We start from the raw sequence: 230686 nt of genomic DNA on the forward strand, positions 1-230686 counted from the left end.
GTGGCAGCGAAGCCAGCAGCGAAAAAAGTAGCAGCGAAACCAGCAGCAAAAGCAGCGGCCAAACCAGTAGCGAAGAAAGCCGTCGCTAAAGTGGCAGCGAAGCCAGCAGCGAAAAAAGTAGCAGCGAAACCAGCAGCAAAAGCAGCGGCCAAACCAGCAGCGAAGAAAGCCGTCGCTAAAGTGGCAGCGAAACCAGCAGCGAAAAAAGTAGCAGCAAAACCAGCAGCAAAAGCAGCGGCCAAACCAGTAGCGAAGAAAGCCGTCGCTAAAGTGGCAGCGAAGCCAGCAGCGAAAAAAGTAGCAGCGAAACCAGCAGCAAAAGCAGCGGCCAAACCAGTAGCGAAGAAAGCCGTCGCTAAAGTGGCAGCGAAGCCAGCAGCGAAAAAAGTAGCAGCGAAGCCAGTAGCAAAAGCAGCGGCTAAACCTGCCGCTAAACCAGCTGCAAAAAAAGTAGCGGCAAAAAAGGCTGCTCCAGCGAAGCCAGCGACTCCTGATGCAAAAACGGTCGTTAGCCCGAATGCTGCGTGGCCATTCCCGACTGGCAATCGTCCAGCATAATTTTGTGCTACTTGGTTGCCTGACCTTATTCAGGCACAATACCCACTATGTGATGATTCACCTGGTGGGTTTTTTTTGAGGATAACTTGTGCTGCATGGAATTTTTACCTTCGTCATCGATATCCTGACTGGTTTTTTTGCCGGCTTTTTGCTGTTACGTTTCTGGATGCAAGTGCAACGGGTTCGTCCCCCTGCTGGTTTAGCACAGGCGATTTTTCAGATCACAGATTGGCTGGTACATCCGATACGACGTGTCGTTCCGGGATTTCGTGGCTACGATTGGGCAACGATGGTCGGCGTTTTTCTGACCGCGTTGTTGTCGATGGTATTGGATTTCTGGTTGTTATCCGAAGTCTCATTCAGCGCGATTTTGCTGCTCACAGTATTTCGTGTGTTGCAGTGGGTACTGTATGGTTTGATGGCTCTGCTGGTGCTTGAGGCAATTTTCAGCTGGGTGAATCCACATGCGCCATTGGCACCCTTTATCCGGGCGTTGAATGAGCCCTTGTTGTCACCGTTCCGCAAGGTATTGCCTGCATTGGGCGGTCTCGATTTTTCGCCCTTGCTGGTGTTGATTTTATTGCAGATATTGAGCAGGGTGCTCAATGAGTTGATGCCTCGCTTGTTGATGCTGTAACCGGAAATCTTAGTTTTCCGGTCTGGCGGTCGATTGACGGATAATCAGCTGCGACCTCAGCATTTCCCGTCGTAACGGAAGGGTAGGATTCGTAATTCTGGCGACCAGAACCTGCGCGGTGAGTTGTCCTATATCGTGTTTCGGTTGTGCGATGGTCGTCAATGGTGGCGTGCTGAATGAGGCCAATGCAATATCGTCGTAGCCGATGACAGACAGTTGTTGCGGTATTTTTACGCCAGCTTCATTTGCTGCACAGATGCCGCCGATCGCCATCAGATCATTGCTGACAAAAATCGCCGTCGGTCTTTCAGGTAAGGCCAGTAACTGTTTAAATGCATTAAATCCGCCCTGGCTGGTAAAGTCGCTATGGATCAGATATTCAGTGCGGAATTCCAGCTTTGCTTCGGCTAACGCGCGTAAATAACCTGTGACCCGACCACCGCTCGGCAGCAGCGTGTCTGGCCCGGCAACGCAGGCGATCCGGCGATGTCCTAATCCTATCAGATAGCGGGTCGCATCATAGCCGCCCTGTACGTGATCCGCTTCAATTAAATCTGCCGCAACGCCTGCCACTTCACGGTCAACCAGCACTTTCGGGATGCCTTCATCAGCCAGTAATTTTGTTAATTCTTCGTCGGACCCTGATGGCACCAGAATCAGGCCATCGATACGTTTTTCCATCAGTACGCGGATATACGCTGCCTGTCTTTTCGGGTCATCATCAGAATTGCACAAAATAATGTTGTAGCCGAGTTTGAACGACGCATCTTCTATGCCCTGGATCACTTCAGCAAAATACGGATTCGAATTATTCGGAATCATCATACCCAATGTATGAGTCCGGTCATTTTTTAAACTGCGTGCAACGGCGCTGGGGATGTAGCGTAATTCTTTGATGACAGAGAGAACACGTTCACGGGCATCATCGCTGACAACCCGGGTATTATTGATTACATGCGAAACGGTAGTCGTTGATACGCGCGCTTTTTCCGCGACCTGCTTCATTGTTGCCATAAAAATTCCTGCTTTTCGATGATGAGATTATGACGCAGGATAACGGTAGCGGTTAAAATTTTTGCAAACATCCAGAAAGGATTTTACATGCATGATCTGATGATCCGGAATGCTCATTTGCCTGATGGGCGCAGCGGTGTCGATATTCTTGTGCGGCAGGGCAGGATAGAAGTGATAGCGGAACGCTTACCGAAGATAAGTATTCCTGAAATTGATGCAAACGGGGATTTGCTCAGCACGCCGTTTGTTGATGCGCATTTCCATATGGACGCCGTGCTTTCATATGGTTTGCCACGCGTGAATCAGTCAGGGACGCTACTGGAAGGGATTGCATTGTGGGGCGAACTCAAGCCGACGCTGACACAGGAAGCGCTGATTGCCAGAGCAATCGAATATTGCGACTGGGCGATCGCTAAAGGTTTGCTGGCGATACGTACCCATGTCGATATTTGCGACGATCGTTTGTTGGCGGCAGAGGCCTTACTGGAGGTGAAGCGACAGGTGGCACCGTATATCGATTTGCAACTGGTGGCATTTCCGCAGGATGGCTTGTTACGTAGCCCGACTGCATTCGATAATCTGAAACGCGCGATTGCGATGGGTGTGGATGTGGTCGGTGGGATTCCGCATTTTGAGCGGACGATGGCAGAAGGTGCTGAATCGGTACGCTTGTTATGTGAGTTCGCCGCAGAAAAAGGTCTGCGCGTTGATATGCATTGCGACGAATCTGATGATCCCTTGTCACGTCATATAGAAACGCTGGCCTTTCATACTCAGCGCCTCGGTTTGCATCATCGGGTGACGGGATCGCATCTGACATCAATGCATTCGATGGATAACTACTACGTCAGTAAGTTGTTGCCTCTGATGCGTGAAGCAGGTGTCGCTGCCATTGCCAATCCCTTGATTAACATTACTTTGCAAGGCCGTCACGATACTTACCCGAAACGTCGTGGCATGACGCGGGTGACGGAAATGCTGGCGGCGGGAATCGATGTCGCTTTCGGACATGATTGCGTGATGGATCCTTGGTATAGCCTGGGTTCAGGTGACATGCTGGAAGTGGCGAGCATGGGCTTGCATGTTGCCCAGATGACCGGCCAGCAGGCGATGCGGCAGTGTTTCGATGCTGTGACTAAAACGCCCGCCAAAATCATGGGGCTGGAAGGCTATGGTTTGCAGCCGGGTTGCTTTGCTGATTTCGTTATTCTTGATGCTGCCAGCAGTATCGAGGCATTACGTTTGCGCCCGGTGCGACGCTACGTGATTAAACGCGGCCAGATCATCAGTGAAACACCAAAACAGGAAGCACTGCTGCATTTATCCGGCAAAGAAACGCGGGTGAGTTTCAGAAGGCAAGGGGATGGAAAAGGCGCGTAAAAAAGGAAGGGAAAAACAGGACTCTGAATATTCACGCGGCTGACAGGCTATTTTTGCTCTGTCAGCCGCGTAAATATTAGGAGTTACAGTTTTGAAAATGCCTGTTTTGCTGCTGCTATCGTCGTCTCAATAATCGCGTCGTCATGCGCGATCGAAACGAAGCCGGCTTCAAACGCCGATGGTGCCAGATACACGCCAGCATCCAGCATCAGATGGAAGAAACGGTTAAATTTATCTTTGTCCGTTGCCATCATGGAGGCATAGGAATCGGGAATCTGCGCGGCGAAATACAGGCCAAACATGCCGCCGACCGCATCGGCACAGAAATCAAATCCTGCCTGTTGTCCTGCTGCAGTCAGACCATCTGCGAGTTTGCGGGTTTGTGCCGTCAATTGCTCGTAAAAGCCAGGTTGTTGGATGATCTTCAATGTTGTCATGCCTGCCGCGACGGCGACCGGGTTGCCTGACAAAGTCCCCGCCTGATAGACGCCGCCGAGTGGTGCCATGTGCGCCATGAGATCGGCGCGCCCGCCAAATGCTGCGACCGGTAAGCCGCCACCGATGACCTTGCCCATACAGACCAGATCGGCCTGTATTCCGAACAAGGCTTGCGCACCCTGCAGTCCGACGCGGAAGCCGCACATCACCTCGTCAAAAATCAGCACACTGCCATGCGCAGTACAAAGGCGGCGCATGGTTTGCAGGAATTCTGGGGTGGCACGGATCAGATTCATATTGCCCGCAACTGGCTCAACGATAATGCAGGCGATCTGATCACCGATTGATTGGAATACGTCTTCCAATTGCTGGCTGTTGTTATAGTCGAGCACCAGCGTATGTTTGCTGAAATCTTCCGGAACGCCAGCGGATGTCGGGTTGCCGAAAGTCAGCAAGCCGCTGCCAGCCTTCACTAACAACGAATCGGCGTGGCCGTGGTAGCAACCCTCGAATTTAATAATTTTGTCGCGTTTGGTGGCACCGCGGGCAAGCCGCAAGGCGCTCATCGTGGCTTCTGTTCCACTCGATACCAGGCGGATTTGCTCTACCCCTGGAACGATGTTGCAGATTTCTTCTGCCATCAGCACTTCGCCTTCCGTCGGCGCGCCAAAACTCAGTCCGCGGGCGGCTGCTTCCTGAACGGCTTGCACCACATCTGGGTGCGCATGGCCGACAATCGCAGGTCCCCAGGAACCGATATAGTCGATGTAACGCTGATCTTCCGCATCCCAGAAGTAGGCGCCTTCAGCGCGGGTGATAAAGCGCGGCGTGCCGCCGACAGAGCGAAAAGCTCTGACTGGAGAATTGACGCCACCGGGAGTTGTTTTTTGTGCGCGTGCAAACAGGGTTTCGTTTTTATTCGTCATGATAGAAAGGGTAATTGATTCGGAAGATGTTGCCGCTGGATGCATGCATTCATGCAGCGTGTATTCAATGTTCTGGTTCTCTCGCCCAGAAATAGCGGTCAGGAATCAGTTTCCCCATCCCTAACTGCTGCGCGTGGCTTACGGCCGCCATAGTAAATTCTTGTGCTTCCATTACTGCCTCGGGAATTTCAAGACCCGTTGCCAGTAAGGCTGTAATTGCAGCCGAGAGCGTTGACCCGGCTCCGGCATGAGAGCCTGGTATGCGTTGCCAGACGTCTCTTCTGACGACGCCAGATTCGCTGAACAGCGTATTCGCGACTTCTCCGCTGTTGCACGGTGTTCCGGTGACAAAAACATATTCACAGCCGGAATCAATTAACGCCATGGCATCTGCTGTTAAGTCTTCCGGTTCTGCATTTTCCTTCCAGGTTTCTGCCAGGCGTGACAGTTCCACCGCTGAAATGAGTAATAACGTCGCTTGTGGGATTAATAATTCCCGTATAGATAAGGTCAGATCTTCCGCATCGGGAATGTGATCCGTGATGGCGGTATTAAATGGATCCAGAATCAAGGGCATTTCTGGATAATCGGAGACGATCTCGGCAATGGTCGTGACGTTATCCACACTGCCGACCTGGCCAACTTTAATCGTGAGCACAGGCATATCTTCCAGTACGGTTCTGGCCTGTTCGTCAATCAGATCCGCATCCAGAGGATGGATACCGTCGATCTGTGAAGTGTCGCCGGTGAGTATGGCGGTCACAACCGGTAATCCGTGGCAGCCCATTGCGGCAAATGATGCCAGATCTGCAAATAGTCCCGTTGCACCGACCGGATCAGATGCGCCGAAACTAAGAATAATGGGAGAAATTTGGTTTTGCACGTTTGGTAGATTAATATAGGCAACCTTAACGAGCCAGGGATGGTTCGAAAAAGAAAAATTACACAGGAATGCAAGCTTTTGTAATTTTATGCGGGATATTTAATATTTTACTTGATTGAAGGATTTTAGTCGTGAGTGATAGTGCTGGCGAAAAGCCACAGTATAAAACATGGATGTGTCTGATTTGTGGCTGGGTATATGATGAAGAACAAGGTTCCCCCGAAGATGGCATTCCTGCTGGCACTTTATGGGATGATGTACCCATGAACTGGACTTGTCCTGAATGTGGTGCTCGTAAAGAAGATTTTGAAATGACAGCAATTTGATGGGAATGTGTCTTTTAGACTATAAAAGTGTGTCTTTTTGGCGATACGGAATGTTTATTCCAGGGAAATAAACGCCAGATCGAAATTTTTTTTGTTAAAGTGGTAGCTTGCTATTTTTCTGTCGGGAAGATGATTTTATGTCAGCGTTGGCAAGCAATGAAAACTTGAAAATCATGGTGATTGACGATAGCAGCACGATACGTCGATCGGCAGAGATATTCCTCGGACAAGCTGGTTATACAATCGTCTTGGCGGAGGATGGCTTTGACGCACTCGCAAAGATTAACGATTCTCATCCTGACCTGATTTTTTGCGATATTCTGATGCCAAGGCTGGATGGTTATCAAACCTGCGCTTTGATAAAGAAAAGTGTCAAATTCAGGGATACACCTGTCATTATGTTATCTTCCAAGGATGGACTGTTTGACAGAGCGCGCGGCGCCATGGTCGGTTCTGATGAATATCTGACCAAGCCTTTTACAAAAGATAGTCTTTTGAGAACTGTGCGGAATTACACGTCCGATACACAGGAAAAATAATTCAGTTTTATGTGAGGAATTAGCGAATGGCTATTCAAAAAATATTAATAGTAGATGACTCTCCTACAGAACGTTATTTTTTAACAGAAGTTTTGGTTAGAAATGGCTTCTCTGTATCTACCGCTGAAAATGGCGAGGAAGCCCTGACAAAAATTAAGGCAGATAAACCGCAGTTGATTCTGATGGATGTCGTGATGCCTGGGCAAAATGGTTTTCAGATTACGCGTGCTATTGCCAAAGATCCGGAAACACAGGATGTGCCAATTATTATCTGTACCAGCAAGAATCAGGAGACAGATCGTATCTGGGGTTTGCGTCAAGGCGCCAAGGATTACCTGGTAAAGCCGATTGACCCACAAGAGCTGTTAGCAAAAATTGCCGCTCTTAGTTAATGATCCGCAGATAGCCTGCTTGTCTCTATTTATAAGAAATACCCGGATAGCCTCATGACTAAGACTTTGAGTGACTCTGCTGCCAATCTTGAAATTACCAAGTCAGACAGTGTCGTGAGACGTACGCGCTTGCGTGAGTTTCAGGCGCAGTTGGTTGAGCGTATGCAGGCTGCGCAGCGTGGCGGCTTCTCCAAGCTTAGTCAATTGGGGATCATTATCGGGCAGCAGCGTTATTTGCTTGATCTGCGGGAAGCTGGCGAAATTGTTAGTGCCACATTATTAACCAACGTCCCGTTAACCAAGGATTGGTACGTGGGATTGTCAAATATTCGCGGTAACCTGACCAGTGTGGTTGATTTGTCGCGGTTTCAGGGCTTTGAACTGACCAAACTCGATAATTCTTGTCGTATCGTCGGTTTTGCACCGTCGTTGGGGTTCAATAGTGGTTTGCTGGTGTCGCAGGTTCTGGGCTTGCGTAACCTTGCTGAGATGGAAGAGATTGCATCTGGTGAGACTGACGGGAATAGTCAGGAATGGTTGCAAAGACGGTTTCGTGACCGTGATGGTAATGTGTGGCATGAACTTAGCTTGGCTGCGTTGGTGCAGAATCAGGATTTTCTGCATATAGGTTTATAGTCAGTGCTTCACTTGAAGCAACGCTGACAGATATTCAATCGTTTAGGAGATTCAGTAATGGCATTGAAACTACCGTTCTTGTCCAAGGGAAAAGAAAATCCGGAAATTGACGGAGCAGAAGTTGCGGCAAGGTCATTCGGTAATGCTGGCTCGGTTGAAGTTGAGGAGGCCAGTAACGTGAAAATGTTAACGCCAGAATCATCTCAGGAAGGCGAGCATAAGCAAGCTGAAACTGACTTCGATACGACTCATAATCGCGCCGATGCAACATTCATTGGTGATGCCCTGGAAAAAGGCGGCGACATTTATTTACCGATCATCGGCAAAATGTCATTGCAAAGGCAAATGCGCATTTTGTCCACAACCATGGTTGGTGCCTTAGTGGCGGGTGCATTTTTCGTCTGGCTCAATGCGAATCACTCAACACTGATATCCACTCAGGTGCAGATTTCCGGTGATGTGCTGATGCATTCCCAGCGTATTGGTAAGGCTGCGCCAAACTCAATTCAGGGTAACGTTCAGGCATTTAAACAGCTGGAAGACAGTCGTAAAGAAATTAATAACGATCTGAAAATCCTGCTGGATGGTGGTGCTTATCAAGGTCGTGATGTTAAATCTGCCGACTCCACACTGGAGCCGGTTTTAAAAGAAACGATCAAGTCCTGGCAGAATTCTAATAAAGCAGCTGAAACAATATTGGCACGCCGTCAGGAACTGACCGGTTTTGGTCAGACACTGCAAAAGCTGAACTCATTGTCTCCGGTATTGCTGGAGTTGACTGAACAGATTTCTACGCTGAAAGTGCAAGGCGGCGGATCTGCTCGTGAGATTTCTGCTTCCGGTCAGTTGGTCATGTTGACCCAGCGTCTGGGTCGTAGTGCGAATGAATTCTTGACTTCTGAGGGTGTTAATCCAGAGACTGCTTTCCTGCTTGGTAAAGATACGAATACTTTCCGCGATCTGGTCGAAGGTTTTCTTAACGGTAGTGAGGTTCTTCGCCTGACACCGACGAAAGATGCAGATACACGCGAAAAACTGGAAGAATTGAAAAAGGCGTTTGCTGAGTATCAGGCTTCGGTTTCTACTATTCTGGGTAACTTGCAGAACTTCATTGCCGCCAAACAATCTGAGCAGTTATTGTTTAACGAAAACGAAGAGCTGAAGTCGAAACTGACTAAGTTGCAAAAGACTTATACGGATCAGCAGGATTCCACCAGTTTTTCTTTCTGGCTGATGTTGATTTCCGCTGCCGTTGCGTTAGCGTCTGCGGTTGGTATTGCGTTAGTTCTGTTGCAGGATAGCCGTAATCGCGCTAAAGAAGCGAATGAACGCCGTCAGGAAGCTGCGGAGCAAATGTTGCAAGCGCAAAAACAAGAGGAAGAAGCGAAAGCTGCAAACGATCAGAATCAGGCCGCGATTTTGCGACTGATGAATGAATTGCAGGAAGTTGCGGATGGTGACTTGACTATTCAGGCAACGGTTTCCGAAGATATTACTGGTGCGATTGCCGACTCGGTTAACTACACGGTGGAAGAGTTGCGTGGTCTGGTCGGCCGGGTTACGACGACTGCGGAACAAGTTACGTCTGCGTCGAATCAGGCGCAAGGTATTTCCGATAACTTGCTGGAAGCGTCAGAGCAACAGTCACGTGAAATTTCCGATGCCGGTCAGGTGGTTCTGACGATGGCGCAGGATATTACCGACGTTTCCCGCTCTGCGAATGAATCTGCTGAGGTTGCGCGTCAATCGGTTGCGGCGGCGGAACAGGGTGCGCATGCGGTGGAAGACGCGATCAAGGGTATGAACGAGATTCGCGAGCAAATTCAGGAAACGTCTAAACGTATTAAACGTCTGGGTGAATCTTCTCAGGAAATTGGTGAGATCACCGAACTGATTTCCGACATTACTGAACAAACTAACGTGCTGGCGCTGAATGCGGCGATTCAGGCGGCGTCTGCAGGTGAAGCGGGGCGAGGCTTCTCGGTGGTTGCGGAAGAGGTTCAGCGTCTGGCGGAACGTTCGGCTGAAGCGACCAAGCAGATTGGTGCGCTGGTGCGTACGATTCAAACGGATACCCATGACGCGGTTGCTGCGATGGAAAAATCCACTCAGGGTGTGGTTGAGGGAGCAAAACTGTCAGATGCGGCGGGTACCGCCTTGTCTGAGATCCGTAGCGTTTCGAACCGTCTTGCTGAACTGATTCAGGGTATTTCTCTGGCGACTGAACAGCAAGCGACATCAGCAAACGGTGTTGCACAAAATATTCAGCACATTCTGACTATTACCGAACAGACCCAGAACGGTACACAGCAAACATCCGAGTCGATTAAGCAATTGTCTCTGTTGGCTGAGGAATTGAAAAACTCAGTATCCCGTTTCCGTGTAACTGCCTGATTTTCCAGTCTATGGGTTGCTTAAAACGACCCTATCATATTTGCAGACGATGAACCGCGGTTCATCGTCTCTTGAGTTTGCGGAGCGCGCATGACATCCGATTTTTCAAATTCGTCACATCTGCCTCAGGAACAGTTTGATACTGGACCACTCTCCTGGGTTATGCCCGAGGTGCGGGAAGCGATGACCAACGCTGGCAAGGTGCTTACCGAAGCGCTTGCACAGGATGTTGACGCAAGATCCACTACTTTATTGCATGCGAAAAGTTATTTGCATCAGGCACATGGTGCCTTGCAAATCGTTGATATTGATGGCGTTTCTATCGTCACCGAAACCATTGAGGAATTGATAGAACGCTTGCAAAGCAGTCAGTTAGAAATGACGCAGGCAAATATCGATGTCATTCTCGACGCTTTTCATGCTGTATTGCGTTACCTTGAGGATTTACTCTCCGGGGCACCGCATCAGCCAGTCAGATTGTTTCCCTACTACCGCGCACTGCTGGAGCTCAAGGGTGCGGAGCGGATACATCCGGCGGACTTGTTTTTCCCAGCGTTATCTGTCAGTGAAAGAATTCCCGAACTCGCTGTAACGCCCAACGGCAAATCTGCGAATTACAGTGGATTACGTCAGCGTTTTGAGAAATTACTACTGACGGTACTAACTAGCAAAGATCAGCAAAAGCGACGTGAAGCAGCCGAGAACATGCATGGCTTGATTCATGAAATCGATCAGATGCAGACGAATTCTCAGGCGAAAGCTTTCTGGGTTGTCATGCGGGCATTTGTTGAGGCGGTCGCCGATGGTGGGATCGACGACCAGCAATATGTAAAACAAATTTTCGGACGTATTAATTTACAGATCCGTCGTCTTGTCGATGGCGTCAACACGATTCCTGAACGTCTGCTCAGAGATGCCTTATTCTTTTTGGCTCAGGTAGAAAAACCGTCTGCGTTCGTGTCCAGTATTCGTCGTGCATATCAACTGGATAACAAAGTACCGACTGACTATAACGAAAAAAATTACGGCCAGATTGCGGCAGGTGTATTAAGTACCGCAAAAGAACAGCTCACTGCCGTTAAAAATTTATGGGGCCGGATTGCGAACGGCGATGCCAGTCTGGCTGATAAGTTTTCGCAAAAAATGAAGGATCTGGCAGAGACGGGCACGGGTTTAAATGTGCCCTCGCTATCTAAGCTTTTGCGCGAATTAAGCGGTATTGCCAGACATGTCGCACATTCGGCAGATGGCAGTAAGCTGGCACTGGAATTAGCGACCAGCTTGTTATTCGTCGAAAATGCACTGGATCAGATTACCCGTTTACCTGCGCATTTTTCCGAGCGTGCGGATGAAATTACAGCCCGTTTATTATCCGTTGTGTCCGGCGATGAGCCGCAGTCGCAAGCGGCGTGGATGGGAGAAATTTCGCGCGAGGCACAGCAGCGTCAGACCATGACGGTTCTCGTTTCTGAAATTCAGACGAGCCTGCGCCAGGTTGAAAAAACACTGGACGAATACTTCCGTGATCCTGCGCAAAGTGAATCTTTGCATTCGATCGATAACATGTTGCATCAGGTCAGTGGCGCGATGGCGATTCTGGATCAGGATGCGGCGATGCAAGCCTTGGAAACGACCAGACAGACGGTTGCTACATTGGCAGACTCCAAAGAGTTGTCTGAATCTGATCGTGAAGCTGAGCATCAAAAACTGGCGCAAAATATTGGCGCTCTCAGTTTTTTCATCGAAACTTTGCAGACCCAGCCAGAAACAGCGAAAAAGAAATTTGTGTTTGACGCTGATGCAGGTCTTTTCCGCCCAAATCTGCTCGATGCGCCGGCGCAGAAAGAGTTATTGCCTGTCAGCGAGGATGTGATTTTTTCAGCTGATCAGTTACAAACTTCTACCGAAGAGTCCTCTTCCGTTTTAACCGCAGAAAAAGAATTACTTAACCAACAGCATGAATCGGCACGTCTTGCCGTGTCTCTCGCTGAAAATCCTGACGATAAAACACTGAAGGCGCAATTGAAAGATTCGCTGGAGTCTGAACGCTCGGTGGCGACTTTATTGGATGACTCAGCTGCAAGTGGTCGTGCAAAAGCAGCGATTGAGTTGCTTGGATCTGGTGAAGAGTCTCATTCAACTGAGAGTTTACAGGATATCGTTGCTGCCACCTCACCGGTTGCAGTAGCCGAAGTGAAGGCGACGAATGTTGCTGCTGTTTTACCGCAAAGTGATGAGGCAATTGATGCTGAGTTGCTCGAAATTTTCCTGACAGAGGCCGATGAAGTTTTGCATTTTGTGCAGGACACGTTGCCACGTTCTCGCGCCGATGTTGACAATCAGGAATATCTGACCAGCCTGCGCCGCTCCTTCCATACATTGAAGGGCAGTAGCCGCATGGTTGGACTGAATGTGTTCGGTGAAACTGCCTGGAGCATTGAGCAGGTGATGAACTTATGGTTGTCGGAGTCGCGTCGAGGTGACGACAATCTGTATGCACTGCTCGAACGTACGGCAAGTGAGATGAATACCTGGGTCGATGAGCTCAAGCAATCAGGCCAGTCAGCAAGAACCGGCGCTGCGATTATCGCTGCGGCGGAGCGAATCAAAGCCGGCCTCGATTATCAGGAGGCCGACGAGTTGCCAGTCGTGGCCTCAGAAATTTCAGAGCAGCCTGCGGCAATTGAGCCTGAAGATGAATTGTTGCCAGAGCCAGTCGCGCATGATGTATCTGAAGTGGAGGATTCAGCGATTGCCGGTGCGCTTGATGAACCCCTTATTGCAACTTCGCTTCCCGTGGACGGTGAGGCATTCGCGATTCTTGACGATGGTGCAGAAACGATAGAGGCCTTGCCGTTAGTGGATGTGACCACGGATGCGGCGACAGACGCGCTGACATCAGGGTTTGAACTCAGTGCATTCGACGATTTGCCAAGTGCGGCGAACATATTGGCTGAGACTGCAGCGACGCTTGATGATGTCACGACAGGGCATTCTTTGCCTGCTTCTGATGACATCGTTATTGCTGCTGAAACTGCTGCAAGTGTTGAAACTGAAACGATTGAAACAATCAGTTTTTCTGCTTCCGATGCGGTTGCTGAGGACATTCAAAATCCGGTAACTGAGCCTGAAGAGGTTGTTGATTTGCTGAGTCCGGTGGAAGAGCAGATCGTGGCAACTGTAATGACATCTGAGGATGCTGTTGAAGAAGTTTCTTCTGTTGCAGATATTGAGCACTCAGTACCACAAATAGTTGAGGAGCCGGTTGCAGTGGCTGAACCAGTTTCTGATCCTGCTGGTGCAAAAATCATTGAGTTTCCGGAGTTGAATAAGCCGGCTGTGACGCTCGATGACAATATCAAGCGTATCGGTGATCTTGAAATCAGCCTGCCGCTGTACTCCATATACATGGCAGAAACCGACGAAATTGTTCGCTTCCTGACTCAGGATTTATCTGAGTGGCGCCACGAACCCGAGCGTCATGTCTCCACACATGCGATTCATGCGAGTCATTCTCTTGCCGGCAGTTCCGCAACTGTTGGTCTGATTCCTTTGAAAGAGTTGGCGCATAGTCTGGAATCTGTTTTACAGCGCCTTGAGCGTCATCCGGTTATGTTGACCTCTGCCGAATTCGACATGCTGGACCATGCTTTGGAGTCTGCAAAACGGATGCTGCAGAAATTTGCATTGTCTGAAATGGCCGACTTTGCCCCTGATGATGTCAGACAGTTAGATCAGTTATTGCAAGACGTGATCGCACGTTCGAGTTCCGGTGCAGATGAGGAGTTCATCACCTCAACGAATGAAAAACTGAATCCGGCAGACTTGTCGGGAACGGCGGTCATTGAAGAGTTGTCTGGTGATAGCCTGGCGGAAACACCTACTGAAGAATCTGGCACACTGAATCTGGCGGATGAGACTGTCGTGCAGCAACTGAACGTTGCATTGCCGGAAAGCACTCCGCAACAAACAACACAGGTCAAAGATGACCTCGATCTTGATTTGTTGCCGGTCTTCCTTGAAGAAGGAAATGACTTATTGCCGATGGTCGGTCAGTTATTACGTAGCTGGCAAGCACAGCCTGATGACACGGCAATACCGCAGTCGATTGCACGTCTGATGCATACGATTAAAGGTAGTGCGCGGATGGCCGGTGCGATGGGATTAGGGCAGCACATCCATGACATGGAAACGCGTATTGAAAGTCTGATGCACACCAGTGGTGCAGTACGTGCGCCGTTGATGGATGATTTAATGGCGCGCCATGATTACAGCATGCAGTTGTTTGATCGTTTGCAAAACCCTGAGGCTCACGTTGAGCCATTGTTGCCTGAGCCATTAACTGCCGCGCAAGAACTGGATCAGTTCCAAGAAGCGTTGGTCGCGAGTGAGGCTGGTATTGCACCTGCGGAGGCCGTCGAAGCGCCGCGTGAAATGGTCAGCCTGACACCTTTAATGCCGATTACTGATAGTCAGTCTGCGGTCAGAACGACTGCAATTCCGCATGCTCCTGTCAGTGCGCCTGCAACTGCAGGTGCGCCGGTGCCTCTGGTGCGTGTACGAGCCGACGTGCTGGATCGCTTGGTCAATCAGGCCGGTGAAGTGTCTATTTCACGCTCACGTTTAGAGAATGAAGTCAGCACTTTGCGCTCGTCATTAGGCGAACTGACCGCCAACGTCAGTCGTTTGCGTGATCAGTTGCGTGAAGTAGAGATTCAGGCTGAAACGCAGATCACATCGCGTATGGCGCTGTCTGGTGATCGTGAATTTGATCCACTGGAGTTTGACCGTTTTACCCGTTTGCAAGAGCTGACCCGCATGATGGCGGAAAGCGTGAGCGACGTGGCAACAGTGCAGACGAATCTGACGCGAACGATAGATGGTGCTTCCGGTAATTTGCATGTGCAGGCGCGCCTGACACGTGAGTTGCAACAGGATCTGATGCGCGTGCGTATGATTCCGTTTGCGAGCGTTTCTGAGCGTCTGTATCGTGTTACCCGTCAGACCTCGAAAGAAGTCGACAAGCGCGTCAATCTGGATATCCGTGGTTCCGGCGTTGAAATGGATCGTGGCGTTCTGGAAAAAATGGTCGGGCCGTTTGAGCATCTGTTGCGGAATGCGATTGTGCATGGTATCGAAACGCGTGACGTGCGCCGTCTAAATGGCAAACAAGAAACCGGTGAGTTATTGATCGAGATTCGTCAGGAAGGTAACGAAGTTGTTATTCGTTTCAACGATGATGGACAAGGGTTGGATTTGCAAAATATCCGTCAGAAAGCGCTCAGCGTTGGTCTGATCGGTACAGATGAAACACCGGGCGATGCTGAAACTGCCAGCCTTATTTTTGAACCTGGATTCTCCACGGCGAATGAAGTAACTGAGCTGGCCGGACGTGGTGTCGGTATGGACGTCGTCCGTTCTGAGGCCGCATCACTGGGCGGTCGTGTTGAAGTTTCTACGGTAGAAGGTAAGGGCGCTGAATTTACTATTCGCCTGCCGCTCACGCTTGCTGTGACACAGGTCGTGTTGCTGAGCGCTGGTGGACGTACTTATGCAGTGCCATCGGTTCTGGTTGAACAGGTGCAGCATCTGAAGTCGAATGCGCTGGCCAATGCATACAATGACGGTGCTTTGATGTGGCAGGGCCAACGTGTTGCGATGCATTATCTGTCTGCGCTGTTAGGTCAGCGTGACGCAGTGCCTGTGACCCAGCAATACACACCGTTGCTGATCATGAAGAGCGGTACCGATCGCGTGGCGATCCACGTCGACGATATCGTCGGTAATCGTGAGGTCGTTGTTAAAAACATTGGCCCGCAACTGGCGCGTATGGTGGGTATTGCCGGTGCGACTGTGCTGGGTTCCGGTGAAGTCGTTTTGATTTTGAATCCTGTTCCTTTAGCGCAGCGTGCTGAACATGAACATGCTCGTTTGCCGCAATCCGGTTCTGAGGCAGTTTCTGATTTAGGTGCCGTCGCTGATTTGCATCATGAAAACACCACAGCGCAGGTGAATGCCGAGCCGGTTCAGGGCTTGCGGACACAGCATATCGTTATGGTCGTCGATGACTCCCTGACCGTGCGTCGCGTTACTCAGCGTTTGCTGACACGTGAAGGCTATCAGGTCGTGTTGGCGAAAGACGGTATTGATGCGTTGGAACAGTTGCAATCAGTGACGCCAGACGTGATGCTGGTCGATATTGAAATGCCGCGCATGGATGGTTTCGATTTGACGCGTAACGTTCGCAGTGATGCTCGTACGGCGCATATTCCTATCATCATGATTACGTCGCGTACTGCCGATAAACATCGTAACTACGCACGTGAACTTGGCGTGAACGAATATTTCGGTAAGCCTTACCGTGAAGACGATTTACTTGAAGCGATTGTTGGTTTTGTTGGCAAAGAACAGGCAATCGTCGTGTAAGTAACTCCTGATTTAGTAAATAAAAAAACAGAGATTTATCTCTGCTTTTTTTATGTTAATTGCGTTCTGTTTTATGTTCGACGCTGAATTGACTTTGGTTTGAGTGCTCCAGAGCTCTCATCAACTCCATCGAATGCTTGTCGCTGCTTGAGGCACTTCAATCCGTTGAAAGTATTCCCGCCTTTTTGACCACAGCATAACGCGCAAGGGTTTTCTTTCGCGCCTCGTCATGTTCGACGATGGGATAAGGATAATTCTTCCCCAGACTGACGCCCGCTTGCTGTAATAGCAGGGGAGCCGCTTTCCAGGGCGCGTGTATCGAGCGCTTATCCAGCCTGGCTAGTTGCGGTAAATAGCGCGCAATGAATTTGCCATCGGCATCAAACTTTTCGGATTGTGTTATCGGATTAAAAATTCTGAAATACGGTTGCGCGTCACAGCCGGATGACGAGGCCCATTGCCACCCGCCGTTGTTTGCCGATAAATCAAAGTCATTCAGTTTTTCGGCGAAATAAGATTCACCGCGCCGCCAGTCTATACCCAGATCCTTAATCAGAAAGCAGGCGGTCACCATGCGCAAGCGGTTATGCATGTAACCGGTCTGATTCAGTTGCCGCATCGCTGCATCAACGAGCGGATAGCCGGTATTACCTTCGCACCACGCCGCAAAATGCGCATCCGCCTGTTCACCTGTTTCCCATTGAATTGCATCGTAATCGGGTTTGAACGAACGCTCAGTCACATGCGGATGATGGTGGAGGATCATGAAATAGAAATCACGCCAGATCAGTTCGGCCAGCCAGATTTCTGCACCGTGATTACTGCTGGTTCTGATTTGTTGCATCGCTTCACGCACCAGATGTCTGATAGAAACAGTACCGAAACGCAGATGCACTGACAAATACGACGGACCCTTCAGCGCAGGAAAATCGCGGGCAACATCATAATGTTTCATCCGCGCCAGAAAGTTCTGGATCAGCTGTGTGCCGCCGGACATCCCGGCCTGCAGGGAAATGGCCTGCGTTTGTGCAGTGGCAAAACCTATGTCTGACAGCGATGGTATGGCGGGCACATCAAGACGACAGAAGTTTGCTGCATATTTTTCTACCGGATATGATTTTGCGTAAAAATCACTACCCTCTGCATAGAATTTTTTGAGCCAGGCATTCTTGTACGGTGTGAAGACGGAAAAGGGCGTACCAGCCTGGGATAAAACTTCGCTTTTCTCAAAAATCACCTGGTCTTTATAGCTTAAGAATTCGCACTGTTGCTTACCGAGCGCGGTCTTCACCGCGGTATCCCTTTGTAATGCCGCCGGTTCATAGTCGTGATTGGCGAAGACTGCGTTGACTTGCAGTTGTTCTGTAAGGCGTGGAATTTCGGTGACAGGATCGCCGTGTATCACCAGCAGGCTGCCGCCAAGTTTGCTGATTTCCTGTTTAAGTTCAATGATGCTGTCGTGAATGAAACGCACGCGCCTGTCATTGGCTGGCAGATGTTTCAATATGTTCTGATCAAAAATAAAAACACAGATAACTTCTTTGCTATGCCGTAAAGCCTGATATAACGCGGCATGATCAAAGCAGCGTAAATCACGCCGGAACCAGACCAGAGCGCGCCGAAAAGAAACAGATTTTTCTTGCATAAGTATCAGAATAGGAAAGTCAGAATCATGGTGCGGAACCTTAGCACACATCGAAAATACACGTTAAAAATGCTAAAATGGCGGCATGGCGAAGCAAACAAAATCCCCACACTCTGAACTGTCCGACGGTGTTCCTGCACCGGCCGGTGCGATTTCTGACATTGTTGCAACAGCGGGCGGCGATACCGTTCCAGAATTTGATTTAAATCTAACAAATCATTTCCTGATTGCAATGCCTTCTATGCATGACCCTGTGTTTGGCGGTAGCGTGGTGTATCTGTGTGAACATAATCCACGCGGCGCGATGGGCATGGTGATTAATCGCCCTACCGATATGACCGTGGCTGAATTATTTGACCGCATCGATCTGCGTCTGGAAGTGATTCCCGATTCGCATCCTATGGGTAAGCATCTGGTGATGTTTGGCGGCCCAGTACAGGACGATCGCGGCTTTGTGCTGCATTCTCCGGTCGGCGAATATACTTCTTCGCTCAAAGTGGCCGACGATATCGCCTTCACGACCTCGCGCGATGTTCTCGAAGCAATTGCCGCTGGCGAGGGGCCGGAGCGTATTGTCATGAGTGTTGGCTATGCCGGTTGGGGCGCGGGGCAACTTGAAAAAGAGATTCTCGCGAATGGCTGGCTGACTGTTGCAGCTGATCCGCAGATTATTTTTTCGCTGCCGGTCGAAGAACGTTTTAATGCAGCCATCAAATTACTTGGTATTGACCCCATCATGCTCTCGTCCGAAGCGGGGCATGCCTGATGACTATGCTCGAAGCCAGGGCTGATGGTACGGTGCTTGCCTTTGATTTCGGATTGAAACGTATTGGTGTGGCGGTCGGCAATACCTTCCTGCGCCAGGCCGAGCCACTCAACATCATTCATGCGCCGACTAACGATGGCAAATTTGCCGAAGTCGCCGCGCTGATCGGTAACTGGCAGCCAGTCTTATGCGTGGTCGGATTACCGTTGCATCCGGATGGCGAGTCGCACGAAATGACCCAACGTTGCCGCCGCTTTGCTAACCAGCTGCAAGGCCGCTTCAAACTTCCGACGATACTGGTTGATGAACGTTATTCCTCCGCCGTTCTGAACGGCAAGCGCGGTGCACACATAGATGACGATGCCGCAGCCCTGATTCTGCAACAATATTTTGACGAGAACCCATGAGCAATGTTTCCCCCACACTGAATGCGGAAGCGCTGTATCAGCAGCTTCTGAAGCAGATCAAACCACAAGCCGTGGCAAATGATAATCTGGCGATCATCGGCATTTATTCTGGCGGTGCCTGGATTGCCGAACGTCTGGTAAATGATCTCGGCCTGAAAAATAAGCCTGGTCTGATTGATGTGTCCTTTTATCGCGATGATTATGCGGCAAAGGGTTTGCATGCTGATGTCAAACCGACGCATATACCATTCGAAGTCGATGGCGCACATATCATACTGGTCGACGACGTGCTGTACACGGGACGAACGACGCGCGCAGCGATCAACGAGTTGTTCGACTACGGCAGACCCACACGAGTGATGCTGGCGGCGCTGGTCGATCGCGGTGGGCGTGAATTACCGATTGCTGCCGATTTTGTTGCGCATGTTGCCTCATTTGAACCCGCTGTCTCTGTGAATCTGCAACGCGCAGACGATGGCACACTTAGTTTCTCTATCGATCATGCATAATCCACAGCTCAATAAACACGGCGAACTTCAGCATCTGCTGACGATAGACGGTCTGCCTAAATCCATCGTCAATCATATCCTCGATACCGCCTCGTCATTTGTCAGTGTCAGCGACCGCGAAGTCAAAAAAGTCCCGCTGATGCGCGGTAAAAGTGTGTTCAATCTGTTCTTTGAAAACTCCACCCGTACCCGCACCACGTTTGAGATTGCGTCCAAACGCCTGTCGGCCGATGTGATCAATCTCAATATTGCAGCATCGAGTACCAGTAAAGGTGAATCCTTGCTCGATACCATCGACAATCTGGCCGCGATGCACGCCGATATGTTTGTGGTGCGTCATGCGACGTCCGGCGCACCTTTCCTGATTGCCAAACATCTCAACGACACGAAACAGCATCATGTGCATGTGGTGAATGCGGGTGACGGTCGTCACGCACATCCGACTCAGGGTTTGCTCGACATGTACACCATCCGCCACTATAAAAAAGATTTCACGAATCTGACTGTCGCGATTGTTGGCGACGTGTTGCACAGCCGCGTTGCACGTTCCGACATTCATGCGCTGACCACGCTGGGCGTACCGGAAGTGCGCGTGATCGGTCCGCGTACTTTGCTGCCCGGCGGTCTGGAGCAGATGGGCGTGCGCGTCTTCACCGACATGAATGAAGGCCTGAAAGGCGTTGACGTGATTATCATGTTGCGCCTGCAAAATGAACGCATGAGCGGAGCCTTGCTGCCGTCGGCGCAGGAATATTTCAAAAGTTATGGTCTGACACCGGAGCGGCTGGCGCTGGCGCATCCTGAGGCGATCGTCATGCATCCGGGGCCGATGAACCGTGGCGTGGAGATCGATTCTGCGGTGGCCGATGGCCCGCAGGCAGTGATTTTGTCGCAGGTGACTTTCGGTATTGCCGTGCGTATGGCCGTCATGAGTATTGTCGCCGGTAACAGCGGCAGTGACGCCTGATATCTGTGAGATTCAGCCAGGCGCAGGCCCGGCGATAACTGATCGTGCGTTATCCGTTAGGTGAGACGTACAGGGAAGCAACATGAAAATTCAAATTAAAAATGGTCGCGTAATTGATCCGGCGAGCGGAGTTGATGCGGTACAGGATGTGTTTATCGCCGCCGGAAAAATTCTTGCGATCGGCGCAGCACCGGCCGATTTCATTGCCAATAAAGTCGTGGATGCCAGCGGGCTTGTCGTGGCTCCGGGGCTGGTGGATTTAAGTGCGCGTTTGCGTGAACCCGGCTTTGAATATAAAGCAACGTTGGAATCGGAATTGCAGGCAGCCATGCGTGGTGGTGTCACCAGTCTGGTTTGTCCGCCGGATACCGATCCGGTGCTGGATGAATCGGGTCTGGTCGAAATGCTGCGACAACGTGCACGCACACAGAACAAAGCGCATGTCTATCCGCTCGGTGCGCTGACGGTGGGACTCAAAGGCGAGTCTCTGACAGAAATGTCTGCACTGACCGACGCCGGCTGTATCGGTTTTTCGCAAGCCGAAGAAACAATTGCCGACACGAATACGCTGCAACGCGCTTTGCAATACGCGAGCACGTTCGGATACACGGTCTGGTTACGTCCGCAAGATGCCTACATAGGCAAAGGCGGCGTGGCACATAGCGGTCCGCTGGCGTCGCGTCTGGGCTTATCCGGCGTGCCTGTCATGGCAGAAACGATCGCGCTGCATACCTTGTTTGAGCTGATGCGTGCCACTGGCGCGAAAGTGCATCTGTGCCGGATTTCATCTGCCGCCGGTCTGGAACTGGTGCGTCAGGCGAAAGCCGAAGGCTTGTCGTTGACTTGCGATGTCGGCGCACATCATGTGCATCTGACCGATAACGATATCGGTTACTTTGATTCGAATGCGCGCATGACACCGCCGTTGCGTAGTCAGCGTGACCGTGATGCAATCAAAGCGGCACTGTTGGATGGCACGATCGATGCGATCTGCTCTGATCACACGCCAGTCGATGATGATGAAAAACTGTTGCCGTTTGCGGAAGCCTCACCGGGCGCAACCGGACTAGAATTGTTGTTGTCGCTCGCGCTGAAATGGGCAGAAGACAGCCGTGGCGCCGTCACCTTGGCGCAAGCCTTGTCGAAAATCAGTAGCGGTGCGGCACAGGTCGCTGGTATCGCTGCCGGTCAACTGACCGCTGGCAGTGCGGCTGATCTGTGTGTATTTGATCCCGCAGCACACTGGAAAGTGGAAGCCGCTGCGTTGGCGAGTCAGGGCAAACATACGCCATTTCTGGGTTACGAATTGCCAGGCGTGGTCAGGCTGACGATGGTGGATGGCCATATTGCCTTTGACAATCTGTAACCTGCATTCAACACCGTCACCTGCATCGTCCGCTGTTGCCGGGTGATGCAGTGGCTGGTGTGCTCGCAATAAGCGCTATACACAAAGCAAACAGGGCGTATGGATAGTATTTGCCATGCCTCGTTTGGCTTTGTGCCGAAGAACCCAAATTTTTATAAATACTCTCTTGGAGTATCTGGCGAGTCCGTATGATTTTCTGGCATTTTTTCCGCGTTTTTCTTCATCTGGTCGCAGGTTTGCTGACTTGCGCCGTGCTCTTTCCTTTAGTCGGAGCCGCCAGAAGAGAAGCGCTGGTGCAGCGCTGGTCGAAGCGACTGATGGCAATCTGCACGGTGGATGTCGTGTTTAAGGATGCCAGCCAGGGGCTGTTTGCCGAACGGACGCTGATCGTCTCGAATCACGTCTCCTGGCTCGATATTTTCGTCATCAACACGGTGCATCCGTGCCACTTTGTTGCAAAAGCCGATATCCGTTCCTGGCCTGTGCTCGGCTGGTTATGCGAAAAAGCCGGAACCATCTTTTTAGCACGCGGCAAGCAGCGTGAAGTGCGGCGGATTTACGAAGGTCTGGTGCATCAGATTCATGATGGCAAACGGATCGCTTTTTTCCCCGAAGGGACTACTGCAGCGCAGGGCACGGTGCTGCCATTTCACGCCAATTTATTTGAAGCGGCGATAGAGGCCAAAGTGCCGGTGCAGCCTTTCGTGCTGCGCTATGTCGATGCACAAGGAAAATTTCATCCGGCAGCCGATTTCATCGGTGACATGACGTTTGCCGAAAGCATGAGCACGATCTTAAAAGCGCCGCGCATGACTGCTGAAGTGATACGCCTGCCAGCGATTGCGACAGAAGGTGCGCATCGCCGCGATATCGCTTTGCAAGCGCGCGAACTGGTAATGCGAGAATTAGGACTATCGCAATAGCTGCCTGATTAGACGGACAAAAACGCCGGACAAAAGCGCCGGACAAAAATGCACGAAAAAACGCCGGATAAAAACGGTATTTCCGACGTCCTTGTGTTGGCGATTTGTTCCGGTGTACTCAGCGTCCATCTGCGTGCCGCAAACCCGCGCCAATACTCCTCAAAAATTGGTTTTATGGGGAGTATATGAAGAAAACCGCTTATTCTCAGCGTTAATAAACGGCTTTAAAAAATACTCCCGGGGAGTATTTTCAGGCATCCAGCAGCCGTTGTATGACTCCGGCGGTCTTCTGTTGCGGCAGAATCAGCGACATTTTCCCGATATCGCCGCCTGTGCCCAGAACGGTGCTGCGAGTAAACCGATAAAGGAAACGCCGCCGATTTTTGCCGGACGATGTTTTAATGCATCGTCATCGGTACATCCCGGAATCGTCGCCTGCTGTAAATCTTTCTGCAAACGCTCATATTTACCCGGTGCCGCATTTTCCAGGTTTTTGCCACTGGCTTCGGCACGTTGCTGCAATTCACTTTTACTTGTCTGATAGGCTCTGGCAATACTTTGCGGGCTGATATCGAGCGGTACTGAATCGTTTGCAGTGTTAGCGGTGGCAGAGACCGGTACATTAACGCTTTCAGGAGTGTCGGCAGCGCTTGTCGATACAGTAGTCGAGGCTGATTTGTTGCGTACCTTACGCACAGTATCGGAAGTCGGCGTAGTCGCCGCAGGCGCGTCTTTCGCAGCGTCAACAGCCAGGCGGATATTCAGTGGAAATTGCAACAGCATGGCTGACACTGGATGAACGAAAGTATCGGACGTCTTGATGATACCGAGCGGACGCGGCAAGGCTAATATCAATAGCAGCGTGACTCCCGCCGCCAGCAGCGCTGAAAATAGTCGCCCAACTGCATGTTGCGCATCCCATTCAAGATAGTGGTAGATCACAGTCATGGCGGGTGTTTTTCTGGTTGCAGTATGGCGTCTGACAGACGATCTGAATCAAAGTTCAGACGCCGCTGCAAGCCTGAAAAATTCAGGCGAACGCTGGTCGGTCAACTGCGTCCGCCGAAGTCAGCAGGGCTTGCACTGCGCGTTCAAACAGCGGCTCATTTTCGAGAAAGCGCACGCGGCCATGGGCTATCATGCGGCGGAACATGCGCACACTGACGAGTGATGGCTTTTCATTTCCTGCCAGGGTCAGCACCAGATTATGATGTGATGGATCAACCCAGTTCAGTGTGGCGATACTGGGTTTGATTCCCAGTTTCACTTCCAGGCTGATACCGCTGCGCAGGCGTTCCTGTATGACTTCCTGCGTAAATTCCACGGCATCGGCGGGCTTTTCACCAATGGCACTTTCTGTCGCTAACTCGCTATCAAAAAACTCATCCAGCATCTGCACCTGAATGTCGAGGTCGCGTATTGCTTTGTCCAGTCTTTGCTGGGTTTCCGGAGCACGCAACTGTTCGTGCAATGCTTCCTGCGAGGCTTCGTTGTGGTAGATGAAGTCGGCAAAATGCTCATGAATTGCCGGTAAGCTTAATGAACGTGTCTGCGGGTTAAGCGGCTGCTGCACGGTACGCAAGGCATTCGTATGAGCATCCACCAGCCAGTCGAGCAAATGTTTCTGCTTAGCGTTATTCCACTGAATCGCAGTCAGTGCTTCGCGCAACGTGTTCAGGATGATGGGCAGCAAAGCGAACAGTTGAGTGCGGTCTTCTTCGTTCAGTTTGGCGACGATGCTCCACAGCAGATCGGGAATCAGCAGGCGATAACGGATACCGCGTTTGGCATCTTCACGTTCGGCATATTCGATCGCATGTACCCAGGTATTTTCTAAAAAATCACGCAGATAGGGATCAATCTGCAGTTTTTGCAAGACCTCGCGTAACTGCGCCGAGATATGCACCAGCCGCAAGGTGCGGTTCTGCGCGGTTTCGATAGCTTCTACGGTGTGCGCAATCGTTTGCTCACTGGAGCGCAATTCACGCGCGATAAACGCATCAAACTCATCGAGCATGCGGATGAATAATTGCGAATTTTCGCTGTCGTCTTCCAGTAATGTTTCGACGATGCGGCAAATTTCCTGTGTGATGTGCGCACCCGTTGGATCTATCTGTTTCAGTCCCAGTGAAATCGAGCCAACACGATTGATCAGCATGCGTGCCGGATGCCCTTTCTGGGTCAGCAAAGTCTGATCGCGAAGGGCGATTTTCAGCACCAGAAATTGCAATCGCCCCAGCTGCGCACGTATTTCTGCCGGTACTTGCGGATCGCTCAAAATAAATTCAAACAACATAGCGACGACATCGATCGTCATCTGCTCATCGACATTGTCTGTCATGTCATTGAGCGTGGTTCTTTGCTCCAGTATCAGATTACGGATGCCGCCCAGATGATTGAACATCTGTTCGCCGGCAATGATGTTATTTTTTTGTAGCTCATGCACCGACCGTACTATGCCTGTACTGGTCTCTGAATGATTGCTGTCAGTGATGCTGTAAGCGTGATCGGAATGGTTGCGATGGTCGCTATTTGCCGTTGGTGTCGCGCTGGTTTGTGCTGATCCGTATGCTGAGTGTGGCAGGTGGTGGGCGTCGTTCAGCGTTTGGCCGGTGGCATGCCCTTCCGCATTGCCAGTTGCTACGCCATTGCTGGCGCTATTGGCTGTACGGTTTGTTACGTTGTCGTTCGCGCTGTTTATCTCCCCGTGGCCACCGAATAACTGTCGTAAGGTCGAGCCGACGGATTGATTTTTTTCCAGCCATTGAAATGCGCTGGCGCGTGCCTGACCTGGGTCTGCCAACGGCGCGGCGTATCCGTCCAATCCTGGATATGGCGCAACGACTTTCGGCTGTGATGTAAAAGCAGACGCGGCTTGTTGCACCAGTTGTTGAGTGAATTGCTGTGTTGCTGACCCGATTTTGCTGGCGCTTATTCCAGCCGCGAGATCCCGCACGCTGTTGAATAATTGTTCGACTTTGCTGACCGGTGTCGCCGCCGGAGTGGCTTGTAACTGTTGCGCTGGATATGCTGGCGAAGGCAATCCTTCGTTGCCTGAGAATGATTGTTGATGCATCGCGCCCGGCATTGCACCTTCATTATGCGTATCCGCGGAGGGCATACTGTCGTTGACCTGCGGGGACGTGTCAGGCGCGGCGACAGCTGTCGCCGTGTTTGCAGTGGTTGCAGCGGGCGGTGTTTTCTTGATTTTTAACTGTAGTTCCGCTGCCACCCCTTTGGCGGCGAAGTAGTTATTCACTGCATCATAAATTTTACCGATATGTGGCGTCAGATCTTCTGCAATCTGTGCAATAACGGCCGCAGAAATATCGTCGTCCAGTTCAAATTTTTCTATGCCGCTGGCGATGCTGCGGGTGATTAAATACGGACGGAACGGATTCTCTCGTTCGCTGATTTTTTCCTGACTGAACAACAGCGCGATACGTATATTCAGATCGCGTATCTGCTCTTCGGCTTCGGCACGGAAACGCGCCGTAATTTCATTGAGCAGCAGTTCATTTTCCAGCGCATGCGAATCGACCAGTGACAGACTGTCGCTTTGCATTTTTAAGATGGATGCCGGGCGAAACGTATTGTAGGTGGTCTGGAAGCTCCGGTTCAGCAAGCCATCCATCGCTTCGCTCATGGCATCGAGCATTTGTCTGCCTTGCCGCAAGCGCATGCTGGCATGCAGATAATCTCTTTGTTCCGTTGAGCTGCGGGCGGCCTCAGCTTTTTTAAATAAGGCTTCCAGTGTGTGCGGTGTTGCAGCTTCTATGCTGCTCAGAAAGGTCCGGTGAAACTCTGTTCGGGTGGCGGGCAGAAATTCATTCGGATCCATATATTTTTCCCAGATTTTGCGCGCAGGCACATGTTTAAAAACGTAATAAATGTAACAAATTTGTTATCTGGAAGTATAGATCAGAAGATTGCTAAATTATTATTTGAATGTAATGTTTTAAACATTGTTCACAACTGTTTTGCGTCGTCGCCGTCATGAATACAACAACGGCAAGTGGGCTGAGCGCGCACTTGCCGTTAGATTGTTTCTAATGGGAAAAATGTTGCCTATATCAGCCTGGTTTTTGCTGTTGCGGGCAGTCGATCTGTACAAGCGTTCTGTTGTGAAGAGCAACTGCGGTCAGCTTACCGCCCCAGACGCAACCGGTATCAAGGCTGATCAGATTGGGACGCAATACCAGTCCTAAGGTGGACCAGTGACCAAACACCACCGTGCTGTTGTCTGAGGCGCGTGGCAGATCGAACCAGGGCGCATATCCTTGCGGAGCAGTACCGACGCCATCCTTGCTGGCAAAATCCATCTGTCCTTCAATGCTGCAAAAACGCATCCGTGTCAGGGCATTGACGATGCAGCGCAAGCGATCTGCTCCCTGTAAACCGTCATCCCAGTAAGCCGGAGTATTGCCATACATTTGCCGTAAAAAGCCCAGCCAGTCCGCACTGCGCAACATGGTTTCCACTTCACCCGCGAGTGCCATGGTTTTTTCGGCTGACCACGACGGGAAAAGTCCGGCATGGATCAGTAAGTGCTGTTGCTCTGTTATCGCCATCGGCCGCTGGCGCAACCATTCCAGCAATTCAGCACAATCCGGTGCATTTAATATTTCTGTAAGCGTATCGCTGCGATGTGCAGGACGTATGCCATGAGCAACCGCCAGCAGATGCAGATCGTGATTCCCAAGCACACTCTCTGCTCGCCCGGCCTGTTGCAAAGCACGGACACGACGCAGAGTCTGCAAGGATTTCGGACCGCGATTCACCAGATCACCGGCAAAAAGATAGCGGGCGGAAGGTGAGTGCTGTTCTATGCGATGCAGCAGTTCACCCAACTGATCGTCGCAACCTTGAATGTCACCGATAAAATATGTGGCTGTCGTCATGTCTCTGGCGCTTATTGATTCGCACCCATACGTTTGGCTTCGGCGCGGCTGAGCAGCGCCTGTTGCTTCTGTTCTTCGCGCATGCTGACAGTCAGCATGGTTGGCCAGCCGATCAGATGTTGTTCAGCAATTTCCGCCAGAGCGCGTAACCAGGATGGCGATTCGTTCAGACAAGGAATGTAATTAAATTCTTTACCACCGGCTTGCAGAAAGTCAGCCCGTACTTCCATCGCAATTTCTTCCAGCGTTTCCAGGCAGTCGGCGATGAAGCCGGGGCAGATCACATCAACGCGCCGCACCCCATCTTTGGCGAGTTGCGTTACCGTTGGTGCAGTGTAAGGTTGCAGCCATTCGGCTTTTCCTAAACGCGACTGAAAAGTGACGATGTACTGATCTTTCGATAGGCCTAGCTTTTCAGCAAGCAGGCGTGCGGTTTTGTAGCATTCACAATGATAGACGTCACCGCGCAACAGAAAGGCTTTTGGCAAACCGTGAAAACTCATTACCAGTTTTTCCGGCCTGCCGTTGGTCTGCCAGCTTGCCAGCACTGATAGCCGCAGCGCTTCTATGTAAGCCTCGTGATCATGATAATTTTTGACCAGACGCAGTTCAGGAATATTTCTGACCTGTTGATAATGGCTGAATACCGCGTCGAAATTCGATCCGGTCGTTGTCGCAGAATATTGTGGATAAGCCGACAAAATCAATAAGCGATCATAACCATCTGCTTTCAGCTTTTGCAGCACATCGGGTATCGACGGTGTGCCATAGCGCATCGCATAAGTGACGTGTACTTCATGACCACGTTCACCAAGATAGCCCTTCAATAATACGGCCTGTTTTTCCGTGTGTACTTTCAGCGGCGAGCCGTCATTCGTCCAGATAGACGCATATTTCTTCGCTGACTGACCGGAGCGGAAAGGCAGGATGATGCCATGCAGGATCAGCCACCAGATTGCACGGGGTACTTCGACGATACGTCTGTCCCATAAGAACTGTTTCAGATAGCGGCGCACTGCCGGTCTGGTCGGTGCATCCGGCGTACCGAGATTAATCAGTACGACCGCCGTTTTTCCGATTTTTCCGTGGGAGTAATCAGGTTCTTTCAGAAAGCGCATGGTATTTATTTTTTTAAGAAGCCAGTAATTCTCTGGCGTGTTTACGAGTGGTTGCGGTGATTTCTATGCCACCCAGCATGCGGGCGATTTCTTCGACGCGTTGCTTGTTATCAAGCACGTCGATATGAGAGATGGTTTTGCCGTTGTGATTTGTTTTGCTGACCTGAAAATGCTGATTCGCCTGACTCGCCACTTGCGGTAAATGGGTGACGCACAATACCTGACGGTCTTGCCCCAGTCGTTTCAGTAAGCGTCCGACTACTTCCGCAACACCGCCACCAATACCGCTGTCAACTTCATCGAAAATCAGGGTCGGCGTTGCCGTCGCACCAGACGTGATGACGGAAATGGCTAAAGAGATGCGTGCCAGCTCGCCACCGGACGCCACTTTGGCCAGCGGACGGGCTTGCACCCCGGCATGACCGGCGACTAGAAATTCAACCTGTTCGATACCGTATACAGCAGCCTCACAAGCATTCAGACTGACGGCAAAACTGCCACCGGCCATGCTTAATTCCTGCATTGCCGCCGTTACCGCAACACTCAGTGTTTTTGCGGTTTTTTCGCGCGCTTTGCTCAGTTGTTGCGCCGCTTGGAGATAATGCTGATACGCTTTTTCTTCCTGCAAGCGAAGCGCATCCATATCACTGGCATCGGACAACTGTTTTAATTGCTCAGATAAAGTTGCAAATTCCTGATGTAAATATTCAGGAGCGACGTGAAAGCGACGCGCAGTTGTATGTATGGTTTCGACGCGTTGTTCGACTTCACGTAAGCGTGCCGGATCGAGCTCGGTGCGATTCAGATAATCGTTCAGCGCGTAAGTCGTTTCCTGCAAATTGATGCAGGCAGATTCCAGCGCTTCAGTCACCGGTTTCAGCGCGGCATCGTAATCCAGCAGCTTGAGTAATTTTTGTTGTACTGCAGTCAGTTGCGATAGCACTGGATGTTCTGAATCCGAAATCAGGGTGGCCGCTTCTTGCGCGCCATCAAGCAGGCTTGCTGCATGTGCCAGACGGCTGTGTTCCTGACTGATGTTTTCCCATTCGCCTGCTTTGATTTGCAATTTGTCGAGTTCACCTACCTGCCATTCGAGGCGCTCGCGTTCTTGCAAAACATTCTTGGCGTTGGTTTCAAATTCTTCGCGTTGCCGGCTCAGATTGCGCCAGGCTTTGTAACGCGTTGCAACTTCTGCGGCGTTCTCTTGTAAGCCGCCTTGCATATCCAGCAGCGAGCGTTGTGCTTCAGCTTTGAGTAAAGACTGATGCGCGTGTTGCCCGTGGATATCGACCAGCAGGTCACCCAGTTCGCGTAATTGCGTCGCGGTGGCTGTGATGCCGTTGATCCAGGCCTTCGAGCGTCCCGCGTTATCGATCGTGCGGCGCAGAATCAACTGTTGCTCAGGATCGCTGAATTCATTTTCCAGCAGCCATTGCTGGACATTATCCGAGACCGAAAATTCGGCAGAGATATCTGCTTTCGCGGCAGATTCACGCACCATGCTCGCATCGCCACGCCCGCCGAGTGCCAGCGTCAGTGCATCGATCAGTATCGACTTACCTGCGCCGGTTTCACCCGTCAGGACACTGAAACCGGATGAAAATTCCAGTTCAAGAACATCAACAATGACAAAATCACGAATGGCAAGCGTGCGCAGCATAGGAGCAGGAGTAGTTAAAAATAAAAAAACGAAATAAAAAAACGAAATGAAAAAAGGAAAAAATTCAGACTGGATTAGCAAAGCTATTTTAGCAATAAGTAACCCTATAAGCAGCGTCTTGCATCCCCCGGTTCAGCGGAGAGCTGTTTGCCATTAATTCAGTGCGCCTTCCACGGTAGGGTATTCGTTCCAGTGCAGTTTTTCCCGCAGCGTATGGTAATAATTCCAGTCCTGAGGATGCAGGAAAGTCACCGTGTGGTTGGAACGTTTGACGACGATGCGATCCTGACGCAACAGGCTGGCAAAGGTTTGCATGTCAAAGTTGACGCTGATGTCGCGTCCGGCAACGATTTCGATCACGATTTCACTGCTTTCAGGCAGCACGATAGGGCGATTCGATAAAGCATGCGGGGCGATCGGCACCATAACAATACCGCTCAGGCTGGGGTGCAGCAGCGGCCCGCCTGCTGAGAGAGAATACGCAGTGGAGCCAGTCGGGGTGGACACAATCAACCCGTCCGAGCGCTGGTTATACATGAAATGAGAATCGACTTCGACACTGAGCTCGACCATGCCGGAACCGGTCCCGCGTGACACTACAATGTCGTTAAAGGCGAGACCACTGAAGATCTGATGTCCTTCACGGACAACGATAGCCTGCAGCAGGCTGCGCCGTTCAGAGACGTATTTGCCTTCCAGCATCTCAGCAATCACCGGAATCATACGATCGAGCGGGATATCTGTAATGAAACCGAGCCGCCCCTGATTAATGCCTATCAGCGGGATATGGTATTGCGCCAGTTGCCGGGCGATACCGAGCATCGTACCGTCGCCGCCGACCACAATCGCGGCATTTGCATGTTTTCCTATGTCCGCGACTGACATGGCCTGAAACCCCGGTAATTCTATGTATTGCGCCGTTTCAGCTTCGATCACAACCGTATTGCCTGCGCGGTCAAGAAAGCTGGCGAGTTCACTCATTGATTCTGCTATACCGGGAGCATTAAACTTACCAACAAGTGCAATCGTTTTTGAAGGGACAGTCATAAAAAAAGAGTGGTGACGTGATTCGTCAGATTAGACCATAATTAGCGTGGAAATGAATCAACTGACTGCTATTTATGACAATTAAAGCTGTATTACTGGATTTAGACGATACCTTGTGGCCGGTTGCTCCGGTGATTCAACATGCGGAAGCGAGCTTGTATCAGTGGATGCAGGAACATGTACCGGCCGTGGCAGCGAATTATTCCGTCGAATCAATGCGGCAACGGCGCAATAAGCTGGTACCAACCGATCCCCGTTTTCAATACGACCTGTGGGTCTTGCGACATACCTTGCTTAGCCAGATATTCGCAGAACATGATGTGCCTGTCGCAAAGGCTGATCAGGCCATGGCAGTATTTTCTGATGCCCGCAATCAGGTCAGTTTGTATGATGATGTCGTTCCAGCGCTAAAGGTATTGTCGCAGCGGGTTCTGTTGGGCTCGGTCTCAAATGGCTTTGCTGATCTGCGTGAAATTGGTCTTGCTTCACATTTCCGTACATCGATTGCGGCACGTGAGTTTGGTTGCGCCAAACCTGATCCGCGCATATTTCTCGCCGCCTGTGAAGCACTGGACGTAAAACCGCACGAAGCCTTATATGTCGGCGATGATTTATTGCTCGACGTGCAAGGCGCGCAACAGGCAGGCTTGCGCGGAGCGTGGATGAACCGGCATAGTCTGGAGATCAAGGATGAGCGCCATCAACATATTCAGCCTGATGCGGAATTTAAAAATTTACATGATTTGACAAAATGGTTATGAAGTTTTCTATGTTCATGTTTGCTTCAGTCGCATAAAATGAACAGATGCTACTAGACACTCGCGCTCAAACTCTTTTAAAAGCCCTCGTAGAACGCTACATTGCCGATGGTCAGCCTGTAGGTTCGCGTGCTCTCTCAAAAATTTCCGGCCTTGATCTGTCGCCGGCGACGATCCGTAATGTGATGGCTGATCTGGAGGAGATGGGCTTGGTTGCCAGCCCGCATACGTCGGCTGGCCGCGTTCCCACTCCCAAAGGCTATCGCGTATTTGTTGATAAATTACTGACGGTGCAGGAAATCAGCGAACTGGGGCTGGAATCCCGGCTGCAATCGGGTTTGTTATCTCAACCCCCGCAAAAAATCATCGCGAATGCCGCACAGATATTGTCTTCGTTGTCGCAATTTGCCGGTGTTGTTATGACGCCGAAAACCGAATCCATTTTTCAGCAGGTCGAATTCCTGCGTCTTTCGGAAAAACGCATTTTGCTGGTGGTTGTGGCACCGACCGGAGAAGTGCATAACCGCTTGCTCCTGACGGATATTGATTACACCCCAGCGCAGTTGTCGCAGGCAGCTAATTATCTGAATCAGAATTTCAGCGGACATGCTTTTGAAGATGCACGCCTCGGTATTAATAGCGAATTACGGCAGTTGCAAACAGATATGACTAGTCTGATGCAAGCCGCTGTCGAAGCGGGCAGTGATGCCTTGTCTGAGCAAAGTGATGAAATGGTTATTTCAGGAAAAACCAATTTGCTGAATGTGCAGGATTTATCGTCCAACATGACATCACTGCGTAAGCTGTTCGACATGTTCGAGCAAAAGAGCAGTCTGATGCAATTGCTGGATGTATCGTGTAAAGCGACGGGGGTGCAGATTTTTATCGGTGGGGAATCGCAGTTGTTGCCGATGGATGAGATGAGCGTTGTCACTGCGCCGTATGAGGTTAACGGTAAGATTGTCGGCACCCTGGGTGTGATCGGTCCGACGCGGATGGCGTATGAAAGAGTGATACCGATAGTCGATATTACGGCGAAATTACTTTCTAACGCCTTGAGTCAGTAAAAGAGACATGCGATGTTAAATAAAAATATTTCCATATTACTCATCGACGACAACGATATTACTCGCGAAGTGTTACGTGTCGTGTTGCGCAACGAGGGATACACGGTTGCAGGTGAGGCGACAGACGGTGGAACCGGGTTGGATATGGCGCTCAAACTACGGCCGGACGTGATTATGCTGGATGTGGTGATGCCCAAAGTCAGTGGTCTTGACGTGCTGCCAAAACTTAAAGATATGTTGCCTGATACCAGAATATTGCTGGTGACAGCGAGTCACGATAAGGACATTTTGTCGGAAGCGGTGAAATCAGGCATACATGGCATTATTCTGAAGCCATTTAATGCGCAGAAAATTATCGATACCGTTGCTGGTGTCGCTGCAAAAATAAAAAAATAACCCAACGCACCCACGCATCCTGTTGCAAGCGCTTCAATGCTCATTGGTATGAGCACGTTGATACTTAATTTTTGTGCTCGCAGTTCTCTTTCGTGCAACTACCGTAGATCGCGAGTGAATGTTCTGCGATTTTAAAGCCGCGCTCCAGAGCGATGGTATGCTGGCGCTGTTCAATTTCCGCATCAAAAAACTCTTCAACGCGACCGCAATCGAGGCAGACCAGATGATCATGGTGTGAGCCTTCGTTTAATTCAAAAATAGCTTTGCCAGTTTCAAAATGATTCCGGTGCAGCAGACCCGCCTGCTCAAATTGCGTCAGAACGCGGTAGACAGTTGCCAGACCGACATCCATATTTTCGTTCAAAAGTATTTTATAGACGTCTTCTGCAGTCAGATGGCGAACCTTACTACTTTGGAAAATTTCGAGGATTTTCAGGCGTGGCAAGGTTGCTTTAAGTCCGCTGGCTTTCAGATTTGGAGTGCTGTTTGTCATGTTTTCGGTCAAAAGAGGGCTATCTGCTTTATGATATCGGGTTTTAGGGCATGTTGCTCAATTACTGAGGGTACCTATGCGATTGTTGTTTTCAAAATCTGTTCAAGGTAAAGCCATCCGGCTTGCAGGCATGACATTATTACTGGGCGTATCTGCTTGCGCATCGAAACCGCCAGTGGCGGACAAAGCTGTGTCAGCAACGGCCGGTACGCAAATATACGCACCGACAGGGGTGAGTAAATTCCTGGGCTATATTTCCCCATATCGTATTACCGTTCAGCAAGGTAACTTCGTTTCTCAGGAAATGATGGCGCAGATCAAAGAAGGGATGACGCGTGAGCAAGTCCGTTTTGTGCTTGGCACCGCTTTGTTGACCGATATGTTCCACGAAGACCGCTGGGATTATCCTTTCCGCCTGACTAAGCCGAATGGCGAGCAGGTAGTCAGTCAGGTCACCATTCATTTTAAAAACAATACGGTTTCTAAATTCGAAGGCGGTAGTCTGCCAACGGAAAAAGAATATCTGGCAAGGATTACCGAGTCGGCGCTGGGCTTAGATAAAGTTGAGTCGCTGAATGATCTCGACGGCACGCCGAAGAAAAAAGATAAAAAATAAAGAAAGCTGGTATGACTGCATTAAAAGTAGCGGTGGCGGGCGCTTCCGGCCGCATGGGAAAGATGCTGATTGAAGCTATCAGCAACGCAGACGACATGGTGCTGGCCGGTGCGTTGGATGTTGCCGGTTCCCCGGCAATAGGTACCGACGCTGGCGTATTTCTGGGCAAACCTGCCGGTGTGTTGATTGAGTCTGATCTGGCTAAGGCATTGGCCAACGCAGAATTTCTGATTGACTTCACACGTCCTGAAGGGACGCTGAAGCATCTCGACTACTGTGCCACGCACGGCATCAAAATGATTATCGGCACGACAGGTTTTGATGATGCGGGCAAAGCGACAATCGCAGCAGCGGGCAAACAAACCGCGATTGTCTTTGCGCCGAACATGAGCGTTGGCGTTAATGTCACGCTCAAGTTACTGGAAATGGCAGCCAAGAGTTTCGCCGAAGGCTATGACATCGAAATCATTGAAGCACATCACAGGCATAAAGTTGATGCGCCTTCCGGTACTGCGCTCAAAATGGGTGAGGTGATTGCTGACGCGTTGGGACGCGATCTGAAAGAGGTTGGCGTCTTTGCTCGCGAAGGAGTGACGGGCGAACGTGATCCGTCTTCTATCGGTTTTGCGACGATACGTGGCGGTGACATTGTCGGCGATCACACGGTGTTGTTCGCCGGTATCGGTGAGCGCGTCGAAATTTCGCATAAATCCTCCAGTCGGGTCACTTACGCGCATGGCAGTTTGCGGGCGGCACGTTTCCTGAACGATAAGGCAACCGGTCTGTTCGATATGTACGACGTGCTCGGGCTGAATAACCACTAATTTATCCATCGCAATGAACGCTGCAATCGCGCATTACTGGGAACAGGCAGATCAGTTCGGGCATGCCATCGCCTATCTTTTACTGCTGATGTCCTTGTTGAGCTGGGCGCTGATTTTTGCCAAAGCCTGGTCTTTCTGGCGTGTGCGTCAAGCAGCGCCGTTCTTGCCGAAATTCTGGCTCGCGCCGACTATGGTCGATGCGCAGAGACTGTTACAACAACGCGACAAAGAGCAGGTGTATCTGTCGCTGGCGGAAGCGGCGATGTCGGCAATGGATGCGGGTCAGCGTGCATCAACATTGAGTGCTGACAGCAGTCTGAATGACGCGCTGACACGTGCTTTGCGCCAGCAGTTACAGGTGACTACAAGTCGTTTGGAAAATGGCTTGACGGTGCTGGCCTCCGTTGGTTCCACCGCGCCGTTTGTTGGCTTGCTTGGGACGGTATGGGGCATTTATCATGCGCTGACGACGATATCGTCCGCAGGTACGATACAGATAGATCAGCTTGCCGGGCCGGTCGGTGAAGCGCTCATCATGACTGCCTTTGGTCTGATCGTCGCCATTCCTTCTGTGCTTGCTTACAATGTTTTTAATCGTTTCAATCGTATGACATTCGCTGAGCTTGATGGCTTCGCGCACGATCTGCATGCGCATTGCAGTCGCGACGGCGATCAGCAACATTCTGAAAAACAGGTGTAAGCATGGCGTTTGGTTCGTTTAATGACAAAGCCGGACGATCACAGATGCACAGCATGGCCGATATCAATGTCACTCCTATGGTGGATGTGATGCTGGTGTTGCTGGTGATTTTCATCATCGCCGCACCACTGATGACGCCGGCAATCAAACTGGATTTACCACAAGCTGCGGCGAAGGCCAGTCAGCAACAGCCAGAATCGCTGCAAATTGCGATTGATGCCGCAGGCATCATTTATCTGCAGGGTGTTGCAACAGATCTGGCAGAGCTGGAACCCCGCTTCCGGCAGGCAGCCTTGCAACAGCCGCAACCCGATCTGCAATTACGCGCCGACAAATCCTCACGTTACGACATGATTGCGCAACTGATGGCGGCGGCGCAGGCGCAGGGGCTGAACAAAATTGCGTTTGTGATGCAACCTGTGACGGAACCGGTCACTGCCAAACCCTGATGCTCACAAGCATTGCTCAATATCACCCCTGAACCAGTTATAATCTAAGGTTCTGAGTCATTTCCGCATCTACTTCTGGTCACGCCATGCAAGAAAAATACACGCCCTCCGACGTCGAGCAATCGGCGCAATCCCATTGGAAAAAAATCGATGCCTATAAGGCGGTAGAAAATAACCCACGTTTCCCTAAAGGCAAGTACTACGCCTGCTCCATGCTGCCTTACCCTTCCGGTAAGCTGCACATGGGCCATGTGCGTAACTACACCATCAACGACATGCTGGCGCGCCAGCTGCGTATGAAGGGTTACAACGTGTTGATGCCTATGGGCTGGGATGCGTTTGGATTGCCAGCCGAAAATGCGGCGATTGCGTATAAAAAATCACCGGCAGAATGGACTTACGCGAATATCGAAGACATGAAGTCGCAGATGGAACCGCTGGGGCTGGCATTCGACTGGTCGCGTGAAGTAGCGACCTGCGATCCCGATTACTACCGCTGGAATCAGTGGCTGTTCCTGAAGATGCTGGAAAAAGGCATCGCCTACAAAAAAACTCAGGTCGTGAACTGGGACCCGATTGATCAGACCGTGCTGGCGAATGAGCAGGTGATTGATGGTCGCGGCTGGCGCTCCGGTGCGCTGGTGGAAAAGCGTGAAATTCCTGGCTACTACTTCGGCATCACCCAATACGCCGAGGAATTGCTGAGCAGTATTGATACGCTTGATGGCTGGCCTGAACAAGTGCGCACCATGCAGCGTAACTGGATAGGCAAGAGCGAAGGCGTGCGCTTTGCATTCAGTCACGAGATCAAAGACGACACAGGCGCATTGGTACAAGACGGCAAAATGTACGTCTTCACGACTCGTCCTGACACCATCATGGGCGTGACGTTCTGCGCCGTGGCTGCGGAGCATCCGCTGGCGACTGTCGCTGCAAAAAATAATGCGAAACTGGCAGCGTTCATCGAAGAATGCAAAGCCGGTGGCACGACCGAAGCCGAAATGGCGACCAAGGAAAAAGAAGGTCTGCCAACGGGCTTATTCGTCACGCATCCATTGACCGGCGAGCAGGTCGAAGTCTGGGTCGGTAATTATGTGCTGATGACTTATGGCGACGGCGCTGTGATGGGCGTACCTGCACATGACGAGCGCGACTTTGCGTTTGCCAAAAAATACGGCATTGCGATCAAACAAGTTGTGACTGTTGAAGGTGAGAGCTTTACCACTGACGCATGGGCTGACTGGTATGGCGACAAACAGAAATGCGTGACAGTCAATTCCGGTAAATACGACGGACTTAGCTATAAGGCAGCGGTAGATGCTGTCGCCGCTGATCTCGCAGCCAAAGGCATCGGTGAGAAAAAAACCACCTGGCGCTTACGCGACTGGGGCATTTCGCGTCAACGTTACTGGGGAACCCCGATTCCTATCATTCATTGTGAATGCTGTGGTGATGTACCCGTGCCTTACGAAGATTTACCGGTGGTATTGCCAACCGAATGTATTCCTGATGGTTCCGGTAATCCGCTGAAAACGCATGCAGCATTCCTGAACGTTCCTTGCCCTAAATGCGGTAAGCCAGCGCAGCGTGAAACTGACACCATGGATACTTTCGTCGATTCCAGCTGGTATTTCATGCGCTATACCTGCCCGGATGCGACGACGATGGTCGATGAACGCAATGATTACTGGATGAGTCCTAAGGGAATGGACCAGTACATCGGCGGTGTTGAGCATGCGGTGTTGCATCTGCTGTACGCCCGTTTCTGGACCAAAGCGATGCGCGATATGGGTCTGGTCAAGATTGACGAGCCATTCAAAAATCTGTTCACGCAAGGCATGTTGCTGAATGAATCGTTCTATCGCGAAGATGCCAGCGGTAAGAAGACCTGGTTCTATCCGAATGAAATCGAAGTGCAGCACGATGACAAAGGCCGTCCGGTATCGGCGAGCCTGAAATCTGACGGTCAGCCAGTGCAAATGGGCGGCATAGAAAAAATGTCGAAATCCAAAAACAACGTGGTTGAGCCAAAAGACATCATCACCCAGTTCGGTGCTGATACGGCGCGTCTGTTCACGATGTTTGCAGGCCCACCGGATCAAAGTGCTGCCTGGAGCAGCAGCGGTGTCGAAGGCGCCTCGCGTTACCTGCGCCGCTTGTGGGCATCGGCATTGAAATTGTCTGCGACGATTGCCACTGGCGCGACAGCACCGGTGAATTACGCGTCGGATGTAAAGGTATTGCGCCGTGAAGTGCATCTGACACTGAAACAAATCGATGCTGATTATGATCGCCTGCAATACAACACTGTGGTCTCCGGTGCGATGAAGTTGCTCAATACGATCGAGTCATTCAAATCGGAAGCCGAAGGTTCGGCAGCCGCATTGCGTGAAGCGTTCAGCGTTTTGTTGCGCGGCCTGTATCCGGTTTGCCCGCACATCACGCATGCGTTGTGGCAAGAACTTGGCTTTGCTGCCGAGCTGGGCGAGCTGATCGATGCGCCATGGCCGCAGGTCGATGAAGCAGCACTGGTGCAGGATGAAATCGAACTGATGGTGCAGGTAAACGGCAAATTGCGCGGCAGCATCAAGGTCAGTAAAGATGCGGATAAAGCCACGATAGAAGCCACCGCACTGGCCAGCGAAAGCGTGCAGCGTTTCATCGAAGGTGCGCCGAAGAAAATTATTGTTGTACCGGGTAAACTGGTCAATATCGTCGCTTAATTTTTGTTACAGGAGTCATCCGCATGCGTTCTGTTTTTTCACGTCAACTGACATGGCTGCTCGCAGTAGCCATACTGGTGAGTTTGTCTGCATGCGGTTTTGCCTTGCGTGGACCGGTCAGCTTTCCATTTAAAAGTATTTATATCGGCCTGTCTGATGGTTCATCGCTGGGTGGCGAATTAAAGCGTCAGATACGCGCGAACGGGCAGACGCAAATCACCGCTGAAGCGAAAGACGCGGAAGTGATACTGGATGTCCTCAGCGAAACCCGCGAAAAGCAGATTCTGTCCTTGAACAGTCAGGGCCGGGTACGTGAATACAATCTGCTGTATAACTTCCGTTTCCGTTTGCGTGATGCGGTCGGTAAAGAATATCTGGAGCCAGTGACGGTGCAACTGAAACGCACGATCACGTTTAATGAAGCGCAGGTATTGGCGAAAGAATCCGAAGAAGCCTTGCTCTATCGCGATATGCAAAGCGATCTGGTGCAGCAGATTATGCGCCGCCTGTCGGTCGTGAAGATGGATCAATAAATGCAGTTGCGCTTTGATGCCCTTGATGGCCATCTGGCGAAAACGCTGGCACCACTGTATGTGATTACCAGCGATGAGCATTTACTCGCGCTGGAAGCCGCGGACAAAGTCCGTCGTGCGGCGAAAGCGCAGGGCTTTTACGAGCGTGAAATTTTAACCGTCGAGCGCAGTTTCAAATGGGGCGCGCTGCTGGCAGCAAATCAGTCGCAGTCGTTGTTTGGCGATAAAAAGCTGATCGATCTGCGGATTCCGACCGGCAAGCCCGGCAAGGATGGCGGACAAGTGCTGCAGGATTATGTGGCAAATCTGTCGCCGGATAATCTGACGCTGATTACTCTGCCCAAGCTCGATTGGGCAACGCAAAAAGCAGCCTGGGTCAGCAGTTTGCAACAAGCGGCGGTGTACATCGATATTCCACTGGTCGAGCGAAATCAGTTGCCGAATTGGATCAGTCAGCGTCTCGCCTTGCAGCAACAGAGCGCAGACCGGCAAAGTCTGGATTTCATCGCCGATCGCGTCGAAGGCAATCTGCTTGCTGCGCATCAGGAAATACAGAAACTCGCTTTGCTGCATCCGGCCGGGAAGCTCAGCTTTGAACAAATCCACGACGCGGTGCTGAATGTCGCCCGTTATGATGTGTTCAAACTCAATGAAGCGATGCTGGCGGGTGACGTCGCCCGCTTATCACGGATGCTGAACGGACTTAAAGGCGAGGGTGAAGCATTGCCGCTGGTGCTGTGGGCGATGGCGGAGGAAATCCGTACTTTGCTGAAACTGAAATCCGGCATGCAACAAGGGCGACCGTTATCTGCCCTGCTGAAAGAATACAGAATTTGGGGACCCAGAGAAAAACTCATGGACCCGGCATTACGCAGAGTCAGTTTGCAGACCTTGCAAACAGCGCTGCAAGAAGCCTCGCAAGTCGATAAGATGGTCAAAGGTTTACGTGCCAAAGCATTTGCCGGCGACGCCTGGGATGCGCTGCTGCAGTTGGGATTAAAAGTCGCGACCGCCGCCTGAACTGCCGTCGCAGCACTGCCGGAAATGCCAAAAATCCCTGAAATTGGGGGAGTATCCTTAAAAACACACCCTAATGTCCTTGTAAATAAAGGGCTTTAAAAAATACACGGGGGAGTATATATAAAGCTCCCAAAATGACATGATGGACATCAAACATTACATGAACGACCTCGGCGCCCGCGCCCGCGCGGCATCGCGTGCGATGGCGAAGGCCGATACGGCGGCAAAAAATCTGGCTTTGAGTCTGATTGCTGCCGCGATCCGGCGCGACGCAGCTGCATTGCGCGCCGCCAACGAACTCGATCTCGCTGCTGCCAAAGCATCAGGCATGGAAGCCGCGATGCTCGATCGCCTGACTTTGTCAGATAAAGCGATTGCGACGATGGCGGAAGGTCTGGAGCAAATCGTCAGCCTGGCCGATCCTATCGGTGAAATTTCGAATATGAAGTATCGCCCGACCGGCATCCAGGTCGGGCAGATGCGCGTGCCACTCGGCGTGATCGGCATCATTTACGAAGCGCGCCCGAATGTGACTGTTGATGCGGCGGGTCTGTGCATCAAGAGCGGCAATGCGACGATACTGCGCGGCGGCTCAGAAGCAATTCACTGTAATCAGGCATTGGCAAAACTGGTGAAAGAAGGGCTGGCGGGTGCCGGTTTGCCTGCCGATGCAGTGCAGATCGTGGAAACCACTGACCGCGCTGCGGTTGGCGAATTGATCACCATGCCGCAGTATGTTGACGTGATCGTGCCGCGTGGCGGCAAGGGCCTGATCGCGCGGCTGATGCAGGAAGCGACCGTGCCGATGATCAAGCATCTCGATGGTATTTGCCACGTCTATATCGACGATAAAGCCGATCTGCAAAAAGCGCTGGACATCGCATTCAACGCCAAATGCCATCGTTACGGTACCTGCAATACGATGGAAACTTTACTGGTCGCTGAAGGAATTGCCGCGCAGGTATTGCCGCCGCTGGCAAAGCTGTATGAGGCCAAACAAGTCGAATTGCGTTGCGACCCAGCCGCGACAGCGATTCTGGCGGGCTACCCTTATCTCGCGCAAGCCACGGAAGAAGACTGGAGCACAGAATATCTGGCACCGGTGCTGGCGGTCAAAGTCGTCGCGGATATCGATGCGGCGATGACGCACATCAATGACTACTCGTCTAAGCATACCGAAGCGATCATCACCGAAGATTACAGCCGCGCGTTGCGTTTCCTGCGTGAGGTGGATTCGGCTTCTGTGATGGTGAATGCATCAACCCGTTTTGCCGATGGTTTTGAATACGGGCTGGGGGCTGAAATCGGCATTTCCAACGACAAGCTGCATGCGCGTGGCCCGGTCGGACTGGAAGGTTTAACGTCGTTAAAATACGTCGTGTTTGGTCACGGCGAAGTTCGTCAATAAATTTTTAAATGCCACTTTGAAATTTTGAAAGCAAATTATGCTCTGGATTAAAGCGCTGCACATTCTGTTTGTCACGTCATGGTTTGCTGGCTTGTTTTACCTGCCGCGCATACTGGTGAATCTGGCGATGGAAACCGATGCCACCAGCACCGGACGTTTATTGCTGATGGCACGCAAGCTGTATCGCTTTTCCACGATGCTGATGGTGCCAGCGGTATTGCTGGGCGGTTATTTGTGGCTGGGTTACGGCATCGGCAAAGGCCCCGGTAATGGCTGGTTGCATGCAAAATTATTGTGTGTGATTTTGCTGATTGGCTATCACCATGCCTGCGGCAGTTTGCTGAAAAAATTTGAAAAAGGTACGAATAAGCGCAGCCATGTCTGGTTCCGCTGGTTTAACGAAGTGCCGGTGATTTTATTGCTGATCGTCGTGATATTAGTTGTCGTCAAGCCTTTCTGATTGGCGACAAAAGGCAGTGCGTTGCTGAAGAAAAATCGCAGCGTGCTACTGTAGTGAGGGGGGAGCCATGCTCACCCTGTATTTCTTGAATTACAACGGATAAAAGGTTCCCCATGACACGTCATTCCTATTTTTGTCCATGCCCGCGCGGCATGGAAATCGCTCTCGCTGAAGAGTTGAACGAAATCGCTGCGATGGATAAAACCATGGCGGTGCATAATCAAGTGCCGGGTGGTGTGCATTGTTCCGGCAGTTTGCAGGACGGCTGGCGCATCAATTTGCATTCCCGTATTGCTTCACGCGTGCTGATGCGTATGGCGCATGCGAGTTACTCGAATGAAAACGATATTTACGATCTGGTGTTAGCGCAGGCGTGGGAAGACTGGTTCGGTTATCACCACACGATACGTGTCGATGTAACGGCAGTGAAATCACCGGTCAAGAGTCTGGAATTCATCACACTGAAAATCAAAGATGCGATTTGCGATCGTTTCCGTGATCAGTTCACACAACGTCCTTCGGTCGATACGAAAACGCCGGACATGCGTATTGTCGGTTTTCTCGATGCGCATAATTTCACGATTTATCTCGATACTTCCGGTGAACCTTTGTTTAAGCGCGGCTGGCGCATGGAAACCGGTGACGCGCCTTTGCGCGAAAATCTGGCCGCAGGTTTGTTGCGGACGGCGGGCTGGAAACCGGGCGTGCCTTTGTTCGATCCTATGTGCGGTTCTGGCACGATATTGATTGAAGCCGCACAAATTCTGGCGGGGATTCCGCCTGGATTAAAACGCGAATTTGGCTTTGAAAAATTTCATCAGTTTGATGCTGATGCGTGGGCTGCTATCAAAGCTGCTGCGAAGCCAAATCCTTTGCCTGCTGAACCGACGATTTTCGGCAGCGATATTTCCGGAGATATGGTCGTCATGACGCGCAATAATCTGAATAAAGCGGGCATCCGTTTTGAAGTGCCGCTGAAACAGATCGAAGCGCAGGAAATCAAGGCGCCGACAACGCAGCCAGGCATATTGCTGACTAATCCACCGTATGGTGAACGTATCGGCGTGCGTGGCGACAGCTCATTGGAAACAGACGATCTGGCAAAAGAATTTTTCAGCGCCTTCAGCACCACCTTGAAACAACGCTTTGCCGGCTGGAGCGTCTTTTTATTCACTGCCGATCTGACTGTGCCGAAGATGCTGCGTTTAAAAGAATCACGCAAAACACCGTTCTTTAATGGCGCCCTGGAATGCCGCTTATTCCGCTTTGATATGGTTGCCGGTTTCAACCGTCGCGAGGAAGCCAAACCAAAATAACAAAGATGAAATCAAAATAATTCATCTGAATAAAACAGCCGGGTCAAGCAGACCTGGCTGTTTTGCTTTAGGCTTTCCTTTTTATTGCGGACTTACGGCAATTTTGTCGCGGCAAGGGAGGGCAGTTAAGGCTGACATATTTATATGATCAGAAGCGATCACCCTGCCGAGCGCGATGTCGCATAAGTCCGGTAGTTGCTATTCATTAATCAGTCAAAATACGATGGAGACGGAGCGATGTCATCAGAACAAACTGCAAAATCATTAGGCTTAAAAGACGCATCGTTGTTGCGTGACGCTGCATATATCAATGGCGCGTGGGTGCAGGCGCAAACGAAATTTGATGTGGTGAATCCATCAACCCAGGCTGTGCTGGCGACCGTACCTAATTTAGCCGAATCAGATGCGCATGCCGCTATTGCTGCCGCGCAAGCTGCTTTTCCGCTGTGGGCGGCGAAAACAGGAAAAGAGCGTGCCAATATCATGCGTCGCTGGTTTGATCTGATTATCAGCCATGCCGATGATCTGGCAGCGATCATGACTGCCGAACAAGGAAAACCGCTTGCCGAGGCAAAGGGCGAGGTCATCTACGGCGCCAGTTTCGTTGAATGGTTTGCCGAAGAGGCGAAACGTGTCGCGGGCGACGTGATGGCCTCGACCTGGAGCGATAAGCGCATGGTCGTGTTGCGGCAACCGATTGGTGTGTGTGCCGCAATCACGCCCTGGAATTTCCCGATTGCGATGATTACCCGCAAGGTTGCTCCGGCTGTAGCCGCTGGCTGTTCGATTGTCATCAAGCCAGCTGAGCAGACGCCTTTGTCGGCGCTGGCGATTGCCGAACTGGCACACCGCGCAGGTATTCCTTCCGGGATCATTAATATTATTACTGCCGATGCGGAGCAGTCTATTACTGTCGGTAAAGTTTTATGCGATAGCTCTGTCGTCCGGCATTTGTCGTTTACCGGTTCGACGCCGGTGGGCCGTATTCTGATGCGTCAGTCCGCCCCGACGGTCAAGAAGCTGGCGTTGGAACTGGGCGGTCATGCACCGTTTATCGTATTCGAGGATGCTGACATTGATGCGGCTGTCGAAGGCGCCTTGTTATCCAAGTTCCGCAACTCGGGCCAGACCTGCGTTTGTACCAATCGCTTTTATGCACACGCATCGGTCTACGATGAATTCGTCAGTAAATTAGCTGCCGGGGCAAAAAAAATCAGAGTCGGTGATGGTTTCGATGCCGGTGTTAATCAGGGCCCCATGATCGATGCGCAAGCGGTGGCGAAAGTAGAAGAGCATGTTGCGGACGCGATGGAACAGGGTGCCCGCTTGCTCGCCGGTGGCAAGCCACATAGTGCTGGGGAATTATTCTATGAACCAACGGTGCTGGCAGATGTCACAGCATCCATGCTGGTGATGAATGAGGAAACCTTCGGACCGGTCGCTGCAGTAGTGAAATTCACTACTGAAGAGGAAGTCATCGCGGCCGCAAATAATACCGACTTCGGATTGGCCTCGTATTTCTATTCACGCGATATCGGCCGCGTCTGGCGCGTCGCCGAAAAGCTGGAATACGGCATGGTGGGGATTAATACAGGCTTAATTTCCAATGAGGTCGCGCCGTTTGGCGGCGTCAAGCAATCCGGACTCGGACGTGAAGGTTCCAAATACGGGATGGACGAATATCTGGAAATGAAATACCTCTGTATGGGTGGAATTTAATTCTGATGTGTCTCGCATTAGCAACAAAAAGGCGAAATATTTCGCCTTTTTTCTTTTTTTTTTGTAACAGCATTTTATTTATTTTTTTGAATGATTGGGCAACAAATGCACTCCCGCCAACAGCTCAGCAATGCCGGACTTGCCACTTTATTAGCTGCACTGGCGATGTTGGGACCATTTTCTATTGATACTTATTTACCAGCTTTCCCAAATATACAGAGCAGCCTGGTGGCAACTTCACTGGAAGTCCAGCAGACGCTCACCGCTTATATGTTGTCGTTTGCGTTTATGACTTTATGGCATGGCGCGCTGTCGGATGCGTTTGGGCGGCGTAACGTCATTCTGGCTGCCTTAGCGATTTTTGCCGTCGCCAGTTTTGGTTGCGCGTCGGTACACAGCATTCATTACCTGTGGGGATTTCGTATTCTGCAAGGCGTCTCGGCCGGTGCCGGGATGGTGGTCGGACGGGCAATGATCCGTGATCTTTATGCCGGTGCTCCGGCAGAACGCTTGTTGTCGATGGTGACAATGATCTTCTCGATAGCCCCTGCAATTGCGCCGATACTCGGCGGCTGGATTGTGGGCTTTATGAGCTGGCGCGCAATTTTTTTATTGCTTTTTTTGTACACAATTGCGTTATGGTTAGCCTGCTTTAAGTTCTTGCCTGAATCTTTACCGAAAGATAAACGGCAGGAATTCAGTATGGAATTTCTATGGCTTAGTTACCGAAAAGTATTTAAGTCTCCGTTATTCCATCTAAAAGCCGGTACTGTTGCCTTTAATTTTGCTGGCATGTTTTTATATGTTTCTGCCGCCCCGGTGTTTATTACTCAGCATCTGAAGCTTGCTGCCGATCAGTTCGGCTGGCAATTTGTTCCCTCTGTCGCCGGCATTTTTTTAGGTGCTCTTGCGGCAAACAGACTGGCTGGCAAACTCTCTGTATGGAAGCAGGTGAGTATCGGTTTCTGCTTCCTTATCGGAGCGTCTGTTTTTAACGTGACATTTCATTTTTTCTCCGCGCCAGTGCTGCTCTGGTCGGTAACTCCGTTGTTTTTTTACACGTTTGGCATGTCACTGGTTGCACCAGGCGCGACCTTGCTGGTTCTGGACTTGTTTCCTACAATCAGAGGTATCGTTGCGTCCTGCCAGTCGGCAACGTTGACTTTACTTGGGGCAGTAATTGCTGGTGTTGTCGCGCCGGCGTTAGATCATTCGGCTCTCTCGTTAGCCCTTGGCCAGCTGGCTTGTGCATTGATTGCGGCAGCGCTCTGGTACAGCGGTCGTGCCTACTGGCGGTCGAAAACGGCGCAGAAACAAAATGCATGGGAAACCGTCGGATAAATATGTTTTTTTCTATCTATTGAAAAATACGGGATATCCCTTATCTGACTGGTGCTGTGCAGCAAAGGTAAAAAATGCCTATAATGCGAGCCTGGACATCGCTGACTTTGTTAAATACCTGATTAATTTTTTCAAAATTGGCTATGTCTTTATATTGCAACGCTCTGTAAGTCCTTGTTTATTAAGTAGTCTGATTTCATCAAAATGTCATTTTTCGCAGGTATCGTGACATTTGTCATTGGATCAATTATTGGTTCAAGGCTGTAAATTGACCTGCAATTCAGTTTTTTGCCGCGTTTTGTTTGTGGTGCAGCAAAAATTTAACATTCATTTTTGGATACTAGACAATGAAAAAATCATTCCTCGCACTTGCTCTGATGAGTGCATTCTCTGGCGCAGCTTTCGCGCAATCTTCCGTAACTATCTACGGTATCGTTGACATGGGCGTGGTTCGTGATGACAACGGTTCTGGCGCAAAAACTTCTTTGGATAGTGGCGTTCAAAACGGTTCACGTCTGGGCTTCAAAGGCGTTGAAGATCTGGGTAGCGGTCTGAAAGCAAACTTCGTTTTGGAAATGGGTTTGAAAACTGATACTGGCGCGTCTGATCAAGGCGGTCTGGCTTTCGGTCGTCAAGCTTATGTTGGTTTGTCCGGTGATTTCGGTTCTGTGAACCTGGGTCGTCAAAAATCTGTAACTTATGACATCGGCGATAACGTTGATCCATTCCACATTGGTCTGGCTGGCGACATCGGTCGTTTGTTCAAAACATCGACACGTACTGACAATGCAATCACTTACTCTACAAACAGCCTGAGTGGTTTTGTAGGTTCTGTGCAATACGGCTTCGGTGAAGTTGCTGGTAATAATTCTGGCAACCGTAAAGTTGGCGTTTCCGGTGTTTACTCTGAAGGTCCAGTGTACGCAGCAATCGCTTACGAAAAACTGAACGATGCAGCTGGTAATGATGCAAATGCTGGTAAGAAAACATTCGTTGGTGGCACTTATGACTTCACAGTTGTAAAAGCTCACGCTGCATACGAAACTATCAAAGGCGGCACTAACGATGAACGCATTTGGATGATCGGCGCGACTGTACCGTTTGGTCCAGGTGCATTTGTAGCTGACTTCACACAAGCTAAAAACAAAGCAGTTGCTAACGCAGATGGCAAACAATTCGCTATCGGTTACACATACGATTTGTCTAAACGTACAGACATCTACACATCGTTCTCTCGTACAACTAACGACAACAACGGTAAATACAATGTAGCTGCTGCTGGTCAGACAGACAAATTGCTGAACGTTGGTATTCGTCACAAGTTCTAATTGAATTCGGGCTTACACCCGAATTAATTTAGAAAATTCAAAAAGGAGTCGTCGTCAGACGACTCCTTTTTTTATCGAATTTGGAACCGTATATTCTCTGTCAGTGAGAGCACTGCTTTGTTACAATGTCTGCCAGTTCAAGCCAATTGGATATTAACCATGAAAAAAATGTCGAAAATCCTGTCAGGAGTTCTTTCTGGCCTCTTCTTGTTGAGTTTCGCAGGAGTAGTATTGGCTCAGACGCAAAAGCCCGACCAGGCGCCACCTAAGCTGGATAAATTGGAAGACGGCGCAGCAGATCCTTCATTATCTGTAGGCAAACCTGAACCAAAGAATAAAGTAACTGAGAAACGCAATAATGCTGGCAAAGTCACTGAAGTTCAGGTGAAGTCGGGCAAAAGTAATTACACCTTAAAAGCGGATCCTGAAGTCGGTAATGCTCCCAAAGGTACCGTTCAGGGAAATGCAAACCGGGCGCCGCAGTGGACTATTCTCGAATTCGGCGGAAAAAAAGAAAGCAAAGAAATCGAGCAGCCGCCTGTATTGCCACCAGCTCCAGCGCAGGCCGTACCAGCCAGTGCTACAGGTAAGTAAGTTTTCTATTCTATTTTTGCGATATCACAATGGCAGTTTTTACCTCAGTCACACTCGACGACCTCAGTTCCTGGATAAAACAATTCCCATTGGGAAAAGCGCTGGCAATTAAAGGGATTGCATCTGGAATTGAAAATAGTAATTTTTTTATTACGACAGAAACCGGTGAGTATGTTCTGACGATTTTTGAAAATCTGACTTTCGAGCAATTACCGTTTTACCTGAAGTTAATGCGCCATCTTGCAGACAGAGGAGTATTGGTACCTGCACCTGTTGCCAATATCGATGGTGAGCTGGTGACAGCTTTACACGGAAAGCCTGCCTCTATTGTCAGCAAGTTAGAAGGGGCATCGCAGATGCATCCTGAACCCGTGCATTGTGCCGCAGTCGGTGCGATGCTTGCGCTCATGCATCTTGCTGGAAAAGACTTTCCCTTATATCAGGAAAATTTACGTTCTTTGAACTGGTGGCATGAAACCACGCCGAAAGTTCTTCCTTTTCTCTCTGATGAGTTGCGACATCTGTTGTGCGCAGAGGTGCATTATCAGGATGCCTTTGACAGCACGCCAATCTATCGTGCTTTGCCAAGAGGACCTGTGCATGCGGATTTGTTCCGTAATAACGTCATGTTTGACGGCGAAAAGCTGACAGGCTTTTTTGATTTTTATTTTGCGGGCTGCGATGCCTGGATTTTCGATGTTGCCGTGACCGTGAATGATTGGTGCATCGATACTGCAACCGGTGAGTTGGATGTTGCGCGGGTAAGGGCTTTGTTAAATGCTTATCATCTGGTGCGGCCGTTTACTCCTGAAGAGTCTGTTGCCTGGAAGCCGATGTTGCGGGCAGCTGCTCTGCGTTTTTGGCTATCCCGCTTGTATGACTACTACCAACCACGAGATGCAGAAATGCTGACGCCGCATGATCCCTCACACTTTGAACGGATTTTACGTTTGCGCGAGTCTTTGCCTGTCCCCCCTTTAACAAGTGATTTATGAATCCAGTACCAGCTTCGACGGGGTGGGTATGGGTTAAACGTGGTTTTGCCCTGTTTCGCCAGCAACCTGCAGAAATGTTGACACTCTTTTTTGCATATATGTTTTTTAACATGGGAATTAGCTTGGTGCCATTTATCGGCCGCTTTTTGCCTCTGGTGTTAATTCCCGTATTTGCCATGAGCTTTATGCAGGCTTGCCGTCTGATTGAGGATGGTGTGCGGGTGAAACCGACTGTGTTGCTTGTGGGTTTTCGTTCTGAATTCTTTTTACGTTTATTCGCTTTGGGTTGCCTGTACCTGCTGGCCATTTCCGGCGCAGCATTGATCTCGCAACTTTTTGACGATGGCGCCTTATTCGAGTTTATTTCCAGTGAAAAGCCAGTTGATCCTAAGGATTTACCTCAAGGGCGTCTGTTTTTAGGCATGTTGATGGCGGTACTCGCCTTTTTGCCGGCTTTGATGGCTTTCTGGTTTGCCGGGCCGTTAATTATGTGGCGCGGGATGTCAGTACCAAAAGCGCTGTTTTACAGTTTTTTTTCGGTAAAACGTGCCGCAAAGGCGTTTTTGATTTACGCACTTTCCTGGTTCCTCATTTCAGGATTATTGCCAGCCATTTTTGTTGAGATCTTAGCGCTGGTCACAGGCAACACCGGTTTTGTCGTGTTGTTGATGATGCCTGTTCTGGCTTTATTGACGACGATCAGGTATTGCACGTTTTATCCGACATATCTGGATATTTTTGAGCAAGCTGAAGAGCCCGTTCATCCCTGAGTATCGTGCTCAGAAGGTGTCTCAGCATCTTCAATGATTTCATAGCTGTGGGTCATTTGAGCCGTTTTTTCAAGCATGATAGACGCAGAGCAGTATTTTTCATGTGAAAGTTTGATTGCGCGTTCGACCAGATTAGCTTTTAACTGACGTCCACGAACGGTGAAGTGAAAGTTGATTTTGGTAAAAACTTTAGGTTCTGTCTCAGCTCTTTCCGCGCTGAGCTTTACATCGCAGCCACGTATATCTTGTTTACTCTTACGTAAAATTAATACGACATCGTAGGCCGTGCATCCGCCCGTTCCCAATAACACCATTTCCATCGGGCGTGGCGCCAGATTGTGACCACCACCTTCCGGTGCACCATCCATTAAAACTGCATGGCCTGAGCCAGTTTCTGCCAAAAAAGACATGCCAGATAAGCCTGTCCAGCGTACGGTAGCTTCCATTTATTCCTCGTTATGATGTGATCTAAGTCGTTAGAGATTTTACTGCATATGATTCTGGCGAATCGGAGAGCCTGCATCAAATTATTATTTAGTTAAAAATATATTTGCCGATCTGCTTTGGAAATTTATGAAAATTTTGCTTAAAATTTAAACAGTTCTTGCACTAACTCCTTGAAAACCCTATAATTTCCGATTCTCAATTTGCCCGACTGAGAGTTTAACAAGGGAGAGTCTGCCAGATCATAGGCAGAACCACCAAAAAAGGGCGTATTTAACTTTTTAGGATTCAACATGAAAACCTTTTCCGCTAAGGGCCATGAGGTTCAGCGCGACTGGTTCGTGATTGACGCGACAGATAAAGTACTCGGACGTGTTGCCAGCGAAGTGGCACTCCGTTTACGCGGCAAACATAAACCAGAATTTACTCCACACGTAGACACAGGCGATTTTATCGTTGTTGTTAATGCAGGCAAACTGCGCGTGACTGGCACTAAAGCTCTGAACAAAACATACTACCGTCACACTGGTTATCCAGGCGGTATCTATGAAACAAATTTCACGAAAATGCAACAGCGTTTTCCAGGTCGTGCACTCGAGAAAGCAGTTAAAGGCATGTTGCCTAAAGGCCCACTCGGCTATGCAATGATCAAGAAGCTGAAAGTCTATGCAGATGCAACACATCCGCACGCAGCTCAGCAACCACAAGTACTCGACATCTAAGGATTAGCCATGATCGGTAATTACAACTACGGAACTGGCCGTCGCAAGAGCGCAGTTGCTCGCGTATTCCTGAAATCCGGCAGCGGCAAGATCGTTGTCAACGGCAAACCAGCTAACGAGTACTTCTCTCGTGAAACTGGCCTGATGGTCATCCGTCAACCTCTGGAACTGACTAATAATCTCGAGACATTCGATATTATGGTTAACGTTCACGGCGGCGGCGAATCCGGCCAATCCGGTGCAGTTCGTCACGGTATCACTCGCGCGCTGATCGACTACGATGCAACTTTGAAATCTGAATTGTCCAAAGCTGGTTTCGTTACTCGTGATGCCCGCGAAGTTGAACGTAAAAAAGTTGGTCTGCGCAAAGCACGTCGCGCAAAACAATTCTCCAAGCGTTAATTTTTTATCGCTGGCAGGAATTGCTACAAAAAGCCGCCTCTGGGCGGCTTTTTGCTTTTGTGTGCTGATTGCGGATGAGTTCCGTGAAGTGCGTTTTGAGATGAGCGACTGCTGTTAAAATAGCGGAAAATTTCTTGCAAGGAACGTCAATGATTAAAGTTGGAATAGTAGGTGGCACGGGTTACACCGGGGTTGAGTTATTGCGTTTGCTGACAATGCATCCAGCAGTGGAACTGACGGCAATTACTTCGCGTAAAGAGGATGGCTTACCTGTGGCGGACATGTATCCATCACTACGTGGGCGTGTTAACCTGACATTCTCTTCGCCTGATAAAGCAAAGCTGACGGAGTGCGATGTCGTTTTTTTTGCGACACCTCATGGTGTTGCTATGGCGCAAGCGCAGGAATTGTTGATGGCTGGCGTCAAGGTAATTGACCTTGCCGCAGATTTCCGGATGCAAGATGTTGCGCAGTTCGAGAAATGGTATGGCATTCCACACACGTGTCCTGATGTGCTGAGCGAAGCTGTTTATGGTTTGCCTGAGCTGAATCGTGATGCGATCAAAACCGCACGAGTTATTGGTAATCCGGGATGTTATCCAACGACCATGCAATTGGGTTTTTATCCATTATTGAAGACGGGAATTGTCGATGCAACGGATTTGATTGCTGATTGCAAATCCGGAGTGTCAGGTGCCGGACGTAAGGCTGAAATCGGTATTTTGTTTTCCGAGGCGAGCGACACATTCAAGGCTTACGGCGTTTCAGGCCATCGCCATACACCGGAGACAGTAGAACAATTACAGCGTATGACTGAGCAAAAAGTGGGACTGTTATTCACTCCTCACCTTGTTCCGATGGTACGCGGTATGCACTCGACTTTGTATGCTCGCCTGAACACGGATATCAGTAATGACGAATTGCAGGCTTTGTTTGAAAATACCTACAAAGATGAGCCATTCGTTGATGTTATGCCATTTGGTTCTCATCCGGAAACACGTTCTACCCGCGCTTCCAATATGTTGCGTATTGCGTTGCACCGGCCAAATAATGGCAAAACTGTGATCGTTCTTGTCGTGCAGGATAACCTTGTAAAAGGTGCATCCGGGCAGGCTGTGCAGTGTATGAATCTGATGTTTGGATTGGATGAAGTAACAGGATTGCAGCATATTCCTGTTTTGCCGTAATTCATTCATGGCAAAGAAACGACTCTGGCAACGACGCCATCTGGCGTCGAAAATGACCATTACGCATCAACAGCCGTGGCCGCTCCGGCTGGCTATGCTGGCATTGGTCATTGCACTGACGTCTGCTGTCGCATGGTGGACCTATCATCTTGGAAAGAGCTTTGCATTCGGAACAAAGTTTAATCTGAATCAGATGCAGTCACTTGAAACACAGGTAAAAGAGCTGACAGCTGAGCGCGATAAGTTACTACTAGAAGCAAACACGATAGAAAGTAAGCAGAACATTGATCGTTCCATGCAGAAAGAGCTGACGGATCAGATCAAAGCACTGACCGCAGAAAATCAAAAGCTGAAAGATGATCTGGCTTTTTTTGAAGGCGTGATGCCCTCAACGACTGGGAATGATGGTATTACCGTTCAGAATCTGAAGATAGAAATGCTCGCACCCGGCCAATTGCGTTATCGTGCTCTGGTGATGCAAGGCGTTAAAAATGGCAGAGATTTTAATGGTGAATTACAATTTTTATTAGGTTTGGTGCAGGCAGGTAAACCTGCTACGATGTATTTTCCTGATCCCAAATCGGGCGAAGCTGGTAAATTAAAATTATCGTTTAGACATTACCAGCGATTGGAGGGAGTCATTACCCTTCCAGATGGTGCGGTCGCCAAAAATGTCCAGGTAAAAGTGTTAGACCGGGGGCAAGTCCGCGCTCAACAAGCGGTTAATTTATAAACCAGCATCAATTATTTCTGAGTTGGATGATGAAGCTCATGAATATTTTTGATCTATGTCCTGAAAAGGAATTCTTTCATGTTCAGTCGTAAAACCAAAAGCACTATCGATAGCCTTATTGGATCCACTACAAGAATTGAAGGCGATCTGCATTTCAAAGGTGGCTTGCGCATTGATGGACACATTCGTGGGAACGTTATTGCTGATACTGAATCATTGAGCATGCTGGTCATTTCAGAGCAGGCCGTTATTGATGGTGAAGTAAGGGCGGCACACATCGTCGTGAATGGTGTGATTAACGGGCCAGTGTTTTCAACAGAACTGTTAGAGTTGCAGCCTAAGGCAAAAATTTCTGGTGACGTTCACTACAAAACTTTGGAGATGCTCAGTGGTGCTCTGGTATCCGGTAAACTCACGCATGATCTTGCTCAAGAGCCGGCAACTCTGAAACTTGCAGCGTCCAATGCATAGTTCCGGAGTCGGGACTATAATGAGAACATCTTAGATCCAAGGAGCAAAAAATGAATGCTGTAGCCGAAATGCCAACACCAATCAATTTCACAGAAAGCGCAGCTGCAAAAGTTGCTCAGTTGATTGAAGAAGAGGGTAATCCTGATTTGAAATTACGCGTTTTTGTACAAGGTGGCGGATGTTCAGGTTTTCAATACGGTTTTACGTTCGATGAAATCACGAATGAAGACGACACCACCATGACAAAAAATGGTGTGCAGTTGTTGATCGATTCTATGAGCTATCAGTATCTGGTGGGCGCTGAAATCGATTATAAAGACGATCTGGAAGGTGCACAGTTTGTGATTAAAAATCCTAATGCCTCCACCACTTGTGGTTGCGGATCTTCATTCTCCGTGTAAGCACCCTGAATGCTAAAAAAAGGACGCTGTGGCGTCCTTTTTTTATGTCCTGAAAAAAATTCAGTCAGTAAAGTTTAAAGTATTCATCCCAGATACATCAAAGCTGATTACACTGACAAAAAAACAGATGGGGTAAAGCGATGGAGCAAAACAGTTCAAATGATTTGTATGGCGGGCGGCAGCAGGAAGTCGTGAAGGCGCTGCGTCAGGTATTGCCCGGGCATTGTGTCTTGCATCATGAAGAAGATGTTCGCCCATATGAGTGTGATGGTCTGGCAGCCTACCGCCAGTTGCCCATGATCGTTTGTCTGCCGGAAAATGAATCACAGATTATCGCTGTGATGGAAGTTTGCCGCCGTTTGAACGTTCCTATCGTACCGCGCGGCGCCGGAACTGGCTTATCTGGCGGCGCGATGCCGATCGCCGATGGAGTCGTGTTATCCACCGCCAAATTCAATAAAATTCTGAAAGTAGATGCTTACTCGCGTACGGCTGTGGTTCAGCCGGGTGTGCGTAATCTGGCAATCTCGGAAGCCGTATCACCTTTAGGTTTGTATTATGCGCCGGATCCCTCGTCGCAGATTGCCTGCACGATAGGCGGCAACGTAGCGGAAAACTCTGGCGGTGTTCACTGCCTGAAGTATGGTCTGACCGTACACAATGTGCTGCGCGCGCGCGTAGTCACCATTGATGGTGACGTTGTTGAGTTGGGTAGCGAAGCGCTGGATGCTCCGGGATTAGATTTGCTGGCGGTTTTTATCGGCTCAGAAGGAATGCTCGGAATCGTCACCGAGGTGACGGTCAAGCTGGTACCTAAACCGCAGGTAGCCCGCGTCATTATGGCCTCATTTGATGACGTGGTGAAAGGCGGAAATGCGGTAGCGAACGTGATCGCTGCAGGTATTATTCCCGCAGGTCTGGAGATGATGGATAAAACCTCATCGCGCATGGTGGAACCCTTTGTTAAAGCCGGTTACGACATTGATGCAGAAGCGATTTTGCTGTGTGAGTCTGACGGCACGACGGAAGAAGTCGAAGAAGAAATCGCTCGCATGTCTGCTGTGCTGGAGCAGGCTGGTGCGACGGCAATTGCGGTTTCTCAGAGTGAAGCGGAACGTTTGCGTTTTTGGTCCGGTCGTAAAAATGCGTTTCCCGCAGCGGGACGTATATCGCCGGATTATTACTGCATGGATGGAACGATTCCCCGGAAGCGCTTATCGGAAGTCTTGATAGGCATCACCCACATGGAAGAAAAATATGGTTTGCGCTGTGCAAACGTGTTTCATGCTGGTGACGGTAATTTACACCCGTTGATTTTGTTTGATGCGAATCAGGAAGGCGAGTTTCTGCGGGCTGAGGCATTCGGTGCGGAGATACTGGAATTATGTGTCACCGTCGGCGGCACGATTACTGGTGAGCATGGTGTCGGTATCGAAAAAATTAATTCCATGTGTGTGCAATTTTCGCGTGAAGAGCTGGATGCTTTTTTTGCGGTGAAGCGTGCATTTGATCCCCATAGTTTGCTGAATCCGGATAAAGCGATACCAAGCTTGCATCGCTGCGCTGAATATGGGCGTATGCATGTGAAACAGGGAAATCTGAAATTTCCGGATTTACCTCGTTTCTGAAAAAAATAAAAAAACATACAGATGGACACAGTGATGAACAACATAATCGAAGGCTTCCGGGAACGGATATTAAATGCCTCGCAGAACCACCTTCCACTGCAAATCGAAGGCGGTGGCAGTAAGCGTTGGTATGGCCAGGATCCGCAAGGTGAAGTGCTTGATACCCGGGCGTATTCCGGCATTCTGGCATATGAACCGACCGAACTGGTATTGACAGCACGCTGCGGTACACCGCTGGCTGAGATCGAGGCACTACTGTCCGAAAACAATCAGATGCTGGCATTCGAGCCGCCGAAATTCAGCGCGACAGCAACCATAGGAGGCATGCTCGCAACCGGTTTGTCGGGGCCGCGTCGCCCATATGTCGGGGCTGCACGTGATTTTATTCTTGGCGCAACATTGATGGATGGCCGTGGACAAGTGCTGGAGTTTGGTGGCCAGGTCATGAAGAATGTTGCTGGCTATGACGTCTCGCGTTTGCTGACAGGCTCCATGGGAACATTAGGTCTGGTGCTGAATATTTCCGTCAAAGTGTTGCCGCGGCCATTTGCGGAAACGACATTGGTATTTGCTTTATCCGAAGCCGATGCGATTCAGAAGATGAATGAGTGGGCAGGACAGGCATTGCCGTTGTCCGGTAGCTGTTGGCACGTGGGGCGCCTGATGTTGCGACTCTCTGGTGCTGAGGCTGCTGTGCGCGCCGCGAAGCAGCTGTTGGGAGGGGAGGAGATGCAAGATGCCGCTTCTGCCTGGAACGATTTGCGTGAACAGACGCATGATTTCTTTTCACAGGATGAAGCGCATGGTTTGTGGCGCTTATCCGTTCCTTCCACCACTGCGCCTTTAGCTCTGACCGGTAAGTCGATGATAGAGTGGGGTGGTGCGCAGCGCTGGTTGTTCAGCGACGAGAGCCCTGCAACGATACGCGCTGCGGCACAAGCTGCTGGCGGTCATGCGACCCTATTCCGTGGCGGTGACAAGAATATTGGCGTCTTCACTCCCTTATCCGCGCCACTGGCGAAGATACATCAGCGTCTGAAAGTCGCTTTCGATCCCTCAGGTATTTTTAACCCTGGCCGCCTGTACAAGGACTTTTAATTCGCTATGCAAACTAATCTCGCAGACTTTATTAAGAACACCCGTGATGGTAAAGAGGCCGATGACATATTGCGCAAATGTGTGCATTGCGGTTTTTGTACAGCGACTTGCCCTACCTATCAATTGCTGGGGGATGAACTCGACGGCCCGCGTGGCCGGATTTATCTGATCAAACAGGTACTTGAGGGCAAAGTCGCCACTGAAAAAACGCAGCAACATCTGGACCGTTGCCTGACTTGCCGTAATTGTGAATCGACCTGTCCATCAGGTGTTCAGTATGGTCGCTTGCTGGATATTGGCCGCAAGGTCGTAGAAGAGCAGGTGCCGCGTTCGCTTAAACAAAGGCTCATCCGGAGCACGCTGAAAACGATGTTGCCGACGCCCTGGATATTTAAACCGGTAATGAGTCTGGGTCAATCCGTGCGGCCATTATTGCCCAAAGCGTTGCAGAATAAGGTTCCTGAAAGACAAGCTGCCGGATTGTGGCCGCAGCAACAGCATACCCGGAAAATGTTATTGCTGGATGGTTGTGTGCAACCATCGATGTCGCCGAATATTAATTATGCGACCGCCCGAGTGTTGAACACCTTGGGTATCGAGTTGATCCGTGCTCCGAAAGCCGGATGTTGTGGCGCTATTCGTCATCACCTGAATGAGCAGGATGCGGCACTGGATGATATGCGCAATAATATTGATGCTTGGTGGCCATATGTAGAGTCTGGTGCCGAAGCCATCCTGATGACCGCATCCGGCTGTGGCGTGACCGTGAAAGAATATGGGCATCTGCTTGCGCATGATGAGGCTTATGCAGAAAAGGCGCAGCGCATCTCTGCTCTGACGCGCGACCTGAGTGAAGTGTTGCCTGCATTTGAGACCGCGCTGGTTGGCAGATTACAAGGCAAACTCAAACAGCGCATAGTCTGGCATTCGCCTTGTACTTTGCAGCATGGCCAGCAAATTCGCGGCAAAGTCGAAGGCTTGCTGAAAGCGCTGGGAATTGATGTGCAGATGTGTGCCGACAGCCATTTATGTTGTGGCTCGGCAGGCACCTATTCTGTTTTGCAACCAGAATTGTCTTATCAGTTGCGGGATAAGAAATTGCACAATCTGCTGGCGACAAAACCAGACATGATTTTATCGGCGAACATCGGTTGCCTGACGCATTTGCAATCAGGAACAGATACACCGGTCAAACACTGGGTCGAATTAATTGATCATGCGTTATCCAGCACCTGAGTCAACATCATGATCCGGACGTTTTTAATACTCCTGATTTTTCAGTGTCTGGGCGAAGGCTTTGTCTTTATGTCGAAAATGCCCGTCCCAGGGCCCGTTATCGGGATGTTGTTGCTATTTGGATTTTTGTTGCTGAAAAAAGAGGCTGCTCCCAAACTGATACCAGGCGTGCAGGAGTTACTCAGACATTTATCCCTGCTGTTTATTCCGGCCGGTGTTGGCATCATGGTGCACGGAAAAACTGTTTTGGATGAATGGATACCGTTGGTCGTCGCACTGGTGCTGAGTACCGCGATTTCGATTGTTGTGACAGCCTTGTGTGTGAAGTGGATGTCACGATGAACGCAAGATTAGCAGACGTGTGGGTTTATCTGGCGGCATCGCCTCTGTTGGGGCTGACGGCAACGCTGCTTGCCTATCAACTTGCCTATGCGATCTATGTCCGATGTAAATTCAGCCCGCTTGCGAATCCGGTCGCGATTGCCGTCGCAATGCTCGTGCTGGTATTAATTGGAACAGGTACGTCGTATCAGACCTATTTTTCAGGCGCGCAGTTCGTCCATTTTTTACTGGGTCCGGCAACGGTGGCTTTGGCAGTGCCGCTGTATCAGCAGATGAACAAGCTACGCTCGCAGTGGCGGGCGTTTCTGCTTGCTGCAGTGTTGGGAAGTGCGTCTGCGATTGGCACCGCGATGTTGCTTGCGCAATGGTTCGGTGCTTCACATGTGACGGTATTATCGCTGGCGTCAAAATCGGTAACGATGGCGATTGCGATGGGGATTACGGAAAAAGTCGGTGGCTTACCTTCCCTGACTGCAGCATTGGTCATGCTGACTGGCATACTCGGCGCGATGATGGCGACGGGTATCCTGAATTTTCTGCATATCAAAGATGACAGCGTACGCGGCTTCGCATTAGGCGTGAGTGCGCATGGCATAGGAACTGCCAGAGCTTTTCAGTTAAGTGAGGAAATGGGCGCTTTTGCAGGCCTGGCAATGGGATTGTCGGGGTTACTGACAGCAATATTTTTGCCGCTGGCATTGCAATGGTTGGGGATAATATGATCTTTCCCAACCATGCAATGCAACTGAAAACACGACTTATTTTCCGGCGATCAGGTTTTCCACGTCCTGAATAATATCTGCCGGTGCTGTTTGCGGCGCATAGCGTTTAAATACCGAGCCGTCTTGCTTAATCAAAAATTTAGTGAAATTCCACTTAATCGCCTGTATGCCCAAAAGACCGGGCGCTTCAGATTTCAGGTGTTGAAACAGCGGATGCGCATTTTTGCCGTTGACATCAATTTTCTCAAACAGAGGAAAAGTAACACCATAATTTTTTTCGCAGAAACTGCCGATTTCATCAGCCGTCCCCGGTTCCTGATGACCGAATTGATTGCATGGAAATCCAAGCACCACCACGCCCTTGTCTTTAAACTGCTGATAGACTGCTTCCAGGCCTTTGTATTGGGGCGTAAAACCGCATTTACTAGCGGTGTTAACGATCAGTACCACTTTTCCCAGATACTGTTTAAGGTCAACTGCTTGTCCCTGCAAATTAGTGACGGTGTAATCAAGTGCGCTCATAGTTAAACGATGCCTAAATGGTGTGTGCCAGCGCTAAGGTCACGCTCTTTTGACTCTTTACCCTGCAACATGATTGCGAGACGTAATTCGTTCACAGAATCCGCGTTACGCAGTGCATCTTCATAGGTAATTTTGCCGGCTTCATGCAAATCAAATAAATCCTGGTCAAACGTACGCATACCGAGTTCACGTGATTTCTTCATGATTTCTTTGATCTCATGCACTTGGCCTTTGAAGATCAGATCGGAAATCAGTGGTGAGTTCAGCATGATTTCAACTGCGGCGACGCGGCCTTTACGTCCTTTTAACGGTATCAGACGTTGTGAAATGACGGCTTTCAGATTCAGTGATAAATCCATCAATAATTGCGCCCGACGCTCTTCCGGGAAGAAGTTAATGATACGGTCCAGCGCCTGATTTGAACTGTTTGCATGCAAAGTCGCGAGGCATAAGTGGCCGGTCTCTGCAAATGCAATCGCAAAATCCATGGTTTCACGGTCCCGGATCTCGCCAATCTGAATGACATCAGGTGCCTGACGCAACGAGTTTTTCAACGCGGCTCCCCAGTCTTCCGTATCGATACCGACTTCCCGTTGTGTCACGATGCAATTCGCATGTGGATGCACATATTCGATAGGGTCTTCAATGGTGATGATATGACCGTAACTGGATTGATTGCGGTGGCCGACCATCGCCGCCAGTGTGGTTGACTTGCCTGAGCCAGTGGCACCGACCATGATCACCAGGCCACGTTTGGTCATCACAACCTCTTTGAGGTTTTCCGGTAAACCCAGGTCTTCTAATTTAGGAATGGCCGTGGTGATTGTCCGCAATACCAGGCCGACACGACCTTGCTGCATAAAGGCGGAGACGCGGAAACGTCCCATGCCGGCAGGATTGATCGCGAAGTTACATTCTTTGGTCGATTCGAATTCAGCTGCCTGCTTATCGTTCATGATAGCGCGAGCCAGATCAACCGTATGTGCCGGTGTCAGTGGTTGGTTCGATACTGGTGTCACTCTGCCGTCGATTTTAAACGCAGGCGGGAAGTCAGCGGTGATGAATAAGTCAGAACCATTTTTACTCAGCATCAGTCTGAGCAGGTCATGCATGAATTTGGTTGCCTGATCGCGTTCCATGTTCGTCTCTTTCTATCTGCTCAATTAACCTGGGAAATTTTCCGGAATTTTCGCTGCTGCACGTGCTGTACCCACCGAAATCACGTTGCGCTTTACCAGATCAGTCAGGTTCTGATCCAAAGTCTGCATACCCATGTTGTTACCGGTTTGTATTGCAGAATACATCTGAGCAATTTTTGCTTCGCGAATCAGATTACGAATCGCGGGTGTGCCGATCATAATTTCATGGGCAGCAACGCGTCCCGAGCCATCTTTGACTTTCAGCAGCGTTTGCGAAATCACGGCCTGCAAAGACTCTGACAACATCGATCTGACCATTTCTTTTTCTTCAGCAGGGAAAACGTCAACGATACGATCTATCGTTTTAGCAGCGGAAGACGTATGCAAGGTGCCGAAAACTAAGTGGCCTGTTTCAGCGGCAGTCAATGCCAGACGAATCGTTTCAAGATCACGCAACTCACCGACCAGAATCGCATCAGGATCTTCACGCAAAGCTGAACGCAAGGCGTTATTAAACGACATGGTATGCGGGCCGACTTCACGTTGGTTGATCAGGCATTTTTTTGATTCATGCACAAACTCGATAGGATCTTCGACGGTCAGGATATGTCCGTATTCATTCTCATTCAGGTGATTCACCATCCCGGCCAGCGTGGTTGATTTTCCTGAGCCGGTTGGGCCGGTAACCAGAACCAGACCGCGAGGTTTTAAAGCAAGGTCAGCAAAAATACGCGGCGCATTCAATTGTTCCAGCGTTAAAATTTTTGATGGAATCGTACGCATAACGGCAGCCGGGCCGCGTTCCTGATTAAACGCATTCACACGGAAACGTGCCAGTCCCGGAATCGCAAAAGAGAAGTCACACTCCAGAGTTTCTTCGTAAATTTTGCGCTGCGAATCATTCATGATGTCATAGATCAACTCATGTACATCTTTATGCTCGAGTGGCGGCAAATTAATTCGACGTACGTCGCCATGTACCCGTATCATTGGTGGCAGACCCGATGATAAGTGAAGATCGGAGGCGTTATTCTTGACGGAGAACGCAAGCAGTTCAGAAATGTCCATTTATAATTCCGGTAGTTGGTGTACGTCTTTTATGACAATCGCGATAAAGCGGCGACAAAGCGTAGTGCATTTTGCTCTAATAAAGAAGAGCAAGCAAAAAATTGATGAAGTTCCCTACAAAATTTTCTGATTATGTCCTTAATTTCTGACAACTTGCAAGCCGTACTTGATGACATCCGGGCAACAGAACTGAGGTTTGATCGTCCGTCGAAGTCGGTCAGACTGTTAGCTGTTTCTAAAACTTTCGGTGCGGAAGCGATTCTGGAGGCTGCGCAGCATGGGCAAACTGCTTTTGGCGAGAACTATCTTCAGGAAGCGTTAGAAAAAATGACTCTGATACAGAGCAACTCGCCTGAGCTACACCTCGAATGGCATTTTATCGGGCCGATACAGAGTAACAAGACAAAACCGATCGCCGAGCATTTCGACTGGGTGCATTCGGTAGACAGAGAAAAAATTGCAGTTCGCTTGTCAGAGCAACGACCAGCAACCATGGCCGATTTAAATATCTGCCTGCAAGTTAACATTAGTGGCGAAGAGAGTAAAAGCGGCGTCGCTCCGGAAGACGTGGTGGCGCTGGCGTTAAGAATCGCCGCATTACCCCGCATCAGCTTGCGGGGATTGATGGCGGTGCCCGAACCAACCTCCGACGTCGCACAGCAGCGTCAGGCATTTCGTCACTTAAGAGAGCTAAGCGACAAAATAGTGGCGCAGGGAATTTCCTTAGATACCTTATCGATGGGGATGAGCAGCGACTTGCATGCTGCAATCGCCGAGGGCAGTACGATGGTCAGGATAGGAACCGGAATTTTTGGGAGTAGAAATTATGCAAAATAAATTAAAGATTGCTTTTATCGGTGGCGGCAATATGGCGTCCGCACTGATTGGCGGATTGCTGCCAGATTTTACGGAGCCAGAATATATTCATCTAATCGACGTGAATCAAACGTCTTTAAACAGGCTGGAAACTGAATTCGGGGTGACCACTGCGTTAAGTATTGATGAGCGTTTGCAGACCATGGACGTGATTGTTCTGGCTGTTAAGCCGCAGCAATTGCGCGATGTCGTCGGCGCATTGGCGCCATTCATTCAACACCAGTTGTTACTTACGATTGCCGCAGGCATACGCACGACGGATATTTCCCGCTGGCTGAATTCATATCCGACCATTGTCCGTGCAATGCCGAACACGCCTGCATTGATTGGGAAAGGTATTACTGGTTTATATGCGATGCCGGGCGTCAGCGAGCAACAGAAAAAAGTCGCAGATGACATTCTGCGCTCGGTCGGACTGACTTCCTGGTTAGACGAAGAGCATCTGATTGATGCTGTGACTGCTGTTTCCGGCAGTGGCCCGGCTTATGTCTTTTATTTTATTGAAGCGATGCAGGAGGCTGCAGTTGCGCTCGGACTGAGTGCAGAACAGGGAGCGCAATTTGCCATCGAGACTTTTGAGGGCGCAGCACAACTGGCGATGCACTCGAATGAACCCGTTGCGGTATTACGGGAGCGGGTGACTTCCAAGGGCGGGACCACTTATGCCGCTTTGACCAGCATGGAAAATAGCGAAGTGAAACAAGCGATCATCCGTGCCATTCAAGCCGCCGCAGCCAGAGGTACAGAGCTGGGCGATGAATTTGGTCAGCAGGAATAAGCTACCTTATTGATTTTCAGCTTGTTTAAGCAATGGCGCAAGTTTGCGCCATGTTTGCCAGGCTCGTAATGAGGTCGTTATGAAGGACAAGGCGCGGGCAGGCTTTACAACATAAACTGCTGCTGCCAGCACCACGCCTAATACTGGTTTTTTTCTGACTGCGACCACAACTTTCGCCGCGCAATTCAGACTGAATTCAGCAAACTCGATTGACTGCTGAAGCTCTTGCGTCTGCAAAGACAATAGCTGTCTTTGCGCATGTACCTTCAGTACTAGCGCTTCGCGGCGGAAAGCAAGTTTTTCTTTGTAAGCCGACATTATTTTCCTCAGTTCGGAGTGGAGTGAGGAAATTTATCGCGCAGTGCCTGCCCATCTTTTTCTAACTCCGACAAGGTCAGTGAGAGCAGTCTTGGCTTTGCTTGCAACTGTTGGTGTATCCACCAGGTAATGCCCGCAGCTGCAACTGCGAACACGGCAATCAGACCTGAAATTAACTCAATTCTGTGGGTGTCCCAAAATACAGCGATCAACAGAACCACAATCAGGACAACGGCACAACAGGCACAAAACAGCGCTGTCAATGACCATAGAAGAATAGAGGAAAAGCGGCTGAGCTCCTCCTCTATTTCGACCGCAACCAGCTCCAGGCGTGTATGGACGATGCCTGAAAATGTCGCGATGAGTTTCCCCACAGAGTCGAGAATAGCCATGAGTTACTTACTACGTCCGATCAGCAAACCGAGCAGCAAGCCAACACCTGCGGCGATGCCGGCAGATTGCCATGGATTTTCTTTCACGTAGACGTCGGTTGCTTTTGCCGCATCTTTTGTTCTGGTAATGACCAGATCTTCAACGCGTTGAACTTCCGCCTTCGCATTTTTCAGTGTTTGTTCAAAACGTGCTTTCGCCGATTTGAAGCCTTCACCTGTCTGTTGCTCTGTATTTTTCAACATCTCTTCGGCATCGCGTATGACCTGATTCAGATCGTGCATCAATTGATCTTTGTGCTGTTCTATTGAGCTCATCGTATTTCCTTTAAAAGTGTTGATAAAGAGTATCTGTTGATAGTCTAGGTAGTACAACATAACAGCTTTTGCGACAGATCAAACAGGGCGACACTTATTTGTTACGCTGGCTTATGGCGCTGGCGTTCATTACTTTGATCGTCGCATTTAATGTAATACATAGTCAACAGCAACACCAGCAAAGATTGCCGCCCCCAGCCAGTTATTGTGCCTGAACGCGGCGAAGCAGCGCATCCGGTCGCGGTCTTTGATCAGGTTGTAATGATAGATCGCGCAGGCGGCCGCGACGGCGATGCCAGCGAAAAACCAGCTACGCAGACCATAAGAGTAACCGATCAAAGTGATCATCGCGAGGCTGACGAAATAACAGAGCATAATCGCCTTGACGTCAAACTGACCAAAGGTAATCGCGGAGGTTTTGATCCCGATTTTAAGATCATCATCTCTATCTACCATCGCATATTCGGTGTCATACGCAACAGTCCAGAAGACATTGGCGACCAGCAGCATCCATGCAGTCCATGGCACGGTGTTTTGTACTGCGGCAAATGCCATCGGAATGCCGAAACCATAAGCGATGCCAAGATAAGCCTGAGGGATGCCGAAAAAGCGCTTGAAATACGGATAGGTCGCGGCGATCACGACCGCAAGAATGGATAATTGTTTCGTTAACGCGTTCAGCGGAAGAATGAGTGAAAAGGCGAGTAACGATAATACCAACGCAATCAGCAGAGCTTCTTTGCCAGATACTTTGCCGCTGGTCAAAGGGCGATCTGCAGTACGTTTGACGTGCTTGTCGAACTCTCTGTCTGCGTAGTCATTCACCGCGCAGCCTGCAGAGCGCATCAGTGCAGTACCAAGGCAAAAGATCGCAACCAGTTTGCCATCGGGTGCGCCGTCTGTCGCAAGCCACAGCGCGATCAGGGTTGGCCACAACAGTAATACGATGCCGATAGGTTTATCGAGCCGTACTAGTTTCAAATACCATTGCAATCGCGAGAGTAAAGCGTTCATGTCTTAAAGCGGAGTGATTTTAGCCCCGCCATTATAAGTGCGATTTGCGCTTGTATTTGCGCTTGTTCCAGCGCACCTCCTGGCTGAGCACAGTCCTGTAAATGTCTCAGGTGAGCAATGACGATTGGCTTCTGTTGGCAGGTGCGCGTCGCCAATCAGTATCCGAGCGGTAATTCACTGGGCATTCGGCTTCTGTGGCTGCAGAGCAAGCGGGCTTGAATGGTTTGTCGCTTGTTTTTCCTATCACATAGCCCGAGGCAAAAACGGCCAGGGTGACGCAGATACAAGCGAGATATCGGATGATTGATTTCATTTCTTACTTTCAATGTCAGATGAGAAGTAGCCCTGATGGAATTGGATGACCGGAGTGGCATTCAGGGACGACGATAAGTAAAAAAGAGTTTCTCAATACTGTGAACTTCGTACTATTAAAATGTTCAAAGAATAAATTTTCAAGATGCTTGGTATTGAAAGACGATACTATTCGCGAACTGCTTATTCGATGGAGGCGCAATTGAGTTCACCTGAATTACTGCTGAATGTGTTACGGACAGAGCTGCGTGCTGCTGGTGTGACTTATAAAATTCTGGCCGAACGTATAGGCATGAGTGAGTCCAGCGTTAAGCGCATGTTTGGTCAGAAAGATATGAGTCTGTCGCGTCTGGCGCAGATATGTAAGGCGTCAGGTATCGCGATGGAGGATGTCTTGCGTCAGGCGGCGGACGTCGCTCCACACTCAGATAATCTGACGCTGGCGCAGGAAAAATCCCTGATCGCTGAACCTAAATTATTGTTAGTGGCAATCTGTTGTCTTGGCCACTGGACCTTAGAGCAGATTGTGGACACTTACGAGATCAGTCCGGCGGAAACAATATTGCATCTGGTCGCACTGGATAAACTGGAATTGATTGAATTGCGGCCGAATAACCGTTACCGGTTGAATGTTTCACCAGCATTTCATTGGTTGCCGGATGGCCCGGTACAACAGTTTTTCCGGGACTACGTCGTCAGCGATTATTTCAATGGCCGCTTTGATCATGTGGGCGAAACCTTGCTATGCGTGCCGGCCCGGGTTTCCAGTCGAAGTGCGCAGGAAATCGTACAAAAAATTCAGCAATTGGTGGCAGAACTGGCGCGTCTGCATCAGGAAGACCGGAAACTGCGACCAGAAGAAATTGATGGTTTTACTTTGCTGGTCGGTTTCCGTTCATGGGAATTTTCTGCGTTTACCGCTTTACGTCGTCCTGAATCTAAGCCTGCGATGAGCAGCATTACTCATCAGATTGCAACGAAGAAGTAGAATTACCGATGTCGCAGACGGATGCGCATCGGTATCATTCGCAATCGTCTGGCTATTGCGCTGCGGGCGGTAAGTCCAACATGGTCACGCCAGGTAAATCGCAGGCCAGCACTGCCTGATGGATTGCTTCGATGGCCGCCTGGCGGGTAAAACTTTTGCGCCAGGCAATCACGACACGACGATCTGGCACAGGGGCAGCGAATGGCACGTAGCGCAGCATGCCATCCTTGGCATTCATATCCGGCACCGAGGCAATCGGCAGCACAGTCAGGCCTATGCCTGAGGCCACCATGTGGCGTATGGTTTCGAGAGAGGAACCTTCAAAGGTACGGGCAATACCATCGCCAGTCGTCGAGAATCTTGCCATTTCAGGGCAAACCTCCAACACCTGATCGCGGAAACAATGACCGTTTCCGAGCAACAGCATGGTTTCAGATTTTAATTCTTCTGCGGAGACTTCCTTGCGCTCAGCCCAGGCATGATCACTTGGCATCGCGACGACAAAAGGTTCGTCATACAAGGGTTGCGTCATCAGCCCCTGATCCGGCAACGGCAACGCCATGATGGCTGCATCCAGTTCGCCCTGACGCAGCAGCTCCATCAATTTGACCGTAAAATTTTCCTGCAATACCAGCGGCATTTGCGGTACTTGTCTGATCATCGTTTTGACCAGTGTTGGCAACAGGTAAGGGCCGATGGTGTAGATCACACCGAGACGGAAAGAACCTGCAAGCGGGTCTTTGTTCTGCTTGGCGATTTCTTTGATGGCGGCGGTCTGTTCCAACACACGCTCTGCCTGCGCAACGATCTGTGCGCCCAGCGGCGTTGTTGAAACTTCTGTGCCACCACGTTCAAATATCGTGACTCCCAGTTCGTCTTCCAGTTTTTTGATCGCAACCGACAGCGTCGGCTGGGCAACAAAACAAGCTTCTGCTGCATGGCCGAAATGTTTCTCGCGCGCGACCGCGACGATGTATTTTAATTCTGTGAGTGTCATGAGCTTAGTTTGGCACAGAGTCTTGCTGGCGTCAGCAATCTGATTTATTTATTTTCAGAAGAATGCACAAGGATAAATATATGGGGGGGAGTATATTTTAATGCCCTTGTATCTATTGGGGGATAGACATGAAAATTGATTATACTCCCCGGGAGTATGATCTTCATCCAGTGTCACGAAGGTGCTCTGGATGAAGACGGATTTCTGATTTACCGGTACCGCATTTATTTTTTCTGCGCGTGACTCATCGCTTTGGTCAGTTCCAGATGTCCTTGTGCTGCACCACTTTCCGGGACGATTTCACCGTCGCGCTGGCGAACCTCAGTCAGTCGTGCTGCCAGTTGTTCTGGCGCATCGCCTTCACGTCCTACCCAGATGCCTTGCGTCATCGTGATATTCGCGGCTTCAAAACTACCTGCACCGGCACACAGTATGGTTCTGGATGGTGCGCTTTCCGCGGCGAGTACCAACATCGCTGGTACGACATCGGCCGGTTTTAATGCATCTAAAAACTCTGGCGGGAACAGGCTTTCGGTCATACGGGTGGCGGCTGTCGGTGCCAGGCTGTTGACATGAATATTGTATTTTGCGCCTTCCAGTGCCAGCGTTTGCATCAGGCCGACCAATGCCATTTTGGCAGCGCCGTAATTCGATTGACCGAAATTGCCATATAAACCGGAAGATGAGGTCGTCATAACGATGCGACCGTATTTTTGTTCGGTCATCACTGGCCACACCGCTTTGCAGCAATGAACGGCGCCCATCAGATGCACATCCATCACGAGCCGAAAGTCATCCAGCTCCATTTTCGCAAAACTTTTATCCCGCAAAATTCCTGCGTTATTGACCAGAATATCAATGCGGCCCCATTGTTTGAGCGTGTCTTCGACCATCGCCTGCACGGCGGCAAAATCTGTGACAGAGGCACCATTCGCAATGGCTTCGCCGCCTGCTGCGCGGATTTCCTCGACGACTGCTAACGCGGCGGCCGATGAACCACCTGAGCCATCACGTGCGCCACCCAGATCGTTGACGACCACTTTGGCACCACGAGCCGCTAATGCCAGCGCGTGTTCGCGCCCCAAACCCCCACCTGCACCAGTTACGATGGCGACACGGCCTTTGAAATCTATTGTCATTTTTTCTCCTGTTGTAATTTGAAGTCGTTGGCAGACTCAGCCCTGACATGTCGAGTGTATGCTATTTCTTTCGACATGTAGCAGCAGGCAGTTCCGTTTTTTAGAGCTTGGCGACTAAACAGGTAATGTGCCAATTTTCTTTTGCATGATGATCGCCCCACCAAATTCCGGGTTCAGTTCATACGGTGCGAAACCTTCTGTGCGATAGAGATTTTGTGCGCGTGTATTCCCTTCCAGTACTTCCAGGGTCATCTTGCAATAACCCAGTTGTTCGGACAGAGAAGTCAGGTGCTGCATCATTTTATTGCCTATGCCCTGACCACGAAAATCAGGGTGTACGGCAAAGTCGTGGATGTTCAGCAGAGACTTGCAGGCAAAGGTGGAGAAACCTTCTATACAAATTGCGAAACCCGCAGCTTGATCATTCACATAAGCGAGAATGGCGCGCACAGTATTGCGTTTTTTGAGTTCGCTGATGAGATTGGCCTGTGCATAATCAGACAGGGTTTCACCGCCGCCCATAGGGTCTAGCGCATACATATTGAGCATGTCGACCAAGTCTTTTGCATGTTGTGGATTATTGAAGTCGACATTAACGATATTCAGCATAGATTTACACTCTCAAAAATTCTTCTTTGTTGCCCAGCCAGCGCTCTAAGTGCGCTGCGACGGTGAGCGGGTCATTTTTTAATAAATCAGCTGCCAGATTTCTGGCTTTTTCGACCAACCATTGATCTGTCTCCAGATTGGCAAAGCGTAGCATGGCTTCGCCGGACTGACGTGCTCCGAGAAATTCGCCAGGGCCGCGTAACTCTAAATCTTTACGGGCGATTTCAAAACCATCATTGCTTTCGCGCATGGTCGCCAGCCTTTGTTTTGCAGTACCACCCAACGGGCCTTGATAAAGCAAAAGACAGACGCTGGCTGCCGCGCCGCGACCAACGCGACCACGCAGTTGGTGGAGTTGTGAGAGGCCGAAGCGCTCAGCGTGTTCAATCACCATCAGGCTCGCATTCGGCACATCGACCCCGACTTCAATCACCGTCGTGGCAACCAGCACCTGAGTACGGTTGTGAATAAAGTCGTCCATGACAGCCTGTTTTTCCGCAGGCTTGAGTCGTCCGTGTACCAGTCCGACTTGTATGCCGGGTAAAGCCGCTGCCAGCATGGCATGGGTGTCGGTCGCGGTTTGCAGTTGCAGCGTTTCTGATTCTTCGATTAAGGGGCAGACCCAGTACACTTGCTTGCCTTCCTGCGCTGCCGCATGCACCCGCGCGATCACTTCATCGCGGCGGTTCTGATCTATCACGCGGGTAACGATGGGCGTGCGTCCCGGTGGCAATTCATCGATCACGGACACTTCCAGATCGGCAAAATAGGTCATCGCCAGTGTGCGCGGGATCGGTGTTGCCGACATCATTAATTGATGCGGGACTTTTCCCGCCTCGGCTTTATTCGCCAGATTCAGGCGTTGGCTGACGCCGAAACGATGTTGTTCATCGACGATGACTAAGCCCAGTTTTTTGAACTGCACGTTATCTTGTATCAGTGCGTGAGTTCCTATCACCAGCTGCGCTTCGCCGGAGGCAATCAGCAGATTGGCCGCTTCTTTTTCTTTTTTCCTGAGGCTGCCGGTCAGCCAGGCCGTTTTCACGCCCAGCGGCTCCAGCCATGCAGCGATTTTTCTGAAATGTTGTTCCGCCAAAATTTCTGTCGGCGCCATTAAGGCTGCCTGAAAGCCATTGTCGATGGCTTGTGTTGCAGCCAGGGCAGCGACGATGGTTTTACCGCTGCCGACATCGCCTTGTAACAGACGTTGCATGGGGAAGGTTTCGCGTAAATCGGCACGGATTTCTGCCAGCACCTTTTCTTGCGCGCCTGTCAGCGAAAAAGGCAGATTCAATAAAAACGCGTTACTGAGTTCACCGGTGACAGGCAGCGCGTTTGCGCCTTTGCTACGGCGCGTGATCTGCGCCCGTTTTAACGAGAGTTGTTGTGCCAGCAGCTCATCGAATTTCATGCGCTCCCACGCCGGATGTTCGTGCTCCATCAGGCTGTACTGATCGACATCGGGCGGTGGATTGTGCAAAGTGCGTACGCTAGCCTCGAATCCTTGTAAACCTAAGGCCGCTAAACGTGCCGGCGACAAGGTATCGCGCCAGTTGACCCTGGTCATGGCGTTCGCAATGGCCTTGCGTAGCAGCGCTTGTGGCACGCCTTCGCCAGAATGGTAAACCGGGGTCAGTGCGGTTGGTAATGGCGCGCCTTCGTTGACGATTTTGTAGCCGGGGTGCACCATTTCCGCACCAAAAAAACCATGCCGCAATTCACCGCGAGCCCTGACGCGCACGCCCATCGCTAATTGCTTGAGTTGGCTGCCGTAAAAATTCAGAAAACGTAAGACGACTTGCCCGCTATCGTCGCTGATGGTGACAACCAGCTGGCGGCGCGGGCGATATTGCACATCCGATGCGGTCACGACGCCTTCCACCTGTACGGTGCTGCCACCGCGTAAGGCCGCATCATGCATGGGAATAATGGCGGTCTCATCCTCATATCGCATAGGCAGATGCAGGACGAAATCCATGTCTTTGCGCAAGCCCAGCCGGGCGAGTTTTTCGCTGGCTTTGCTGGCGCTACCTGCCGCTTTGGACGACGTTTTTTTTCCTGACTGGCGGGCTGCTTTGATCGGTGACGCGTGCGTCTCTGTGCTTGCGCTTGGGTCTTCAGCTGCCATGGGTGTAAAATGGTGGGTTTTGCTGTTGGCTCGGTTGTACAGGAAAATCCTGTTGCAGCTTATTTTACTGAGTTTTTATACAGTATGCAGCATTTTGTTCTATCTCTTTTTGTTTCCCACGCATGAAATATTCTCTGAGTGATTTTGATTTTGATCTGCCCGATGCATTAATCGCGCAAATGCCGCTGCCGGACAGAACCGCTTCGCGCTTATTGCATGTCGATGGTGAACAACTGGTGGACCGCCATTTTTCTGATGTGATCGACCAGCTGGGCGCCGATGATTTGCTGGTGTTCAATGATACCCGTGTGCTCAAAGCGCGTTTTTTCGGTGTCAAGGAAACCGGCGGCAAAGTGCAATTGCTGGTTGAGCGCGTGTTATCGAATACGGAGGACAACCGCAGCGTGCTGGTGCAGATGCGCGCGTCTAAATCGCCGCTACCGGGAAGTAAAATCCGGCTGGCAGATGCGTTCGATGTAGTCGTGGGTGAACGTCAGGGCGAATTTTTCACTTTGTTTTTTCCAAGCGATATTTTTACCTTGCTCGAAACCTATGGTCGCCTGCCTTTGCCGCCATATATCGAACACGATGCCGATGACTTTGATGAACAGCGCTATCAAACGGTCTATAACCGCGTTCCCGGTGCAGTCGCTGCGCCGACCGCGGGTCTGCATTTTGATCAGGCATTATTGCAACGCTGCCAGGAAAAAGGCGTTGGTTTGGCGTATGTGACTCTGCATGTTGGCGCGGGGACATTTCAGCCGGTGCGGGTTGAAAATCTGAATGAACACGTGATGCACAGCGAGTGGTACACCGTGCCGCAAGAGACGGTAGCTGCAGTACGCCAGACAAAAGCGGCGGGTGGCAAAGTCATCGCAGTCGGTACCACCAGTATGCGTGCCTTGGAATCAGCGTCGCAAAGTGGTCAGCTTGAAGCTGGTAGTGCGGACACGCAATTGTTCATTACACCGGGCTATGTGTTTAAAACTGTTGACCGCTTGATTACGAATTTCCATTTACCGAAATCGACGCTGATGATGCTGGTATCGGCGTTTGCGGGTTACGATAAAATCAAATCAGCTTATGCGCATGCAATTGCACAGCGCTATCGTTTTTTTAGCTATGGCGATGCGATGTTGCTGACCAATACCTCCGGGAAAGCCTGATTCAGGCAGGACACATAAAAGACATAGAACGACTCATTACCGTGTGCTCCGCGGAGCGTACAAGGAAGAATCATGCTTGAATTTACTCTGATTAAAAAAGATAAAACGACTGCAGCCCGCCGGGGTCGTGTGAAAGTGAATCACGGCGAAATCGAAACGCCGATTTTCATGCCGGTTGGTACCTATGGTTCAGTCAAAGCGATGTCACCGCTGGAACTCAAAGAAATCGACGCGCAGATTATTCTTGGCAATACCTTCCATCTGTGGTTGCGTCCAGGCCTGAGCGTGCTGAATAAATTCGGCGGCTTGCATGACTTTATGGGATGGGATAAACCTATCCTCACGGATTCAGGCGGCTTTCAGGTGTTTTCACTCGGAGCGATGCGCAAGATCACGGAAGAAGGTGTGAAATTTTCTTCTCCTATCAGTGGTGAGCGGCTGTTCTTGTCGCCGGAAATTTCCATGCAGATTCAACGCGCCCTGAATTCCGATATCGTGATGCAGTTCGACGAATGTACGCCCTACGAAATTGACGGCAGACCGGCGACGACTGAAGAGGCTGGTAAATCGATGCGCATGTCGTTGCGTTGGGCCAAGCGCTCTATTGACGAATTCAGACAGGGTGAAAATCCGAACGCGCTGTTTGGTATCGTTCAGGGCGGAATGTTTGAACACTTGCGCGACGAATCACTGGCGGGGCTGAATGAGCTGGGTTTTGATGGGATTGCGATAGGTGGCTTGTCGGTCGGTGAGCCGAAAGAAGACATGATGCGCATCCTTGCGCACACCGGCCCCAAACTGCCGGAAAACAAACCGCATTATCTGATGGGCGTCGGTACACCGGAAGATCTGGTGGCAGGCGTGGCGAACGGCATCGACATGTTTGACTGCGTGATGCCAACCCGGAATGCGCGCAATGGCTGGATATTCACCCGCTTCGGCGATGTGAAAATCAAAAATGCCCGCTACAAGGAAGACAAAGAACCGCTGGACGCGACGTGTGACTGTTATACCTGCAAAAATTTCTCGCGGGCGTATTTGCATCATCTGCACCGCACTGGCGAGATTCTGGGCGCACGTCTGAATACGATACACAACCTGCATTACTACCTTGATCTGATGAAAAACATCCGTCAGGCGCTGGATGACGAACGTTTTCCTGAGTTTGTGCAGCAGTTTCATGCTGACCGCGCGCGCGGCATCTAGTCTGCTTCTTAGCCTGCATCTTAGTCTGTATCTGGCTTTTTTCGCCAGTTCTGAGCGAGAGCAGTGCTAGAATGTGGCGCTTTACTGCTTGAAAAGTAGTTTATCGTCACTATTTATCATTATCTTGCTCAACACTGGCTGGATAATATTTATACAATTAACGGAGTCTGAACGTGTTTATTTCTAACGCTTATGCGCAATCTGCGGGTGCTGGTGCTGGTGCTGATGGTGGCCTGATGAGTTTCCTGCCTCTGGTATTAATGTTTGTGGTCTTATATTTCCTCATGATACGACCACAAATGAAGCGCCAGAAAGAGCAAAAAAACATGATGGAAGCGCTGGCGAAGAATGATGAAGTAGTGACTTCCGGCGGCATACTCGGCAAAGTGACCAAGGTCAATGAGAGCTATGTGACGATAGAAGTCGCCGAAGGCACAGAGATCGTTGTGCAAAAAGTAGCTGTCACTATGTTGTTGCCTAAAGGCACCATCAAAGCGATTTAATCAGTAAATACCGGCAACGCAGTCCGATCCATATCCGGGCTGCGTTGTGCTTTTCAGCTTCCATTTCTATTTTTATTATGAATCGCTACCCACTCTGGAAGTATCTGTTGATTGTGATTGCGCTGGTATTCGGTGTGCTGTACACCGCGCCAAATTTTTTTGGTGAGTCTCCGGCGGTACAAATCAGCAGCGCAAAATCGACCGTCAAAATTGACGAAAGCATGAAGGCGCGTGTCGAGAAAGCCTTGCAGCAATCCGGCCTGAAAGATAACGGCGTTTTCTTTGACTTTAACGGTATGCAGGGATCTGTGCGCGCGCGCTTTGCTGATACCGATACGCAATTTAAAGCGAAAGACATACTCGAAAAAACACTGAATCCTGATGCAACAGATCCGACGTATACAGTCGCTTTCAATCTGTTGCCGAACACACCGAAGTGGCTGCAAAGTCTGAACGCGCTGCCGATGTACCTCGGTCTGGATTTGCGCGGTGGCGTGCATTTCCTGATGCAGGTGGATACTAAAGCGGTCTTGACGAAGCGGGTACAGGGGCTGCAATCAAGTGTGCGTTCAGTCTTGCGTGAAAAAGATATCCGTCATGCGGGCATCAGCCGCGATGGCGACAACATTTCGGTGAAGTTCCGTGATGCTGAAACCCGCTCCGCAGCGAAAGCAGTATTGGCATCCCAAATGACAGATGTGAATCTGACTGACGTTGCCAGTGCAGACAATACAGAATTCAATGTCACTATCAGCCTGAAGCCTGAAGCCTTGCAAGCCGTAGTGACCGAAGGCGTGAAGCAAAACATTACCGCTTTGTCGAAACGTGTGAATGAACTCGGTGTTGCTGAGCCGATTATTCAACAACAAGGCCCTGATCGTATCGTCGTGCAGTTGCCTGGTGTACAGGACGTGGCGCGTGCGAAAGAAATCATCGGACGTACAGCAACGCTGGAAGTGCGTTTGCTGGACGATAGCGTGATTGGCCCGGTCGATGCGAATACGCCAGTGCCGTATGGTTCTGAAATGTTCAAAGGCAATCGTGGTGGCGAGTTGCTGATTCTGACCAAAGACCCGGTGGTGACTGGTGATTACATTACTGGTGCGACCGCCAGTTTTGATCACAACCAGCAGCCAGCCGTAGGTGTTGACCTGAACGGCGATGGTGGCCGTAAGATGCGCGAGGCAACCCGTAGCCGCATCGGTAAGCGTATGGCGATTGTCTTGTTTGAAAAAGACAAAGGCGAAGTCCTGATCGCACCAACCATTAACGATGAGCTGGGCTCACGCTTCCAGATTACCGGTATGGGTACTGCTGCTGCCTCTGCCGATCTGGCCTTGTTGCTGCGCGCTGGTTCGCTGGCAGCACCGATGGAAATTATCGAAGAACGCACGATAGGCCCTCAACTTGGTGTCGAAAACATCAAGCAGGGGCGCAATTCAACCTTATACGGTTTCGCTGCGATCTCGATATTTATGGTCATCTACTACATGCTGTTCGGTTTCTTCAGTGTGCTGGCATTGTCCGTCAACCTGTTGTTACTGGTCGCGCTGTTGTCCTTGCTGCAAGCGACACTGACTTTGCCTGGTATCGCTGCGATTGCGCTGGCGCTTGGTATGGCGATTGACTCGAATGTGTTGATTAATGAACGTATCCGCGAAGAGTTGCGCGCTGGCAGGTCACCGCAGAAGGCGATTGAAGAAGGCTTCGGCCATGCCTGGGCAACGATTCTCGATTCCAACGTGACGACACTGATTGTGGGTCTGGCCTTGTTGATCTTCGGTTCAGGTGCGATCCGTGGTTTTGCGGTGGTTCACTGCCTCGGTATTCTGACGTCGATTTTCTCTTCCGTTTTTGTGTCGCGTGGCGTGGTGAATCTCTGGTACGGTCGTCAGAAAAAACTGACTTCGCTTTCTATCGGTCAGATCTGGAAGCCAACCGATGATGCAGCCAAATAACCGATTGCCCAGATAAGAATTCAGGAATTCATTATGGAATTATTCCGCATTAAAAAAGACATTCCTTTCATGCGCCATGCGCTGATTTTCAATGTCATCTCTGCACTGACTTTTGTCGCCGCCGTATTTTTCCTGCTGCACAAAGGCTTGCATTTCTCTGTCGAATTTACTGGCGGTACAGTGATGGAAGTCACGTATCCCAAAGCCGCTGACGTTGATGGCATACGTCGTACCGTTGAAAGTCTGGGGTTTGTTGATGCGCCAGTGCAGACCTTTGGTAAGGCACAGGACGTGGTAATCCGGTTGCCTGAAACCAAGAAGGACGCCAAAGCTCCTGTTTCTGATGTTGTATTTGAAGCTTTGTGTAAGGTGGAAGGCGGAAGTCTAACAAAGATTGCAAGTGGATCAGAAAAGAAGGATGGCACTGAAAAAATGATGTGCCAGGATGCTGCCAAGAACGAGTCGGTTAAATTGCAAAGGGTGGAGCTGGTAGGTGCACAGGTCGGTGACGAATTGGCGCATGATGGTTTGATGGCGCTGTTGTTTGTGGTGCTGGGTGTGGTTGTTTATCTGGCGATACGCTTTGAATGGAAGTTTGCGGTCGCTGCGATTTTCGCCAACTTGCATGACGTGGTGATTATTCTCGGCTTCTTTGCGTTCTTTCAGTGGGAATTCAACCTCTCCGTGCTGGCGGCGGTATTGGCGGTGCTGGGTTACTCGGTGAATGAGTCCGTGATTATTTTCGATCGTATTCGTGAAAATTTCCGTACTCAGCGAAAAATGTCGGTGACAGAAGTGATCAATCATGCGATCACCAGCACCATCTCGCGTACCATCATCACTCATGGATGTACGCAAATGATGGTGTTATCGATGTTGTTGATTGGCGGCCCGACCTTGCATTATTTTGCTGTGGCGCTGACGATTGGTATCTGCTTCGGTATTTATTCTTCTGTCTTCGTTGCTGCTGCCATCGCGATGTGGTTGGGTGTCAAACGTGAAGATCTGGTGAAACCAGTCAAGGAAAAAGACGATACCGACGGCGCCGTTGTTTAAAAAACGCTTCTATTCGTCGTTATGATGTAACGATAGGTATCTAAAATCAAAGCCAGCACTCTAGCTGGCTTTTTTTTTGTTAGGATTTGCCGCAGGCAGGTATTTTGTAAAAAACACTTAGTGTTGTCGTTGTTCTGATCTGTTCGCCATGCGGCGAAATGGTGTTGCAAGATAATTAGCTGAAACCTGTTATTGCCATTAAATTGAATGATCTGACGTCAGCTCAGCCTATTTTTAAATAATTACGTAGAACTTTCTTGTTGCGCATCAGTCTTACTGCGTCTGCAAAGGATAAAAATAACATGAGCCAATTGAAAAATTTTACTATCGTTGCGGTGATTGCCGCACTCGCGGGCGGCACCTATTATTTTGTTGCGCCGTCTCAAAAAAATAAAGCCGATCCTTTAGCTGCGGGTAAAACAAGCGGAGCCAAAAATGATGCTCAGAGCCGTCCTGTGAGCGTGTCTACCATCGTTGCCCAAAAACGGGATTACCCGGTGCGTATCGCGGCGAACGGTATGGTGTCAGCATTGAATACAGTGGATATCCGGCCACAGGTCACCAGTACCGTGGCGAAGGTGCATATCAAAGAGGGGCAGTTTGTGCGCGCGGGTGATTTGCTTTTCACACTCGACAGCCGCACGGATGAAGTGAATCTGGCGAAAGCACAGGCGCAACTCGATAAGGATCTGGCGACGCTGGCCGACAATCAGCGGCAATTGGCTCGTAGTAAAGAATTACTGGCGAAAAAATTCGTGGCACAGAGTGCGCTCGATTCGAGTCAGACCCTGGTTGATGCGCAGCAGGCCGTCGTCGCTTCCGACAAGGCAGCCGTTGCCGCTGCCCGCGTCGCACTGAGCTATAACCGTATTGTTGCTCCATCGGCAGGACGCACCGGTATCATCAGCGTTTTTCCTGGATCTTTGGTTCAGCCCAGCGCAACAGCGACAGCAATGGTGACGATTACACAGATGAATCCGATTGCAGTGACCTTCCCGCTGCCGCAACGTAATTTGCCGGACGCGCTACAAAGTATGCAAGGTCAGGACAGTTACGTCACGGCGAGTTTGCCGGACGGGGTCAGCAAATTTAAAGGCAAGTTGCAGTTCGTCGATAACGCCGTGGATGCTGCTTCCGGTACCGTCAAAGTGAAAGCCGTGTTTGATAACAAGGAAATGAAACTGTGGCCGGGCGCGTATGTGAATCTGGAAATGAGTGTGCAGACGCTGAAAGATGCGGTGGTTGTGCCGCAGGATGCAGTCGTTGTCGGTGCGCGTGGCAAGTCCGTCTATATTGTGAATGCCGAATCGAAGGCTGAGTTGAAGCCTGTCGTTGTGACGCAAAGTTTTGGTACCGATGCGGTCGTGTCTGGGATTGAGGCTGGCGCAAAAGTGGTGCTGGAAGGTAAGCAGAATTTACGTCCTGGCGCGCTGGTGAAGGAGCGCGGCGCTGACGCAAAAGAAGGCGATAAGTCGGGCAAAGGTGACAAATCAGGTGCGGCAGCAGCTAAAGTATCTGAGAAGCCCTCTGCCGCGTCGTCGGCATCCGCAGCGAGCGCATCATGAATTTATCTGAGTTGTTCATCCGCCGTCCGGTGATGACGGTGTTGCTGAATCTGTCGATTGTCGTTGCGGGTATTCTGGCCTACCGCTATATCCCGATTGCCGCTTTACCGAGCTATGACACGCCGGTCATCAGCGTGAATGCGAACCTTCCTGGTGCGAGTCCTGAAACGATGGCAACCTCGGTTGCGCTGCCACTCGAAAAGCAGTTCGCCACCATCCCCGGTTTATCGATTATCAGTTCCAGCAATACGATAGGGAATACTTCCCTGACGCTGGAATTCGATCAGAATCGCAATATCGATGCAGCAGCGGTCGATGTGCAGGCGGCTTTGCTGCGTGCGCAACGTTCCTTGCCTATCGATATGACATCGCCGCCTTCGTATCGCAAGGTCAATCCTGCTGATGCGCCGGTATTGTTCATTGCCCTGACTTCGCCTTCGCTGAGTCTGGCGGAGCTGACCAGTTACGCTGAGCATCTGATTTCACCTAGTTTGTCGACACTGGAAGGCGTCGCGCAAGTGAATATTTTTGGTATCAAACGTTATGCGGTGCGCATACGAGTGATGCCGGATGCCTTGTCAGCACGTAATCTGACGCTGGATGAACTGGCGAGCAGTATTAAAACATCGAATGCCAATACACCAGTCGGTACGCTGGATGGCGATAAGCAGACGTTGACACTGCAAGCCAATAAGCAATTGCAGAGTGCTGCAGAATTTGCGAATCTGGTGGTCAGCAACAAAGGTGGACAAGTGGTTCGTCTGCGTGATGTTGCAGTCGTTGAAGATAGTTATGAGCAGGTGAAAACTTCTGCCAATTTCAATGGTGAAAGTTCCATCACTTTAGCGATTCAGCGTCAGTCTGACGCAAATACGGTGAAGGTGGTTGATTCGATTAAATCCGCTTTACCGGGTTTTCAGGCGCAATTGCCAGCCTCAGTCAAACTGAATCTGGTCAATGATCGCTCCATCTCTATCCGCGATGCCTTGCACGATGTAAACCTGACTTTGCTGCTGACGATATTTTTAGTGGTGATCGTCATTTTCCTGTTCCTGCGCCGCATGGTCGCTACCATCATTCCGACTTTATCGCTGCCGGTTTCGCTGGTTGGCGCGATCAGTCTGTTATGGGGTTTTGGCTATACGCTGGATAACGTGTCCTTGCTTGGTCTGACGTTGGCAGTCGGGCTGGTAGTGGATGACGCGATCGTGATGCTGGAAAATATCATGCGTCACGTTGAAAACGGTGAAGAGCCGTTTAAGGCGGCGTTGAAAGGCTCACGCGAAGTTGGTTTTACGATTATTTCCATCTCGACTTCGCTGGTGGCGGTTTTCATTCCTATCTTCTTCATGCCTGGCGTCATCGGTCAGTTATTCCATGAGTTTGCGGTGATTGTCAGCCTGGCGATTCTGGCATCTGCCTTTGTTTCTCTGACACTGGTGCCGATGCTGGCGAGTCGTTTCCTGAAAAGTGAACATGAACTGAAAGCGCCTTCGCGACTGGTGGCTGCGATGCTCAATACGTTTGAGCGCAGCTTTAACGCGTCGCTGCGTGTTTACACAAACGGACTTGATCTGGCGTTGCAGCACCGGAAGATCGTGCTGTTGATTGCGTTGGCGACTTTCGCGGCAACGGCGTATCTGTTTAACGTGATTCCTAAAGGGTTTTTCCCGCAAGAGGATATTGGCCAGATCAACGTTTCTACCGAAGCTGCGGAAGATACCTCATTCCCGGCAATGGTGGCATTGCAGGATCAGGTCGCCAAAATTATTCGTGACGACCCTAGCGTACTGACTGCAACCTCGTTTAACGGCGGCAGCGGCTCACAGAATACGGGTCGTATGTTCATCAACCTCAAACCACGCGATCAGCGCAAACCCATGAAAGAAGTGGTCGATGGTTTGCGTAAAAAGCTGGCGGCGGTTCCTGGCATCAATGTCTTCCTGCGACCAACGCAAAACTTGCAGCTCGGTGGTCGTCCAAGTAAAAGTCAGTACCAATATATTTTGCAAAGTGTGGAGGCGGGTGAGCTCAATAGCTGGGCCAATAAACTACAGGAAAAACTGCGCGCTGATCCTGGCTTTAAAGATGTGACCACGGATTCGCAACTGAAAGGCTTGCAGGCATCACTTGAGATCGATCGCGATCGCGCGAACACGCTGGGTGTCGGCATGGACAGCATACGTTCTGCTTTGTACAGTGCTTTTGGTGAACGTCAGGTATCGACGATGTATACGAATGTTGATAGCTATCAGATCATCATGGAAGTCGCACCGGATGCCAAAAAAGATGAAAGCGCGATCAACGGTATTTATGTCCGCAGCAATACCGGAACACTGGTGCCGCTGTCGAGCGTTGCAACCGTCAAACGTACGGTCGGCCCGACCTCGATTAATCACGTTGGTCAGTTACAGGCGGTGACGGTCTCGTTTAATCTGGCACCGGATACCGCATTGGGTGAGGCAACCAATCGTATTGAAAAATACCGGGAAGAGATTAAATTGCCGACCTCCATCATCACCAGCTATGGCGGTGATGCGGCGGTGTTTAAAAATTCGCAATCCGGACAAGTTGTGCTGATCGTTGCGGCGCTGCTGGTGATTTATGTTTTGCTCGGCGTACTGTATGAAAGCTTCATCCATCCGATTACGATTCTCGCTGGCTTGCCATCGGCTGCGGTGGGTGCTTTGCTGACACTGAAATGGTTCGGCGAAGACCTGACGCTGATCGCAACCATCGGTATTTTGCTGCTGATCGGTATCGTGAAAAAGAATGCGATCATGATGATCGATTTCGCGCTGGATGCACAAAGGCATCAGAACATGACGCCGGCAGAGGCAATACGCGAAGCCTGTATTCAGCGTTTCCGTCCGATTATGATGACGACACTGGCAGCGCTGGTCGGTGCTTTGCCAATCGCGCTGGGTTTGGGGGCTGGTGCCGAACTGCGTCAGCCGTTGGGGCTTGCGGTGGTCGGTGGTTTGATTTTTTCACAGGCGATTACGCTGTTCATTACACCTGTGATTTATCTGGCGCTGGATCGCTTCAGTGGCAAAGGCCCTATCGTCGGAGATCATCTGTAAAACCGGAAAATACAGATACTCCCCCATCATTTTAATAAAAAAGGCCTAATGTCTGCAGAAACATTAGGCCTTTTTATATACTGGGGGGAGTATGTATATATTATTTCTCGGTACTGAAATGCTGTTTGAGTTTTTCCAGCGCATCTTCCAACGCCTGATAATCGGCTTCTGAATAATCAGCAAAATGTTTGTCGCCTTCTGCGACCACATGCGGAAAAACTTCATCAAAGCTGGCTTCACCCAGTGGCGTCAGCTTCACAAAAAACTGGCGGCGGTCATTGCAGCCCCGCTCGCGGGAAATCAGTTTTTTCTGCTCCAGCCGGTCGAGCACACCGGTCAGCGTGCCTTTGGTAATCAGAGTTTTTTCACCGAGTTCTTTGCATGTCATACCCTGCGTATTTCCCAGGGTAGCGATGATGTCAAACTGGGAGTGCGTCAATCCGAATTGCCGGACTTTGGCAGTGGATATCTGCTCAAATAATTGCATGCATTCGGCCAGCATACGTATGCTGCGGAGAAATCGTTTACCCATAGTTAACACTCGATTCAACACTCAAAATAGAAGGCCGATCATAGGATCGGCCTGGTCATTCAGCTGCTCAGCACGATGTAAAACATCGTGCCTAGAGAATTAATCCACTTAGTCAGCTTTGATGGCTTCAACCTGAATTGCCAGTTTAACTTCTGGTGCAAAACCATACGCCATACCGTAGTTCAGACCAAAGTCTGTACGTTTGAATTCAGCAGAAGCGTCGGCACCGCATGCTTCTTTCTTGAACATAGGATGCTGGATGCACTTGAATTTATTGATTTTCAATGTCAGCGGCTTAGTGACGCCCAGCAAAGTGAAGTTACCTTCAACTGCTACTGGTGTGTCGCCTTCAAATTTGATCGAAGTACCTTTGTAGGTCGCAGTCGGGAATTGAGCGACGTTGAAAATGTCTTTTGATTTTGCGTGTTCGTTCATTTTTTCATGACCGAAATCGATAGAGGATGCATCGATAGTGATATCGACAGTACCTGTTTTTGCCGCACGATCAAGCACTACTTTACCGCTGGTTTTATTGAACTTACCACGCCATACGGAAATGCCCATGTGATCAGCTTCAAAACTTGGGTAAGTGTGGTTTGGTTCGATGTTGTATGTTTGTGCGAATGCTGGCGCCGCGCTGATAGCCAAAGCGGCGATGATTAATTTGCTGAATTTCATAATTGCTCCTGATTAAATGGTCAAAGTATGAGACCGATGATTTTCTGATGTATAGCTTACAAACTGAGTTGCTGGGTTACTGCGTGGTGACTACATGAAACTTGATGACAACTTCGTCAGCGATCATGCCGGTATCTTTCCACTCACCTTCGCCGATGTTAAATGCCAGACGTTTGATCGGCAGGCTGCCGTCAAAAATCTGATTTTTACCATCTTGCTTGACGTTGAGTGGAAAACTGACGTTGCTGCTTTTACCTTTGATGGTGAGCGTGCCGTTAACGTCGAGCTTGCCCGGTCCGCTGGCTTTCATTGTGGTGGCAACGAAACTGGCTTTCGGAAATTGTGCGGCGTTAAACCATTCTTTTTTCAAAACTTCTTTGTTGTATTCAGGATCGCCCAGATCAAAGCTGGCGAGTTCGATCTCAACACTTGCTTTCGATGTTTCTGGTTTTGCTCCGTTGTAATCGATGTTCGCGCTGAATTTTTTAAATTTAGCATCGACCGGCACATTCATTTGTTTAAAGACGATAGCCACATTGCTCTTAGCATTATCGAGCTTTGCCATGGCGGCCAGCGCAGGAATGGCAACGGCCAGTGTGATCGCGGAAGCGATGAGTTTATTAGAGAATTTTGAGAGTTTCATAAGATACTTTCTGTAAGAAATTATTTGCCTGGCATCATGCGACGCAGCAGACCGTCTTTATCAATGAATTGGTGCTTTAATGCAGCAGCGATATGCATGAGAACTAAAACCGCCATGCCGTAGTTCAGCATTTCATGCAACTCTTTCAGGCTGTGTTTGATCTCCGGATTAGGCGCGATGACACTCGGTAATTCAAACAAGCCCAGATACACGACAGGGTAACCAGCAGCACAAGTGTAAAAATAACCCGACAATGGCACTGCAAACATCAGTACATACAACAGCAGATGTGTGTAGCTGGCGGCTTTTTGTTGCAACACGCTCATGTGTGCAGGATAGTCTGGCGCTTTACTTAGCAAGCGGTTCAGTAAGCGCAGCGCAACTAAGGCCAATACCGTTACACCTATCCATTTATGGTAAGAGTAGTATTGCAATTTGGTCGGACTGATTTTCATATCCGTCATCACCCAGCCCAATGAAAAGGCAGCAATGATCAGCAAAGCGACCAGCCAGTGCAGTGCCACTGAAACTGTAGAGTAACGCTCATTGTTTGCCATCGGGGATTCCTTTTAAAATTGAAAATTAGTTCGCATTAGGACTAATATAGCAAAAAAAATGAAAGTGTGCAGAGGCGCATCAAAAACAGGATAGCGCAATATCGGAACTGTTATCTGTTATGAAGTGATACGGACAGCTAGTGCAAATTCCAGTGGGTATAGAGATGCGCTGAGAAAAGAAAAAACTGGCGTATCAGAGCAAAGCTGATACGCCAGTTTTTGTCGGAATGCAGAAAGATCTAATTGCTTAGATTGCTTTTGCTAATTTTGCTGCGATACCGATATAGTTCGCCGGTGTCATCGCCAGCAACAAGTCTTTGGCGTCCTGAGGAATCGCCAGAGTCAACACGAATTCACGCAGCGCTTCTTTGGAAATCCCTTTGCCGCGTGTCAGTTCTTTGAGCTGTTCGTATGGATTTTCAATGCCGTAACGGCGCATCACGGTTTGCACAGGTTCTGCCAGCACTTCCCATGTCGCGTCCAGATCGGCAGCCAGGCGTTCAGGATTAGTTTCCAGTTTGTTTAACCCGCGCAGGCAGCTATCGTAGGCCAGCAAGGTGTAACCAAAGGCCACGCCGATATTGCGCAACACAGTTGAGTCGGTCAGATCACGCTGCCAGCGGGACACCGGCAATTTTTCAGACAGATGACGCAGCAGCGCATTTGCCAGACCCAGATTACCTTCGGAGTTTTCAAAATCGATAGGGTTCACTTTGTGTGGCATAGTGGAAGAACCGATTTCACCAGCTTTGGTTTTTTGTTTGAAATAACCGACCGAAATGTAACCCCAGATATCGCGGTTCAGATCCAGCAAAATGGTATTGGCACGCGCGAAAGCATCAAACATTTCAGCCATGTAATCATGCGGCTCAATTTGTATCGTGTATGGGTTATAAGTCAGGCCCAGACGTTGCTCGATCACGTTTTTAGAAAAATTTTCCCAGTCGTACGCAGGGTAGGCAGATAAATGCGCATTGTAATTACCGACTGCACCATTCATTTTTCCGAGAATTTCAACTTGTTCGATACGTTTGATCGCACGCTGCAAACGAGCCACGACATTCGCCATTTCTTTGCCGAGTGTGGTCGGGCTGGCAGGTTGGCCATGTGTACGCGATAACATAGGCACGTCCGCATTCGTGTGCGCCAGTTCTGTCAGGCGGGCAATCACTTTTTGCAGTGCCGGCACCATCACGCTGTCACGCGCGGTTTTCAGCATCATGCCGTGCGACGTATTGTTGATGTCTTCGGAAGTGCAGGCAAAGTGTATGAATTCACTCGCAGCAACCAGTTCTGCCGATCCGGCCACTTTTTCTTTCAACCAGTATTCGACTGCTTTGACGTCGTGATTTGTGACCGCTTCAATATCTTTGATGCGTTGCGCGTCGGCTTCTGAAAATTCAGCGACCAGTTTGTTCAATAAGGCCTTGGCATCATCAGAGAAAGGTTTGATTTCATCGAAGCCTGCTTCTGCTAAAGCCTGCAGCCACGAAACTTCAACTTTGACACGGTGATGCATAAAACCAGCTTCGGACAGGGTTGTGCGCAAAGCATCAACTTTAACTGCATAGCGGCCATCAAGAGGGGAGAGGGCTGAGAGTGAAGAGAGGGGCATGATGGAGATATATGTGGAGGTCAATAGAAAATGCTTACGCAAAAAACAACGATTTTACAAATTATGTGAAATTTGCCGGTGAGTAACGAAACCTGAGATAAATTACAGACTATCGAAGATTTTTGCACTGAATACGAGATTTTACCATTGTGAGGCGGCTTGTAACCGGGTATCGCTCCCTTGTGTAAAGCCAGATCGCTTGTCGGGGCAGGTGGAAATAATGTGCTTAACCGTTATAATCCCGACTTAATTAACCATGCAAAAACTATGAAACTCATTGGCTCCACTACCAGTCCTTACGTAAGAAAAGTCCGCGTTGTGATGGCGGAAAAAAAATTGGATTACGCCTTTTTACTAGAAAATGTGTGGGCAGAAGATACGACGATTCAGGAGTCTAACCCTCTGGGCAAAGTTCCCTGTCTGTTAATGGAGGATGGCGGTGCGATGTTTGACTCACGCGTCATCGTTGAATATCTCGATACCTTGACACCGGTTGGTCGCTTGATTCCCTCACTGGGACGTGAACGGGCCGAAGTGAAATGCTGGGAAGCCTTGGCAGATGGTATTCTGGACGCCGCAATTCTGGTGCGACTGGAAAAAACATTACGTCCACAAGAACAACAAAGTGAAGACTGGATCAATCGCCAGATGAATAAGGTCAATGCTGGTTTAAAAGCGATTTCTTTGGGGCTGGGCGACATGCCTTTTTGCTCTGGCAGTCGTTTAACCTTAGCAGACATCAGTGTTGCCTGCCTGTTGGGCTGGCTCAGTTTCCGTTTCCCGGAAATCTCATGGCGCGATGAATATCCTAACCTCGCAAAATTGTTTGATAAATTATCGGAGCGCCAGTCTTTTAAAGACACGGTGCCGCAGTAATTTCAAAAAGAAAGACGGAAAAAAAAGGATGATGTGGTGAGCATCATCCTTTTTGTTTATTCTTCGCTGCTGAGTTGCGACTGCAAATAATTTTGTACGCCAATTTTTTCGATCAACTCTATCTGCGTTTCCAGCCAGTCTATATGTTCTTCGGTATCTTCCAGGATCATTTGAAATAAATCGCGGGAAACATAGTCGGCACAAGTTTCTGATACGGCAATACCTTCTTTTACAGTCTTTTGCGCGGCCTGCTCAAGCTTCAGATCGCACGCCAGCATCTCAGGTGTGTCTTCACCTATCATCAGCTTATGCAGCGCCTGAAGATTCGGCAAGCCGCCAAGCATCAGTATGCGGTCGATCAGCTTGTCAGCATGTTTCATTTCGCCGATGGACTCTTCGTACTCTTTCTTCGCAATTTTTTCCAGTCCCCAGTGTTTGTACATGCGTGCATGTAAAAAATACTGGTTAATCGCGCTTAATTCATTGGTCAGTTGCGCATTGAGCAGCTTGATGACTTTCGCATCGCCTTTCATCATGAATCCTTTCGACAGTGGTGAAGAGTGAAGTGCTCCTATCATAGCAACTTACTGCTCAATCGAAATAAAAAAAATCGATTGTGAAATCTGGTTATACGTCCAGAGAAAAATTAATGGTCGCGGTTGCAATCATCGCCAGAGCCCTTCCATCTTCGAGATAGGGCTTGAAGATGGCTTGCATCAAGGCATGACGCGCCGCTTCGTCCAGACGTTGGAAACCGGATGATTTCTGAATGTCGACCTTTTCAGCATATCCTTTCTCATTGACCAATACGCGTAAGGTTACTTTACCTTCTTCGCCCATGCGTCTGGATACGCGCGGATACTCTGCTTTGGGTGCGCGTATATATTCAACAGCGCTGACAGTCTTGATTGCTGTCGGGGAAGGTGCCCCGGTCGGTGCCTGCGTCGTTACTTCCGTTTTTGCACTGGCAACCGGTGCTTCAGTTGCCGCTGCAACAATCGCCTGTTCATTCGGGACGTTATTCGGAGTGACGATAGGAGTTTTAGGTGGCATTACTTCTGTCGTAACCGGAGTGAGCGTCTTTTTGCTCTGAACAATTTGCGGTTTTGTTTGTTCCGGTACAGGCGTTTCCGGCTGTATTAAGGTCATGACAACTTCACGTGGCAGCAATTGGGTCACTTTAGAAATCAAGCCATGTTGTAGCGCGTATGCCAGACCCAGATGCGCGAGGACTATGACCGAAAATGACAAAATGCGTGAGCGGCTCAGCGCTTTTTCTTCATTGCCATACGTAGGGTAGAAGTGTGTATTCATGCTGGTATCTCGTTATTCTGAAAGCCCAGTTTATGTAAAAATAACTGCACTTCATGTTCTCTCGATTCTTTCTTGGCGATGCATTCGCGCAGCACTTGTCGCGCGCAGCCAGCACATTTACCGCAGCAAGTACCGACGTTCAGATGAGCTCGTAAATCAGACATGGTGCTCATCCCGGTATCGACTGCGTGATGAATCTTTTTTTCAGAGACATTGTTGCAAACACAAACAATCATAGCTCCCTCGCTCTTTTCTTTACTTTAATAACTACACGCTTTTCACATCAGCCAGGAAAAGCGTTTTGGTTTTCTTGGCTGACATAAATTGCGATCAACTAATGTTGCCCATTGTTCCGATAATTGCTGGCAGGTTGCCCGCAACACCGGTGCTAATTCAGGTAATTCAGACAAGGCTTGCAGATGTTTTTCAATCACGGATGCCAATTTGACGCAGGCAGCTTCGCCTTCTGCATTGACTGAGTTCACGGTGTAATGCGACATCAGATGCAGAACAGCGGAAACCAATATTTCCGGCGTCGATGCTTTTGATGGCGGTGTTGATAACTCAGAATGCATTTCATAGTGAATCGACATAGTGTTTTCCTCAGTGAGAAACCGGATCGGACTGGCTGAACCCTGATTGGCTGGCTACCTGTGAAATCAATGACGGCTTAGGCTGTCAGAATCAATTTGTTTAACTGTGTTATCCGCAGGCGATAAATGCGTCCTTCGTGATCAATTTCGAGTTCTCGGGAGGACTGCATCAGATCCCTGCTGCTTAACCGAGGAACCGTTTTGCGTGCGACAGGCTGAAGTTGCGCCTTTGCCGACGTGTCTGAGACGAACATCTGTTGCGTATTAAATTCAGCCATTTTGCTTTCCTATAAATCTAAGTGAGAACAATTCTTATTTAGATTATTATGCAAATAAATGAGATTGGCAAGAATTTTTTAGTATGCAGATGTCTCTGAATGTAATTGCTTGCGTTCGCGCAATAAAAAAAGCCTGCAATATCGAATTGCAGGCTTTGTCTGGTGAGTGGAGGGGCATCAGCCTTACGGACGACTTCCCATGGCTTCTCCCATGCGCACGGGCTTTGCTGCAGTCCACGAAGAATTAAATGCCAGCGTGTTATGAGGAAAAAGTAATACCACCGTTGATCCCAGCATGAAGCGCCCCATTTCTTCGCCCTTTTTCAGGACGATGTTGTCTTTGGTGTAGTCCCATTCGACGATATTTTTAGTGCGCGGCGGATTCACAATGCCATGCCAGACGGTAGCCATGCTGCCAACGATCGTCGCTCCGACGAGGGTTAATACAAATGGACCTGCAGCAGATTCAAAAAAGCATACAACGCGTTCATTTCGTGCAAATAAGCCTGGAACACCGCGGGCAGTTGTCGGATTGACGGAGAATAAATTACCCGGCACATAAATCATGCGGGTCAGCTTTCCATCGCAAGGCATGTGTATGCGGTGATAATCGCGCGGGCTCAGATAAATGGTCGCGAAACTGCCATCGTGAAACTGGGCGGCAGCCTTGCTATCTCCACCAAGCAATGCCGTCGCTGAATAATCATGTCCTTTTGCCTGGAAAATTTGCCCTTTGGCTATCGGGCCGAATTGACTGATTGCACCATCGACAGGACAAATCAAATCGCTGTTTGCCAATGGTCTGATACCGCTCTTCAAAGGTCGCGTAAAGAATTCGTTAAAGCTGGTGTAACTGGCGACATCCGGATCGGCTGCCTCACTCATGTCGACCTGATATTTGTCCACAAACCATTCGATCAGGTGAGTGGTCAGCTTACCTGCCTTGGCATTCGCAATTTTTCCGGCAAATACGGTCAGAGCCCGTTTAGGTAAAAGGTATTGAGGAAGAACGGCAAGTCGGTCTGACACGATAGATATTCCTTGTGATGAGGTGGTCGGGAATTATAACGTTGCACAATAAGAAATCGAATGCTTTGTAGATTCAAGATAACAATTATTATTTCGTTAGCACGACGTTGATCATCGTTCCTTATAGCGCTATGTTGTTGGGTGTGATGCTGATGTCGGGAAACGGATCTTGTCTTTGGACAGATGACGATGCGATCATGATAAATCGTTTTGATTGTGTGGCCTGCTTATCTCAGCGCATGGCATATCGATTTAAGAATAGTGAGGTATACTATCGATGATAGCTAAAATTAATGAGTTCAATAAAATTAATTAGCTATTTAAATATGGAAAAACGTTTTATCATTTGAACTCATCACTTAACACCTGTTTCAACAACAAAGGAAATTACCATGTCACTGATTAATACTACTGTAAAGCCATTTAAAACTACCGCTTACCACAATGGCAAATTTGTTCCGGTTTCCAGCGAAGATCTGGCTGGCAAATGGTCTGTTTTTGTATTTTATCCAGCAGACTTCACTTTTGTTTGTCCAACTGAATTAGGCGATCTGGCGGATCACTACGAAGAATTCAAAAAACTGGGCGTTGAAATCTACAGCGTTTCTACAGATACACATTTCACCCACAAAGCGTGGCACGACACTTCTGACACTATCGGCAAAATCACTTACCCAATGCTGGGCGATCCAACACTGGCGATTTCCCGCAATTTTGAAGTGCTGATCGAAGAAGAAGGTCTGGCACTGCGCGGTACATTCGTTGTGAACCCAGCTGGCGAAATCAAAGTTATGGAAGTACACGACAACGGGATTGGCCGCGACGCGAAAGAATTGCTGCGTAAAGTTCAGGCCGCACAATACGTTGCAAATCACCCAGGTGAAGTTTGCCCAGCGAAATGGACACCAGGCGCGGAAACATTGACTCCATCCCTAGATCTGGTTGGCAAGATCTAAGTAGTATTTCGCATCTTCCCGGTGATTGATGCCGGGAAGATGAATTCAACAGTATCAGAAAGAAGGCATCATGTTAGACACGACTCTCAAAACGCAATTAAAAGCATACCTCGAAAAACTGACGCGTCCGATTCAGTTGCTGGCCTCGCTTGATGACAGCGAGAAGGCAAAAGAAATGCAAGCCTTGCTGCGTGAAATTGCTGAGTTGTCTGACAAAATCAGCCTGTCTGAAAATACTGATGATAATGAGCGTAAGCCGTCATTTGCGATTACTTCACCGGGGCATGACATTAACCTGCGTTTCGCCGGTATTCCGATGGGGCACGAGTTCACATCTCTGGTGCTTGCTTTACTGCAGGCAGGCGGTCATCCGCCTAAAGTTGACGCAGATGTGATTGAGCAGATCAAAAATCTCGATGGCGATTTTCGTTTTGAGACCTATATTTCTCTGACTTGCCAGAATTGTCCGGAAGTTGTGCAGTCGCTGAATCTGATGGCGGTATTGAACCCACGAGTGCAATCGGTCACGATCGACGGCGCTTTGTTTCAGGTTGAAGTTGAACAACGCCAGATTATGGCGGTGCCAACCGTCTATCTGAATGGTCAGGTATTCGGTCAGGGACGTATGTCCATCGAAGAGATTCTGGCTAAACTCGATACTGGTTCTGTGCAGCGTGCTGCTGAAAAACTGGATGCGAAAGCACCTTATGACGTGCTGATCGTCGGCGGTGGTCCGGCAGGTGCGGCTGCGGCGATCTATGCTGCCCGTAAAGGAATTCGTACTGGTGTGGTGGCTGAACGCTTTGGCGGTCAGGTTCTCGACACGATGTCGATTGAGAATTTTATTTCCGTTACCGAGACAGAAGGTCCAAAGTTTGCGGCGGCACTGGAACAGCACGTGAAGACTTATGATGTCGATATTATGAATTTGCAGCGAGCTGAGAAGCTCACGCATAAAGACGGTGTCAATGAAATTCAGTTGGCCAGTGGTGCAACGCTGAAAGCCAAAGCGGTCATTTTAGCGACCGGTGCACGTTGGCGTGAAATCAATGTTCCCGGTGAACGTGAATACCGTAACCATGGTGTTGCTTACTGTCCGCACTGCGACGGTCCTTTATTTAAAGGAAAACGTGTCGCCGTCATCGGTGGTGGCAATTCCGGAGTTGAAGCAGCAATTGACCTGGCTGGCATCGTCAGTCACGTCACTTTGCTGGAATTTGGTGCAGAGTTACGTGCCGATGAAGTATTGCAGCGTAAATTGCGTAGTCTGACCAATGTAACGGTGATTACTCAGGCGCAAACAACGGAAGTGCATGGTGATGGGACGAAGGTGAATGCGCTGAGCTACAAAGATCTTGTCAGTGGCGAGTTGAAAAATGTTGAACTCGAAGGTATTTTCGTTCAGATTGGTCTGGTGCCAAATACGGAATGGTTGAAAGGCAGTCTGACATTATCCCGTCACGGTGAAATTGAAATCGATGCGCGTGGGCAAACTTCTTTAGCTGGTGTTTTTGCCGCTGGCGATGTGACCACGGTGCCATACAAGCAAATAGTGATTGCTGTTGGCGAAGGCGCTAAGGCTTCATTGGCTGCCTTTGACTACATTATCCGATCCTGATTTTCAGCTTTATCTCCATCTGTAAAAAAACCTCAAGGAAAAATTTGCTTTGAGGTTTTTTTATGAATTTTAGAATGGACAGAAACGTTATTTATGCCGGTCGATCAGCATCGATCACAGTCAGATCTGGCGACGATTTACGTACGCCTGTATTTGACTCTTGGTATAACCATGGCATTACAAACTTTGTCATTTCTGACGCGGCATGTACCGGTGCTTTTGCCTGATGTGCGACGGCGCTGCATATCGCTTCTATCAGGCAGAGTGCGGCACCTTCAGAGTTCGGCGAAAAATGGCGTCGGGTCTGCGCATACAGAGTGATATTTGCCAGAGCAGCCAGTGGTGAGCTTGGCGCATCAGTGAGTGCCAGTACTGGTACTTTTTTCTCATTCAGTTGCCGCAAAATGGTCACAGCATCTTCTGCATAGCGTGGAAAAGAAATGCCGATCACCAGGTCACGCGAAGTGTATTTGAACAATTGCCGGGCTACCGTGGAAGGGCCGCCGGTGCCGATGGTCGATTGCACGGTATTGCAGAATGGATCAAGACTGTGCGCCATCAGCCCTGCCAGAAAGGCGCTGGCACCGTAACCAATGATATAAATGCGCTCGGCATTCAGGATCATTTTGACGGCCTGATTACATAGTGCAGGATCGAGACCGCGACGGGTGGCTTCCAGATTGGCCAGATCTTCGTTGAGAGAACCCGCAATAATTTCGGTACTGGTCGCTGGTCGTTGGACTTCGCTACGCAGGTTGTCAATCGGGGCGAGCATGGCCTCAAAGCCACATACAAGTTCCGCACGGAATTGCGGATATCCGTCAAATCCCAGTGCGCGGGCAAACCGGTTGGCCGTTGCAACGGAAATACCAACCGCATTCGCAAGCTCGTCGATTGACATCGTCGCCGACCGGAATACATTCGACAGTACATAATCCGCAGCTTTTTTATGTGCTTTAGACAGGCTCATATATACCTTGCCTATCCGCGCATTGACGGTGCCGCCCAGGACTTGCGTATCAGGATGATTCATGATTTGCTGGCGTTTCCAGTGTGAGAAAAATGTAAATGTAATTTCATTAAATTGAATTGTAAAGCGACAAAACGTATCAAATAATCGTGATTATTCAATTTAACGAAGAAAATCTTAAATAAAATTTAGATTAATCTTGCCGGAACCGGTCATTCATTGTTTTTTGTCGCAAATTTTCAGTTCCGCAAAATTCATTTTTCTGCGCTTGCAGAATGAATAATACCTCCGCCGAGACAGATGTCACCATCATACAAAACGGCAGATTGCCCCGGCGTAACCGCCCATTGTGCCTGATCGAAATGCAGATGGAATTGCTCATTATCTCCGGAGAAATTACAACTGACGTCGGGTTGACGATAGCGTGTTTTTGCTGATAACTGGCCGACTTCAGGAGCGCGGCCTGCTACCCAGCTTACCTGCGTTGCATCGAGTGCAGAAGACAGCAGCCACGGATGATCATGACCTTGTACTGCATACAGCGTATTTTCTGCCACATCTTTTCTTGCGACATACCACGCATCGCTGCTGCCATCGGCATTCTGATGAGACTTGATGCCGCCGATGCCTATGCCTTTGCGTTGTCCTAAGGTATAAAAACTCAAACCGACGTGTTGTCCTATTGTTTCACCTTCAGGCGTTTTAATCGCTCCCGGTTTATAAGACAGATAACGATTCAGAAATTCACGGAAAGGACGTTCGCCGATAAAGCAAATTCCGGTCGAATCTTTCTTTTTCGCATTTGGTAATTGCAATTGCTCGGCAATTTTCCGGACTTCAGTTTTATGAATTTCACCTAAAGGAAATAAGGTATTGGCGAGCTGCTTTTGATTTAACCTGTGCAAAAAATAGCTTTGATCTTTGCTGGCATCCAAGGCTTTCAATAACTGAAATTCGCCATTGACTTCCCTCACACGTGCATAGTGTCCAGTTGCGATATAGTCGGCGCCCAGCTTCATTGCGTGATCCAGAAATGCTTTAAATTTGATTTCAGCATTGCACAACACATCTGGGTTTGGTGTGCGTCCGGCCTGATATTCGCGTAAAAATTCAGCAAACACGCGATCTTTATATTCACTGGCAAAATTGACTGCTTCTATATCGACGCCAACGACATCGGCGACGCTGACTGCATCTATCCAGTCTTCGCGGGTGGAGCAATATTCTGAGTCATCGTCATCTTCCCAGTTTTTCATAAAAAGACCGATGACTTCATAGCCTTGTTCTTTTAGAAGCCATGCAGATACAGATGAATCAACGCCACCAGACATACCTATCACTACTCGTTTTTTACTCATAATACGCTCGGGTGTGTAAACAGTAAGGACAGCGGAGCACGCTTTCCTCGTAAATAATCATCGATACATTGCAACACCAGCGGACTGCGATGGAGATGTTCTGCATTCAGTATTTCGTTGTAACTCATCCACATAGATCGCAGGATGCCTGTGTCCAGAGCGCGATCATGTTGCTGCCCGACTTCTCCCGTGAACGCGAAACGTAAATAAGTGACGTCTTCTCCGGTTTTAGGAGATGTGTAGCGTGATAGATAAGTACCGATCAGCGCCGTGGGTGTGAAGTCGTGTGCTGTTTCTTCCAGCGTTTCCCGTATCACCGCTTGTTCAAGTGATTCATTCGGGTCCAGATGGCCGGCGGGCTGGTTAATGCGAATGCCTTCGTTTGTTTCTTCTTCCACCATTAAAAAGCGTTTGTTACGCTCGATGATGGCGGCGACTGTGACGGATGGTTTCCAGATAGTTGACATAGCTTTTCTCAATAAGTCCGACATTTTACTTTGCCACGGGCGTTTGTGTCGTCTGTCGATATACTTGCGGGTCGCCCGACGCATCTCTGGCGGACTTTTTTTATAATCCGCCGCTCTTACGGGATAAAACGGGGGAAATTGGCGGCGCTTGTCTCGCATAGCATATTTGTGGTGAAAGGGAAAATAGTAGAAAGCCACAAAAACGAACGGTTGTTCTAAAAAACATTTTGCGTGTAATATCGTTGCCTATTATTAAATGTAAGAATCTGGTAAGCATTGTTGATTTTTGCATCAGATACTTGCTGCTGTTTTGAGGCTGTTGTTAGATTGAATCCGGTACCTGCCATCGCCGGATAGCACTGTTTGGATCAGATCGGTATTCATGTTCTGAACGGACCGAAGTCAGATACAGCAAGCATGTAATCGCTTGCATGTTTGCGATAAGCATAAAAAGATTTTATTTACTTAGTCAGGGAGCAAATCTATGAAAATCGGCATCCCCGCCGAGACTCGGCCCGGAGAGACGCGTGTTGCGGCAACTCCGGAAACCATTAAGAAGTACGTAGCTGCAAAACATCAGGTGATTGTGCAGTCTGGTGCTGGCGTGGCCTCGAGTATCACTGATGAAGCTTATCAAGCAGCAGGAGCTCAAATTGGTTCTGCTGCCGACGCATTTGGCGCTGAACTGGTGCTGAAAGTGCGTGCCCCGGATGCTGACGAACGGACTTTGATCAAGTCCGGTACAACGTTAGTGGGCATGCTGAATCCTTTCGATACTGAAAATATTGCAGTGATGGCCGCACACGGTCTGAATGCATTCGCTCTGGAAGCGGCACCGCGCATTACCCGTGCGCAGTCACTCGACGTGCTGTCTTCTCAGGCAAACATTGCTGGTTATAAAGCAGTGATGTTGGCTGCGAATACTTATCAGCGCTTCATGCCTATGCTGATGACCGCAGCTGGAACAGTGAAAGCGGCACGCGTTTTAATCATGGGCGTCGGTGTTGCCGGTTTGCAGGCAATTGCGACGGCCAAGCGTCTGGGTGCAGTGATTGAAGCATCCGACGTCAGACCGCCCGTTAAAGAGCAGGTCGAATCGCTCGGTGCAAAATTCATTGATGTACCGTACGAGACAGATGAAGAGCGGGAAATTGCCAAGGGCGTTGGTGGTTATGCGCGCCCTATGCCAGCCGCCTGGATGGCGCGTCAGGCGGCACTGGTTCATGAACGAGCCAAACAGGCAGATATTATCATTACGACCGCACTGATCCCGGGAAGGAAAGCACCGGTTTTGATTTCGGAAGAAACTGTCAAAACGATGAAACCAGGATCGGTCATCGTCGACATGGCGGTGGAGCAAGGTGGTAATTGTCCTTTGTCTGAATTGAACAAAACAGTCACTAAATATGGTGTACACATTATCGGCGAACCGAATCTGGCGACCCTGGTTGCGGCAGATGCGTCTGCCTTGTATGCACGCAACGTGTTGGATTTTCTGAAATTAATTATCGACAAAGATGCCGGACTGGCGATTAATCGTGAAGATGAAATCGTTGCAGCAACTCTGGTTTGTGCGGGCGGTGAGGTACTGAAGAAATAAAACAGATTTTAAGTTTTTTGTAACAAGCAATAGAAAGTAGAAATACCATGCAAAGAAATATGCTCCGCGCCAAAATTCATCGCGCATCTGTGACCCAGTGCGATCTCCACTACGAAGGTTCATGTGGAATTGATGAAGATCTGCTCGACGCCGCGAATATCATCGAGAACGAACAGATCGAGCTGTATAACGTCAATAATGGTGAGCGCTTTTCCACCTATGCCATCAAAGGTAAACGTGGAAGTGGCGAGATTTCCCTGAATGGCGCTGCAGCCCGCAAGGTGCAACTGGGTGATTTGATGATTATCTGTACATACGCGCCGATGACAGAAGAGGAAGCGCGTCATCACAAACCGAATGTGGTATTTGTGAACGCAAAAAACCAGATCACCAGTCTGAAAGAGTATTGAGGCAATATTGGCGAGGCAGCATCTGGACTGAATCTGTAAAATTTTCAGACTGGTTACTCCTCGCGACAGTATCGTCTGCTTTTGCATGTCTTAATCCATACTACAGAGAGGACATCATGGAAGTAAGTCATACCCTAACCAACCTCATCATTTTTGTACTGGCAATTTATGTCGGTTATCACGTGGTGTGGACGGTTACTCCCGCATTGCACACGCCATTAATGGCCGTGACTAATGCGATTTCTGCCATCATCATCGTTGGCGCCATGCTGGCAGCAGGACTGACTGAAGGTTTGCTGGCACAAGTCATGGGAACCGTTGCGGTGGCGCTGGCTGCTGTGAACGTGTTCGGCGGATTTCTGGTTACCCAGAGAATGCTGGAAATGTTTAAGAAGAAGGAACCTAAGGCAACGCCGACCAACGCCAGTAAGGAGAGCAAATAATGAGCATGAATCTGGTCACGATGCTCTATCTGATTGCATCTGTTTGTTTTATTCAAGCGTTAAAAGGTTTGTCGCATCCATCGACGGCTAGACGTGGTAACGCTTTCGGCATGATGGGAATGGCCGTCGCTGTCGCTACGACCATTGCCTTGATCGTTAAGCTGAAAACCGAAGCAGCAGGTGGTGGCTTAGGTTATGGTCTCGTCGCACTGGGGGTGATTGTCGGTGGCGGCATTGGCGCTACATTGGCAAAACGGGTCGAAATGACCAAGATGCCAGAGCTGGTTGCAGCAATGCATTCACTGATCGGTTTAGCGGCAGTATGTATTGCCGTGGCGGTCGTTGCAGAACCATGGATTTTCAACATCACGACACGTGATGTTGCGATTCCTTTCGGTAATCGTCTTGAGTTATTTATCGGTACGTTTGTTGGTGCGATCACGTTCTCAGGTTCCGTGATTGCGTTTGGTAAATTGTCGGGTAAATATAAGTTCCGCTTGTTTCAGGGCGCACCTGTCAGTTTTACAGGACAACACTTTTTGAATCTGATCCTAGCGATCACGATGGTCGGGCTCGGACTGATCTTCTGCTTTGCGCCTGGTACAGAACCGGCATGGATACCGTTTGTGTTGATGGCGCTGATCGCATTTGTATTGGGTGTGCTGATCATCATTCCTATCGGTGGTGCCGACATGCCAGTCGTGGTCTCCATGCTGAATAGTTATTCAGGCTGGGCTGCTGCAGGGATCGGTTTCTCCCTGAATAACTCAATGCTGATTATCGCCGGTTCATTAGTTGGCTCATCTGGTGCGATTCTTTCTTACATCATGTGTAAGGCAATGAACCGCTCCTTCTTTAATGTGATTCTTGGTGGTTTTGGTGGCGCGCCCGCCGAGGCTGCTGCCGGTGGGCAGGCACAACGGAACGTGAAATCCGGTTCCGCTGACGACGTTGCGTTTTTGTTGGGAAATGCGGAAACAGTCATTATTGTTCCAGGCTACGGTCTTGCCGTGGCACGCGCTCAGCATGCGCTGAAAGAGTTGACTGAGAAACTGACGCACAAAGGCATTACCGTAAAATATGCAATTCATCCTGTAGCAGGGCGTATGCCTGGACACATGAATGTGCTGCTGGCAGAAGCGGAAGTACCATACGACCAGGTGTTTGAGATGGAAGATATCAATAGCGAATTTGGTCAGGCAGACGTCGTGCTGGTACTCGGTGCTAACGACGTCGTCAATCCTGCAGCAAAAGATCCAAAATCGCCGATCGCAGGTATGCCAATTCTTGAGGCCTACAAAGCAAAAACCATCATCGTGAATAAACGCTCTATGGCGTCCGGCTATGCTGGTTTGGACAATGAATTGTTCTACATGGACAAGACCATGATGGTGTTCGGTGACGCTAAAAAGGTCATTGAAGATATGGTGAAAGCGGTAGAGTAATCGTAGCAGTTGATGAACGAAAAAAAATCCCCGTTATTCAGCGGGGATTTTTTATTTTGACCGTGCATGCCAATGTAGTATCGGGCTTGAACTGAGTTCTTCTGTAACGGTGCAGAGCTACAACATGGTTCTACATTCTCACCAATGTTGATTTGCCAAACAAACTCTCGATCAGATCGACTGCGAGAATTGCGGTCTGGTTGCGAATGTCCAGCGCTGGATTTAATTCCACCAGATCAAGTGATGCCAACAAGCCGGTATCTGCAATCATTTCCATACACAGTTGTGCTTCACGGTAGGTCGGGCCTCCCAATACCGCAGTACCCACACCCGGAGCGATACCAGGGTCGAGGCAATCCATGTCAAAGCTGACGTGCAGATGCGTGTCAGCATCCAGATCTGCCAGCGCCGAGCTCATCACATTGCGCATGCCATATTCATCAATGTAGCGCATGTCGAATACCTGCATTCCCATGTCGTGGATAAACTTTTTTTCGCCAGCATCCACACTGCGAATGCCTATCAGGCGGATATCTGCAGGCTGTATCGCAGGAGTATGCCCGGCATAACTGATGAGTTCCTGCGGGCCATGCCCCATCAGGCACGCAACTGGCATTCCATGAATATTACCGGTCGGGCTGATGGTGGATAAATTACTGTCCGCATGCGCATCAAACCACAATACACGCAGCTTCTTTCCTGCGCGTCGGCAATGTGCCGCAACCGCGCTGATCGAGCCGATGGCGAGGCAATGATCGCCACCCAGCATCATAGGAATATGACCTTGCATCAACGCCTGATTGACCGCATCGTAGACTGCCTGATTCCAGTCGATTGCTTCTTTCAGGTGTCGTAAGCCATTGACTGGTTGTTGCCACGGATTGGCCGGGCCGTGCAGATTGCCGTGATCAACAACATTAAACTGACGGGCGGCAAGCGCTTCGTTGAGTCCTGCAACTCTCAGTGCGTCTGGCCCCATGCCAGCACCTCTGACGCTCGCACCAACATCCGTTGGCGCACCGATTAAAGAAATAGTCTTCATTCTTTTTTAATTATGTGGGTGAGATGGGCGCAAGTTTAAGCTGGAGTGGGTATTTCAGGAAGGCCATCATATTCTTTTTCATTGTTAAGCAGGTTGGTATCGCTATTTTCTGTGCTGCTTACACCCAAGCCGAACAGATCTTTAGGATTGTGCATTACAGGCAGCAGATCAAGTTCGGTCGAAGATTGCTGCATGACGTATTTTTCCAGATAACGCATCGCAGAGAAATCCTCCAGTGCAAAGCCGACAGAATCAAAGATAGTTATATTCTCCGCACTTTGGCGATAGGTGCTGCCTGAGCGCAGGATAGTCCACAATTCAGTCACCTGGAAGTCTGCCGGCATTTGCTGCAACTCCCCTTCAATGCGCGATTGTGGTTCGTATTCGACAACGACGTTGGCTCGTTGCAGAATTGCCGCGTGCAGTTCCGTTTTTCCTGGGCAGTCACCACCGACGGCGTTGATGTGCATACCCGGTTCTATCATGTCCGGCGTCAGAATTGTCGCATTGGTTTTATCTGCGGTGACCGTCGTGATCACATCTGCACCTTTGACTGCATCAGCGACAGAGTCGGCACGAATGACGCGTATTTGAGGATAAGCGCGTAAATTACGCACCAGCTTATCGCTGGCCTTCTGATCAATATCGTAAATTCGTAATTCCTTGATTCCCAACATCGTATAGAACGCAATGGCCTGAAATTCACTCTGTGCGCCATTACCTATTAACGCCATGCTGCGACAGTTTTTGCGCGCCAGATATTTAGCAGCCATTGCCGATGTGGCCGCGGTACGTATTGCTGTTGTCAGTGTTAACTCCGATAACAGACGTGGATAACCTGTAGCAACATCGGCCAATACGCCGAAGGCAGTGACAGTCAGTAAACCTGCTTCCGTGTTTTTTGGGTGACCATTGACATACTTGAATGAATAGTTGCGTCCATCAGAAATCGGCATCAGTTCTATGACGCCAACATCCGAATGATTTGCAACTCTGGCAGATTTGTCGAAGCATTCCCAGCGCAGATAGTCTTCCTCAATCATTGCCGCCATGCGGGTAATGGCTCTCTCCAGTCCGACCTCGCGCAGATGTCGTTGCATGTCTTGTGTTCCAATGAAAGTGACCATGATGTTCTCCTTAGTAGATATGGTGAGCAGAAACATCGTCACTGGAGTTGATCTGCTGGCGAGCAGGTACTGCAGAAGCTGCTGCGAAATTTTCTGAATTTCGCAAAAGCCTCACGCATCTGTGTGCGTTGTTGAATGACGTGTTCTATAGAAGATTGTAGTCAGTCACGTCAAAAATTAGATTGCTAAATTCGATGATTTATTTATTAAAAAAGAAATTTAATTTCATATATCTATAATTAGTATGTTTAAATTTCTAAAATAAGATTCTTAATAAAATATATCGATGAGAGGTTGAGATGGATAATTATGATCGTAGCATTTTGCGTTGCTTGCAAGAAGATGGGCGTATGAGTAATTTGCATCTGGCTGAGCAGATACATTTATCGGCGCCACAAACCTTACGCCGGGTCAGAACGCTGGAAGAAAAAAAAGTGATACGCGGCTACGTTGCGCAAGTTGCACCTGAGGCCGTTGGTCTCGGCGTCATGGCGTTTGTGAACCTGTCGCTGGATCGCGAACAGTTTCGTAATGTGCGTGAGGTTGAACGTCAACTGATGGCATTCCCCGACATCATTGAATGCCACACTATTTCAGGCGACTTCGATTACATTCTCAAGGTTGTCGCCAAAGATCTCAAAAGTTTGTCGCAGTTTCTGACGGATACACTGATGCAGGTATCTGGCGTAGCTTCTCTGCGTTCGATGATTTGCATGGAGGAAATTAAACCGGTCAGCGGTTTGCCGATAAACTAAAACTGAGTTTTGGGCTGAGTATAAGTTATCTTATGGTTGCCATCCTGAGTACTGTGGATGTAATTGAATGGCAACCGACTTACGCTACTAAGCTAATGCGTCACAAGACAACGGGTACTTTTACTGCACGCTGACAAAGATAGGATTGGAGTAAAACCATAAACTGGCGTAGTTGCGATCATTGATCTGGTTGTGACGCGTGGGGTTGTCTGTGGTCATGATTTTCGCATCCGCCAAAGGTTCGCCATTATTCGTCATGTCTGCAACGTTGATGCCCAGGTTGGTGCCACGCAGGCGCAGGTACTGTTTTTTCTGCACGACCATCTGGTACTTGATGACGTTGTAACCATCAGCGTCTGTTTTCCAATCGGCACTGGTGAAGCGTTTCAAGACCTTGGTGCTGGGATTAGTCGCCACATTGTAGGCACTGGAATCCGGTGCGGCTTTGGTACCAACGTCACCTACGATCAGATCCACATGATCCACTTTCGGTGCCTTGTTACCGGATATGCCGCTACCTGCCGGAAATTCATAATTGTTCTTCGCTGGGCTTTTGAAACGGATGGTGACATCAACTGTACTGCCGTTAGCGACCTTCAGCTCTTGCCCCATATTTTTTACGTCGCTGGCATTACTGACATTGCTGACGGTGAATTCCATGGCATTGATCAGGTCGCCAAAGACGCTGAACATTCTTCCTGATTGCAGGCTTTTGATCAGTTCATTGACGCCTGCTTTTTTGTCGTTCATCCAGACATAATTTTTTGCATATTCGCCAGGGAAGTAGCCACTGCTATTGCCAGCGTCATCAATTTTGAAATGCGAGTCTGAATCGGCAATATTCCAGATACGACGACCTTCACCCAGCAAGGCATCCCAGACACCGCCTACCTGCGCCACGATGGCGTCAACGCCGCCATAAACACGGTTTGGTTTGTTGGCATCGATATAGCTGGAGGTATAACCGCCGCGATCAGGTTCCATCTGGTTGCCGACCATACCTTCTATTGAGAACATGATGTTGGGAGCCATATCATTCATCGTGCGGAAATCAGCAATCGTGTACTTGCCAGGATTGCGCGAAGGATGGTTGATCGTGACAAAACTGGCGTCAGGATAATTTTTCTTCAACCATGAAATGGCTTGTAATGCATCTGCTGCGGTGCTGTTGAAACGTTGTGGGTATTTTGCTTTCCATTTGCTGACGTCGGCTGCGTCAAACTTGCTATCGTCCAATGTGGTGAACAGATATTGAAATTCTTTCGCCGCCGATGTAGATGAAATCAATTTGCCATTTACTACATCAAAAATACTGACACCCATATGATCATGCGTGGGCATATCCCACTCGAAACCAGAGAAGATAGTCTTGTCTGCATAACGCCCTGAAGCTTGCAATACCTTGATTCTGGGGATTTCATACGATTCCATGCCATATGCAAAAGGCACAGGGTTTGCCAGCAGGGTGCCGTTATTGTCATATTTTGACGAGCGCAGGTGATTGGTGATGGCGGTCCAGTCCAGGCCATAGCTGGTGAAAGCTTTGTCGAGCACAGTATCCAGTGTTTGTGTGGTGCGGGCGTCGTCAGATTGTATGGTATGAACATGCAAATCGCCTGTCGTCCATCCCGACTGTGAAGTCACGGGTGGATTTGGGTTGTTCGCTTGCTGGGGAACGTCAGATGAACTACCGCAACCATACAGCAAAAAAATTGCGGAAGGCACAGCACAAAAAATACCAAGCAAACTCAAACGGGGGCGCATAGATTAACCTTTTCTTTAAATTAGTCGACATCGTCGTACGCATTTGTAATGCATAGACGCGACGGATTTTAAAAGTTAAGTGTGACACCAGAATGAAACCTGAGTTTGGCTGGTTTTGCACATCGCGATCTCAAAGAAGATCTCCCGTGTTGCAACAGGCTTGTTTTGCGATTTGGCCAGGAGGTGAAATTGATACTGACTACTTAAACAATTCAGCGTGACTTTGCTCGAGCTGCTTGAGCGGCATTGAATGTGGCGGAGTAAGTGGTCGTGGCACCGCCAAGTTCACCACTATATTTAATGGCAATGTCACGCGTATCAACAGGTGCGTAATATCTGAAAAACACCCTGACTGCCGGACGCCAGATAAGGTTAACAGGGCAATGCCGACTTTTGGAAAACAAACCGCTATGCGTTTGTTGCAGCAGTATCGGGGTATCATCCATGTTGCCATCTTCGATTTTGCGCAGCAGCTCATTGCGTACTTCGTAGTAATAAATATCATCACTGATCAGACGCGCGGCAACTGTGCGGGCAAGATGTGCCTGCAATGCAAAAACGGCGGCTAACAGCAGCAGCCCTAAACTTACTATTATCCAAAACGACTGACTCATTTTTATTCTCTCTGCATTCGCAGATGCGGGCATATTTTCTGTTTGAAAATAACCTCACGATTTCTGATGCCCACTTCTATGCGATTTTTCGGTGTTCACATCAATACCGACATGAATATTGATATTTATTTGATCACTACTGCAAGCCGTGTGCCAATTCAGTGCTTTGCAGGAATGCCCGGTAATCCCTGGCTATAGTCGAAAAAAAGAAAGAATTCTTTATTGATTGACATGTCAACACAGCGAATTTACATTCAATTCTTTACACGTTTGCTTATCTATTTCATTTCATGAACCAAACTGATCTGACAATGACCTCGCCTTCTCTGACTTTGCAGAGGGAAGAGCGGCCACTGCTTGGGTTGACCATCGTCTGGCATCCTGATGCGCAAAGAATAGGTGAGCAATTTATAGCAACGAATACCGATGGTGTCGTTGAACTGAGTCGGTTTTTGCCAATGTTTCGCCATCCGGCGGGTGATGGTTTGCCGTTGGGATACGGCGGTGTCTCGCGAGAGCCTTTGCGGATTTTACGGACATCCAGCGACCACATCGTCATACAGCCGCCGGAGAGCCGGATGGTGGTTGAATTAAATGGTGTAGAAATTCAAGGTACTCATCAATTAAGCCCGGAACAGATCACTGCGGGAGCGATCCTGGGGTTGGGCAGGGCAATACTGATTTGCCTGCACTGGATGCGTTGTTTACCTAAAAAAAATGACATCGCAGGTCTGATCGGTGTCGGCAGTGCCGCGATTTTATTGCGCGATCAGATACGTCAAATTGCAGTGATGGATTTCCCTGTCTTATTGCTGGGGGAAACCGGTACAGGAAAAGAGATTGCCGCACGTGCGATTCACGCGCACAGCAAACGTCGCCATGCAAGCCTGGTCACGGTCAATATGGCGGCGCTGAATGAATCGCTGGCAGCTGCTGATTTGTTCGGTGCCGTCAAAGGTGCCTACACCGGTGCTCAGCAGGCGCGTAAAGGCTTATTTGGCGAAGCTGCCGGAGCCAGTCTCTTTTTAGATGAAATCGGCAATACGCCTGCGACGATACAGCCTATGTTGTTGCGGGTTCTGGAAACTGGTGATTATCGTCCTTTAGGTGCGCAGCAGGATATGCATTCCAGCGCGCGTTTGATTGCGGCGACCGATCAGGATTTATACAGCGAACATTTTAATCAGGCACTGTTGCGTCGTTTGGAAAGTTTCGTGATTCAGTTGCCGCCGCTACGCAGCCGACGTGAGGATATCGGGGTGCTGCTGAAGCATCTGTTGGACGAGAGTCGCGCAGTGAGCCTGACACCGTTGCCTTCGTTGAGCGTGCCGTTGGTCAGTGCCATTGCCAATTATGATTGGCCCGGCAATATCCGCCAGCTCAGTCATGTGTTGCGTCGTATTTTGCTGGCGTTGCAGGCCGGGGAATCGCCTGATTTCGCGGCTCTGGTACAGCCGCGTAATGGACGCATCAATGAGGATATTACGGCTTTCAACGTCGGCAGCGTAGCAAGTAACACCAGTCATGTGACTGAGTGCACCAGAACAGCAGGGGCAGCGGAATCAGCAAATGACCTGCCTGTACTGCGCAAAAAAATGAACGAGTTCAGTGAAGCCGAAGTACTGCAAGCGATGGACAATAATGATTGGTACATACAGGGTGCCGCTCAGGAACTCGGTATCTCCCGCCCATCAATGTATAAATTGCTGGAACAGCATAGCGCGATACGCCGCGCTGAGCAGATACCTCTGGAAGAAATACGCCAGACACTGGCAAGCAGTGCTGGCGATATTGAAGCCTGCGCGGCCATCCTGAAAACTCCGAGTGAGGCTTTGCGGCGATTTTTAAAGGTATTGCCGGTTAGCTGAAGGATCCGGCAATACTCTCTTTACGAGTTTATCAGCCTGGTTCGCCCGTACCCACTTGCATTTCCGGGTCGGGTAAGTGGTATTGATAGCCACTGACTGTCACATACATGCTGAAAGTCCAGGTACCATTCGGTGTTTTTTCGCTGAATGTCAGGCTCCACCCTGCATTGATCAGATCGATCATGGAAAATTCCAGCCCCTGATAACCTGTAAATGGATTGCGTGCAGGCGTCTTATCGATAACAGGATACATTTTTAAAGCGGCAAAGCTGCAGTTTTCTATCGAGCGATTAGTAAAACCAAACCTCAGGGTATCCCCACTTTCAAAGTCGGGATGGGGAAGCTGAACATCTGAATCTTGCAAATAAAAAGCCCCACTTGCGGTTACTGACGACAAATCAGGGGGGGCAACTGGATCAGGTAAGGTCAGGAGAAATACGTATGCAGTCATATTTTTCTATAAAAAAGTTGAGGTTATATGAATCAGTCAATCAATAAATCAAGAATTTAAAATACCAGGTAAAACTAAGTATTACCAGTTGCCGCAGTTGTTGTTTCTCTTTATTTTTCGCTTTCCTTTCTCTTCACTCGCTTAGTCATTTTCCATGATCAACTACCCCCCCGCTCATTGCTCATAGCGTGCATCTTTTCTGAGTGCCAGCAAATCGGGTTCTGCTTCGATAAATTTACGCGGGTATCCCTTTTTCATGGCCAGATGAATTTCTTCGAGAGCCCGCGCACGATTACTCAGCAATTCGTATGCCAGCCCCGCGCGAAAGTGCACTGTCGCATTTTCTGGTAATAATTGCAGGGCTTTTTCTGTGTATTGCTGCGACTCTTTTTCATTACCTGCGCGCGCTGCATATACGCCCATCTGCGAATTGATCGTCGGGTTGTCGGGCGCGCGTAATAATCGGGGCATGAGTAAGTCTATGGCTTTTTCGTAGGCGTTTTTCGCCTCCTGCTTACGCCCTGGCATCCATAACAAGGCATCGCCTAAATTTGCCCAGCCCAGATAGTCGACGGGGTTTCCTTTTGCCGGTGACACTGCATTTTCGAATGCATCGACGGCCGCTGGATAATCACCACGCATAAATAAGATGTTGCCTAAATTACCGTAGAGCATGGCACTGGGTCTGATCTGCAAGCCCTGCTGCAACACTTGCATCGCCGCACTACTGTCTTTTTTTCTGGCTAAGATTGCCGCCAGATTTGCATACGCAAACACGGCGTCCGGTTGAATTTCGATACTGTGGCGAAAGGCTTGCTCGGCTTCATCAAATTTGTCTTCCTGAAAAAATGCATAACCCAGTAAGTCAGCAAAATGTCTTTCAGATGGATGCAGGTTTAATTGTATTTTCGCGTATTCCTGCGCCTCACTATACCGGCGCAGGGTTGTTAATATTTTGATTTTGCCAAACCAGGCAAAAATATTCCCGGCATCCAGCGATAGTGCTTTATCGTATTCAAGTAATGCCCGCTCTGCTTTTCTTTGCGCGGCTAAGGCTTTGGCTTGTGCAACATGGCTCAAGGCCAGTAATTGATTCAATTTCAGGGCTTGCTGTGCACTGGCATCGGCTTGCCTGAGCAAGGTTTCATCGGGTAATTCAGTTTCATAGCGATAGCTATACACCAGTGATACACCTGCTACTGCTGCTGCATTGTTCGGGCTATGCTTGAGTATGGTTTCGAAGCTTTGCTGGGCTTTGTCTAGACTGCCGGGGCGGTCGAAGAGTTTTAATGCCTCAAGCCCCTGTTGCATCGTCAGGGCTTCGGAATAAGGTTTGAGCAGGCTGGTGTCGAAATTCAGATAAGGTATCGCTTTCCACGCACCGAAGGCGAGTAATACGCTGGCGCTGATTGTCATCAGAATGCGGGCGGGCTTACCGCGTAGCCGTCCGCTTGCAGAGGGGGAAACCTTGGCTGGCGCATGTTGTGTCAGAGTCATGGCTTCGGCTTTCATTGACACCGTGCCAGAGCTATCAGTGTTTTGCACCTGCTGTATCTGCGTGATCACTTGTTGCATATCGGGCAGGCGGCGCTCTGCCTGGCGAGTGGTCATTGCAATCATCAGTTGAATCACGGCGGGCGGTGTCAGCGAAGGAAATTCCCAACTATCAGAATTGGCCTGCATCAGTGCCGCAGCCAAGGCAAGGCCATTGAGATTTGCGAATGGTCGTTTTCCACAGACGCTTTCGTACAGGATTACGCCTAACGCATAGATGTCGCTTTGCGGGGTGGCGGCAGAGCCTGTCATGCGTTCAGGTGCCATGTAGGCGATGGTTCCCTGAGGGTCTAGCTGATTGAGCGAGGTCGTTAACTGCGTGTCTGCGTGTGATGCCAGACCAAAATCGAGAATGCGTACGCGGCTATCAGGTTCAAGCATGAGGTTGGAGGGCTTCAGATCGCCATGTGTCAGACCTGAGACATGGGCGACCTGCATTGCTTGTGCTACTTGCAGCACAACATCCAACGCTTGCGTTGTTTCCAGCGGGCCTTGCTGTAATCTTTGCTTTAAGGTTTGCCCCGGCACCAGTTCCATGATGATGGCAGGCGGATCAAACTCATCCTCAATCGCAAACACTTTAACGAACGCGGGATGTTGTAAGGACGCGGCCAGCCTCGCTTCTTTTATCAGGCTGGCGGTCGACGAGTGGCCGTCAAGACTTTTCAACTGTTTGATCGCGACATAGCGTTGCAGCTTGCTATCCCATGCCTGACGCACTTGTCCGAAGCCACCTTCGCCCAGACTTTTTCCCATTTGGTAATGTCGTAAATTCACAGAGTCATCCGTGTGTACTGGATGGGAAGGCTGTTCCTGATCGTCGGATTTTGGTAGGGCATCGCTGTTTGACATGTGTTACTGGGCTCCTGCGTTGGCGGCGCAAAAGAAAATCATCTTTTGCTCTGGGTCATCGCCAGAAATATAGCAAGCTATGAAGTGAATGTAAAAACTTCTTGCAGTGCAGTATGTCAACGCGATTTTTTACATGTCAACGATCATGCTGCGACACGCTTTCTCATTACGTGCGCGGTACGATTTGATCCGCTTCTTCTATGGTTAAAGGGCTAAATTCTTTGTGGTGACAGCGTTTCCAGGTTCTATCACTGTTACTGTTTATGCGCGGAAATATTCTGGCACATGATTTGCAATTGCATTGTTGAAAGCACATGTCAGGTCAACAAAATTGTTTGTTGACCTGACTATGCTGCAAGGTTGATGTTGAGAATCATGCATTCCGGAGAGCGCTATGAGCAATTTGGTCGTCAATATCAGTACCACGAGAAACGAAAAACTTTTGTGGCTGATGGCAACGCTGTCGGCAGGCTGTGAGACCGCACCCAGTATAGGTGTTTGCACACCGGTGTTATTGTCAACGTTGAGCAGCGTGACTATTCCAGCAGGATTTTCTGGTCGTTTATATTTTTTTTGCACTGATGACCAGAGTTCGATTCCGACAACGCCATCGGCGATAACGACGGCGTTAGCGCTGCGTTACGATTGGATAGAAATCACCTACGATGGCTCGCCAACGGCATGTGCGAATCTCACTTCGGTCGATCAGTTTGGTCTGGCGATGAGTTTGAGCACCTTGGATGCCACAGGTGGCATGTTACAAAGCGTCGGCTATCAAACCGACGCGGCTACCTTGATTCAACAATGTCAGGCGGTGGCACCTGATGCGATTGTGAGCGATGGCTCGCAATTTTTGCGGGTAGTCTCGCCTTTGCATATTCCTGCTGCTTACCCAAGTCTGCAAACCTATCTGCATGCGCTGGAAGGACAATCGCTACGGCTGACAGGAAAATACGATGGAGGTAAGGATGCGAAGGGGTATTCCCATAGAGCCAGAAGCTTTGATTACAGCTGTGAATTTGATCTCACTCAGTTGAATTTGCGATTGACTGCTCATCCGGACAGCCAGATCACTGGCACAATTCAGATTGCCAGCGCCGATTTTATGAAGATGATTTATGCCTGCGACGGTCAGTTTAACGTGCCGCGCAGCAGCGCTGGCCCATTTCAGAATGGCATAGGTGACTCTGTTGGTTTCAATGATCCCTGGTCTGCCGTGGTACGTAATTTTATTGCCGGATTTAATCTTGGCTTTTATGGATATTCGCCAAGCCTCAACCAACATACTTATAACTGCAATCATAGCTGGAACTGGCTGCCGCAGTTCGCATTCCAGAACACGATGACGGGTACGCCTGATTACAATCGATATGCGGCCATTGTGACAGCTGCGTCGAATTCTTACGGCTTTCCTTTCAGTGATTTACTTGGCAAACCATTGGTCAGTCTTGCGAATGCGTCGAGCTTGCAGATCACGCTGTTTGCCGATAATGAATCTGGCGGTTATACGCCACCGCCTGCGACCAGCCTCAGCCCAGTGGCTAGCCTGAATCCTCAGGGCACTGGAGAGACTTCGCTTGCCGTAATTTTTGATGCGGGTGTTGGTCAGCCGCATCCGTATACGGGCAAATTGATTTTTGAAAATACCAGCTACTCTTTCGGTCAATACTGCTGGTTCGATCATCAGAACCCATCCATCAGCAGTGCCCCCGGTAATTGCACGATTAACTGGGTACCCTTTACACAGAGTGAGATTTGTCAGTATCAGTTTTCTATACAAAACAAGCCATTTAATCTTTATCTGCAGTTTGATACGGCGGGAAATATTCTGCAAAGCGTCGTCGATGGTGGTTTAACTGCGACCGTGAGCGCGACACATCAGCAGATCACTATTTCCGGTATTCAGAATCACATTGCCCCCTTGCCTGCAAAAAGTGAGACACCTGAAACAGTCGATATTCTGTGCGTAATTGATGCCACAACATTGATGAAGGCAGTTAAAAACGGTCTCTTGCATTCTGGTAGCATCGCGCAGCCAACGCCACTGGGATCGAGGGACGATTCTGACGCTTTTATTTTTATGATTGCTGATAGTGATTATGTCGTCAATGATCAGACAAAGTCCGAGTTGACGGTCAAATGTAAAGTGGGAGATACGCTGCGTTGGACTATTACGAATCCGTCCGCCGGTCTTAATTACAATTGCATGTTGTATGATTTTACGATTGGATCTGAAGGTGTTATATCCAATCCTTCTGTGCAGGTCACACCTTTGGCATCTTATTGCAATAATCCGTTGAACCCGATTTTGTCTTTACCTACTGCGTATATGGCAGCACCGTGGACCGCAGAAGTATTGAAAACAGGCAGTGTTCAATATTCCTGGGCGCTGCAGATTATCAATGCCAAAACCGGACGTACTGAAGCATGTTTTACGTGGGCCCCAATTATTAACGTTGAGTGACAGATTAAGGGGGAACGTAGAGATACGGTTGACGAAGGGCGTATTGCCCTTCGGATAGCGACGCAAATCTGGATTAGCGTGCGAAGGAAAAACGCAGTGCGAATTTTCTGAAATGGCGATAGCTGGCACCAAGTTTTTGCAGGGAATCGAGTGATTCAGAAAGGGATTCGCCATCTTTTGCAAAGCTGACGCGGAAATCTTCGTAGGCTGCTTCCAGCACGGTGGCGAGCTGGTGGTTGTATAAACGGCTGTAATTCAGTGCGCGTCTTTTCGTGCGTAATTTCATGGTGTTTCCTTAAATATTGGCAATACAGGGGCGGATTATAGCCTGTTTAAAAAAAGCACTGCGTTAAAAACCCCGTAAGGCAATCAATGCTAATATCAGACCTGATCAGCACTAATCCGCCTTATTCGCGCCAGCCGTACATCATATGTCCGGCCAGCACATCGCGTGCTGGTTTGTATATATCGACGACACTAAGACCCAAGCCCAGCAGCGATTGTGTCAATGAGCCATCTGGCGTACTGGCAAAGATGCGAGCCAGCGTATCGGTCAGGCGTATCGTGATGTTGCGGTCGGCTTGTCTTTGCCGGATGAATTGTTCCAATGCCGCCGCTGGCTGATCCAGTTGATGCGCATGGCGGCTCAGGCAACGCGCCAGCACGAACGTATCACGCAATCCCAGATTTAGCCCTTGTCCTGCCACCGGATGCAAAGTCTGGGCTGCGTTACCTATGCTGACGGTGCGGGCTGTTGCATGTGCCTGCGCATTCAGACCTAGTGGGTAAGATACCCGTTCTGATACCTTTTGCAGTTGCCCGATACGATCACCGAACGCCTGTTGTAAGGCTTGTTTAAAGTGCAGATCATCGGCTGCTAATAATTGCTCGGCCACAGCTGGACGCACACACCAGACCAGCGCATAACCATCTTCTTGCGGCAATAGGGCGAGCGGCCCTTGTTCGGTAAAACGCTCAAACGCCCGGTGCAGCAAAGGCTGATCGCTGGTGACATGGGCGATGATGGCGATTTGCTGATAATCGTGGCGGTGCGTGCGTGCAGACTGATCGGAAAATGTTCCACCTTCGGCTTGCACAACCACGTTGGCGCTCATGCTGCTGTTGTCGCCAGTGACAGGATGTCGCAGATTCAGGCGGACATGGTCACCTGCCTCGTCCAGACTGCTGACCAGTAAGGGGCGGTGAATCCGGATACCGGCACGTGCGATCTCCCTTTGCATCGGTGCAATGATGTCGCCGTAACGCGCAACATAACCTAAGGCTGGCACCGCATAATCATTGGCTTTGATCAGGCTGCGTCCGAAATGCCCGCGCCGCGAGACATGAATTTCTCTGATCTGCGTTGCTTTGACTGGCCAACTGCCCGCCATCTCTAAAATTTGCTGACTGCCGGCAGATAGCGCAATCGTGCGTGCATCCTGCTCTGCCTGAGCGCTGGTTTTGCCATCAAATAAGGCGATCCGGTCTGCCGCGATACCCTGTTTATGCAACAGCAAGGCAAGTGCCTGACCGGCAGGGCCAGCGCCGCAAATGGCGATGTCAACATCATTGATAATGGCGTGCGTTGTTGGTTTCATCATTTATGTAGTACGCATTTCTGCTTCAATTTCTGCCACCGTTTTTGGTGTGTCGCTGCTCAGATTCCGATGGCCGTTTGCAGTGATCAGGATATCGTCTTCGATGCGGATACCGATATTCCAGAATTCTTTCGGTACATCGGGTGCTGGCTGCACGTAGATGCCCGGCTCTATCGTAATGACCATCCCGGCCTGCAAAAGACGATAAGGCTTTTCATCGCCGCTAAGTTCACTTTCTCTGTAATCGCCGACGTCATGTACATCCAGCCCCAGCCAGTGTCCGGTGCCATGCATATAAAAACGCCGGTAAGCCTGACTTGCCAACGCGTCATCAAGATTGCCGACACTATTTTTATTCAACAAACCGGTATCCAGCATTCCCTGCGTTAAAACGCGCAAGGCTGCGTGATGCCCATCCATATACCGGCTGCCCGGATGCGCGCAGTCCAGTGCGGCTTGCTGTGCTGCTAGCACGATGTTATACAAGGTTTTCTGTGCAGAGCTGAAACGGCCATTGGCTGGAAATGTACGCGTGATATCGGAAGCGTAACTGTTGAATTCGCAACCCGCATCGATCAGGATCAAATCCCCGTCTTTTATCTGCGCCCGGTTGCTCTGATAATGAAGAATACAGGCATTGGCCCCGCTGGCAACGATGGAGCCATAAGCAGGTGCTTGCGCACCTTGACGAAGAAACTCATGCAGTAATTCGGCTTCGAGTTCATATTCAAACTGACCCGGACGGGCGCTGCGCATGGCTCGCGTATGCGCTGTTGCAGAGATGCTGGCGGCGCGTTGCATCAGGGCGATTTCTGTCTCGTCTTTGATTAGGCGCATTTCATCCAGCAAGACCCGCACGTCCAATGTGCGTGCCGGAGCCTGAATTCCTGTGCGGCTTCTGGCGCGTACTGCCTGTAGCCATTGATGTACCTGCGTGTCCAGATGCGGTTCGGCGGCAGTGCTGTAAAACAAGGTGTGCGCATCAGCCAGAAAATCCGGCATTTCAGTGTCGATATTGTCGATGGCATCAGTGAGATCGAAGCCGAATGTAGTTTTAGCAGCTTCCGGCCCGAAACGGAAACCATCCCAGATTTCACGTTCGGGATTTTTTTCACGGCAAAACAACATCGATTTTTCTTCGTCTGCATTCGCGATTAATACCAATACCGCTTCGGGCTCATCAAAGCCGGACAGATAATAAAAATAGCTGTCGTGCCGGAATGGAAACGGATTATCGTTGTTACGGATATGTTCCTGTGCAGTTGGAATGATGGCGACACCACCGCCATGCGCCCGCATCAGCGCCATCAGTCGCTGGCGGCGGAGCTGGAAATGGGCATGGCTGTATTTTTGCATTGTTTTCACCGCTTGAACGTTAACGGCGCATTGAGTGCATGTAACTGATCCGGAGTCCCGAGATTATGCCATTCGCCGCGATACAATTCGCCGCCGATGCGACCTGCATCAATGTATTCACGCAGCAGCGGGCCGAGCTTGGCGTAATCGCCGGGGCGTATGCTGGCAAACATTTCCGGACGGTACACGCCGACATTGGCAAAGGTATGTCTTGGTGTGCCTTCGTTCGAGAGACCCATCAGCGTCATTGCAAAATCGCCGCCCGGGTGAAAGGATGGATTTTTCACCATATACAGCCAGGCGATATCGCGCTGATCGGCAGGATGCGGATTGCCCCATGGATCATTGTCTTCCAGCGTGTTCAGACATTCTTTAAAATCAAAATGCGGAATGTAAATATCGGCTGACACAACGACAAACGGATCATCGCCAATCAGCGGCAGCGCTTGTGCGATACCGCCGGCGGTTTCAAGTGCATTGGTTTCCGCTGAATATTGGATCTGCACACCGAATTGAGAGCCATCACCCAGTGCATCTTCTATCATGTGACCCAGGTGCGCATGGTTGATGACGATGTCGGTGATGCCTGCCTTAGCCAGATTCAATAAGTGCCAGACGATCAGCGGCCTGCCACGCACCTTCAGTAAGGGTTTAGGGCAATCATCGGTCAGCGGGCGCATGCGTTCACCGCGTCCCGCTGCGAGTAACATGGCTTTCATTTTGGTCGCCTCAGAATGTATAGCCAACTTGTGGCGCGGTATTTTCTAATTCATCAAGTAATCGCAACAGCGGCACCAGTTCTTTATAACGATGTGCGGTCTTGCGTATATATTCCATGACAGTTGGAATGTCTGCGAGATAGGTGTCTTTGCCGTCGCGATGTGAGAGGCGAGTAAAAATACCGAGAATTTTCAGATGACGTTGTAAGCCCATCCATTCAAAGTCGCGGTAAAAATTGTCGATGTCGGTAGGAACTGGCAAGCCTGCACGTTTGGCCTTTTCCCAGTAACGGATGGCCCAGTCGAGCACCATTTCTTCATCCCATTGTACATACGCGTCACGTAATAAAGACACCAGATCGTAAGTAAGGGGACCATATACGGCATCCTGGAAATCAACGATGCCGGGATTGCCTTTGTCCATCCAGATCAGATTACGCGAGTGAAAATCACGGTGTACAAAGACTTGTGGCTGCGCCATTGCGCTGGCGAGCAGATGATCAAAAACCTTGTCCAGGGTTTTGGTTTGTGCTTCGGTGAGGGTGACGCCCAGATGTTTGCCGATATACCACTCAGTAAAAATATTCAGTTCACGTAACAGAAATGCGCGATCGTATTCAGGCAACACATCCGGCTGGCTCTGGGTTTGCAGCAAGACCAGGCTGTCTATCGCATCCAGATACAGTTTATGAGCGGTGTCATTATTCAGTACATGGGCATAGGTATGTTGCCCCATATCGCTGACCAGCAGGAAGCCCTGAGTCAGATCTTGTGCAAAGACTTCGGGTACCGATAAATTCATTTGCCGGAACAGATCGGCAACCTTGATATAGGCAGCTGAATTTTCCGTGGCGGGTGGGGCATCGACGGCGATCAGGCTGTTGCCACTTTTTGTGTCAATCCGGTAGAACTGGCGAAAACTGGCATCGGCTGACGCCGGACGCATCGTTTCTATCAGCAATTCCTGATCCGGAAGATTTGTCAGCCATTCACGCAAAGCGAGGCGGCGTTCTTCTTTTTTATCCGGCAAAGCGGGATTTTGTGTCGGTGTTTGCGTCGGTGTAACGGTGGATGACATGGGTAAAATAATAAGAGAGTTAGTTTGTCTGCACTGTTCAGCTGGTTTTCTCAGCATTTCACCTATAATAGGCGACTGATTTCTGGCGGATTGTCTGAATGATACCGACCAGCATGCTTGCAAAACGCTTACTGACCTCTGAATACATGCGCAGGAAACCCGTATTATCTCACTCACCGCTGATGTTTCCTACTATCCCCGCGATTGTCGTGTCGGTGCTCGTACCGGCCTTCTTTGCGCAGGCGCAGGCGCAAACAACAGCTCCTCAGAGCTTTGAGGAAGATCTGGTACTACGCCAGAAAAATAATCAAACCAAAGCCGACGATAAAAACGCCCCGACGACCGTGCAGTCAGAACGTCTGTGGGGAAGGCCAGAGCGATTTATCCACTTTGAAAATGATGTTGAAGTGGTAAAAGGTGCGACGACCATGAACGCAGATAAGGCCACTTATCGCTTTCTTGAAGACGAGGTCGACGCCGAAGGAAAGGTCAGTTTGCAGCGTAATGGTGATTGTTACAAAGGGGATAGCGCTCGCATCCAGCTTGATTCAAGCTCCGGCAATGTGATCAACCCTGTGTACAAACTGTTGCGTAACAACGCGCAGGGCAAAGCGGAAAAAATCGATTTTATTGATGAAGAGCGTTCTCTCATTCATCAGGGAACTTACAGTACTTGTGATGGGCTTGATCCGGATTGGTATTTGCGTGCTGAAACACTGGATCTCGATACCGGTCTTGATAAAGGGATCGCAGGCAAATCCGTACTGTACTTTCTGGGAACGCCAATTCTGGCAACGCCTTCGCTGACATTTCCGTTGTCAGGTGCGCGTCATTCCGGGTTCCTGCCGCCGGTTTTCGGTGCCTCATCCAAGGGCGGTGCAGAATTTGCCTTACCCTATTATTTCAATATTGCACCGAATCGTGATCTGACTTTATATCCTAAGGTGATTTCACGTCGTGGCTTGCAGCTTGGTGCTGAAGGGCGCTATCTGGGCGAAACCTATCGTGGCGAAACCAGTCTTGAGGGGCTCAATAATGATCGCGTCACGAATACCAATCGCTATGCGCTGACGTCTGTTCATCAGCAACAACTGCTGCCAGAGCTGGCGCTGAACTGGAATCTGAATTACGCGTCAGACGATAATTATCCGTCGGATTTTTCAAATTCGATTACCAAGACTTCGCAGCGTTTATTATTGCGCGACATTAATTTCACGTATACCGGATCGTTCTGGAATCTGAATTTACGTGCCAGTAACTATCAGGTGCTGCAGGATTATGCAGCACCTATTGCCCGGCCGTATGATCGTTTACCGCAACTGCAATTTCATGCCGAACAGCATGATGTGAAAGGATTTGACTGGTCCGCAGATGCAATGCTGACGCGCTTCTGGCATCCCACGCAAGTCCGTGGTGACAGGCTGGTTCTGAATCCACAGGTCTCATTCCCTATGGTTGAACCTGGCTATTTTGTGGTGCCGAAAGTTTCTTTGCATGCGACCACTTATCAGTTGTCCAATATCGTTCCCGGTCAGGACCCGAATTTCCACCGTGTCGTTCCGACTTTTTCTGTTGACAGCGGTCTGGTGTTTGAACGGCAATCCACTTTGCTGGGGAAAGAAGTCACACAAACGCTGGAACCGCGCTTGTTCTATGTACGTACACCGTATCGCGAACAGTCTGCTTTCCCTAATTTTGACAGCGGTGTAGCCGATTTCAATTTCGCGCAGATTTTCAGTGAAAATCGTTTTACTGGCCAGGATCGTATCGGTGACGCCAATCAGATTACCGCCGCATTGGTCTCCCGCTATATCGAAATGGATGGTGAGGAAAGACTTAAACTTGCGTTGGGGCAGCGCTTTTATTTCAATACCCAGCGCGTGACGCTGGATAACGTGAACAGCCCGAGTCGTTCAGACTTATTACTGGCAGCATCTGGAAAAGTCTCACCGACTTTGTCGGCAGACGCCGCTTTGCAGTTGAATCAGAGTACTCATCAATCGGTGCAGGCAAGTTATGGTATACGCTGGCAACCCGAAGTAAAAAAAATCTTGAATCTGTCTTACCGCCTGCAACGGGATACCTTGAAACAGCTCGATATTTCGGGACAATGGCCGATTGCGAATCGCTGGTATGCCGTCGGTCGCAGCAATTATTCTCTGATGGATAAGCGCGTTGTTGATGGTCTGGTTGGTTTTGAATACAAGGCCGATTGCTGGTCCTTACGCTTCCTCGCGCAGCGTTTTGCGGTGAACAGTACCAATAATAATTCAGGTTTTTCAATTCAGCTTGAACTGAACGGTTTAGCGCGATTGGGTATCGGTAACAACCCGATCGAGGCGTTAAAAAGGAATATCTCCGGTTATCAACCGATTAGTGAGCGTTAATTGACGTTCGTTTAGACGAGAAAAAAGTCATTGACGATTTTCTCTGCGGCAATGTCAGGATGTGGTTGTTTGTGAAATGAGAGCTAACGTGTATATTGCAACTTTTGCGCTCTCAGAACACGCTGCTCTGACGCCTTGCTTAACCAGATTTTTAGAACATTATGCGACATTTATTGCACATGAAACAACGCACTTTTATTTCTGTTTTGGCCGTTTCCGCAAGTTTGCTGACAAGTCAGTTCAGTCTGGCGCAACAGGCTTCAGCCCCTGCTAAACCGCAAGCCATCAACAGTATTGCCGTGGTCGTGAATGATGAAGTGATCACTCAGCAAGAGGTTAATGAGCGCATAGTGTCTGTTGAGCGCCGGCTCAAAGCGCAAGGAACCGCCTTGCCTGACCGCGCCGAATTAAAGAAACAATTAATTGAACGTCTGATTGTTGACCGTGCCCAGTTACAGTTGGCCAAAGAAAATGGTATGCGGGTTGATGATGTGATGCTGGATCGTACCTTACAGCGCATGGCCGAGCAGAATAAAATGAATCTGCAGGAATTCCGCAATCAGATCGAACGTGAAGGCACTTCATTTGCGCGTTTCCGCGAAGAAATCCGCGACGACATCATGATGCAACGTATTCGCGAACGTGAAGTGGATAGCAAAATTTTGATTACTGAATCAGAGATTGATAATTTCCTGGCAGCAGAAGCCAGTGCCAAAGTAGGCAAGCAAGAAATCAATTTACTGCATATTCTGGTTCGTATTCCTGAAAATGCTACTGCCGAGCAAATCGCTTTGCGCCGTAATCGCGCTGAAGAAGTCGTGCAGAAATTACGTTCTGGCGGTGATTTTGCCAAACTGGCCGTGACTTATTCTGACAGCGCTGAAGCCTTGAAAGGTGGCGATATCGGTTGGCGTGAACAAGATCGTATTCCACAGTTGTTTATTGACGCGATCAACAAAATCAAGGTTGGTGAATTTTCTGAAATCGTCCGTAGCCCGAATGGCTTTCATATTTTGAAACTGGTCGGGAAGCGTGCTGCCAGTGAGGGCCAGCCTGCAGTTGCGGCGGTTCAGCAAACCCGTGTTCGCCACATCCTGATTAAAGCGAATCAGATCGTGACCGAAGCGGAAGCGCGTCAGAAATTACTGGATCTGAAAAAACAGATAGAAAATAAAACGGCGACATTTGAAGAGTTGGCCAAAACCAATTCTGCTGATGGCAGCGCGTCCAAAGGCGGTGATCTCGGCTGGATTTACCCAGGTGATACCGTGAAAGAGTTTGAAGATGCGATGAATAAGCTCGCCATCAATGAAGTCAGTGATCCTGTGCAGTCGCCGTTTGGTTTTCATCTGATTCAGGTGCAGGAACGTAAAACCGAAGATCAGTCGAAAGACCGCCAGCGTATGACGGCACGTCAGGCTTTACGCGAACGTAAATCGGATGAAGCGCTGCAGGACTGGCTGCGCGAATTGCGTGACCGTACCTATGTTGAATACCGGGAAGATCAATAATGCCTGAACCAAGATTGCCGGCCATTGCCCTGACGGTAGGAGAACCGGCAGGAATCGGACCGGAAATCTCATTGCGTGCGGCATGGTCTTTACGTCACGAAGTCCGACCAGTACTGATAGGGGACGCCGCTTATCTGGCGATGCTGGCAAATGAGATTGATCCGGCCATTCGCCTGATGGCAGTCTCGATCGAAGCAGTCAGAAATTACGGCTTGTCCGCCATCCCCGCAGATCGAATGAGCGTCATTGATTGCCCGCTGAGTGCGCACGTCGTTGCGGGTCAGCTGGATCCGCGTAATGGCCGTGCGGTATTGCATACATTGGATGTTGCTATCGAAACGGTGGAGCAAGGCTGGTGTGATGCTGTCGTTACTGCCCCTTTGCAGAAAAGCACGATCAACGATGCTGGTGTGAAATTCAGTGGTCATACAGAATATTTCGCAGAAAAAACGCATACACCACAAGTTGTGATGATGCTCGCCTGCGAAGCCAGCGCTCATCTGCCTCAAGCTTTACGCGTTGCGCTGGCAACCACACATTTACCATTAAAAGACGTTCCGCAGGCGATACAGCCAGAACATTTGTTGCGCACGATACAGATCATCAATACTGACTTGCGAGACAAGTTCGGTCTGTTGCAGCCACGCATTCTTGTCGCTGGTTTGAATCCGCATGCCGGTGAAAATGGTTATCTCGGAACTGAAGAGATCAACGTCATCACCCCCGTGATTCAGCAGGCGCAAAGCATGGGTATCAATGTCAGCGGCCCTTATCCGGCGGATACTTTGTTTCAGCAAAAATATCTGGCGGATGCGGATTGCGTGCTGGCGATGTATCACGATCAAGGCCTTGCGGTTCTCAAGCATGCGAGTTTCGGGCTGGGCGTCAATATCACTTTGGGATTGCCGCTGATCCGTACCTCCGTCGATCATGGCACGGCGCTCGACCTCGCTGCAAAAGGCGTGGGACACGCCGATATCCGCAGCATGCAGGTCGCGATACGCACCGCTGCTGTTATGGCAAAAAACAAAACATCATCATGAAACATATTCCACGTAAACGTTTCGGTCAGAATTTTCTAACCGATCAATTGGTATTGAGCCAGATTATCCGCTCTATCAATCCGCAGGCTGGTGATACGATGGTTGAGATCGGCCCAGGTCTCGCCGCGATGACGCGCTTACTGCTCGAAGGTGTGCCGCAGATGCATGTGGTCGAGCTCGATCGCGATCTGGTCGCCCGTCTGAAGAAAAGTTTTTCTCCCGAAAAGCTGATCGTGCATGAAGGCGATGCGCTTAAATTTGATTTCTCCTCTATTCCTGTACCGGAAGGAAAGAAATTACGGGTCGTCGGTAATTTGCCGTACAACATTTCCAGCCCCTTGTTGTTCCGTCTCGCTGAAATTGCACCGCTGGTTCAGGATCAGCATTTTATGTTGCAAAAAGAAGTGGTTGAGCGCATGGTCGCAACGCCGGGCAGCAAAGCGTATGGACGTTTGTCGGTCATGCTGCAATGGCGTTATCACATGGATTTGTTATTCATCGTGCCGCCGGAGGCTTTTGATCCGCCGCCGAAAGTGGATTCGGCGATTGTGCGCATGATTCCTAAAGCTGAAATGCTGGCGTGTGAGCAAAAAAACCTGGAAGCCGTTGTGACCAAAGCATTTTCGCAGAGACGTAAAGTGGTGCGGAATTGCGTCGCCGGGATGTTTACTGAGCAACAGTTAATTGATGCCGGTATCGATCCGCAAGCGCGGCCTGAGACGATTGCGCTTGAACAATATGTCAATCTGGCTCGCCTTCTGCCTGCTGCATAATTTCTGCGTAACTGCGGATTAATTTTTCACTTTCTGTTCACATTGGTTTTGACGATATGAATATTACGCTGACACCGGAATGGTTATCCCTGTTAGAACATCAAAAGCGCCTGGAAAAAACGCATTTACGCGATCTGTTTGCACAGGATAGCCAGCGATTTCAGCGTTTTTCATCAGAGCTGGAAGGCTTGCTGGTCGATTATTCCAAGCAACGTCTGGATCAGCCTGCGCTCGACAGCCTGATGGCATTGGCGCGTTTAGCCGATGTTGAAGGCTGGCGAGATCGCATGTTTTCCGGTGAAAAAATTAACATCAGCGAAGACCGCGCTGTGTTGCACACCGCTTTGCGCCACATGGATTACAAGGCGTTTCCGGCAGTCGACAATGATGTGATGCCGCAAGTGCGTGCAGTGCGCAAGCAGATGCGCGACATTGTTGAACGCGTGCGCAGCGGTTTATGGCGTGGCTTTAAAGGCGATGCGATACAGAATATTGTGAATATCGGTATCGGTGGTTCCGATCTGGGCCCCAAGCTGGCAACCCGCGCACTGTCAGCTTTACAGCATCCGCATCTGAAATTTTATTACGTGTCGAATCTCGACAGTGCGCATCTGGCGCCTTTACTCGAAGAGCTCGATCCGCGCACGACGCTGTTTGTGGTGGCATCCAAAACGTTCACCACGCAGGAAACCAGCATTAATGCGCATACCGCACGTACCTGGCTGATGGCAGCCGCGATGGAGGAATGGGCGATTGCCAAGCACTTTATTGCGGTCACTTCCAGCCCGGTCAAAGCGCATGAGTTTGGCATCCCCGATAGCAATATCCTTGAAATTTGGGATTGGGTCGGCGGTCGTTATTCTTTGTGGTCGGCCGTGGGATTATCGGTGGCGCTGGCGATAGGCATGAATGGCTTTGAGCGCCTGCTGATGGGGGCGGAAGCGATGGATACCCATTTCAGAACGACGCCGCTGGAGCAAAATCTGCCAGTCCTGATGGCGCTGATTTCGATCTGGAATACCAATTTCCTCGGCGCTGAAACCACGGCGATATTGCCGTACAACGAGTCTATGCGCCATTTGCCGGCATTTTTACAGCAATTGGAAATGGAGTCGAATGGCAAAGCGGTTGATCGTGATGGGCAGGCGTTAACTTGTCATGCCAACCCCATCGTCTGGGGTGAAATTGGCGTGAACGGGCAACATGCTTTTTTCCAGTTATTGCATCAGGGCGGCTGGTTGATTCCTTGCGATTTTGTGGTGGCCGCTTCCAGTGATTTCCCTTTACCCGGGCATCAGGCACCATTGCTGGCGAATTGTCTGGCACAAAGCGCGGCACTGGCATTTGGTAAAACCGAGGCGCAGGCACGTGAAGAGTTGACGCAGGCAGGGCTGAGTGAGGTGCAGATTGCGAAACTTCTGCCGCACAAAGTGTTTGCCGGTAATCAGCCTTCGACCACGATACTGATGCCCGGTCTTGATCCTTTCCAGCTTGGGATGCTACTGGCACTGTATGAACATAAAGTTTTTGTGCAGGGCGTAATCTGGCGCATTAATTCATTCGACCAATGGGGAGTTGAATTAGGTAAACAACTGGCGAACCGCTTGTTGCCGGCGATTTTAGGCGATCAGTCGAATGATGCACAGTTGGATACATCGACCAGCGGCCTGATTGCGTATTTCCGACGGTACGGACACGTCTGATTGTTGGCGTACATTAGCTGACATGTGCTGTTACCGAATTGGTTCAGTGCCTGATGCAGAACTATCGTCTTACTGCTCACAAATCACATTCAGGCATTAAAGGTTAAATAATGAAAAATACTTAATCAATGAATAATTGATTCAAGGAAACTTTATTGACCTCACAGGTCTTTAGTTGCTATAAAGAAAGACTTTCTTTTGTCTGAGTTTTGCATATGTGGACGGCCATTTTTACCGGTTTATTACTGCTGTTTATTCTGAGTATGCTGTTTCTGGCAAAAGCAATTAATCAGATGGTGAGTCGTCCGGACGAACAGGAAAAAGAACCTGAGCAAAGGTAGCGGAACCGCTGCTTGTCCTTTGACTCGCATGAAAAAAGCGCAGAATCTCTGCGCTTTTTTATTTGATCTGGTTAGTACAGCAATAGGGGCTTATTGCAGCAAACCTTACAGACTAACCTCAGACATACGCTGGATGAATTCAATTTTATAGCCGTCAGGATCCTGTACAAACGCAATCACCGTATTGCCACCTTTCACCGGGCCAGCTTCACGTGTCACATTGCCGCCGCGTGCTTTGACGGCTTCGCAGGCCGCATACGCATCCGGAACCGCGATGGCGATGTGTCCATACGCTGTACCCATGTCGTACTGCTCAACACCGTAGTTATAAGTCAGTTCCAGTTCCGCATGCTCAGGGTTGCAGCCGTAGCCGAGAAACGCCAGCGTGTACTTGTATTCAGGATTATCCGACTGGCGGAGTAATTTCATACCAAGAACTTCGGTATAAAAAGCGATGGATCGTTGTAAGTTACCGACGCGTAACATGGTGTGCAGAATGCGCATGTGTTTTCCTTTATATACTGGGGGGAGTAAATCAAATTTATTCAAAAAGTCTTAGTGTTGATGCGGATAAAAGGGGGAATATTCAGGATACCCCCCATTTTTCAGAAATCAGGCAGATCAGCGCTGGCGTGTTGGCGCAACTGATGGCGGGCAATTTCGAAGTCAGGGAAGACCGATTGTACCGTCGCCCAGAAGCGCGGACTATGGTTCATTTCCCGCAAATGCGCGAGTTCATGTGCGACCACATAATCAATAATCTGTGGTGAAAAATGGATCAGCCGCCAGTTCAGCCTTATCTTGCCTTGCGATGTGCATGATCCCCAGCGCGTCGTTGCTGCCGACAAAGCCATGCTGTGATAACGGACATTCAACTTCTCGGCGAAGATGGGTAAGCGCTGATTAAATTCGCGTCTGGCTTCTTGCTGCAACCACGCCTGCACCCGGTCTTTCAATTGCTGCTCGTTTGCGTCATGGGGCAGGCTGATTATCAGCTCGCTGGCTTCGTGCCGGAAATGCGTACCGCTGGCAGAGGCCGGTGTGATACGTAAGGTAATCTCATTGCCCAGGTAGGGCAGCCTGGCACCATCACACCATTGCATTACCGGTCGGGCGCGACGTGCTGTCAGTTCTCGCCGCTCTGCCAGTTTGCGCAATATCCAGGTTTGTTTTTCATGGATGGCTTTTTCAATGTCCGCAAGTGTGACCCAGCGTGGCGCGGTGATGCGCAGGCCATCTTCGTTAATCAGAAAGCCTATGCTGCGTCGCTTCGATCTTTGCAACTGATATGTCAGCCAAGTTCCTTGCAACTGTACGCGTCGCAGATCACCTGTTCGCCGCTCTATGTCGGTCTCTGTCGACGGGAGCTGAGGTGGCGGTTGTAAGGTCGCTGGTGGTTGTGCTACCTGGCTGCCAGGTTGTGGTGTCGGCGAACGCAGACGTTCCGACACCAGAAAATCACTGAATAAATCCAGTTGCAAGGCGCGTTGTATCGCTTTACCTAAAGATGGGAGCGGGGATTTCATTTCAACCGAGACACACTGAGTACACTGAACTTGTTTTGCACGCTTTTATCCGGAACAACAAAAAAGAGATTAGCCAGTGCGCAATGTATACCAAGTTGAAAAAGTCCGCAGAAGTCGCCAGAAGTGGCGGCCGGTGGCGAGCCATATTGAATACCGTCGCCCGTGATACCGCGCCTGCCGATATATTCTGACGGCAGGCGAGGCTGGTATTTATTTCTGTTCGCTTTTATACACGTCAGGCGAAATCACGCGCATTTCTGCTTCTATCCAGGTTTCGACTTTTTGCATCAGTTCTGCTGCTGTGCAGCCATCCGGTGAGATCGGTTTCCCTACCGATACTGTGATCAGACCGGGCTTTTTGATAAACGAATTTTTCGGCCAGCATTCACCTGAGTTCAATGCGATCGGCACCACCGGCGTATTGGTTTCCACTGCCAGACGGGCGCCGCCACCTTTGTAGGAACCTTTTTTACCGACTGGAATACGGGTACCTTCTGGGAACATAATGATCCACTGGCCATCTGCCAGACGTTTTTTGCCAGTGCTGACGACTTGGGCAAACGCATCTTTACCTTTTTTTCTGTCGATAGGAATCATGCGCAACATGGAAATTGCCCAGCCAAAAAATGGGATATACGTAATCTCTTTTTTGAAGACAAAGACCAGTGGTCTCGGTGTTGCCATCAGCAGAAAAATAGTTTCCCATGCCGACTGATGTTTAGACAAAATAATCGCTGGCGCATCCGGGAAATTTTCATAACCTTTGAATTCGTAGCGGATACCGCAAACGACTCTGGCGGCCCACACCACAAAGACATTCCAGCGCGCCGTAATGTAGTAACGCTGGTTATACGGCAGAAACGCGAACAGCATGCTGATTGGCGACCAGATCACCGTGATAGCAATCATCAGCAACATGAAAATAAAAGAGCGGATAAAAAGAATAGCGCGATACATGAGATTTCCGTTCATTACGACTGACAGCAGAGTCAGATCGCAATATTAATGTCAGTTTTGTTATCAGCCTGATTTGCCGCAAGCAAATTATCGACCATGGTTGCGAGGTCGGGATGAATTTGTGTGCCCGGTGGCAGCCCGCCTTTTTCCTGCGTTTTCTGGCCTTTACCCGTCAGCACCAGATGGGGAATGCAGCCGACCACAAAGCCAGATTGCAGGTCGCGTAAAGAGTCACCGATGGTATGCACGCCTTTCAGATTGACTTCATAGCGGCGGGAGATTTCCTGCAACATACCGGGTTTAGGTTTGCGGCAATCGCAATTATCGTCGGCCATATGCGGGCAAAAAAAGACGGCATCAATCGTCGCCCCGACTTGTTGTGCTGCCGCATGCATCTTCTGGTGAATTGCATTGAGCGTGGCCATATCAAACAACTTACGCCCGATGCCTGACTGATTGGTTGCCACCACCACGCGATAACCCGCCTGATTCAGGCGGGCGATCGCTTGCAGCGAACCGGGGATAGGAACCCATTCATCCGGCGACTTGATGAAGGCATCGGAATCATGATTGATGACGCCATCGCGGTCGAGAATAATGAGTTTCATCGGCAAATCCTTAGACGTCATTCTTAAGCAGCGAGTTTAGAAATATCAGCAACCTGATTCAGCATCCCGTGCAGGCTCGATAACAGCGCTAAACGATTAGCCCGCAAAGCAGGGTCTTCAGCGTTTACCATCACGTCATTAAAGAAGCTGTCGACCTCAGCGCGCAAAGCGGCAAGTGTTTTCAGCGCAGCAGTAAAATCGCCTTTGGCAAAGGCCGCATCAACTTGTGGTTTCACATCAGCCATTGCTTTTGCCAGCGCCTGTTCGGCTGCTTCTTGTAATAATGCTGCATTCACTGCACCCGGAGTGCCTTCGGCTTTTTTCAGGATATTGGTGATACGTTTATTTGCAGCGGCCAGCGAGACTGATTCCGGTAAAGCTGCGAATGCCTGCACTGCCTGCAAACGTTCGACGATGTTGTCCAGCGTATTCGGATTTTGCGCAACGACTGCTTCAACTTCATTTTGCGCAAAGCCACGTTCACGTAATTGGCCGCGCAAACGGTCGAACAGGAAATTCAAGACGTCTGCGGTCGGATCTTTGAACTGGCTATTGCCAGCAAATAAAGCGACGGCGTCCGCCAGTAAGGCAGATAAAGACAAGGGCAAACGTTTCTCAACCAGCATGCGCAAAATACCCAGGGCATGACGACGCAGCGCAAACGGATCGCGGTCGCCGGTTGGTTGCAGACCTATGCCCCAGATACCAACTAAGGTTTCCAGTTTGTCGGCCAGCGCAACGGCGGTGCCGGTTGCAGTTGCTGGCAATGTGTCGCCTGAAAAACGCGGCTGATAGTGTTCGGACGCTGCGGCGGCAACGTCGGCATGTTCGCCATCGTGCAGAGCGTAATACGTGCCCATGATGCCTTGCAGTTCAGGGAATTCGCCGACCATGTCGGTCAGCAAATCGGTTTTTGCCAGCAAGGCCGCACGTTCTGCCAGTGCAACATCGCTATGCAGCGCTGCGGCGATTTTTCCGGCCAGTGTTTTGACCCGTTCTGTGCGTTCGGCTTGCGAACCCAGCTTGTTGTGATACACCACGTTCGCCAGCAGAGGCAGACGCGATGCCAGCGTTTTTTTCTTGTCTTGCTCAAAGAAAAATTTAGCATCCGACAAGCGCGGGCGCACCACGCGCTCATTGCCCTGGATGATGTGTTCCGGCGTTGCCGTTTCCAGATTCGAGACGATCAGAAAGCGTGAACGCAGTTTGCCGTTGGCATCGGTCAGCGCAAAATATTTCTGATTGGTTTGCATCGTCAGGATCAGACATTCCTGCGGAACTGCCAGAAATTCCTCTTCGAAATGACATTCATAAACGACTGGCCATTCGACCAGTGCCGTCACTTCATCCAGCAGCGATTCCGGCATCAGTACCAGATCGTCGCCTGCCTTTGCCAACAGCGCGGTGCGGATTTGTTCTTTACGTTCGCTGACGCTGGCAATCACTTTGCCTTCGGTTTTCAGCGCAGCGGCGTAATCGTCGGCGTGGCTGATACTGACTTCGCCAGCGGACAGGAAACGATGGCCTTTGGTGATGCGATCACTGCTCAGACCAAGCAAGGATAAAGGGATGATGTCCGCACCGTGCAGAGTGATGATTTTATGTACCGGACGTACAAAATGCACAGTATCGCCATCGGGACGCTGATAACTCATCACTTTAGGAATCGGTAATTTGCTGATCGATTCTTCTATGGCAATTTGCAATGCTGGTGCCAGCGCGGAACCGGCTGCGGTATAGGTATAGAAAAAACTCTCTGCTTTACCGTCGGCCGCGCGCTCCAGATCACTGATCTGTAAATCAGCGAAACCCATCGCGGCGAGTTTCTTTGCCAGTGGCGCGGTCGGCTGACCGGCGGCATCCATAGCGACAGAAACCGGCAGCACTTTTTCGCGGATTTGTTTATCCGGCGATGTGGCACGCACACGCGTGATACTGACGGCCAGACGGCGCGGTGAAGCATAGCTGGTGGCGACGGAATCTGCTTCTAAGAAATCACGTGATTTCAAGCCATTGACGATGCCAGCGGCAAACGCTTCGCCGAGTTTCGCCAGCGCTTTGGGTGGCAGTTCTTCTGTAAATAATTCAACTAACAGTGTTTGATTCATGTTTATCTTTCCTGCATACCGGTCAGCAACCGGCATCCGAAATTATGTAAGGCGTCTGCGCGTTCAGGTTTCAGGCGACAACAGGTTTATGCTTATCGTCGGCGGCGCACATAGGGAAACCGAGCGCTTCGCGCGACGCGTAATAGGCGGCAGCAACTGCGCGCGACAGATTACGGATGCGGCCAATATATGCGGCACGTTCGGTGACCGAAATCGCCCCGCGCGCATCGAGCAGATTGAATGTGTGTGCGGCTTTCAGGATCATTTCGTAGGCAGGCAACGCCAGCGATTTTTCTGTTACTTCGAGCAGACGCTTGGCTTCTGCTTCGTAATTAGTGAACAACGAGAACAGGAAATCGGTATTTGAATATTCAAAGTTGAAGGTCGATTGCTCAACTTCATTTTGATGGAAGACATCGCCGTAGGACAGGCGCACGGTTTTGCCGTTTTCTTCGCGTTCGGTCCAGACCAGATCGTAGACATTTTCCACACCTTGCAGATACATCGCCAGACGTTCGATACCGTAAGTGATTTCACCCAGGATAGGTTTGCAATCAATGCCGCCGACTTGCTGGAAGTAAGTGAATTGCGTGACTTCCATACCGTTGAGCCAGACTTCCCAGCCCAGACCCCAGGCACCCAGCGTCGGGTTTTCCCAGTCATCTTCAACAAAGCGGATGTCGTTTTGCTGTAAATCCAGCCCCAGTGCCTTGAGTGAGCCAAGATACAAATCGAGAATGTTTTCCGGTGCCGGTTTCAATACCACCTGATACTGATAATAGTGTTGCAGACGATTCGGATTTTCACCATAGCGACCATCTTTCGGACGGCGTGATGGCTGGACGTATGCTGCACGCCAGGGTTCAGGCCCGATCGCACGTAAGAAGGTGCCAGTGTGCGATGTTCCTGCACCGACTTCCATATCGTAAGGTTGCAACAAGGCGCAGCCTTGTTTGTCCCAGTAATCTTGTAATGTCAGGATGATTTGTTGAAATGTGAGCATCGTGCTGTCTGCCTTTATCGCAGCCTGGGCGGCGCGAGGAATAATGTTTGCTAAACCTTCGATTTTAACCTAGAAATGCGGGTAGTAATGTCATCCACTCAGACTAGGCGACACATTGCCGCAACGTGAAACGCCGTCGTGCTCACTTTTCGTTCTTCACATCAACGTTTATATTGCGTTAATGTTTTTAACAAGGTATAAAAATCTTCTCGCAGATTTCACGACGATTGATGGGAGCGATGTAGCTGATGGACATAACAGGCCGCACAAATTCTTTGGACGAAGAGTCGCAAAGATTGGAAAACTGGTATCTGCTGCTGGGAGAGCTGACGGATTGTCTTTGGTATCCGGATGATTTACCCGGATTGCTGGAAGGATTTTGCAAGATACTGGTGTTGCGGGCAGGCTATTCACATACTGAAATTTTTTTTGAAAACAATGGTGAAAAATCCCGTTTTGAAGCGACTTCTGCACGGGCACCGGATTTTTTGTTTAACTCCTCAGATGATGAGCACTATGGCACCCATGCGCTGACGCTGGATTTCAATGTCGCACCGCAGATGCATCTGACATTATCTTTCAGAGCATCATTTGAACTCAATGAAGCAGCAGAGCCAAGAAAAGTATTGACGCGTTTTGCGGAAGAGCTGGTCAGTGCAGTCCGCGCGCTGCTGACCACACAAGATCATCATGATCTGCAAAATAATCTGGAGTTGCTGGCGCTGTCAGTGCACCAAAGCCCGTACGCGATACTGATCACAAATGCTGTCGGTGAGCTTGAATACTGCAATGCCGCCTATACCCGTATCTCAGGTTTCAGCCTGAACGAAGTCAAGAAAACCCATGTGCTGTGGAATAACGGCGCTGCCAGTGATGCCGCGCATAGAAACGCGTTTCTGGCGTTGAAGAGTGGTGAACACTGGCATGGCGATGTACAGAGCCGACATCTTAATGGTCATCTGTACTGGGAGCGGCAGGTCGTCAGCCCTTTGTACAATGAAGCCGGACAGGTCACACATCTGGTGGCCGTGCGTCAGGATATTTCTGATAAGCAGTTTCAGTTACAGGAAGTGGAACAGGCCTTGTTGTTGCGGGAACAGGCGCTGGTATCGAGCAGCAATGGCATCATGATTACCCGTAGTGACCAGGCCGATCACTCTATCGTTTATGTGAATCCGGCATTTGAACGGATCACCGGTTATCGTGCCGACGAAGTGATCGGGCGTGAAGGGCGTTTCCTGGTGCGTGATGATCTGGCGCAGCCGGACCTGGAAGAAATCCGTTCTGCCCTGCGCGAGCGGCGCGAGGGGCGCGCTTTGCTGAGAAATTATCGCAAAGACGGCTCGCAATTCTGGAATGAGTTGCGGATTTCACCGGTCAAAGATGCTGCCGGTGCGGTGACGACTCATTTTGTCAGCGTGATTAATGACGTCAGCGAACGTGTTAATTATCAGAAAGAACTCGAATATCAGGCTACGCATGACAGCCTGACCGGGTTGGCGAACCGCAATCTTTTGAATGACCGCATTTCTCAGGCGATTGCCTGGGCCAAACGCCAGAATCTGCATGTGGGTTTGCTGCTGCTGGATCTTGATCATTTCAAACTGATCAATGATGCATCCGGTCATGGTGCCGGTGATGAAATGCTGAAGCAAGTCGCACAACGGCTGAATATGTGTGTGCGTGATACCGATACGGTTGCCCGTCTGGGCGGCGATGAATTTGTGATCGTGTTGACGGATTTGCCCGAGAGCGGTGACGTGGATGTGATTTCAGAAAAAATCATGCAGTCCTTATCCCGGCCCATGCACATCAATGGCAGCGAAATTTTTGTTACCGCCAGTATCGGCGTATCGGTGTATCCACGCGATGGCGATCATGGTGAAATTCTGCTGCGTTATGCGGATATTGCGATGTACCGCGTCAAAGAACACGGGCGCAACAGCGTCCGTCAGTTTATTCCCGAAATGGGCGTCACCGCGATCAGCCGCCTGAATATGGAAAGCGCGATGCGGCGTGGTCTGGAGCTCGCTGAATTTGCCTTGCATTACCAGCCAAAAATTGATCTGAAAAGCGGGCTGGTCGTTGGCGCCGAGGCCTTGGTGCGCTGGTATCACCCGCAGATAGGTCTGATTCATCCTATAGAATTTATCCCGCTGGCTGAAGAAACCGGGCTGATTTTGCCGCTCGGCGAATGGGTCTTGAATGAAGCCTGCCGCCAGCAGGTTGCCTGGGTCAATAACGGGATGGGCGTGTTCAAGATTGCGGTGAATATGTCTTCACGCCAGTTCCGCCAGGATGATCTTGCCGAGCGCGTTGCCAATATTATTCAACGAAGTGGCGTTGACCCTCACGCAGTCACACTGGAATTAACCGAGAGCATGGTGATGCAGGATGTCGGCAGCACGCTGATGACCTTGCGTTCACTGAAAAATCTCGGCTTATCGATTTCACTCGATGATTTCGGCACGGGCTATTCCAGTTTGTCTTATCTGCGGCGTTTCCCGATTGATGAGCTGAAGATCGATAAATCATTTATCAATGATATTCATGTGAATCCGGATGATGCCGCGATTGCCGGCGCGATCATTGCCATGGGATTGAGTCTGGGTCTGAATGTCGTGGCGGAAGGTGTAGAAAAAAATGAACAGGCAAGCTTGCTCAAAGAGATGCGCTGCACTCAGGTGCAGGGATATTATTTTTCTAAGCCAGTGGATGCGTCCGCTTTTGAAGCGTTCGTACTGAAAAATCAGGCGCGGCGTGTTGAGGAGTGAGTCATGAGCAAAGCGGCGACCAATCAACTGGTGTGGCACGTCGGCGCTGTTAATGCCCTGGCCGATATATTGGTCGATGCCGAGATTCAGAAATCGCTGGCGGTGGGCGATCTGACGATTTATCATTTTCAGCATAATGGCAGCGAAAAAATGGCGGTGACTTTGCCTGATGGGCAGTCTCTGATGATTTCACTCGCGGTGCGTGCCAGCCACCCCGCACGCCGCCGGCAGGATGTCAATGACTAGCCTTGTGCGTCGTTCATGCTGCATGCTGCCGGTACTGATAGACTGGCAGTCATTCCGTCATTCACCACACTTATTCCATGATGTCAGAACAGGAAACAACCCTGCCGCTTTACCCGGGGATCGCTGAAGCCAATATCCATATCGTTGCAGATGCCGCCTCAGCTGCGTTTGCGCATCTGCATCTGTCGCAGGCGAGCGTGCTCGGTTTTGATACTGAAACCAAACCCGTCTTTCAAAAAGGCCAGCGCCATCAGGGGCCGCATCTGATACAGCTGGCGACCGAAACCAAGGCCTTTCTTTTTCCTGTCGTGCAGGCCGTGAATATCGATGTCGTCAAAGCCGCACTGGAAGCGCAGCATATTCTGAAAGTCGGCTTCGGCTTGAGTGACGATTTGCGGCATTTGAAAAGCAAACTCGATATCACGACGACGAACGTGCTCGATCTGGCCAAAGCCTTGCGCGAAAACCGACATCAGGATATGGGCGCCAAAGCGGCGGTGGCAAAATTTTTCGGCATGCAGTTATCGAAATCAAAAAAGACCTCGACATCCAACTGGGCGCAGCAGCCGTTGACGGACAAGCAGATTGCCTACGCGGCGAATGATGCACATGTCGCCTTGCTGGTGTATCAGCGCTGGCTGACCTTGCAGCCAGCAATCCGAAAAGCGACAACACCTGCAAGCACGCCGACAACGACGTCAACGACTCCAGCATCGGCGCTATCGCGCTAGCGTGCCAGATTTTTTCAGGGAAAACAGCATACTCCCCCATTATTTTATAAAAACGCCGCTATTGTCGGCATAAACAAAGGGCGATTTAAGATACTGGGGGGGAGTATTATTGAGGCTCGCAGAGCCTCTGCAGGCAGGCGTGACCGCGATAACGCTTTCGTCTTAGTCTTGTTATCATCTTGCACATGATGTCTGAAACGAATAAACCGATACAGCAAAACTGCCGTTTATGCGTGCATTACTACATTACGCATGATGTGAATTTCATGTACGGATGCCGCATGTTTGGTATTAAAAGTCAACGTCAGCCTTTGATGGAGATTGTCGAAGCGTCAGGTCAGCCTTGTGAGGGATTTGAATTGAAACAACGCTTGCCAGCGTCTGGTTCGTAAAATTCCCGGGCTACAAAAAACACCGGAAAAAAGAAAAAGCGACATCGTAGGTGATGTCGCTTTTTTATTTGCAGAGACACGATCAGGTCAGCACCTGATGATTTGTTCTGACGATGCCGGTCGGCTTATTTGACCGGAGCACCGTAACGATTTTCTGTCTTTTGCCCTTCGCTCGCGAGGAACACCAGCAGCACGATGATACCGATGACAGGAACGAGTGCGATCAGCATCCACCAGCCACTGCGGTTGGTATCATGCAGACGGCGCATGGTAACCGCAATGGCAGGGATGAATGTACCTAGTGCATAAAGACCACCGAGAAACCCCATACCTGATGAAATATTTGAACTGCCAGTGATGCCATCGACCAGACCTAAACCCATACTGATCAGGATGTTAAACAGGAAAAAGAACCAGTATTCTTTGCGACGTGCACGGCCACTGAAGCCGGCATAATTTCTGAGTACAGCGACATACCAGTCGAACGCCTGAACTTCATCGCCAGCAACGTTCGCCGATGGTGCCGACACCGTTTGCTGCGCACCACAATGCGGGCAGGTTGCAGCAGTTTCGTGAATTTCCTTACCGCAGCCGCGGCAAAATACCATGCTCATAGTTTTCCTTTTCAGATAATTTTTTCAGCACATTGACAGATCACTGGCCAACACCGCATCGTGCATACGTCGCAGGCTCGCCAGGTTTGCTCGTTGCTGTGATCTCAGGTCCAGAGGTTGATCGTATTACCGTCTTTATCGGTGAAGCTGCCGACCACGATCATGATGAAATCGATCAGTGCCCAGATACCCAGACCACCAAACGTCAGCAACTGCAAAATACCGGTACCGATTTTTCCTACATAAAAACGGTGTATGCCAAAGACGCCTAAGAAAAAGCACAGCAATGCAGCAGGCAAAATCCGCTTGTCGGAATTGCTCGCTTCTTTTGGCGTTCCCTGTGGTGCGCCACAATTGGGGCAGGTCACAGCGGTTTCATGAATTTCCTTACCGCAGCCGCGGCAAAACACCATACTCATTTTTTCTCCTTGATTTGTACTGCGACGAAAGCGGCGAGCCAACGATGTGGCGCGCGATACCGATGAATTATTGAAAAGGAAGACGCTATTCAACATGAACTTCAACTGCTTGTTGATGTGCGGGCAATCTAATCATAAAAGCAATTCTAAGAGAGAAGTTGTTTGAATGAAATGAAAAAATTCAAATAAGACGGAACTTACGCAACATTGTCTGCGTAAGGCATCAATACAAACGCAGTGCAAAGGCAGCGTAAAACGATATGACGAGGATGCATCAGCTTAGCGAGAGGTTGGCGGGCTGGCTGCGCAAGAAGCTCGAATGGACTCAGTGCATAACGATGTTGTAAAAATGAACGAGCGTTGCTGATGGCAGACGAATGAAAAAAAACGACATCGTAGGTGATGTCGCTTCAGGGGAATCTTTTGACCTTGCTGACGCTTGTGAGCCAGTGTTGGCAGACTTAATTTGACTGATGCTGCGCGGCGCTGTTCGCTTGCCAGACTGCACGCGGCATATCGTAGACGGCGACTTGCATGTCGTACCATGATTCGGTTGCTTTAAACTGCATACCTAGTTTTTTCATGACGTGGGCGGACGCATGATTATCCGGATGACAGACGGCACACAACAGCGGCGCGTTCAGGGTGTCGAAGGCAAAGCCAGCCATCGCTCTGGCTGCTTCTGATGCATAGCCGTTGCCCCAGCGGTCACGGCGCAGCCGCCAGCCAGTCTCCAGCGGATTCGCCGGATCGCGCCCCAGATGCTGAATACAACCCGCACCGACTAACTGACCGCTGTCTTTTTCAAAAAACGACCACCAGGAAAATCCGTATTCTTTCCAGCGCGCTTTGACGCGATCGATCATCGCTTGCGTGTCGGCGGGTGTATCCGGTTTTCCGGTGATGTAACGCATCACTTCGATATCGCTGTTCATCGCGAACAGCCCATCAAAATGACTATCGTCCATCGGAATCAATTGCAGGCGTGGGGTAAGCAAGATCGTCATTGTCGGCATCCTTCTCAGGCGTCAGAGTTAAATCAGTGTGGCTGCTTTGCAGCAAGACGCTCAGTGTATTTGTACCGGAACGCTTTCGCAATGCGCTTTGATACGTGCGCTCTTGGGGCGACGTCGCCACCACGCAGTGACTTTATCGTTGCCAAGTATAATCACAGGAATCATTGATTTTTTATCGAAAAATCTCAACATGCTGAGTGGCCTATCCGTCACTGCTTTTCACTTCATTTCATTTAGACAGAGGCAAGTTCATGATCGGTCCGATCGCTACTTATTCCACCATCTTTGTTTTGATTAATCTGGCCATCGCTGTGGCGATAGGCGGATTGATGTACCGGCAGCAGCGTATGGAGGCAACGTTCACCGTGCGCGTGCTGACTGGCTTGGTGCTGGGCGTATTGCTGGGTGCAGCGATGCATCTGTTGTATAGCGGTGATGTCAGCACGGCAGCGATTATCACCACGACCAATGCTTATCTCGACATCGTTGGTACAGGTTACGTCAAGCTGTTGCAGATGATCGTGATGCCGCTGATTATGGTGTCGATCGTCGGCGCGATTCTGAAACTGAATGGTGCCAGTGAACTCGGAAAAATCAGTGCCTTGACCATAGGCACCTTGCTGGCAACGACAGCAGTCGCAGCGGGCATCGGCATTCTGATGGCCAAATTCTTTGGCCTGACTGCCGTTGGCTTGAGTTCAACGGCGGCCGAAGTCGCGCGTGGCGAATATCTGCAAGGCACGCTGGCAAATGCAAAGGCAATCAGCCTGCCAAGTTTGCTCTTGAGTTTTATTCCGACGAATCCGTTTCTGGATATCACCGGCGCACGTAAAACATCAACAATTGCGGTGGTGATTTTTTCGATTTTCATCGGTCTTTCTGCGACCGGCATCGCCACAGCCAAACCCTTACTGTTTGCCTCATTTACCCAGTTTATCAACGTCGCCCACGCCATTGTCATGCGCATGGTTTCCATGGTATTGCGTCTGACACCGTATGGCGTTTTTGCTTTAATAGCGATGGTTGTGGCGGAATCGAGTTATGCCGATATTCTGAAGTTGATTAACTTTGTCGTCGCATCGTACAGCGCGCTGTTGCTGATGTTTGGCGTACATTTATGTCTGATTGCCGGTGCTGGTCTGAATCCGGTTAAGTTCGCTAAAAAGATATTTCCGGTATTGGCATTTGCGTTTACTTCGCGCACCAGCATGGGGGCGATTCCTATGAATGTGCAGACTCAGACCCAGCGCCTGGGGACACCGGAAGGCATTGCGAATTTCGCTGCCTCATTTGGTGCGACGATAGGCCAGAACGGTTGTGCCGGAATATATCCTGCGATGCTGGCGATCATGATCGCGCCAACGGTGGGCATAGATCCATTTACCTTCAGTTTTATCGCGCAGTTAATTGCGATTGTGACGATAGGTTCGATCGGCGTTGCCGGTGTCGGTGGCGGCGCGACCTTTGCTGCCCTGATCGTTCTTTCAACGATGAATCTGCCAGTCGCATTAGCGGGACTGTTGATTTCCGTGGAACCCTTAATTGATATGGGGCGTACGGCATTGAATGTCAGCGGTGCGATTACAGCGGGGACGATCACCAGCCGGGTATTGGGTGAAACCGATATGAACGTGTTTAACAGCGATGCAGAATTCACGACGGACGAGGCTGAACACCGAGTGTAATCTCCTTTCTGTTACTAAGCAGACCTCGCAAGCCGCCTGTATCCTTTTTCAGGCGGCTTCGTCATTTTTAACGCATGTATTTTTAATGCATACCGGAATGACAGATGGTGAAAATGCCGGGGTGCTGAGATTGCTCATTTTTTAAGTCCGTAGTTAAATGAATGCCGCTTGTTCTTTTAATGAAAAATAAGGTGATCGCATGGGGATAAAAAAACTGCTGTTTATTGTTAGCGGAGCTGTTTTGTTTTTCAGCGGATATTCATTTGCTTCTGCGCAAGTGAGCGCTCAGCTTGTATCAGCAATGCCGGACAATGCGGCGTTATTAAGTACGGCGGAAACGCAATTAGCGAATAATATCCGCGCACTTCTTCAGGAAAAATGTCAGCAGAATCAGTTTTCCGGTGCGATATTAATCGCGAAAGGAGAGCGCCTCATTGCCGATGGTGTGTGCGGGCAGGCAAATAAGCGCTACCACTATGCGAATACGATAGACACTAAATTTAATATTGCGTCGATAGGAAAGATGTTGACCGCTGTCGCGATTGCGCAATTGGCGGACGCGGGAAAACTCAGTTACGACGATAAGTTGAGTCAATACGTGGATGCGAGCTGGTATCCCAAAAATGTACTGGATAAGGTCACGATACGGCAGTTGTTGTCACATCGCGCTGGCTTTGGCGACATGCTGTCGCAGCAGATAACGCACGCGTCCTACATCAGACTGCTGTTTTTGCGAGAGCTCGCAGATTACAAACCATTATTGCAAGGCGACGCGCTGAAAGCCGAACCGGGCAGCCGTTTTTTCTATAGCAATACAGGGTATTTTTTATTAGGTCTGGTGATCCAGAAGGCATCTGGAGAAAATTTTTTCAGCTATATCCGGGATCATATTTATCAACCTGCAGGGATGCTGAACTCTGACAGTTATTTCCGGGATGAGCCTGTCGATAACATGGCGACCGGCTATTTTTCTACGCCGGAAGCGCCAGATTTTTCAAAAGAGAATAATTTTTATATTCCTTTGCGGGGACTGCCATTCGGTGCAGGCTACTCGACCGTCCATGATTTATGGCGCTTCACTACCGCATTGCAGAGCGGGAAGTTAATTAAAAAAGCTACGCTGCAATTACATTTGGCTGATAACAGCCAGGGACAAAACGCGGGCGGCAGACCCTACGGTTTAGGCTTTCAGGTATGGAATAGCGCATTAGGAAAAGTGGCGGGACATTCCGGTAGTCTGCGCGGCGTGTCCGGCGATGTTGCAATGTACCTCGACAGTGGATACACGATGATCGTGCTGTCGAATTATGATTCTGCCGGATCTTTACCTGCGCAATTGGAGGGCTTGCTGCCTAAGTCAGCGGAAAAGTGAGCTTTCACCTTTACGTGATGTGAGCTTGGCCGTGCGCTTTTTTTGATCCACTCGTTGACAACGCAGCTGTTCAGCAGATGTCGGTATTAAGCCCGGATGAAAAAAAGCCACCTGACATGTTGTCCAGGTAGCTTTGCGATGACGGTATCAGTGAATCAGTATACCGTCAGCATGCTTAGTTTTTAAACTTCGCTTCCGCGATGCGATCAGCTATCACGCTGGTTGGCAAACCTTCTGCATCGGCGCGGGTGAATACTTCTGCCAGGGTGTCGCCGATACGGCGTACATGCGCTTCCATGCCGTCTTCCGGTGTATTCAGGTATTCGTAGCAGACTTTGATAATGCCGCCGGCATTAATGACGAAATCCGGCGCGTACAAAATACCTTTCTGGCGACAGGCTTCACCGATATCGGCGGTGGCTAACTGATTATTGGCCGCACCTGCAACGATCCTGGCTTTCAGGCGGGAAAGCGTATCCGGATTCAGTGTCGCACCGAGAGCGCAAGGCGCATAAATGTCGGCCTGCACATCGTAGATCGCATCAATGCCGACGACTTCTGCACCCAGCTCGTCTTGCGCGCGTTGCAATGCAGCCTGATCGATATCGGCCACGACTAATTTTGCACCTGCTGCATGCAGACGGCGGGCGTAGTCGTAACCGACATGCCCCAGGCCTTGCAGCGCAACGGTCAGACCGTCAAAGCTATCGCGTTTGAGTTGATGTTTGATTGCGGCTTGTGCGCCGACGAAGCAGCCGAGTGCGGTAAATGGTGACGGATCGCCACGGTCACCGAGACCCGCGACGTATTTTGTTTTGCTGGCGACATTGGCCATATCTGCCGGGCTGGTGCCGACGTCTTCTGCCGTGACATAGCGACCGCCGAGACGCTCAAGCGCTTCGCCCAGGGCTTCAAACAAAGCCGGTGTTTTATCTGTTTTCGGGTTGCCGATGATGACGCTTTTACCGCCGCCGATAGGCAGGCCGGCTACCGCGTTTTTATAAGTCATGCCGCGTGAGAGGCGTAGTACGTCGCGTACCGCTTCTGCTTCGCTGGCATAGTTCCACATACGGCAGCCGCCCATTGCCGGGCCGAGATGCGTATTGTGAACAGCGATAATGGCTTTCAGGCCGGATTTTTCTTCTGAGGCAAAAACAACCTGTTCGTGGTTGTCGAAGTTGATTTCGTTAAAAACAAAAGCGGTCATGCTTATGGCTCCGCGCGGCGTAATACTGTGAACCTGATAAGGCTACAGTGTCTGGCCGCAAAAAGTGAATGAAAAAGGACAAAACGGGTACAACAAATACTGGATAAAAAAAAGCTTCTGATTGCTGGTTGGTGCAATCAAAAGCGCAGGGCGGTGATTGTGTCACGCGGGAGGAAGTATAAGGGACGCCAGACATTTACTCAAATCCGGACCTGTTCTGATACCCGCAGCAAATCAATACGGAACAAACCGGCATCCACAATGTCTGGCGCAGATTTGAATATGCCATTCATTTCATGCTGCGGCTTTATCTGACGCCGGATGCAGCAGGCCGAATAATTCTGCGGTATAACGGGTTTGCGATTTAACGCAGCAACCGCGGGAATACGCATTCATGAAACCATGCCGGGTTCCTTTGGCGAGTTCTGCCGGATGACCGCGTTGGCGCAGATCGTTGACCAGTTTCGCGGGATCAAAAGCTGCTTCCTGTTCCGCAAAAATCAGGCGTACAGGGCAAACAGGAAGTACTTCTCGATAATCGCGTATCCGTGAGCCGTAAAACAGCACCATGTTCTGCAATGAACGCACGAATTCGTGCTGGCTGCTGATCCATAGGGCACTGGCGCCGGCGCTGAATCCTATCGCATGAGTCAGCCCGGTGTGCTGTTGCAGGATAGCATCGAGCTTTTCTGTATAGCGGGCGACGCCGCCTTCGGCAATGAAGGCCTGGTATGCGTCTTGCTCCGAACGGAACTGGCGTTCAGTATCCTGAAACGGGCTGATGATGAGGGCATTGACTGAGAGCTGACGTACCAGACTCTGTACCGCAGGGGTAATTCCAAAGACATCGGTGGCGATCAGTATGGTCGCAGCGTAGTTGGCTGATGCAGCAGTTACGGGGGCAGCTGGGGATGCAGTTTGAGCAGATTTGACAGAGGCTGGCACAACAAATACGGAAAAGCAAAGGAGGCCGGAGCCTACCGGACTTGCAGGGGAAAAGCAAGCCGTACAAAGGCTTGTGCCTGTCTTATTTAATACACGCAATGCCCGATTGACAAGAGCTTTGCGACTCATGGATACTGCCAGCTTCATTCCCTCACGACGCATTTATTGAATGCAAGTGTAATTCGCGGGATGCTGAAAAACTGACTGGCAATATTGAGTGTTTCCGGGATTTTTCCCGTGCCATTGTGTTGATGCTGACTGATGTTGGTTGAATCTGGTCCCTGTCTTTGACCTCGGTTTTACCTCACGTTTACTATTTTCAGGTCTGGTCAGCGTCATGTGTTGCGATGTTCAGCATGACAGGTTCGTTCGTTGAACCTTTTTTCTTTATTTTCAGTCCAAGCTGCCTTCTAAAAATTAGAGTATTCCGGAGATTCCTTATGTTGCGACCTAGTCTGATTGTATTAAGTATTGCACTTGCCTTCACCGGCTGTAGCAAGTTCAAAAAAAGTGATGACCAGACAAAGGCCAGCGCCTCTGCGACTGCCGATAAACCTCTGATGGTGACCAATGAGGATTTATCCACCGTACAGAGTAATGCACTCTCTTCTGGCCCCGTGATTACCGGCTCTATCCAGCCAGAACGAAAAGCTGATCTGCGTTCAGAAATTTCCTCGGTTGTTTTGCAGGTGTTGAAAGAAAACGGCGAAACCGTGAAGCGCGGCGATACGCTGGTGCGGCTGGACGACACGTCGATCAAAGACAGTCTGCATTCCGCGCAGGAAGCCGAGCGCGCTGCGGTGCAGACGTTTGATCAGGCCGAGCGCCAGTTGCAGCGTCTGAAAACCCTGCGCGCTTCCGGTATGGCATCCACTCAACAATTAGAAGATGCTGAAATCCGTCGCAACAACACGCAAAGCGATCTGGTTGCCGCAAAGGCGCGCACAGTGCAGGCACGTCAGCAATTACAACGCACGGAAGTCCGCGCACCGTTTGACGGCGTGGTCAGCGAACGTAAAGTGTCGGCTGGTGATACCGCACAAATCGGTAAGGAACTGGTGAAAGTCATTGATCCGACCAGCATGCGTTTTGAAGGATTGGTATCGGCCGACAAAGTCACCAGCGTCAAGATCGGACAAGCAGTCTCTTTCCGCATCAATGGCTATGGCAATCAGGAATTCAGAGGAAAAGTGAAGCGCGTCGATTTAGCGGCGAACGCAACGACACGTCAGGTCGAAGTGCTGGTCACATTAGGCGAGGGCACACAGCCACGCGTATCCGGCCTGTTTGCCGAAGGCATGATAGAAGCGACATCCATGGAAACCCTGATGATCCCCGGTTCTGCACTGGTACGCGATGGTGACAAGGCGTATGCATGGCGCGTCAAGGATGGTGTTCTGAATAAAGTCAGCGTCAGCATCGGTGAGCGTGATCCGCGTCGGGGCGATTTTGTGGTGCGCAGCGGCCTGCTGAATGGCGATAAGGTGGTCAGCAATCCGCTGTCCACGTTGAAGGACGGGCAAAAAGTGCAGATGGTGGCTTCTGTTCCTAAAAATACGCCCGTTGCAGTACCTGCACCGGCAGCGGCATCCGCTGCAGCAGCCTCAGCTTCAGCTTCAACGACAGCTTCTGCGGCTGCGGGGAAATAAACCATGTTTTTATCCGACTTCAGTATCAAACGCCCGATAGCGATGATCGTGATCATCATCGCATTGATGGCGTTGGGCTTACTTGCCCTGAAAAAACTCAAGGTTAATCAGATTCCGGATGTCGATCAGCCCTTGCTGGTGGTCAGCGTGCCGTATCCCGGTGCCTCACCGGAAACCGTGGAACGGGAAGTGATTAACCGCATAGAAAAATCTTTGCAGAGTATCACCGGTGTCGATAAATTGACCTCAACTGCTTATGAAGGCAGCGCGAGTATCGTCATCTTCTTCAACTTTAATAAGAACATGGTGGAAGCCTCGGATGAGGTGAGAAATGCGATTGCTGGTGTGCGCTACAAGCTGCCGGTGGAAATGCGCGAACCGGTGCTGCAAAGGATAGACCCGTCGGCGCAACCCATCATGCAGATTGCTTTGTCTTCCAGCACACTGACGCACGCTGAGATTTCACGCAAGGCCGAAGATGAATTTTCGGAAAAATTCCGGGGCATTGATGGCGTTGCGACGGTCACTGTCAATGGTTCGCTGAAACGTGAGCTGAGTGTCTTGCTGCATTCGCAGAAACTGCGTGAATACAATGTGTCGGTGGCGGAAGTCGTGAACGCCTTAAAAAGCCAGAACACCACAGCACCGGTGGGTAAAGTCAAAGGTGAACTCAACGAACAAAGCATACGTCTGATCGGCAGGATAGAGTCGCCGGAGGATTTCAAGGCGATCGTCATCAAGCGCCGTGGTAATGAAATCATCCGTCTGGCACAGGTTGCTGATATCGCCGATGGCTTTGCTGAGATCAGCGGTTTCAGCGTCCGCAACGGCAATCCTAACGTCGGTATTTCTGTGACCCGTTCACGCGATGCGAGTACGGTGTCGGTGGCAAAACGCATTCGCAGCATGGTCGATGAGATCAACAAAACACTGCCTGCCGGTACCAAAATGGAAGTCACGCAGGATGGCGGTAAGGATGCTGAAAGCAGTCTGAATAACGTCATCGAATCGCTGATTTTCGGCGCGGTGCTGACGATTTTCGTGGTGTATGTTTTCCTTAATTCCTGGCGTTCAACTCTGATTACAGCGCTGAGTCTGCCGACCTCGGTTGTGGCCGCATTTATTGCGATCTGGTTATCCGGCTTTACCCTCAACTTTATGACCTTGCTGGGATTATCGCTGGCGATCGGTGTGTTGATTGATGATGCGATTGTGGTGCGCGAAAACATCGTCCGGCACATGGAAATGGGTGTGGACAGACGTACCGCCGCAAGTAACGGGACGAAAGAAATCGGGCTGGCCGTGGCGGCAACGACGTTTTCTATCATTGCTGTTTTCATTCCTGTCGCGTTTATGCCGGGCGTTTCCGGCGAGTGGTTCCGGCCGTTTGCGCTGACCGTCGCGTCTTCGGTGCTGGTCAGTCTGTTTATTTCCTTTACGCTCGATCCTATGTTGTCGGCTTACTGGGGTGATCCGCCGGGGCATCATGAATTGCCGAAAAAAGGCATTAGTCTGGTTCTGGCAAGGTTCAATCAATGGTTCGATCATCAGTCAGACCGTTACGGTAATGTGATTGCATGGGCGCTGCATCACCGCGTCTGGATGGCGGTGATTGCCGGTGTCTCATTTGTCGTGGCGATCGTCTTACATGCGACACTGGGCGGCTCCAGCTTTTTGCCAGCAGCCGATAACGGCATGCTGATCGTCAACGTGCGCACTCCTTCGAGTTCGAGTTTGGAATACTCTCGTCTGAAAGTTGAAAAATCAGCAGAGCTTGCGCGTACTATCAAAGAAACCAAGGCAACCAACAGCACGGTCAATCTGAGCGGTGGCCGCGTCTATGTTGATATTGGCAAAAGCACAGAACGTAAACGCTCGGCGGCGGAGATTGCCGTTGAATTGCGCAAGCTGGTCGGCAACATCATCGGCGCCGAATATGTGGTGCAGGATGACCTGAATAATGGCGGCGGTAAGCCGGTGCAGATACAGTTCTCCGGCCCGGATGCCCGCAAGCTGTTGTCGATTGCAAATGAATTCATGGATAAACTCAGAAAAGTCGATGGCGCAGTCGATGTCGGCTTATCTGAACAAGATCCTAAAGATGAATTGCAGATAGAAATGGATCGCGGACTGGCGAATACCCTCGGCATTTCTGTGAATGACGCCGCGCAAGCATTGCGGGTCGCGTTTGCCGGTGTGGAAGTTGGCGACTGGGTTGATCCTACCGGCGAAACGCGCGATGTATCTGTGCGTTTGCAACCGGGTGACCGTGTCAATCTGGAAAACATCGAACGTTTGCCTATCTCCGTGACTGGCAGCGATAAGATGGTGCCGTTGGAACAGATTGCGAAAATCACGATGGGCAAAGGGCCATCGCAGATTCAGCATTACGATGGCAAACGCATGATCGCGGTGTCAGCCAACGTGCAGGGACGTTCTGCCGGTGAAGTGACTTCCGATGCGTTGAAAATCGCCAAAGCGATGAGTTTTCCTACTGGTTATGCACTCGAACTCGGTGGTGCCGCCCGCTCGCAGAAAGAATTGTTCAGCGAGATGGGAATTGCATTGGTGATGGGCATAGGCCTGATGTATCTGATTCTGGTCATGCAGTTCGGCTCGTTTACTGCTCCGATTGCGGTGATGCTGTCTTTGCCCTTGAGTCTGATCGGCGTGGTGGTGGCGCTGTTGCTGACCAAAGGCACACTCAATCTGATGAGCTTTATCGGCATCATCATGCTGATGGGGCTGGTGGCGAAGAATGCGATTTTGCTGCTGGACTGTGCGCGTGAACGTGAGCGTGAAGGTTTTGAGCGCGAAGAAGCGCTGATGTATGCCGGGCGCAAACGTCTGCGGCCGATTCTGATGACGACATTTGCATTGATTGCAGGTATGTTGCCAGTCGCAATCGGCTTGGGTGAAGGCGGCGAGTTTTATCGTCCTTTAGCGATTGCAATCATCGGCGGCACAATCACCTCGACTTTGCTGACCTTGCTGGTGGTGCCGACTTTCTATGACAGTATAGAAATCAACAGCGACCGCATGGTGGCGAAATTTCACCGTCGCGATGAACGCTGGAATACGGCAGTGGCATTTGTGCTGACCTTGCTGGAGGCAATATTCACCGTGACGTTTATCCGCTTTATTTTCCGCCTGCCATTCCGTATCTGGCGCAAAATAAAAGGCAGAAAATAAAACGAAAAATCAATCCGCTGTCGTCAGCAAGCCAAGGCTTTACCTGCTTGCTGACGCTTCTGAAGCTTGACGTGATACCGGCAAATCAGGATACTTCGCCCACCATTTGGGGCGAAAAATACAGCAGGATAAAATGTTTTTTACAGACGGCCTTTACCAAGGGCCGTTTTCTTATTGTTCAACACAACAACAATGAAACTGGAGAGGTCGATGACGCAAAACACCGGGCACGCTGAACAAGCGAAAATGCCGCCACAAATTCCCTACATTATCGCGAATGAAGGCTGTGAACGTTTCAGCTTTTATGGCATGCGCAACATCCTGACCTCATTTCTGATTACCAGCCTGTTATTGTCGATGCCTGAAAACATGCGTGCAGGCATGGCAAAGGAAGTTTTTCATACTTTCGTGATCGGCGTTTATTTTTTCCCTTTGCTGGGTGGCTGGCTCGCCGACCGTTACTTCGGTAAATACAATACCGTGTTCTGGCTCAGCCTGGTGTATTGCGCCGGACATGCGTGTCTGGCGATATTCGAGGATAACCGCAATGGCTTTTATACCGGCCTGTTTCTGATCGCGCTGGGCTCCGGCGGGATTAAGCCACTGGTGACCTCGTTTGTCGGCGATCAGTTTGACCAGACCAATCGCAAGCTGGCGCAAAAAGTATTCGATGGCTTTTACTGGATCATCAATTTCGGATCCTTCTTCGCTTCCCTGTTGATGCCGCTGTTCCTCAAGCAACTGGGTGCCAGCGTCGCCTTTGGTATTCCCGGAGCGCTGATGTTCATCGCGACCATGATTTTCTGGTCTGGTCGCAAGAAATATGTGCATGTGCCGCCGGTCTCGAAAGACCCGCATTCTTTCCTGAATGTCGTGCGTACTGCGCTGATGACCAAAGTTGCCGGCCAATCGAATAGCGGCACGCTGATGGCATGGCTGGGCGCGGCGCTGGCCGTTGGCTCGCTATTCCTGATTCCAGCCATTGGTATCGTTGCTGCTTTGTGTCTGGTGCTGGTGTTAATGCTGGGATTCGGTGGCATGGGCGCATGGATGCAATTGGATCGCGCGCGTGGTGCCCATCCTGATGAGGCAGTCGATGGCGTGCGTTCTGTATTGCGCATTCTGGTGGTGTTTGCGCTGGTGACGCCTTTCTGGTCTTTGTTTGATCAGAAGGCGTCAACCTGGGTATTGCAGGCCGATCTGATGACGAAACCATCGTGGTTCCAGTCCTCACAGATGCAGGCATTAAACCCTATGCTGGTGATGCTGCTGATTCCATTCAATAACCTGATTCTGTACCCTATGCTCAAGCGCATGGGCGTTGAGCTGACTGCCCTGCGCCGTATGGGGCTGGGTATCGCATTTTCCGGCTTGGCATGGATCGTCGTCGGCTTTATGCAATTGGCGATTGATGGCGGCAATTCGATTGATATCACCTGGCAAATCTTGCCGTATGCTTTGCTGACTTTTGGCGAAGTGCTGGTCTCGGCGACCGGTCTGGAATTCGCTTACAGTCAGGCACCGCTGGCGATGAAAGGCGTGATCATGAGTTTCTGGAATCTGTCGGTGACGATAGGTAACTTATGGGTCTTGCTGGCCAATTCCAGCGTGAAAAGCACGGCAGTGACGGAGCAGATCAAAACGACAGGCATCAGTGTGGCGGCGTTCCAGATGTTCTTCTTCGCCGGTTTTGCCTTACTCGCAGCCTTGTTGTTTGCGCTGTATGCGAAGAACTACAAAATGCTGAATAACTATCGCAAAGCCTGAAGCAACAAGTCAGGCCACGGAAATAAAAAAAGCCGCATGATTTTTCATGCGGCTTTTTTCGTTTTCAATTACAGGTATCGAATATCAGGAATCAACAATTCGCTATCAGTGCAGGGCTTCTGTCAGTACCCGGCCTTCGGCGGCGGATGGCGGACGCACGCGCAACAGATGCGCGAGTGTCGGTGCAATATCCATCACCTCTGCATATTGACCGTAAGCGCCTGCTTTAATCCACGGTTTGCCCATGATCATTAACGGCACATTCGTGTCATACGAGTAAGGTGAACCATGCGAAGTACCTTGCTTACCGCTGCTGAAATACCAGAAAGGCTTGATGACCACCATGATGTCGCCGGATACCTGACGATTCCAGGCGCGTTGCATCAAGGTGCCGATACGGGTGGCTGGCAGATTGCCATTTTCCAGTTGCGTGCGGGTGAAGGCATTGGCGACGCCGGGGTAATTCAACAAGAAACGTGCGGCGGTGTTTTCTACTTCTTCCCGTTTCAGATTCTTTTGCTCTATCAGTGTGTAATCCAGAATCACATTTGGCGGTGACCATTTTCTGACCAGGTTTTCCTGCCCGAATTTTTCCGCCAGATGTTTACTCAATGCGGCCGACATTTGCTTACCATCGAGGCGCTGTGCATCGCGTTTGATCGATTGTGAGAATTCCGGCACATTCGGGAAGCCATGATCAGCAGTCAGTACGACCATGGTGTTATCAAGGCCAACACGTTTATCCAGATAACTGAAAAAATTCGCCAGCAGACGATCGAGTCTTTGCAAATGATCGTGCGACATCCGGCTTTCAGGGCCGAAACTATGATTCACATAATCATGGCTGGATAAGCTGACGCCCAGCACATCCGGCACACCGGCAGGATTGCGGCCCAGATTTTCGCCTTCCACCGCAGCACGTGCAAAGTCCAGTGTCATTTCATCGAGATAAGGACCGGTGTACAGCTTGCCGTAATATTCCGCATCCGGTTTGCCGGATTTGCTTTCATATTTAAACGGGAAGCGGTTTTTTTCGTCAGCGATCAGATCGTCACTGGCATCACCGGCATACGACGCATCTGCAAGTAAGGGACGCCATTCTTTGCCATAGAATCTATCCTGTGGCTTGCTGGCATGGTATTGCTGTACCCACTGCGGGTGGCTTTGCATGTAGTAGGTGCTGCTGGCGAAATTGCCCGATTTGCCCATATACATATACGCCGTACCCGCTTTGCCTGCGAGCAGAATCGCGCCGCGATCCTTGCCGGATACCGTGATCACTTTCGCGCGGTTACCGGTTGCGTAACGCAATTCGTCGCCCACCGTGCTGGCGCGTAAATTAGCAGGTGAAGTTCCCGCACCGGGTTTGGTTTCATCGCCGATATAACTGTGCGCATTGTCTTGCGTGCAGTACATGGATTCCAGTGTTTTCGTATCTGTCCAGTCATTCGAGATAATGCCGTGCTGGTAAGGATACGCGCCCGTCAGTACGGCGGCGTGACCGACCGCGGTGACTGTCACGCCATGTGCCTGATGCGCGTTGCTGAACCAGGCTCCCTGATCCAGCAGTCGGCGGAACCCGCCCTGACCGAACTGATCACGATAACGCGTGACTTGCTCTTGCGGCAAACCATCGACCACCAGCACCACGACCAGTTTTGGTTGTGCAGGCTTGTCTGCCGCAATCGCCGGAAATGCTGCCAGGCTGCTGGTGGCAACGAGACAAGTAAGTAAAAACAGCCTGCGCACAGGGCGCATACAAAGCAGGGAGGGCTTCATCGGTTTCATGTTCTGATGTTCAATGGAGGTTAACAAAACAGCCAGCCACAGGAGGCCGACTGGATGCGAGAGGAATAACAGCGTACAACAGAATTATTTCACGCCGATGATGCTTGTGGGGAGCTATTTGTGCTTTGATATGCATGAGGCCGGACATCTGCTGTTACCTAAAGCCCTGCATTGCTATCGCACGTAGACGTGTGATAACGTAGATCAGAATATTCACCATACAGGTCAGATTTTTACATTCTTGTTTTAAGAAGAGATTGGCGGCATCCGGATTGTGTTTTATCAAGACGGTTTTACTTTGATCAGAGTAATCTGGACACTTGGCAGGTCATCGATTTAAGGGAGAAAACATGAGTCTCAACAGTGCACAACAAAACAGCTTAAAAGAGAAACTGGATGGCTTGAAGCAAAGCATACAAGAGGAATTGCGACAACATAATCCTGAAAGCTTGCAGATACTATCGGGCGAGGGCGACCGCCTCACGAATGATGCGCTCAATGCCGATGAGATGGCGCAATACCTGCATCATCATGCGGAGTGGCAGGCTTTGCAGCGGGCACAGGCCAGACTCAATGAAAACGTCGCCGATATTTGCAGCGAATGTGGCAGTACCATTCCTTTTGCGCGTTTAGAGGCAGAGCCGACAGCCGAACGTTGTATCGATTGTCAGAGCAAACTCGAGGCTAACGACCATCGTCTGCATTTGCATCCGCATTCCAGCATGTAAATTACCAGGCTGCCGTAAAAAAAGCCCCGCAATATATTTAAGCGGGGCTTTTTTCTTTTAAGAAAATACTGATACCGAAATATCCTATCCGTAAGTTAAGAAGTCAGAAGATAGATATTTAAACACTGACTGACAGCACAACAATCGCATAAAAAGACAGCGTGCATGTTGCAATAAAAAGTAATGCAAAGGTGCGCCAGAGTGCGCCTTTGACAGTCAGCTGATACGCTTGTTTTAGCTGTGTGTACATATGCACCGGCGGCACAAATGCGAACAGCATTGCCGCAATTCCGCTGAAACCGAACCTGTTTAACAGCGCGGTGCACATCAGCAGTAAGCTCATGAAACATAATGAGTACAGCGAAAAAACAGCATGGTCAAACATGACGTACTGACGTCGGAACATAAACAGCAACCACAAAAATGGCAGTGACATCGGCATCAGCAGAAAAGCAAATTTTGAGGCATTACTTTTCATTTTGTAGAGAATCAGCTCAGGATTTTTAACGGCCGTCCTGATTTTCTGTTCCAACCTTGGCAGGGCCGAAGACATTTTTTTGTTGTCAAACTGCTGGTCGACTTTTTTGATCAGTGTGCTGGCATCGACAACCTCATTATCAGTTGCCGCGTTCCCTGTCTCCATAGTGATAGCTGCGGGCTGGTCAGGCGCTGTCGGGTCTTTTTTCTGACTTTGCTCTTTGTCAGTTTTTTGCGGCGTGTTTGCGCCTTCGTTCAGTTCCTTGCGCAACTGTTTTAGTTCTTTATCTATTTCTGATTGAACAGTGTTGTCATCGGCCTGCGGTATTTTTTCTTTATTGCCGTCAGTGGTGCTGTTGTTGATGCTGACCTTGCTTTTCGTTGCAGACGATAACTTTTCTTCCTGATGACTCGCCGTCATTGAAAAGACGAAAAACATCAGGAAAATCAGAAACAGAAATAGCGCCAGCGGTGACACGTAGCGTGTCCGCTGTCCCTGAATATAATTGCGGGTTAATTGTCCGGGTTTAAAAATCAGTGCCGGGATAGTGCGCCAGGCTTTGGTTTCAAAGTGCAACAATCCGTGTAAAAGCTCTTCTGCCATATGCAGCAGAGAGCGATGAATGTGCGCTGACTGCCCACAGGCATGACAATAGGCACCGGTCAAAGGCGTGCCGCAATTGGCGCAGTTGCCGGCAGGCGCATGTACTTTGGCAGCATGGGAACCGCCCGCAGCCTTTTCTGCTTCATTGACGATCAACGCCTCGCTCACGACATCCGTGGCGACATCCATTTCCATGCTCATGCAGCATCTCTCCTTCATACACTGTGACGATGGGGGTGATGTTTCCCCTTCAGCCGGCAGACAATGCCAGATATTTCAAAAAAAGCATTGTACGGTTTTTCTGAGAGATACCCCAGTGCAACTGCGGGCTGCACTGGATATTTTTTCAGACTGTCGGCTATTGATCACGAAACTGTGTATGCAAGAGGTCAGGAACGGTTTTCCTTGCTTTTTTCCACCTTCCGTTGCAAGACGAAAATCGGCTGCGCCCATTCGGTATCTTTTTTCTTTTTGCTGGTGATCAGCGTCAGTTCTGACGGGTCGTAGACGTCGGTGTTATGCGTCAATGGTGTCGTCATCAGATATTGTGCATCGGTATTTTTCAGGAACTCGCCAACCAGTTGAATATTGCGGATATCCAGATGGGCAAACGGTTCATCGATGAAAACGAAGCCGCCGGAACCATCTTCGGATTTCAGCAGGCCGATCAGCAGAATCAGTGATTTCATTACCTGCTGCCCACCGGAAGCTTCACCGTCGTTCATGCCGATAGGGCCTTTACCATCGAATTTGAATCGCACATGCAAACCGGCCTGCGCCAGTTGAATATCATCGTTCTCCAGTTTGACCGGATCGGTATGCACTTCAATGCCAGCCAGTTCACCGAGTTGCCGGATATTTTTACTATAAGCCTTGATGGTGTAACGCAGCCTGTCCATGTAGGCGGCGCGGGCATTGATAGTGGCTTCGATTGCGCGGTTATTCTGATAACGGCGTTCATCGGTTTCTGCCTGACGACCTTGCAGCAAGGCGTTCAGACGGGTGTACTGATCGACCACGGTGGCGTCAGTTTCCCAGTCATCGCGCGCCAGATTATTGCTCAGACTGCGGATGCGCAATTCGATCTGATGGACATTTTCATGTTCCGCCACCAGTTCACGCCGGTGCGAGGCACGCTTCCAATTCGGTGGCAGGGTATGCCAGGTATCGCGCATGCTGCGCAGGGTTTCGTATTGGGCGGCGCGCTCTTCGGCGTGACGCTTTTCTGATACACGCAGTTGCGCTTCGGCATCGGCGATCGCTGCCTTGGCCTGCTCCCATTTCAGATGGGCGACGGAACGCTGTTCTGTTGCTGCTTTCAGCAATGGGGCGATTTCACCTAAGCGGCTGCCGACTTCGATACGCTGTTGTTTCAGCGGTTGCGTATTGCGCTGTGCTTCTTCAAATTCAGCATGACGTGCACTGAGTTCTTTCGCTGCATCGACACCCGCCAGACGCGCTTTATACGCGCTGATTTCGCCGGCGAGTTTGCTGATGTTCATGGTCAGCACATCTTCCTGCGATTGCAGGCGCGGCAGCGATTTCAGCAAGGCTTCCAGACGCTGAGTGCGGCCGGCATTGCCGAAACGGTAGCGGGATACTTCGACAAACAGGGAGCGCCCGCCACGCCGTTCAAAATGATAAGCGTCGGGCGTAATCCATTCTTGCGAGCGCGGCAGTTTCATGCCTGCTTCAATCGAGCCGACGGTGGAGACGCGTTGTAATTGTTCGATCAGCCAGGCCGGTGCCTGCGCGGTGAAATTCACCACAGACAGCAGGCTCTGGTCTTTGACGACGGGCGCACTGATGCGTTCAGGCACGATGAAGTGGCTGTATTTCTGTTTTTCACCAATGCGGTAGGCCGCGGCGGCGTCGCTGGCTTTGTCCAGCAGTATCACTGAGGTATAGCCGCGCAGCATACCTTCCACTGCACCTTGCCATTGCGGGTCGGTGACTTCGACAATATCTGGCAGCATGCAATGCGCGATGCCCGCATCGTTCAGGGCGCGGCGCATGTGGCGCACGTTTTCCGGGTCGGGCAGGGCAGATTTACCTTGCAGTGCGGCGATGGTATCCATCTCGCTGGCGATGCGCTGGCTGAGGGCGTCGCGTTCCGCTTTCTGGCGCGAGAGTTCGGCTTCTTTTTTCTCTAAGTCGTCGGCGACATTGGCGACATCGGCATCGGCTTCGGCGGCCAGTTTTTGCAGGCGGCTTTTTTGTTCCAGCAGACTTTCCTGCGGTTTCAGCTTGGCATTGATTTGCTGCAGTTTTTCACGTAGCGCAGATTCTTCGGCTTCCAGCGCGGTTTCCACTTGCTTGGCTTCCGATACCTCATGCGCTTGCTGTGCCAGATGCTGACGGCGCCCGGATAAGGCTTCATCCTGCGTCTTCAGCAAGCGTTTGCTGTTGCGCAGTGACTGGCTGGTGGCTGCGGCTCTGGCGAGGTCTTCATGGTATTGCAGCGTTGGCAGAATTTCTTCCTGCAGATCACGTTTTTCTTTATGCAGACTTTCATACTGATGGTAATTCGCGACCTTCAGGCGCAAACCTTCCAGATTGGCTTTCGCGCCTTCGAGTTCAGTTTCAAAACGCTGCAATTCGACTTCGGTATCATGCTGATGGCGCTTCGCATCATCGTAAGCATCCAGCACTTCTTTGTCGCCAAAGACCTGAAACACCAGATCGAGCAACTGGCGTGGTGCGTATTCGCACAGCTTGTCGGTTTCGCCCTGTTCGAGCGCCAATACCTTGCCCATCGCATTCGATAACCCAGCATGAGATAAGCGTTTGCGGTAACTTTCCACACCCAGCCAGTCGTGTGCTTCGGTGACTTCTTCAATCTCAACTTTACCGCCGCGCATCAGATACTGACGCTTCCAGTCGCCGCCGTTTTTTTCTATTTTGCAGAACAGAGTGACTTCATCTTCATACAGCCCGGACATGCGGAAAGGGCGATTAGAAATCTGCGGCCCGACCGCACTGTTATCAACGACCGCACGTATCCATGCGGTTTGCTGGCCGGAATGGCGGGCATAGTGTTTGTAAGAGCGGCCCATAGAACATTCGAGGCCAAACAAAGTGCGCAAGGCATCGAGTAAGGTGGTTTTGCCGGAACCATTTTGTCCGGCAATCGTAATGATCTTGGCGTCGAGAGGAATATTTTTGATGCGCTGCCAGTAATCCCAGTGCACCAGTTCCAGCGATTTAATATGAAACATAAGTCTTATTCTTTTCCGGTGTTGAGGGGCGCGTCTGCCTGGGTATCGGCATCGCTGGTGTTATTTCTGGTGTCGTCGCTGATGTCATCACTTGTCGTCGTCTCCGCGGCATCCGGTTCATCGTTTGCTGGAGTCAGAATCGCAGGCGTGCGTACCGCAGGAATCTGGAAAATATCCGACAGTGCACCATTGATGATGCGGTCTTTCAGCGTGTCGGTATCCATCAGCAGATCCAGCAGCGGGCCTTCGAGAATCAGATCGCCTTTGCGTTCGATAAAGCCTACGCGCGCAAGCTGGCCTAGGTTCATATCCATACGCGTTTTTTTACCCAGCTTGTCGCCGAAATCGGCCAGCAGCGCACGGTATGAAATGCCGATCGAAGTATCTTCGGCGCGTGGCAAAGGTTTCTCTTTGCCGAACATATCGTTCTGATCTTCTTCGGCGAGCTGATGTGCTTCCTGGCGTTCGCGTTTCGGCAAAATAATCAGCGACCACAACACCACTAACAGCGCAACGCCATCGCGGGCGAGACCAAAATTATTGTTCTGCCAGGTTTCTTTGGTGCCGAATACTTTCGATTCGCTGTCGCGTGTCAATGCCAGCGTGACGTAATCGGCATACACGTTATCAACGAATTTCATGCCACAGGATTTGAGCCTCGCATCGAGTTCGGTACGAAAAATTTCATCGGATAAAGCGCGTTTGACCAGCTTGTCTTCACGGCGCAGGGTTTGATGCGCGAGCAGGCGCGCAATCAGGATTTGTGCATCTTCGGTCATGGTGTTTCTCTGTTTTTAGCTACGTCGTTGCCAACGTCAGTGCCGGCGTTTTTACCAGCATTGTCGGCACTGGAAATCGTGTGAATAGTGGCAGCAGGTGCAGCGCTGATGCTGGCGACGGAAAGTGCAGCGATATGAGCGTCCTGCACCTTTTGCATTTTGTCTTTGGACTGAAAAATCAGCGGCAAGCGCGCTAAATTCGCCGTCGCGCCTTGCAATGCGGATTCATTAACGTCGCCCAGCAAAGGCAGCATCGACGCCCGATACGAGGCAATCGCAAAACTGGCGGGCAGTAAAAGATCTTGCAGCGCGATCGGTTTTTCGCTCGGGTCTGATTTGCTCAGCAGCGCGAGCCAGTGGTCGAGTTCATGCAGCGCGTCGCTGTCGTCATTGGCGATGGAGACGGCATTTTCACCGGCAGGCAAGGCACCGGCGACGGCAGATACGCGATGGCTCAGCAATTCGCTTTCGGCCACGTCTATCATTTCAGATGGCGTGATAAACAGCGGCGTGACCGGGTTCGCCAGCGCATCGTCAGCGAGCGCGGCGAGGTCGTCTTTTTGCAGCAGCCAGGTTTTGATGTCGGTCGTTGATAAACCCGACTGACCAAGATGCACGCGTTGCCGTTCGATCTGGTTCAGCGCACGTGAAAACATGCCCTGCATATTCAGCAGCGCACTCTGGGCGCGGCCGATGGCCTGCGCTGCACGATGGGTGGCCGCATCGGCCCGCTCATCATGGGTAATGGCGTGTATGATTTGCGAGCCTTTTTCCACCCAGTCGCAGGCGGTGTGCCATTTCTGCTGCGCTGCGCGTAACTGGAATTCAGAGCCGGACGCAATCGCATCTGAAAATTCTTCGGTCAGCTCGATCAGACGACCCAGCAGATGATGCAGTTGTTCGACCGAGACACCGCCAACCGCTTGCGCACCGGCGACCTGCGTCAGCATGTAACTCATCTCAGCCTGATCGTTATTTTCTTCCACATGCAGCAGCGATTCTATGGCGGCCAGCACATTGCGCGCGGTTGGCGTGATGCGATACACCGACTGGCTCGCATCCCACACCAGCAGGCCGGTTGAACGCAGGCGCGACAGTACGGTTTCGAGCGCATCCGGTTCCAGATAACCGAGTTTGGCATTGATGTCGGCACGGCTCAGCGACGGTGTTTCGACATCCGCCGTCAGCTCGCGCAAGACCAGCAGACGCAACAAGACGCCGTTGAAGCCGCCATGAAACAGCGCCGTGAATGCCTGCAATACAGGCTGGGCGCGCTTTAAGGGGAAAACGGCGGAAACGTCGTCGGGAGAAATACCAGTTTTGAAATACGTCTGCAGAGCGAGGTCTTCCTCAGTCTGGACGTGAGCGTCGTCACTAAAATTTTGCATACGGCATTTTACCCGCTTGCAAGGGGCTTGAGTATTGTCTGAAAGCTATTTTGGAGCAGGGAAATGAGGCGATGATTGATGGTTTTCACGCTATCCGGTGCCGGTCGCAGAATCCGGAACTCGGCTGAAATGGCCGCAGAATCGATCCTGGAGCCAAAATAATACTGGGGGGAGTATATTTTGAAGCCCTTTGTTTATGTAGAGATCTATGCATTTTTGGCACATACTCCCCAATTTTTGTATTTTTATAGGAGAAATAGCAGCGCAATGAGGCGTTTTTCCTTGCGCTAAGCCCGCCGAACCCGTTTGCCGTTGGTGGCTGGCGCCAGTAGTGACTTGTTGTGACTTGCTGTGGCTTGTTGCGGCGAAGTCGCGGTTTGCCCTTGCTTATTCCAGCCTTTTTTTATCGTATTTGTGTTCGACGATGCGCTGATGCACAAATTCACGCTCATCCGGCGTGGCATGCAGCAGACGCGTAACGGCGGAGCGCGGCACCCGGTAATAGCGCCGACGGTTCTGGCGGGATTCAAGCGTGCGCCAGCCGCGTAAAGTCAGCCATTCCCATTGTTCATAATCGATAGGCAAAAACAGCTGCATCTTTAGTCTGTCGAGAGTGATGGTGCTGCCGAATGCCGGTTTCGCGCCGGGCGGCGGCAGCAGGCGCTGACGGCGTACATGGAATACGGTGCGTAGCTGATCTCTGAGTTTGCTGATGGCCTGATAAAGCATGGTGAGCACTCCTGCCAGAAAATATTGATCGCAAATTTTAAGCGCAAGAGGAACAAACAACGTGTAATGAATTGTAATTTTAATTACATAAGGCTGACGCAACATTGTTCCGCAGTAAGCGGCTCCGAAGCGCACACAAGATCGTCCACCCTCTGTGATCAAGACGCTGAGCGCCACTGCAACAGCGTCGGCTTTGCATACGGTATGTCCTAAGCTGCCTGGGGGCAAACCTGTAAAGCCGTTCATGCTTGTATATACTCACACAAGGCCGCAAATGTAGCGATGGTCAGAAATTCAGTAGTCTGCGAAAGAGAATGCTTTTGTTCTGCCCCTCTTTGTTTAACGTAACCAGGAATATGCTATGACGAATCCCAGCACAGAGATTGCCACCCTGGGTGGCGGATGTTTTTGGTGCACTGAAGCGGTGTTTCAACAAATTCGCGGGGTGCTGAAAGTCGAGTCCGGCTATACCGGCGGCAGTGTGCATCAGCCCAGCTATGAGCAGATCTGCACCGGTCAGACTGGTCATGCAGAAGTGGTGCGGTTGACGTTTGACTCGGCTCTCGTTTCTTATCGTGAATTGCTGGAAGTGTTTTTTACGATACACGATCCGACCACGCTGAATCGTCAGGGTAACGATGTCGGAACGCAGTATCGTTCCGCTATTTTTTATCATGGCGAACAACAGAAAAAAAGTGCGCATGAAGTGGTCGCGGCGATGGCCGCGGTATGGGATGCTCCGATCGTGACGGAAATCACGATGGCACCGATGTTTTATATCGCCGAAGACTACCACCAGAATTACTATCGCCAGCATCCTGAGCAAGGCTATTGCGCTTTCGTGGTTGCGCCTAAAGTGGCAAAAGCGCGTCAGGTTTTTGCTAAAAAATTAATTGATTAACATATTTATTTGATACTATTCTTCCAGAACCTGTTGCATAGGTTTTACGCAAAATTGTTCCCGGTTATCGTTCGTAGCCGTTTGCCGCTGCAGACCGAAGTGCTGTAAGACGCGGCAACACCACCGGGGCGGTTGACATCAGTCCTGCTATATAGATACGGATCGATATCAGGGCTCCGCACCGATGTATTCTGTTCTGGAGGCTGCAATGGCACTGCGCGATGTGAATCAGGCGACGGTAAACCTGGTCAAACAATACGAAGGGATACCGGATGGTAATCCCACAACAGACAATATTGATCCTTATCTGGATCCGGTTGGTATCTGGACTATAGGATGGGGCCATGCGATCACCTATCAGGGGCGCTTCCTGAAAGGGGCTGCAGATAAGGCGCAGGTGCAAAGCCTGTATCCCGGTGGCATTACGCTCGCTCAGGCCGAAGCCTTGTTGCATACGGATCTGATGAATGCAGGGCGCGATGTGTCGTCGGTAGTGCTGGTGTCCCTGAATGACAATGAATTCGGCGCGCTGACCAGCTTTACCTTCAATCTCGGCATCGGAAATTTGCGCAGTTCAACGCTGCTGAAGATGCTCAATGCGAATAATCGTGCCGGTGCTGCAGATCAGTTCGGGCGCTGGGTCATGGCGGATGGCAAACCCTTACCGGGACTGGTCAAACGTCGTGCCGCTGAACGGGATTTATTTCTGACGCCGGTGGTGTCGCAAGCCGACCCGCTTGTACCAACCGCACCACCCGCACCACCTGCGCAAGCAGCCTGAGGAGAAAACGATGAATACACTGTCTTTTCTGTTTTCTACGTTGCAACGATGTTTTGTTGCTGTCCTTTTTTTCTGTGGCCTGCCAGCCACCGCCGCTGACACTGTGCGTTCGACCGAGATTGTTGCCGTTGAACTCAATCATCGTTTCGTGATTTCCACTCCCGGTATTTGTGAGCAGTTGAGCAGCGATCAGTATGCCGAAGTGGAATTACGCATACAGGGGGAACTGACTCCGCTGAAACCGATGGATTGCAATCCGGCTGCGACCGGATATGGGTTGCAATTTTTTATGCCGCAGCTCGATGGCAGCGATCTCGGCGCCATGCGCGAGTTGCTGGTCGGCTCCCCATGGAAAGATGCAAAACACGGCTTTCGGCGTGATCTGCCTTACAGTCTGACCTTGAACACCGCTGTTGGCGGTGGTGTGCTGGTGAGCGGAATGTTGCGCCTGCAGGTATTGCGTCCTGCTTATCTGTTGCTGGGCTTCGGCTTTATTCTGGGTGTCGGCTTTGCATTGTTGCGCCTTGGGCGTGATTCGGGTTTATTGCGGGATGTCACCGATCTCGCCGTACGTAGTCGGAGTTTCAGCCTGTCGCGGGTGCAGATGGCATGGTGGTTTTTTATCGTCTTTGCTTCTTATATGTGGTTGTGGCTGGTCGGGGAGGGAATCCCGACCTTCTCTAGTCAGGCGCTGGGCTTGCTTGGTATCGGAAGTGCCACGTATTTTGCCGCCGCCAGTGTGGATGCGACCAAGCCACCGGTTAATAGCGAGAGTCAGGGATTCTGGAGCGATATTCTGAGTGATGCTCAGGGGTTGGCTTTGTACCGTTTTCAGATGCTGGTGTTCAATCTGTTGTTTGGCGTCCTGTTCATTTTGTATGTTGTACAGCATGTCAGTATGCCTGAATTTGACGGCAATATTCTGACCTTAATGGGCATGAGCGCCGGCACTTATGCGGGTTTTAAAATTCCCGAAAAAACGCAGAATACACCGGTTGCCGTGACGTCGACAGCATCGGTGGCGGACGTCAGCGAGGATCCTAAAAAAGCCTACAGCGCAGGTGACTGAGGCAGAAAGACGCTGTACCGCTGACGTAGTTTTTCTGCCTCAGCGGACTTTTTCTTTTTTGTAGGAATAGCAAAGCAACAGGATGGCGACTACTCCGCCTATCCAGTAATCTATGGGTGTTCCCCATAGCCAGTGGCGATGCCAGGGAACCAGCACGGGGTTAAAGCTGCTGATGCCATAGGCGGGATTCATCACGAACCACAGGCAATCTTCCGTGATCCAGAAAATGATAATACAGGCGGCTATGCGCGCTTGTATTTTCCAGCTCCATTGCGACATCCAGATGATGGGAAAATGGAAAAAGATGGCGATAAACGGAAATACCCAGGCGTGATAGCCGGTCATGGCGCGACCACCCCAGAACAAATCAAGCAACCAATGGTTTTTTATGCGCCAGGTTGGCAGACTACCGCCCCAGCCATTCGCACCTTCGATCTGAATTTCCACCTGCGCAAAAAATACAGCCAGCACAAAGACCCATAACAGGGTTAAAAATAAGTTTTTGAAAGATGAATTCATACGCTTGAAGTAAGTGTGAATGACGTGCTGGTCCGGGAGTTGTTGCTTGATTGCTCAGCGTTAGCTTGCTGTTTGCATTGTGTTTGCCTCTTGCCATCCGAATACTTGTGTTAAGACATCGGCTGCAGCATGTGGCTTACCTAAGGCGAGCGCTTTGCGGCGCATCTCATGTAATTTTTCGGGCTGGCTGAGTAGTACATTCAGACGGTAGGCAAGGCTGATATGGTCGTGGGCTTTCAGTGCGACACCTTGTTCGAGTAAGAAGTCGGCATTCCTTTCTTCCTGTCCGGGAATCGGTGATGTCACGATCATCGCCACGCCACTGGCAAGACATTCCGAGGTGGTAAGACCACCAGGTTTGGTAATGACCAGATCCGCACAAGCCATCAGACGTTCAACCTTGTTACTGAATCCGAGTGGCAGCAGCTTGCCAGGATAATGCTGTGCCAGCGCCTGCATTTTATGTAGCATCTGCGTGTTATTTCCTGCCAGTGTTATCAGTTGAAATGGCGTCTCTAAGCGCAATAAGTGCGCAGCCAGTTTGTCGAGATCGCCGACACCGGCACCGCCGCCCATCAGCAAAACCGTTGGTTTGTGCGGGTCCAGTCCATACTCCGCGGCACAGCTGCGGCGATCATGCCGTTGCGTGAAGCCAGGCATCACAGGAATGCCGGTGACATGTATTTTTTGCGCAGGAATGCCATTCTGGCGCATGCGTTCAGCGACTTCGGCATTAGCGGCGAAATAGCCTGCCATATTGTCATACACCCACATGCGGTGTAAGTCGAAATCGGTGACTTGTACCCACACCGGGCAGCTGAGTTCCGATTTTCGTATCAGGTGCGACAGCATTTCTGCCGGCAGGAAATGTGTGCAGATAATCGCATCAGGCTGAAATCCGGTCAGCATTTTTTTCAGCGGACGGGCATTCAGTCTTTCCACGCCACGGCGTAGTTTTTCGAGGAAGCCGTTGGCTTGCGCGCTATTACTTGCGTGATACAGATAGCCCCATAGCAGAGGAGCGCGGTTGACCAGTCGGATATAAAAATCGGTATAAATCTTGCGAAATCCGGCGGTAACAAAATCCATCACATCCAGATGGCGTATTTCCGCTTCTTCGTCGCCTGCCAAGGCACAGGCGAGCAGCGCTTCTGCGGCCCGTTTATGCCCGCTCCCCGCAGAAACGCTGAGCAACAAGATTTTTTTTCGCATGAATTTGAACTGATCGGAAACGATCATTCAGCATAACAGTGCAGTGTGATGACTTGATGACGTGATCTGACGCCGCAGTCCACGGGTTTTTGAATGCCGGCGCGAGATAAAGAAAATCCCCCGGCCAGGCAAATAGCAACGGGGGATTTGTACGCGCCATATAAGACGGCGCAGCAGAAAGCGAGAGAGCTGATTAAGGCTGCAAGCGACCTATACTCCATCTGCCATCTGCATTACGGGTGTAGACGATACGATCATGCAGACGCGAACTGCGGCCTTGCCAGAATTCGATTTTTTCCGGTACCAGACGGTAACCGCCCCAATGTTCTGGGCGCGGTGGCTGGTCGCCAAATGTACCGACAACGCTGGCTAACTGCTGTTCCAGCAGATCGCGATTGGCAATCGTCTGGCTCTGGGCTGATGCATTGGCGCTCTGGCGGCTACCTAATGGGCGACTATAAAAATACGCATCGTTTTCTTCGGAAGACACTTTTTCTATGCGACCTTCAATGCGAACCTGACGTTCCAGAGCAGACCAGAAAAATAACAAGGCCGCGTAGGGATTAGCTGTCAGATCCTTACCTTTCGCACTGTCGTAATTGGTGAACCAGCAAAAACCACGTTGATCAAATTCCTTGATCAGCACGATGCGCGACGTTGGACGTCCGTCATCATTGACAGTGGATAAGCTCATGGCGTTTGCTTCGGCAGCATCCGCTTTTAATGCCTGATCAAACCAGATGCCAAACTGTTCAATCGGATCAGCGGCGACGTCTGATTCGGTCAGGCTGGCTTGTTGATAATCCTTGCGGAGATGGGCGATAGACATACGATTCCTTTAAAAACAAAATGGGGTTGTCTGTAATTACGGCTGACGTTATGGCGGCACAGTCCGGGTTCTGGCGCTAGGCGCTGATGCCCCGGCGCGCCTGCATCGCCGCACCTAATTTCTGCATTTGTGCAGCACTGAATAAACGCTGCGCCATCGGTGCGATCTGGCCTTCTTCAATTTGCATATGTTTGGCATACAGTGCTGCAAAATCCTCAACCTCTGCAGCCGATAAATCAGTTCCTGTGCCATCTTCAATTGCCTGCAACTGAGCGCCCAGTACTTTCCACTGCGCTGCCATTTGCTGATGCTGCTGCAAGATGTCTGTCAGTAATACGGCCAACAGACTCGCATCCTCACCGGTGGCGGTCGCTTGCAACTCTGGCAGTAAATCAATTTCTTCATCTTCATGATGCAGAGGCGCTGCTTTATTGAAGTACCGCAAAACAGCTTTCGCCGCTTGCTGCGCATTTTCATCAATACCAACATCATTCAGATGCACTACCAGTTTATCCATCGTTGCAAGTTGCTTGCGGATACGGTCGTGGCAATGTTTAAGAACGGCGAGTGGCTGATCAAAGCCCGGCGCACTGTCAAATAAGTTGTTCATGCAGACTCCTTCTGGAGATGTTGATCATCATTATGCAATACCCATTGTAGACCTGCTTGCGACACATCAACCGTGGTCTTGTAAAATGGCGCCTGAATTTAAATTTCTTCTTATTATGCAACAAGATTCTGACATTGATTTTGATCGTCGTTTTGGCGGTATCGCACGACTATATGGCAGTAATGCCCTGACACGTTTTACGACCGCTCACGTCTGCGTGATCGGCGTCGGCGGTGTCGGTTCATGGGTTGTGGAAGCGCTTGCCCGCAGTGCTATCGGGCGTATCACGATGATCGATCTCGATAACGTTGCCGAATCCAATGTTAATCGCCAGATACAGGCGACCAGTGACACTCTGGGGAAAGCCAAAGTGACCGCCTTAGCGGAGCGGATAGCCTTAATCAATCCTTTTTGTCAGGTGACTGAGGTTGAAGATTTTGTGACGCCGGACAACCTTGATGCGATGCTGGGACAGCATGGTTTTGATTATGTGATTGATGCAATTGACAACGTTAAGGCAAAAACGGCCTTGATCGCTTATTGTCGTCAGCACGCGATTCCTTTGATCACGATAGGCGCAGCCGGCGGACAGACTGATCCCGGCAAGATAGAAATTCGTGATTTATCGCGTACCGAGCAGGAGCCCTTGCTGGCGCTGGTGCGCAAGCGCTTACGACAGAATCACGGTTTTCCACGTGGAACAAAAAGTAAATTCGGTATCGACGCGGTGTTTTCTATGGAAGCATTGACGATGCCGGAAACGGCCGAGGCGTGTGAGGTTGATGCCAGCAGTACTGACAGCGCTGGCAGCACCAATGGTATAAGCGGCCTGAACTGCGCTGGTTTCGGCTCTTCTGTAGTGGTGACGGCATCGTTCGGTTTAATGGCGGCAGCGCATGTTCTGCGTCAATTAGCGCAGCTTGAAAAATAAGTTAAAAGCCGCTTGAGCATGCATAAATCAAGTAAAATTAGTGCCTTAAGGAAATATTTTGACGAGAGTGGTGTGCGGCGATACATCACATCGTCTTAAACTCATCTGAATTTAATCTCATCAGAACGCAGGCAGATAAACACCTTTGCGTCTTTTGTTTTAAATTTTTTTTAAGGAACAGAACAATGAGCGTTGCTGAACTTAGCGCAACAAAAGCAGATTCTGATGATCGTCAGGCGATCCAGAAAGATCAGGAATTTCTTGCTTTTCGACTGGGCTCCGAGGAATACGGTATTCCGATTTTACTGACCCAGGAAATTCGTAATTTTGAAGCACTGACGCGGATTGCCAATGCGCCGGAATACCTGAAAGGCGTAATGAATTTACGCGGCGTCATTGTCCCCGTGATAGACATGCGTTTGCGTTTCGCGACAGGAGAGGCGACGTTTGACGCTTCGACTGTGGTGATCGTGCTCAACATCGACGGGCATGTCATAGGAATGATCGTTGACAGTGTGTCTGACGTTGTGACCTTGCCAGCCTCGGCAATCAAACCGCCGCCAGATATGGGGACAACGTTTTCCTCAGATTATCTGGTTGGTCTGGGCGACATTGATGACCGTATGATTATTTTGCTGGATATTGAAAAACTGATGTCTGGTCCTGAACTGGGTCTGGTCAGCAAGCAGTAATCACAAGCAATAATCCATCTTTATCATCCAACATCAAAAAGCCCTGATCAGCGCGAAGCGATCAGGGCTTTTTAATATTTAGCAGAGCGGTTTAGCGGAGCGGCATATTTGCCGTGCAGAGGCCTAGTCTATTTTGAAATTAAACTCGGTGACCGTTGTCTGCGCTCTCGATATCGGCGCGTATTTCCACTGCATCACTGTAGCAATGACTTCTTTATCAAAATGCCTGGGCGGGCGGGCTTTCAAAATCTCCACCTGTGACACTTTGCCATCCGGTTCGACATGAATTTTGGCGCTGACCACACCTTCAGTCACGCCTGCACGTGCCGCACTTGCAGGGTATTTCGGTTGAACACTGTTCAGCAGTTTTAATACGATGCGCTCTGGCTCTGCTGCTTTTGCAACAACCGGAGCCGGGGCGGCAGCGACAACCGGGGCTGCTTCTACCGGTTTCGTCACCACAGGTGCCGGCGCGGGAGCCGGGGTGGAGGCGGCGGCCAAGACTTCCCGTGCAACAGGTGAAGGTTTAGCTGGCGGTGTTTTACTTTCCTGCGCACGTTTTGCTTCCAGTGCCTGCTTCTCTTTTTCTTTTTCCTTGGCTTCTTTCAGCAGTTTTTCTTCCTGCGCGATTTGTGCCGCCGTTTTATTGGATGCCTGATCCATCCATTTTGTTACGTCTGCGACATGCCCGTGATTGACGGGATTTTTGACCAGACCTGTCGGCATTTCGCCTGAGGCGGCGGAGGCAGCGGTTTCCTTGGGCGGTTCTTCTGGTGGCGGTGTCTTGGAACACGCCGTAATCAATACACCGGTACAAAGTATGGCGAACGCAGACGTGCGGCGTTTATGCGCTGGTTGTTGAACTACCTTATTCATATTTCTCCCTATACAAATCGGTTGCTGCATCAATATCTTTTAGTGCTTTGTGCCGATATCACCCGGCTTTTTATATTTTTCGCAAAAGAAAATTCAGTTCAATTGGAAGTTAATTGTATAAAAGATATATTCCTATCCTGACATGGAATAATTTCTATAGCAATATTTTTGTGATGACTTCTTTCAATGTCACTATTGTTTTGAAAAAAATCACAGCAGGAATTGTGCCAGCGGATATCTTTTAAAAAATCAGGCTGTTTCCAGACTTGAACAGGATGTTTACCGGTAACCGTCACCAACGGGTACGGGTGTTATGCACTTGATTAGTGCTGAATTGTTGCAGTTGTGCGCTATAAATCAGCGTGGATGACACTTCTCTTGCCTTGCAGTGTTGCGTGGCAAGAGAAGGTGAGGCAGGTATCAGGATTTACCGAATACTTCGTTGAGTTGCTGAGTGACACGGATAAAGGTGGTGCGTTTAGTCAGCTCTTTGAGTTTATGTGCGCCGACATAGGTGCAGGCAGAGCGTACGCCGCCAAGGATATCCTGCAGGCTGGCCTCCACCGGACCCCGGTAGGGAATCAATACTTCTTTTCCTTCCGATGCACGATATTTCGCAACGCCGCCCGCATATTTGTCCATCGCAGCGCGACTGCTCATGCCGTAGAAGCGTTTAAATTGCTGGCCGTCCCGCTCGACCAGATCGCCGCTGCATTCATCGTGACCGGCCAGCATGCCTCCCAACATGATGAAATCGGCGCCACCGCCGAACGCTTTTGCCAGATCACCGGGAACAACGCAGCCGCCATCGGCACAAATTTGCCCACCCAGACCATGTGCGGCATCGGCACATTCGATAATCGCCGATAGTTGCGGATAACCAACACCTGTCATTTTACGGGTGGTGCAAACGGAGCCTGGGCCTATGCCCACTTTAACAATATCAGCGCCGGCAAGGATTAATTCTTCGGTGATATCACCTGTCACCACATTGCCCGCCATGATGGTCAGATGAGGGTAGGTGGCGCGTACCTTTTTAACGAAATTAATGAAACCTTCGGTATAGCCATTCGCCACATCGATGCAGACGTATTCAATCGCATTTTTTGCGCGAGCCATGACAGCTGAAAATTTTTCAAAGTCAGCTTGTGTAATGCCCATCGAATAAAACGCGGTCGATTTTTTTTCCAGCGTCGAGAAATAGCTGACCAGTGTGTCCTCGTCGTAGTGCTTGTGCAGGGCGACTGATAACTGATGGCCTTCCAGTGCCCGCGCCATTTCTATCGTGCCGGTGGAATCCATGTTGGCAGCGATAATCGGAATGCCGTTGTAGGTTTTGCCGGAATGGTGAAAGACGAATTCCCGGTTTAAATCAACCTGGGCGCGGGATGTAAGGGTAGAGCGCTTGGGACGGATCAACACGTCTTTAAAATCAAGTCTCAGTGTTTCTTCAATATGCATGACGACTCCGTAATGCGTCTGGCGGACGCGGGAAGGGACAACCCGGGCGATGAATCAGATAAAACGCACCAAGTCGTTGAGCCGTAGTTAAGTATAGTCCTAAAAAAATGCCGGTTTGGAATTGATTTTGAAATGAGGAATATCACCGCTGACGTATACGCGGGATCACGGCAGAGCAGTAATCATTCAATTCGTTTGCAAGACTTAATAAAAATGCGGCTTAGCAGGCAGAATACCTCGCTAAGCCGCATTATTGTTGAGACTAAGTGTGAAATCTTAGTGGCAGCTTCCTTTGCCTTTATCGCTGAAGTTGCTCCCCTGTACTGGCAGAAATTCCCACTCATAGGATTTTTCCTGCAGCGTCAGTTTCAACACGCCATGCGTATTGTTGTCGCGGATTTCGGTTGCCGCTTTTGGCAGAAACATCGGTGTCAGTTTAGCGCCACCAGTACCGACGACGAAACTGCGGATACCATTTTTATCGTCCCTGTCGCCGTTACTATCAAGTGGTGCAAATCGTTCGTAATCGTGATCGTGAGACGTCAGTACGATGTCTGCTTTGGCTGCCGCCAGGATTTTCCAGATGCTGTGCATGTGCGGGTTGTTGCCGTGTCCGCCAGAGCTGTAGGCAGGGTGATGCCAGAACGCCAGTGTGCACGTTTGTTTGCTATGACTGAGTTCTTCTTTCAGCCAACTCACCTGCTTCTCCATCTGTGCAGGATCAAGATTACTGTTGAGCGAGAGTATCTGCCATGCACCTGCGTGCTTCGCATAATAGCCGCGTCGTTCTGGCCCGGCGATTTCGCCGAAATAATTGTAATAGCCCAGTGCTTTCGGCATGCCATAGTCATGATTGCCCGGCGATGGCAGCGTGCGCTCTTTAAAACGTCCCCAGGTTGGTTCATAACAATCGCTGAACTCCTCCGGCTTACCGATAGGATAAGTATTGTCGCCGAGCGTGATCACGATGGCATTGCTGTCTTTTTCCAACGCACTGGCGATCATATCTGAGGTGCGTGCGGCGACTGATTCCGCAGCCGGTTTTTTCCGGCAATCGGCAATGTCACCGGCGGCATAAATGGTGACGGCTGTGGGAACAGAATTTTTTTGATTTCCTTTTTTTGTCGCCGGATTCTGGTGAGCAGGCTGAGCGAGTGCAGATGAAATCAGAAGTGGCAACAACAGAGAGAAGCGCAAACGCATAAATATGTCCGGACAACAAAAGGCAATAACAGAGGCGCGTATTTTACCTGTTCGCCAGCCTGTGCTGTGATGCTTTTGCTATGCTGTGCGCGTTGCTTGTTGCATAGATAAACACCCCGTAGCCGGTGTATCAGATACGGGGTGCTGAATAAAGCTATCTGCTGAGAGCGGACAGCCTAGTCAATGCGTCAATCAGATCTTGCCGCTGACAGTCACGAATAACTGACGCGGTGCGCCGGACAGCAAGGTCTGTGCAGTGCCAGTCGGATCAAAGGTCTGGAAGCCATTCGAACCGATAGTGCTGAAGTATTGTTTGTTGAGCAGGTTTTCAACATTCAGCTGAATCGAGAAATCTTTAATGCCGCCCAGATTTTTCTGTTTGTAACCGGTTGACAGATTCATGACCCAGTATGCAGGAACGCTGGCGTCGTTGCTGTAGGTGTAGAAACGCTTGTCTGTATATTTTCCACCGACGCGGCCAAACCATTGTGGCGTTTCATAAGACAGTTCAGTTTTGAACATCAGCTTTGGTGAATCAACAACCTGTTTTCCAGCGATATCGACCAGCGTTTTGCCGTCCATATAGTTGGATTTATATTGCGCATCGTTATACGTCAGCGAGTTGAACAGAGACCAGTCTTTCGCCAGCGTCCACATTGCCGCCGCCTCGATACCTTTGGCTTCTACCTTACCAACGTTGACGAATGTGCTTGGACAACCAACAATGCCCGCGCAAGTGGCGACTGCCATCAGGCGGTCATCGAAACGTGTGAAATAGGCTGCGACGGAACCGACCAGACTATCAGTTTTGAAGCGATAACCGGCATCGATAGTTTTCGATGTTTCAGGTTTGATCGTGCCGGCACTCAGATTAAATGCAGTCTGTGTCTGGGAAAACGGGCCACTGACACCCGGTTGATAGGCGCGCATATTTTCCGATAAGCTGAGGAACAGTTCATCCGATTTGGTCAGCGCGTAATTCAGACCCAATTGCGGCAGGAAGTTTTTAGAGGCGGTCAGATCACCGGCAGCACGGGTACCGACCACGTTGACGGCATTGATTTTGACGTTCGGAGATTTGAAGCCGACATTCAGTTTCAGCTTATCCGCCATCAGGGAAATCGTATCCTGTGCGTAGAACTGAGTGGTCGTGGTCGTGAAATTTTGTTTGAAGCCAGTTGATGTGGGATTGGTGAGGAACTCGTTGGTATCCTGGCCGCCAGTGGCATTATAAAAATTACGTGTCAGTGTGTGCAGGCTGCTCTCTGCCCAGAAGCCGCCATTGAATGTGTGTTGGCCAAGTTCGGCTGTCAGGTCGGCAATCACACCGTTGCGGCTGATCGAATATTCTGTGGTGCGGATAGAAATCGGTAAGCCATTTGTCGATGGTGTATAAGGCGTGTACCAGTGACCCTGACCCTCATTACTGTGGTGGTAAGCCGTTGTTTTCAGATAGACGTCATCACCAAAACGGTTGTCCAGTGTGGCACCGAGCAGGCTGTCTTTACGCAAGCCGCTGCCCTGGTAGTAGGCGTCATCCAGGCTGTTAACTTTGCCGGTATACACACCTTTGGCAGCATTGACGGCACGCTGCCAGTCCGGTGCATAGTTATCCCAGTCGTAGCCTAGACGGTTTGCCATTTCTACCGACAAATCCTGATAGTCGACTTCTTTACGGTCTGAGTAATTAAAGAAGGCCGTCAGCTTGCTGTTGCCCAGTTTTTGTACCAGTTTGGAGTTAAAAATATCCTGATCCTGTGCGCCTGCACCTTTCCATTTTTCTGCACGTTGACGCGTCACGCTCAGATAGGCTTTAGTGCCTGAAGACAGCAAACCGGTATCAACGCGTGCGAAGGTGCGATAGGTTTTGTCGCTGCCAATAGTTTGTGAGCCCGTGATGCCGAATTCATCTGTCGGTACAGATGAGAAGAATTGCACTGTACCGCCCAGATTGCTGGTCGATGCCGTACCAACTGCGCCAGCACCTTGAGACAAGGTCACGCGACCAATGTTTTCAGATGAAATTGCACGGCTGATATGCAGACCGTTGTTGTTGCCGTAGCTCATGTCGCCGAGTGGCACATTGTCCAGCGTGAAGCCCATTTGACTCTGATTGAAACCGCGTGCGCTGAAACGTGTAGACCATTCATAGGCACCGAAAGGATCAGCAGACTGGAAGCTGACGCCAGGTAGTTTTTCCAGGACTTTCAGTGGGTTGCTGCCAGGTAAAGCCAGCGCCAGGTCTTTTTTGGAAACGTCTTGTACCTGACGTGTATTGCCTTGGCCGAAGATAACGACGTTGACAACGTCTGCAGGTGCTTCTTCTGCGAATGCGGGAGCAGCAAAAGCTTGCAGCAAAATCAGATACAGCGGGGAACGACGAAGTTTGGGTGCCATGATTGGGTTCCTGAGTCGATGATGAATAAGAATGCGAAGATGTTGTGTGCCTTCAGGCGGTTCTGCAGAGCGGGTATCAGTTAATCTGATACTTATCTGAAGAAGCGCGGAAGCAATGTGCTTTTAATGCGTTGAAAAGCAGAAGTTTCCGGACGTCAACGCGGCAAAGTGTAGTCAGCCAATATGACAGGAAGGTGAATTTAAACTGGAAGAAATACTCGCTACATTTCAGCAACAACATCATTAATTAGGTCATCACGAGGACATATTTACGACGTGTTATCCAGTCTTGAACGTAATATCTGAGGCCATTTTTTTGAAAGCCCATCATTTGAAAGACAATAAAAAAACAGGCAAACAGCAATCGCTGCATACCTGCTTTTTTTACGCGGATGATGACGGTTGTGCCTGCGCTTACGGTTTCTGTTTGAAATCAAACATGCCCATCAGGTCGCCCAGTGCAGGGCGGTTCAGCGGTACATACGGATTCTTCTTATCGGTCACCGGATTTGGCAAATTGTCGCGGCTGCGTTTCGACAGTGGTGCCAGCTTCCAGTTGCGCTGTATGAATTTCAGTATCGATGCGTGATCGTAATAAGTATGATCGACATGCCCTTTTTTCGCATACGGTGACACTGCAACCAGCGGGATACGTGTGCCGTCACCGAAGAAATCAATCAATTGCACATAGCCAGAATCGTAATAGCCACCGCCTTCATCGAAGGTAATCAGGATCGCGGTTTTTTTCCATAGTTCCGGATTGGCTTTGACGCGGGCGATCACATCGGCAGCCAGCTCATCAAAACTGGATTCCGAGGCATAGCCGGGATGACCGGACAGGCTGTCGTACGGCGCGATATAGGAGACAGCAGGGAAGGATTTCTCCTCTTTTTTTACATCGACATAAAACTGATGCATATCTTGTAATTTGTTTTTATCCGGCCCGGTCATGGTTGACGTGAAGAACGACGGCGTATCGCACATGGCGCAATACTCTTTGTCCACATTCTTACCGTCATTACGACCACCGCTGTACCATTTCCATGGAATACCGGCAGCGGTCAGCGCATCGCCGATGTGAGGAATCGTTTGTGGCGGCAGCAAAAATTTATCCGCACCCAGTGCCAGCGGTTCACCCAGTGGCGAGTAGGCTGGGTCCATATTGTTGACCATGTAGTAGGTGTCCGGCGCGCAATTGCCCTGATTGAATGCCTGATACGGTAGTTTTTTCAGAAAGGCGTGTATACCGGCAGCGCCAGGTTGCGACAGATCGGCGCACTGAATATATGTGCCGCCACGGTAGCCGTCTTCGGTGTACCAGTTATTGGTATTCGGCTGTGGATCAGGGTTCTCTATCATCTTCGCAGGAGGCACCGCAGGCTTGCCCTGATCCGTATAGAAGGTCACGTCACCTGTTGCCAGCGCCAGATAGTTGACGGTGGTGCCGCCCATGATGGGTTGGTGATAGTTATCGGCAATCGCGTAGTTGTCGGCCAGTTTTTTGAAGGTCGGCGCATCGCCGGTGGACATATTGTAAAAGCCCATCGCAATGCCACCCTGATAGGTGCGACCAGGGGCGAAAGGAATCGGGGCGTTGCTTGGGCCAACACCCGTCATTTCTGCGACCCAGACAAACAGGTCATTATTGCCGCCGTTAATCTGTTGCCACATCTGGAAAAAACGGTGCACCGGATCGCCGGTATGTGCACCGTAGCTGACGTGCTTGGTAATCTGATAGGGGCCATTAGGCATGTCTGCCGGAAAACGCGCATCCGGTACGTCATGACGCTGGCCGAAAGCACCGGCAGCATACGGCTGGGGCAGGCTGGCATAAGGGGCTTTGACAGTTGGCGTCGGGGTATAGGCCGTAACATTTTCCGCTGTCTTTTGCGCTGCCAGATGGTAGTTTGGCCCTGGCGAACCATCGGCTTTGACGATGCCTTTAGACCACAGGTTAGAGATAGTCTGCTTCCTTTTTGGCTGATACACGCCGTACAGATTGTCAAACGTCCGGTTCTCGCCCACCAATACAATCACATGCTCAATCGGTGTGGTGGTGACAGTCTGGGCATAGCTGCTGTGGGCGTACAAAGCGCTGAGTAAAAGCACTGACAGGGGAGTTTTTTTCATCATGGGTCAGCAAAGGTTAGTGAAGTATTCGATACATTGCGGCGATCGCCCGGCTAGCTGATGGATGTCGTTGGCAGGTTTTCCTGCTACGGTCAGAAACGATAACGGTACCGACAGATGTCCAGGGAGTGTGAGTGTCGGAGAGCGATGCTAGCAGCGGCAGATGACGTTGATGTGACAAGGACTTGCGTCCTGATGAGGGTTGCTGATCCTGCTGTAAATAGCAAAACAGGAAGTGCATTGTGCACTTCCTGTTCCTGATTGATGATGCCTGAACGGCAGTGAATTACTGTGAATTATGCTTGATTTAGAGGCGGGTATAGCGCAGCCGCAGGGCATTACTGATAACAGAGACCGAACTGAGGCTCATCGCCGCGCTGGCAATCATCGGGCTTAACAGGATGCCGAACCAGGGGAATAACACGCCGGCTGCAACCGGCACGCCGATGAAATTATAGGCAAACGCAAAAAACAGATTCTGACGAATATTGCGCATGACATTCCGGCTCAGCGTGCGAGCCTTGGCAATGCCGCGCAGATCACCTTTGACCAGCACCACATGTGCACTGTGCATAGCGACGTCGGTGCCGGTACCCATAGCAATGCCGACATTCGCCTGTGCCAGTGCTGGCGCATCGTTGATGCCATCACCGGCCATCGCGACCATGCATCCCTGTTGCTGCAATTGCTGAATGAAACGGAATTTATCTTCCGGCAGCACATCTGCATGCACCTCGTTTAATCCCAGCTGTGTTGCAACCGCCTGCGCAGTCTGTGCATTGTCGCCAGTCAGTACAATCACGCGGATTCCTTGTTGCTGTAACTGTTGCACGGCTTGCAGGCTGCTGGCTTTGATACTGTCGGCAACGCTGATCAGCGCTGCTGCTTTGGCGTTGACTGCCATCACCATGACCGTGTGACCACGCTGCTGCAACTCAAGTATACGAGGGCTGAATTCCTGCAAGCTGATATGGTTTTCTTCCATTAGCGCAGGTTTGCCGAGCAATATCTGCTGTCCGTTGAACGTTGCCTGTACACCCTTGCCGCTGATGGCTTTAAAGTCGCTGATGCTGGCTGCGGTGATATTTTTTTTGCGGATAAAATCCACCACTGCCTGCGCCAGAGGATGTTCACTTTGCTGTTCTGTCGCCAGCGCGATTGCTGATAATTCCTCTTCATTCGTACCATCTGCGACGATGAATTCCTGCAGCGTTGGCTTGCCTTCGGTGAGAGTGCCGGTTTTATCGATGACCAGCGTATCAATTTTTTCCAGACGCTCAAGTGCTTCGGCATCTTTGATCAATATGCCTTCGACCGCGCCACGCCCGATACCGACGGTGACCGAAATCGGCGTCGCCAGACCGAGTGCGCAAGGGCAGGCAATGATCAGCACGGATACGGCTGCCATCAAGCCATTCGCCAGTGCCGGGGCGGGGCCGAATATGGCCCATAATATAAACGCCAGTATCGCCGCCGCGATGACTGCAGGCACAAACCAGCCGGCCACTTTATCGGCGAGTTTTTGTATCGGTGCGCGCGAACGGCCAGCCTGATTCACCATATCGATGATCTTCGCAATCAGCGTATCTCTGCCGATTTTTTCGGCCCGTAGGCTGAAGCTGCCTTGTTGATTGATGGTACCGGCGCTGAGTTTATCTCCGGCCTGTTTGCCAACCGGAATCGGTTCGCCGGTAATCATCGACTCATCAACATGCGAATGTCCATCGACCAGCAGCCCGTCGACCGGAATGTGGGCGCCGGGTTTGACGCGCAGCAGATCGCCGACCTGAACTTTGTCGAGTGGGATTTCAGTTTCGTTGCCATCGGCAGCAATGCGTATGGCTGTTGCCGGAGTCAGTGCCAGCAAAGATTTGATGGCCTGATTTGTTTGCGAGCGGGCGCGTAACTCCAGCACCTGGCCCAGAATAACGAGACAGATAATGACGGCGGCGGCTTCAAAATACAGCGGTGCCATGCCATTCATCTTGAATGCGTCTGGCAGCGCTTGCGGAAATAGCAGCGCAAACAGACTGAACAGATAAGCCGCAGCGGTGCCGACACCGATCAGGCTGAACATATTCAGATTGCCGCTTTTGAACGAGGCGATCGCCCGTTCAAAAAATGGCCGTCCCAGCCATACGACTACAGGTGTTGCCAATGCAAACTGCAGCCAGTCGAAGATACGCATGCCCAGTAAATCATGGAAAGAAATACCGGGCAGCATGTCGCCCATCGTCAGCAGTAACAAGGGCAGGCTGAGAGCAATGCTGATTTTCAGGCGCCTGCTCATATCGAGAAGTTCGCTGTTATCTTCCTCGATAATGGCTTCTTTCGGTTCCAGCGCCATGCCGCAGATAGGGCAGATACCCGGACCGATTTGCTCAATTTCCGGATCCATCGGACAGATGTAAATCGCATCTTTGGCAACCGGTTTTGCCGCAGGTGCCTGCTCCGGATTTAAATATGTCTGCGGATTTTTACTGAACTTCTGTTTGCACGAGTCGCAGCAGAAATAATAGGTTTGACCAGCGTGCACGAACTGATGCTGGCTATTCTCATTGACCGTCATCCCGCAGACCGGATCTTTATGCGCGCCTTGCGGGTCGTGTTGCATACTTTGCGGAGCAGCATGGCTGCCGCCGCAACAGGAATTGCCAGTCGTTGGTTTAACACGGCTGACTTCACGTACTACTTGGTCTGACGCCGCCGCAACATTTGCAGTAGTTACAGGCGCAGATGTAGAAGCAGCAGATGCTGCCGGAACGCTGCCCATACCGATGACGCGTTTGGTTTTGACATAATTTTCAGGTGCAGCCGTGAATTTGCTCACGCATGACTGGCTGCAGAAATAATAGGCGACGCCCTGGAAGCGCGCCGTTTTTTCAGTATTCTTCGCCACCTGCATGCCACATACGGGATCGGTATATTTTTTTTCTTCCGGCGCTGGTGCTGACGACGGTGAGGACGCAGGCGTTGATGCAGATTGTCCGCAGCAATTGCCGCTATGTTGATGCTTGTCGGTCATGACTATTCTCCTTAATCGACTATCCGCTGTATCATAGACTCCGTACCTGAGAACAGAGTCAAGGACTTTTTATTTATGTCTGCTACAGATCAATACACCATAGGACAATTGGCCAAAGCCGCCAGCGTGGGCGTCGAGACTATACGCTACTACCAGCGCCGGGGCTTGCTGGCAGTACCCGATGTGAGCTCTGGATTTCGCACCTATCCTGTGGCGGATGCCGAGCGCATCCGCTTCATCAAACGGGCGCAGGAACTGGGATTTTCGCTGGAGGAAATTTCGCATTTGCTGATGCTCGAAGACAGTAATGATAAGCCAGCGATACGGGATATTGCCAGTGAGCGCCTTGATCAGGTACGCGCCAAGCTGGCGGATTTGCAAAAAATGGAAACGATGCTGGCGCAACTGATTGATGCCTGTGCGTCGGCGCCGCAGCAGGCTCAGTGCCCGATTATCAAGGCTTTGGGTCATTCCAGTCATTGCCATAAAACTTCAGGTACATAAGCAGCCTGAACGTCCGCGAGGTGTCCGGTCGCTTTATTTTATTGTCCGGACTATCACTTTTATTCAGGTCCGTTGAATTAAATCTGAATAAAATCAAGGGCTTAAAGTTTTCTATTTTGTGGCACGCTTTCTGCAATACCTCTGGCAACACAGAGGAGGAAGGTGATCATGAGAGACACAGCGAAAACAAATGTCAGGCCGCAACGCTGGCTCTGGTTGTGCCAGAGATCGACAGAGTTGGTGTGTGCGATCGCTTTGTTATTGTTGTCGCTGGTATTGCTGAGCCCCGATCAGCGAGAGAGTATCCGCCGCGTCGAATTTAAAGAGATCACCAGTCTGCATGCAGCAGACGTCTGCCGTGGTTGCGGTGTGCAAGCCGAGCTGTCGTTGGATCACTTTCAATTTCAAATTCAATTTCAAATTCGTATACAGCCGTGGGCTGGACTGACCCTGGATTACCGCACCAGCGGGCTCTGGTCATTCGGTCTGCTGGATTGGGTGAAGACACTGTCCGCGCTGCCGCTGCCGGACAAACAATGGACAGTCGCCGGACACTTCCCGGACGCTCAGTATATTTCCGCTTCATGCAGACACTTGCCACTACTGCAAACGGCCGATAACAGCCACCCGATAGACCGTGAAATCTTCAGCAAGACAATAAGCTGATTCCTCGCTGAGGAGATGCGCGTCATTTCCTTAATATTCACATTCGTCTTAACGTTGTTCATCCGTTGTCGATCCGTTGTTTGTTCACGTTTCACTCTTCAAAAATATACCGACTATGTCTATACGCGACACATCACAACAAGATACGCCGATTGCTGCCTTGCCGTTCTGGCGGCAGTCCAGATGGCTCTGGCGCATTCTTGCCGCGCTATTGCTGATCATTGCCGCTGTTTATGCATTATTGCTGTGGATGGGGAGCAGCCAGTCTGTATCGATGTCCAGATTGAGCATGGCGACGGTTGCCAAAGGAACGCTGGTGCGGGATGCGGCAGTGAATGGCAGGCTGGTTGCAGCCAACAGCCCCAGCCTGTATTCGAGCACCGCCAGCACCGTCAGTTTTCTGGTGAAAGCCGGAGATAAAGTAAAAAAGGGCGATGTCGTCGCTGAGCTGGATTCACCCGATCTGGTGTCAGAGTTGAAGCGTGAACAAGCCTTGCTTGAGCAATTGGAAGCAGAAATTGCCAGGCAAAAAATTCTGGCGCGTAAGCAAAAAATGCTGGCAGTCCGTGACGCCGAGCAAGCTGAAATTGAACGGGTATCGGCCGAACGCGCATACCAACGCATAGAAAAAGCTGGCGTCAGCGGCGTTGTGCAGAAAAACGAATTCTTACGTGTTCAGGATGCCTTGAAAAGCGCCGAGATACGCGCCCGTCATGCTTTACAGGCCAGTTCGCTGGAAAGTGAAGATGTTGATCTGGGGTTGAAATCGAAGTTGGCGCAACTGCAGCAACAACGTCTGCTCAAAGATAATTTGCAAAGACGGGTGGATGAATTGCGTTTGCGCGCGCCGGTAGATGGTGTCGTTGGCACACTGGCAGTGGCGAACCGTACGGTGGTCGCACCGAACACGGCACTGATGACCCTGGTCGATTTATCGCAACTGGAAGTCGAGCTGGAAATTCCGGAAAGTTATGTCGCAGAGCTGGGATTGGGAATGGCGGTTGATCTGGAAATCAATGGCGTCAAGGCACGCGGTATTTTGTCCGCGATGTCGCCTGAAGTCGTCAGAAATCAAGTGCTGGCGCGGGTGCGCTTTGATGGCAAGGTGCCCGCTGGATTGCGGCAGAGCCAGCGTGTCTCAGCGCGTATGTTGATCGAAGAAAAGCCGGATGTTTTGCTGGTGCAGCGCGGCCCCTTTGTTGAAAGCGATGGCGGGCATGTCGCTTACCTTCTGCGCGACGGCATCGCTGTGCGCACACCGATCGTCCTGGGTGCAACAAGTTTACATGCGGTTGAAATCAGAAGTGGCTTAAAAGCCGGAGACAAAATCATTATCTCTGGGACTGAACTGTTCGAAAAAAACGAGCGGATCACCATCAATCAATAGGAGTTTGTGATGTTAAGAATGCAGAATTTAAATAAAGTTTATCGCACACATTTAATCGAAACCCATGCATTGCGGGGATTTGAAATTCACGTCAGAGAAGGTGAATTCGTGACCGTGACCGGCCCATCTGGTTCAGGTAAAACCACGTTTCTGAATATCGCCGGTTTGCTTGAAGAACTGACTGATGGTGATTATTTTCTTGATGGCGTGAATGTCAAAGGACTGGACGACAACGCCCGCACGCGTTTGCGCAATGAAAAGCTGGGTTTTATTTTTCAGGGATTTAATCTGATCCCAGATCTGAATCTGTTTGATAACGTTGATGTTCCACTGCGTTATCGTGGCTTGCCTGCGAAAGAACGCAAGGAGCGGATTGAAGATGCGCTGGCTCAGGTTGGGTTAGCCGCGCGCATGAAACATTATCCTGCTGAACTATCTGGCGGACAACAACAGCGGGTCGCGATTGCGCGCGCGCTGGCAGGCTCGCCCAAGTTGTTGCTGGCGGATGAACCGACCGGCAATCTCGATACCCAGATGGCGCGCAGCGTCATGGAGTTGCTGGAAGAAATCAATGCACGAGGCACGACGATTTTAATGGTGACACATGATCCTGAACTGGCAATCCGCGCACAGCGCAACGTGCACATCATCGACGGACAAGTGTCGGATCTGGTGCGTCAGACGCCATCGCTGATGACGACGACAGCTCATTACGCCTGAACGGGAGCGCTTATGTTTTCTTACTATTCATGGCTGGGCTTTCGCAGCCTGCGCAGAAATCCATGGCTGACGGGACTGATGATATTGATTTTATCGGTCGGCGTGGCCGCAAGTGTGTCCACACTGACGATACTGCACATGATGTCCGCAGATCCTATCCCTGAAAAGAGTACGAAACTTTTTATTCCTATTTTGGATAATGGCCCGGCCAATGACTATAAGCCTGGTGACCGCTATATCGACGAGCAGATGAGTTACCGCGATGTGCATGCCTTACTCAATAGCGCGATAGGAAAGTACCGTACCGGCTTGTATGGCATTTCGGCATTGATAGAAATGCCGCGTAAAGACCTTGGGGTGATAGAGGTGGAGGGCATGGCTGCGTCACGCGACTTTTTCCCTATGATGCAGGTGCCGATGTTGTATGGTGAACGCTGGTCAGTGGCGGATGACAAAAATGGTGCTGATGTGGTTGTTCTGAGCCGCAAAACATCGGAAAAAATGTTTGGTAAAGAAAATCCGGTAGGTCGCATGGCAACGATGTGGGGACGCAGTTATCTGATCGCCGGGGTGATGGATACCTGGCGTCCGCTACCGCGGTTTTATCGTTTCAATGGACGTGGCGGCGCGTTCATGAGCGAAGAGAGTTTTATCGTTCCATTTGAAAGCGCGATACGCAATCAGACACCACATTCCGGTGGAATGAGCTGCACAGAGCGAAGCGGCCCCGGCTGGCAGGCGCTGCTTGATTCCGAATGTACCTGGCTGACTTTCTGGGTTGAGATGAACAGCGCTTCAGAACGCGGGCAGTTAGCGTCGTTTCTGGACGCATACGTGAGCGAGCAGCAAAAAATGGGACGTTTTCAGCGGCGCGCTCCCAATCTTTTGTTTGATGTACATGGCTGGTTGCAGGAACTGAAGATCGTAGGAAATGACGAAAAAATGTCGGTCTGGCTGGCGTTAGGATTTCTGATGCTTTGTATGGTGAATACGATAGGTTTGCTGCTGGCAAAATTTTCCAGGCGGGCGGCAGAAATCGGTGTGCGCCGCGCACTGGGCGCTTCGCGTCGGCAGATATTTTTTCAAGCCTTGGTTGAAACTGGCGTTGTCGGTATGGTCGGCGCGTTCAGCGGCATCCTGCTGTCGGTATTGTTTCTGAAGTTGATCAGTTTGCAGGCGGGCTATCTGAAAGCGGTTGCCCGCATGGATTGGGAAATGCTGTTGCTGACCGTTGTCATGTCGGTTGTCGCAGCGTTGTTGGCCGGCTTATTGCCGACCTGGCGCGCCTGCCAGATTACGCCTGCTATACAGTTGAAATCACAGTGAGGATGTATGACACAGCTATTTCCTTTTAAGCCGGTGTTACTGGCGATGTTGAAAAATAAAACGGGGCCTTTGCTGGTGGCTTTGCAAATTGCCCTGAGCCTCGCGATATTGTCGAACGCCGTCTATCTGGTGAATCAGCGACTCAGCAGCTCGGAGCGTTCCAGTGGCATCGGACACGAGGAGCAGGTGTTCAGCCTGTTTGTAAAAAATCAAAAATCCGGCGGGCATGAAGAGCAGCTTGCTGCACAAAAGAGACAAGAGCAGGTGATGAAATCGGTGCCGGGTCTGGTGAGTCTGGCGCGCGTGAATTCGATACCGATGTCACAGTCTGGCTGGAACCGAAGCATTGCTGCAGATCGCAAACAAATATCGCCAACCGGCAACGCAGCGATTTATATTTCTGCCGGTTCGCTGGTGAAGGTCTGGGAGCTGCAATTGCTTGAAGGCCGCGATTTTACGCCAGAGGAGTTTCTGGAAATAGATCAGAGCACGGCGCGGAATAGTCCTGACGTTGCTATCGTTAGCAAAGCCATGGCGCGTGCTTTGTTTCCCGATGCCAGCAGTTATGCCGGACGCGAGTTTTACTTTGGCACCGGGGATGGTGCGGAGTCGGTACGCATTGTTGGTGTCGTCGATACTTTGCAAACCGCCGGCGCGCAGGACGGAGTGCGTGGCGAGATGTCAGTAATGCAGCCAGCACGGATGACGAATGATGCTTATTCCGGATACACCCTGCGTGCCGCTGCCGGTAAGCGCGAGCAGGTGATGCAGGACGTGGAAAAAGCCTTGCGGGCGGCTTCTCCTGAGCCTTTAAATATCCGGATGCAGGCGCAGACAAGTATCCGGGAAGATCGCTACCGCAATGACAAAGGCTTGTCCTGGATGTTGCTGACGGTGTGCGGATTGCTGATCATGATTACGGCCAGCGGCATCGTCGGCATGTGTAGCCTGTGGGTGACACAACGTACCAAGCAAGTCGGCATACGCCGCGCTCTAGGGGCGACACGACTGCATATTCTGATGCATTTTCTGACTGAAAATCTGTTGATTTCCGCGCTGGGTATCGTGCTGGGATGCGTGCTCGCGCTGGGCTTGAATCAATTCCTCGTGACGCAGTTTGATATGCGCAAATTGCCGCTGTCTTATTTGCTGTGGTCGCCGTTGTTGTTCTGTTTGCTGGGTATGGTGGCCGCGCTGGCACCTGCATGGCGGGCGGCCAGAATTGCTCCGGCAACTGCGACCCGCAGCGTCTGATGAAATGGTTTGCCGCAGGGTGTCTGTTTATCTGATAATGCAGGCACCCTGTCTCTGGCCAATACCGACGTTGCTTTTGCGCCTGAGCGCCAACAGCCTTGAATTAATTGGCTTGCAGCCCTGTGAACCAGAATGAGAAATTAATACGGACATGCCTAAAGTCTTAATCATTGACGATAATCCCGCTGTTGCTCTGGCACTCGAAGTGCTGTTGTCGCTGCATGATATTGAGAGTGTGACCGCGACCACACCGGACATCGGGCTGACGTTGTTATCGCAGCAGGCGATTGATCTGGTGATACAGGATATGAATTTCAGTGCGGATACGACTTCTGGTGAAGAGGGCATGGAATTGTTTCGTCAGATTCGCCAGCGTTGTCCTGATATGCCGGTGATTTTGCTGACTGCATGGACACATCTGGACGCTGCCGTCGGTTTGATCAAAGCCGGAGCCGCAGATTACATGGGAAAACCCTGGAACGACCAGCGTCTGCTTACTGTGGTGCGTAACCTGATCGAATTAGGGCAGGCCAATCGTGCACTGCAACGCCGCCTGCAGCGCGAGCGTCAGCGTAAGCAAGCACTGGAAACACAATTTAATCTGTGTGGCCTGGTGTGGCAGGATAGTGCGACTGAAAAAGTGTTGGAAATTGCGTGTCAGGTTGCGCGTTCGGATGCGTCAGTCCTGATCACAGGCCCCAATGGCGCGGGCAAAGAACGTATCGCAGAAATTGTGCAAAAAAATTCCAGCGTAAAAGAAGGCCCCTTCATCGTGCTCAATTGTGGCGCGATTCCGGCCGATCTGATCGAGGCTGAATTATTCGGCGCTGAAGCCGGTGCCTATACTGGTGCCGGAAAATCGCGCGAAGGTAAATTTGAAGCGGCCGATGGCGGCACCTTATTTTTGGATGAAATCGGCAATCTGCCATTGGCAGGGCAGGTGAAGCTGTTACGCGTGCTGGAGACCGGGCGTTTTCAGCGACTGGGATCAAACCGCGAAAAACAGGTGAAGGTGCGCATCATCAGCGCGACCAATGCCGATCTTCCAGCCATGATACGGGTTGGGCAGTTCCGCGAAGATTTGTATTACCGGCTGAATGTCATACAACTGAATTTGCCAGCGCTGGCAGAACGCCCGGAAGATATTCTGCCGCTGGCGCAGGCGTTTCTGGATAAGGACAAACAACTGGATGCAAACGCCAAAGCCGCATTGCTGGCGCATACCTGGCCGGGCAATGTCCGTGAATTAAAAAACCTGATGCACAGGGCACAGTTACTCGCGCGCGGTGAGCAGATCGGTGTCGGCGATCTTGGTCTGCCTGCAGCAACGGCTTTGCGTCTGAGCAGCGATGCGGAACCGGATAAAGCAGCAGTCGAGTCGGCCTTGCTGCGGGCGCATGGCGTTATCGCGCAGGCCGCATCGGCATTGGGTCTGAGCCGCCAGTCACTGTACCGGCGCATGGACAGGTTTGGCATTGCCAGACCGGGTCAGGAATGAGCGTGCCTGCAAGCAGGCGCATTTCTTTGCTATGGCGATTCTGCCTGCTGGCAGGGGCACTTACCTTGGGTAGCGTGCTCGGCAGTGTGTGGCTGATGCGCTTGCCGGACGCTTATCGTGCATGGGCGTTGGTGGCATTCACGTTGATGATGCTATTGCTGAGTGCATGGCTGATGTATCGCCAACTGGCACCTATGCTGGCCTTATTCCGCGCCGTGAACGGCACCGTCATTGGTTATCAGGATGGGGATTATTCTTTCAGTCTGCACTGGCCATACAAGGATGAGCTGGCCGAACTGGCTGAGGTGCACAATGCACTCGGCAATACGTTGCGTGAACAGCGACTGAATCTGGTACAGCGCGAGCTGTTGCTCGATACCATGGTGCAAAACACGCCGGTGGCAATGTTGCTGGTCGCCGATAATAAAGCCATCGTGTTCGCGAATCTCGCTGCCCGCCAGTTGTTACATCACGGTCGTCAACTCGAAGGTTTCAGCTTGCAGGACATTTTGCAAGGCCTGTCACCGGCAGTAAAGGAAGCGATAGAAAAGGGGGGAGATGGATTATTCACTGTCGCTGCGGGCAGCCAAAGGCAAGCTGCTGTTGCTGACATCGGTGTCGCGATGGCGCAGAGCCAGCCTGAGGATGACGATGACGGTGACGAGGTTTATCATCTGGCGCGGCGCAGTTTCAGCCTGAACGGGAAATTGCACACCTTATTTTTATTGCGGCATCTGACGACGGAGCTGCGCAGGCAGGAAGTGCAGACCTGGAAGAAGGTGATACGTGTCATCAGCCACGAGCTGAATAATTCACTGGCACCACTGACCTCGCTGGCGCATTCCGGTCAGGAACTACTCAGGCGCGGAGATGCCACACGTTTGCCGCAAATTCTGGAAACAATCGCGGATCGCAGTCGTCATCTGGAAAGTTTTATTCACGGTTACGCACGTTTTGCCAAATTGCCTGCTCCTCTTTACACCACAGTAAGCTGGCACGATTTGCTGACCGCTTTACAAGCGCAGATACCGTTTCAACTCGCGGTGGCAGAACATGATACGGTGTTGCAGAAAGAGGCGCGGATGGATCGCGCGCAAATGGAACAGGCCTTACTGAATTTACTCAAAAATGCGCATGAATCCGGTGCCAGTGAGGATGGCGTCAGCTTGCAAGTGCGGGCAATTCATGATGGCTGGCGTCTGGATGTGATGGACAATGGCAGCGGTATGAGCGATACCGTAATGGCGAACGCGCTGGTACCTTTTTATTCGACAAAACGACACGGTACCGGACTTGGGTTGGCGCTGACCAGAGAAATTATTGAAGCGCACGGCGGACGTATTTTGCTGAGCAACCGTCAGGAAGGCGGCCTGCAAGTGACACTGATCTTACCTGCGTGAAGAATGGCTTGATATCGTAAGCATCTGATATAAAAAGCAGAGTAAAGAGACAGAAAAAATGGCAGACGACGGTCTGCCTTTTTTGATGAGTCACCCGAACCCTCGGTCACCATCCGGATACGACGGCAACTGATCTGGTATAGCAATATTACAAAGTCGGATAATCGGTATAACCTTTTTCTTCGCCACCGTAGAATGTGCTGCGGTCTGGTGTGTTCAATTCTGCGCCGACAGCAAAGCGTTCAACCAGATCCGGGTTCGCAATATACGGACGGCCAAATGCCACCGCATCTGCCAGACCGCTGCTGATCAGTGCTTCTGCTTCCGCTGCACTGTAGCCGCCGCAGCAAATCAGCGTTCCCGGGAAAGCCGCGCGTAATTCTTCGCGGAAGCTTTGTGTCAGTTCGGCACCACCGGCCCAGTCTGGTTCTGCAATATGCAGATAAGCAATACCACGGGCGGTAAATGCTTTTGCTAAATACAGTGCCATTGCTTCCGCTTCGGTATCCGCAATGCCATGTGCCACAAAATTTGGTGAAATACGCACACCGACACGATCCGCACCCATTTCAGCGATGGCCGCATCGACTGCTTCCAGTGTCAGGCGAGCGCGGTTTTCCAGGCTGCCGCCGTAAGCATCGGTACGCAGATTGCTATTGGTGGACATGAACTGCTGCAACAGATAGCCGTTTGCCGCATGCACTTCGACCAGGTCAAAGCCAGCGTGTTTGGCGCATATGCTGGCCTGACGATACTGATCGACGATGCCGGGAATTTCTTCGGTGCTCAATGCGCGTGGTTCTGCTGTCGGTACATTCGCAGGAGTGCCATCCGGCTGGACAACGAAACACTGGCTGTTGGCGGCTTGCAGTGCTGACGCTGATACTGGTGCTGCACCGTTTTCCTGCAGCAGATTATGCGAGATACGACCAACATGCCACAGTTGCAGGGAAATTTTTCCATTCTTCGCATGTACTGCATCGACGACATTTTTCCAACCGGCCTCCTGCGCATCGGTATAAATTCCCGGTGTCCATGCATAGCCTTGACCCTGACGTGAGATCTGGCTCGCTTCCGTCACGATCAGTCCGGCACTGGCGCGCTGCGCATAGTATTCGACGTTAAGTGCGCGTGGCACGTCACCGGGTTGGCCGGCACGTGAGCGTGTCAGCGGTGCCATGACGACGCGATTTTTCAGTAAGGCGCTACCTGCCTGTACGGGGGAGAGCAATTTTTCCAGCATACGATTTCCTTTTAAGATTAGACCGGTCGTCTAGTTGTTGCTTCAAAAAAATGGGCAAATGCCCACGTTAAGAATCTAATAATCAGGACTTACTCAATTTGCCCCAGCAAGGCACGGCAACGAAGGCAGTACGAATAGTGCGGCCATGAGTCATAACGCCGCTGGGGCAGTTTTGCGTAAGTTCTAATACTGAGGTCTGCATTACTTTGTCTCTGGTAGCAGAAGTTCAGTTTGTTTCAATGCCTGTGTCAGCGGTTGTAACTCGTGATGTACTTTCGCCAGTAACGAAGCCCCTACCCACATGCTGTACAAGGATGTGGCAGACTCCTCTGCATTGAGTGCCGCAGAGACACTGCCTTCTGCCTGCGCCAGCCGTATCGTGTCGGCAATCTGTGCGCAGATGCCACGCATACCGACCGACAGCACGGCACGCATAGGCTCTGACAAATCGGAAACCTCTGCCGCCAGTTTGACTGCGAGACAAAATTTGTGACATCCGCCATTTTCTGCGGTTTCTTGCCAACTGGCGAAATACCTCAGCAAGCGCTCACGCGCTGAATGACTCTGATCAGAGAACTGTGATGTCAGCCGCTGCTGATAGTCGGTGAAGTAGCGTTCCAGCATCGCAACGCCAAAACCTTCTTTCGATTGAAAATAATGATAGAACGAGCCTTTCGGTACGGCTGCCGCTGCCAGAATTTCACTTAATCCCAAAGCGCTGAAACCCCGACCCAGTATCAATTGCTCGCCAGTCGCCAGAATGCGCTCGCGGGTATCTTGATAAGTATGTGGACGTTCTTCATATTTTTGCATGGAGTGGATTCTAATAGACCAGTCGTCTAATGTCAAATAAGTGGAAAGCGCAAGGTGACAGCAAGGTCAATGTGTTTCTTTTGTGAAATAATTGTAACAGTTGCTGTTGAGTAAGTTTGGATTATGAGAAAATCACTGTTTGCGCTTGAAAATTTATTTTCATTTTTCTTGATCTATCCTTACTTTCCAGATTGTTGACGATGATGTTTCGCTGGCTGTTCCCAAATGAGAATGCTCTCACGCCCGCCGAAAACGCCGCCTGGAAACTGAGCGCATTACGCATCATCCTGGTTTCAGGCTTTTTGCTCGAAATCTGGATAGCCGTACATACCTCCGCGTCCGCTTTCGCCAGCGGTAACTACAAAGTCATTTGGGTGGTCGGTCTGTTGTATGTGATCAAGTCAGTTGCTATTTATTATTCCACCCGTTCCGTCAGAGCCAGTGCAGGTTTGCTGATTCTGAATATTTACGGCGTCACCCTGGCGGTTGTCACTCTGATTCAGGATCATCAGATCGCCGCGCTCGGTTATATTCTGGTCTATGCCGCACCCCTGATTGCCAGATTGTTTCTGGGACTGAGGCTGGCTTTGTGGCTGATGTTCTTTAATATTTTCCCGTTTTTATTTCTGATTTCCCGATCTGATCAATACGGCTGGCCCGATCTGCAGGTTTCTCTGTCCAGTGTGCAGACAGATGTACACGCATTAATCTTTCTGTTTTTCAATTTTTGCCTGCCTCTCGCCGTGTTCCGGGTGTTGCATGAGCTTGATTCGACGCTGACCCAGTTCACCCGCGCCAGCAAGGCGCTGAAGTTAAGTCATGCGCAATATCAGGAAATTTTTGAAAATGCGGGAACCGCGTTGATCCTGACAGATCCTGCCGGACAAATATTACAAGCGAACAATCAGGCAAATACCTTGCTTGGCCGGCACTCGCACGGCGAGCAATCTCGCGATCTGTTCAGTTGGTTGTTGATGGAGAATAGTGTTCGTCTGCAAGACAAATACGGTCAGGATACAGATGAACTGCGCCTGTCCGCGTACCAGACCCGCGACGGGAAAATGGTTGTGATGAACAATATTTCGCAGACTTCAACCGGTGAATTTATTGTTGCGCTGAGCGATGTTTCATCTTTTTACGCAATGCACAATGCGCTGCAACTCAGTATTGAACGTGAAGATTACCTGAGTAGTCATGATTTGCTGACCAATCTTCCTAACCGGGATATGCTGCGCCAGCATCTGACTTCTGTGTTGGCGAATCAGGACGGGATTCATGTGACGGCACTGGTATCGTTCCGGCTCAATAGTATACGTCACGCCAACCAGCAATTTGGTGCTCCTGCCGGCGATACCTTATTGCGGCGCTTTGCAGACGAACTAGGTGCTGTTCTGCCGGAAAACAGTTTTTGTACACGGCTGCGGAGCATCGTATTTTCGTTTGTGCTCGAACGCTTCCAGACGCCGGGCGATGTGGTGCTATTCGTTGAGCAGATCCGCGAAAAAATGCCGAAGGAAATCGAGATTAATGGCGAAATGCTGCAGGTGCAGTTCTCTGCCGGAATTGCTCTGCTGCGCAACGGCGAAAGCGAGCCGGACGATCTTATCCGCCGCAGTGAAATGGCGCTAGATGCCGCCCGGAAATCGAGTGACCAGAGCACCAGCTTGTTTGATGACGCTGAAGCTCAGGAAATCCGGCGGAATATTGAAATTGAGGTCGGTATTATCAGCGGCCTCAAACACAACGAATTTCATTTGATGTATCAACCCAAGATCTGCCATCAAGGTAAGCTCGCAGGGGTTGAGGCGCTGTTGCGCTGGGATTCAGCGAGTCTGGGCAGAGTCTCTCCGGCAGAGTTTATTCCGGTGGCCGAACATTCGGGTCTGATACACCATATCAGCGATTTTGTCCTCGACGCGGTGTGCGCACAAATCCGCTTATGGCTGGATACGCATGGCGAGAGCCCGGTGGTCGCGCTGAACCTGTCAGTGATCGATCTTGCCCGTACCGATCTGATTGAACTGATTGAAGAGCGTTGCCAGCACTACCGGATTGAAACCCGTTATCTGGAGTTGGAAATCACAGAAACCGGCCTGATCGCGAACGAGGCAATATCGATTCAGCATTTGAATGCACTCAAAAAGCGTGGTTTCAGTATTGCGATTGACGATTTCGGCACGGGTTATTCCTCATTGTCCAAGCTCAGTCATTTCCCTGCACATACAGTTAAAATTGATCGATCATTTGTCGCCCAGATAGGCTATAACCCCAAGAGTGAAATGATCATCAAAGCGATCATTTCACTGGCAGAGATTTTGTCCTGTAAAACAGTCGCGGAAGGTGTCGAAAACGAAGATCAGGAAAGCTTCCTGAAACAGGTCGGCTGTGATTTCTTTCAGGGATATTATTTCTATCATCCGCTGAACCGGCGCGATATGAGTGATTTGCTGGTCAGTAATCTACCGCTGTTGCAACAGGCAAGTTAGTCGTCACTCATCATGCAAATACCACGTCGTCTATGGTTTTTGCGGCAAACTGTCGTGCGGGGCGGACTGCCGGAGGGGAAAGTGTAGCCGCGCTATCCGGCTTCAGATAGAATCGGATGAAGACTACCCTGATGGAGACTGCATATGTATCTGGATCACCCAAAAATTTCTGCAACGAACAGCGAAACCGAACCAGACCGGATCGAGCGTCTGAGCCGTGTCTACGGCTATGCGATGGGGCTGGCGGACATCGACCGTAATACTGCCTGCATTACCAAGCTGGCAAAAATCCATGACCACAAAGGAACCCTGATGGTGATCTGGCACGAAACGCCAACGCCGACAGAGAAAAATTACTTTATGCGCGCCTGGCAAAGTCGCATCGGTGACGAATCCGATCAGGTCGAGCACGCGTTGATACTCAATGAGCCAGTCGGCGAGACAGCTCAGACATCTTTACCTGCATAACGGGATAGCCGCACACCATTGAGCACCACCAGCAGGCTGGTGCCGGTGTCGGCAAAGACCGCCATCCATAAACTCGCATGTCCGCTCAGCGCGAGTGCAAAAAATATCAGTTTGACTGCCAGTGCAAAGCCGATGTTTTGCCATAAAACCTGACTGGTTTTGTGCGAAATACGGATGAATTCTGGCAATTTTCGTAAATCATTCTGCATTAAAGCGACGTCTGCGGTTTCTAATGCGGTGTCGCTGCCGGCGGCCATCGCAAATCCTATATGCGCCGTGGCGATGGCCGGTGCGTCGTTAATACCATCGCCAGTCATACCAGTGACGCCTTGTGCGCGCAGAGTTCTGATCACATCGAGTTTATCTTCCGGCAGCAACTGGCTGCGTACATCGCTGATGCCGGTTTGTGCCGCAATTGCCTGTGCGGTCGCGGCATTATCTCCGGTCAGCATCAGGGTGGTAACGCCAAGTGCATGTAACTCGGCAATCGCCGCCTGACTGCTTGCCCGAACCTGATCTGAGATTGCAATCAATCCGAGCAATTGCTGTTGGCGGCACAGAAAAATCACGGTGTTCCCCTGTAGTTCGAGTGCCTGCACTTGCGCATCAAGATTTTGCCAGCCAACGCCAGATGCGACGATGCTCAGTGCCTCAAGCATCGCGCGGTTGCCGAGGTAGCAGCGCTGGCCATCGATTTCGCCGCTGACACCGCGGCCACGCTGTACTTCGTATAACTGGGCATTCGTGACGCCGGATAATGCTTCGTTGCAGGCAGCAGTGAGCGCTATTGCCAGCGGATGGCTGGAACCTGCATCCAGGCTAGCGGCAAGGCGCAAAATTTCTTTTTCATCCAGATCGCTGACACTGCGTATCAGATTCACGCCGGGTTTTCCTTCTGTGAGCGTACCGGTTTTGTCGAAGGCCAGTGTTTTCAGCAGTTTGCCTTGCTCCAGAAACAGCCCGCCTTTGACGACGATACCGTGGCGCGCAGCCAGTGCCAGGCCACTGACGACAGTGACGGGAGTTGAGATCACCAGCGCACAAGGGCAGGCAATCACCAGCAGCACCAACGCCCGATACAGGCTTTCATGCCAGTCTTGTTGTAGAAACAGCGGCGGCAGGATCGCTGTCAGCAAGGCCAGCACAAACACCACTGGTGTGTAGATGGCGGCAAAGCGATCAACGAAACTTTGCGTCGGCGCGCGCTGGCTTTGTGCTTCCTGCACCGAATGGGCAATGCGTGCCAGCATGCTCGCATTCGCCGGAGCCGAAACGCGTATCTGCAAAGTGCCGGATTGATTCAGCGTGCCGGCATAAACGACGTCGCCTTGCTGTTTGTCGACCGGCATGCTTTCACCGGTGATGGCGGCCTGATTGACGCTCGATTGTCCGGATTCAATGATCCCATCCAGCGCGATTCTGTCACCCGGACGACACTGCACCAGCGCGCCGATGGCGATGCCGCTGGTACTGACTGCCAGCCAGCTGCCGTCGGTCTGCTGCACCTGTGCCGTTTCTGGCGCTTGTTCCAGCAAACCGCTGATCGCATTGCGGGCATGAATCAGGCTGGCTGCTTCTATCATTTCTGCGACAGCGAACAGAAAAATCACCATCGCTGCTTCCGGCCACTGACCTATGGCGATTGCACCGGCCACAGCCGCCGTCATCAGCAGATGAATGTTGAGGGTGAAATGGCGCAGTGCGATCCAGCCTTTTTTCAGGGTAGGTATGCCGCAAATCAGTATCGCAAACAGTGCCAGTACGCCTATCATTACAGAGCTTTCTTTGCCGCTGATCCAGGCGATGACTTCCGCACTGAAAGCCGCGATGCCGCCCAGCGTCATTTTCCAGTATTGGCTGCGTGACGGTCTTTCAGTCAGCGCCGCATGTGATTGCCCGACATCCAGCGGCGTGCCGGACATGCCGACGGCTTTCAGTTTGCTGTGAATATCGGCAATATTTTGCTGGCGGTGATGGACGGTCAGAATCCGGTTCAGTAAATCAAAATCCAGTCGCAATACATCAGGCAAGCCTGACAGCGAACGACGGATCAGCGCTTCTTCGGTCGGACAATCCATCTGTGCGATATGCAAACGCAGACGTTGCGCATCCTCCGGCAGATCAGGCTGAGGTTCTTGTGCTGCCACTGATTCCGCCGATGCTGTACATTTCTGATGCCCGTGCCCGCACTCACTTTGTTTGCCTTCATGGGCGTGCGCGTGTGTATGCGGCTCTGGCTGAGCGGATTTTTCCGGTGTGTGGTCGTGACCACAACAAGCAATTTTTTCTGCCATATCACATCCTGATGTTTTCATTTATGTTTAGTGTAGACTCTGGAGTGGCTACGGGGTCAAGAATTTTTTTGAGGATACTTTCCCGCACTTGTTCCGATAGGGATATTGCTCGGAAAACATGGTGGCAGCGACTGAAAAGCAGCATCAGAAAAGACGTCAATACAGGCCGATATTCATATACTCCCCCCTGTTTTTAATGGAATCACTCTATTGTCAGCATAAACAAAGGGGCTTTTTATATACCCGGGGGAGTATTAATTAATCATGAATACATCTTCATCAATCCATCATCATTCAGCGTGAGTGAACAAATGCGTATCAGTGAACTGGCGAAAGCGACCGGAGTGGATCTGGAAACCATCCGGTATTACGAAAAACAAGGATTGTTACCGGCACCAGAGCGAGAGGAAAACGGTTACCGTAGCTACACCGGCGAGCATCTGGAGCGGTTGTCGTTTATCCGTCATTGCCGGGCGCTGGATATTCCGCTGGCCGATGTGCGCAGGCTGGTCGCCTTCATCGCCAGTCCGGCGGAAGATTGTGGCGATATTAATCTGCTCATCGATCAGCAGATTGCACGCGTCAAAGCCAGGTTGAAAAGCATGCGGGCGCTGGAGAAGCAACTCAGTCAGTTACGTGCGCGTTGTGACGACCGACATCATGGAAAAGAGTGCGGTATCTTGCATGAGCTGGTGGCTGCGGCGCATGGCGAAGCGTGCGCCTGCCATGCGGAGAACCAATGAAATAAATGTCGCCTGAAGAATCAGCGCAGGCGTATATCTGCCATCAGATCAGAGACACCGGCCCAGCCGATTTCTATGCCGATACAGAGCAGAATAAACGCGGATAAACGCATCAGCACCGTGGCACCGATATCGCCGAGGAAACGTTCCATATTCCGCGCAAAGCGGTAGCACAGATACACCACGAGCGTTGTCAGTAACACGCCCATCGCAGAGGCGAGACTGGTCAGCAGCCAGTCGATAGGCTTGTGCGGCATTTGCGTACCGAGCGTGACGGAGGCCGCAATCGTGCCGGGGCCGACGGTTAATGGAAAGCTGAACGGATAAAAACTGCGGCGGCGTAATTCTTCGCGGCTCCATTGTCCGCCATGCGAAGCGGCGACAGAATTCAGCAATTTGTCCTGACTCTGGTCATTCAATAATTTCCAGCCGGCCATGCCGACCACGATGCCCCCGGCAACGCGCACAATAGGCAGCGAAATGCCGAAAAAATCCAGCACGTAAGAGCCGATAAAAATCGCGCCCATCAGCAGGAAAAAACAATTGATCGCAATGCGTTTCGCCAGCCGGTTAGCGATTTCCGGTTCTATCGGCCCTGTCATCGACAGAAAGATAGGCGCAATCGCAATCGGATTTAAAATTGGCAATAAAGTGATAGGCACCACCAGCAACGCCTTGAAGAAGACGATCATCGCCATACTCATAAAAACTCCTGAAAAAATAGAGTGCCCGATTATGCAACAGAATATCTAGGAAATATCCGGTTTCTGGTTTTAAATGATGGAACTTAGTTGCTGTATGTTAAATGTACATAAATATGTGCGTAGGTGCGTGCATAAATAATTTTGATTATGTCAGAAAAATCTCCATTTCCCCTGATTCAGACCCCGCACTTTTTGTTACGACAAATTGTCGCCACGGATCTGACGCAGATTTTTCGCGGCATGTCTGATCCGCGTGTTACCGAGTATTACGGTATCAGTTATGAAACGCTGGAATTAACGCAGGCGCAACTGGACTGGTTTGAATTGATTTACGAAACCGGCACCGGAATCTGGTGGGGCATCTGCCATCGCGACGAACCGCAGCACTTAATCGGCACTTGCGGTATCAATGAGTGGGAACAGGATGATCATTGCGCCGAAGCCGGATTCTGGATTTTTCCTGAATACTGGGGTAAAGGCGTGATGCTTGAATGTCTGTCGGCGATGCTCGATTATTGTTTTACGAAACTCAGTCTGCATCGCATGCAATCGATGGTCGAACCCGATAATCCGGCAAGCTGGAAGCTGATTGAAAAACTCGGCTTTCAACTCGAAGGAATTTTGCGCGAATGTGAACGCAAGGACGATCGCTATGTCGATCTGCGATGCTATTCTTTACTCGCACGCGAATGGCAGAACAGAGCGCAGCCGCAAGCGGCCATCGTTCATTTTCCCGCATCCACTTAGTGGTACAAAATATGCGCTGTGAAACGGTGTTTTACACGCAGCAAAACACACCCAAATTTTTACTTCCTCCCTATCCTGATATGAATATTTTTTCTTTCGCTGCAACGCTGAGCTTACTCGGACTGACTACTTTCAATGCGAGTGCGCAGACAGCAACACCTGCCAGAGTGATCAGTGAACCTGTGCTGCGCTCACATCTTTCTTTTCTCGCCGATGATCTGTTGGAAGGGCGTGGAACCGGACAGCGCGGCGGTGATCTGGCGGTTCGTTATCTCGAAACCCAGGCCGCCATTATTGGCTTGCAGCCGCTGAAGTCGCCGGAAGTTACTGGCTACCGGCAGTCAGTGCGGATTATCGGCAGCCAGACGCTGCCTGAGAGTCGCATCAGTTTTCAGATAAACGGCCGTACGATAACGCCGACGCTGGGCAGTGAGATCGTGTTCGGCTCTTCCGGTGGCAAGGAAAAGGTTACGCTGGATACGCCCGTGGTATTTGTTGGCTACGGTATCCGCGCACAGGAAGAACAATGGGATGATTTTAAAGGCATTGATGTCAAAGGCAAGTTGCTCATCATGATGGTGAATGATCCTCATCCGACGAAAGAAGAACCGCAGCGCTTTGCTGGTGAAGCGCTGACGTATTACGGCCGCTGGACATACAAGTTTGAAGAAGCGATGCGGCAGGGAGCCGCAGGTGTATTGCTGATACACACCACGCCATCGGCCAGTTATGGATGGAATGTACCGCAGACCAGCTTTAGTCACGAACGTTTCAGTTTGCCGGGAATGGGGAATGCAGTCGAAGGTTGGTTACAGGAAGAAAATGCCCGCACTTTGTTTGCTGCTGCCGGTTTTGATCTTGATCGTTTGCGTGCCAGTGCCGAACAGCGTGATTTCAACCCTGTCGATTTGCACATCAAGGCTCAGGTCAACATACAGAATCAGGTAAGACAGGTCGAGCAGTTTAATGTGCTGGGGATGGTACCTGGAACCGATCCCAAACTGGCGACAGAGGCCGTGATTTATTCTGCGCACTGGGATCATCTTGGCATGGAAAAAACTGCTGACGGCAAAACACATATCTGGAACGGTGCGGTGGATAATGCTTCAGGCAGCGCAGCCTTGCTGGCAATGGCGCAGGCAGCAGTCAGACAACCAACAAAGCGTACGCAGATATTTTTGTGGCCTTGTGCAGAAGAACAGTATTTACTGGGCAGCCAGAGTTACGTCAGCAATCCACCCTGGCCGTTGGCAAAAACGGCGGCAGACCTGAATCTCGATAGTATGAATTTTGTTGCTGCCACACATGACATCGGCGTGGCTGGCAGCGAACGTAGCAGTTTGTATGAAAGTGCGGCAAAAGTCGCCGTGCAAATGCATTTGCAACTGGCGCCGGCGGTACCCGATCTGGGTGGCGCGTATTTCCGTGCAGATCATTTTAATTTTGCGCGGGCAGGCGTGCCTGCATTCAATGTTGGTTCGGCCGTGTTTTCCGGTGATGGGCATTTCCATTTTGCGAAGCAGCCGGAGCAGGCGCTGAAAGAGCAGATGAAGAGTTTCAAAGCGGACTACCACACCGAACGCGATACCTATCACGCGCAATGGGATTTAAGTGGTATGGTGCAGCAGGCGCAGTTTACGTTGAACCTCGGATATGAGGTCGCGAATACAGATGCGATGCCGGCCTGGAAAAAAGGTGAGGCGTTTGCGAACGTGAAGCGTCACTGATATTTTTCTGTGTCGTCGGTCTCTCTGATGATCCGCCCGTGATTGCATCTGAATAATGGCGTTTGTCTGATCAGAGGCAATAGTCCGTCACAAAGCGATACACACGTATCGCTTTATTAACGCCAGCGTAGCGCTACAATTTGTGCTGACATGACTATCAGGTTTGATGGCTTAATGAAACACAAGAAAAATGCTATGAAGCGCAAAATTTGCCTGCTGTTCCTGCTGTCACCTCTGGCCGCATGCGTCTCTTCCGGCGCACCGTCATCGACAAGCACGATCACCGGCGTTGAGGTTCCTGCCGCATGGTCTGGTGGTCTGCGGGTTGTCAGTGCAAAAGGCGCAGTGCCATCGGCGAGTGTGCCGCACACCGATATCTCAGTCTGGTGGCAGCGCTTTCAGGACCCGCAGTTAAATCAGCTGATCACACAATCACTGCAAGCCAATACCAGCGTTCAGAATGCGCAGGCGGCTTTACGACAGGCGCGTGCTTTGCGTGATGTCAGTGCGGCTGCTTTATCTCCAAAAATCAATGCCTCCGCTTCGGGGCAGCGCAGTAAATCGGGCGACATAGCGCCTGCAAATTCGTTCTCTACAGGATTTGATGCCAGCTGGGAGCCAGATATTTTTGGTGCCAACCATCAGGCACTGGCAGCCAGTGAAGCAACTGCGCGCGCCAGTGCCGCCAGTCTGGGCGATGTGCAGATATCCGTTGCTGCTGAAGTCGCGGTGAACTACATACAATTGCGGACGACTCAGGTTCGTCTGGCAATTGCGAGGGCGAACGTTGCGAGTCAGGCTGAGACTTTGCAAATTACGAATTGGCGCGTACAGGCCGGCTTGTTGACCTCACTCGAAGGTGAACAGGGACGTGCCGCCAGCGAACAGGCGCAGGCACAAATTCCGTTACTGGAAACCACGGAAGCGCAGAATTTGCACAGCCTTGAAGTGCTGTGCGGGCAGACACCGGAATCTCTGCGTCAACAACTGCAGAGCCGCGCTGCGAAGACTGGCGACATGCTGAGCGCGGCCAATATTCCTCAGACCGACGACAATCTGGCGCTGAGCCTGCCCGCTGAAACTTTGCGCCAACGCCCCGATATCCGTGCGGCTGAACATCAGATCAATGCCGCGCTGGCGCGGGTGCGGCAGGCCGACGTCGCGAATTATCCCAGCTTTAATCTGAGTGGCTCTCTTGGTCTGCGCGCGCTGACGGTCGGTGCGCTTGGTGGCAGTGGCACTTTGCTCAGCAGCGTATTGGCGAGTGTTTCGCTACCGGTGTTGGATGGTGGTGCGAACCGGGCTCAGTTGCAGGCGCAGCAGGCCGCACTTGAGCAGGCGCAGCTCACGTATAAAGCCGCTGTGCTGACGGCCTTACAAGATGTGGAAAATGCGCTGGTCGCACTGAAGAACGACAGGGAACGTCTGCAACGTCTGCGCAACGCTGCCGATGCTGCCAACAATGCAGCTTTGTTGGCTCGTCAACGCTTTGCCAGCGGTCTCATCGATTTCCAGACCATCCTTGAAACACAGCGTACTTTGTATAGCGCGCAGGATGCCGTGGCCAGTACCAGCAACGATCTGGCCGCAGATTACGTGCGCCTGTATAAAGCGTTGGGCGGTGGCTGGCAGGCCGATCAGGATGAATCCGGCAGCACGCGCGACAGCCGTAACCAGAGCTAACCAGAACAGTAATTAAACTAAAAAAAATGATGACTACACCTCCCGTGATGATGACGAAAACCGGAGCGGAAGCGCTCAATTTGCTTGACGACCCGCATGCCCGCGTCTGGTGGCGCCGGCCTGCGTTTTGGCTGATTGTTGTGCTGACGACTGTGCTGCTGGCAGCCTGGTTTTTCTGGAGTAAAAATCAGGCGAATCAGGCCGCGCCCGTGTTTGTTACCACGCCGCTGGCACGTGGCAACCTGACCTTATCCGTGATGGCGAATGGCACTCTGCAACCGACACGCTCGGTCAGCATAGGCAGTGAATTGTCCGGCACCGTCAGCCGTGTGCTGGTCGATGTGAATGACAAAGTCAAAAAAGGGCAGGTGCTGGTGGAGCTTGATACTGCCAAGTTAAATGATCAGATTGTCCGTTCGCGGGCGGCGCTGGATGCGGCCAGAGCAGCTTTGGCACAGGCCAATGCGACGGTTAAAGAGTCGCAGGCGAATTTTGATCGCTTGCAGGAAGTAGCGCGTTTATCCGGCGGCAAAGTCCCATCGAAAGCCGAACTCGACACCGCTGCTGCGACGCTGGATAGGGCGAAAGCCACGGTCCTCAGTGCAGAGGCGAATGTGCTCAGCGCGAAGGCAAGCTTATCGACCGACGAAACCAACTTAGCGCGCGCCTCTATCCGCTCACCTATCGACGGCGTGATACTGACGCGCTCGGTTGATCCCGGGAATGCGGTGGCGGCATCACTGCAAGCTGTCACCTTATTTACGATAGCAGAAGATTTGACGCATTTGCGTTTGCAGGTGAATGTCGACGAGGCCGATGTCGGTGCCGTGCAGTTGGGACAGAAATCCAGTTTTACCGTCAGCGCTTATGCGAATCGCCAGTATCCGGCCACGATTACCCGCGTCGCGTATGGCTCTACGATTACCGATAATGTGGTGACTTACATCACCTATCTGGATGTGGATAACAGCGATCTTAGTCTGCGTCCCGGAATGACGGCGTCGGCCACGATCACTGCGAAGGAAAGAAACGATGTGTTGATCGTACCGAACACGGCTTTACGTTTCACTCCATCGCACGGCGGCACAGCTGCGGCGCCGGGTAAGAGCGGTCTGATGACGAGTCTGATGCCACGTCCACCTGGTCAGGCAGCACGGAAGTCGGCCACAGAATCGGCGAATGGCAAAAAAGTGCAGCAGATATGGATATTACGTGACAATGCGCCGGTCGCGATTGCGGTGACGCGCGGCATCAGCGACGGCAAAATGACAGAAGTCAGTGCGCCAGAATTGCAGGCGGGAATGCAGGTCATTACTGAACAACGTCAGATTGCCGCAAAATGAGTTCTGAAATGAGTTCGGATATCCCAGCTATAACGAAGGTGGTATCAGTGCCTGAGACGAAGATCACCGATGCGGACGCTGATACACTGCCCTTAATACGCTTGCGTGGCGTTACGAAACAATATGGCAGCGGGCAAGCGGCATTGATGGCACTCAAAGGCGTCGATATTGATATTCATGCCGGTGAATTTGTCGCGATTATGGGGCCCAGCGGATCGGGTAAATCGACCGCGATGAATATCATTGGTTGTCTCGATACGCCATCCGGTGGTGAGTATTTATTTCAGGGCATGCATGTTGAAGCATTGTCGCGCGATCAGCGCGCCCGCTTACGGCGGCGTTATCTCGGCTTCGTGTTTCAGGGATTTAATTTGCTGGCGCGTACCTCGGCGCAGGAAAATGTTGAATTGCCGTTGTTGTATCGCGGCGAAAGCCCCGCGAATCGTCATCGGCTCGCAGCGAAGGCCTTGGCATCGGTTGGTCTGGCCGGGTGGGAACACCATACACCGGCAGAATTATCGGGTGGTCAGCAGCAACGTGTCGCTATCGCGCGTGCCATTGTGACCGAACCGGCGGTGTTGCTGGCGGATGAGCCGACCGGCAATCTCGATTCTCAGCGCAGCCGTGAAATTATGGAACTGCTGTCGCGTCTGAATCAGGAACATGGCATCACTATCATGATGGTCACACATGAACCGGATATGGCTTTGTATGCCAAACGTATCGTCCGCTTTGTTGATGGCCTGCTCGATACCGATACCATCAATCCGCATCCGGTCGCGATATTGTCAGCAGACGCAGCAGATACAGTAGCCAATGCGGCGGCAGCGGTGGCAGAAGGAGGCGCAGCATGTTCCTGAATACGATATTGCTGGCACTGCGTTCGATACGCCGTAATCTGCTGCGCTCATTTCTGACCATCCTCGGTATTGTGATCGGTGTCAGCGCAGTGATCACCATGGTGACTTTAGGTAACGGTGCGACCGCTGCGGTACAGGCGCAGATATCCAGTCTCGGGACGAATTTATTGCAGATTCGCCCCGGTCAGCGTATGAGCTTTGGCGGTGGTGGCGGTGCCGGCACTGCTTCGTTTAAAGAAGCCGATGCCGAAGCGATCGCCTCGCAAATCGGCGGTGTGCAAGCCGTGGCACCCGAAGGCCGCGCCAGTGCTGTCGTCGTGGCGAATGGACGTAACTGGTCGAGTAGTGTGACTGGCAGTACCAATGCGTGGCTGCGTACGAATAACTGGACGCTGGCGGCAGGACGTCAGTTTGAAGAAGGCGAATTGCAGGCTGGTTCAGCCGTCTGCATTATCGGTGAAACAGTGAGAAGGGAATTGTTCGATACGCGCAATGCGGTTGGAGAACATTTGCGCGTCAAGCAGTTTTCCTGTGAGGTTGTCGGTGTGCTGGGGTCGAAAGGGCAGGCTGCCATGGGCAATGATCAGGATGATGTGGTGCTGATTCCTTTGCATACATTGCAGCGTCGTGTGACCGGCAATCGCCGCGTTGCCACTTTGCTGGTCTCGATGAAAGACGACGCCGACAGTGAAACCCTGAAAGCCAGTCTGACACAATTGCTGCGTGAACGTCGCAAACTGGCCGATACCGATGAAGACAACTTCAATGTGCTCGATACCAAGCAGTTGGCTGAAACTATGTCTGGTACGACCAAGGTCATGACAACCTTGCTTGGTGCGGTCGCTGCTGTGAGTTTGCTGGTCGGCGGCATCGGCATCATGAATATCATGCTGGTCAGCGTCACAGAACGCACCCGCGAGATCGGCTTGCGACTGGCGATAGGTGCATTGGAGCGTGAAGTGCTATTGCAGTTTCTGATTGAAGCCACTGTCTTATCGACACTCGGCGGCATCATTGGTATCGTGCTGGCAGCGGGTGCCTCGATCCTGCTCGCGCAGATCATGCAGGTGCCTTATATGTTCAATACGTCGATTAACCTGATGTCGTTTTTCTTTTCAGCTGGCATCGGCATGTTGTTCGGTTATTTCCCGGCGCGTCGTGCCGCCCAGCTTGATCCGATTGAAGCCTTGCGACACGAGTAAGCTCACAATAATCGTGGTGACGGATGAGGCCTGTGACCACGATTAATGATGATGCCGATGATCTTTTTCTTCAAGCCTTTTTTCACCTTTCCTCCGAGTCTTACCTCCTTATTCCATAAGCCCTGCAAGTGAGAATTGCTCCAGAAGGCGCATTAATACTGAGAGATCGGCTTTCAGTTATTTGCTAAATACGCCTGTTTGACATATCTCTGCGTTGTTGCCCGGATGTGTGCTTGCAATTTCTACCACGCGATCGTACTGCACCGATTGATTAAACAATGCGGCAAATTCCGGGCAATTCTTGTCTTTGAAGTTTGATGATTTTTTGTAAACTATGTAGCGTATCAGCAGAGAATAAACCGTTATTTCATTCAGCAGGAGAGACATACCATGAATATTCAAGGCATCAGCGGCGCGAGTGCATGGTTTGACGTAGCGAAGAAAACGGGTACTTTCTCCACTACCGTTCCGGCTCAAACACCCGCTTCGGCACGTAGCAGTGATACTGCCAGTATTTCCGGGGCAGCGCGCGACAGGCTGATGCAAGAAATAACATCGCAGAGCGCCAGATCTGCTACAGCGGCAACGCCGTCAATACCATCAACCCCTGCGGTTGCCAGCTTCGACACCGACAAAGGACGCGTGGAGCTGAACATCGACGATTATTTTTCCGCCAGCCCACAAAAACCGCTTGCTGAATTACCGCCCTTACTCATGCCTTCCCAGCAGAATATTGACGTGCTGAGTACGCATATTTCAAATGTGTTTCCCAAATTTTTATCTGACCATGGGATATCGTCAGCGCCTGCCAGTATCTCGTATGACAGCATGGGGCAGGCGGTATTTCCGGCAGACTACCCGTATACGGAGCAATTAAAAAAGGCACTCGATGATACGCCATCGATGGCGCGAAAACTCATGACTGTGGTTGGCATGACCGATGCAAAAAATGCGCTGGATGAAGGAGTGAAATTCCAGCAGGAGTATACAAATGCCCAGAGCCAGAACGCGTTGGGAGCCGTGATTGCAAAATATGGCAGTCTGCTTTCGGGGCAGTCCTCTACGTCTCCGGTTTCTTTGCTTTTTTCTGAGGATGGACGCATGCAAAACACCCGCAATGTGTAATCTTCTTTTTGTCCGCTTTCTGAACTGCGCTGCCCGCTGAGATAAGCCGGGCAGCTGCATGTGTTCAAACTCAGGCCTGAAGGCCATCGTTAGTATTGCATTAGAACTTCAGCGTGACACCCGCATACACCGAGCGTCCACTACCCGGTACCTGCGTATCATGCGCGACGCCAGCACCCATCGTAGCGCCTTGTCCCAGATACGCGCCACCCAGCGGCAAACGGTAAAAGCGGTTCAGCACGTTGTCGATACCGACATCAAAACGTGCCTGTTTCCAGGTATAGCTGCTGCGCAGATTGAGTAAGGTGTAGCCAGCGGTACGCAGTTCTTTGCGAATGTCCGAAAGATCGGTTTTCGCATCGACCATCTGCACTTCCAGCGTATTTTCCCAGTGTTCCTTTTTTTGCGTCAGCGACAGGCGCGCATTCAGCGGCATGATGTTATACAAGCCGCTGTCGGTCACGGTGTTTTTAGCATTCACATAATTCAGTAATCCACTGAACGAAATACTGCCGATTTCACTGGTTTTGATGAGTTGCTTGTGACCGGAAATATCGAGCCCATACAGCCTTGCTTTCTGGTTGCTGAGGCTCAGATTCTGAAAACTATCTTTGCGTGTGCCACAGGTTTTACCGACTGCCGCACAGCTGGTGGCGTCAATGTAGTCGCGCACTTGCGTGTAGTACGGCGATACTTTGAATTCCCAGTCGGATAGCTCAGCATCATGCCAGTTCAGCGTCGCACTCAGGGTATGCGCAACTTCAGGGTTTAACTGGAGATTGCCGACATAGCCATTGCCATCGCCAAACCAGTTGTTCATGTTCATGACCATGGTGTTGTTGCTGGCCCAGGTGTAACGCTCATACAGATTCGGCGAGCGGGATTTCATCGCATAGCCACCATCCATACTGAACGTGGCATTGGGCGTGTAGCGGGCAGTGGCTGTGAGGTCGATGTTGTTATCTTTGCGCTGACGGTCTGCGGCATTGAATGCGCCGGGGACAGAGCTTGCCAGCGCCGGATTGCCATACATGCTGCTATAGCCAGCGACATTGCCGCTGTTCATTTTCACGCTTTCGTAGCGCAAACCCAGTTGCGTCATCCATTGGGGAGTCCAGCTGGCATCCCACTCAGCAAACACACCCAGACGATCACGCTGACCATCGGCGATATTCACAAACGTATTTGGTGCCATCATCATGCCGGTGCCGGAAGCGATCCACCAGTCATTCATGCGGTAACGCTGATATTCCGTGCCGACGCTGAGCTTGTCGCGCTCTGATAACATCAGATCAGCCTTGATCAGTGCGCCGGTATTTTTGCCTTCGGTATCCATGGGCATGCCGGGGGCGTTACCGTACCAGAACTGTTTATCATCGCCGAAATTCATGCGATGACGTGTATGTTCGTTGTACAGGCGTGCTTCCAATGTGCCCCAGTCATACTGGCTCTTGTAGCGCAGATTGACCTGTTCACTGTTATTGCCTGTCATATCCATGCGCTGATTCGGAAAACCCTGATAGGGAATATTCTGCGTGCCGATACGCAGTTCCAGCAGTTGACCGGCATTGCGCATCGCGACAGACAGCGATTGATTTTCAGATTTGTAGCGTGATGAACCAACCTCGTCAGCGGCAATCCAGGCTTTGTCTGCCGCTGCTAATTTTGCTGCTTTGAAATCGTTGGCGGCATGGTAGTTACCGCTTTCAGCAATCGCGCCGGTGTAATTCAGGCTCCATATTTCTGTGGCATAAGTCGCTGCAAAATTGACGCCTTTGGCATTGCCATTGCTGCGATAAAAGCTGCCTGCCTGGCCTTTGAGCAGGGTGTTTTGGCCAGCTGCCGCGAATTCCGGCTCGGGCGAATTCACCTTAATAGTGCCGCCTATGCTGTCGCCGCCAGTACTGACGGGGGCGATGCCAGTCAATACCTGAATACTGCCAACCTGCGTAGGATCGATATATGACAACGGCGGATTCATATGATTGGCACATGCTGAGATCAGATTCATGCCATCAACCTGTATCCGCAAGCGGTCATCGGCGAGGCCGTGGATCGCCGGCAGACTTGAGACGCCTCCCGCGAAATACAGGCTGACACCGGGAACGTCGCGCAACAGCGTTGCGACATCGCTGGTAGCAGCGAGCGCTGACTTCTGAGTAACCCCGTCGATGTTCGGTGCCGGAATTTTTTCGGCATGAATGACGACTTCCGATGGTTTTTGTAATGGTAATTCCTGCGCCTGAACCGCCGCGCAAGGAAGCAGAGCAGCGATGGACGTCGCCAGAATATGTTGTTTGAATTGGGTTTGCATGAAATATGGTCTCTCGTATGTGGTGCGTTGCCGCAGCCGGGAACAAGACTGCAGCAGCCATGCTCAGAAATGATGAGGTTCCGGCGATGGTCGGTGATCGTATGGTGCGCAGAAAGTTGCTGCACCAAGGCTGAAAGGCGTATCTGGTCAGTTATCGCAAGTTTCCGCGCGCGTAATTCAACGCAACTCAACGCAATTAAACGTAATTAACGTAATCAATGGCCGCGTGCACGTAGCGCACACATGTCGGTCAGACGCGTACAGGAGAAAACAGAACCGGATAGGGTCTTCAGATTACCGGCGGACCCCGTGCGGGGAGAGGCGCTGAGACGGTAGCTGCAAGCCGCGCAGCCGGAATTGACTGCGTGGCATACGACAAAGCATGCGGAGGTTCGCAAACACTATTTGACGCAACAGCAGGAGGGAGTGTCGTCGCAACACATAAAGGGCAATCGAGTAAATGCGTCTGCGCGCTGCTTTTGCCCTGGCCTGCATCCGAGGTGTTGCCGACCAGTTTATATCCGGTGCTGGTACAGATCAGATTCATGGCATCTGGCTTCATCAGCGGCGAGGCCATCGCAACGCCGAGCGTCAGTACATACATCAGTAATACTGTGCGCACCAGATGGTGAAATGTCAGCAGGGAAATTCTTGGCATAGGCATAAGTCTGGAATGCTAACATCACCAGTGGTTTTTACCATGATGTATCACAAACTCTGCAAATTACGGTAGTTGACGTTGTGCTTGAGGGATTTGCCGCTATCATTGCGTTTTTCGTGTAATCGTCATGAAACAAACGGAATTGAGTTGGTCAGCCTGCCTGGATGTTATGTGCGTACAGTTTTTGCTTATAGACATTGTCCGTAGCTGACCGGCGAGTTCTGCGTTCAACTGCACTTTTACACGCCGTGCCAGATCTGAGTGTCTGGTCTTTGCTATTTCATCAGATGCGCAGCAGTTTCTGAAAACAAGGAATGATCTTGAGCTTTATATCATTAGCCCGCCAATTAACACGCACGAAACCTATCGATGCTCATGAAGTGATCATTGAGGAACAGCATCAGCATAGCCTGCATCGCTCTTTGGGATTGTTTTCGCTGACCATGATTGGTGTCGGTGCCACCATAGGAACAGGCATCTTTTTCACCATGGTCGAAGCGGTACCTAAAGCCGGGCCATCGGTTATTTTGTCGTTTCTGATTGCGGCACTGACTGCCGGGCTGACGGCGCTTTGCTATTCTGAATTATCGGCGCGGATTCCGGCTTCTGGTTCTTCGTATTCATTTGCATATGCTACTGTTGGTGAATTTGCGGCGTTTGTGGTTGCAGCCTGTCTATTACTGGAATATGGACTTGCGGCTAGTGCGACAGCGATAGGCTGGTCGGCTTATCTGAACAATTTTCTACACAATGCGCTGGGTTGGCAAATTCCCGAGATGCTACGCACGCCGATGATCGTTGCCGGTGCCAATGGCGTTGAAATTCATCCCGGGCAATTTAATCTGCCGCCAGTGGTGCTGGTGATCATTTGTTGTTTCTTGTTGTTGCGCGGCGCGAAAGAGTCGGCGACAGTGAATGCGATTATGGTCATGATCAAACTGGCGATACTGGTATTTTTTGCAGTGATTGCCTTTTCCGGTTTTCACGCTGAACATTTCACGCCGTTTTTTAATACCGACAATAGCAAAGGGCTGGCGGGCATGGCGGGTGTGACTGCGGCTGCTGGCACGGTCTTTTTCTCTTTTATCGGGCTCGATACGGTGGCGACCGCAGGTGCGGAAGTCAAAAATCCCAAGCGGAATGTACCGCTGGGAATCATGGCGGCGCTGATTGTTGTCACCGTGTTTTACATGCTGGTGGCGATTGCCGCCGTTGGCGCTCAACCTGCACATATGTTTGAGGGGCAAGAGGCTGGTCTGGCCGTGATTTTGCAGAATGTGACAGGTAAGGCATGGCCAGCTTTAGTACTCTCTGCAGGCGCGGTGATTTCCGTATTCAGCGTTACGCTGGTAACTATTTACGGTCAAAGCCGGATTTTGTATGCGATCAGTAAAGATGGTCTGATTCCTGCTTCATTTCAGAAAGTGCATCAACGCACACGCGCTCCGGTGATTAATACCGTGCTGGTTTGTCTGCTGGTCGGCATCGTTGCAGGTCTGGTGGATGCGACATTTTTGTGGGATATGGTCAGCATGGGAACGCTGGTGGCTTTCATCGTCGTTTCCGCATCCATTCCTGTGATACGTAAAAAAGGAATCGGGCATGGCGTGCAAGGTTTCCGTGTGCCGTTTGGTCCGTACCTGATTCCGGCGCTGAGTATTTTTGCCTGTTTATATATTCTGAAAGACCTGTCGGGAACGACATTTAAAGTATTCTTTATCTGGATGTTCATTGCGATCAGTATCTATTTCGCATATAGCAAACGTCACTCGGCTTTGAATAAATGATGTCTGGCAGCGGATGCCGGATATGAATGAAAAATGAATGAAAGGCGAACAACATGAAACATCAGATTCTGGCATGTGCAGCACTGGCTTTATTTTCAACAACAGTCTGCGCTGAACATATAGGCAGCGTGGATACGGCTTTTAAATTGATCGGTCCCGATCATAAGGTGGTGGTGGAAGCCTATGATGATCCTAAAGTTGCAGGCGTAACTTGTTACGTATCCCGCGCCAAGACTGGCGGCATTTCAGGTGGCTTGGGATTGGCGGAAGATAAGGCTGAAGCGTCGATTGCCTGTCGTCAGGTCGGGCCGGTCAGTTTTCCGGCGCCGTTAAAGCAACAGGAAGAAGTGTTCAATCAGAGTTTATCTATTCTTTTCAAAAAATTACGTATTGTCCGTATGGTCGATCAGAAAAGAAATGCTCTGGTTTACCTGACCTATTCGGATAAGCTGATTGATGGTTCGCCGCAGAATAGTGTCACAGCTGTGCCAGTGGACAGAAATACCCTGATTCCCGTGAAAAAATAAGGTGAATCAGTGCCAACCTGAACCTGAAAACACACGCCATACAGTTCTTTCTACGCGGTAATATGCGTTAAAATGGGCGTTGCACAATATTATTCAATTGCTGTTTTGATATGACTCCTCCAAGCACTGCACACGTCGCCAGCGATCAATCCGTTGACGCCCTGATCAAAACCATACGCATACCGCCACGTCCGAGCATGCTATTGGATTTGCAGACGGAGTTAGCCAGCAAAGAGCCTGATCCGGGACGGCTGGCAGCCATCATTTCGAATGATGTGTCCTTGTCGGCATCTTTACTCAAAGTCACCAATTCGTCTTTTTTTGGCTTGCGCCTGAAGGCCACTTCCGTTGCGCATGCCGTGAAACTATTGGGCATACAGCAATGCGGTTTGCTGATGACGGGAATTATTGCGCGTCAGGCAGTGCAGACAGAAAAAATTCCGCTCGCTAAATTCTGGGATTTCTCGTCTAAACGGGCGCAGGCAATGGCACATCTGGCGAGCCGTATGCGCATTTGCTCAGCAGATATTGCACACACATTCGGCTTATTCTGTGACATCGGTATTCCATTGTTGCTGGAACGTTTTCCTGATTATCAGGAAACGCTGGTGTTAGCCGGTAATGACGTCAACGAAAAATTTACAGCAATTGAACAGAAGCGACACAGCACCAGTCATACGTCCATTGGCGCTTTGATGGCGCGGACCTGGGGATTACCGGAAGAAGTGTCGAACGCAATTTTGTTGCACCACGATTATCTCGTGCTAACGGATTCTGCGACCAACGACCGTGTGCGGGCTTTGGTGGCGCTGGCGCTGGTGTCGGAATATGGCATATACCGTTACCACGGTCAGGAAAACTGGGCTGAGTGGGACAAAGGCGGGCAATTAGCCTGCGATTTTCTTGGCCTGGCGAACGACGAAGTTGAAGATCGTTTTGAAGAGTTGCACGACTTATTCAACAGCGTACATTAATTCTCGCGGCGCTTGTTCAGCGCCCACCCAGCAAACGTGCTGGCAACATCACAATCGCACGCAGTAATTCGAAAACGCCATCAACGGCAATCCCGAGTATTCTGAATGGCAGTAACAGCAGCCAGAATAAGGGATACAGCAACAGCGCCATGATTGCCAGCGGCCAGCACAATACAAATAAAATAATCCAGATCAGCAAGGTCAGCATGATGCTCAGGCCAGTAACTGGTGAATCAGATTGCTCAGCATGACCAGCGCGATCGCGGCGATGACGATACCATCCATATTTGCAGTGAGTTTCATACCATGTCCTTTCCGTATCGAGTGAGAGTGATGTCACTGTAATTGATGCGATAAGGGAAGGCGAACCGTTTGCGACAAAGTGTCATTTGGCGGGAACAGAGTGTTTTTATCCGCGACGAACACCCCTGTTTTCAGACCGAAACCGATATTGCGATATTGTGATTTCAGCCTCAGGTCTGACGTGGTTCAGCGTTGAAAACACCAGTGCCATGGTTCGTATTGATATCCGCTGCTGTTTTCTGGCGGATAAGACATGTCAAAACCAAATTCGTGGGCATGTTGTTGCAACCACCGGAATGCTGTTGTGGTGTCAAATGAAATTTCCAGTTCAGGATCTTCCGGCGTGGCGATGTCGATCGCCCGGCCAGTGTGATGTTCGCTATATCCCGGCGGGGCACACACTTGCAAGATGTCATGAATTTCCTGCCCTGCCGCAAGTTTGGCCTGGATGATTTCAGTCTGACGGGCGACGCTGCGAAAGGCTGAAATCATCAGCAGGGCAATACCGTCACCAGCCGCGCTATTTTTCATCGCTTGCCAGGCCTGATTGGCGGCGGGTGTCAGCCAATACTCGCGCCCATCCTCTCCCACCTCAGCAAGCACCAGAGACGTCGCTTCAGATACCGCAACGAAGCCGCGCTGCTGCAGTATCTCCGGGCTTATTCCCAGTGCGTCCAGCATTTATCGTGTCTTCGTGTTTGCCGTCAGGACATCGAGCATGGCCGCTGTCTGAGCATCGGGGATGCCATCAAATTTTTCCTGACGATATTTACTTTGAAATGCGATCAGCACATTTTTGGTTGCTTCATCCAACACGCCGGTTTGCGGTGTGTTGTAGCCATGTTGTGCCAGTTTTTTCTGATACCAGCTGACATCTGGTAATTGCGCTTCATAGAGCGGCATACGTTGGGCCACTTGTGTTGCGTCTGGCCAAGGAATCAGGCCTGCATCAGCTAATTGTTTCCACGGAAACAGCGGGCCCGGATCAGACTTACGTTGTGGGGCGATATCGGAATGGCCAAGAATGTATTCTGGACGTATCTGATGGCGTGCAACGATGTCCTTCACCAGCGCAATGACACGGTCGATCTGTGCCTGTGGGAACGGGAAGTAGGTGCGGCCTTCCGGCGCATCGCGGAAACCCAGATTCACAATTTCGATGCCGATAGAGCTGGCGTTCAGGCGGCTATAACCTTTCCAGTCGCTGAGTCCGGCGTGATACGACATTTTACTTTCATCAACGAGTTGCCAGACTTTGACCGGCATCTGATCGCCGACCAGATAGTGACTGCTGACACCTTGCTGGCTCAATACCTTGAGTGAAGTCGGCTCATCAATCGCGGTGTAATGCAGAATCAGAAATTGCACGCGGTCTTCCTGACTTTTCGCCGAGATGCTGGAATCGATGCGTGATGTAGCGCAGCCGGTGAGGAAGGCGGCGAGGAATCCGAGTAAGAGTAATTTTTTCATGAGAGTAATGTAAGTTGTCTGGCAGCGAGCCGGGCTGCCGAAAAATGTGCCTGGCAAATACTGGTACGTAAGCTGATGTCTGAAGGTAAATGGGTACGACAAGATGCTGCGATCAATGGATGAAGTTCAAGTACCCGTCCGCTGAGAACCACAGGCTTGTTGCCGAAGCGTTTGCACATTGCCATTCCCAGTCGCGCCAGTTCTTGTCCGGCTCTTTTTAAAATATCGGCTGCGACTTCATCCGTATTCGCGCAGGCTGCAACAGCCAACGCCAGTTTACCGATGTCGCCGCGGCTGTGGTGATACATGAAATCTTTGGATTTGTCCCAATCAGCGCCGCCGATGGCTTTGAATATTTCTTGCGCAAGCAGCGAATTGCGCGATGTTCCCGGGCATTCGTCTTCTGCACGCCAGATATGGCGTACTGCTTCGCGGGCGATCCAGAAGCCGCTGCCGCCATCGTCAAGCAAATAGCCGCGCCCACCTGCACGATGAAATTGTCCGGCCTCGTCAATATAGGCGGCGATAGAACCGGTACCCGCATAAACCAGATAGCCTGTTCCCGGCTTGAAACTATCCAGATACGCAATTTCGATGTCAGTACCGAGGCGAATGCATGGTTCCGGCATTTGCAGAATACCGGACAACATCTCCAGAATGACGACACGCATATCGTCACTGAAACCGGTAATGCCGACTCTGACTGTTTGTAAGTTGCCGTGGCTGCGTGCAGCAGCAGCGAGGTCGGAGAACACTTGTGCGAATTCCTGTTTTCCCTGCTGCGTCTTCAGTTGCAGAGCCGTCAATCCTGCCGCGGTGCCGCTGGCGATGATGTCTTCATTGGCCGTTGCCAGCGCCCAGCGTGTCTGCGTTCCGCCCGTATCTATCCCCAAAGCCAGCGCTGATGCGTTGTCTTTGATACCGGGGAAAACGAAATCTGCTGGGTTCATATAGGGATGATCTGTTCTGTCATATTTTCGGATAAAACCCGCTGCCTTGCTGTCACTCCAATTCTTTACGAAACATCAGAGTTTTTTAACGACTATGCTCTATCAGTGTTTGCTTCGTTTATCATAGGTCGCTTTTGCGACACGCAGAAAATGAAAAGATAGCGTCAGCGTATAACTTTACTCTATGAGCAAAGCGTAAAAATTCAATCGTCTTCCGGTGTTTTTGTTGGGAAGATGTATTCGTAGAACTCATCTCTATTAATGAAATGAGTTCTGGCATTTCACCAGGAAAAACTCACACGATGACAAGAGACGTCACAACTGCCAACGATACTGAGCAAACACCGGCAACCGGTGCATGGCGCTGGATACCATCATTGTATTTCAGTCAGGGCATTCCCTATGTGGTTGTGATGACCTTGTCCGTCATTATGTACAAGAACATGGGTATTTCCAATGCCGATATTGCCCTCTACACCAGTTGGTTGTATCTGCCATTTGTGATTAAGCCTTTATGGTCGCCGTTTGTGGACATGTTTAAGACCAAACGTTTCTGGGTGATTACGCTGGAACTGGTGATCGGTGCCTTATTTGGGCTGGTCGCATTCACGATACCGATGAGCAGTTTTTTTCAGATGACCTTGCTGGTGTTCTGGCTGCTGGCATTCGGTGCCGCCACGCATGACATCAGCAGTGATGGCTTTTACATGCTGGCACTGGAGCAGCATCAGCAGGCCGCGTTTGTCGGTGTACGCAGCATGTTTTTCCGGATGTCGATGCTGACGGGGCAGGGCGCGTTGGTCTATCTTGCCGGAACGCTGAAAGATCTGACCGGTAATGTGGCATTTGGCTGGATGGTTGTGTTCGGCGTGCTGGCGGCAATGTTTGTGAGTCTGTCGCTGTATCACAAATGGGCTTTGCCCAGACCGGACAGCGATCACGCGCAAGGTGATCCGAATCAGGTCGTCGCGACGTTTTTTACGATTTTCGGCAAATTTATTAAGAAAAAAAATATTCTGCTGACCATCGCTTTTCTGTTGTTGTATCGCTTTGGCGAAGCGCAATTAGTCAAAATGGCACCGCCGTTTTTACTTGATGGTCTTGATAAAGGCGGGCTGGGCTTGTCAACGCAGGCGGTTGGCATCGTCTACGGTACTGGTGGCATGATTGCACTGACGCTGGGCGGCCTCGCTGGCGGTGCGTTGATTTCACTGTATGGTCTGAAGCGTTGTTTATGGCCGATGGCGCTGGCGATTAATGTGCCGCACATCGTGTATGTGTATCTGGCATTCGTACAACCGCAAAATATTTACCTGGTTGGTGCCGCCGTGGCGATTGAGCAGATGGGATATGGCTTCGGTTTCACTGCTTACGTGCTGTACATGATCATGATCGCCGATGGTGAACACAAGACTGCGCATTATGCGATCTGCACCGGTTTCATGGCGATGAGCATGATGCTACCCGGTATGTTCAGCGGCTGGTTGCAGGCAACGCTGGGCTACGCGCATTTCTTTGTATGGATTTGCCTCGCCGCGATCCCGACCTTTATTGTGACCGCCTTGATTACGGTCGATCCCGAGTTTGGCAAGAAGTAATAAATAAAAATACAGCGTCGTTTTTGTCTGGAATGAGTATAAGTATGAGTTCGCAACATTTGTTTTTTAACAGCCAACGCTATCAGTCAACGCTTGCCGGACCGCGCATCATCATTACCGGTGCGGTGCATGGCAACGAGATTTGCGGCACGCAGGCGATACGACGCGTGATTGCTGAAATCGACGCCGGCATCATTCAGATCATATCCGGTTGTGTGACTTTCGTACCGGTGACGAATCCACTGGCTTATCAGCGCGGCGAAAGACAGGGCGACCGTAATCTGAATCGCCGCTTGTTGCCGACCAGTACGCCGACAGAATTTGAAGATCACGTCGCCAACTGGCTGTGTCCGTTATTGGCTGAAAACGATGTTTTGCTCGATCTGCACTCTTTCCGTGGCGAAGGCGAGGCTTTCGTTCTGGTCGGACCGGAAAATAACGATGGCGATATCGAACCCTTCAGCCACGCAGAAGCAGAGCTGGCGATGGCACGGTGTCTGGGCGTACATCGCATGGTGGATGGTTGGCTGAGCACGTATGCGCGCGGTGTCGTCCGCCGTCAGCAAAGACTGGGGCCGGATGCAGATGCCAGAATGCTGGCGAATGCGAATACCCAGTTCGGTGTCGGTACTACAGAGTACATGCGTTCCGTCGGCGGCTATGCGGTCACGCTGGAATGCGGTCAGCATCTCGACCCGCAGGCACCGGAAGTTGCATACCGCGCGATCATCAATACCCTGACCCATCTCGGCATCATTGCCGGAACAGCACCTGCTGCCGTCAAAGAAATTGAAACCCTGCGTATCTATGATGTGATCGACAAGCTGCACGACGACGATCATTTCGTCCGCGAGTGGCGCAGTTTTGACGAAGTAAAAAAAGGCGATCTGATCGGCTTGCGCCACGATGGCAGCGAGGTCAGGGCAGAAATGGACGGTCGTATGATATTCCCCGATGCCGGTGCGCATTGTGGCGAAGAATGGTTTTATATCACTCGTTACAGCGACAGAATTCAAGAGGGAAACGCATGAAGCAAGCAATGCCATGGCTGCATCGTTTGTGTGCCTTGCTGGCGCTGTCGCTATTTGCTTTGAGTGTTCAGGCTGTTCAGGCAGGCACAGGCAAAACCTTGAATGTTTTGCTGACGACGCCAGAAAGCGCTCTCGATCCGGCGGTGGCTTCCGATATTGCGACGCTCAGCATTAATGAGAATATTTTTGAACCTATGCTGCGCTACGATTATCTGGCGCGTCCGGTCAAATTGAAGCCGAATACTCTCAAGGCGATGCCGGAGATCAGCGATGGTGGCAAGACTTATACACTGCATTTGCAACCCGGCATCCATTTCACACCTGACCCTGCGTTTAAAGGCAAAGTACGCGAATTAACCGCTGACGATTATGTGTACAGCATACGGCGCTTATACGATCCCGCGCTGAAATCGCCGTGGTTATTTATGTTTGAAGGCAAGTTGCTGGGCGACGAAAAACTGCGCAATGTACAAGCGGCACCCGGCTGGAAATTCGACAGCGCTTCCGCCATTCCCGGTCTGCAGGCATTGGATCGTTACACCTTACGCATACGGCTGAATGCGCCGGACAACAATTTTTTGTTTATTCTGGCAACCACGGCGACCTCTGCCGTTGCCAGAGAAGTGATAGAGAGCTACGGTAATCAGGCTGGCAATCACCCTGTCGGCACCGGCCCGTTTATGCTGGGTGAATGGCAGCGCAGTTTTCGTCTGGTGCTGAATGCGAATCCTGATTATCGCAAGGTGGTGTTTGATGGCGAGGCTGGGAAAGACGCGGTATCACAGCAGATCGCGGCGGACTTGAAAGGCCGGACGCTACCCCTGGTGTCACGCATCACGATTGCGATCGTCGAAGAGCAGCAGGCGCGCGTGCTCGGTTTCCTGAACCGTGAATTTGATACGCTGGAACAGGTGCCACCGCCATTGGCAGACATGGTCATGAAGGATGGCAAACTGAAGCCCGATCTGCAACAGCAAGGTGTGCAACTGTCCTTATTTTCTCCGCTGCAAACTTATTATGTCTGGATGAATATGGAAGATCCTGTCATCGGTGGATATAGTCAGGAAAAGATTGCCTTACGCCGCGCAATTGCGATGAGTTATAACAACCGCGAAGATATCAGTCTGATGGAAAAAGGTCTGGCGATTCCGGCGCAGTCACCGTTGCCGCCGAACGTGCTTGGCTACGATGCCAGCTTCAAGAGCCCGGTGCCTTACGATACTGCGCTGGCGAATGCTCTACTTGATCATTTTTCCTATCAGCGCGGTGCAGATGGCTATCGCCGTTTACCGGACGGACAGCCCTTGCATCTGGTGATGCACAGCCAGGCCAATACCACCGGGCGTCTGCGGGATGAAGTCTGGCGCAAGACGATGGATGCGATCGGCATACGCATCAGTTTTAAAACCGATAAACATTCAGAAATTTTGCGTGCATCGCGTCTTGGTCAGGTGCAGATGACAGAGGCAAACTGGGTTGCTGATTTTCCCGATGGTGAGAATTTTTACCAGTTGCTGTACGGCGCAAATATCGGGCGGGCGAATTATGCACGTTTTAATTTGCCCGCTTTTAATCAGTTGTATGAAAAATCGTTGACGATGACAGACACGCCTGAACGGCGCGCTTTGTATCGTCAAATGGCATTGCTGATGCATGCATATAACCCGTGGATACCACGGGTGCATCCCTTGTCTGCGGATATCCGCCAGCCCTGGGTGCAGCATTATCAGCGGCATCCTGTGGATTTCACGAACTGGCGCTATCTCGATATCGCGCCGGATGCAAAGCAAAATGCGAAGCGATAAAAATAAGCGTATGCGCCACTGTTCAACATCGCGCATCAAATAATGAGTTACGGTTATACGTGACAAGTAAAGTTTCATTGGAAGACAGCAAGAGCAAACTCTATTCTGACAAGCTGAAATGAGTGCTGGTTGTTTTCTGATTTATCTGGAGAAGTCGTACATGCGTTGTGAATTCATTGCTGATCACCCTGACTTCCGTCGCCTTGCTGCGATTGATGGCATTACTGTTGATCTGCGTTATGTCGGCACCGATAATTTCGTCGGGCGTGACTTGTATGGCGATCTCGATTGCGCATGGTTGCACAGAGAAGCCGCAGCAGCGCTGGAGCAGGCGGCGCACTATCTCGCAGAGCAGCATCCGGGTTATCGCATCATTGTGCTGGATGCCTTGCGCCCGCACCGCGTACAGGAAATGTTGTGGGCGCATCTGGATGGCACACCTTTACAGATGTATGTGGCTGACCCTGCGCGCGGCTCTATTCATTCGTTTGGCATGGCGGTCGATGTGACAGTTATTGATCCGCAAGGCGTAGAAATCGATATGGGCAGCGGCTTCGATGAGATGGTGGAAAAATCACATCCGGCACTGGAAGAAAAAATGCTGGCTGCCGGACAAATTACCGCGCAGCAGCGCAGCAATCGCGAGATATTGAGGCAAGCCATGTTTCATGCGGGTTTCAGAGGCATTAACAGCGAATGGTGGCATTTCAATTTCGGTGATCCTGCTGTCGTCCGCCAGACCTATCTGCGGATAGATTGAATATGTTGATACAGCGCGTTTCCTTCGTGGCGCTAAGTCTGTCGGCGGCATTATTTTTTTCTGGAATTTTCGCTGGTATCGTAGAGGCAGCAAGCCCGCCTGCTGAAGTAAAAACGGCAGACGTAAAAATGGCAGAGATGGCAGTTCCGATGACACGCGCATCAATGAAAACGACCACCGATCAGCAATTACAGACCATCGTCAGCCAGCCGCAACGGCCATTGGCGAGTTTGTCCGTGATCGCGATACGCGCTGGTGAGATCGTCTATGAACAGCAGTTCGGCGAGCGCTTTATCCCGACGACTGCTGCCGCTGGTTTGCCAGCGAATGCAGATACCTTATTCCGTATTGCGTCTGTCTCTAAAATGGTGACAGCGCTTGGCGTAATGCGTCTGGTTGAACAGGGCAAACTCGCGCTCGATACCGATGTCAGCCGCTATCTCGGCTATACCCTCAGAAATCCTTACTATCCTGATGCCGCGATCACCCTGCGCATGCTACTGAGTCATACCTCGTCGTTGCGCGATGATGGTGGTTATAATTTTCCGGCGAATACGTCGCTGCAAAGTGTTTTGCAAGCGGCGGAAAAAAACGCAGTATCAGCATTGATCTGGGCCCGACCGGATGCCAGCAACAAAAACTATGCACCGGGAAAATACTTCAGTTACGTGAATCTGAACTGGGGTGTGATCGGTGCTGTGATGGAATCCGTATCAGGAAAACGTTTTGATGTGCTGATGCAGGAATTGATTTTGCAACCGCTGCAGATCAGCGGCAGTTTTCATCCGGAAAATCTGAGTCCGGCAGAACTGAATAATCTGGCTACCTTGTACCGCAAACAGAAAAACGATGTCTGGGATACAGCAGGTGCTTGGCAGCCACAGGTCGATGATTATCACCAGCAAGCGGTGCCGAAGCGGACTTATCTGACCACGTATCAGCCAGGCTGGAATGCCACCTTATTCAGCCCGCAGGGTGGCTTGCGTATCAGCGCGCGCGGCCTTAGCCGGTTGATGCGGATGCTGATGTGCGAGGGCGAGCTCGACGGTGTGCGTCTGTTGCAGCCAGCCAGCGTGCGGGCTTTGTTAAAGCCTCAGTGGCGTTATGATGCAGCGCTGCAGAATGGCGATGATTATCAGGGCATGTTTCAGTCATGGGCACTGGGGTTTCAGGTATTCACTGATATCAGCGCCGCACATCATGGCGATCGACTGACGCCACCTGTCACGCCCGGTGGACATGGATTTACCGGCGTTGGCCATCTGGGATTTGCATACGGTCTGGAGTCAGGTTTTGTATTCGATCCGCAGACCCGCAACGGCATGATTTATCTGATTGGCGGCACCGGTGCCGACCCGGATAAAAATACCGGCGAGTATTCCAGCCTGAGTATATGGCAAGAGCAAATCATGACCGCGCTGGCCGCACAATTACGTTAAGGACTTACGCAGAACTGCCCCAGCGTTGTTGTTGTCGCCTAGCCGTGCTAAAGCACTGTCTTCGGCGACACGGTGTAGTCGGGGTTTCAGACAACATGTTGTCTGCCGACGCAACGAACCTCCTTTGCAAAGGAGGTTACCTTCGGCTGTAAGCCTAGCTGGAACAATTCTGCGTAAGTCCTAATGCTGAACTATTGCTGAATTATTCCTTGCTGGTTCTGGCAATAAATTCGGCAGCCGCTGTCTGTACGCATTCGACAAACGCACGTGCGGAGCGTGACAGTGGTGTCGATTTTTTTGTCAGCAAATATAAATCCACTGGCACATTCGGTAACAAGGGGCGGCACTGCACTTTGTCGTGATTGGCTGTGGCCGCCGTAAATGGATCGATCACAGCAGCACCCGCGCCGAACTCCACCAGCGTGCGCGCCAGCACATAAGTCTGGACTTCGGTGTAAGAAGTAAAGCTGATGCCGAGTTCTTCGCAGGCATCCATGACGCGGCTGACCAGATGATCATCGAGATCCAGTGCGATCAGATTTTTTGGCAAATCAGCGACGGACAAGGGCGTGTTGTCGAGTTTTTTTGTCCAGCTGCCTATCGGCGCAATCGCCGTCATACTGCCGCGCACCAGCGGTTCGGACGCCAGATTCGGATGGCAAGGGTCATATAAAGATAAAGCGAAATCAACGTCGCCGAGCAGCAAGGCATTCACCATATCGCTGGTATGGTGGGTTGATAAAGTGCAGTGAACTTGCGGAAATTTCTTGCGCCAGGCGGCCAGCGCTGCCGGCACTACCGTGATAGACAGTGTGGGAGTTGAAGCCAGTCTGACGGCTTCATCCGGATGATTTTTCAGATTATTTGCGAGGCGGCGTACCGATTGCAGGTCGCGGTTCAGTTTATCGACTTCGGAAAATAACTTGTGCGCTTCCGGTGTCGGATGCAGTTTTCCTTTGATGCGCTCGAACAATTTCAGGCCAAGCTGCAATTCACAATGTTGCAAGACTTTAGTCGCGGCTGGCTGGGAAATGCTGAGTAATTGTGCGGCACCGCTGATCGTGCCGGCCTGCATAATCGCATGAAAAACTTCTATGTGACGCAATCGCATGAGTGTTACCTGTTACCGTTACTCGTTTGTACCCTGCGATTGTAACCGCAGAAGGCGCTTATTCGACAGCTTCCAGGGCTTTTCGTACATCGCCCTGATATAAGGTCAGCAGTTTTTCAGCCGTAACGACGCTGATGTTGTTTTGTAGTGCCACGATCGCTGTTTTCACGTGGAAGTCGCATTCTTCCAGCACTTTGCGGCAAGTCTGCTCATCCTTGCCAGTCGCATGCATGGTCAGGCTGACCGTACGCCGCAGCAGTTTGATATTGGTCGGTTTCACATCCACCATCAGATTGCCGTAGACCTTGTGCAGTTTCACCATCAGTGCGCTGGAAAACGTATTCAGCGCAATTTTTTGCGAGGTGCCCGCTTTCAGGCGTGTGCTGCCTGAAATGATTTCACTGCCGGTGTTGAGTGTGATGCCGACGTCTGCGCATCGCGTCACCGGCGCATCGGGATTATTCGCGAAACCCACCGTTAATGCGCCACTGGCACGCGCCGCTTGCAACGCGCCCAGCACATAAGGTGTGGCACCGGAGGCGGCGATCAGCAACACGACATCATGCTGATTCAGATGCAGCTCACGAATGTCGATCGCGCCTTGTTCGGTATCATCCTCGGCACCTTCGACGGCGACGAACATCGCCTGTTTGCCGCCGGCAATCAGCGAAATTGCCCGTTCATTCGGCCACGAAAAAGTCGGTAATAATTCGACGCCATCGAGCACACCGAGCCGCCCCGATGTGCCTGCACCGACATACACCAGACGGCCGCCCGCTTCTATGCGTGGCAGCGCCGCATCAATCGCTGCCGCAATTTGTGGCGCAGCAGCGCGCACTGCCTGCACCGCGATGAACTGATCATCGATCAATGCGGCGGCCAGATCTGCCGTCGCATAGGTATCGAGCTCGGTATGTAAGACATTCGGTGTTTCGGTGTTCAACATGATCATTTCTCCGCGATGCTATTGAACTTACAGAGGAGTCGCGCCACTCACAAATGAAAGCTGATCGCGCAGTCATAACCGCAGGTAATGCGCTGCTGGTGAACAAGCATTTGCCATCATCGCTGGCTGTGCTTATTCTGCCATTGATGCTATCTGTTCCCTGCGCCACAATCTGGCCTCGTTGCAGCGAGCCCTGACACCACATCTGAAATCTCTGCCACATGAAAAATCGCCTTATCGCTATCTTATCTTTGCTGATGTTGTTATCCGGCTGCCAGTCTGTGTCGAATCCCGCATTCGTACCCAAAGACACGCAACACCGCATCGTCGTTTCTGTGCCGGAACAGAAAATGCGCTTATTCGATAACGGCAAAGTGATCGCCACTTATACCATTTCAACCGCCAAGCGTGGCATTGGCGATTTACCCGATAGCTACATGACACCCGGCGGCAAAATGGAAATCGCTGAAAAATTCGGCGCCGGTATGCCGGTCGGCACCGCGTTCAAAGATCGCGTGCCGACTGGTGAAATCGTTGCGATAGACGCGCCGGGGCGCGACCCGGTGGTGACCCGCATACTATGGTTGCGCGGCACCGAAGAGCGCAATCAGCATGCGTATCAGCGCTACATCTACATCCACGGCACGCCGCAAGAAAGCCTGCTCGGCAACCCGGCCAGTTACGGTTGCATACGCATGCGCTCTGCCGATATCGTTGAATTGTTCGACAAGGTGGGTATAGGCGCGGAAGTATTTGTCGCTGAAACCGAAGCGGACTTGCTGCCGCAAAAATAAGCACAGACGAAGAGCATTCATCTGGTAGGAAGTCGGTTTGTAAAGAGGCTGAAAACGTCGATTTTCGTGCCTCTGAGGGCATAAATATACTGGGGGGAGTATTTTTTAAAGCCCTTTATTTATAAGGACATAAAGGCAAAATCGCCGGATACTCCCCGAAAAATGCTTATTTGAGAGCTGTTTTCACGGTTTTTTTTCAAGGCGGATATTGGCTGCGTTGGCTGATACGGACAGGTGTTGACTGGGCTGTCGGTTTTGCACACGCAGGACATGAGGGATCACAAATTTCTGTTGCCAAAATTCCGCTTTCATTTCTATAATTCGATAATTGTCGAATTATAGAAATGAGCCTTAGCCGGAGTCTGCCCATGGAAAATAAACAAGCAATCAGCGCATTAGCGGCATTGGCGCAAGAGTCGCGGCTGGCGGTGTTTCGCCTGTTGGTGCGGGTTGGCCCTGAAGGGTTGGCAGCCAGCAAAATCGCAGAAGAGCTGGCGATTCCGGCTTCGTCATTATCATTTCATCTCAAAGAACTCAGTAATGCCGATCTGATCTCGGCGCGTCAGGATGGGCGTTTTATCATTTACGCCGCCAATTTCAGCGCCATGAATGATTTGCTGGCATTTCTGAGTGACAGTTGTTGCAATGGTCAGGCTTGTCTGCCCGCGCTGCAGGCGGGCAATCTGCTAACGAATAAAGCTGCCGATAAGGTTACTGATAAAGCTGAAATGTAACGCGCAGCATAGTCTGATGCAAACCGCATAATTTTCTTAGTACTTACTTATCCTCTAATCCCTCACCCTGAAATGAATCGAGAGAAAAATGACTGAAAAAACATACAACGTACTGTTCCTTTGCACTGGCAACTCTGCGCGCAGCGTCATGGCGGAAGCCCTGATCACGACCATGGGGCAGGGGCGTTTTAAAGGTTTTTCTGCCGGTAGTTTTCCCACCGGTACGGTCAATCCGCTGGCGATAGAGCAGATTCAGACGACCGCGTATCCACTGACTGCTTTACGCAGCAAAAGCTGGGAAGAGTTCGCTGCTGCCGATGCGCCAGTGATGGATTTCATCATTACCGTTTGCGATAACGCCGCTGGTGAAGTCTGCCCGGTCTGGCCCGGTCATCCGGTGACGACGCACTGGGGTTTTGAAGATCCGGCCGCAGTCACTGGCAGCGATGAAGCAAAGCGCGCTGCGTTCCATAAGGTGTTCCGCGAAATCATGTCTTGCGTCAATAGCTTCGTCTCGTTGCCTGCGCACATCCTGGAAAAAAATACCATTCATCAGGAACTCAAAGCGATCAGAGAGCAGCTCAACTGATGCGTCCATCTGATGATCTCGCTGTACATCAAATTCATTTCTGAAATGGGGCGCATGTCGTGCTGATTGCTATCCTGATTTTTTTGCTGACGCTGACCTTTGTCATCTGGCAGCCGCGTGGTCTGGGCATAGGCTGGAGTGCTGCTGGCGGCGCGTTGCTGGCCTTGCTGGCCGGTGTGATTCAGTTATCGGATATTCCGCTGGTGTGGCATATCGTCTGGAATGCAACGGCCACATTTATCGCTGTCATCATCATCAGTCTGTTGCTGGATAAAGCGGGCTTCTTTGAATGGGCGGCATTGCATGTGGCGCGCTGGGGCGGTGGCAGCGGCCGCAAATTATTTGTGTTGCTGTTGTTACTCGGTGCCGTGGTCGCCGCTTTGTTTGCGAATGATGGCGCGGCGCTGATCCTGACGCCGATCGTGATTGCGATGTTGCTGGAATTACGGTTTTCACCGAAAGCCACGCTGGCCTTCGTGATGGCGGCGGGCTTCATCGCCGACACCGGCAGTCTGCCGCTGGTGGTATCGAATCTGGTGAACATCGTTTCGGCTGATTATTTCAAGCTGGGCTTTGCCGCCTATTCATCGGTGATGCTGCCGGTGAATCTGGTGTCCGTCGCGGCGACGATAGCGGTGTTGCTGCTGTTTTTCCGGCGCGATTTGCCCGCCGATTATGAGGTGCAACAACTGCGCCAGCCTGCGCTGGCGATTCGTGACCGCGCCACATTCAATGCGGGCTGGTGGGTGCTGGGTTGGCTGTTGCTCGGTTTTTTCTGGCTGGACGGCATCGGTGTTCCCGTCAGTGTGGTCGCAGCAGCGGGGGCGGCGGTGTTGCTGGCGGTCGCTACGCGCGCCGGGGTGATCAACACCCGTGACGTCGTCCGAAATGCGCCGTGGCAGATCGTGATTTTTTCGCTGGGCATGTATCTGGTGGTGTACGGCTTGCGCAATGCCGGATTGACGAATCAACTCAGCGGCGTGCTCAATCATTTTGCCGAACATGGTGTCTGGGGTGCGGCACTGGGAACAGGATTACTCAGCGCATTTCTGTCTTCGATCATGAACAATATGCCGACCGTGCTGATCGGCGCTTTATCGATTGATGCCGCCGTGGCAAACAATGCAGTGCGTGAAGCCATGATTTATGCGAACGTGATCGGCTGCGATCTCGGGCCAAAAATCACGCCTATCGGCAGCCTCGCCACATTGTTGTGGTTACACGTGCTGGCAAACAAAAATATCACGATTTCCTGGGGCTATTATTTCAGGCTGGGTATCGTTCTGACCTTGCCGGTGCTGTTGCTGACACTGGCCGCGCTGGCATTACGTTTAAGCTGACACCGGCGCTATCAACTAAAGGAGTTACGCATGACTGATGTGGCAGGAGAAATCATCGATAACTCAGCCCATAACTCAGCCCCCGATCTGCCGAACGTAAAGATGGCACACATGGATATTCCTGATGCCGCGAAACTCGCACCCGTGGCAGGCTTTGAGCATCCGCCACGGATATTGCTGATGTATGGCTCGCTGCGCGAACGCTCGTTCAGCCGCTTGCTGGTCGAGGAAGCGGCGCGCCTGCTGCAACACATGGGCGCGGAAGTCAGAATTTTTAATCCGCATGATTTACCGATGGTTGGCAGTGTGCCGGAAACGCATCCCAAGGTGGTGGAATTGCGCGAGAGCTGTTTGTGGTCGGAAGGGCAGGTCTGGTGCAGCCCTGAACGTCATGGCGCAATCACGGCGGTGCTGAAAAATCAGATCGACTGGATTCCTCTCGAACAAGGCGCGATACGCCCCAGCCAGGGGCGTACACTGGCAGTGATGCAGGTGTGTGGCGGCTCGCAGTCGTTTAATACCGTCAACACCTTGCGTTTGTTGGGGCGCTGGATGCGCATGTTCACGATACCGAATCAGTCATCGGTGCCGAAAGCCTATGAAGAATTTGATGAGGCCGGACGCATGAAACCATCGCCGTATTACGACCGGCTGGTGGATGTGATGGAAGAATTATTTAAGTTTACCTTGCTGCTGCGTGGTCGCAGTGATTATCTGACCAGCCGTTACAGTGAACGCAAGCAGGATGCATTGAACGCCGCCAACAAGATCATCGCCAAGGCCTGATTCGTGCTTAACTGAGTCGTTGCCGGGTGACAGCCCTACACCGTTTTTATAAAAGGAATGAATATGCTTTTTCTGGACCATACGCCGAAATTTTTATTCTTCACCGGTAAAGGCGGCGTCGGCAAAACCTCGGTCGCCTGCTCCACCGCCGTCTGGCTTGCCGATCAGGGGCGACGCGTGCTGCTGGTCAGCACCGACCCGGCATCGAATGTCGGTCAGGTATTCGGCATCCGCATCGGTAACAGCATCAAAGCGGTGGAGTCGGTTGCCAATTTGTCTGCACTGGAAATTGATCCGCAAGCGGCAGCACAACTGTACCGCGACCGCATCGTCACACCTGCGCGCGGCACCTTGCCCGAGGTGGTGATCAAAGCGATGGAGGAACAATTGTCCGGTGCCTGCACCACAGAAATCGCCGCATTTGATGAGTTCACCGGGCTGCTGACCAATCCGCAGATGCTGCACGATTACGATCACATCATTTTTGATACCGCGCCGACCGGGCACACAATACGCATGTTGCAACTGCCCGGCGCCTGGTCCGGTTTTCTGGAAGAGGGTAAAGGCGATGCCTCTTGCCTCGGGCCGCTGGCAGGTCTGGGCAAGCAGCGCGAAAAATATCATGAAGCCGTGCAAACCTTAGCCGACCCCGCACGTACCCGCATGGTGCTGGTGGCACGTGCCCAGCATTCCAGCCTGAAGGAAGCCGCACGCACACATGATGAGCTGGCAGCCATCGGTTTTCATCAGCAATATCTGATCATCAATGGCGTGTTGCCGGAAGCAGAGACACTACACGATGCGCTGGCGCGCGCCGTCTGGAAACGCGAGCAGGCGGCATTGGCTACCATGCCCGAAGTATTACGCGGCTTGCCGACAGATCATATTCCGTTGCGGGCATTCAATCTGGTCGGGCTTGATTCTTTGCGTCATTTGCTGACGGTCTCTGCCGCGGCTGATGGTGCTAATGCCGCTGATTCATCCGCAACGCAAACATTGCTCGCCCTGACTGACGCGCCATCGCTGGCGACGCTGGTCGATGGTCTGGCAGGCAGCGGGCATGGCCTGATCATGACCATGGGCAAAGGCGGCGTCGGTAAAACCACGGTTGCTGCGGCGATCGCCATCGCCCTCGCGCAACGCGGTTTTCCGGTTCATCTGACGACCTCTGACCCGGCAGCGCACCTGCTCGAAACACTGGAAGGCAACTTGCCGAATCTGAGCGTCAGCCGGATTGATCCTGTTGCCGAAACGGCGCGTTATCGTCAGGAAGTGATGGCGAGCAAAGGCAAGCACCTTGATGCACAGGGAAAAGCCTTGCTGGAAGAAGATTTACGCTCGCCGTGCACCGAAGAGATCGCCGTGTTCCAGGCGTTTTCACGCGTCATCCGCGAAGCCGGGAAAAAATTCGTGGTGATGGATACCGCGCCGACCGGCCACACCTTATTGCTGCTCGATACCACCGGTGCCTATCATCGTGAGATCGAACGGCAGATGGCGCATACCGGCGTTCATTACACGACACCGATGATGCAATTGCAGGACCCGCAACAAACGAAAATCGTGATCGTGACACTGGCAGAAACCACGCCGGTGCTGGAAGCCGCTGGCCTGCAAAATGACTTACGCCGCGCCGGTATTGAGCCATGGGCGTGGGTCATCAACAACAGCCTAGCGATGGCGCAGCCGCAATCGCGCTTGTTGCAGCAAAGGGCAAAAAATGAATTGCAACAAATCCGCCTGGTCGCAGATCAACACAGCCAGCGCTGGGCGATTATTCCTTTGCAAGCAGAAGAGCCGGTCGGTATCGACAAACTGACAAAGCTGCTGAATGCGAAGTGAAGTATTTCTGCCCCTGATAAAAAATCCCCGACATCGCTGCCGGGGATTTTTTTGTCAGTACAACCGTGATTACTTGAACTTGTAATTCGCCAGCAAGGCGAATGAGCGGCCGCGTGGATCGGTTACGCTTGCTTGCAGGAGGTTACAGCAGGTCGGAATTGTGGATCAGCGAAACAAGAAGCAATTCCCACCCGATTCACTCAACGGCATGACACCGTTGAATATCGATTATTTCATTAATCTCAAAACGCTAATAACACTTGGCAATGATTGGGGGAGGTTTACAGCACGCTTACACATAGGTTGAAATTTGTTTAAATAAATTCTTTTGTAAGAACGTAGTAAATAATTGAGCCATAACTCGAGAGCAAAAGTATTATTCCAAAGCGTCGTCTTTTCCTATTTCTTAATAAATTAAACCCAAATATTAAGGGAATACAAAAACACATCATTTTTGGAAAAACGTCGTTAAAAACCAAAAGGTATGCCAACCCAGTTAACTCGCTAGAACTTTGATTTGCCCACCTATGTCCAGCATACAACGTAACAAAAAAAACGCTAAGTAGAGACAAGAAAATCGCCAACCAATCTATGCCAGGATTCTTACTTTTTTCAGAGTCATTATCCGATAACGCTTTTTTTGTGTTGTTCAATTTTTACTCCTTGAATAGCAATCTCAATATTGAGTTTGCTTGGCAAGCGTCGCATGCGTACTCCGTAGAGTGCGTCATACGCACCATTTTCCTCATTCAAACAGCACACGTCCTATTCTCGTGCCATACGAACTGAAATCTCGCCACGAGGCGCATAGTGATTGCTTGCCTCAAATGGGTGTCAGTGCACGATCCAACAAGGTTTTGAGTGGCGCTAAGCGACAATGATAGGCTTCAATGTTGGCCTCGACCCATTCAATCCGCCCAATCGGTTCCCAGCGTAACGCATAGCCGGCATTGATGCTGATAGTTTCAAACAGCAAGCGTTGGGCGCGTCCATTGCCATCGCGGAATGGGTGAATCACATTAAGTTCGCCGTAGTAGTGAGCCAAACGGGCAAGGAATTGTTCGCGCGGCAAATCGATCAGATAGCCTTCTTGCGCCAGAAGCCCAAAGAGCTTATTCGCTTCAGGTTCTATCCTGATGACGTTGGCGAATCGGGTACTACCTTTGCTGATGTCAACGGTACGTAATTTTCCGGCCCAGTCGTAGATATCTTGAAATATATGGAAGTGGATTGCGCGCAGAGCCGACATAGAAATATCGTCGAAGTCGGGCACAAACTGTTCAATGCGCGCCTGAGTGTGCTCGATTTCAGCCGCTTCCAGGCTATCGGCGTCTTTTAAGCCGAGCTTATTGATTAAGACAGCGGAGTTGGGATAGCAGTATTGCTTATCCTGACCCGTTCCGTACTTATCGGACATGCTTGGCTTTGAGCTCCACTGGTTTTGCCGTCGACTTATTGGTCTTGACTGGGCGTGGCTCCAGCCCTTCCAGGCGCAAGCTGGCGCGGTAGTTTTCGGTGCGCAGCTTCAGGAATGCCTGGCGCTTCATTTCAGTTGTCAGCATCGTGATACTCCACATGATAAATGAGACTGTGATCTGCATTGTAACGCATCTCACTTGTTCTCCAGCTTACCGTGATATTCATTCTGACCCTAAATAAAAAAATCCCCGACAGCGATGTTGGGGATTTTTTTGTCAGTACAACCGTGATTACTTGAACTTGTAATTCGCCAGCAAGGTGAATGAGCGGCCGCGTGGGTCGGCGACGCGTGGTTCCCATGAGCTGCCGGCGCCAGAGTTGCTGTCGTAAGTGATGGCAAATGGTGGGTCGGTGTTCAGGATGTTTTTGATCCCTGCGGTCAGCGTCATGTTTTTGATGCCGCTGTATGTCGCGCTCAGATTAAAGG

Annotated in this window: 209 protein-coding genes (1 of these 209 running past the window's edge); 118 read left to right on the forward strand and 91 right to left on the reverse strand. The window is 50.7% G+C overall.

Features of this window, described 5'->3' with window-relative positions:
- Both H8K38_RS00485 and H8K38_RS00490 read left to right on the forward strand, forming a co-directional pair.
- Window positions 1-558: a histone gene (locus tag H8K38_RS00485; protein WP_186882835.1), complete on the forward strand. Its 558-nt coding sequence runs from the start codon at window positions 1-3 to the stop codon at window positions 556-558.
- A gap of 88 nt (window positions 559-646) precedes the next feature.
- Window positions 647-1195 (forward strand): YggT family protein, encoded by a 549-nt coding sequence (locus H8K38_RS00490; RefSeq protein ID WP_186882836.1) that lies wholly within the window; start codon window positions 647-649, stop codon window positions 1193-1195.
- Window positions 1196-1204: 9 nt separating this feature from the next.
- Here H8K38_RS00490 and H8K38_RS00495 read toward each other — a convergent pair whose 3' ends face one another.
- Window positions 1205-2209, reverse strand: a complete 1005-nt coding sequence (locus H8K38_RS00495; RefSeq protein ID WP_186882837.1) for a LacI family DNA-binding transcriptional regulator — start codon at window positions 2207-2209, stop codon at window positions 1205-1207.
- Between the two features lie 87 nt (window positions 2210-2296).
- Between H8K38_RS00495 and H8K38_RS00500 the strand changes: the two genes are divergently transcribed.
- A complete protein-coding gene (locus tag H8K38_RS00500) occupies window positions 2297-3589 on the forward strand; it encodes an amidohydrolase family protein (RefSeq protein WP_186882838.1) in 1293 nt (430 codons plus the stop codon).
- 83 nt (window positions 3590-3672) lie between these two features.
- Here H8K38_RS00500 and hemL read toward each other — a convergent pair whose 3' ends face one another.
- The gene (gene hemL, locus H8K38_RS00505; RefSeq protein WP_186882839.1) at window positions 3673-4953 is read right to left on the reverse strand and encodes a glutamate-1-semialdehyde 2,1-aminomutase; all 1281 of its coding nucleotides are present in this window, start codon (window positions 4951-4953) and stop codon (window positions 3673-3675) included.
- A gap of 64 nt (window positions 4954-5017) precedes the next feature.
- Window positions 5018-5836, reverse strand: a complete 819-nt coding sequence (locus H8K38_RS00510) for a hydroxymethylpyrimidine/phosphomethylpyrimidine kinase (protein ID WP_186882840.1) — start codon at window positions 5834-5836, stop codon at window positions 5018-5020.
- Window positions 5837-6009: 173 nt separating this feature from the next.
- Here H8K38_RS00510 and H8K38_RS00515 point away from each other — a divergent pair, with 173 nt between their 5' ends.
- The 6 genes from H8K38_RS00515 to H8K38_RS18305 all read left to right on the forward strand — a co-directional run bounded on the left by H8K38_RS00515 (window position 6010) and on the right by H8K38_RS18305 (window position 16549).
- Window positions 6010-6162, forward strand: a complete 153-nt coding sequence (locus tag H8K38_RS00515; RefSeq protein ID WP_186883314.1) for a rubredoxin — start codon at window positions 6010-6012, stop codon at window positions 6160-6162.
- 137 nt (window positions 6163-6299) lie between these two features.
- Window positions 6300-6701 (forward strand): PleD family two-component system response regulator, encoded by a 402-nt coding sequence (locus H8K38_RS00520; RefSeq protein WP_186882841.1) that lies wholly within the window; start codon window positions 6300-6302, stop codon window positions 6699-6701.
- 26 nt (window positions 6702-6727) lie between these two features.
- The gene (locus H8K38_RS00525) at window positions 6728-7093 is read left to right on the forward strand and encodes a response regulator transcription factor (RefSeq protein WP_186882842.1); all 366 of its coding nucleotides are present in this window, start codon (window positions 6728-6730) and stop codon (window positions 7091-7093) included.
- 54 nt (window positions 7094-7147) lie between these two features.
- The gene (locus H8K38_RS00530; RefSeq protein ID WP_186882843.1) at window positions 7148-7729 is read left to right on the forward strand and encodes a chemotaxis protein CheW; all 582 of its coding nucleotides are present in this window, start codon (window positions 7148-7150) and stop codon (window positions 7727-7729) included.
- A 57-nt stretch (window positions 7730-7786) separates the two neighbouring features.
- Window positions 7787-10123 (forward strand): methyl-accepting chemotaxis protein, encoded by a 2337-nt coding sequence (locus H8K38_RS00535; RefSeq protein WP_186882844.1) that lies wholly within the window; start codon window positions 7787-7789, stop codon window positions 10121-10123.
- Window positions 10124-10213: 90 nt separating this feature from the next.
- Entirely contained in the window at window positions 10214-16549 is a 6336-nt protein-coding gene (locus H8K38_RS18305; protein ID WP_255422765.1) for an Hpt domain-containing protein, read from the forward strand.
- A 157-nt stretch (window positions 16550-16706) separates the two neighbouring features.
- Here the strand turns inward: H8K38_RS18305 and H8K38_RS00545 are convergent, their stop codons facing one another.
- Window positions 16707-18194 (reverse strand): deoxyribodipyrimidine photo-lyase, encoded by a 1488-nt coding sequence (locus tag H8K38_RS00545; RefSeq protein WP_186882845.1) that lies wholly within the window; start codon window positions 18192-18194, stop codon window positions 16707-16709.
- An 85-nt stretch (window positions 18195-18279) separates the two neighbouring features.
- On the opposite strand from H8K38_RS00545, the gene H8K38_RS00550 reads away from it, so the two are divergent.
- The 6 genes from H8K38_RS00550 (at window position 18280) to H8K38_RS00575 (ending at window position 23132) form a co-directional block, all read left to right on the forward strand.
- Window positions 18280-18960 (forward strand): YqgE/AlgH family protein, encoded by a 681-nt coding sequence (locus H8K38_RS00550; RefSeq protein WP_186882846.1) that lies wholly within the window; start codon window positions 18280-18282, stop codon window positions 18958-18960.
- Window positions 18960-19367, forward strand: a complete 408-nt coding sequence (ruvX, locus tag H8K38_RS00555) for a Holliday junction resolvase RuvX (RefSeq protein WP_223826935.1) — start codon at window positions 18960-18962, stop codon at window positions 19365-19367. The genes H8K38_RS00550 and ruvX overlap by 1 nt, the downstream gene beginning before the upstream one ends.
- Window positions 19364-19876 carry a bifunctional pyr operon transcriptional regulator/uracil phosphoribosyltransferase PyrR gene (gene pyrR, locus H8K38_RS00560; protein ID WP_186882847.1) on the forward strand — a complete coding sequence of 171 codons (513 nt, stop codon included), beginning with the start codon at window positions 19364-19366 and terminating at the stop codon, window positions 19874-19876. The genes ruvX and pyrR overlap by 4 nt, the downstream gene beginning before the upstream one ends.
- Window positions 19869-20843: an aspartate carbamoyltransferase catalytic subunit gene (locus H8K38_RS00565; protein ID WP_186883317.1), complete on the forward strand. Its 975-nt coding sequence runs from the start codon at window positions 19869-19871 to the stop codon at window positions 20841-20843. Before pyrR ends, H8K38_RS00565 begins: the two co-directional genes overlap by 8 nt.
- A gap of 82 nt (window positions 20844-20925) precedes the next feature.
- Entirely contained in the window at window positions 20926-22209 is a 1284-nt protein-coding gene (locus H8K38_RS00570; protein ID WP_186882848.1) for a dihydroorotase, read from the forward strand.
- A 188-nt stretch (window positions 22210-22397) separates the two neighbouring features.
- A complete protein-coding gene (locus H8K38_RS00575) occupies window positions 22398-23132 on the forward strand; it encodes a 1-acyl-sn-glycerol-3-phosphate acyltransferase (RefSeq protein ID WP_186882849.1) in 735 nt (244 codons plus the stop codon).
- Between the two features lie 303 nt (window positions 23133-23435).
- On the opposite strand, the gene H8K38_RS00580 is transcribed toward H8K38_RS00575, so the two are convergent.
- The 6 genes from H8K38_RS00580 to H8K38_RS00605 form a co-directional block, all read right to left on the reverse strand.
- Window positions 23436-24080 (reverse strand): hypothetical protein, encoded by a 645-nt coding sequence (locus H8K38_RS00580; protein ID WP_186882850.1) that lies wholly within the window; start codon window positions 24078-24080, stop codon window positions 23436-23438.
- Window positions 24081-24162: 82 nt separating this feature from the next.
- A complete protein-coding gene (locus tag H8K38_RS00585; protein WP_186882851.1) occupies window positions 24163-26973 on the reverse strand; it encodes a DUF1631 family protein in 2811 nt (936 codons plus the stop codon).
- 232 nt (window positions 26974-27205) lie between these two features.
- On the reverse strand, window positions 27206-28033 hold the full coding sequence (locus tag H8K38_RS00590; RefSeq protein WP_186882852.1) for a symmetrical bis(5'-nucleosyl)-tetraphosphatase: 828 nt from the start codon (window positions 28031-28033) through the stop codon (window positions 27206-27208).
- Between the two features lie 11 nt (window positions 28034-28044).
- Window positions 28045-29151 (reverse strand): ferrochelatase, encoded by a 1107-nt coding sequence (hemH, locus tag H8K38_RS00595; RefSeq protein WP_186882853.1) that lies wholly within the window; start codon window positions 29149-29151, stop codon window positions 28045-28047.
- Between the two features lie 13 nt (window positions 29152-29164).
- Entirely contained in the window at window positions 29165-30811 is a 1647-nt protein-coding gene (gene recN / locus H8K38_RS00600) for a DNA repair protein RecN (protein WP_186882854.1), read from the reverse strand.
- A gap of 153 nt (window positions 30812-30964) precedes the next feature.
- Window positions 30965-31858, reverse strand: coding sequence for an NAD kinase (locus H8K38_RS00605; RefSeq protein ID WP_186882855.1), 894 nt, complete (start codon window positions 31856-31858; stop codon window positions 30965-30967).
- Window positions 31859-31932: 74 nt separating this feature from the next.
- On the opposite strand from H8K38_RS00605, the gene H8K38_RS00610 reads away from it, so the two are divergent.
- From H8K38_RS00610 to H8K38_RS00620, 3 genes are read left to right on the forward strand one after another with little or no spacing between them, the layout of a single operon-like run.
- Window positions 31933-32619: an HAD family hydrolase gene (locus tag H8K38_RS00610; protein ID WP_186882856.1), complete on the forward strand. Its 687-nt coding sequence runs from the start codon at window positions 31933-31935 to the stop codon at window positions 32617-32619.
- Between the two features lie 44 nt (window positions 32620-32663).
- Window positions 32664-33683, forward strand: a complete 1020-nt coding sequence (hrcA, locus tag H8K38_RS00615) for a heat-inducible transcriptional repressor HrcA (protein WP_186882857.1) — start codon at window positions 32664-32666, stop codon at window positions 33681-33683.
- A gap of 12 nt (window positions 33684-33695) precedes the next feature.
- Window positions 33696-34079 carry a response regulator gene (locus H8K38_RS00620; RefSeq protein ID WP_186882858.1) on the forward strand — a complete coding sequence of 128 codons (384 nt, stop codon included), beginning with the start codon at window positions 33696-33698 and terminating at the stop codon, window positions 34077-34079.
- Between the two features lie 64 nt (window positions 34080-34143).
- Here the strand turns inward: H8K38_RS00620 and fur are convergent, their stop codons facing one another.
- Window positions 34144-34572, reverse strand: a complete 429-nt coding sequence (gene fur / locus H8K38_RS00625; RefSeq protein ID WP_186882859.1) for a ferric iron uptake transcriptional regulator — start codon at window positions 34570-34572, stop codon at window positions 34144-34146.
- Between the two features lie 130 nt (window positions 34573-34702).
- Between fur and H8K38_RS00630 the strand changes: the two genes are divergently transcribed.
- The 16 genes from H8K38_RS00630 (at window position 34703) to H8K38_RS00705 (ending at window position 51368) form a co-directional block, all read left to right on the forward strand.
- Window positions 34703-35188 carry an outer membrane protein assembly factor BamE gene (locus tag H8K38_RS00630; RefSeq protein ID WP_186882860.1) on the forward strand — a complete coding sequence of 162 codons (486 nt, stop codon included), beginning with the start codon at window positions 34703-34705 and terminating at the stop codon, window positions 35186-35188.
- A gap of 11 nt (window positions 35189-35199) precedes the next feature.
- Window positions 35200-36012, forward strand: a complete 813-nt coding sequence (gene dapB / locus H8K38_RS00635; RefSeq protein WP_186882861.1) for a 4-hydroxy-tetrahydrodipicolinate reductase — start codon at window positions 35200-35202, stop codon at window positions 36010-36012.
- A 13-nt stretch (window positions 36013-36025) separates the two neighbouring features.
- Complete coding sequence (locus H8K38_RS00640; protein ID WP_186882862.1) at window positions 36026-36712, forward strand: MotA/TolQ/ExbB proton channel family protein; 687 nt, start codon at window positions 36026-36028, stop codon at window positions 36710-36712.
- A 2-nt stretch (window positions 36713-36714) separates the two neighbouring features.
- On the forward strand, window positions 36715-37161 hold the full coding sequence (locus H8K38_RS00645; protein ID WP_186882863.1) for a biopolymer transporter ExbD: 447 nt from the start codon (window positions 36715-36717) through the stop codon (window positions 37159-37161).
- A gap of 86 nt (window positions 37162-37247) precedes the next feature.
- Window positions 37248-39884: a leucine--tRNA ligase gene (gene leuS / locus H8K38_RS00650; protein WP_186882864.1), complete on the forward strand. Its 2637-nt coding sequence runs from the start codon at window positions 37248-37250 to the stop codon at window positions 39882-39884.
- Window positions 39885-39907: 23 nt separating this feature from the next.
- On the forward strand, window positions 39908-40417 hold the full coding sequence (lptE, locus tag H8K38_RS00655) for an LPS assembly lipoprotein LptE (protein ID WP_186882865.1): 510 nt from the start codon (window positions 39908-39910) through the stop codon (window positions 40415-40417).
- Window positions 40418-41437, forward strand: coding sequence for a DNA polymerase III subunit delta (holA, locus tag H8K38_RS00660; protein ID WP_186882866.1), 1020 nt, complete (start codon window positions 40418-40420; stop codon window positions 41435-41437).
- Between the two features lie 139 nt (window positions 41438-41576).
- Entirely contained in the window at window positions 41577-42845 is a 1269-nt protein-coding gene (locus H8K38_RS00665) for a glutamate-5-semialdehyde dehydrogenase (protein WP_255422766.1), read from the forward strand.
- Window positions 42846-42882: 37 nt separating this feature from the next.
- Window positions 42883-43305, forward strand: a complete 423-nt coding sequence (locus tag H8K38_RS00670; protein ID WP_186882867.1) for a CopD family protein — start codon at window positions 42883-42885, stop codon at window positions 43303-43305.
- 113 nt (window positions 43306-43418) lie between these two features.
- Window positions 43419-44621: a class I SAM-dependent RNA methyltransferase gene (locus H8K38_RS00675; RefSeq protein ID WP_223826936.1), complete on the forward strand. Its 1203-nt coding sequence runs from the start codon at window positions 43419-43421 to the stop codon at window positions 44619-44621.
- 237 nt (window positions 44622-44858) lie between these two features.
- Entirely contained in the window at window positions 44859-46340 is a 1482-nt protein-coding gene (locus H8K38_RS00680; protein ID WP_186882868.1) for an NAD-dependent succinate-semialdehyde dehydrogenase, read from the forward strand.
- Window positions 46341-46445: 105 nt separating this feature from the next.
- Window positions 46446-47681, forward strand: a complete 1236-nt coding sequence (locus H8K38_RS00685; RefSeq protein WP_186882869.1) for a multidrug effflux MFS transporter — start codon at window positions 46446-46448, stop codon at window positions 47679-47681.
- A gap of 347 nt (window positions 47682-48028) precedes the next feature.
- Window positions 48029-49009: a porin gene (locus H8K38_RS00690; RefSeq protein WP_186882870.1), complete on the forward strand. Its 981-nt coding sequence runs from the start codon at window positions 48029-48031 to the stop codon at window positions 49007-49009.
- A gap of 231 nt (window positions 49010-49240) precedes the next feature.
- A complete protein-coding gene (locus H8K38_RS00695; RefSeq protein ID WP_186882871.1) occupies window positions 49241-49603 on the forward strand; it encodes a hypothetical protein in 363 nt (120 codons plus the stop codon).
- Window positions 49604-49632: 29 nt separating this feature from the next.
- Window positions 49633-50598, forward strand: coding sequence for a homoserine kinase (locus H8K38_RS00700; RefSeq protein ID WP_186882872.1), 966 nt, complete (start codon window positions 49633-49635; stop codon window positions 50596-50598).
- The gene (locus H8K38_RS00705) at window positions 50595-51368 is read left to right on the forward strand and encodes a BPSS1780 family membrane protein (protein ID WP_186882873.1); all 774 of its coding nucleotides are present in this window, start codon (window positions 50595-50597) and stop codon (window positions 51366-51368) included. Before H8K38_RS00700 ends, H8K38_RS00705 begins: the two co-directional genes overlap by 4 nt.
- Here the strand turns inward: H8K38_RS00705 and H8K38_RS00710 are convergent.
- Window positions 51359-51814 (reverse strand): OsmC family protein, encoded by a 456-nt coding sequence (locus H8K38_RS00710; RefSeq protein ID WP_186882874.1) that lies wholly within the window; start codon window positions 51812-51814, stop codon window positions 51359-51361. The genes H8K38_RS00705 and H8K38_RS00710 overlap by 10 nt on opposite strands.
- Window positions 51815-52105: 291 nt before the next feature.
- Between H8K38_RS00710 and rplM the strand changes: the two genes are divergently transcribed.
- The 11 genes from rplM (at window position 52106) to H8K38_RS00765 (ending at window position 60754) form a co-directional block, all read left to right on the forward strand.
- Window positions 52106-52534: a 50S ribosomal protein L13 gene (rplM, locus tag H8K38_RS00715; protein ID WP_186882875.1), complete on the forward strand. Its 429-nt coding sequence runs from the start codon at window positions 52106-52108 to the stop codon at window positions 52532-52534.
- A 9-nt stretch (window positions 52535-52543) separates the two neighbouring features.
- Window positions 52544-52936, forward strand: coding sequence for a 30S ribosomal protein S9 (gene rpsI, locus H8K38_RS00720; RefSeq protein WP_162039944.1), 393 nt, complete (start codon window positions 52544-52546; stop codon window positions 52934-52936).
- A gap of 149 nt (window positions 52937-53085) precedes the next feature.
- Window positions 53086-54123: an N-acetyl-gamma-glutamyl-phosphate reductase gene (argC, locus tag H8K38_RS00725; protein WP_186882876.1), complete on the forward strand. Its 1038-nt coding sequence runs from the start codon at window positions 53086-53088 to the stop codon at window positions 54121-54123.
- Between the two features lie 7 nt (window positions 54124-54130).
- Window positions 54131-54856, forward strand: a complete 726-nt coding sequence (locus H8K38_RS00730) for a DUF6776 family protein (protein WP_186882877.1) — start codon at window positions 54131-54133, stop codon at window positions 54854-54856.
- Window positions 54857-54934: 78 nt separating this feature from the next.
- On the forward strand, window positions 54935-55327 hold the full coding sequence (locus H8K38_RS00735) for a polymer-forming cytoskeletal protein (RefSeq protein WP_186882878.1): 393 nt from the start codon (window positions 54935-54937) through the stop codon (window positions 55325-55327).
- Between the two features lie 50 nt (window positions 55328-55377).
- Entirely contained in the window at window positions 55378-55728 is a 351-nt protein-coding gene (gene erpA / locus H8K38_RS00740) for an iron-sulfur cluster insertion protein ErpA (protein ID WP_186882879.1), read from the forward strand.
- A 140-nt stretch (window positions 55729-55868) separates the two neighbouring features.
- Window positions 55869-57356, forward strand: a complete 1488-nt coding sequence (locus tag H8K38_RS00745) for an FAD-linked oxidase C-terminal domain-containing protein (RefSeq protein WP_186882880.1) — start codon at window positions 55869-55871, stop codon at window positions 57354-57356.
- A gap of 33 nt (window positions 57357-57389) precedes the next feature.
- Window positions 57390-58454 (forward strand): glycolate oxidase subunit GlcE, encoded by a 1065-nt coding sequence (glcE, locus tag H8K38_RS00750; protein ID WP_186882881.1) that lies wholly within the window; start codon window positions 57390-57392, stop codon window positions 58452-58454.
- Between the two features lie 6 nt (window positions 58455-58460).
- Window positions 58461-59690 (forward strand): glycolate oxidase subunit GlcF, encoded by a 1230-nt coding sequence (gene glcF / locus H8K38_RS00755; RefSeq protein ID WP_186882882.1) that lies wholly within the window; start codon window positions 58461-58463, stop codon window positions 59688-59690.
- A 9-nt stretch (window positions 59691-59699) separates the two neighbouring features.
- The gene (locus H8K38_RS00760; protein ID WP_186882883.1) at window positions 59700-60032 is read left to right on the forward strand and encodes a CidA/LrgA family protein; all 333 of its coding nucleotides are present in this window, start codon (window positions 59700-59702) and stop codon (window positions 60030-60032) included.
- Complete coding sequence (locus tag H8K38_RS00765; RefSeq protein WP_186882884.1) at window positions 60029-60754, forward strand: LrgB family protein; 726 nt, start codon at window positions 60029-60031, stop codon at window positions 60752-60754. The genes H8K38_RS00760 and H8K38_RS00765 overlap by 4 nt, the downstream gene beginning before the upstream one ends.
- Before the next feature lie 36 nt (window positions 60755-60790).
- On the opposite strand, the gene H8K38_RS00770 is transcribed toward H8K38_RS00765, so the two are convergent.
- From H8K38_RS00770 to H8K38_RS00780, 3 genes are read right to left on the reverse strand one after another with little or no spacing between them, the layout of a single operon-like run.
- Window positions 60791-61276 (reverse strand): glutathione peroxidase, encoded by a 486-nt coding sequence (locus tag H8K38_RS00770; RefSeq protein WP_186882885.1) that lies wholly within the window; start codon window positions 61274-61276, stop codon window positions 60791-60793.
- Between the two features lie 2 nt (window positions 61277-61278).
- Window positions 61279-62415 (reverse strand): PilT/PilU family type 4a pilus ATPase, encoded by a 1137-nt coding sequence (locus H8K38_RS00775; RefSeq protein ID WP_186882886.1) that lies wholly within the window; start codon window positions 62413-62415, stop codon window positions 61279-61281.
- A 24-nt stretch (window positions 62416-62439) separates the two neighbouring features.
- Window positions 62440-63483 (reverse strand): type IV pilus twitching motility protein PilT, encoded by a 1044-nt coding sequence (locus tag H8K38_RS00780; protein WP_186882887.1) that lies wholly within the window; start codon window positions 63481-63483, stop codon window positions 62440-62442.
- A gap of 132 nt (window positions 63484-63615) precedes the next feature.
- Here H8K38_RS00780 and H8K38_RS00785 point away from each other — a divergent pair, with 132 nt between their 5' ends.
- Both H8K38_RS00785 and proC read left to right on the forward strand, forming a co-directional pair.
- Window positions 63616-64320, forward strand: a complete 705-nt coding sequence (locus H8K38_RS00785; RefSeq protein WP_186882888.1) for a YggS family pyridoxal phosphate-dependent enzyme — start codon at window positions 63616-63618, stop codon at window positions 64318-64320.
- Complete coding sequence (gene proC / locus H8K38_RS00790) at window positions 64310-65137, forward strand: pyrroline-5-carboxylate reductase (protein ID WP_186882889.1); 828 nt, start codon at window positions 64310-64312, stop codon at window positions 65135-65137. Before H8K38_RS00785 ends, proC begins: the two co-directional genes overlap by 11 nt.
- A gap of 6 nt (window positions 65138-65143) precedes the next feature.
- Here the strand turns inward: proC and H8K38_RS00795 are convergent, their stop codons facing one another.
- The 4 genes from H8K38_RS00795 to ubiA form a co-directional block, all read right to left on the reverse strand.
- A complete protein-coding gene (locus H8K38_RS00795; protein ID WP_186882890.1) occupies window positions 65144-65455 on the reverse strand; it encodes a YqjK family protein in 312 nt (103 codons plus the stop codon).
- Window positions 65456-65463: 8 nt separating this feature from the next.
- Window positions 65464-65847 (reverse strand): phage holin family protein, encoded by a 384-nt coding sequence (locus H8K38_RS00800; protein ID WP_186882891.1) that lies wholly within the window; start codon window positions 65845-65847, stop codon window positions 65464-65466.
- A 3-nt stretch (window positions 65848-65850) separates the two neighbouring features.
- A complete protein-coding gene (locus H8K38_RS00805; RefSeq protein ID WP_186882892.1) occupies window positions 65851-66162 on the reverse strand; it encodes a YqjD family protein in 312 nt (103 codons plus the stop codon).
- A 147-nt stretch (window positions 66163-66309) separates the two neighbouring features.
- Window positions 66310-67176, reverse strand: coding sequence for a 4-hydroxybenzoate octaprenyltransferase (gene ubiA / locus H8K38_RS00810; RefSeq protein WP_186882893.1), 867 nt, complete (start codon window positions 67174-67176; stop codon window positions 66310-66312).
- Between the two features lie 514 nt (window positions 67177-67690).
- On the opposite strand from ubiA, the gene H8K38_RS00815 reads away from it, so the two are divergent.
- The gene (locus H8K38_RS00815) at window positions 67691-68476 is read left to right on the forward strand and encodes a helix-turn-helix transcriptional regulator (RefSeq protein ID WP_255422767.1); all 786 of its coding nucleotides are present in this window, start codon (window positions 67691-67693) and stop codon (window positions 68474-68476) included.
- 52 nt (window positions 68477-68528) lie between these two features.
- Here H8K38_RS00815 and H8K38_RS00820 read toward each other — a convergent pair whose 3' ends face one another.
- The 4 genes from H8K38_RS00820 to recG all read right to left on the reverse strand — a co-directional run bounded on the left by H8K38_RS00820 (window position 68529) and on the right by recG (window position 73349).
- Window positions 68529-69473: a hydrogen peroxide-inducible genes activator gene (locus H8K38_RS00820; protein WP_186882894.1), complete on the reverse strand. Its 945-nt coding sequence runs from the start codon at window positions 69471-69473 to the stop codon at window positions 68529-68531.
- 224 nt (window positions 69474-69697) lie between these two features.
- Window positions 69698-70612: an SDR family oxidoreductase gene (locus H8K38_RS00825; protein WP_186882895.1), complete on the reverse strand. Its 915-nt coding sequence runs from the start codon at window positions 70610-70612 to the stop codon at window positions 69698-69700.
- A 114-nt stretch (window positions 70613-70726) separates the two neighbouring features.
- The gene (locus H8K38_RS00830; protein ID WP_186882896.1) at window positions 70727-71221 is read right to left on the reverse strand and encodes a GNAT family N-acetyltransferase; all 495 of its coding nucleotides are present in this window, start codon (window positions 71219-71221) and stop codon (window positions 70727-70729) included.
- A gap of 4 nt (window positions 71222-71225) precedes the next feature.
- Window positions 71226-73349 carry an ATP-dependent DNA helicase RecG gene (gene recG / locus H8K38_RS00835; protein ID WP_186882897.1) on the reverse strand — a complete coding sequence of 708 codons (2124 nt, stop codon included), beginning with the start codon at window positions 73347-73349 and terminating at the stop codon, window positions 71226-71228.
- Window positions 73350-73471: 122 nt separating this feature from the next.
- Here recG and queA point away from each other — a divergent pair, with 122 nt between their 5' ends.
- From queA to H8K38_RS00870, 7 genes are all read left to right on the forward strand, one after another.
- A complete protein-coding gene (gene queA, locus H8K38_RS00840; RefSeq protein WP_186882898.1) occupies window positions 73472-74515 on the forward strand; it encodes a tRNA preQ1(34) S-adenosylmethionine ribosyltransferase-isomerase QueA in 1044 nt (347 codons plus the stop codon).
- Window positions 74516-74587: 72 nt separating this feature from the next.
- Complete coding sequence (tgt, locus tag H8K38_RS00845) at window positions 74588-75721, forward strand: tRNA guanosine(34) transglycosylase Tgt (RefSeq protein WP_186882899.1); 1134 nt, start codon at window positions 74588-74590, stop codon at window positions 75719-75721.
- 236 nt (window positions 75722-75957) lie between these two features.
- Entirely contained in the window at window positions 75958-76224 is a 267-nt protein-coding gene (gene yajC / locus H8K38_RS00850) for a preprotein translocase subunit YajC (protein ID WP_255422803.1), read from the forward strand.
- Window positions 76225-76301: 77 nt separating this feature from the next.
- Complete coding sequence (gene secD / locus H8K38_RS00855; RefSeq protein WP_186882901.1) at window positions 76302-78182, forward strand: protein translocase subunit SecD; 1881 nt, start codon at window positions 76302-76304, stop codon at window positions 78180-78182.
- A 33-nt stretch (window positions 78183-78215) separates the two neighbouring features.
- Window positions 78216-79238 (forward strand): protein translocase subunit SecF, encoded by a 1023-nt coding sequence (secF, locus tag H8K38_RS00860; protein ID WP_186882902.1) that lies wholly within the window; start codon window positions 78216-78218, stop codon window positions 79236-79238.
- A 302-nt stretch (window positions 79239-79540) separates the two neighbouring features.
- Complete coding sequence (locus H8K38_RS00865; protein WP_186882903.1) at window positions 79541-80803, forward strand: efflux RND transporter periplasmic adaptor subunit; 1263 nt, start codon at window positions 79541-79543, stop codon at window positions 80801-80803.
- On the forward strand, window positions 80800-83886 hold the full coding sequence (locus tag H8K38_RS00870; protein WP_186882904.1) for an efflux RND transporter permease subunit: 3087 nt from the start codon (window positions 80800-80802) through the stop codon (window positions 83884-83886). The genes H8K38_RS00865 and H8K38_RS00870 overlap by 4 nt, the downstream gene beginning before the upstream one ends.
- Window positions 83887-83986: 100 nt before the next feature.
- On the opposite strand, the gene H8K38_RS00875 is transcribed toward H8K38_RS00870, so the two are convergent.
- The 5 genes from H8K38_RS00875 to purB form a co-directional block, all read right to left on the reverse strand.
- The gene (locus H8K38_RS00875) at window positions 83987-84418 is read right to left on the reverse strand and encodes a MarR family winged helix-turn-helix transcriptional regulator (RefSeq protein ID WP_186882905.1); all 432 of its coding nucleotides are present in this window, start codon (window positions 84416-84418) and stop codon (window positions 83987-83989) included.
- A 108-nt stretch (window positions 84419-84526) separates the two neighbouring features.
- Window positions 84527-85096, reverse strand: a complete 570-nt coding sequence (locus H8K38_RS00880; RefSeq protein ID WP_186882906.1) for a YceI family protein — start codon at window positions 85094-85096, stop codon at window positions 84527-84529.
- A 76-nt stretch (window positions 85097-85172) separates the two neighbouring features.
- Window positions 85173-85739, reverse strand: a complete 567-nt coding sequence (locus H8K38_RS00885; protein WP_186882907.1) for a YceI family protein — start codon at window positions 85737-85739, stop codon at window positions 85173-85175.
- Window positions 85740-85759: 20 nt separating this feature from the next.
- On the reverse strand, window positions 85760-86296 hold the full coding sequence (locus tag H8K38_RS00890) for a cytochrome b (RefSeq protein WP_186882908.1): 537 nt from the start codon (window positions 86294-86296) through the stop codon (window positions 85760-85762).
- Between the two features lie 247 nt (window positions 86297-86543).
- A complete protein-coding gene (gene purB, locus H8K38_RS00895; RefSeq protein WP_186883321.1) occupies window positions 86544-87911 on the reverse strand; it encodes an adenylosuccinate lyase in 1368 nt (455 codons plus the stop codon).
- Window positions 87912-88178: 267 nt separating this feature from the next.
- Here purB and H8K38_RS00900 point away from each other — a divergent pair, with 267 nt between their 5' ends.
- Entirely contained in the window at window positions 88179-88787 is a 609-nt protein-coding gene (locus tag H8K38_RS00900) for a glutathione S-transferase N-terminal domain-containing protein (protein WP_186882909.1), read from the forward strand.
- Window positions 88788-88843: 56 nt separating this feature from the next.
- Here the strand turns inward: H8K38_RS00900 and bfr are convergent, their stop codons facing one another.
- The 6 genes from bfr to asd all read right to left on the reverse strand — a co-directional run bounded on the left by bfr (window position 88844) and on the right by asd (window position 92001).
- Complete coding sequence (gene bfr, locus H8K38_RS00905) at window positions 88844-89320, reverse strand: bacterioferritin (protein ID WP_186883322.1); 477 nt, start codon at window positions 89318-89320, stop codon at window positions 88844-88846.
- A 94-nt stretch (window positions 89321-89414) separates the two neighbouring features.
- Window positions 89415-90101: an energy transducer TonB gene (locus H8K38_RS00910; protein ID WP_186882910.1), complete on the reverse strand. Its 687-nt coding sequence runs from the start codon at window positions 90099-90101 to the stop codon at window positions 89415-89417.
- On the reverse strand, window positions 90098-90337 hold the full coding sequence (locus H8K38_RS00915) for a bacterioferritin-associated ferredoxin (protein WP_186882911.1): 240 nt from the start codon (window positions 90335-90337) through the stop codon (window positions 90098-90100). Before H8K38_RS00915 ends, H8K38_RS00910 begins: the two co-directional genes overlap by 4 nt.
- Window positions 90338-90379: 42 nt before the next feature.
- Window positions 90380-90694: a hypothetical protein gene (locus H8K38_RS00920; RefSeq protein WP_255422768.1), complete on the reverse strand. Its 315-nt coding sequence runs from the start codon at window positions 90692-90694 to the stop codon at window positions 90380-90382.
- Between the two features lie 77 nt (window positions 90695-90771).
- A complete protein-coding gene (gene hemP / locus H8K38_RS00925; RefSeq protein WP_223826939.1) occupies window positions 90772-90972 on the reverse strand; it encodes a hemin uptake protein HemP in 201 nt (66 codons plus the stop codon).
- A 183-nt stretch (window positions 90973-91155) separates the two neighbouring features.
- A complete protein-coding gene (gene asd, locus H8K38_RS00930) occupies window positions 91156-92001 on the reverse strand; it encodes an archaetidylserine decarboxylase (protein ID WP_186882912.1) in 846 nt (281 codons plus the stop codon).
- A 392-nt stretch (window positions 92002-92393) separates the two neighbouring features.
- Here asd and ahpC point away from each other — a divergent pair, with 392 nt between their 5' ends.
- Both ahpC and ahpF read left to right on the forward strand, forming a co-directional pair.
- A complete protein-coding gene (ahpC, locus tag H8K38_RS00935; protein ID WP_186882913.1) occupies window positions 92394-92957 on the forward strand; it encodes an alkyl hydroperoxide reductase subunit C in 564 nt (187 codons plus the stop codon).
- A 70-nt stretch (window positions 92958-93027) separates the two neighbouring features.
- Window positions 93028-94575 carry an alkyl hydroperoxide reductase subunit F gene (gene ahpF, locus H8K38_RS00940; RefSeq protein ID WP_186882914.1) on the forward strand — a complete coding sequence of 516 codons (1548 nt, stop codon included), beginning with the start codon at window positions 93028-93030 and terminating at the stop codon, window positions 94573-94575.
- A gap of 91 nt (window positions 94576-94666) precedes the next feature.
- Here ahpF and H8K38_RS00945 read toward each other — a convergent pair whose 3' ends face one another.
- The 3 genes from H8K38_RS00945 to H8K38_RS00955 all read right to left on the reverse strand — a co-directional run bounded on the left by H8K38_RS00945 (window position 94667) and on the right by H8K38_RS00955 (window position 97370).
- Window positions 94667-95608, reverse strand: coding sequence for a MurR/RpiR family transcriptional regulator (locus H8K38_RS00945; RefSeq protein ID WP_186882915.1), 942 nt, complete (start codon window positions 95606-95608; stop codon window positions 94667-94669).
- Between the two features lie 191 nt (window positions 95609-95799).
- Window positions 95800-96903 (reverse strand): tRNA 2-thiouridine(34) synthase MnmA, encoded by a 1104-nt coding sequence (gene mnmA / locus H8K38_RS00950; protein WP_186882916.1) that lies wholly within the window; start codon window positions 96901-96903, stop codon window positions 95800-95802.
- Window positions 96900-97370, reverse strand: coding sequence for an NUDIX hydrolase (locus H8K38_RS00955; protein ID WP_186882917.1), 471 nt, complete (start codon window positions 97368-97370; stop codon window positions 96900-96902). The genes mnmA and H8K38_RS00955 overlap by 4 nt, the downstream gene beginning before the upstream one ends.
- A 484-nt stretch (window positions 97371-97854) precedes the next feature.
- Here H8K38_RS00955 and H8K38_RS00960 point away from each other — a divergent pair, with 484 nt between their 5' ends.
- From H8K38_RS00960 to H8K38_RS00975, 4 genes are all read left to right on the forward strand, one after another.
- Entirely contained in the window at window positions 97855-98970 is a 1116-nt protein-coding gene (locus H8K38_RS00960) for a Re/Si-specific NAD(P)(+) transhydrogenase subunit alpha (protein ID WP_186882918.1), read from the forward strand.
- 47 nt (window positions 98971-99017) lie between these two features.
- Window positions 99018-99380: an aspartate 1-decarboxylase gene (gene panD / locus H8K38_RS00965; RefSeq protein WP_186882919.1), complete on the forward strand. Its 363-nt coding sequence runs from the start codon at window positions 99018-99020 to the stop codon at window positions 99378-99380.
- Between the two features lie 116 nt (window positions 99381-99496).
- Window positions 99497-99823 carry an NAD(P) transhydrogenase subunit alpha gene (locus H8K38_RS00970; RefSeq protein ID WP_186882920.1) on the forward strand — a complete coding sequence of 109 codons (327 nt, stop codon included), beginning with the start codon at window positions 99497-99499 and terminating at the stop codon, window positions 99821-99823.
- The gene (locus H8K38_RS00975; RefSeq protein ID WP_186882921.1) at window positions 99823-101268 is read left to right on the forward strand and encodes an NAD(P)(+) transhydrogenase (Re/Si-specific) subunit beta; all 1446 of its coding nucleotides are present in this window, start codon (window positions 99823-99825) and stop codon (window positions 101266-101268) included. The genes H8K38_RS00970 and H8K38_RS00975 overlap by 1 nt, the downstream gene beginning before the upstream one ends.
- A gap of 130 nt (window positions 101269-101398) precedes the next feature.
- Here the strand turns inward: H8K38_RS00975 and rocF are convergent, their stop codons facing one another.
- Window positions 101399-102310, reverse strand: coding sequence for an arginase (gene rocF, locus H8K38_RS00980; RefSeq protein ID WP_186882922.1), 912 nt, complete (start codon window positions 102308-102310; stop codon window positions 101399-101401).
- A 35-nt stretch (window positions 102311-102345) separates the two neighbouring features.
- Window positions 102346-103437: an ornithine cyclodeaminase gene (locus H8K38_RS00985; protein ID WP_186882923.1), complete on the reverse strand. Its 1092-nt coding sequence runs from the start codon at window positions 103435-103437 to the stop codon at window positions 102346-102348.
- A 299-nt stretch (window positions 103438-103736) separates the two neighbouring features.
- On the opposite strand from H8K38_RS00985, the gene H8K38_RS00990 reads away from it, so the two are divergent.
- Window positions 103737-104192: an Lrp/AsnC family transcriptional regulator gene (locus H8K38_RS00990; RefSeq protein WP_186882924.1), complete on the forward strand. Its 456-nt coding sequence runs from the start codon at window positions 103737-103739 to the stop codon at window positions 104190-104192.
- 120 nt (window positions 104193-104312) lie between these two features.
- On the opposite strand, the gene H8K38_RS00995 is transcribed toward H8K38_RS00990, so the two are convergent.
- A complete protein-coding gene (locus tag H8K38_RS00995; RefSeq protein ID WP_222610712.1) occupies window positions 104313-105956 on the reverse strand; it encodes an S-layer protein in 1644 nt (547 codons plus the stop codon).
- A gap of 212 nt (window positions 105957-106168) precedes the next feature.
- On the reverse strand, window positions 106169-106570 hold the full coding sequence (locus H8K38_RS01000; RefSeq protein WP_186882925.1) for a hypothetical protein: 402 nt from the start codon (window positions 106568-106570) through the stop codon (window positions 106169-106171).
- 311 nt (window positions 106571-106881) lie between these two features.
- Here H8K38_RS01000 and H8K38_RS01005 point away from each other — a divergent pair, with 311 nt between their 5' ends.
- Window positions 106882-108438 (forward strand): sigma 54-interacting transcriptional regulator, encoded by a 1557-nt coding sequence (locus tag H8K38_RS01005; RefSeq protein WP_186882926.1) that lies wholly within the window; start codon window positions 106882-106884, stop codon window positions 108436-108438.
- A 31-nt stretch (window positions 108439-108469) separates the two neighbouring features.
- Here H8K38_RS01005 and H8K38_RS01010 read toward each other — a convergent pair whose 3' ends face one another.
- Together H8K38_RS01010 and H8K38_RS01015 are read right to left on the reverse strand one after the other, a co-directional pair.
- Window positions 108470-108889 carry a hypothetical protein gene (locus tag H8K38_RS01010; RefSeq protein ID WP_186882927.1) on the reverse strand — a complete coding sequence of 140 codons (420 nt, stop codon included), beginning with the start codon at window positions 108887-108889 and terminating at the stop codon, window positions 108470-108472.
- 174 nt (window positions 108890-109063) lie between these two features.
- Window positions 109064-111295 (reverse strand): serine/threonine-protein kinase, encoded by a 2232-nt coding sequence (locus tag H8K38_RS01015; RefSeq protein WP_186882928.1) that lies wholly within the window; start codon window positions 111293-111295, stop codon window positions 109064-109066.
- Between the two features lie 394 nt (window positions 111296-111689).
- Between H8K38_RS01015 and H8K38_RS01020 the strand changes: the two genes are divergently transcribed.
- Window positions 111690-113759: an AidA/PixA family protein gene (locus H8K38_RS01020; protein WP_186882929.1), complete on the forward strand. Its 2070-nt coding sequence runs from the start codon at window positions 111690-111692 to the stop codon at window positions 113757-113759.
- A gap of 73 nt (window positions 113760-113832) precedes the next feature.
- Here the strand turns inward: H8K38_RS01020 and H8K38_RS01025 are convergent, their stop codons facing one another.
- From H8K38_RS01025 to H8K38_RS01045, 5 genes are all read right to left on the reverse strand, one after another.
- A complete protein-coding gene (locus H8K38_RS01025) occupies window positions 113833-114045 on the reverse strand; it encodes a hypothetical protein (protein WP_186882930.1) in 213 nt (70 codons plus the stop codon).
- A gap of 121 nt (window positions 114046-114166) precedes the next feature.
- On the reverse strand, window positions 114167-115360 hold the full coding sequence (locus H8K38_RS01030; RefSeq protein ID WP_255422769.1) for an FAD-dependent monooxygenase: 1194 nt from the start codon (window positions 115358-115360) through the stop codon (window positions 114167-114169).
- Window positions 115361-116713 (reverse strand): aminopeptidase P N-terminal domain-containing protein, encoded by a 1353-nt coding sequence (locus tag H8K38_RS01035; RefSeq protein WP_186882931.1) that lies wholly within the window; start codon window positions 116711-116713, stop codon window positions 115361-115363. It lies immediately after the preceding gene.
- A gap of 5 nt (window positions 116714-116718) precedes the next feature.
- Window positions 116719-117432 carry an N-acetylmuramate alpha-1-phosphate uridylyltransferase MurU gene (gene murU / locus H8K38_RS01040; protein WP_186882932.1) on the reverse strand — a complete coding sequence of 238 codons (714 nt, stop codon included), beginning with the start codon at window positions 117430-117432 and terminating at the stop codon, window positions 116719-116721.
- Window positions 117433-117442: 10 nt separating this feature from the next.
- Window positions 117443-118510 (reverse strand): aminoglycoside phosphotransferase family protein, encoded by a 1068-nt coding sequence (locus H8K38_RS01045; RefSeq protein WP_186882933.1) that lies wholly within the window; start codon window positions 118508-118510, stop codon window positions 117443-117445.
- Between the two features lie 98 nt (window positions 118511-118608).
- Here H8K38_RS01045 and H8K38_RS01050 point away from each other — a divergent pair, with 98 nt between their 5' ends.
- The 6 genes from H8K38_RS01050 to H8K38_RS18310 all read left to right on the forward strand — a co-directional run bounded on the left by H8K38_RS01050 (window position 118609) and on the right by H8K38_RS18310 (window position 126268).
- On the forward strand, window positions 118609-120897 hold the full coding sequence (locus H8K38_RS01050) for an LPS-assembly protein LptD (protein ID WP_223826941.1): 2289 nt from the start codon (window positions 118609-118611) through the stop codon (window positions 120895-120897).
- A 179-nt stretch (window positions 120898-121076) separates the two neighbouring features.
- A complete protein-coding gene (locus tag H8K38_RS01055; protein WP_255422770.1) occupies window positions 121077-122408 on the forward strand; it encodes a peptidylprolyl isomerase in 1332 nt (443 codons plus the stop codon).
- The gene (gene pdxA / locus H8K38_RS01060) at window positions 122408-123451 is read left to right on the forward strand and encodes a 4-hydroxythreonine-4-phosphate dehydrogenase PdxA (RefSeq protein ID WP_186882935.1); all 1044 of its coding nucleotides are present in this window, start codon (window positions 122408-122410) and stop codon (window positions 123449-123451) included. The genes H8K38_RS01055 and pdxA overlap by 1 nt, the downstream gene beginning before the upstream one ends.
- Window positions 123448-124224, forward strand: a complete 777-nt coding sequence (rsmA, locus tag H8K38_RS01065) for a 16S rRNA (adenine(1518)-N(6)/adenine(1519)-N(6))-dimethyltransferase RsmA (RefSeq protein ID WP_186882936.1) — start codon at window positions 123448-123450, stop codon at window positions 124222-124224. The genes pdxA and rsmA overlap by 4 nt, the downstream gene beginning before the upstream one ends.
- Window positions 124225-124280: 56 nt before the next feature.
- Window positions 124281-125927, forward strand: coding sequence for a glucose-6-phosphate isomerase (gene pgi / locus H8K38_RS01070; RefSeq protein ID WP_186882937.1), 1647 nt, complete (start codon window positions 124281-124283; stop codon window positions 125925-125927).
- A 215-nt stretch (window positions 125928-126142) separates the two neighbouring features.
- Window positions 126143-126268, forward strand: a complete 126-nt coding sequence (locus H8K38_RS18310; protein WP_255422771.1) for a hypothetical protein — start codon at window positions 126143-126145, stop codon at window positions 126266-126268.
- A 105-nt stretch (window positions 126269-126373) separates the two neighbouring features.
- Here H8K38_RS18310 and gloA read toward each other — a convergent pair whose 3' ends face one another.
- The 6 genes from gloA to glyQ form a co-directional block, all read right to left on the reverse strand.
- The gene (gene gloA / locus H8K38_RS01075; RefSeq protein WP_186882938.1) at window positions 126374-126772 is read right to left on the reverse strand and encodes a lactoylglutathione lyase; all 399 of its coding nucleotides are present in this window, start codon (window positions 126770-126772) and stop codon (window positions 126374-126376) included.
- A gap of 101 nt (window positions 126773-126873) precedes the next feature.
- Window positions 126874-127794 (reverse strand): M48 family metallopeptidase, encoded by a 921-nt coding sequence (locus tag H8K38_RS01080; protein ID WP_186882939.1) that lies wholly within the window; start codon window positions 127792-127794, stop codon window positions 126874-126876.
- A 210-nt stretch (window positions 127795-128004) separates the two neighbouring features.
- Window positions 128005-128751, reverse strand: coding sequence for a 1-acyl-sn-glycerol-3-phosphate acyltransferase (locus H8K38_RS01085; protein ID WP_186882940.1), 747 nt, complete (start codon window positions 128749-128751; stop codon window positions 128005-128007).
- Between the two features lie 32 nt (window positions 128752-128783).
- Window positions 128784-129359 carry a D-glycero-beta-D-manno-heptose 1,7-bisphosphate 7-phosphatase gene (gmhB, locus tag H8K38_RS01090; protein WP_186882941.1) on the reverse strand — a complete coding sequence of 192 codons (576 nt, stop codon included), beginning with the start codon at window positions 129357-129359 and terminating at the stop codon, window positions 128784-128786.
- A 23-nt stretch (window positions 129360-129382) separates the two neighbouring features.
- Window positions 129383-131467: a glycine--tRNA ligase subunit beta gene (glyS, locus tag H8K38_RS01095; protein WP_186882942.1), complete on the reverse strand. Its 2085-nt coding sequence runs from the start codon at window positions 131465-131467 to the stop codon at window positions 129383-129385.
- Between the two features lie 70 nt (window positions 131468-131537).
- Window positions 131538-132470: a glycine--tRNA ligase subunit alpha gene (gene glyQ / locus H8K38_RS01100; RefSeq protein WP_186882943.1), complete on the reverse strand. Its 933-nt coding sequence runs from the start codon at window positions 132468-132470 to the stop codon at window positions 131538-131540.
- A gap of 248 nt (window positions 132471-132718) precedes the next feature.
- Here glyQ and H8K38_RS01105 point away from each other — a divergent pair, with 248 nt between their 5' ends.
- The 4 genes from H8K38_RS01105 to H8K38_RS01120 all read left to right on the forward strand — a co-directional run bounded on the left by H8K38_RS01105 (window position 132719) and on the right by H8K38_RS01120 (window position 136613).
- Window positions 132719-135244 carry a bifunctional diguanylate cyclase/phosphodiesterase gene (locus tag H8K38_RS01105; protein WP_186882944.1) on the forward strand — a complete coding sequence of 842 codons (2526 nt, stop codon included), beginning with the start codon at window positions 132719-132721 and terminating at the stop codon, window positions 135242-135244.
- Window positions 135245-135247: 3 nt separating this feature from the next.
- The gene (locus tag H8K38_RS01110; RefSeq protein ID WP_186882945.1) at window positions 135248-135490 is read left to right on the forward strand and encodes a hypothetical protein; all 243 of its coding nucleotides are present in this window, start codon (window positions 135248-135250) and stop codon (window positions 135488-135490) included.
- A 77-nt stretch (window positions 135491-135567) separates the two neighbouring features.
- The gene (locus H8K38_RS01115; protein ID WP_186882946.1) at window positions 135568-136221 is read left to right on the forward strand and encodes a 3'-5' exonuclease; all 654 of its coding nucleotides are present in this window, start codon (window positions 135568-135570) and stop codon (window positions 136219-136221) included.
- 185 nt (window positions 136222-136406) lie between these two features.
- The gene (locus tag H8K38_RS01120) at window positions 136407-136613 is read left to right on the forward strand and encodes a hypothetical protein (RefSeq protein WP_200178844.1); all 207 of its coding nucleotides are present in this window, start codon (window positions 136407-136409) and stop codon (window positions 136611-136613) included.
- A gap of 125 nt (window positions 136614-136738) precedes the next feature.
- On the opposite strand, the gene H8K38_RS01125 is transcribed toward H8K38_RS01120, so the two are convergent.
- The 3 genes from H8K38_RS01125 to H8K38_RS01135 all read right to left on the reverse strand — a co-directional run bounded on the left by H8K38_RS01125 (window position 136739) and on the right by H8K38_RS01135 (window position 138653).
- Window positions 136739-137227 carry a DUF805 domain-containing protein gene (locus H8K38_RS01125; protein ID WP_255422772.1) on the reverse strand — a complete coding sequence of 163 codons (489 nt, stop codon included), beginning with the start codon at window positions 137225-137227 and terminating at the stop codon, window positions 136739-136741.
- A 104-nt stretch (window positions 137228-137331) separates the two neighbouring features.
- Window positions 137332-137646, reverse strand: coding sequence for a TM2 domain-containing protein (locus H8K38_RS01130; protein WP_186882947.1), 315 nt, complete (start codon window positions 137644-137646; stop codon window positions 137332-137334).
- Between the two features lie 461 nt (window positions 137647-138107).
- Window positions 138108-138653 (reverse strand): GNAT family N-acetyltransferase, encoded by a 546-nt coding sequence (locus H8K38_RS01135; protein ID WP_186882948.1) that lies wholly within the window; start codon window positions 138651-138653, stop codon window positions 138108-138110.
- A 260-nt stretch (window positions 138654-138913) separates the two neighbouring features.
- Between H8K38_RS01135 and H8K38_RS01140 the strand changes: the two genes are divergently transcribed.
- Both H8K38_RS01140 and H8K38_RS01145 read left to right on the forward strand, forming a co-directional pair.
- Entirely contained in the window at window positions 138914-140347 is a 1434-nt protein-coding gene (locus tag H8K38_RS01140; protein WP_186882949.1) for an L-cystine transporter, read from the forward strand.
- Window positions 140348-140546: 199 nt separating this feature from the next.
- Entirely contained in the window at window positions 140547-141719 is a 1173-nt protein-coding gene (locus H8K38_RS01145) for a serine hydrolase (RefSeq protein WP_186882950.1), read from the forward strand.
- Between the two features lie 175 nt (window positions 141720-141894).
- Here the strand turns inward: H8K38_RS01145 and H8K38_RS01150 are convergent, their stop codons facing one another.
- Both H8K38_RS01150 and H8K38_RS01155 read right to left on the reverse strand, forming a co-directional pair.
- Entirely contained in the window at window positions 141895-142926 is a 1032-nt protein-coding gene (locus H8K38_RS01150; protein WP_186882951.1) for a Glu/Leu/Phe/Val dehydrogenase, read from the reverse strand.
- A 294-nt stretch (window positions 142927-143220) separates the two neighbouring features.
- Complete coding sequence (locus tag H8K38_RS01155; RefSeq protein ID WP_186882952.1) at window positions 143221-143871, reverse strand: hypothetical protein; 651 nt, start codon at window positions 143869-143871, stop codon at window positions 143221-143223.
- A 440-nt stretch (window positions 143872-144311) separates the two neighbouring features.
- Between H8K38_RS01155 and H8K38_RS01160 the strand changes: the two genes are divergently transcribed.
- The 3 genes from H8K38_RS01160 to H8K38_RS01170 all read left to right on the forward strand — a co-directional run bounded on the left by H8K38_RS01160 (window position 144312) and on the right by H8K38_RS01170 (window position 150479).
- Window positions 144312-145520, forward strand: coding sequence for an efflux RND transporter periplasmic adaptor subunit (locus H8K38_RS01160; RefSeq protein WP_186882953.1), 1209 nt, complete (start codon window positions 144312-144314; stop codon window positions 145518-145520).
- A 3-nt stretch (window positions 145521-145523) separates the two neighbouring features.
- Window positions 145524-148712, forward strand: coding sequence for an efflux RND transporter permease subunit (locus tag H8K38_RS01165; protein ID WP_186882954.1), 3189 nt, complete (start codon window positions 145524-145526; stop codon window positions 148710-148712).
- Between the two features lie 210 nt (window positions 148713-148922).
- Window positions 148923-150479, forward strand: a complete 1557-nt coding sequence (locus tag H8K38_RS01170; RefSeq protein WP_186882955.1) for an oligopeptide:H+ symporter — start codon at window positions 148923-148925, stop codon at window positions 150477-150479.
- A gap of 105 nt (window positions 150480-150584) precedes the next feature.
- On the opposite strand, the gene H8K38_RS01175 is transcribed toward H8K38_RS01170, so the two are convergent.
- On the reverse strand, window positions 150585-152258 hold the full coding sequence (locus H8K38_RS01175; protein WP_255422773.1) for an alkaline phosphatase family protein: 1674 nt from the start codon (window positions 152256-152258) through the stop codon (window positions 150585-150587).
- A gap of 359 nt (window positions 152259-152617) precedes the next feature.
- On the opposite strand from H8K38_RS01175, the gene H8K38_RS01180 reads away from it, so the two are divergent.
- Window positions 152618-152995: a TraR/DksA family transcriptional regulator gene (locus tag H8K38_RS01180; RefSeq protein ID WP_186882956.1), complete on the forward strand. Its 378-nt coding sequence runs from the start codon at window positions 152618-152620 to the stop codon at window positions 152993-152995.
- Between the two features lie 118 nt (window positions 152996-153113).
- On the opposite strand, the gene H8K38_RS01185 is transcribed toward H8K38_RS01180, so the two are convergent.
- From H8K38_RS01185 to H8K38_RS01205, 5 genes are all read right to left on the reverse strand, one after another.
- Window positions 153114-154277, reverse strand: coding sequence for a DUF3667 domain-containing protein (locus tag H8K38_RS01185; protein ID WP_186882957.1), 1164 nt, complete (start codon window positions 154275-154277; stop codon window positions 153114-153116).
- A gap of 188 nt (window positions 154278-154465) precedes the next feature.
- On the reverse strand, window positions 154466-157294 hold the full coding sequence (locus H8K38_RS01190) for an ATP-binding protein (RefSeq protein ID WP_186882958.1): 2829 nt from the start codon (window positions 157292-157294) through the stop codon (window positions 154466-154468).
- A gap of 5 nt (window positions 157295-157299) precedes the next feature.
- Complete coding sequence (locus tag H8K38_RS01195; RefSeq protein ID WP_255422774.1) at window positions 157300-158073, reverse strand: hypothetical protein; 774 nt, start codon at window positions 158071-158073, stop codon at window positions 157300-157302.
- On the reverse strand, window positions 158070-159461 hold the full coding sequence (locus tag H8K38_RS01200) for a hypothetical protein (protein WP_255422775.1): 1392 nt from the start codon (window positions 159459-159461) through the stop codon (window positions 158070-158072). The genes H8K38_RS01195 and H8K38_RS01200 overlap by 4 nt, the downstream gene beginning before the upstream one ends.
- Window positions 159462-159848: 387 nt before the next feature.
- The gene (locus H8K38_RS01205) at window positions 159849-160190 is read right to left on the reverse strand and encodes a hypothetical protein (protein ID WP_186882959.1); all 342 of its coding nucleotides are present in this window, start codon (window positions 160188-160190) and stop codon (window positions 159849-159851) included.
- 361 nt (window positions 160191-160551) lie between these two features.
- On the opposite strand from H8K38_RS01205, the gene msrA reads away from it, so the two are divergent.
- From msrA to H8K38_RS01220, 3 genes are all read left to right on the forward strand, one after another.
- Entirely contained in the window at window positions 160552-161091 is a 540-nt protein-coding gene (gene msrA / locus H8K38_RS01210; RefSeq protein WP_186882960.1) for a peptide-methionine (S)-S-oxide reductase MsrA, read from the forward strand.
- Between the two features lie 208 nt (window positions 161092-161299).
- On the forward strand, window positions 161300-161872 hold the full coding sequence (locus H8K38_RS01215) for a lysozyme (protein ID WP_186882961.1): 573 nt from the start codon (window positions 161300-161302) through the stop codon (window positions 161870-161872).
- Window positions 161873-161882: 10 nt separating this feature from the next.
- On the forward strand, window positions 161883-162941 hold the full coding sequence (locus H8K38_RS01220; protein ID WP_186882962.1) for a hypothetical protein: 1059 nt from the start codon (window positions 161883-161885) through the stop codon (window positions 162939-162941).
- A gap of 39 nt (window positions 162942-162980) precedes the next feature.
- On the opposite strand, the gene H8K38_RS01225 is transcribed toward H8K38_RS01220, so the two are convergent.
- The 4 genes from H8K38_RS01225 to H8K38_RS01240 all read right to left on the reverse strand — a co-directional run bounded on the left by H8K38_RS01225 (window position 162981) and on the right by H8K38_RS01240 (window position 166111).
- Complete coding sequence (locus H8K38_RS01225; RefSeq protein ID WP_186882963.1) at window positions 162981-163460, reverse strand: hypothetical protein; 480 nt, start codon at window positions 163458-163460, stop codon at window positions 162981-162983.
- Window positions 163461-163520: 60 nt separating this feature from the next.
- Window positions 163521-164672 carry a glycosyltransferase gene (locus tag H8K38_RS01230; RefSeq protein WP_186882964.1) on the reverse strand — a complete coding sequence of 384 codons (1152 nt, stop codon included), beginning with the start codon at window positions 164670-164672 and terminating at the stop codon, window positions 163521-163523.
- Window positions 164673-164865: 193 nt separating this feature from the next.
- Window positions 164866-165501 (reverse strand): pyridoxamine 5'-phosphate oxidase, encoded by a 636-nt coding sequence (gene pdxH, locus H8K38_RS01235; RefSeq protein WP_186882965.1) that lies wholly within the window; start codon window positions 165499-165501, stop codon window positions 164866-164868.
- Window positions 165502-165577: 76 nt separating this feature from the next.
- Entirely contained in the window at window positions 165578-166111 is a 534-nt protein-coding gene (locus H8K38_RS01240) for a hemerythrin domain-containing protein (protein WP_186882966.1), read from the reverse strand.
- Between the two features lie 115 nt (window positions 166112-166226).
- On the opposite strand from H8K38_RS01240, the gene tcdA reads away from it, so the two are divergent.
- Both tcdA and H8K38_RS01250 read left to right on the forward strand, forming a co-directional pair.
- The gene (gene tcdA, locus H8K38_RS01245; RefSeq protein WP_186882967.1) at window positions 166227-167042 is read left to right on the forward strand and encodes a tRNA cyclic N6-threonylcarbamoyladenosine(37) synthase TcdA; all 816 of its coding nucleotides are present in this window, start codon (window positions 166227-166229) and stop codon (window positions 167040-167042) included.
- 185 nt (window positions 167043-167227) lie between these two features.
- Complete coding sequence (locus tag H8K38_RS01250) at window positions 167228-167734, forward strand: chemotaxis protein CheW (protein WP_186882968.1); 507 nt, start codon at window positions 167228-167230, stop codon at window positions 167732-167734.
- Window positions 167735-167857: 123 nt separating this feature from the next.
- On the opposite strand, the gene H8K38_RS01255 is transcribed toward H8K38_RS01250, so the two are convergent.
- The 6 genes from H8K38_RS01255 to H8K38_RS01280 all read right to left on the reverse strand — a co-directional run bounded on the left by H8K38_RS01255 (window position 167858) and on the right by H8K38_RS01280 (window position 178826).
- A complete protein-coding gene (locus tag H8K38_RS01255) occupies window positions 167858-168610 on the reverse strand; it encodes an energy transducer TonB (RefSeq protein WP_186882969.1) in 753 nt (250 codons plus the stop codon).
- A 420-nt stretch (window positions 168611-169030) separates the two neighbouring features.
- On the reverse strand, window positions 169031-170071 hold the full coding sequence (locus H8K38_RS01260) for a GMP reductase (protein ID WP_186882970.1): 1041 nt from the start codon (window positions 170069-170071) through the stop codon (window positions 169031-169033).
- A 276-nt stretch (window positions 170072-170347) separates the two neighbouring features.
- On the reverse strand, window positions 170348-171274 hold the full coding sequence (locus H8K38_RS01265; protein WP_186882971.1) for a metallophosphoesterase: 927 nt from the start codon (window positions 171272-171274) through the stop codon (window positions 170348-170350).
- A gap of 192 nt (window positions 171275-171466) precedes the next feature.
- Window positions 171467-173671: a TonB-dependent receptor gene (locus H8K38_RS01270; protein ID WP_186882972.1), complete on the reverse strand. Its 2205-nt coding sequence runs from the start codon at window positions 173669-173671 to the stop codon at window positions 171467-171469.
- A gap of 414 nt (window positions 173672-174085) precedes the next feature.
- Window positions 174086-175804 carry an alkaline phosphatase family protein gene (locus H8K38_RS01275; RefSeq protein ID WP_255422776.1) on the reverse strand — a complete coding sequence of 573 codons (1719 nt, stop codon included), beginning with the start codon at window positions 175802-175804 and terminating at the stop codon, window positions 174086-174088.
- Between the two features lie 304 nt (window positions 175805-176108).
- Window positions 176109-178826, reverse strand: a complete 2718-nt coding sequence (locus tag H8K38_RS01280) for a heavy metal translocating P-type ATPase (protein ID WP_186882974.1) — start codon at window positions 178824-178826, stop codon at window positions 176109-176111.
- A 75-nt stretch (window positions 178827-178901) separates the two neighbouring features.
- Between H8K38_RS01280 and H8K38_RS01285 the strand changes: the two genes are divergently transcribed.
- From H8K38_RS01285 to H8K38_RS01320, 8 genes are all read left to right on the forward strand, one after another.
- Window positions 178902-179330: a MerR family transcriptional regulator gene (locus H8K38_RS01285; RefSeq protein ID WP_186882975.1), complete on the forward strand. Its 429-nt coding sequence runs from the start codon at window positions 178902-178904 to the stop codon at window positions 179328-179330.
- Between the two features lie 168 nt (window positions 179331-179498).
- On the forward strand, window positions 179499-179996 hold the full coding sequence (locus H8K38_RS01290; protein WP_186882976.1) for a hypothetical protein: 498 nt from the start codon (window positions 179499-179501) through the stop codon (window positions 179994-179996).
- 115 nt (window positions 179997-180111) lie between these two features.
- A complete protein-coding gene (locus tag H8K38_RS01295; RefSeq protein ID WP_186882977.1) occupies window positions 180112-181383 on the forward strand; it encodes an efflux RND transporter periplasmic adaptor subunit in 1272 nt (423 codons plus the stop codon).
- A 9-nt stretch (window positions 181384-181392) separates the two neighbouring features.
- Window positions 181393-182103 carry an ABC transporter ATP-binding protein gene (locus tag H8K38_RS01300; protein WP_186882978.1) on the forward strand — a complete coding sequence of 237 codons (711 nt, stop codon included), beginning with the start codon at window positions 181393-181395 and terminating at the stop codon, window positions 182101-182103.
- Between the two features lie 12 nt (window positions 182104-182115).
- The gene (locus tag H8K38_RS01305; protein ID WP_186882979.1) at window positions 182116-183429 is read left to right on the forward strand and encodes an ABC transporter permease; all 1314 of its coding nucleotides are present in this window, start codon (window positions 182116-182118) and stop codon (window positions 183427-183429) included.
- Between the two features lie 6 nt (window positions 183430-183435).
- Window positions 183436-184683, forward strand: coding sequence for an ABC transporter permease (locus H8K38_RS01310; protein ID WP_186882980.1), 1248 nt, complete (start codon window positions 183436-183438; stop codon window positions 184681-184683).
- 151 nt (window positions 184684-184834) lie between these two features.
- Window positions 184835-186181: a sigma-54 dependent transcriptional regulator gene (locus H8K38_RS01315; RefSeq protein ID WP_222610713.1), complete on the forward strand. Its 1347-nt coding sequence runs from the start codon at window positions 184835-184837 to the stop codon at window positions 186179-186181.
- Window positions 186178-187581 (forward strand): ATP-binding protein, encoded by a 1404-nt coding sequence (locus tag H8K38_RS01320; protein ID WP_186882981.1) that lies wholly within the window; start codon window positions 186178-186180, stop codon window positions 187579-187581. The genes H8K38_RS01315 and H8K38_RS01320 overlap by 4 nt, the downstream gene beginning before the upstream one ends.
- A 148-nt stretch (window positions 187582-187729) precedes the next feature.
- Here the strand turns inward: H8K38_RS01320 and H8K38_RS01325 are convergent, their stop codons facing one another.
- Window positions 187730-188824 (reverse strand): alkene reductase, encoded by a 1095-nt coding sequence (locus H8K38_RS01325; protein ID WP_186882982.1) that lies wholly within the window; start codon window positions 188822-188824, stop codon window positions 187730-187732.
- Between the two features lie 201 nt (window positions 188825-189025).
- Complete coding sequence (locus H8K38_RS01330) at window positions 189026-189637, reverse strand: TetR/AcrR family transcriptional regulator (RefSeq protein WP_186882983.1); 612 nt, start codon at window positions 189635-189637, stop codon at window positions 189026-189028.
- Between the two features lie 200 nt (window positions 189638-189837).
- On the opposite strand from H8K38_RS01330, the gene H8K38_RS01335 reads away from it, so the two are divergent.
- Together H8K38_RS01335 and H8K38_RS01340 are read left to right on the forward strand one after the other, a co-directional pair.
- Window positions 189838-192123: a bifunctional diguanylate cyclase/phosphodiesterase gene (locus H8K38_RS01335; protein ID WP_186882984.1), complete on the forward strand. Its 2286-nt coding sequence runs from the start codon at window positions 189838-189840 to the stop codon at window positions 192121-192123.
- 144 nt (window positions 192124-192267) lie between these two features.
- Window positions 192268-192591 (forward strand): hypothetical protein, encoded by a 324-nt coding sequence (locus tag H8K38_RS01340; protein ID WP_186882985.1) that lies wholly within the window; start codon window positions 192268-192270, stop codon window positions 192589-192591.
- On the opposite strand, the gene H8K38_RS01345 is transcribed toward H8K38_RS01340, so the two are convergent.
- Window positions 192570-194885 (reverse strand): cation-translocating P-type ATPase, encoded by a 2316-nt coding sequence (locus H8K38_RS01345; protein ID WP_186882986.1) that lies wholly within the window; start codon window positions 194883-194885, stop codon window positions 192570-192572. The genes H8K38_RS01340 and H8K38_RS01345 overlap by 22 nt on opposite strands.
- 311 nt (window positions 194886-195196) lie before the next feature.
- On the opposite strand from H8K38_RS01345, the gene cadR reads away from it, so the two are divergent.
- Window positions 195197-195628 (forward strand): Cd(II)/Pb(II)-responsive transcriptional regulator, encoded by a 432-nt coding sequence (gene cadR / locus H8K38_RS01350; protein WP_186882987.1) that lies wholly within the window; start codon window positions 195197-195199, stop codon window positions 195626-195628.
- Between the two features lie 20 nt (window positions 195629-195648).
- Here the strand turns inward: cadR and H8K38_RS01355 are convergent, their stop codons facing one another.
- On the reverse strand, window positions 195649-196332 hold the full coding sequence (locus tag H8K38_RS01355; protein ID WP_255422777.1) for a MarC family protein: 684 nt from the start codon (window positions 196330-196332) through the stop codon (window positions 195649-195651).
- Window positions 196333-196479: 147 nt separating this feature from the next.
- Here H8K38_RS01355 and H8K38_RS01360 point away from each other — a divergent pair, with 147 nt between their 5' ends.
- The 6 genes from H8K38_RS01360 to H8K38_RS01385 all read left to right on the forward strand — a co-directional run bounded on the left by H8K38_RS01360 (window position 196480) and on the right by H8K38_RS01385 (window position 203894).
- Complete coding sequence (locus tag H8K38_RS01360) at window positions 196480-197079, forward strand: GNAT family N-acetyltransferase (RefSeq protein WP_186882988.1); 600 nt, start codon at window positions 196480-196482, stop codon at window positions 197077-197079.
- Window positions 197080-197159: 80 nt separating this feature from the next.
- Complete coding sequence (locus H8K38_RS01365) at window positions 197160-198806, forward strand: M28 family peptidase (protein ID WP_186883333.1); 1647 nt, start codon at window positions 197160-197162, stop codon at window positions 198804-198806.
- Between the two features lie 195 nt (window positions 198807-199001).
- Complete coding sequence (locus H8K38_RS01370; RefSeq protein ID WP_186882989.1) at window positions 199002-200489, forward strand: efflux transporter outer membrane subunit; 1488 nt, start codon at window positions 199002-199004, stop codon at window positions 200487-200489.
- Window positions 200490-200515: 26 nt separating this feature from the next.
- Window positions 200516-201832: an efflux RND transporter periplasmic adaptor subunit gene (locus H8K38_RS01375; RefSeq protein WP_186882990.1), complete on the forward strand. Its 1317-nt coding sequence runs from the start codon at window positions 200516-200518 to the stop codon at window positions 201830-201832.
- Between the two features lie 47 nt (window positions 201833-201879).
- The gene (locus H8K38_RS01380) at window positions 201880-202692 is read left to right on the forward strand and encodes an ABC transporter ATP-binding protein (protein ID WP_370587038.1); all 813 of its coding nucleotides are present in this window, start codon (window positions 201880-201882) and stop codon (window positions 202690-202692) included.
- The gene (locus H8K38_RS01385) at window positions 202683-203894 is read left to right on the forward strand and encodes an ABC transporter permease (RefSeq protein ID WP_186882992.1); all 1212 of its coding nucleotides are present in this window, start codon (window positions 202683-202685) and stop codon (window positions 203892-203894) included. The genes H8K38_RS01380 and H8K38_RS01385 overlap by 10 nt, the downstream gene beginning before the upstream one ends.
- Window positions 203895-204071: 177 nt before the next feature.
- Here the strand turns inward: H8K38_RS01385 and H8K38_RS01390 are convergent, their stop codons facing one another.
- Complete coding sequence (locus H8K38_RS01390) at window positions 204072-204281, reverse strand: hypothetical protein (RefSeq protein ID WP_186882993.1); 210 nt, start codon at window positions 204279-204281, stop codon at window positions 204072-204074.
- Window positions 204282-204284: 3 nt separating this feature from the next.
- Here H8K38_RS01390 and H8K38_RS01395 point away from each other — a divergent pair, with 3 nt between their 5' ends.
- Window positions 204285-205019, forward strand: a complete 735-nt coding sequence (locus H8K38_RS01395) for a hypothetical protein (RefSeq protein ID WP_186882994.1) — start codon at window positions 204285-204287, stop codon at window positions 205017-205019.
- A gap of 100 nt (window positions 205020-205119) precedes the next feature.
- On the opposite strand, the gene H8K38_RS01400 is transcribed toward H8K38_RS01395, so the two are convergent.
- Window positions 205120-207333, reverse strand: a complete 2214-nt coding sequence (locus tag H8K38_RS01400) for a TonB-dependent siderophore receptor (RefSeq protein ID WP_186882995.1) — start codon at window positions 207331-207333, stop codon at window positions 205120-205122.
- A 289-nt stretch (window positions 207334-207622) separates the two neighbouring features.
- The gene (locus H8K38_RS01405) at window positions 207623-207991 is read right to left on the reverse strand and encodes a DUF2946 family protein (RefSeq protein ID WP_186882996.1); all 369 of its coding nucleotides are present in this window, start codon (window positions 207989-207991) and stop codon (window positions 207623-207625) included.
- 323 nt (window positions 207992-208314) lie between these two features.
- Here H8K38_RS01405 and H8K38_RS01410 point away from each other — a divergent pair, with 323 nt between their 5' ends.
- From H8K38_RS01410 to H8K38_RS01420, 3 genes are all read left to right on the forward strand, one after another.
- Complete coding sequence (locus tag H8K38_RS01410) at window positions 208315-209781, forward strand: APC family permease (RefSeq protein ID WP_234030446.1); 1467 nt, start codon at window positions 208315-208317, stop codon at window positions 209779-209781.
- A 53-nt stretch (window positions 209782-209834) separates the two neighbouring features.
- Window positions 209835-210308 carry a CreA family protein gene (locus H8K38_RS01415; protein ID WP_186882998.1) on the forward strand — a complete coding sequence of 158 codons (474 nt, stop codon included), beginning with the start codon at window positions 209835-209837 and terminating at the stop codon, window positions 210306-210308.
- A 110-nt stretch (window positions 210309-210418) separates the two neighbouring features.
- Complete coding sequence (locus H8K38_RS01420) at window positions 210419-211282, forward strand: HDOD domain-containing protein (RefSeq protein WP_186882999.1); 864 nt, start codon at window positions 210419-210421, stop codon at window positions 211280-211282.
- A gap of 16 nt (window positions 211283-211298) precedes the next feature.
- On the opposite strand, the gene H8K38_RS01425 is transcribed toward H8K38_RS01420, so the two are convergent.
- The 4 genes from H8K38_RS01425 to H8K38_RS01440 all read right to left on the reverse strand — a co-directional run bounded on the left by H8K38_RS01425 (window position 211299) and on the right by H8K38_RS01440 (window position 214005).
- A complete protein-coding gene (locus H8K38_RS01425) occupies window positions 211299-211490 on the reverse strand; it encodes a hypothetical protein (RefSeq protein WP_186883000.1) in 192 nt (63 codons plus the stop codon).
- A gap of 281 nt (window positions 211491-211771) precedes the next feature.
- Window positions 211772-212266: a D-alanyl-D-alanine carboxypeptidase family protein gene (locus H8K38_RS01430; protein WP_186883001.1), complete on the reverse strand. Its 495-nt coding sequence runs from the start codon at window positions 212264-212266 to the stop codon at window positions 211772-211774.
- Entirely contained in the window at window positions 212267-213055 is a 789-nt protein-coding gene (locus tag H8K38_RS01435) for an N-acetylmuramoyl-L-alanine amidase (protein ID WP_186883002.1), read from the reverse strand. It abuts the gene before it with no gap.
- The gene (locus H8K38_RS01440; RefSeq protein WP_186883003.1) at window positions 213052-214005 is read right to left on the reverse strand and encodes an N-acetylglucosamine kinase; all 954 of its coding nucleotides are present in this window, start codon (window positions 214003-214005) and stop codon (window positions 213052-213054) included. The genes H8K38_RS01435 and H8K38_RS01440 overlap by 4 nt, the downstream gene beginning before the upstream one ends.
- Window positions 214006-214307: 302 nt before the next feature.
- On the opposite strand from H8K38_RS01440, the gene H8K38_RS01445 reads away from it, so the two are divergent.
- The 5 genes from H8K38_RS01445 to H8K38_RS01465 all read left to right on the forward strand — a co-directional run bounded on the left by H8K38_RS01445 (window position 214308) and on the right by H8K38_RS01465 (window position 220638).
- Entirely contained in the window at window positions 214308-215603 is a 1296-nt protein-coding gene (locus tag H8K38_RS01445) for an AmpG family muropeptide MFS transporter (protein WP_186883004.1), read from the forward strand.
- A 44-nt stretch (window positions 215604-215647) separates the two neighbouring features.
- The gene (locus H8K38_RS01450) at window positions 215648-216634 is read left to right on the forward strand and encodes a succinylglutamate desuccinylase/aspartoacylase family protein (protein WP_186883005.1); all 987 of its coding nucleotides are present in this window, start codon (window positions 215648-215650) and stop codon (window positions 216632-216634) included.
- Window positions 216631-218439 carry an ABC transporter substrate-binding protein gene (locus H8K38_RS01455; RefSeq protein WP_255422779.1) on the forward strand — a complete coding sequence of 603 codons (1809 nt, stop codon included), beginning with the start codon at window positions 216631-216633 and terminating at the stop codon, window positions 218437-218439. The genes H8K38_RS01450 and H8K38_RS01455 overlap by 4 nt, the downstream gene beginning before the upstream one ends.
- A 118-nt stretch (window positions 218440-218557) precedes the next feature.
- Window positions 218558-219199: a M15 family metallopeptidase gene (locus tag H8K38_RS01460; protein WP_255422780.1), complete on the forward strand. Its 642-nt coding sequence runs from the start codon at window positions 218558-218560 to the stop codon at window positions 219197-219199.
- Window positions 219200-219201: 2 nt separating this feature from the next.
- Complete coding sequence (locus H8K38_RS01465) at window positions 219202-220638, forward strand: serine hydrolase (protein WP_255422781.1); 1437 nt, start codon at window positions 219202-219204, stop codon at window positions 220636-220638.
- Between the two features lie 202 nt (window positions 220639-220840).
- Here the strand turns inward: H8K38_RS01465 and H8K38_RS01470 are convergent, their stop codons facing one another.
- Both H8K38_RS01470 and murQ read right to left on the reverse strand, forming a co-directional pair.
- Window positions 220841-221749 carry a LysR family transcriptional regulator gene (locus H8K38_RS01470; RefSeq protein WP_186883007.1) on the reverse strand — a complete coding sequence of 303 codons (909 nt, stop codon included), beginning with the start codon at window positions 221747-221749 and terminating at the stop codon, window positions 220841-220843.
- 58 nt (window positions 221750-221807) lie between these two features.
- Window positions 221808-222695, reverse strand: coding sequence for an N-acetylmuramic acid 6-phosphate etherase (gene murQ, locus H8K38_RS01475; RefSeq protein WP_186883008.1), 888 nt, complete (start codon window positions 222693-222695; stop codon window positions 221808-221810).
- 221 nt (window positions 222696-222916) lie between these two features.
- Here murQ and H8K38_RS01480 point away from each other — a divergent pair, with 221 nt between their 5' ends.
- The 6 genes from H8K38_RS01480 (at window position 222917) to arsA (ending at window position 228780) form a co-directional block, all read left to right on the forward strand.
- A complete protein-coding gene (locus H8K38_RS01480; protein WP_255422782.1) occupies window positions 222917-223489 on the forward strand; it encodes a L,D-transpeptidase family protein in 573 nt (190 codons plus the stop codon).
- A 368-nt stretch (window positions 223490-223857) separates the two neighbouring features.
- On the forward strand, window positions 223858-224223 hold the full coding sequence (locus H8K38_RS01485; RefSeq protein ID WP_186883009.1) for a helix-turn-helix transcriptional regulator: 366 nt from the start codon (window positions 223858-223860) through the stop codon (window positions 224221-224223).
- An 88-nt stretch (window positions 224224-224311) separates the two neighbouring features.
- Window positions 224312-224812: an arsenate reductase ArsC gene (locus H8K38_RS01490; RefSeq protein WP_186883010.1), complete on the forward strand. Its 501-nt coding sequence runs from the start codon at window positions 224312-224314 to the stop codon at window positions 224810-224812.
- 59 nt (window positions 224813-224871) lie between these two features.
- The gene (locus H8K38_RS01495; RefSeq protein ID WP_186883011.1) at window positions 224872-226152 is read left to right on the forward strand and encodes an arsenic transporter; all 1281 of its coding nucleotides are present in this window, start codon (window positions 224872-224874) and stop codon (window positions 226150-226152) included.
- A 30-nt stretch (window positions 226153-226182) separates the two neighbouring features.
- Window positions 226183-226938: an arsenical resistance protein ArsH gene (gene arsH / locus H8K38_RS01500; protein WP_255422783.1), complete on the forward strand. Its 756-nt coding sequence runs from the start codon at window positions 226183-226185 to the stop codon at window positions 226936-226938.
- Between the two features lie 63 nt (window positions 226939-227001).
- The gene (arsA, locus tag H8K38_RS01505) at window positions 227002-228780 is read left to right on the forward strand and encodes an arsenical pump-driving ATPase (RefSeq protein WP_186883012.1); all 1779 of its coding nucleotides are present in this window, start codon (window positions 227002-227004) and stop codon (window positions 228778-228780) included.
- An 823-nt stretch (window positions 228781-229603) separates the two neighbouring features.
- Here the strand turns inward: arsA and H8K38_RS01510 are convergent.
- From H8K38_RS01510 to H8K38_RS01520, 3 genes are all read right to left on the reverse strand, one after another.
- On the reverse strand, window positions 229604-230197 hold the full coding sequence (locus H8K38_RS01510; protein WP_186883013.1) for a putative adenosine monophosphate-protein transferase Fic: 594 nt from the start codon (window positions 230195-230197) through the stop codon (window positions 229604-229606).
- Complete coding sequence (locus H8K38_RS01515) at window positions 230187-230396, reverse strand: YhfG family protein (RefSeq protein WP_186883014.1); 210 nt, start codon at window positions 230394-230396, stop codon at window positions 230187-230189. The genes H8K38_RS01510 and H8K38_RS01515 overlap by 11 nt, the downstream gene beginning before the upstream one ends.
- Window positions 230397-230489: 93 nt before the next feature.
- Window positions 230490-230686: the end of a TonB-dependent receptor domain-containing protein gene (locus H8K38_RS01520; RefSeq protein WP_186883015.1), read on the reverse strand. 2644 nt of this gene lie beyond the right edge of the window; the window shows 197 of its 2841 coding nt (coding positions 2645-2841); its start codon lies beyond the right edge, outside the window; the stop codon is at window positions 230490-230492.

Origin of the sequence: Undibacterium sp. FT79W (assembly GCF_014284215.1) — a bacterium.
Taxonomy (GTDB): domain Bacteria; phylum Pseudomonadota; class Gammaproteobacteria; order Burkholderiales; family Burkholderiaceae_D; genus Undibacterium; species Undibacterium aquatile.

Excerpts from the sequence above, each read along its gene's own strand:
- H8K38_RS00495 (WP_186882837.1), bottom strand. The coding sequence starts at position 2,209 with ATGGCAACAATGAAGCAGGTCGCGGAAAAAGCGCGCGTATCAACGACT.
- H8K38_RS00500 (WP_186882838.1), top strand. The coding sequence starts at position 2,297 with ATGCATGATCTGATGATCCGGAATGCTCATTTGCCTGATGGGCGCAGC.
- hemL (WP_186882839.1), bottom strand. The coding sequence starts at position 4,953 with ATGACGAATAAAAACGAAACCCTGTTTGCACGCGCACAAAAAACAACT.
- H8K38_RS00515 (WP_186883314.1), top strand. The coding sequence starts at position 6,010 with ATGTGTCTGATTTGTGGCTGGGTATATGATGAAGAACAAGGTTCCCCC.
- H8K38_RS00520 (WP_186882841.1), top strand. The coding sequence starts at position 6,300 with ATGTCAGCGTTGGCAAGCAATGAAAACTTGAAAATCATGGTGATTGAC.
- H8K38_RS00525 (WP_186882842.1), top strand. The coding sequence starts at position 6,728 with ATGGCTATTCAAAAAATATTAATAGTAGATGACTCTCCTACAGAACGT.
- H8K38_RS00530 (WP_186882843.1), top strand. The coding sequence starts at position 7,148 with ATGACTAAGACTTTGAGTGACTCTGCTGCCAATCTTGAAATTACCAAG.
- H8K38_RS00535 (WP_186882844.1), top strand. The coding sequence starts at position 7,787 with ATGGCATTGAAACTACCGTTCTTGTCCAAGGGAAAAGAAAATCCGGAA.
- H8K38_RS18305 (WP_255422765.1), top strand. The coding sequence starts at position 10,214 with ATGACATCCGATTTTTCAAATTCGTCACATCTGCCTCAGGAACAGTTT.
- H8K38_RS00545 (WP_186882845.1), bottom strand. The coding sequence starts at position 18,194 with ATGCAAGAAAAATCTGTTTCTTTTCGGCGCGCTCTGGTCTGGTTCCGG.
- H8K38_RS00550 (WP_186882846.1), top strand. The coding sequence starts at position 18,280 with ATGGCGAAGCAAACAAAATCCCCACACTCTGAACTGTCCGACGGTGTT.
- ruvX (WP_223826935.1), top strand. The coding sequence starts at position 18,960 with ATGACTATGCTCGAAGCCAGGGCTGATGGTACGGTGCTTGCCTTTGAT.
- pyrR (WP_186882847.1), top strand. The coding sequence starts at position 19,364 with ATGAGCAATGTTTCCCCCACACTGAATGCGGAAGCGCTGTATCAGCAG.
- H8K38_RS00565 (WP_186883317.1), top strand. The coding sequence starts at position 19,869 with ATGCATAATCCACAGCTCAATAAACACGGCGAACTTCAGCATCTGCTG.
- H8K38_RS00570 (WP_186882848.1), top strand. The coding sequence starts at position 20,926 with ATGAAAATTCAAATTAAAAATGGTCGCGTAATTGATCCGGCGAGCGGA.
- H8K38_RS00575 (WP_186882849.1), top strand. The coding sequence starts at position 22,398 with ATGATTTTCTGGCATTTTTTCCGCGTTTTTCTTCATCTGGTCGCAGGT.
- H8K38_RS00580 (WP_186882850.1), bottom strand. The coding sequence starts at position 24,080 with ATGACTGTGATCTACCACTATCTTGAATGGGATGCGCAACATGCAGTT.
- H8K38_RS00585 (WP_186882851.1), bottom strand. The coding sequence starts at position 26,973 with ATGGATCCGAATGAATTTCTGCCCGCCACCCGAACAGAGTTTCACCGG.
- H8K38_RS00590 (WP_186882852.1), bottom strand. The coding sequence starts at position 28,033 with ATGACGACAGCCACATATTTTATCGGTGACATTCAAGGTTGCGACGAT.
- hemH (WP_186882853.1), bottom strand. The coding sequence starts at position 29,151 with ATGCGCTTTCTGAAAGAACCTGATTACTCCCACGGAAAAATCGGAAAA.
- recN (WP_186882854.1), bottom strand. The coding sequence starts at position 30,811 with ATGCTGCGCACGCTTGCCATTCGTGATTTTGTCATTGTTGATGTTCTT.
- H8K38_RS00605 (WP_186882855.1), bottom strand. The coding sequence starts at position 31,858 with ATGACTGTCCCTTCAAAAACGATTGCACTTGTTGGTAAGTTTAATGCT.
- H8K38_RS00610 (WP_186882856.1), top strand. The coding sequence starts at position 31,933 with ATGACAATTAAAGCTGTATTACTGGATTTAGACGATACCTTGTGGCCG.
- hrcA (WP_186882857.1), top strand. The coding sequence starts at position 32,664 with ATGCTACTAGACACTCGCGCTCAAACTCTTTTAAAAGCCCTCGTAGAA.
- H8K38_RS00620 (WP_186882858.1), top strand. The coding sequence starts at position 33,696 with ATGTTAAATAAAAATATTTCCATATTACTCATCGACGACAACGATATT.
- fur (WP_186882859.1), bottom strand. The coding sequence starts at position 34,572 with ATGACAAACAGCACTCCAAATCTGAAAGCCAGCGGACTTAAAGCAACC.
- H8K38_RS00630 (WP_186882860.1), top strand. The coding sequence starts at position 34,703 with ATGACATTATTACTGGGCGTATCTGCTTGCGCATCGAAACCGCCAGTG.
- dapB (WP_186882861.1), top strand. The coding sequence starts at position 35,200 with ATGACTGCATTAAAAGTAGCGGTGGCGGGCGCTTCCGGCCGCATGGGA.
- H8K38_RS00640 (WP_186882862.1), top strand. The coding sequence starts at position 36,026 with ATGAACGCTGCAATCGCGCATTACTGGGAACAGGCAGATCAGTTCGGG.
- H8K38_RS00645 (WP_186882863.1), top strand. The coding sequence starts at position 36,715 with ATGGCGTTTGGTTCGTTTAATGACAAAGCCGGACGATCACAGATGCAC.
- leuS (WP_186882864.1), top strand. The coding sequence starts at position 37,248 with ATGCAAGAAAAATACACGCCCTCCGACGTCGAGCAATCGGCGCAATCC.
- lptE (WP_186882865.1), top strand. The coding sequence starts at position 39,908 with ATGCGTTCTGTTTTTTCACGTCAACTGACATGGCTGCTCGCAGTAGCC.
- holA (WP_186882866.1), top strand. The coding sequence starts at position 40,418 with ATGCAGTTGCGCTTTGATGCCCTTGATGGCCATCTGGCGAAAACGCTG.
- H8K38_RS00665 (WP_255422766.1), top strand. The coding sequence starts at position 41,577 with ATGATGGACATCAAACATTACATGAACGACCTCGGCGCCCGCGCCCGC.
- H8K38_RS00670 (WP_186882867.1), top strand. The coding sequence starts at position 42,883 with ATGCTCTGGATTAAAGCGCTGCACATTCTGTTTGTCACGTCATGGTTT.
- H8K38_RS00675 (WP_223826936.1), top strand. The coding sequence starts at position 43,419 with ATGACACGTCATTCCTATTTTTGTCCATGCCCGCGCGGCATGGAAATC.
- H8K38_RS00680 (WP_186882868.1), top strand. The coding sequence starts at position 44,859 with ATGTCATCAGAACAAACTGCAAAATCATTAGGCTTAAAAGACGCATCG.
- H8K38_RS00685 (WP_186882869.1), top strand. The coding sequence starts at position 46,446 with ATGCACTCCCGCCAACAGCTCAGCAATGCCGGACTTGCCACTTTATTA.
- H8K38_RS00690 (WP_186882870.1), top strand. The coding sequence starts at position 48,029 with ATGAAAAAATCATTCCTCGCACTTGCTCTGATGAGTGCATTCTCTGGC.
- H8K38_RS00700 (WP_186882872.1), top strand. The coding sequence starts at position 49,633 with ATGGCAGTTTTTACCTCAGTCACACTCGACGACCTCAGTTCCTGGATA.
- H8K38_RS00705 (WP_186882873.1), top strand. The coding sequence starts at position 50,595 with ATGAATCCAGTACCAGCTTCGACGGGGTGGGTATGGGTTAAACGTGGT.
- H8K38_RS00710 (WP_186882874.1), bottom strand. The coding sequence starts at position 51,814 with ATGGAAGCTACCGTACGCTGGACAGGCTTATCTGGCATGTCTTTTTTG.
- rplM (WP_186882875.1), top strand. The coding sequence starts at position 52,106 with ATGAAAACCTTTTCCGCTAAGGGCCATGAGGTTCAGCGCGACTGGTTC.
- rpsI (WP_162039944.1), top strand. The coding sequence starts at position 52,544 with ATGATCGGTAATTACAACTACGGAACTGGCCGTCGCAAGAGCGCAGTT.
- argC (WP_186882876.1), top strand. The coding sequence starts at position 53,086 with ATGATTAAAGTTGGAATAGTAGGTGGCACGGGTTACACCGGGGTTGAG.
- H8K38_RS00730 (WP_186882877.1), top strand. The coding sequence starts at position 54,131 with ATGGCAAAGAAACGACTCTGGCAACGACGCCATCTGGCGTCGAAAATG.
- H8K38_RS00735 (WP_186882878.1), top strand. The coding sequence starts at position 54,935 with ATGTTCAGTCGTAAAACCAAAAGCACTATCGATAGCCTTATTGGATCC.
- erpA (WP_186882879.1), top strand. The coding sequence starts at position 55,378 with ATGAATGCTGTAGCCGAAATGCCAACACCAATCAATTTCACAGAAAGC.
- H8K38_RS00745 (WP_186882880.1), top strand. The coding sequence starts at position 55,869 with ATGGAGCAAAACAGTTCAAATGATTTGTATGGCGGGCGGCAGCAGGAA.
- glcE (WP_186882881.1), top strand. The coding sequence starts at position 57,390 with ATGAACAACATAATCGAAGGCTTCCGGGAACGGATATTAAATGCCTCG.
- glcF (WP_186882882.1), top strand. The coding sequence starts at position 58,461 with ATGCAAACTAATCTCGCAGACTTTATTAAGAACACCCGTGATGGTAAA.
- H8K38_RS00760 (WP_186882883.1), top strand. The coding sequence starts at position 59,700 with ATGATCCGGACGTTTTTAATACTCCTGATTTTTCAGTGTCTGGGCGAA.
- H8K38_RS00765 (WP_186882884.1), top strand. The coding sequence starts at position 60,029 with ATGAACGCAAGATTAGCAGACGTGTGGGTTTATCTGGCGGCATCGCCT.
- H8K38_RS00770 (WP_186882885.1), bottom strand. The coding sequence starts at position 61,276 with ATGAGCGCACTTGATTACACCGTCACTAATTTGCAGGGACAAGCAGTT.
- H8K38_RS00775 (WP_186882886.1), bottom strand. The coding sequence starts at position 62,415 with ATGGAACGCGATCAGGCAACCAAATTCATGCATGACCTGCTCAGACTG.
- H8K38_RS00780 (WP_186882887.1), bottom strand. The coding sequence starts at position 63,483 with ATGGACATTTCTGAACTGCTTGCGTTCTCCGTCAAGAATAACGCCTCC.
- H8K38_RS00785 (WP_186882888.1), top strand. The coding sequence starts at position 63,616 with ATGTCCTTAATTTCTGACAACTTGCAAGCCGTACTTGATGACATCCGG.
- proC (WP_186882889.1), top strand. The coding sequence starts at position 64,310 with ATGCAAAATAAATTAAAGATTGCTTTTATCGGTGGCGGCAATATGGCG.
- H8K38_RS00795 (WP_186882890.1), bottom strand. The coding sequence starts at position 65,455 with ATGTCGGCTTACAAAGAAAAACTTGCTTTCCGCCGCGAAGCGCTAGTA.
- H8K38_RS00800 (WP_186882891.1), bottom strand. The coding sequence starts at position 65,847 with ATGGCTATTCTCGACTCTGTGGGGAAACTCATCGCGACATTTTCAGGC.
- H8K38_RS00805 (WP_186882892.1), bottom strand. The coding sequence starts at position 66,162 with ATGAGCTCAATAGAACAGCACAAAGATCAATTGATGCACGATCTGAAT.
- ubiA (WP_186882893.1), bottom strand. The coding sequence starts at position 67,176 with ATGAACGCTTTACTCTCGCGATTGCAATGGTATTTGAAACTAGTACGG.
- H8K38_RS00820 (WP_186882894.1), bottom strand. The coding sequence starts at position 69,473 with ATGACACTCACAGAATTAAAATACATCGTCGCGGTCGCGCGCGAGAAA.
- H8K38_RS00825 (WP_186882895.1), bottom strand. The coding sequence starts at position 70,612 with ATGACAATAGATTTCAAAGGCCGTGTCGCCATCGTAACTGGTGCAGGT.
- H8K38_RS00830 (WP_186882896.1), bottom strand. The coding sequence starts at position 71,221 with ATGCTGAATATCGTTAATGTCGACTTCAATAATCCACAACATGCAAAA.
- recG (WP_186882897.1), bottom strand. The coding sequence starts at position 73,349 with ATGGCAGCTGAAGACCCAAGCGCAAGCACAGAGACGCACGCGTCACCG.
- queA (WP_186882898.1), top strand. The coding sequence starts at position 73,472 with ATGAAATATTCTCTGAGTGATTTTGATTTTGATCTGCCCGATGCATTA.
- tgt (WP_186882899.1), top strand. The coding sequence starts at position 74,588 with ATGCTTGAATTTACTCTGATTAAAAAAGATAAAACGACTGCAGCCCGC.
- yajC (WP_255422803.1), top strand. The coding sequence starts at position 75,958 with ATGAGTTTCCTGCCTCTGGTATTAATGTTTGTGGTCTTATATTTCCTC.
- secD (WP_186882901.1), top strand. The coding sequence starts at position 76,302 with ATGAATCGCTACCCACTCTGGAAGTATCTGTTGATTGTGATTGCGCTG.
- secF (WP_186882902.1), top strand. The coding sequence starts at position 78,216 with ATGGAATTATTCCGCATTAAAAAAGACATTCCTTTCATGCGCCATGCG.
- H8K38_RS00865 (WP_186882903.1), top strand. The coding sequence starts at position 79,541 with ATGAGCCAATTGAAAAATTTTACTATCGTTGCGGTGATTGCCGCACTC.
- H8K38_RS00870 (WP_186882904.1), top strand. The coding sequence starts at position 80,800 with ATGAATTTATCTGAGTTGTTCATCCGCCGTCCGGTGATGACGGTGTTG.
- H8K38_RS00875 (WP_186882905.1), bottom strand. The coding sequence starts at position 84,418 with ATGGGTAAACGATTTCTCCGCAGCATACGTATGCTGGCCGAATGCATG.
- H8K38_RS00880 (WP_186882906.1), bottom strand. The coding sequence starts at position 85,096 with ATGAAATTCAGCAAATTAATCATCGCCGCTTTGGCTATCAGCGCGGCG.
- H8K38_RS00885 (WP_186882907.1), bottom strand. The coding sequence starts at position 85,739 with ATGAAACTCTCAAAATTCTCTAATAAACTCATCGCTTCCGCGATCACA.
- H8K38_RS00890 (WP_186882908.1), bottom strand. The coding sequence starts at position 86,296 with ATGGCAAACAATGAGCGTTACTCTACAGTTTCAGTGGCACTGCACTGG.
- purB (WP_186883321.1), bottom strand. The coding sequence starts at position 87,911 with ATGCCCCTCTCTTCACTCTCAGCCCTCTCCCCTCTTGATGGCCGCTAT.
- H8K38_RS00900 (WP_186882909.1), top strand. The coding sequence starts at position 88,179 with ATGAAACTCATTGGCTCCACTACCAGTCCTTACGTAAGAAAAGTCCGC.
- bfr (WP_186883322.1), bottom strand. The coding sequence starts at position 89,320 with ATGAAAGGCGATGCGAAAGTCATCAAGCTGCTCAATGCGCAACTGACC.
- H8K38_RS00910 (WP_186882910.1), bottom strand. The coding sequence starts at position 90,101 with ATGAATACACACTTCTACCCTACGTATGGCAATGAAGAAAAAGCGCTG.
- H8K38_RS00915 (WP_186882911.1), bottom strand. The coding sequence starts at position 90,337 with ATGATTGTTTGTGTTTGCAACAATGTCTCTGAAAAAAAGATTCATCAC.
- H8K38_RS00920 (WP_255422768.1), bottom strand. The coding sequence starts at position 90,694 with ATGTCGATTCACTATGAAATGCATTCTGAGTTATCAACACCGCCATCA.
- hemP (WP_223826939.1), bottom strand. The coding sequence starts at position 90,972 with ATGGCTGAATTTAATACGCAACAGATGTTCGTCTCAGACACGTCGGCA.
- ahpC (WP_186882913.1), top strand. The coding sequence starts at position 92,394 with ATGTCACTGATTAATACTACTGTAAAGCCATTTAAAACTACCGCTTAC.
- ahpF (WP_186882914.1), top strand. The coding sequence starts at position 93,028 with ATGTTAGACACGACTCTCAAAACGCAATTAAAAGCATACCTCGAAAAA.
- H8K38_RS00945 (WP_186882915.1), bottom strand. The coding sequence starts at position 95,608 with ATGAATCATCCTGATACGCAAGTCCTGGGCGGCACCGTCAATGCGCGG.
- mnmA (WP_186882916.1), bottom strand. The coding sequence starts at position 96,903 with ATGAGTAAAAAACGAGTAGTGATAGGTATGTCTGGTGGCGTTGATTCA.
- H8K38_RS00955 (WP_186882917.1), bottom strand. The coding sequence starts at position 97,370 with ATGTCAACTATCTGGAAACCATCCGTCACAGTCGCCGCCATCATCGAG.
- H8K38_RS00960 (WP_186882918.1), top strand. The coding sequence starts at position 97,855 with ATGAAAATCGGCATCCCCGCCGAGACTCGGCCCGGAGAGACGCGTGTT.
- panD (WP_186882919.1), top strand. The coding sequence starts at position 99,018 with ATGCAAAGAAATATGCTCCGCGCCAAAATTCATCGCGCATCTGTGACC.
- H8K38_RS00970 (WP_186882920.1), top strand. The coding sequence starts at position 99,497 with ATGGAAGTAAGTCATACCCTAACCAACCTCATCATTTTTGTACTGGCA.
- H8K38_RS00975 (WP_186882921.1), top strand. The coding sequence starts at position 99,823 with ATGAGCATGAATCTGGTCACGATGCTCTATCTGATTGCATCTGTTTGT.
- rocF (WP_186882922.1), bottom strand. The coding sequence starts at position 102,310 with ATGAAGACTATTTCTTTAATCGGTGCGCCAACGGATGTTGGTGCGAGC.
- H8K38_RS00985 (WP_186882923.1), bottom strand. The coding sequence starts at position 103,437 with ATGGTCACTTTCATTGGAACACAAGACATGCAACGACATCTGCGCGAG.
- H8K38_RS00990 (WP_186882924.1), top strand. The coding sequence starts at position 103,737 with ATGGATAATTATGATCGTAGCATTTTGCGTTGCTTGCAAGAAGATGGG.
- H8K38_RS00995 (WP_222610712.1), bottom strand. The coding sequence starts at position 105,956 with ATGCGCCCCCGTTTGAGTTTGCTTGGTATTTTTTGTGCTGTGCCTTCC.
- H8K38_RS01000 (WP_186882925.1), bottom strand. The coding sequence starts at position 106,570 with ATGAGTCAGTCGTTTTGGATAATAGTAAGTTTAGGGCTGCTGCTGTTA.
- H8K38_RS01005 (WP_186882926.1), top strand. The coding sequence starts at position 106,882 with ATGACCTCGCCTTCTCTGACTTTGCAGAGGGAAGAGCGGCCACTGCTT.
- H8K38_RS01010 (WP_186882927.1), bottom strand. The coding sequence starts at position 108,889 with ATGACTGCATACGTATTTCTCCTGACCTTACCTGATCCAGTTGCCCCC.
- H8K38_RS01015 (WP_186882928.1), bottom strand. The coding sequence starts at position 111,295 with ATGTCAAACAGCGATGCCCTACCAAAATCCGACGATCAGGAACAGCCT.
- H8K38_RS01020 (WP_186882929.1), top strand. The coding sequence starts at position 111,690 with ATGAGCAATTTGGTCGTCAATATCAGTACCACGAGAAACGAAAAACTT.
- H8K38_RS01025 (WP_186882930.1), bottom strand. The coding sequence starts at position 114,045 with ATGAAATTACGCACGAAAAGACGCGCACTGAATTACAGCCGTTTATAC.
- H8K38_RS01030 (WP_255422769.1), bottom strand. The coding sequence starts at position 115,360 with ATGATGAAACCAACAACGCACGCCATTATCAATGATGTTGACATCGCC.
- H8K38_RS01035 (WP_186882931.1), bottom strand. The coding sequence starts at position 116,713 with ATGCAAAAATACAGCCATGCCCATTTCCAGCTCCGCCGCCAGCGACTG.
- murU (WP_186882932.1), bottom strand. The coding sequence starts at position 117,432 with ATGAAAGCCATGTTACTCGCAGCGGGACGCGGTGAACGCATGCGCCCG.
- H8K38_RS01045 (WP_186882933.1), bottom strand. The coding sequence starts at position 118,510 with ATGTCATCCACCGTTACACCGACGCAAACACCGACACAAAATCCCGCT.
- H8K38_RS01050 (WP_223826941.1), top strand. The coding sequence starts at position 118,609 with ATGATACCGACCAGCATGCTTGCAAAACGCTTACTGACCTCTGAATAC.
- H8K38_RS01055 (WP_255422770.1), top strand. The coding sequence starts at position 121,077 with ATGAAACAACGCACTTTTATTTCTGTTTTGGCCGTTTCCGCAAGTTTG.
- pdxA (WP_186882935.1), top strand. The coding sequence starts at position 122,408 with ATGCCTGAACCAAGATTGCCGGCCATTGCCCTGACGGTAGGAGAACCG.
- rsmA (WP_186882936.1), top strand. The coding sequence starts at position 123,448 with ATGAAACATATTCCACGTAAACGTTTCGGTCAGAATTTTCTAACCGAT.
- pgi (WP_186882937.1), top strand. The coding sequence starts at position 124,281 with ATGAATATTACGCTGACACCGGAATGGTTATCCCTGTTAGAACATCAA.
- H8K38_RS18310 (WP_255422771.1), top strand. The coding sequence starts at position 126,143 with ATGTGGACGGCCATTTTTACCGGTTTATTACTGCTGTTTATTCTGAGT.
- gloA (WP_186882938.1), bottom strand. The coding sequence starts at position 126,772 with ATGCGCATTCTGCACACCATGTTACGCGTCGGTAACTTACAACGATCC.
- H8K38_RS01080 (WP_186882939.1), bottom strand. The coding sequence starts at position 127,794 with ATGAAATCCCCGCTCCCATCTTTAGGTAAAGCGATACAACGCGCCTTG.
- H8K38_RS01085 (WP_186882940.1), bottom strand. The coding sequence starts at position 128,751 with ATGTATCGCGCTATTCTTTTTATCCGCTCTTTTATTTTCATGTTGCTG.
- gmhB (WP_186882941.1), bottom strand. The coding sequence starts at position 129,359 with ATGAAACTCATTATTCTCGACCGCGATGGCGTCATCAATCATGATTCC.
- glyS (WP_186882942.1), bottom strand. The coding sequence starts at position 131,467 with ATGAATCAAACACTGTTAGTTGAATTATTTACAGAAGAACTGCCACCC.
- glyQ (WP_186882943.1), bottom strand. The coding sequence starts at position 132,470 with ATGCTCACATTTCAACAAATCATCCTGACATTACAAGATTACTGGGAC.
- H8K38_RS01105 (WP_186882944.1), top strand. The coding sequence starts at position 132,719 with ATGGACATAACAGGCCGCACAAATTCTTTGGACGAAGAGTCGCAAAGA.
- H8K38_RS01110 (WP_186882945.1), top strand. The coding sequence starts at position 135,248 with ATGAGCAAAGCGGCGACCAATCAACTGGTGTGGCACGTCGGCGCTGTT.
- H8K38_RS01115 (WP_186882946.1), top strand. The coding sequence starts at position 135,568 with ATGATGTCAGAACAGGAAACAACCCTGCCGCTTTACCCGGGGATCGCT.
- H8K38_RS01120 (WP_200178844.1), top strand. The coding sequence starts at position 136,407 with ATGATGTCTGAAACGAATAAACCGATACAGCAAAACTGCCGTTTATGC.
- H8K38_RS01125 (WP_255422772.1), bottom strand. The coding sequence starts at position 137,227 with ATGAGCATGGTATTTTGCCGCGGCTGCGGTAAGGAAATTCACGAAACT.
- H8K38_RS01130 (WP_186882947.1), bottom strand. The coding sequence starts at position 137,646 with ATGAGTATGGTGTTTTGCCGCGGCTGCGGTAAGGAAATTCATGAAACC.
- H8K38_RS01135 (WP_186882948.1), bottom strand. The coding sequence starts at position 138,653 with ATGACGATCTTGCTTACCCCACGCCTGCAATTGATTCCGATGGACGAT.
- H8K38_RS01140 (WP_186882949.1), top strand. The coding sequence starts at position 138,914 with ATGATCGGTCCGATCGCTACTTATTCCACCATCTTTGTTTTGATTAAT.
- H8K38_RS01145 (WP_186882950.1), top strand. The coding sequence starts at position 140,547 with ATGGGGATAAAAAAACTGCTGTTTATTGTTAGCGGAGCTGTTTTGTTT.
- H8K38_RS01150 (WP_186882951.1), bottom strand. The coding sequence starts at position 142,926 with ATGACCGCTTTTGTTTTTAACGAAATCAACTTCGACAACCACGAACAG.
- H8K38_RS01160 (WP_186882953.1), top strand. The coding sequence starts at position 144,312 with ATGTTGCGACCTAGTCTGATTGTATTAAGTATTGCACTTGCCTTCACC.
- H8K38_RS01165 (WP_186882954.1), top strand. The coding sequence starts at position 145,524 with ATGTTTTTATCCGACTTCAGTATCAAACGCCCGATAGCGATGATCGTG.
- H8K38_RS01170 (WP_186882955.1), top strand. The coding sequence starts at position 148,923 with ATGACGCAAAACACCGGGCACGCTGAACAAGCGAAAATGCCGCCACAA.
- H8K38_RS01175 (WP_255422773.1), bottom strand. The coding sequence starts at position 152,258 with ATGAAGCCCTCCCTGCTTTGTATGCGCCCTGTGCGCAGGCTGTTTTTA.
- H8K38_RS01180 (WP_186882956.1), top strand. The coding sequence starts at position 152,618 with ATGAGTCTCAACAGTGCACAACAAAACAGCTTAAAAGAGAAACTGGAT.
- H8K38_RS01185 (WP_186882957.1), bottom strand. The coding sequence starts at position 154,277 with ATGAGCATGGAAATGGATGTCGCCACGGATGTCGTGAGCGAGGCGTTG.
- H8K38_RS01190 (WP_186882958.1), bottom strand. The coding sequence starts at position 157,294 with ATGTTTCATATTAAATCGCTGGAACTGGTGCACTGGGATTACTGGCAG.
- H8K38_RS01195 (WP_255422774.1), bottom strand. The coding sequence starts at position 158,073 with ATGACCGAAGATGCACAAATCCTGATTGCGCGCCTGCTCGCGCATCAA.
- H8K38_RS01200 (WP_255422775.1), bottom strand. The coding sequence starts at position 159,461 with ATGCAAAATTTTAGTGACGACGCTCACGTCCAGACTGAGGAAGACCTC.
- H8K38_RS01205 (WP_186882959.1), bottom strand. The coding sequence starts at position 160,190 with ATGCTTTATCAGGCCATCAGCAAACTCAGAGATCAGCTACGCACCGTA.
- msrA (WP_186882960.1), top strand. The coding sequence starts at position 160,552 with ATGACGAATCCCAGCACAGAGATTGCCACCCTGGGTGGCGGATGTTTT.
- H8K38_RS01215 (WP_186882961.1), top strand. The coding sequence starts at position 161,300 with ATGGCACTGCGCGATGTGAATCAGGCGACGGTAAACCTGGTCAAACAA.
- H8K38_RS01220 (WP_186882962.1), top strand. The coding sequence starts at position 161,883 with ATGAATACACTGTCTTTTCTGTTTTCTACGTTGCAACGATGTTTTGTT.
- H8K38_RS01225 (WP_186882963.1), bottom strand. The coding sequence starts at position 163,460 with ATGAATTCATCTTTCAAAAACTTATTTTTAACCCTGTTATGGGTCTTT.
- H8K38_RS01230 (WP_186882964.1), bottom strand. The coding sequence starts at position 164,672 with ATGCGAAAAAAAATCTTGTTGCTCAGCGTTTCTGCGGGGAGCGGGCAT.
- pdxH (WP_186882965.1), bottom strand. The coding sequence starts at position 165,501 with ATGTCTATCGCCCATCTCCGCAAGGATTATCAACAAGCCAGCCTGACC.
- H8K38_RS01240 (WP_186882966.1), bottom strand. The coding sequence starts at position 166,111 with ATGAACAACTTATTTGACAGTGCGCCGGGCTTTGATCAGCCACTCGCC.
- tcdA (WP_186882967.1), top strand. The coding sequence starts at position 166,227 with ATGCAACAAGATTCTGACATTGATTTTGATCGTCGTTTTGGCGGTATC.
- H8K38_RS01250 (WP_186882968.1), top strand. The coding sequence starts at position 167,228 with ATGAGCGTTGCTGAACTTAGCGCAACAAAAGCAGATTCTGATGATCGT.
- H8K38_RS01255 (WP_186882969.1), bottom strand. The coding sequence starts at position 168,610 with ATGAATAAGGTAGTTCAACAACCAGCGCATAAACGCCGCACGTCTGCG.
- H8K38_RS01260 (WP_186882970.1), bottom strand. The coding sequence starts at position 170,071 with ATGCATATTGAAGAAACACTGAGACTTGATTTTAAAGACGTGTTGATC.
- H8K38_RS01265 (WP_186882971.1), bottom strand. The coding sequence starts at position 171,274 with ATGCGTTTGCGCTTCTCTCTGTTGTTGCCACTTCTGATTTCATCTGCA.
- H8K38_RS01270 (WP_186882972.1), bottom strand. The coding sequence starts at position 173,671 with ATGGCACCCAAACTTCGTCGTTCCCCGCTGTATCTGATTTTGCTGCAA.
- H8K38_RS01275 (WP_255422776.1), bottom strand. The coding sequence starts at position 175,804 with ATGATGAAAAAAACTCCCCTGTCAGTGCTTTTACTCAGCGCTTTGTAC.
- H8K38_RS01280 (WP_186882974.1), bottom strand. The coding sequence starts at position 178,826 with ATGACCGACAAGCATCAACATAGCGGCAATTGCTGCGGACAATCTGCA.
- H8K38_RS01285 (WP_186882975.1), top strand. The coding sequence starts at position 178,902 with ATGTCTGCTACAGATCAATACACCATAGGACAATTGGCCAAAGCCGCC.
- H8K38_RS01290 (WP_186882976.1), top strand. The coding sequence starts at position 179,499 with ATGAGAGACACAGCGAAAACAAATGTCAGGCCGCAACGCTGGCTCTGG.
- H8K38_RS01295 (WP_186882977.1), top strand. The coding sequence starts at position 180,112 with ATGTCTATACGCGACACATCACAACAAGATACGCCGATTGCTGCCTTG.
- H8K38_RS01300 (WP_186882978.1), top strand. The coding sequence starts at position 181,393 with ATGTTAAGAATGCAGAATTTAAATAAAGTTTATCGCACACATTTAATC.
- H8K38_RS01305 (WP_186882979.1), top strand. The coding sequence starts at position 182,116 with ATGTTTTCTTACTATTCATGGCTGGGCTTTCGCAGCCTGCGCAGAAAT.
- H8K38_RS01310 (WP_186882980.1), top strand. The coding sequence starts at position 183,436 with ATGACACAGCTATTTCCTTTTAAGCCGGTGTTACTGGCGATGTTGAAA.
- H8K38_RS01315 (WP_222610713.1), top strand. The coding sequence starts at position 184,835 with ATGCCTAAAGTCTTAATCATTGACGATAATCCCGCTGTTGCTCTGGCA.
- H8K38_RS01320 (WP_186882981.1), top strand. The coding sequence starts at position 186,178 with ATGAGCGTGCCTGCAAGCAGGCGCATTTCTTTGCTATGGCGATTCTGC.
- H8K38_RS01325 (WP_186882982.1), bottom strand. The coding sequence starts at position 188,824 with ATGCTGGAAAAATTGCTCTCCCCCGTACAGGCAGGTAGCGCCTTACTG.
- H8K38_RS01330 (WP_186882983.1), bottom strand. The coding sequence starts at position 189,637 with ATGCAAAAATATGAAGAACGTCCACATACTTATCAAGATACCCGCGAG.
- H8K38_RS01335 (WP_186882984.1), top strand. The coding sequence starts at position 189,838 with ATGATGTTTCGCTGGCTGTTCCCAAATGAGAATGCTCTCACGCCCGCC.
- H8K38_RS01340 (WP_186882985.1), top strand. The coding sequence starts at position 192,268 with ATGTATCTGGATCACCCAAAAATTTCTGCAACGAACAGCGAAACCGAA.
- H8K38_RS01345 (WP_186882986.1), bottom strand. The coding sequence starts at position 194,885 with ATGGCAGAAAAAATTGCTTGTTGTGGTCACGACCACACACCGGAAAAA.
- cadR (WP_186882987.1), top strand. The coding sequence starts at position 195,197 with ATGCGTATCAGTGAACTGGCGAAAGCGACCGGAGTGGATCTGGAAACC.
- H8K38_RS01355 (WP_255422777.1), bottom strand. The coding sequence starts at position 196,332 with ATGAGTATGGCGATGATCGTCTTCTTCAAGGCGTTGCTGGTGGTGCCT.
- H8K38_RS01360 (WP_186882988.1), top strand. The coding sequence starts at position 196,480 with ATGTCAGAAAAATCTCCATTTCCCCTGATTCAGACCCCGCACTTTTTG.
- H8K38_RS01365 (WP_186883333.1), top strand. The coding sequence starts at position 197,160 with ATGAATATTTTTTCTTTCGCTGCAACGCTGAGCTTACTCGGACTGACT.
- H8K38_RS01370 (WP_186882989.1), top strand. The coding sequence starts at position 199,002 with ATGAAGCGCAAAATTTGCCTGCTGTTCCTGCTGTCACCTCTGGCCGCA.
- H8K38_RS01375 (WP_186882990.1), top strand. The coding sequence starts at position 200,516 with ATGATGACTACACCTCCCGTGATGATGACGAAAACCGGAGCGGAAGCG.
- H8K38_RS01385 (WP_186882992.1), top strand. The coding sequence starts at position 202,683 with ATGTTCCTGAATACGATATTGCTGGCACTGCGTTCGATACGCCGTAAT.
- H8K38_RS01390 (WP_186882993.1), bottom strand. The coding sequence starts at position 204,281 with ATGTCTCTCCTGCTGAATGAAATAACGGTTTATTCTCTGCTGATACGC.
- H8K38_RS01395 (WP_186882994.1), top strand. The coding sequence starts at position 204,285 with ATGAATATTCAAGGCATCAGCGGCGCGAGTGCATGGTTTGACGTAGCG.
- H8K38_RS01400 (WP_186882995.1), bottom strand. The coding sequence starts at position 207,333 with ATGCAAACCCAATTCAAACAACATATTCTGGCGACGTCCATCGCTGCT.
- H8K38_RS01405 (WP_186882996.1), bottom strand. The coding sequence starts at position 207,991 with ATGCCAAGAATTTCCCTGCTGACATTTCACCATCTGGTGCGCACAGTA.
- H8K38_RS01415 (WP_186882998.1), top strand. The coding sequence starts at position 209,835 with ATGAAACATCAGATTCTGGCATGTGCAGCACTGGCTTTATTTTCAACA.
- H8K38_RS01420 (WP_186882999.1), top strand. The coding sequence starts at position 210,419 with ATGACTCCTCCAAGCACTGCACACGTCGCCAGCGATCAATCCGTTGAC.
- H8K38_RS01425 (WP_186883000.1), bottom strand. The coding sequence starts at position 211,490 with ATGCTGACCTTGCTGATCTGGATTATTTTATTTGTATTGTGCTGGCCG.
- H8K38_RS01430 (WP_186883001.1), bottom strand. The coding sequence starts at position 212,266 with ATGCTGGACGCACTGGGAATAAGCCCGGAGATACTGCAGCAGCGCGGC.
- H8K38_RS01435 (WP_186883002.1), bottom strand. The coding sequence starts at position 213,055 with ATGAAAAAATTACTCTTACTCGGATTCCTCGCCGCCTTCCTCACCGGC.
- H8K38_RS01440 (WP_186883003.1), bottom strand. The coding sequence starts at position 214,005 with ATGAACCCAGCAGATTTCGTTTTCCCCGGTATCAAAGACAACGCATCA.
- H8K38_RS01445 (WP_186883004.1), top strand. The coding sequence starts at position 214,308 with ATGACAAGAGACGTCACAACTGCCAACGATACTGAGCAAACACCGGCA.
- H8K38_RS01450 (WP_186883005.1), top strand. The coding sequence starts at position 215,648 with ATGAGTTCGCAACATTTGTTTTTTAACAGCCAACGCTATCAGTCAACG.
- H8K38_RS01455 (WP_255422779.1), top strand. The coding sequence starts at position 216,631 with ATGAAGCAAGCAATGCCATGGCTGCATCGTTTGTGTGCCTTGCTGGCG.
- H8K38_RS01460 (WP_255422780.1), top strand. The coding sequence starts at position 218,558 with ATGAGTGCTGGTTGTTTTCTGATTTATCTGGAGAAGTCGTACATGCGT.
- H8K38_RS01465 (WP_255422781.1), top strand. The coding sequence starts at position 219,202 with ATGTTGATACAGCGCGTTTCCTTCGTGGCGCTAAGTCTGTCGGCGGCA.
- H8K38_RS01470 (WP_186883007.1), bottom strand. The coding sequence starts at position 221,749 with ATGCGATTGCGTCACATAGAAGTTTTTCATGCGATTATGCAGGCCGGC.
- murQ (WP_186883008.1), bottom strand. The coding sequence starts at position 222,695 with ATGTTGAACACCGAAACACCGAATGTCTTACATACCGAGCTCGATACC.
- H8K38_RS01480 (WP_255422782.1), top strand. The coding sequence starts at position 222,917 with ATGAAAAATCGCCTTATCGCTATCTTATCTTTGCTGATGTTGTTATCC.
- H8K38_RS01485 (WP_186883009.1), top strand. The coding sequence starts at position 223,858 with ATGGAAAATAAACAAGCAATCAGCGCATTAGCGGCATTGGCGCAAGAG.
- H8K38_RS01490 (WP_186883010.1), top strand. The coding sequence starts at position 224,312 with ATGACTGAAAAAACATACAACGTACTGTTCCTTTGCACTGGCAACTCT.
- arsH (WP_255422783.1), top strand. The coding sequence starts at position 226,183 with ATGACTGATGTGGCAGGAGAAATCATCGATAACTCAGCCCATAACTCA.
- arsA (WP_186883012.1), top strand. The coding sequence starts at position 227,002 with ATGCTTTTTCTGGACCATACGCCGAAATTTTTATTCTTCACCGGTAAA.
- H8K38_RS01510 (WP_186883013.1), bottom strand. The coding sequence starts at position 230,197 with ATGTCCGATAAGTACGGAACGGGTCAGGATAAGCAATACTGCTATCCC.